The sequence below is a fragment of the Streptomyces sennicomposti genome (assembly GCF_019890635.1).
GTDB lineage: Bacteria > Actinomycetota > Actinomycetes > Streptomycetales > Streptomycetaceae > Streptomyces > Streptomyces sennicomposti.
Genome location: NZ_JAIOAB010000003.1, coordinates 1 through 230686, shown reverse-complemented (window position 1 = coordinate 230686; position 230686 = coordinate 1). Strand labels below are relative to the sequence as shown.

The window sequence follows — 230686 nt, the reverse complement described above, 5'->3', positions numbered from 1 at the left end:
CCTCGAATGACCCCGCGGTTAATGCTGTCCGCAGCCGCCCTGGACCGGTGTCCGGCGGGAGTGCCGGGCGCCCGGCGAGACATCCGGCGGGAGACCTCGCGGGCACCGCTTGACCTGGAGCGCACTCCAGGTTCTACGGTCTTCCCATGACCAGCGAACAGCCCCTGCCACGGGGCCGGGAAGCCACGTTGACCATCGCCGAGGTCGCCGAGCGCACCGGCCTCTCGCACGACACCCTGCGCTACTACGAGAAGGCCGGGCTGATCGCCCGGGTCGGCCGCACCGGCGGCAACCAGCGGCGCTACGAGGCCACGGACCTGGCGTGGCTGGAGTTCCTGCTGCGGCTGCGCGAGACCGGCATGTCGATCGCCGACATGCAGCGCTTCGCGCGGCTGCGGGCGGCGGGGGACGCGACGGTCGCCGAGCGGCTGGCGATGCTCCGCGAGCACCGCGCCGAACTGGCCGCTCGCATACGGGCGTTGCGGCGCAGCGCGGGCGCGCTGGACGACAAGATCCGACACTACGAAGGACTGCTCGGCACGATGCCCGAGCGGCCTGGAACGGGAGACACCCGATGAGCGGGAACAGCAGCCGCGAGGAGCGTTTCGCGCACGGCCTGGAGGTCCTGACGCGGGTCGACGGCGAGGCCGGGCAGCGGGTGGTCGACTCGCTCGCCGACGTCAGCCCGGAGCTGGGCCACCAGGTCGTCGCCTGGGCGTTCGGCGAGATCTACGACCGGCCCCAGCTCGCCCCGCGCGAGAGGCAGTTGGTCACCCTGGGCGCGCTCACCGCGCTCGGCGGCTGCGAGGCGCAGCTCGACGTGCATGTCAACGCGGCGCTGAACGTGGGCCTCACGCCGGAGCAGATCACGGAGGCGCTGCTGCACTCGGCGGTCTACTGCGGCATGCCGAGGGCGCTGAACGCCACGTTCGCCGCGAAGAAGGTCTTCGCCGAGCGGGGGCTGCTGCCGGTGGGCGAGGCGTCCGTGCGGGGAGCGTGATCCGCGGGCGCGGGGGCTCGTAAGCTCGGGGATGAGGCCCGGGGCCGTACGGGTGTGCGGCTGGGCGAGTGCGGGGCGGTGCGGGAAGGGACGACGATGGACGCGTGGTGGCCCGTGGCCGACGTGCTGGCGTATCTGGCCGGGCGCTGGCGCGTCGAGCGCAGTGTGCGGGATCTGGCCGGCGGCGACGAGGGCGGGTTCACCGGGGCGACCGTCTTCGGGCCGCTCGACGGCGGCGGGCTGCTGCACGAGGAGTCCGGGCACTTCACCTGGCAGGGCGTGACCCGGCCGGCGACGCGGACCCTGCGGTTCCTGCCGGGCGGGGCGCCGGGCACGGCCGAGGTGCGGTTCGCGGACGGGCGGCCCTTCCACGACCTGGATCTGCGCACCGGCCGGCATGTGGCCGGGCATCCGTGCGCGGCCGACCTCTACCGCGGCGAGTTCACCGTCCGGGACGCGGACCACTGGCGGACGGTGTGGCGGGTGGGCGGCCCGGCGAAGGATCTGGTGCTGGTCACCGACTACGCCCGGGAGGCCTGAGCCCGCGCCCCCTCGAAGCGCAGGTTCCAGCGGCCCGCGCGGCCGGTGACGGTGGTCGTCGACAGCGGGCGCACATCGAGGTTCCAGTACGTCGCAGGGGGCGCGTTCAGCGCGTAGACGAGGGCGGCGCGGATCACCGAGGGTTCGGCCACGGCGACGACGCTGCCGCCGTCCTCGACGGGCCGGGTGTCCAGCCAGCCGCCGACCCGGCCGATGAAGGACAGCAGCGACTCCCCGCCGTGCGGCGTGCCGCGCGGATCGGCGAGCCACGCGTCCACGGCCTGCGGCTCCCGCGCCATCGCCTCGCCCAGCGTCAGCCCGCGCCAGCGCCCCATGTCGCAGTCGCGCAGGGCGAGTTGGGCGAGCGGGGCGTAGCCGAGCGCGTCGCCGGTGGCGCGGCTGCGCGGGGTCGGCGAGCAGTAGCGCAGATCGGCGGCGGCCAGCGGCAGCAGGTCGGGCACGACCCGGCGCACCTCGTCCCAGCCCGACTGGTCGAGCGGCCGGTCGTCATCGAAGCGTTCGGCGAGCAGCGGGGAGTTGCGCGCGGCGGCGACGAACGTGACCCGTAGTGCCATGCGGCGATCGTGGGCCGCACGGGTGTGCGGGTCAAGGGGTGGCGCACGGTGTCAGTCGAAAGCGAGCGCCATCCACCGCTCCGGACGGTCCAGCGGCCGGAAGCCGAGCTTCTCGTAGACGCCGTGCGCGTCGGCGGTGGCGAGCAGGATCCTGCGCAGCCCGTAGGGCCGCAGGTGGTCGCGTACGGCGCCGACGAGCGCCGTGCCGATGCCCTTGCCCCGGACGGCCGGGTCGACGTACACGTCGCACAGCCAGGCGAAGGTCGCCTCGTCGGTGACCACGCGCGCGTACGCCGCCTGCGCGCCGGAGGCGGTGTCGAACACCCCGAAGTTCAGCGAGCCGGCGATGGCCCGGTCCTGCTTGTCGCGGGTGCGGCCGAGCGCCCAGTAGGCGTCGGTGGACAGCCAGTGGTGGACGCGCTCGGCGTCGATGCGGTCGGGGTCGGCGGAGATCTCGTAGCCGTCGGCGAGCTGCGGGGTGTCGGTCATGGCAGGAGGGTGGCAAGGTCCGGCGGCGGTGTCGATCCGTTTTCCCGTCCCGGCCCGAGCACGTCGTCGCAGGCCGCCCGCAGCCGGCGTACGCCCTCGGTGATCTCGGCGGTCCCGGCGACCGCGGCGAAGCTCAGCCTCACGTGGGCGGCGGGGGGTTCGGCGCTGAAGTAGGGGCGGCCCGGGGTGAGGGTGACGCCCGCGCGCAGGGCGGCGGCGGCCAGGTCGGACTCGTGCGCTCCGTCGGGCAGGCGCAGCCACAGGTGGTAGCCGCCGGACGGGATGTGCGGCAGGGCGAGTTCCGGCAGCACGTGCCGCAGCGCGCCCGTCATGGCGTCCCGGCGGGACTTCAACTCGGCGGCCAGGTTGCGCAGATGGCGGGGCCAGGCGGGCGAGCCGACCAGTTCGAGCGCGGCCTCCTGGAGCGGCCTGGGCACGAAGAAGCTGTCCACGACCTGGATGGCGCGCAGCCGTTGCAGCGCGGGTCCGCGGGCGGCGAGCGCGCACACCCGGAAACTCGGCGAGGTGGCCTTGGTGAGCGAGCCCACGTGCACGACGGCGCCGTCCGGGTCGTCGGCGGCCAGCGGGGGCGGCAGCGGTCCCGCGTCCTCGTGGGCGAGCCGGCGGACGAAGTCGTCCTCGACCACGAACGCGCCGGCCTCGCGGGCGATCCGCAGCACCTCGGCGCGGCGCGGCGGGGCGAGGACCGCGCCGGTGGGGTTCTGGAACAGCGGCTGGCAGACGAACACCCGGGCGCCGCTGGCCCGGAAGGCGTCGGCGAGCAGTTCGGGCCGAACGCCGTCGGCGTCGACCGGCACCGGTACGGGCCGCAGCCCGGAGGCCCGCGCGATGGCCAGCATGCCCGGGTAGGTCGGCGACTCCACGAGGACCGGCGCGCCGGGCGGGGCCAGGGCGCGCAGCGCCGTGGTCAGCGCGGACTGGCCGCCGGCGGCGATCAGCACCTCGGCGGCGGTGACCGTGCCGCCGGGGCCGCCGATGTACCGGGCGAACCACTCGCGCAGTTCCGGCAGGCCCTCCAGCGGCGGGCGGGCCCAGGCGCCGGGGCGGCGGCCGGCGCGGGAGAGGGCGGCGGCCATGGCCCGCTCGGGCTGGAGGGAGGGGTGCAGATAGCCGCCGTTGAACTCGATCACCCCGGGCGGCGGTGCGGCGAGCGAGACGGTGACCCCGGAGGCGTCCACCGTACGGGGCACGGGCTCGCCGCCGGCGTCGGCGCTGAGCGCGACGGTCTGCCAGGAGGTGTCGCCGGCGGGGGCGGCGGGCGCGTGCGGTGCGGCGCGGAAGGCGCCCGCGCCGGGGCGGGTCACCACCAGGCCCTCGGCGGCGAGCTGCGCCAGGGCGCGGGAGACGGTGACCGGGCTGACCCGGTACCGCTCGACCAGGGCCCGACTGGACGGCAGCTTTCCGCCGGGTGAGTAGCGGTTCAGCTCCTGTCGAAGCTGTTGGGCGAGTTCACCGACACTGCTACGCTCATGCATGAGAGCCAAGAGTAGCGCTACCGCACAGACCGCGATAGCGGTGACCACCGCCCCGCCGCCCTCCGCGACCGCCGGGACCGGGGCCGCCCCGACCCACGGCCGCGTCGCCCCGGACAGCCCCGCCGCCACCGCCGGAACCCCCGTCCCCGGGGACGGGCCCGCGCCGGGCCGTGGAGGGGGCGCACGTGAGCGGGCGCGGGGCGGGCTGCTTCAGGCCGGGCTCGGGGTCGTGGTCTTCTCGCTGACGTTTCCCGCCACCGCCTGGGGGCTGGAGGGGTTCGGGCCCTGGGCGCTGGTGGGCGTGCGCAGTGTGCTCGCCGCCGTGATCGCGGGCGGCTGTCTGCTGGCGCTGCGGGTGGCGCCGCCCGCGCGCCGGCACTGGCCCGGGCTGGCCGTCGTCGCCCTCGGCGTGGTCCTCGGGTTCCCGCTGCTGACCACGCTCGCCCTGGAGACCTCGACCACCGCGCACGCCGCCGTCGTCGTCGGCCTGCTGCCGCTCACCACGGCGCTGCTGTCCGCGCTGCGCGTCGGCGCCCGTCCCTCGCGGACGTTCTGGGCGGCGGCGCTGGCCGGCGCGGCGGCCGTGGTCGCCTTCACCGTGCAGCAGAGCGGCGGCGCGCTGACCGCCGCCGACGCCTACCTCTTCGGCGCGCTGCTGGTGTGCGCCGCCGGGTACACCGAGGGCGGCCGACTGGCCCGGGTCATGCCCGGCTGGCAGGTCATCGCCTGGGCGCTGGTGCTGTGTCTCCCGGTCACCGTGCCGGGCGCGGTGACCGCACTGGCATACGAGCCGGTGCACCTGGGGGCGCACAGCGTGGCCGGGGTGCTGTGGCTGGCGGCCGGCTCGCAGTTCCTCGGCATGGTCGTCTGGTACCGCGGCATGGCCTCCATCGGCATCCCCAAGGCCAGCCAGTTGCAGCTGGCGCAGCCCCTGCTCACACTGGTGTGGTCGGTGCTGCTGCTCGGCGAGCTGCTGACGCCGGCCGCCCCCGTGACGGCCGCCGCCGTGCTCGTCTGCATCGCCGTCACCCAGCGGGCGCGCGGCTGACCGGCGAAGACTCCGGTACCGACCGCACATCCCGGTTCCGCCGCACACCGGCCCGGCCGCGCTCCGCGCCGTAGACTCGAAGTCCGAGGACAGCTGCTCTCACACCTGGTGAGGAGGCCCGCCAATGCGCGCAACCGTGGGCGACAAGCTCGTCCAGCACGGCAGGGTGGTCGGCCAGCACGACCAGATCACCGAAGTCGTCGAGGTCATGGGAGCGGAGGGCAACCCGCCCTACCGCGTCCGTTTCCCGGACGGGCACGAGGCCGTGATGTCACCCGGCCCCGACTGCCAGATCCGGCACCACGAGGAACAACGGCAACAGCGCTGAGGGTGCGTGCCCGGGCGGCGCCCGCCTCGCGGGGCGCGGCGCCGCCCGGGACCTGAACCCTCAGCTCAGCGCGGGGCGTTCGCCGTCTGCCGGTAGTGGGCGGCGACCACCCGCGCCATCGCGCCGACGGGATCGGCGGCGACCTCCTTGGCGGCGAAGAACACGTGCCCGCGCACCTCCGGGTACTTCTTCGCCAGCGTGAGGTGCCGCGACAGCTCGTCGGGGTCCCGCCAGGCCGAGTCCTTCTCCCCCGCCCGGTACAGCGCCTCCCCCACGTACAGCCGGGTGCGGCTGCCCCGCGCCGTCTCGGCCCACCAGGGCACCAGCTTCGCGTAGTCGGCGGCGGCCAGGCCGATGGCCCAGTACAGCTGCGGGACGATGTAGTCGATCCAGCCCTCCCGCACCCACCTGCGGGTGTCGGCGTACAGATCGTCGTACGACTGCGCGCCCGCCTTGGTGGCCGAGCCGCGCGCGTCCGTGGCGGCGTTGCGCCACACGCCGAAGGGGCTGATCCCGAACTGCGCGCCGGGCCTGGTCCGGGCGACGGCGGCGGCCGTCTCGCGCACCAGCTTGTCGATGTTGTCCCGCCGCCAGGCGGCCCGGCTCGCGAAACCGCCGCCGTACTCGGCGTAGGCGGCCGCGTCGTCGAAGGTCTGGCCGGCCTCCGGGTACGGGTAGAAGTAGTCGTCGAAGTGCACGCCGTCCACGGGGTACTTGCGCACCGCGTCCAGCATGGCCTCCTGCACGAAGGCCCGTACCTCGGGCAGGCCCGGGTTGTAGTAGAGCTTGCCGCCGTAGGCCACCACCCAGTCCGGGTGCTTGCGCGCCGGGTGCGAGGCGGCGAGCCGGCTCCGGTCGGCGGTGAGGGCGACCCGGTACGGGTTGAACCAGGCGTGCAGCTTCAGACCGCGCGCGTGCGCCTCCGCGACGGCGGTGCCCAGCGGGTCCCAGCCGGGGTCCTTGCCCTGCGTCCCGGTGAGGAACTGCGACCACGGTTCGTACGGCGACGGCCACAGCGCGTCGGCGGCCGGCCGGACCTGGAGGAAGACCGTGTTGAGGCGGCGGCGCACCGCGGCGTCGAGCAGGGCGGTCAGCTCGCCGCGCTGGCGGGCGACGCTCAGCCCGGTGCGCGAGGGCCAGTCGCGGTTGCTCACGGTCGCCAGCCACATGCCGCGCAGCTCGGTCGCGGCCCGCTTGCCGCGCGGCCCGGCGGCCCCGCCCGGCGGCTGGGGCGCGGCCGGTGCGGCGCTCGCGCCGTGCGTCACCGCCAGCGTCGACAGAGCGGCCACCGTGAACGCCCGCCGGGTCACTCGGCTCATCCGGACACTCCCTGTACGCCCCGGATCCGCGCGGTCACGGATCGTGTACCGGGTCAGCATGCACGACCCGGGCGATCGATCATCGTTACGACAGGGGGTAACGTGCACGTTCGGAGCAGGCACCGCACCCATGGCCGCCTGCGCACCCCCGTAGGATCTGCGAAAGGGACGATGTGACCGGCATTTCGGCAGACATTGCACGCGTCGGTGTGGTGGGCTGCGGCCAGATGGGCGCGGGCATCGCCGAGGTGTGCGCCCGGTCCGGCCTGGACGTGAAGGTCGCCGAGACCACCGGCGAGGCGCTGGAGATCGGCCGTACCCGGCTGTTCAACTCCCTGGCCAAGGCCGCCGAGCGCGGCAAGATCAGCGAGGAGGAGCGGGACGCCACGCAGGCGCGCCTCAGCTTCACCACCGATCTCGGCGAGTTCGCCGACCGCGATCTGGTGATCGAGGCCGTGGTGGAGAACGAGCAGGTCAAGACCGAGATCTTCCAGGTTCTCGACCAGGTCGTCACCCGCCCGGACGCGATCCTCGCCTCCAACACCTCCTCGATCCCGCTGGTCAAGCTGGCGGTCGCCACCTCGCGGCCCGACCACGTCATCGGCATCCACTTCTTCAACCCGGCCCCGGTGCAGAAGCTCGTCGAGCTGATCCCGGCGCTGACCACGTCCGAGGGGACGCTGAGCCGGGCGCAGCTGTTCACCGAGAAGGTGCTGGGCAAGCACGCGATCCGGGCGCAGGACCGGTCCGGGTTCGTGGTGAACGCGCTGCTGATCCCGTATCTGCTGTCCGCGATCCGGATGTTCGAGTCGGGGATCGCCAGCCGGGAGGACATCGACAACGGCATGGAGCTGGGGTGTGCGCATCCCATGGGGCCGCTCAAGCTGTCCGATCTCATCGGGCTGGACACCGTCGCCTCGGTCGCTTACTCGATGTACGAGGAGTACAAGGAGCCGCTGTACGCCGCTCCGCCGCTGCTCCAGCGGATGGTGGACGCGGGGCGGCTGGGGCGGAAGTCCGGGTCGGGGTTCTACACCTACGGGTGAGGGCTGCTGCGCCGGGCCGCGTGGAGGTGCTGGGTGCGGGGTGAGCGGGCGACGGGGTCCGATGGTTTCGCCCCCGCCGCCCCTTCCCGTCCCGTCCCTGGGCGGGCTTCGCCCCCCAGACCCCCTTCGCGCAGTTCCCCGCGCCCCTCTTTTGCGCCCCTCTTTCGCGTCCCTCTTTCGCGTCCCTCTCTCGCCCCTCTGTTTTCGCTCAGCCTTCCTGGGTGAGGCGGTGGTGGTGGAGGAGGAGTAAGGCCGCCGCCATGTTCGCGGCCGGGATCTCGCCCCGGGCGATCAGGTCGGGGACGATCTTGAGGGGGACCCATTCGCGGCGGTCGGACTCGAAGTCGTCCACCGGGTGGCCGATGTACTCGGCGCGGTCGGTCCAGTAGATGTGGTGCCGGGCGTCGGTGAGGCCGTTGGACGGCTCGACGCTCATCAGATGGTGCAGGGGGCCGGGACGCCAGCCCGTCTCCTCCTCCAGTTCCCGGGCGGCGGCGCGGGCGACGTCCTCGCCGTCCTCGACGACGCCCGCCGCGAGTTCCCAGCCCCAGCTGTCGGTGATGAAGCGGTGCCGCCACAACAGCAGCACCTCGTTGGCCTCGTTGACCACGGTGGCCACGGCGACGGGCCGCAGCCGGATCAGGAAGTGGTCCAGATGCCGGCCGTCCGGCAGCTCCACATCCGCGAGGTTGACGGTGAACCAGCGGTTTGCGTACACAGTTTGTTCGTTCTGTTTCGTCCACTGCACGGTTCTGCCACCTTCCGTCAGGTCAGTGGCAATATCGCAGCGTCACCAAGGGACGCGCAGGGCCCCGTCGATGAGTTCGGCCACCTCCGCCGTGCCCGCGCAGCCGTTGCGCACCAGGTGCTCGCGCACCGCGCGCAGCCGGTCCCGCAGCCGCTGCGACTCCATTCCGCGGGCCTGTTCGGCCATCAGCGCGGCCGTGGCCACCGCCTTGTCGGCGTTGCCCCGGCGCAGTTCGATCGTGCTGAGCATGGCCAGCCGGTGCACCCGGCCCCGGTCGTGCGCGGGGGTGTCGACGGCGGCCGTGGCGTGCTCCTCGGCGGCGGCGAGATCGCCGAGGCTGAGCAGCGCCTCCGCGGCCTGGACGTTGACCAGTCCCGGCTGGACGTAACCGGTCTCGTCGGGCTCGTGGCCGGGCCGGATGCGCTCGGCGGCCTGTTCGGCGCGCCGGATGCAGGCCAGCGCGCCGGTGCCGTCGCCGAGGTGGGCGTAGGCCTTGGCCTGCATCGCGTACAGGTCGGAGGCGAGCGCGGGGGTGATGTCCCGGCCGGCGGCGCGCAGCGCGGCCTCGGCGAACGCGACGGCCTGGCGGTGCTCGCGCATGAACAGCGACTGGTTGACCAGCAGCGCTATGACATAGGCGCCGAGCCCCCGGTCGCCGCCGGCCTTGGCCAGACGCAGCGCCTGGTGGAAGTAGCGCTGGGCGAGGCCGTGCGCGTCGGAGTCGTAGGCGCAGATGCCCGCGATCGCCACCAACGCGCCGGTGGCGCGGTGCAGTTGGCGGCCGGTGGCGTCGGTGTAGCCGCCGCGCAGCAGCGGCGCGGTCTCGGCGTTGAGGAAGCCCACGACCCGGCTGCGGGTCGCCACCCCGCCGGCCTTGCGGTACATCTGCTCGTAGTGCGTGCGGGCCGCGCGCAGCGTCTCGATGTCCGCCGGGGTGACGCGGTGCCGCCCGCCCCGGGAGACGTCGACGTCCTCGGGCGGGTTCTCCCACTCCCATACCGGCATCACCGCCGGGGTGCCGGTCACCGCGGGCGCCCCGAGGACGTGCGGGCGCTGCTGCTCGTCCGAGCGCCACAGGGCGGTGGCCCGGTCCACGAAGCCGGACAGCGAGGTGGTGTGCGCGGCGGCCGGTTCGCCGGGGACGCCGAGGCCGATGTCGTCCAGGGTGACGGGGCGGCGCAGCCGGGCGGCCAGCACCTCGCAGATCAGGTCGGGCACCTGGCCGCGGGGCCGCTGGCCCTTGAGCCACCGGCCCACGGCGGTGTGCTCGTAGCGCAGCGTCAGACCGCGGGCGCGGCCCGCCTGGTTGACGTGCGCGGCCAGGCCCGCGTGCGAGATCCCCGCCTCGTCCAGGATCGCGTCGAGCAGAGTGTTGGGCTGCATAGGGGCCCCCGGTGGCTCGGTGCGGACAGCGTAGTGCGGGCGGGTTCACACGGGGTGTGAACCGAGTGCGCGCATCCGTACCGTGTGCGCGCTGTCGCGCTCAGTGGGCGGTCGATTGACTGAGGTGCCTCGTCAAGAGGCCGGCCGGGCCGCCGGCTCCCCCCTCGAACAGTGCGGCGGCCCGCTGCCACGCCGCCCGCCCCGCCGCCTGCCCGACACTCCGTGGCGGGGCGGGCGGCCTCACCGGGCGCGCTGCTGGTGCTGCGACCGGAAAGCCTTCCGGCAGACCTTCCCGGCCACAGCACTAGCGGGGGCCGTCGCCGGACGGCCGGCGGCGCGGACGGGTCCGGGTCGGCCTCGGCAGGTCGCGGTCGTTGCGGATGACCAGGACCGCCGCGTCGTCGCGGGGGCGATGGCCGGTGTGCCTGAGCAGGGCTGCGAAGACGGCGCGCAGGACCGCCCGCGCGGACAGCGGCCCGGCGCCGGCCACCTCGGCGAGGACCGAGGGCAGCGGGAAGAACCGGCCCCGGGCGTCGCGGGCGTCCACCACGCCGTCCGTGTACAGGACCAGGGTGTCGCCCGGCAGATGGCGCCCCAGGTCCGCGGTGGGCAGCTCGTACGGCAGTGGGAACGCGCCGAGCGGCGGCAGCGGGCCGGCGGTGGAGACCGGCTCCGCGCGCCGGCCGCGCAGCCGGTGCGGCCAGGGGTGGCCGCAGTTGAGGGCCTTCAGGCGGCCGTCGTCGGTGATCTCCAGGAGCAGCAGGGTGACGAAGTCCTCGGCGGCCGGGTGGTGCGGTTCGCGGGTGCGCTGGTGGCGGGCCAGTGCCCGCTCCAACCGGCGTAACACGCCCGGGAGTCCGGGCTCGTCGTGGGCGGCCTCGCGGAAGCTGCCGAGGACGGCGGCGACGGTGCCGAGGGCGGCGAGGCCGTGGCCGCGCACATCGCCCATCACCACGCGTACGCCGTGCTCGGTGGCGATCACCTCGTACAGATCGCCGCCGACGGCCGCGCCCCGGTCGGCGGAGAGCTGGGCGGCGGCGAGGCCGAGCCCGGCGAGGCGCGGGGGCAGGGGGCGCAGCAGCGCGTTCTGGGCGGCGCCCGCGACGGCGCGGGCCCGGCGCAGCTCGTGCAGGATGGTCCGCCGGGCGTGCAGGACGATGCCGGTGCCCACGGCGAGGAACACGGCGCCCGGCCGCATCCCACGCCGCGTCCCGGCCCTGATGCGGATCATGGCCATGGCTCCCCGAGAAGGCGCTGACAGCGCGGTCCAGCCCCGCGGGGCCGGTCCGATGGTGTCCACCGCATACCCGGCGAGGCCCGGATCACAGGTGTTCTCACCCGAATGAGTGAGCATTCCCAGGTGTGCATTTATGCAGGTCACACGTGCGGGGCGGGCCCGGTGGCCCGGACCCGCCCCGCACGCACCCCTGTGCGCTCGTCAGCCGCGCAGCGCCGCTCCGGTGCGCTCGGCGGCCAGCGCCACCGCGGCGTCCCGGGCGGCGGACGCCTCGTCCACCGTCAGGGTGCGGTCGGGGGCGCGGAAGCGCAGCGCGTAGGCCAGCGACTTGCGGCCGTCGCCGAGCTGCTCGGCGTTCTCGTAGACGTCGAACAGGCGGATGGCCTCCAGGAGTTCACCGGCGCCCTCGCGCAGCGCGGCCTCGACCTCGGCGGCCGGGACCGGCTTGTCGACGACCAGGGCGACGTCCTGCGTGGCGACCGGGAACGAGGAGATCCGCGGCGCCCGCACGATGCCGTCGCCGGCCTGCTCCAGCAGGTCCAGCTCGATCTCCATGGCGCAGGTGCGCTCCGGCAGGTGCATCGCCTTCACGACCCGCGGGTGCAGCTCACCGGCATGACCGGCGAGGACCTCCTCGCCGTCCACCCGCACGTACAGCGCGGCGCACCGGCCGGGGTGCCACGGGGCGTGCTGGTCGGCGCGGACGATCAGTTCCGCACCGGCCTCGCGGGCCACGGTCCGCGCCGCCTCGACGGCGTCGGCCCAGTCGGACGGGCGGCCCTTGCCCCACCAGCCGGCCTGCTCGCGGGCGCCGGCCAGGACGACGGCGACCCGGCGCGGCTGGTGCGGCAGGGCGGCGTCGAGCGCTGCCAACTGGTCCGGAGTGGGCTTGCGGTCGGCGGGCAGCCGGGCCGGGATCTCCTCCCGGCCGGTGGGCCGGAAGACCAGACCGGTCTCGAACAGCGCCAGGTCGTGGCCGCCGCGTCCGTCGTTGCGGCGCAGCGCGCCGAGCAGGCCCGGCAGCAGCGTCGTGCGCAGGGCGGGCTCCTCGTCGGAGAGCGGGTTGACGAGGGTGACCACGGTACGGCGCGGGTCGTCGGCGTCCAGGCCGAGCTGGTCGAAGGCCGCCGGGCCGAGGAACGGGTAGTTCAGCGCCTCGACGTAGCCCGCGCCGGCCAGCGCGCGGCCGACCCGGCGGTGCAGCCGCTGCCGGTCGGTCAGACCGTGGCCGGGCAGCGGGCGGGGCAGCGTGGAGGGCAGGTTCTCGTAGCCCTCCAGGCGGATGACCTCTTCGGCGAGGTCGTTCGGGTCGGTCAGGTCGGACCGCCAGGACGGCACGGTGACGATCAGCTCGTCGGCGCCGTAGACGTCGCAGCCGATCTGCTGGAGCCGCCGTACGACGGTCTCCCGGCCGTAGCTGACGCCCGCGACCTTGTCGGGATGGTCGGCCGGGATGGTGATGGTGCGCGGCGCGGACGGCGCGACGACCTCGGTGACGCCCGCGTCGGCGGTGCCGCCGGCGAGCAGGACCAGCAGGTCGACGGTGCGCTGCGCGGCGGCGGAGGCGGCCTGCGGGTCCACGCCGCGCTCGAAGCGGCGGGAGGCCTCGGAGGACAGCTTGTGCCGGCGGGCGGTGCGGGCGATGGCGACCGGGTCGAAGTGGGCGGCCTCGATGACGACCTCGGTGGTGGTGCCCTCGGTGTCGTCGATCTCGGTGTTGGCGCCGCCCATGACGCCCGCGAGGCCGATGGGGCCGCGCTCGTCGGTGATGACCAGGTCCTCGGTGGACAGCGTGCGGGTGACGCCGTCGAGGGTGGTGAGCTGCTCGCCGCGCTCGGCCCGGCGCACGCCGATGGCGCCCTGGACTCGGGTGCGGTCGTAGGCGTGCAGCGGCTGGCCGAGTTCGAGCATCACGTAGTTGGTGATGTCGACGGCGAGGGAGATCGGGCGCATGCCCGCCTTCTGCAGGCGGCGCTGGAGCCAGATCGGGGAGCGCGCCTCGGGGTCGAGGCCGGTGACCGTGCGGGCGGTGAAGCGGTCGCAGCCGAACGGGTCGGAGACCTTCACCGGGTGCCCGTAGGCGTTGGGCGCGGGCACGTCCAGCAGGGCCGGGTCGAGCAGCGGGCGGCCGTAGGCGATGGCGGCCTCGCGGGCGACGCCGCGCAGCGACAGGCAGTAGCCGCGGTCCGGGGTGACGGCGATGTCGAGGACCTCGTCGACGAGCTGGAGCAGCTCGATGGCGTCGGTGCCGACCTCGTGCTCGGGCGGCAGCACGATGATGCCGTGCGTGCCGTCGTCGCCCATGCCCAGCTCTTCGGCGGAGCAGATCATGCCGTGGGAGGTCTTGCCGTAGGTCTTGCGGGCGGAGATGGAGAAGCCGCCGGGCAGGGTGGCGCCGGGCAGGACCACGACGACCTTGTCGCCCACGGAGAAGTTGCGGGCGCCGCAGACGATCTCCTGCGGCTCGCCCGTGCCGTTGGCCCGGCCCACGTCGACGGTGCAGAACCGGATCGGCTTCTTGAAGCCCTCCAGCTCCTCGATGGTGAGCACCTGGCCGACGACGAGCGGCCCCTTGAGGTCGGCGCCGAGCTGTTCGACGGTCTCGACCTCGAGGCCGGCCGAAATGAGCTTGGCCTGGACGTCGCGCCCGGTCTCCGTCGCCGGCAGGTCGACGTACTCCCGCAGCCAAGAAAGCGGGACCCGCATCAGATCTCCATCCCGAACGGCCGGGTGAACCGGACGTCACCCTCGACCATGTCTCGCATGTCTTCGACGTTGTGGCGGAACATCAGCATCCGCTCGATGCCGAACCCGAAGGCGAATCCGCTGTACTTCTCCGGGTCGACGCCGCAGGCGGCCAGCACCCGCGGGTTGACCATGCCGCAGCCGCCCAGCTCGATCCAGCCCTCGGACGAGCAGGTCCGGCAGGGCCGGTCGGGGTCGCCGACGGACGCGCCCTTGCAGACGTAGCAGAGCATGTCCATCTCGGCGGACGGCTCGGTGAAGGGGAAGTAGTTCGGGCGCAGCCGGGTCTTCATGTCGGCGCCGAAGAGCGACTGGACCATGTGGTCCAGGGTGCCCTTGAGGTCCGCCATGGTCAGGCCCTCGTCCACGGCGAGCAGCTCGATCTGGTGGAAGACCGGGGTGTGCGTGGCGTCCAGCTCGTCGGTGCGGTAGACCCGGCCGGGGCAGACCACGTAGACCGGGGGCTCGCGGTCGAGCAGGGAGCGGATCTGCACCGGCGAGGTGTGGGTGCGCAGGACGACGCCGCTGTCCTCGCCCTTGCCGCCCTCCACGAAGAAGGTGTCCTGCATGGTGCGGGCGGGGTGGTCGGGCGCGATGTTGAGCGCGTCGAAGTTGAACCACTCGGCCTCGGCCTCGGGGCCCTCGGCGATCTCGTAGCCCATGGCGACGAAGACGTCCGCGACGCGCTCCATCATCGTGGTCAGCGGGTGCCGGGCGCCGGCCGGCACGCGGTCGTAGGGCAGCGTGACGTCCACGGCCTCCTCGACCAGGACCCGGGCGTCGCGCTCGGCCTCCAGCTCGCCCTGGCGGGCGGCGAGGGCCTTGTTCACCGCGCCGCGGGCCATGCCGACGCGCTTGCCGGCGTCGGCCTTGGCGTGCGGCGGCAGGGCGCCGATCTCGCGGTTGGCGAGGGCCAGCGGGGAGGCCGGGCCGGTGTGCGCGACCTTGGCCTCGTGGAGCGCGTCGAGGGAGTCCGCGGCGGCGAAGGCGGCGAGCGCCTCGTCCCGCATGCGCTCGATCTCTTCCGGTTTCAACGCCTCGACCTCGACAGGGTCGTACGACTTATTCGGTGCCGACATCTCTTCCCGTGCTTCCGATTGTCCCCCAGCTACCGCTGGGAGGTGCCCCCAGGCTGACAGTCCCCGTCACCGACTCGTGGACGGGCCGTCTCCGTCTGACGGACGACTCGTCTCCGCTTCCGAGACGCAAAGGTGCCAAGGGCCGAGTCTAACGGGGGTGAGCGGTCTCGAGGTGCCCGTGGGTCCTCGGCGGAGGGTCAGAGCAGGTGCGCCGGGGTGCCCACGGGCAGGGTAAATCGGAACTGCGCGCCGCCGCCCGGGGCGCGTCCGACCGTGATGGTGCCGCCGTGCGCCTCGACGATGCCCTTGACGATATAGAGCCCGAGGCCGGTGCCGCCGCGCTTGCTGCCCCGCCAGAAGCGGGTGAAGACGCGGTTCATGGATTCCTCCGGGATGCCGGGACCCTCGTCGCTCACCGTGACCGACGTGGCTGCGCCCGCCGCGTCGTCCCCGTCCCGGGAGGACACCGCGGGCGTCACGTCTATGGTGACAGTTCCCTCGCCGTGGCGCACCGCGTTTTCGATCAGGTTGCTCAGCACCTGGTCGATCTTGTCGGGGTCGGCCCACAGGTCGGGCAGCGGCTGCTCCACCCGGACGAGGAAGCGGTCGGCGGGCTGTCCGGCGGCGACGTAGGCCTGGACGTGCCGGCCGACGGCGGCGCCGATGTCCACGAGCTGGCGGCGCACCTCCAGCCGGCCGGAGTCGATGCGGGAGATGTCGAGCAGTTCGGCGATCAGCCGGGTGACGCGGTCGGCGTCGGCGTCGACGGTCTCCAGCATGAGCCGCTTCTGGTCGTCGGTGAACCGGTCCCACTTGGCCAGCAGGGTGGCGGTGAAGCCCTTGACCGAGGTCAGCGGGGAGCGCAGCTCGTGCGCCACGGTGGCGATCAGCTCGGCGTGGCTGCGCTCGGTGCGACGCCGGGCCTCGGTGTCCCGCAGGCAGACGACGACCCGGCGGACCGGCCCGGCGGGGCGGGCGCGGACGTACTTCGCCGAGACGAGGACCTCCCGGCCGCCGGGCAGCAGCAGGTTGCGCTCGGGCTGGCCGGCGCGGATGGCGAGGCCGCCGTAGGGGTCGGTGAGCTGCCACCAGCGGCGGCCCTCCAGGTCCTCCAGGGGCAGCGCCTCCTCCAGCGGCCGGCCGAGGGCCCGCTCGGCGGGGGTGGCGGTGATGCGGGCGGCGGCGGCGTTGAACCGGACGACCCGGCCGTCCTGGTCGGCCACGACCAGCCCGTCGGGCAGCTCGTCGGGGTCGATGCCGAGGTCGTGGGCGAAGGCGGACCCCGGTTCCCGGGCGGGGCCGCCGGGCCGGGGCACGTGCGGTGGGCGCGCGGCGTCCGTGTCCGGTGCGCCGCCGGTGCCGACACTCATCCCCATACCCCACCTCTCAGCCGGTGCAGCAGGCCCCCGAGCTGGTCACCCTACTAGGGTCTTTCGTTCGGATCCGGCCTGATCCGAACGAGAGGCCCTAGCTGCGGGCGACGGAGCGGCATCCTCCGAAGGCGCGCTGGGCGCGGGCCGATGCGTAGAGACATACGGCGGCGGCGGTGGCGAGGTTCAGGCTCTCGGCCATTCCGTGGATCGGGACGCGTACGACGGCGTCGGCGAGGGCGCGGGTGTCCTGAGGCAGCCCCCAGGCCTCGTTGCCGAACACCCAGGCGGTGGGCCCGCCCATGGTGTTGTCGTCCAGCTCGTCGTCGAGGTCGTGCTCGCCGGCGCCGTCGGCGGCGAGGATGCGCACCCCGGCGTCCTTGAGTCCGGCGACGGCCTGCTCCACGGGGACGCCGACGGCGACGGGCAGGTGGAACAGCGAGCCGACCGAGGCGCGTACGGCCTTGGGGTTGTACAGGTCCACGGAGGCGTCGGTGAGGACGACCGCGTCGGCGCCGGCGGCGTCGGCGCAGCGCAGCACGGTGCCGGCGTTGCCGGGGTCGCGCACGTGGGCGAGGACGGCGACGAGGCGGGGGCGGGCGGCGAGGATGTCCGCGAACGGCGTGTCCAGGAACCGGCAGACGCCGACCAGGCCCTGCGGGGTGACGGTGGTGGAGATGTCGGCGATGACCTCGTCGGCGGCGAGGTGCACGCGGGCGCCGGCGGTGCGGGCCTCGCCGATGATGTCGGCGTAGCGCTCGGCGGCGTCGAGGGTGGCGAACAGCTCGACCAGCGTGGCCTGCCCGCCGTGCCGGTGCCCGGCGGCCTCCCGCACGGCCTGCGGCCCCTCCGCGAGGAACAGCCGGTCCTTCCCCCGGAAGTTCCGCCGGGCCAGCCGACGGGCGGCGCTCACGCGCGAGGACCGGGGTGAGATCAGCTCGGGACTGGCGGAGGACATCCTCTTACTTTCGGAACTCGTGATGGCGCCAAGGGGCGCGGGGAACTGCGCGGCCGGCCACGACGGACCCGCGGCCGGCCGACGCACGGCATGCGCCCCGAAGGGGTGCGGGGAACCACGACCGGCCACGACCGACCCGCAGCCGGCCGGACACCGCCCCGCCCGACAACAGGACCCGCAAGCCGGAAAGCCTGCGGGTCCTCCAGTCACCGGCTCAGAGCCGGCGCAGCGTCACGCGGCCTTCGGCGCGTTGACGTCGCTCGGCAGAGCCTTCTGCGCGACCTCGACGAGCGCGGCGAACGCGTTCGCGTCGTTCACGGCCAGCTCGGCCAGGATCTTGCGGTCGACCTCGACGTTCGCGGCCTTCAGACCCTGGATGAAGCGGTTGTACGTGATGCCGTTCGCGCGGGCAGCGGCGTTGATGCGCTGGATCCACAGCTGGCGGAAGTCACCCTTGCGCTTCTTGCGGTCGTTGTAGTTGTAGACCAGCGAGTGGGTGACCTGCTCCTTGGCCTTGCGGTACAGACGCGAGCGCTGACCGCGGTAGCCGGAGGCCTGCTCGAGGATCGCCCGGCGCTTCTTGTGGGCGTTGACTGCCCGCTTGACGCGTGCCACTTGATTAACTCCTTGTAGCGGGGCCGTGGGTGTGCTCACACGGCCCGGAAACGATTGGGTCCCGGTTAAGACGAGGGGCGCGCCGGATCAGCCGATCGGGCGCCCGCGGCGTCACTTGCCGAGAAGCTTCTTGATCTTCTTGGCGTCGCCCGGGGCCATCTCGGCGTTGCCGGTGAGGCGACGCGTCAGACGGGACGACTTGTGCTCGAGCAGGTGGCGCTTGCCGGCGCGCTCACGGAGCACCTTGCCGGAGCCGGTGACCTTGAAGCGCTTGCTGGCACCGCTGTGCGACTTGTTCTTCGGCATAGCGCCGTTCTCTCCTCGTCGGTGGCGCTCCGGTGCCCGGTCGCGAGAACCGGGCACGGTGGAGCGTCGCTCTTGTTTCGGTTACATCCTGGGACAGGCGTCCCGGGGGTCACGCCTCGGCGTGCTCCTCGGCCGGTTCCTCGGCGGGCGCGTCGATGTCCGCGGCGTTCTGCGACTTGCCGGGGTTGGCCTTCGCGTCGGCCTTGCGGGCTTCCTGCGCCTGGCGGGCCTCGGCCATCGCCTCGGTCTTCTTCTTGTGCGGACCGAGGACCATGATCATGTTGCGGCCGTCCTGCTTCGGGTTCGACTCCACGAAACCGAGGTCCTGGACGTCCTCCGCGAGGCGCTGCAGCAGCCGGTAACCCAGCTCCGGCCGGGACTGCTCGCGACCACGGAACATGATCGTGATCTTGACCTTGTCGCCCTGCTTGAGGAACCGGACGACGTGACCCTTCTTGGTGTCATAGTCGTGCGGGTCGATCTTCGGCCGGAGCTTCATCTCCTTGATGACCGTGTGCGCCTGGTTCTTGCGCGCCTCACGGGCCTTCATGGCCGACTCGTACTTGAACTTCCCGTAGTCCATGAGCTTGCACACGGGCGGACGGGCGTTCGCCGCGACCTCGACCAGGTCCAGGTCGTACTCCTGCGCAAGCTCCAGTGCCTTGGCCAGCGGGACGATGCCCACCTGCTCGCCACTGGGACCGACAAGTCGCACCTCGGGAACGCGAATCCGGTCGTTGATGCGGGGCTCGGCGCTGATGGATCCTCCTCGGTAGCACCACACGGCGGTCTGGCGGACGGCCGCGTACGTCTCTGTTCGACAGACCTAACCGCGCCGAGACACGAAAAATGCCCCGGACGATCACAGGCGGGGCTCCTCGAACTACCGGAGCGACCGCCGTGAGGCCACGGGGCGCGCTGTTCGGACGGACCGCCGTCGCCGGGACGGGGCCGTCTGACCGGTGACCCGCCGCCCGGGGGGCGGTCAGGTGGGAGTTCGAAAGCCTCCACTTGTGGGCCGGCACGTGAGCCGTGAGGCATACGTGTCCGACCGGTCGTTACACAAGGTTAGCAGGATCGGCCGGGCGCGGCCAATCGGGCCGGGCGCGCCCGCGGTGCGGCGCGGGCCCGCGCTGCACCTATCGTGTGGGGCATGAGTGAGACCCCCTCTGAGCAGCCCTCCGAGCACGCCGCGGAGAGCCCCGAGAATCCCGGCGTCGCCGACTTCGACGCCATGACCCGCGACATCGCGGAGGTCCCCGCGGTCGAGGTGATCGTGACGGTCGCCGTCAACCTGATGAGCGCCGCCGCCGTGAAGCTCGGTCTGACCGAGGAGGGCGACAAGTACAAGGACCTGGACGAGGCCCGCAAGCTGGTGACCGCGCTCGCCGGTCTGCTGGACGCGAGCGCGACCGAGATCAGCTCCTTCCACGCGGCGCCGCTGCGCGACGGCCTGAAGTCGCTCCAGCTGGCGTTCCGCGAGGCGTCGGTCGTCCCGGACGAGCCGGGCCAGGGCCCGGGCGAGAAGTACACCGGCCCGGTCTACGGCTGACCCGCTCACCCCCGAGCGCCGTACGCCGACGGGGCGTACGGCGTTCATCCCCGTACGTACAAGGGCTCGCCCGGCGGCATCGCCCCGGCCGGCAGCAGTGCCAGGTCGAGGCCGCGCACCAGGCGGGCCCTCAGCGTGTCGCTGGCGGCGAGCCGGGCGGCCACCGCGCGCGCGGTGTCGGCCGGGTCCGCGGCGGCGGCCGGGTCGAGCACCAGGGCGAGGGTGCCGTCGGCCCGCCCGGGGCCGAGGTGGGCGCGCAGCACGGCCGCCTCGGCGGCCACCGCCTCCCGCACGGCCGCGACGACCGCCGGGTCGGCGAGCGGGTCGGCCGTCGTACGGCCCTCGGCGAGCGCGAGCAGCGCGGCCCCGGTCAGCTCGAACGGCACCGGCCCGGCCATGTCCAGCACCACGGTGTCCGCCTTCTCGTGCGCGGCGGCCTGCAGTGCCTGGTGCAGGGGTACGGCGACGGGGCGGGCGGCCGGGTCCCAGCGGGCCAGGGAGTCGGTGGAGGTGAAGGCGGGCAGCGCGGTGCGGTGACCGGCCTTCAGCGTCGGCACCGCCATGTCGCTGGTCTTCTCCCGGCGCAGCCCGTTCTCGTCCTCCTCCACCTCGCCGAGCACGGCGACGACGGGGACGAGCAGCCGGGCGCCCTCGAGGGCCCGGAGCACCGGGTCCACGGCGGTGCGGTCCTCGGCCCAGGCGGCGAGGGCGGCGCTCAGCCGGGGATCGGCGGAGCCGTCGTCGTCGGAGTAGCCGGGGTCGGGGATGTTCTTGTTCGCCACGTCCCCGAGCCTATCCGGGCCGGTCACGGCTCCCTCAGGGTCCCTCGGCCCAGCCACGGGTCCCGCGTCCGCGCCGCCACAGCACCGCCGCGACGGCCAGGAGCACTCCCCCGGCGCCGCCGGCGAGAGGGCCGGCCCAGTCGGCGGCGTCGTGGCCGCTCCCGGCGGTGTCGGGGCCGGGGCCGAAGTACTCGCTGCCGTAGGCAGTCGTGCGCAGGCCCTCAGGGCGCAGCCGGCCGGCCGCGTCGAGGGCGGCGACGGGGTCGATCATGCCGAAGCCGCGGGAGTCGTCCCGGCCGCCCACGGGGGCGTCGCGGGCGGTGTCCTCCAGGAGTTTCCTGATCTGCGCGGGCGTCAGGTCCGGGTGGGCGGCCTTGATCAGGGCGACGGCGCCGGAGACGAAGGCGGAGGCGGCGCTGGTGCCCCAGCCCTCGTAGTACTTGTGGTCGGGGTCGGCGATGACGATGTCGACGCCGGGCGCGCTGACCGTCGCGTACCAGCGGCGGGTGGAGAAGGCGGCCCGGGTGCCGTAGCGGTCGACGGCGGTGGCGGCGATCACGCCCGGGTAGGCGGCCGGGTAGGAGACGTGGTCGCCCTTGTCGCCGCCGTTGCCCGCGGAGGCGACGACGACGGTGCCCTTCTTCAGCGCGTACTGCACGGCCTCGTCCTCGGCGGGCTCCGGGTGCGCGGAGTCGGAGTCGTCGCCGAGGGAGAGGTTGATGACGTCGGCGCCGTGGTCGGCGGCCCAGCGGATGCCCTCGGCGAGGGCGCCGCCGCGGGTGGTGCGGGCGCGGGTGCGGGCGGAGTCGCCGTCCTCCAGGATCACCCGGACGGGAAGGATCTTCGCCTCGGGGGCGACGCCCATGACGCCGTCGGCGTCGCCGGGGCCGTGGCCATGCCCGGCGATGATGCCGGCCATGGCGGTGCCGTGGCGGGCCCAGTCGCGGTCGCCGGGCCGCGCGCCGAAGCCGATCAGGTCCTTGGCGGGCAGGACGTTGCCGTCGAGGTCGGGGTGGTCGGCCTCGACGCCGGTGTCCAGGACGGCGACGGTGACGCCCTTGCCCTGGGTGGTCCGCCAGAGCTGCTGGGTGTGCAGGGCGTCCAGGGCCCACTGCTTGGCGCGGATGCCGTCGGCGTACGCGGTGCCGGCCGGGACCAGGGCGAGGGAGGCGGCGAGGAGGACGCCCAGAGCGGCGGTACGGCGGACGGCGGGCCGCCGGGCGGAGGCTTCGGGGGACGCGGTTCGGGTGGGGGCGGTGCTGGTGGGAGCGGGTCCGGCGGGGCCATGGCCGGTGGGGCCGGTCTTGGCGGGGCCATGGCCGGTGGTGGCGGTGCTGGTGGGGCCGGTGCTGCTGGGGCCGGTGCTGCTGGGGCCGGTGCTGGTGGGGGCGGCTGTCACGAGGGCTTCTCCATGGCCGGGGCGGCGGTCTTGCGGAAGCCTCGTTCGATGCGGTCCGCCAGGCCCTGCGCCTCGTGGCCGAGGCCGGCCTGCGCGGGCGCGGTGGTGGCTCCGGCGCGCATCGCGTCGGCGGCGGGCTCGGGGGCGTCCACGGTGCGGCCGTCGGCCCAGCCGGAGACGGCGTAGACGACCACCGGGGCCTCGGTGAGCACGGAGACGGTCCAGGACGCGCGCTGTCTGTCGCCGAAGTGCTCGGCGACGGTGCCCTTGGCGGCGTACGGGCGGGGCATGAGGTCGGTGCGGCGGGCGAGGCCCTCGCTCTTGAAGCGGGCGGCGAGCGAGGTCATGGCGGGGGCGTCGGCCTCGGTGAAGAGCAGGCCGACGGTGGTGACGTAGCTCTGGGTGGCGTCGGTGTAGGTGGCGCGCAGCAGGCGGGCGCAGCCGACGGAGGCGAGGGCCTTGCGCAGCTGCGGGTCGAAGGCGTCCGTGCAGTCGCCGTCCGGGGCGACGGCGACACGGGTCCAGGTGCGGTCCGCGCCGCCGGGGCCCGCGCCGTCGCCCCGGACGGTGGGCGGGAAGAGCTGGTCGACGGGCACGTTGTGCCACAGGCCGCCGGCGGTGGCGAAGGCGGTGGCCGCGCCGCCGTCGCCGGAGCCCCCGGTGAGCCAGCTGCCGGTCACGGCGCCGCCGATGAGGCCGAGCCCGAGGACGACGCAGGCGGCCACCGCGGCGGTGCGCGGCCCCACTCGCACGCCGAGGGCGCGGGCCCGCCCGTGCTCGTCGTACCCCTCGGGCTCGCCGAACGCGAAGTGCGCCCGCGGCGCGTCGAGCACGGCGCCGGGGGCGGCGGCCGCGCTCCAGGACAGGGCGGGGTCGGGCGACGCCACGGCGGTCCGGCCCGGGGCGGGCCGGGGCGGTGCGGTGGGCGCGGGCGACCGGTGCGGGGAGATGGGGCGCAGCCGTGTCGTGTCCGGGTCGGTCTCGACCGGCCGCCCGGCGTCGCCGCGCCGCGCGTCGGCACCACCGCCGCGCCGGTCCCCGGCCGTGGCGGCGTACCGCCCGGCCCACGCGCCGCCGGACGGGGATGCGGACGCGGCACCCGGTCGCGCGGCGGAACCGCCCGCACGGCGCGTTGCCGCCGGGTCGGCGGCCGGGGCCGACGACGCGGCGGCGGCCCGCGCGGCCGTCGCGTCACCGGGCGAAGCCGCCGGTACCCCGCCGGGCCGGGCCACCGGCCCGCCCGCGCGGCGCGCCGTGGCCGGGCCGGCGGGCCGTGCCGAGGGTGCGCCGCCGGGGCGGACGGTCGGGTCGCTCGTGCGGTGTGCCGCCGGGGCGGCGGGCGGCACCGACGACGGCGACGCGCCCCGCGTCGCCGTCGCGTCACCCGGCCGACCGGCCGGTGCGCCGCCGGGCGGAGCCGCAGGCGCGGCGCTCGGCCGCGCCGCCGGGTCACCGCCCCCGGCAGGTCCCCCGTCGTCCTCGGCGGTGCCGGGTGCGGGCGGGTGGGGCGGGGAGTGGGGCGGGGTCGCAGGGCGTGGGGGCGGGGTGTCGGGGAAGCGGGCGGAGGCGGGGGGCGGGGGCGGCGGGTCGGAGGGGCGCGGAGGTATGGGAGCGTGGCGCGCTTCCGTGCTCATGCACCCCCCGTTTCCTCGTGCCCGGGCCGCTTCCCGACGCGCGGCCGTCCTCGTCGCACCGCCCGGCTCCGACGCGTCGTCACCGGGCACGCATACCCGTACGGACGAAGTGCCATCCCGGCTCAACTCCACGGTCGCGACCGGCGCGTCGTTCCGCCGAACGTGCGCGTCACTCTACGGGCTGAATCCGGGTGGGCGGGAACCCGGACGGCAACCCCGGGGCATCTGCCCGGAACGTCCCCCTACCCTGCGGTAATCCTGTCTGGCAGGCTTCGCTCATGACTGCGCGTGCCGCCGACCGGGCCCGGTACGACCGGGCCACCGCCCACCTCGACGCCCCCGTCGCGATCGTCGATCTGGAGGCGTTCGACGCCAACGCCGACGACCTCGCCCGCCGGGCCGGCGGCAAGCCGATCCGGGTGGCGAGCAAGTCCGTGCGCTGCCGCGCCCTGCTCGAACGGGTCCTGGCCCGGGACGGTTTCGCGGGCATCATGTCGTTCACGCTGGCGGAGTCGCTGTGGCTGGCCCGCTCCGGGTTCGAGGACGTGCTGCTGGCCTACCCCTCCGCCGACCGCGCCGGTTTCGCCGAACTCGCCGCCGACCCGAAACTGGCCGCCGCCGTCACGGTGATGGTCGACGACCCGGCGCAGCTCGATCTGATCGACGCCGCGCGCCAGGGCGGACGCGAGACGGTGCGGGTCTGTCTGGAGCTGGACACCTCGCTGCGGCTGCTCGGCGGCCGGGTGCGCGTCGGCGCGCGCCGCTCCCCGCTGCACTCCCCCGCCGAGATCGCCGAGGTGGCCCGCACGGTGGTGCGACGGCCGGGGTTCGAGCTGGTCGGGATCATGGCGTACGAGGGCCATGTCGCGGGCGTCGGCGACGCGGTGGCCGGACGGCCGCTGCGCTCGCGGGCGATCCGGCTGATGCAGGCGGCCGCCCGGCGGGAGCTGGCCGAGCGGCGGGCGGCCGTGGTGCGGGCGGTCCGCGCGGTGGCGCCGGGTCTGGAGTTCGTCAACGGCGGCGGCACGGGCAGTGTGCAGCACACCGCCGGGGAGGACGCGGTCACCGAGATCGCCGCGGGCTCCGGGCTGTACGTGCCGCGCCTGTTCGACAACTACACGTCGTTCCGGGGCCGTCCGGCGGCGCTGTTCGCGCAGCCCGTGGTGCGCCGGCCGGGCGTCGGCGTCGTCACGGTCCTCGGCGGCGGCTACCCGGCCTCGGGTGCGGCCGGCCCGGACCGGCTGCCGGTGCCGTATCTGCCCGAGGGGCTGCGCTACGACCCGCAGGAGGGGGCGGGCGAGGTGCAGACGCCGCTGCTGGGCTCGCCGGCCGACGATCTGCTGATCGGGGACAAGGTGTGGTTCCGGCACGCCAAGGCGGGCGAGCTGTGCGAGCGGTTCGACACGCTGCACCTGGTCGAGGACGACCGGGTGACGGCGTCCGTGCCGACGTACCGGGGCGAGGGACACACGTTCCTCTAGGTCCTCCCCCTCGGGAGCCCGCCCCTGCCGTCCCCTAAGAAGCCCCAGGAGCCAACCCCTGCCCCTGGGAGGCGGCCCCTGGACGCGGGAGGCGGGCCCTGCCCCTGGGAGGCGGCCCCTGCCCTCAGAAGCGCCTCGTCTCACCCGCCGCCCGACCGCGTCAGCGACAGCAGTTCGCGGGCCGGGCCCGCCGGGCGGTGGCCGGCCGGCCAGACGGCGCGCAGGGCGCGGCGCAGGGCGACGCCCTCGACCGGGACGGTGACCAGGCGGCGCAGCGTCAGCTCGTCGCCCACGGCGAGTTCGCTGAGCACCGCGGGGCCCGCCCCGCTCACCGCGGCGGCCTTCACGGCCGTGGTGGAGGACAGTTCGATCAGCGGGCGGGCCAGGCCGCCGAGCGCGGCGTCCAGGACCTGGCGGGTGCCGGAGCCCTTCTCGCGCAGGATCAGCGGTGTGGCGGCCAGCTCGGCCGCGTCCAGGGGCCGCCTGCGGCGGGCCCAGGGGTGGGCGGGGGCGGCGACCACGATCAGGCGGTCGTGGGCGATCACCACGGAGTCGAGGCCGGCCGGCACCGACACGCCTTCCACGAACCCGAGGTCGGCCTCGCCGGCGAGCAGCCGCTCGGCGACGGTCGCGGAGTTCCCGGCGAGCAGCGACACCGCCGTGTCCGGCCGATGCCCCCTCAGCGCGATCAGCCAGCCGGGCAGCAGGTACTCGGCGATGGTCATGCTGGCGGCGACCCGCAGCCGCGAGTCGCGGCGGTCGCGCAGCGCCTGCGTCCCCGCGTCGAAGGCCTCCGCGGCCTCCACGACCCGCCGGGCCCAGTCCGTCACCAGCGCGCCCGCGTCGGTGAGCCGCGATCCGCGCGGCGAGCGGTCCACCAGGGCCAGGCCGAGCTGCCGTTCCATGGAGCGGATGCGGCTGCTGGCGGCGGGCTGGGTGATGCCGAGTTCGCGGGCCGCGCCGCCGAGACTGCCCAGCCGGGCCACGGCGAGCAGGAGTTCCAGCGCGCCGAGGTCCGGCACGCGGTGCGCCAGCGCCGCCGGGACCTGCCGTTCCGTACGTTCCGCGCCGTCGTCCGCCGCCGTCCGTGGTGTCCTCCTCAGCCCGCCCATAAATCCAGCTTATGCCCTGATAGAGACAAAGCCCCTGGTGGGGGACGCGGCCCCGCGACAGCCTGGACTCATGGTCACCGCAGTACATTCCCCGTCCCTCCGGGCCCCGGCCCGGCCCCGCTTCCCGGCCGTGCGGCATCTGGGCCCCAACTGGTACGGCTCCGTCATGGGCACCGCCGCCGTCGGCTCGGCGGGCGGTGCGCTGCCGGTGCACGTGCCGGGGCTGCGCACCGTGTGCACGGCCGTCTGGTGCCTGTCGCTCGCCCTGCTCGCGGTGCTGCTGGCCGCCCGCGCCCTGCACTGGGTCCACCACCGCGACCAGGCCCGCGCCCATCTCCTGGACCCGGCGGCGGCCCCGTTCTACGGCTGTCTGGCCATGGCGCTGCTGGCGGTGGGCGGCGGCGCGCTGTCGGTGGGCCGGGACTGGATCGGCGCCTCGCCCGCGCTCGCCCTGGATACCGTGCTGTTCACGGCGGGCACGGCCGTGGGCCTGGTGGCGGCGGTGGCGGTGCCGTATCTGATGGCCGTGCACCACCGGATCGAGCCGCACCAGGCGACGCCGGTGTGGCTGCTGCCGGTGGTGGCGCCGATGGTCTCCGCGGCCCTCGGGCCCGCCCTCGTCGCGCATCTCCCGGCCGGGCAGGCGCGGCAGACGCTGCTGCTGGGGTGCGTGGCGATGTTCGGGCTGAGCCTGCTGGCGACGCTGGCCCTGCTGCCGCTGGTGCTGGGGCGGCTCTTGATCGCCGGGCCGCTGCCGCTCGCGCTCACCCCGACGCTGTTCCTGGTGCTCGGCCCGCTCGGCCAGTCCACCACCGCCGCCGGGGCGTTCGCCGACGCGGCCCCCGGCGCCCTGCCGGCCCCCTACGGCTCCGCCTTCACCGCGTTCGCCGTGCTCTACGGGGTCCCGGTGATGGGCTTCGCGGTGCTGTGGTTCGCCTTCGCCGCGGCGCAGGTGGTGCGGGCCGGCCGGCGGGGCATGGGGTTCGCGATGACGTGGTGGTCCTTCACGTTCCCGGTGGGCACCTGCGTGACGGGGGCCTCCGCGCTGGCCCGGCACACCCACCTCGCCGTGTACGAGGGCCTGGCGGTCGCCCTGTACGCCGTCCTGGTCGTCGCGTGGGCCGCGGCGGCCGTGCACACCGCGCGCGGGCTGGTCAGCGGAGCGCTGCTCGCAGCGCCTCGCCCAGCACCCGCGGAGCCTCGGCCAGCGAGGGCCCGTACCACGTCAGGTGCCGTCCGCTGACCAGCGCGCAGGGCAGACCGGGGAAGGCCTCGGGGCCGTCGTCGGCGGTGAAGCGGTAGGGCTCGTCGGGCAGGACCACGAGGTCCGGCGCGGCCGCCCGCAGCTCCTCCACGGGTATGCGGGGGTAGCGCTCGGGGTGGTGGGCGTAGCGGTGCTCGACGCCGAGGCGGGCCAGCACGTCGCCGGCGAAGGTGTCCCGGCCGAGGACCATCCACGGCCGCCGCCAGATCGGCACCACGGCGTTCCGGGGGGCGAGCGCCGGCGGCGCGGACCAGGCGGCCTCCGCCTCGTCCAGCCAGCGCGGCCGGTCCGCCGCCCCGCACGCGGCCAGCACCCGCGTCAGTTCCGGGAATGCCTGGGGCACGCCGCGCACCTCGGTGACCAGCACCTCGAGCCCGGCGGCGCGCAGGGCGTCGAGGTCGGCGGGGCGGTTCTCCTCCTCGTTGGCGACCACCAGATCGGGGGCCAGGGCGGCGATCCGCTCGATCCGGGGGTTCTTGGTGCCGCCGATCCGGACGACGTCGAGGCCGGCCGGGCGGCAGCACCAGTCCGTCGCGCCGACGAGCACGCCGGGCGCCGTCACGGCGATCGCCTCGGTGAGCGAGGGCACCAGGGAGACGACCCGCATCAGCGCGTCCGGTCCTGCACCGCCTCGATGTGCTCGGCCACCGCGACGACGATCACCCGGGTGTCCGGGACGGTCGCCCGCCAGCGGTGGCGGACCCCGCCGGTGAGGTACATGGTGTCGCCGCGCGCCAGCCGGTAGGCGCGGCCCTCCGCCTCGATCTCCACGGCGCCGTCGGCGACGTACATCAGCTCGTCGTTGCGGTGCTGGAACTCGCGGCCGGCCTCGTGGCCGCCGGTGAACTCGGAGGCGTGCAGCTGGTGGTGGCCGCGCACCAGGGAGCGCACCCGGGGCTCGGGGGCCGGCTCGGCGGCCTCGCCGCGCACCACGTCGACGCTGCACGCCGGGTCGGCCGCCGCCAGCAGTTCGACGGCGGTGGTGCGCAGCGCGTCGGCGACCTTCTCCAGCGAGCCGCGGCTGGGCCGGGCCCGGTCGTTCTCGACCTGGCTCAGGAAGGGCACCGACAGGCCGCTGCGCTGGGCCACGACGGCGAGGGTGAGGTCCAGCGCGCGCCGTCGCCGCCGTACTGCGGCGCCCACGCGGAGGGGCTGCTCTTTGTTGTCGCCCATCGCTGCGGCTCCCTCCTTCGCTCGTCGGTCCGCTCCGGTGCGGGACCGCTCGCGGGCGCACGTCTCCTGATGACTTCTCTGCACCCTACGCATGTTCGGCAAACCGTTTCACGCGGGCTTCGCATTGCCGTAAGGATGCCGTAGTGAGGACCTCATGGTTCGCGCCAGTGGGCACGGGCTTCGCGGAGGTGCGCCGGGGGCTCGGTGGCGGGGGCGGGGCGGGTGTGCCGGCCGGGCCGGCGGCGTCCTCGGCGGTCGGCGTCACCCGATCGGCGCCGCGGCCGTGGCGCGGCCCGCCGGACGGCCGAAGGCCGGGGTGTGAGGGTCGCTCTCCGTGGTTGGCCGATTCGCGCCGCCGTCCCGCGCACGCCCGAGGGGCGGGCCCGCCCGTCTCCGGGAGGCCCGCCCCTCGGGCGGTGCACGGCGGTGTGCTCAGGCGGCGGTCATCCGCCGTTCCACGTCGGGGTGCTGCCCCAGCCAGGCGTCGACCGCCTGGTCCTCGTGGCCCTGGCCGTGCTGGTTGATCTCGCTCTCCAGGCTGCCGAGTTCGGCCTCGCTCATCCGGAAGTTCTTGATCCACTTCGTGAGCTGCGGGTACTGCTCGGGGAACTTCAGGCTGGAGATGGTGCGCACGGTGTTGCCGACGCCGAAGAGCTTCTTGCCGTCGGCCAGCTTGGTGAGGTCGTAGCGGCTGTAGGCCCAGTGCGGCGACCACAGCACGACGGCCACGGGCTGCTTCTTGGCGTAGGCGCGCTTCAGCTCGGCCAGCATCGCGGGCGTGGAGCCGTCGACGACCTTGTACTCCTTGTCCAGGCCGTAGCCGGGCAGGACCTTCTTCTTGAGCAGGTCCATCTCGCCGGTGCCCGGCTCGATGCCGATGATCTTCCCGCCGAACAGGGAGGACTTGCCCTTGAGGTCCGCCAGGGACTTCACGTCCTTGACGTAGGACGGCACGGCGATCTCCAGGGAGGTCGGCTGGTACCAGGTGCCGAGGTCCTTGAGTCTGTCCTTGCTCTTGTCCCAGTAGTTCTTCTGCGCGTACGGCAGCCAGGCGTCGAAGTTGAGGTCGATGTCGCCGCCGGCGAGGCCGGTGTAGACGGGGCCGACGTCCATCTGCTTGAGGTTCAGCTTGTAGCCGCGGCGCTCCAGGACGGTCTTCCACAGGTGGGTGACGGCGATGTCCTCGTCCCAGGGGAACCAGGCGACGTTCAGCGCCCGCCCGGCCTCGGCCGGCTTGGCGCCGGAGCCGCCGGGCACCGGGGCGAGCTTGTCGACCAGACCGGGATCGGACTTCAGCCAGGTGCGCACGGCGTCCTGCTGGCGGCCCTTGCCGGCCTTGTTGATCGCGGCCTCCAGGCCGGTGAGCTGCTTCTCGCCGAGCTTGAAGTTCTTCAGCCAGGAGCCGACGACCGGGTTGTCGGCCGTGAAGCCCTTGCGGGCCAGGGTGTGCACGCCGTCGCCCGCGCCCCAGGCGCCCTTGGGGTCCTTCAGCTTCTTGAGCTGGTAGTCGCTGTACGCCCAGTGCGGGGACCAGAGCGTGACGACGACCGGCTCCTTCTTGCTGTAGGCGCGCTTCAGCTCGGCGAGCATCGCGGGCGTGGAGCTGTCGACGACCTTGTACTCCTTGTCCAGGCCGTACTCCTTGAGGACCTTGCTCTTGAGCAGGCCCATCTCGCCGGCGCTGGACTCGATGCCGGTGATCTTCCCGCCGAACTCGGCCGCCTTGCCCTTGAGGTCGTCGAGGCTGTCGACGTCCTTCATGTACGCCGGGACGCTCAGCTCCAGCGAGGTGGGGCCGTACCAGGAGCCGAGGTCCTCCAGCTGCTTGCCGTACTTCTTCCAGTACTGCGCGTGGGTGGTGGGCAGCCAGGAGTCGGTCTCGAAGTCGACGCTGCCCTGCGCGAGGGAGGTGTAGAGCGGTCCGGCGTCGAACTGCCGGGCCTCCACCTGGTAGCCGCGCTGTTCGAGGATCTCCTTCCACAGGAAGGTGGAGGCGACGCCCTCGTCCCAGGGGATGTAGCCCAGGGTGATCTTCTTGCCCTTGCCGACGTCCGTGCCGCCGCCCGCCGTGGCGGAGCCGGAGCCGGAGCCGAAGACGCCCATGCCGCCGGCGACGAGGGCGAGGACGACCACGCCGATCACGGCGATCTGCGGGCGCGGCCGGTAGGACCAGATCTTCAGACCGCCGGCGGCGCGGGCCCGGGCGGCGGCGCGCCGGCCGAGCGGGGAGACCTGGGTGCCGAGCGCGCCGGTCATCCGGTCGAGGTAGATCGCGAGGATCACGATGGCGACGCCGGCCTCGGAGCCGAGGCCCACGTTGAGCTGGCCGATGGCCTCGTTGACGTCGCCGCCGAGGCCGCCGGTGCCGACCATGCCGGCGATGGCGGCCATGGACAGACCGAGCATGATCACCTGGTTGACGCCGGCCATCACCGTGGGCAGGGCCAGCGGCAGCTGGACGCGCAGCAGCGTGTCGCGCGGGTTGGTGCCGAACGCCTCGGCGGCCTCGACCAGCTCCTTGTCGACCTGCCGGATGCCCAGCTCGGTCATGCGCACGCCGGGGGCGAGGGCGAAGATCAGGGTGGCGACGATGCCGGCGGAGGCGCCGGTGCCGAAGAAGAGGATGGCCGGGATGAGGTAGATCATCGCGGGCAGCGTCTGCATGAAGTCCAGGACCGGGCGCACCACGGCGCCGACCCGGTCCGAGCGCGCCGCCCAGATGCCGACCGGCACCGAGACCACCAGCGCGATCAGGGTGGCGACCAGGACCAGTGACAGGGTCACCATCGCGTCCGGCCACAGTTCCATGGAGTCGATGAACGCGAAGCCCGCGAAGGTGAGGACGCCGGCGAGGGAGCCGCGCAGCCACCAGGCGAGCACGGCGAAGATGCCCGCGAGCAGCAGCGGCTCGGGCGCCTGGAGGACGGTGTTGATGCCGTCGTAGGCGCCGGTGAAGACGGTCTTGAAGAAGTCGAAGAGCCAGGCCATGTGGTCGAGCAGCCAGTCGACCGCGGAGTTGACCCAGTCGCCGAGAGGGATCCTAGGCACGGGCCACCGCCTTCTCGCCGCCCTTGGCCCGCGGGGTGTCGCAGGGCTCGGGGGCGTCGGCGCTCTCGTCGCCGAGGAAGCCGATCAGGTGCTGGCGCGGGACGACGCCGACCAGGGCGTGGTGCTCGTCCAGGACGGCGACGGGGTGGGACACGCGGGCGCTGATCGCGCACAGTTCGGTGAACGGGGTGTCCGGGGCGGCCGTCTCGCAGCCGCAGTCGGCCTCGTCGCCGCGTACGTCGCGGTCCATGACGGACTCGGCGGTCAGCACGCGGGAGCGGTCGACGTCCTGGGTGAAGGAGGCGACGTAGTCGTCGGCGGGGCGCAGCAGGATGTCCTCGGCGGTGCCGGTCTGCACGATCCGGCCGTCGCGCATGACGGCGATGCGGTCGCCCAGGCGCATGGCCTCGTTGAGGTCGTGGGTGATGAACACGATGGTCTTCTTCAGGGTCTTCTGGAGCTGGAGCAGCTGGTCCTGCATGTCGCGGCGGATCAGCGGGTCCAGGGCGCTGAAGGACTCGTCCATCAGCAGCAGGTCGGCGTCGGTGGCCAGGGCGCGGGCGAGACCGACGCGCTGCTGCATGCCGCCGGACAGCTCGTCGGGCCAGGAGTCCTCCCAGCCGGCCAGGCCGCACAGGGCGAGCGCCTCGTCGGCGCGGCGTCCGCGCTCGGCGCGGGGCACGCCCTGCACTTCCAGGCCGTAGGCGGCGTTCTCGCGGACGCTGCGGTGCGGGAAGAGCGCGAAGTGCTGGAAGACCATGCTGATCTTTTTGGAGCGGACCTCGCGCAGCTCGCGGTCGCTGAGCGCGGTGAGGTCCTGGCCGTCGTAGCGGACCTGGCCCGCAGTGGGTTCCAGCAGTCCGTTCAGCATGCGCAGCAGGGTGGACTTGCCGGAGCCGGACAGGCCCATCACGACGAAGATCTCGCCGGGGGCCACCGTGAAGGAGGCGTCGATCACCGCGGCGGTGGCCCCGTCGGCGCGCAGTTCCTTGCGGTCGGCGCCCTGCCGGAGCTTGTCCACCGCCTTGTCGGGTCGTCTGCCGAACACTTTGTACAGGTGTTCGGCCTCAAGCCTGGATGTCACGCGCACCTCACGTCGTCGGGGACAGGGACAGAGCCGGGAAACAGGTAACAGTTGAATAACGCAACTACTTCTGGCTCGGGCGCGCGCCTGCCCAGACCGCCGCAGGCCAAACAAAAAAGTGTCCCGCCTCACACCGCTTCCGGGGACTGTCGGCGCCGTACGGCATGATCGGGGTGTGACCGGACGACTGATGCTCCTCGACACCGCATCCCTCTACTTCCGCGCCTACTTCGGCGTCCCGGACTCGGTCCGGGCCCCGGACGGCACCCCGGTGAACGCCGTGCGCGGACTGCTCGACTTCATCGACCGCCTGGTCAAGGACCACCGGCCCGACCGGCTGGTGGCCTGCATGGACGCGGACTGGCGGCCGCACTGGCGGGTGGAGCTGATCCCCTCCTACAAGGCGCACCGCGTCGCCGAGGAGCACCCGGGCGGCCCGGACGAGGAAGAGGTGCCGGACACCCTCTCCCCGCAGGTCCCGGTGATCGAGGCGGTCCTGGACGCCATCGGCATCGCCCGCGTGGGCGTCGCGGGGTACGAGGCGGACGACGTGATCGGCACCTTCACCGCGCGGGCGGACGGCCCGGTGGACATCGTCACCGGCGACCGGGACCTGTACCAGCTGGTGGACGACGCGCGCGGGGTGCGCGTGCTGTACCCGGTCAAGGGCGTGGGCACCCTGCAGACCACCGACGAGGCGGTGCTGCGCGAGAAGTATGGCGTCGACGGCAAGGGGTACGCGGATCTGGCGCTGCTGCGCGGCGACCCCAGCGACGGACTGCCGGGCGTGCCCGGCGTCGGCGAGAAGACGGCGGCCAAGCTGCTCGCCGAGTTCGGCGACCTGGCCGGCATCCTGGCGGCCGTGGACGACCCGAAGGCGAAGCTGACGCCGGCGCAGCGCAAGCGGCTCGACGAGGCGCGGCCGTACCTCGCGGTGGCGCCGAAGGTGGTCCGCGTGGCGGCCGACGTGCCCCTGCCCGAGGTCGCGACCGCGCTGCCGCGCGCGCCTCGCGACGCGGACGCGCTGCGGGAGCTGGCGGCCCGCTGGGGGCTCGGCGGCTCCCTGCAGCGGCTGCTGACCACGCTGGCGGCGTGAGGACCGCCGGCGCGCGTGTTCGGAGGGGTTTTCCGACACAAGGTCAAGAGGCGTCCAAGGACGGCGGTGACGGCGGCGGGAAGGTGCTAACTTAGGTAAGCCTAAGCATGGAGACTGGGAGGCCGTCATGGCAGAACGTCCGGCGCGCAAGCCGCGGAGGGCGCACACCGCGCAGGTCGTCCGTACCGAGCGGCTGACCCCGCACATGCAGCGCGTGGTGCTCGGGGGCGAGTCACTGGCCGAGTTCTCGGCCGACACGTACACCGACCACTATGTGAAGCTGCTGTTCCCGGCCGAGGGCGTCACCTACCCCGAGCCCTTCGACATGGAGCGCATCCGCGCGGAGTTCCCCCGCGAGCAGTGGCCGGTCACCCGCACCTACACCGTGCGCGCCTGGGACCCGGAGCTGCACGAGATGACCCTCGACTTCGTGGTGCACGGCGACGAGGGCCTGGCCGGCCCGTGGGCCGCGCTGGCCGGACCGGGCGAGACGGTGCGCTTCATGGGCCCCGGCGGCGCCTACGCCCCCGACCCGAGCGCCGACTGGCATCTGCTCGCCGGTGACGAGAGCGCCCTGCCGGCCATCGCCCGCTCCCTGGAGGCGATGCCCGAGGGCGTCACCGCGCACGCCTTCATCGAGGTCTCCGGCCCCGAGGAGGAGCAGAAGATCGACTCCGACGTGCCGGTGGTCTGGCTGCACCGCGGCGACCGCCCGATCGGCGAGGCGCTGGTGGAGGCGGTACGCGCGCTGCGCTGGCCCGAGGGCCGACTCCAGGCGTTCGTGCACGGCGAGGCCGGCTTCGTGAAGGAGCTGCGGCGACTGCTGCGGGTCGAGCGGGGCGTCCCGCGCGAGGACCTGTCGATCTCCGGCTACTGGCGCCTGGGCCACAACGAGGACGGCTGGCAGGCGGCCAAGCGGGAGTGGAACGCCCGTATCGAGGCCGAGCAGGAGGGCACGGCCCCGGCCGCGTGAGACGTGAGCGAAGGGGCGGCCCCCGTGTCGGGAGCCGCCCCTTCCGCCTGCCCGGCCGCCCCTCGGCCGCCCGGCCCGCCCGGATGCCCGTCGCTCGGCCCGCCCCGGTGCCCGCCCCTCGGCCCGCCCCTCGGCCGCCCGGGTGCCCCTCGCTCGGCTCGGTACTCGGCCGCTCGGCTCGCCCGGGATGCCCGCCGCTCGGCCCGCCCCGGTGCCCGTCGCTCGGCCCGCCCCTCGGCCGCTCGGCTCGCGCCGGTGCCCGGCTCGCCCGGATGCCCCTCGCTCGGCTCGGTACTCGGCCGCCCGGCTCGCCCGGTGCCCGTCACTCACCTCGCCCCTCGGCCGCCCGCCGTCGCCCGGCCCCCGTACCCAGCGGGCCGTCCGCCAGCCGCCCGGGCCTCCGGTACTCGCCCGGACCTCCGGCGCCCGTCAGCCACCCGGCGGGGACCGGCGCGGCGGGCCAGTGGTTTTCCCCGGGCGCGTGCCGGCTCGTAGGCTTCGGCGGATGAGACGCCGTACCCGTGTTCCGCCCGCTCCCCTGCCCCAGCGTCACGGGGTGGACCCGGTGCGGGTGCGGCTGCCCGCCGAGGGGGCGTGGGCCACCGTGCGGGGGCATCTGGTGGAGCGGCTGTCGGGGGCGGCGCCCGGCGTGGTCGAGGAGATGTTCGCGGCCGGGCGGATCGTCGCGGCCGACGGACGGGCGGTGCCGCCCGACGCGCCGTACGAGCCCGGGATGTTCGTCTGGTTCCACCGCGAGCTGCCCGCCGAGACGCCGGTGCCGTTCCCGCTGGTGGTGGTCCACCGCGACGAGCACATCGTCGTCGTGGACAAGCCGCACTTCCTGGCAACCACCCCGCGCGGCTCGCACGTCACCGAGACCGCGCTGGCCCGGCTCCGCCGCGAGCTGGACCTCCCCACGCTCGGCGCGGCGCACCGCCTGGACCGGCTCACCGCCGGACTGGTGCTGTTCACGGTGCGGCCCGAGGAGCGCGGCGCGTACCAGACGCTCTTCCGCGACCGGCGGGTGCGCAAGGAGTACGAGGCCGTCGCCCCGTACGACCCGGACCTCGCGCTGCCGCGCACGGTGCGCAGCCGGATCGTGAAGGAGCGCGGGGTGCTCACCGCCGAGGAGGTGCCGGGCGAGCCGAACGCGGTCACGGACGTGGAGCTGGTCGGGCGCCGGTCGGGCGGTCCGGCCCGCTACCGGCTCACTCCCCGCACGGGGCAGACCCATCAGCTGCGGGTGCACATGAACGCGCTCGGCGTGCCGATCCTCGGCGACCCGCTCTACCCGGCGGTGACCCCCGACGGCCCGCCCGGCGACTTCAGCCGCCCCCTCCAACTGCTCGCACGAGCACTGGAGTTCACCGACCCGGTCACGGGGGCGGAACACCGCTTCCGCAGCGGCCGGACCCTCCAGGCCTGGTCCGCCCCGGAGACCTGGCCGACCGGACGGTGAGACGCGCCGCGGACGCGGGTACCCGGCCCGGCCGGGCCGTGAGCGCGTCGTAGGCGCGGGTCGCCGCCCGGCCGGGTCCCGGTCTCAGCCGTCACTCACCCCGCCACCAGCGCAGGAACCGCTGCCAGACGCTCGCCGCGCGGTCCGGGCGGCCGGCCGTGTCCGTCCCGAGAACGGTCTCCCGTACGGGCGGCGGCGGCTCCTCCAGGAGGGTGCGCGGTGCGGCCGTGGTGCGCGGGCGGGGCGTACCGGCCGGCGTGCCGTGGGCCTTGGCGGGCGACGGGTCGGCGGACGGCGCGGGATCGCGCAGCGTGCTGATGTCCCAGGGGGCGCGGGCCTGCGGGATCGGCATCGGCGTGTGGCTCGGCTGCGACTTCACGTCCTGCTGCGGGCGCGGCGTGAACCGCACCGGCAGTTCCACCAGGTGCTGCGAGGCGATCGACTCCGTCCAGCGCAGCTCCTCCTCGGGGCAGTCGAGCTGGATGTCCGGCAGCCGCATCAGCAGCTTGTCCACGCCGACGTCGGCGATGGCCCGGCCGATGTCCTGGCCGGGGCACTCGTGCGGCCCGCCGCTGAAGGCAAGGTGGGAGCGGTTGCCCTGCATGTCGGCGGAGAGATCGGGCCGCACCCGGGGATCGACGTTGGCGGGGGCGATGCCGAGCAGCAGCCCGTCGCCGCGCCGGATGCGCCGGCCGCCGAGTTCGGTGTCCTCCTTGGCGAAGTAGCCGAGGATGGTGCTGAACGGCGGCTCGTCCCACAGGGACTGCTCCACCGCCTGCGGCACGGTCATCTGGCCGCCGTTGAGCTGGGCGCGGAAGCCGGGGTCGGTGAGCACCCGGCGGATGGTATTGGCCAGCAGGTTGGCGGTGGCCTCGTAGGAGGCGATGAGCACGACCCGCAGATGGGCGCCGACCTCGTCGTCGGTCAGACCGGCCGGGTGGGCGATGAGATGGCTGGTGAAGTCGTCCGTGGGCTCGGCCCGGCGGCGCGCGGTGAGCCGGCTGAGGCAGTCCATGATGTACGCGTTGCTGGCGATCGCGGTCTCGGTGCCCTTGAGCATGTCCCGGGCGGCCTGCACGATCCGGTCGTTGTACTCCTCGGGCATGCCGAGGACCTGGCACATCACCGCCATCGGCAGATGCTCGGCGAACTGGTCGACGAGGTCGGCGTGGCCCGTCTCGCAGAACCGGTTGACCAGCCGCTGGGTGGCGCGGCCGATGTGGCGGCGCAGACTGCGGTGGTCGATGGTCGCCACGGCGCTGGTGACCGCGCCGCGCAGCCGCTTGTGCTCCTCGCCCTCGGCGTAGGAGCAGACCGGCTGCCAGGCGAAGTGCGGCATGAGGGGGTGGTCGGGTTTGACCCGGCCGTCGGTGAGCGGGGTCCAGATCCGGCTGTCGCGGGTGAACTGCGAGGGCGTGCGCACCATGTGCAGGTTCTCCGCGTGGCCGAGGACCACCCAGATCGGTACGTCGTCGTGGAGCAGCACGGGCGCCACCGGGCCGTGCTCCTCGCGGAGCCGGCGGTACAGCGCGCGCAGGTCCCGCACCTCGTGGAGCCGGTGCAGGCCCCCGGGCCCGACGGCGTGCGCGGGGCAGCCCGGGGGCGGTGCGGCGGTGAGGTCGTCCGGACCGGTCAGGGAGTGGGGTTCAGGCGTCACGGCGGTCGCTTTCGGGGCGAAAAAAGGGGGGAAGCGGGCGTGGGGCTCAGCCGGCCGAGCCGGTCAGGGCCAGCGAGTGCAGGAAGCGCACCAGGGTCAGCAGGACGTCCCGGCTGGAGGCGCGGCGCCGTACGTCGCACTCGACCATCGGGATGTCCGCCGAGAGGTCGAGCGCCCGGCGCAGTTCGGCGATGGGGTAACGGGGCGCGTCCGGGAAGGAGTTGATGGCGACGACGAAGGGCACGCCGCGCTCCTCCAGCCGGCCCATGACGTCGAAGCTCACCTCCAGGCGGCGGGTGTCGACCAGGACGACCGCGCCGAGCGCGCCTTCGAACAGGCCGTTCCACAGGAACCAGAAGCGCTGCTGGCCGGGGGTGCCGAAGAGGTAGAGCACCAGTTGGTCGGTGATGCTGATGCGGCCGAAGTCCATCGCCACGGTGGTGGCCGTCTTGGACTCGGAGCCGTAGTTGTCGTCGATGCCGATGCCGGCCTGGGTCATGGTCTCCTCGGTGGTCAGCGGCCTGATCTCGCTGACCGAGCCGACCATCGTGGTCTTGCCGACCCCGAAGCCGCCGACGATGACGATCTTCGCCGCGGCCTGGGCCGTGTGCGGCAGCTGGTCCTCGGTCCGGGGGCCGGGCAGGGTGTCAGAGCCGTTGAAGTCCATGCATCACCGCTTCGAGGAGGGAACGGTCGGGCACCGCCTGGCGGACGATGGGGGCGCGCGCCTGTACCAGTTCGGCCGTCAGCAGTTCGGTGATCAGGACCGTGATCGCGCTGAACGGCAGGTTGAGGTAGGCCGAGAGTTCGGCCGCGGACAGCGGGGCGGAGCACAGCCTGAGCAGTGCCGCCTGTTCGGGGCTGGCGGACGGGGGCGGTTCGGCGCGGGCCACGATCAGCGTCACCAGGTCGACGGCGGCGCGGGCGCCGTCCTCGCCCGGGCCGGCGACGACGTACAGCCGCTCGGGGTTCTTCTCCCGGCCCCCTTCGGCCGGTTCGGGCGGCGGGGGTTCGGGTGCGGGGGCGGGGGTGCGCCTCTGGCGCCGCGGAGGCGTCATACGGTCTGCCCGTTGCGGCGGGGCGGGCTGGTCAGATGGGCGCCAATGCGGACCACGAGGTCGCGCATGCGGGCGCTCATCATGCCGGGTTCGGTGCGGATGTCGGCGAGCACGGCGAGGTAGGCGTTGGCGCCGGCGGACATCAGGTAGAAGTAGCCGCCGTTGATCTCGATGACGACCAGCTTCATCCGGCCGTCGCTGCCCGGGATCTCGCCGGCGACGGCGGTCGCGAGGCTCTGGAGTCCGGCGCAGGCGGCGGCGACCCGGTCGGCGGCGTCGGGGTCGCCGCCGTAGCGGGCGATGCGCAGGCCGTCGGCCGACAGCACGACGATCATCTCGATGCCCGGTACGCCGTCGTCCAGTTCCTTGAGCATCCAGTCGAAGTTGGCTCGCTGCTGGATCACTTGCGGTCCCCCTCGTCGTCGGCCTCGGCGCGGGCCGGCTTCTCGATCAGGTGCATGTAGGCGGTCGGGTTCTGGGTGAACGCGGTCGGGTCGGGGCCCGGGTTGTCCTTCTTCAGGCCGTCCCAGAAGGCTTCGACCCACAGACCGGGTTCGGGTTCGTTCTCGGCGGGTTCGGGTTCGGGCCGGGTCCACAGGGACCGGCCCTGCGCCTGGGCCTCCTGCTCGGCGCGGTCGGCGGCGATCTGCTCGGCGATGCGCTGGCTGAGCGGGACGGTGACCTTGCTGCGGCGCTGCGGCAGGCCGTTCTCGGTCCACTCGGTGACGACGGGGACGTCGTCCTCCATCGACACCGAGGCGGGGATGCGCGGGCTGGTGGGGCGGCGCTTCTTGGGGGCGCGCTTGGGGCCCTCCAGGGCGTCCGCGCCGGGCAGCGGGATGGAGGTGGCGCCGATGCCGTGGGCGAGGCCGGGCGCGGGGTCGGTGGTCATCATGTCGCTGGGCACCACCAGGACGGCGCGGACGCCGCCGTAGGCGGAGGAGCGCAGCGAGACCTGCATGTTGTACGCGGTGCACAGCCGGCCGACGACGGCGAGGCCGAGGCGGGGTTCCTCGCCGATCTCCTGGAGGTCGATGCCGGCCTTGGCCTCCTCCAGCATCTTCTCGATGCGGGCGCGGGACTCCTCGTTGAGGCTGACGCCGCCGTCCTCGATCTCGATGGCGACGCCGCTCTGCACCTCGATGGCGGTGACGTGCACCTTGGTGTGCGGCGGGGAGTAGCGGGTGGCGTTGTCGAGGAGTTCGGCGGCGGCGTGGATGACCGGCTCGACGTCGGTGCCCTTGATGTTGACCTTGGCGATGGAGTGCAGTTCGATGCGCCGGTACTCGAGGATCCGGGACATGGCGCCGCGCAGCACGCTGTAGAGGGTGACCGGGTTGGGCCACTGGCGGCCGGGCCGGCCGCCGCCGAGGACGGAGACGGAGTCGGCGAGGCGGCCGATCAGCGCGGTGCCGTGGTCGATGCGCAGCAGGTCGTCGAAGACCTCGGGGCTGCGGCCGTGGTCCTCCTCCATCTCCCGTAGTTCCGAGGCCTGTTGGTGGACGATGGCCTGGACGCGGCGGGCGATGCTGACGAAGGAGCGCTGCGTGGAGTCCCGCATGTTCTCCTCGTGGTCCACGATCCCGAGGATCATGCGGACCACGGCGCGCTGCGAGTCGGGCAGCCGGTGCCACTCGGGGTCGCCGTCGATGAGGTCGCGGAACACCTCCCGGGGGGTGTGTCCGTTGCGCAGGTACTCGACCGTGGCGGGCAGGATCTCGTCGGCGAGGTAGGCGATCTCCTCGTCGTGTCCGGCCAGGCGGCGTTCCAGGTAGGTGGTCCGCTGCTCGTGCTCGGCCTGCTGCCTGCGGATGACGCGGCCGCGGCGCACGGCTTCGGCGGCGGTGGCGAGCACGAGCAGGGTGGCGACGGCGCCGCAGCAGCCGACGGCGACCCGGGCGGGGGCCGTCACCAGGGCGACGGCGGCCCCGGAGGCCGCCGCCATCAGTACGGTCGGCAGCAACAGCACGCGCGCGTAGGGAAGTTCGCGGCCGCCGGGGGGCGGTTGAACACTCACCATGTAAGGCCTCTGAGACGAATCGGCTGGGGTTCGGGGCAGCTTCCGGTGGGGTAGGTCATGGGACAGTCGGAATCTTCGGGATGCTCGGGATATCTGCGAACAAGCGCACGAATACACCTCAACTCGGTGCGCTGCGGGCGAGCCTAGTCCGACCGGATCATCGCCGTGTCATATTCGGCAAGCACCTGAAACCCGGGGCGCCCGAGGAGTACGCTCTGGTGATTTACACGCACCGATTCCGTTCGAATACGTAGGGTGACAGCGTACGGGCGTACGAATCCGGCTCACCGGAGCGGGTGAAAAAACGAGGCGGGGCGTGACCTCACGGCCTCAGCCGTACGGTCACGCCCCGCTGCCGGTGTCCGGCGGGTGTCAGCCCACCGACGAGTAGGCGACCACCCCGCGCAGCAGTCCGTCGACCGCCTTGCGGGCGTTCTTCGCCACGGTCGAGTTCTCCGTGGGCGCCGCCGCCGAAATCTGCCCCAGGACGTCGATGACCTGCTTGCACCAGCGCACGAAGTCGCCGGCCGGCATCTCCGCCTCGCGCAGCACCTCGTCGAGCCCCTTGCCGGACGCCCATTCGTAGGCGGCCCAGGCGAACCCGAGGTCCGGCTCGCGCTGGCCGACGCCCTCGGTCTGGCTGATCCGGAACTCCTCCTCCAGCGCGTCCAGCCGCCCCCAGATGCGCACCGTCTCGCCCAGCGCGGCCTTCGCCTTGCCGGAGGGCACCTTGGGCGCCATGGCGTCGTCGCTGACCCGGGCCTCGTAGACCAGCGCGGAGACGCAGGCGGCGAGTTCGGCCGGGCCCAGGCCCTCCCAGACGCGCTCGCGCAGGCATTCGCTGGCGAGCAGGTCTAGTTCGCCGTAGAGGCGGGCGAGCCGCTTGCCGTGCTCGGTCACCTCGTCGCCGCGCAGGTAGTCGAGTTCGGTGAGCAGCGCGACGATGCGGTCGAAGGTGCGCGCGATGGTGTTCGTACGTCCCTCGATGCGGTGCTCCAGCTGCCTGGTGTCGCGCTGCAGCCGGTGGTAGCGCTCGGCCCAGCGGGCGTGGTCCTCGCGGTCGTCGCAGCCGTGGCACGGGTGGGCGCGCAGGGCGGTGCGCAGCCGGGCGATCTCCCGGTCGTCGGCCGCCTGCGAGCGCCGCTTGCGGGCCCGCTCCGGCGGGATGTGGCCGGCCTTGGTGCGCAGCGCGGAGGCCAGGTCACGGCGGGACTGCGGGGAGCGCGGGTTGAACGACTTGGGGATGCGCATCCGCTCCAGCGGCTCGACGGGCACCGGGAAGTCGATCGACGCGAGCCGCTTGACCTGCCGCTCGGCGGTCAGCACCAGCGGGCGCGGGCCGTCCACGTGCTCCAGGCCCCGGTGGCCGTTGGACCGGCCGGCCGGCAGCCCGGGGTCGAGGACCAGGGCCAGGCCCGCGTACTTGCCGGTGGGGACGTGGATGACGTCGCCCGGCTTGAGCTTCTCCAGGGCGACGGCGGCCTCGGCGCGGCGCTGCGCGGCGCCCTGGCGGGCCAGCTCGGTCTCGCGGTCCTTCAGCTCCCGGCGCAGCCGCATGTACTCGCCGAAGTCGCCGAGGTGGCAGGTCATCGACTCCTTGTAGCCGGCCAGGCCCTCCTCGTTGCGCTGCACCTGCCGGGAGATCCCGACCACCGACTTGTCGGCCTGGAACTGGGCGAAGGAGGTCTCCAGCAGCTCGCGCGAGCGGTGCCGCCCGAACTGCTCGACCAGGTTGACCGCCATGTTGTACGACGGCTTGAAGCTGGAGCGCAGCGGATAGGTGCGGGTGCCCGCCAGTCCCGCCAGGTGGTCGGGGTTCATGCCGCGCTGCCACAGCACCACCGCGTGGCCCTCCACGTCGATGCCGCGGCGGCCGGCCCGGCCGGTGAGCTGCGTGTACTCGCCGGGGGTGATGTCGGCGTGCTGCTCGCCGTTCCACTTGACGAGCTTTTCCAGCACGACCGAGCGGGCGGGCATGTTGATGCCGAGGGCGAGGGTCTCGGTGGCGAAGACCGCCTTGACCAGGCCGCGCACGAACAGCTCCTCGACGACCTCCTTGAAGGTCGGGAGCATGCCCGCGTGGTGGGCGGCGATGCCGCGCTCCAGGCCTTCCAGCCACTCGTAGTAGCCGAGGACGTGCAGGTCCTCGCGCGGGATGGCGGCGGTGCGCTCCTCGACCAGGGCGCGCACCTCGTCGCGCGCCTCCTCGTCGTTGAGCCTGAGGCCCGCGTACAGGCACTGCTGGACGGCGGCCTCGCAGGCGGCGCGGCTGAAGATGAAGGTGATCGCGGGCAGCAGGCCCTCGGCGTCCAGCCGCTCGATGACCTCGGGACGGCTGGGCGTCCAGATCCGGGAGCGCTGGCGGCGCTCGCGCTCGCGGTCCGCCTCGCGCATGGCCCGGCCGCGTCTGCGGTCCTGGTAGGAGGGGCGGCTGGCCTCCATGCGGGCCATCCGCGTGAGGTCGGGGTTGACGGCCTTCTTGTGGCCCTCGCCCTCCTCGAACAGGTCGTACATCCGCCGCCCGGCCAGCACGTGCTGGAACAGCGGCACCGGCCGGTGCTCGGAGACGATCACCTGGGTGTCGCCGCGGACGGTGTCCAGCCAGTCGCCGAACTCCTCGGCGTTGGACACGGTCGCCGACAGCGACACCAGCGTCACCGACTCGGGCAGGTGGATGATCACTTCCTCCCAGACCGCGCCGCGGAAGCGGTCGGAGAGGTAGTGCACCTCGTCCATCACCACATAGCCGAGGCCGCGCAGGGTCTGGGAGCCGGCGTACAGCATGTTCCGCAGCACCTCGGTGGTCATCACGACCACGGGGGCGTCGGAGTTGAGGCTGTTGTCGCCGGTGAGCAGGCCGACCTTGCCGCTGCCGTAGCGGCGGCACAGGTCGGAGTACTTCTGGTTGGACAGCGCCTTGATGGGCGTCGTGTAGAAGCACTTGCGGCCCTGCTGGAGGGCGAGGTGGACGGCGAACTCGCCCACGATCGTCTTGCCGGAGCCGGTGGGCGCGGCGACCAGCACGCCCTTGCCCTCCTCGAGGGCCTGGCAGGCCTCGATCTGGAAGGGGTCGAGGCCGAAGTCGTACAGCTCGCGGAAGCCCGCGAGCGCGGTGGCCTGCTCGGCAGCTCGTCTGCGCGCTGCCGCGTACCGCTCGGCCGGTGAGAGATCCTCTGTCATCGTGCTTTCGAGCGTACCGGGCCGCACTGACAACGGGACGATCAATATCGTGATCGCCCCGCCGGGCCCGGACGCGCCGAAGGCCGGCCGCTCGTGGTGGCGAGCGGCCGGCCTTCGGCGACCGGCGGGTGGACGCCCTTGGGCGACCGGCGGGTGGACGCCTTTCGGCGACCGGCGGGCGACCGGCCGCCCGCGGGACGAGGCGCGGGCGGGGCGGGCCGTGGGTCAGGTCACGTCGTCGTAGCCGTTGATCCGCTCGCCGCTGCTCTGCTCGGGCAGGGCGCGGGCGGCGCCGACGGACTCGATCTCGCCGATGTCCTCGGGGGTGAGGTCGAGGTCGGAGGCCTCGTCGTCGGCGGGGCCGGCCTCGTCGCGGCGGCGCTTGCGGCGGTCGTTGAGCAGCGAGAAGACCACCGCGCCGAAGTACAGCACCCAGATCGGGCCGGCGAGCGCCAGCATCGACACCGGGTCGGTGCTGGGCGTGGCGACGGCCGCGAAGACGGTGATCCCGATGATCATGCCGCGCCACCAGCCGAGCATGCGCCGGCCGGTCAGGATGCCGGTCAGGTTCAGCATGATCAGCAGCAGCGGCAGCTCGAAGGAGAGACCGAAGACGATCACCATGCGCGTCACCAGCTGCAGCAGGTCGTCCAGCGGCAGCAGGTTGTTCACGTTGGCGGGCGTGAAGTCGAGCAGCACCTTCGCCGTGGTGGGCAGCACCTGGTAGGCGAAGAACGCGCCGCCGAGGAAGAGGGGGACGCCGGTGCCGACGAACGCGTAGGCGTACTTCTTCTCGTGCTTGTGCAGGCCGGGGGCGATGAAGGCCCACAGCTGGTACAGCCAGACCGGCGAGGCGAAGACGACACCGGCCATCAGGGAGACCTGGAGGGCCATGGTGAAAGGCGCCAGCAGACCGTTGATCGTGATCTGCGCGCACTTGCCCGTACTGCCGGTGTCGGCGGGGGCCTTGGCGTTCGCCAGCTCCTGGAACGTCCTCCCGCAGCCGACCGAGTGGAGGATCGGCTTGGTCAGGAAGTTGATGATGTCGTAGTAGAAGAAGGCGGCGACGATCGTGACCACGACGATGGCCAGCAACGCCTTCGCGAGCCGGTTGCGGAGCTCACGAAGGTGATCCGTGAGGGGCATCCGCCCCTCGGGATCCTTCTCCTTCTTGCGGGCAGGCTTGAGCAACCCACGTCCTCATCTCGTGCGGCAGGCCGGTGACGTCCGGCCGTGCGTCAGCGCTGGGTGGTGTCCGACGGCTCGCTCACCGGGCGCGAGCTCGTCACGTCGCCGGGGGCGGCCTTGATGGTGCGCTGCGCGGGGGGCTGCTCGTCGCCGGCCGGCGGCGGGGCGGAGGCCGTGCGGCCCTCTTCCTTCATCGCCTTGGCCTCGCTCTTGAGGATCCGGGCGGACTTGCCGAGCGAGCGCGCCATGTCCGGAAGCTTCTTCGCGCCGAACAGCAGGATGATGACGACGAGGATGAGAATGATCTCGGGGGCTCCGAGCCTTCCGAACATAAGTCTTTACCTTCTCACCGAGGCGGCTGGGTGGGATGCTGTCCGATCGGCCGGACTTGCGTCCGAGCGGTCGTTCTGGCAGCGATCGTAACGCTCAGGGGTGAACGCGAGGCAATCCCCGGGCGTACTCCCGTCCGCGGTCCGGGCCTCGTTCTCCGGTCCGCCCGAGCAGCGTACCTGTCCGGGCCGACAGCATGACAGGTGCGAAGCCGTCTGCGGCGCGCGGCTCCCCCGGCGCGGCGCACGGCGCCGGACGGGCGCGCGGGCGGGGGCGGTGCGACAGGTGCGCGGCGCCGGGGCGGCACAAACCGGCCGTCGGGCTCACAGCGAGTCCACGGCCCGGGCGGCGCTCAGGGAGGCCCGCTCCAGTTCCTCGGCGGCCCGGCTGATCCGGTGCGCGGACTCCGAGACCTGCCGGCCGAGCCGGCGCGCCTCCACGAAGACCCGGACGGCGAACACACCGAGGACGGCGAGACCCAGGAACCCCGCGGCTACCGCGAGCATCGGCCAGAACATGACCCTGAGCCTAGACCGTCGAGTGCAGGCGCAGGGTGCGGACCCCGCCGCCGGTGAGCAGCTCGACGATCCGCTCGCCGGCCGGCTTGCGCACCGCGGCCCCGCAGTCGGGGCAGGTGAAGGAGTAGAAGGTGGTGCGGCTGCTGGCGCCGATGGCCAGCCGCAGCGCGCTCGCGCCCAGCTCGAAGCGGCCCCGGCAGTCGGGGCAGCCCGCGCGGAACACCACGGGGGCCACGCTCCGCATCCCGGCGAACGCGGCCGCCACCGACATCCCGGTCACCCCGGTCGTCGCCGACTCGCTCACAGTCCCTGCTCCTGCCTGTCGTACCGCCCGTCCGGCCCGTCGTGCACCGCCCGGCCGCCCGCGGCGGGTCCGGGGCGTTCCGTCTGCCCGCCGCCGGCGGTGTCCTCGGCGTCGACGCCGTCGTACGCCGCCAGCGCCTCGTGGGCCGCCCGCCGGGCGCTGTCGGCCAGCTCGCGCGGCGCGACGATCCGGCCGTCGCGGCCAAGGCGCAGCGCCAGTCGTCTGAGCGAGGCCGGGTCGGGGGTGCGCAGGGTGATACGCAGCCCGCCGTCGGGAAGCTCATCGGCGCTGTCGTGCGGGTAGTACTCGGCGACCCAGCGACCGCCCGGACCGACCTCCACGACGACCTCCGGGTCCTCGGCGGCGGGCTGCACCAGCGCCTCGGACAGATCGCGCAGCTCCACCTCGGGCGGCGCGGACGGCTCGTCGAGGATCTTGATCTCGGCGACCCGGTCCAGCCGGAAGGTGCGGCGCGCCTCGGAACGGCGGCACCAGGCCTCCACATAGGTGTGCCCGACGCTGACCAGGCGGATGGGGTCGATCTCGCGTTCGGTGACCTCGTCGCGGGCGGGCGAGTAGTAGCGGATCCACAGCCGGCGGCGCTCGGAGATCGCCCGGTCCACGTCGGCGAAGACGCCGCCCTCGGACTCGAAGGTCACCGACAGCCGGGAGCTGGCGCCCGCCGCCTCGCCGGCCGCGGTCTCCACCTTGGCGGTGGCCCGCAGCAGCGCCTGCCGGTCGCTCTCGCGCAGCCCCGGCAGGGTGGCCACCGCGCGGGCGGCCACCAGCAGGGCGGTGGCCTCGTCGGCGGCCAGCCGCAGCGGCTCGGCGGCGTCCGCGCCGAGCGCCGCCGGGTTGTGCCACCAGATGCGCTCGCCGTCGGTGTCGATGTCCAGCAGGTCGCCGCCGCGGAAGCTGGTGCCGCACATGGGCAGCACGTCGAGGTCGGAGACCAGCTCGTCCTCGGTGATGCCGAAGGCGCGCGCCACGTCCTCGATCCGGGCGCCGGGGCGCTCCCGGAGATAGGTCACCAGGGAGAGCATCCGCCGGGTCTGGTCGATGGCGTTCACGGGCCTGACCGGTTTGCCTGCCACTGTGTTGCTCGCTCCCCCTCAGCCCTTGGCCACGGCACGCAGCCGGTCCACCACGTCGGCCCGCAGTTCCGCGGGTTCCAGGACCACCACGTCCGGCCCGAACTCCACCAGCCAGGCGTCCAGCCCGTGTCCGTACGGGATCTCCAACTCGTCCCAGCCGTCGCCCAGTTCCCGTACGGCGCCGGCCTTGGCCCGCAGCGGGTAGCCGGCGCCGGAGCGCAGCCGGATGCGCGCGGTGCGGTCGGCGATCTCGCCGGCCCAGCTCGCCACGGTCTCGCGGACGGTGACGACGTCGGGCACCGGCGCGGTGAAGGCGGCGCCGCGCGAGCGGACCTTGCCGGTGATCCGGGACAGCCGGAACACCCGCTCGGCGCCGCGGTCGCGGTCGAAGCCGGCCAGGTACCAGTGGCCGCGCCAGCACTCCAGCGCCCACGGCTCGACGTGCCGGGTCTCGGGGCGGGCGGCGTTGGCCTTGCGGTAGTCGAAGGCGACCGGGCGGCGGTCGCGGCAGGCCAGCATCAGCGGCTCGAAGGCGGCCTCGTGCACCGGGATGCGCGGCTCCAGGGCGCCGTGCGCCTCGAACGGGTCGACGTCCTCCAGCAGGCCGGCCGCGCGCAGCTTCTGCAGGGCGCCGCTGGCCGCGCCGGCCAGCCGGGCCTGCTGCCAGACCTTGGCGGCCAGGCCCAGGGCGGCGGCCTCCTCGGCGTCCAGGGTGATGGGCGGCAGCCGGTTGCTGTCCCGGCGGGCCAGGTAGCCGATCTCGCCGTCCAGGCTCTCGACGGTCTCGATGACGAGGCCCAGCTCGCGCAGGTCGTCCTTGTCCCGCTCGAACATGCGGTTGAAGGAGTCGTCGCTGCCGCCCGCTCCCCTGCCCGGTCCGGAGGCCTCGACGTAGGCCTCGATGGAGTCGCGCAGCTCGCGCTTGCTGAGCGGCCGGCGCGTCCCGAGCAGGCACAGCGCCAGGTTCATCAGCCGCTCCGCCTTGGCAATGGCCATCGATGCCCTTCGCCTTCCTCATGGTCCTTACGACCGTTGACCGTACCGCCCCGCGGCACGGTGGCAAAAGCCGAGGGCCCACGCCGGACAGGCGTGGGCCCCAGGTGATCGGAACCGGTCCGACTCCGCTCGGGGATCAGACCCCGAGCAGGTCCACCACGAAGATCAGGGTCTCACCGGGCTTGATCGCCGGGGTGGGGCTCTGGTCACCGTAGGCGAGGTGCGCCGGGATGGTCAGCTGGCGGCGGCCGCCGACCTTCATGCCCTGCACGCCCTGGTCCCAGCCCTTGATGACGCGGCCGCCGCCGAGCGGGAAGCGGAACGGAGTGCCCCGGTTCCAGCTGGCGTCGAACTCCTCGCCGGTGCTGAAGGCGACGCCCACGTAGTGGACGGTGACGGTCTGCCCGGCCTGCGCCTCGGGACCGTCGCCCTCCCAGATGTCCTTGATCTCGAGGTCCGCCGGGGGCTCGCCGCCCGGGAAGTCGATCTCGGGCTTGTCGATGCTCACGTCTTAACGCTCCTGCTTGTGTACGACACGTGACGCGGACAGTCTTTCATCCCCCGCGCCCGCCGTGGCCGCGCCGGAGGCCGCGCAGCGTGGCGCGCTACATCGCCGCCAGGATGTCCACCGAGAACACCAGCGTGGAGTCCTTCTTGATACCGCTGTTGGGCGGCGGGTTGTCACCGTAGCCGTCGGCCGGCGGGATCACGATCAGCACCCGGCTGCCGACCTTCTTGCCGGTCAGCCCCTGCGCCCACCCCTTGACGACCTGCTGGAGGGAGAAGGACGTCAGCGACTTGCGGCTGTACGTCGAGTCGAACTCCTTGCCGCCGTCCCACAGCACGCCCTTGTACTGGACCAGGACGGTGCTGTCCGCCTTGACCACGGGGCCGTCGCCCTCGATGACGTACTCGGCGGCCAGCTTCTTCGGCGCGGCGGTCTTGGGAATCGTGATCTCCGGGGCGCTGCCGTCGGTGGCGGTGCCCACGGTCGGCAGGTTCGCGTCCGTCTTCTGCACGACCTTGCCCTTGGCCGAGCTCTTCGCGTTGAAGGCGTCCTGCACGTCCACGACGAAGACCAGAGTGTCGGTGCCCTTGATGCCCGCCTGCGCGTTGCCCTGCGTGCCGTAGCCCCAGGTGGGCGGCACCGCGAACTGGACGCGGCTGCCGACCTTCTTCCCCGTGAGCGCGTAGCGCCAGCCGTCGATGATCGTGCCCTGGGAGAGCTGGATGAGCAGCGGCGTCTTGCGGTCGTAGGAGTTGTCGAACACCTTGGCGGTGTCCCAGATCTGGCCGAGGTAGTGCGCCTGGACGTAGTCGTTCTCCGCCAGGGTGCGCCCGCCGCCGGCGATCACCGTCTTGACGGCGAGGTCCTTGGAGGGCTGACCGGTCCCCTTGGCGACGGTCGGCTTCTCGCCGAACTTCGTGCCCGCCGTGATGGCCGGCAGCGGCCCGGAGACGATCTTCGGCGGCGGCGGGGCGGAAGTGGCCGAGGCCGACGGCGACGACGAGGGGGCCGGGGAGGCGCTGTCGCTGGTCTTGCCCGAGTCGGACTTGTCGCTGCCGCAGGCGGCCAGCGTGACCAGTCCCGCGGGTACGGAAATCAGTAGAGAGCGTCGGCGCACGGTGGGGGCCTCGTAATCGGTCGGTCCGGTGGATGGCGTGCGCGCTACCTTACTGACGATCAGCCGCCGACAGCGGCTGCGGCCCGCACCGGTTTCGGCCGGAGGCAGCGGGAATCGCCCCCTGCGCCGCCACGCGCGGGCGCCGCAAGCGCACAGACACAGCGGCCCCCGCGGCCCGAACGCCCGAAACGCGAACCTCCGGAGCAGGGCGTGCGAAGGCGCCGTACGCGAAACGTACGGCGCCCGTGCGGTGTTCCCGCATTTCCGCGGAATCCCGCTCTCACCGCATATCGCTCACCTTCCGGTCACATTCCGGCGATGAGCTTCTCCACCCGCTCGTCCACCGAACGGAACGGGTCCTTGCACAACACCGTCCGCTGCGCCTGGTCGTTCAGCTTCAGGTGCACCCAGTCGACCGTGAAGTCACGGCGCTGTTCCTGCGCCCGCCGGATGAAGTCGCCGCGCAGCCGGGCCCGAGTGGTCTGCGGGGGCACCGACTTGCCCTCGAAGATCCTCAAGTCGTTGCAGATCCGGGTGGCCTGACCCTTCTTCTCCAGCAGGTAGTACAGGCCGCGGCGACGGTGGATGTCGTGGTACGCGAGGTCTATCTGGGCGACCCGCGGATGCGACATGGTCATGTTGTGCTTGGCCCGGTACCGCTCGATGAGCTTGTACTTCATCACCCAGTCGATCTCGGTGCCGATCCGGTCGAGGTCCTCCGCCTCGATCGCGTCCAGCGTGCGGCCCCACAGCTCCAGCACCCGCTCCACCGTGCCGGTGCGGATGCCGCGGCGCTCGCAGAAGTCCACGGCCTTCTCGTAGTACTCGCGCTGCACCTCCAGCGCGGAGGCCTCCCGGCCGCTGGCCAGGCGCACCTTGCGGCGGCCCGTGATGTCGTGGCTGACCTCGCGGATCGCCCGGATCGGGTTCTCCAGGGTGAGGTCGCGCATCACCGTGCCCGCCTCGATCATGCGCAGCACCAGGTCCGTGGCGCCGACCTTCAGCAGCATCGTCGTCTCGGACATGTTCGAGTCGCCGACGATGACGTGCAGCCGGCGGTAGCGCTCGGCGTCCGCGTGCGGCTCGTCGCGGGTGTTGATGATCGGCCGCGAACGCGTCGTCGCCGAGGAGACGCCCTCCCAGATGTGCTCCGCCCGCTGGCTCACGCAGTACACGGCGCCGCGCGGCGTCTGCAGGACCTTGCCCGCACCGCACAGCAGCTGCCGGGTGACCAGGAACGGGATCAGGATGTCCGCGAGCCGGGAGAACTCCCCGTGCCGGGCCACCAGATAGTTCTCGTGGCAGCCGTAGGAGTTGCCCGCCGAGTCGGTGTTGTTCTTGAAGAGGTAGACGTCGCCCGCGATTCCCTCCTCGTGCAGGCGTCGTTCCGCGTCTACCAGGAGTCCCTCGAGAATGCGCTCGCCGGCCTTGTCGTGGGTGACCAGTTCGATCAGATTGTCACATTCGGGTGTGGCGTATTCCGGATGTGACCCCACGTCGAGATAGAGCCGGGCGCCGTTTCGCAGAAACACATTGCTGCTGCGGCCCCATGACACGACACGGCGGAAGAGGTACCGCGCCACCTCGTCAGGCGACAGGCGGCGCTGTCCCCTGAACGTGCACGTGACGCCGTACTCGTTCTCCAGCCCGAAAATGCGGCGGTCCATGACTGAACATTACGCCCGATCCCCCGAGCTGAAACGGGGTTCGGCAGCACGATTTGGATCATTTTCCGATGAAGCCGCAACGACCGCCCCTCCGGCGGGAGCTGCGAGCACCCGCCCGGTGGCCAGCAGCACCAGCAACGACAGGCCCCCGGCGGTTCCCGGCACCGCGAACCCCCACAGCGCCCCGCCGGCCTGCACCACCGGCCCCGCCACCCCCGTCCCCACCGACGCGCCCACCGTGAACGTGGTCACCAGCCAGGAGAACGCCTCGGTCACCGTCCCGGCCGGCGCGTGCCGGTCCACGATGACGAACGCGCAGGCGATGCACGGCGCCAGGAACACCCCCGCGAGCGCCGTCAGCGCCACCATCGCCACCGCGCCCGGCAGCAGCAGGAGCGGCAGATAACACATCGCCAGAAGGGCCACCAGCACCCTGAGTCGCCGCTCGGGCACGCCCGCCCACTGCCGCGCCCCGTAGACGGTGCCGCCGGCCAGCGCGCCCAGCCCCAGCGCCGCCATCAGCCAGCCGTACACCGCGTCGCCGCCGTGGTCGTCGGCGTACGGCACCGAGGCCACCGTGATGGAGCCCAGCGCCACGCCGACGAAGAGGAACGCCGCCAGCAGCGCAAGCAGCCCGGGCGAACGCAGCGCGCCGAGCCAGTGCGCCTCCCGCGGTGCCGAGCGCCACGCACGCGAGGGCGGCGAGAGGACCACGCAGAGCGCCCCCAGCACCCCGAGCACGTTCAGCGCGATCAGCGCCGCCCGCGCCGACCACAGCGACACGCACAGCGTGACCAGCAGGGGGCCCACGGTGAACATGACCTCCTGCGCCACCGCGTCCATGGCGTACGCCGTGTGCACCTGGCCCTCCCGGCGCAGCACGGACGGCCACAGGGCCCGCAGACCGCCCTCCAGGGGCGGCGTGAACAGCCCGGCGGCCGCGACGGCCGGACAGGCGAGCGCGCGCGGCTCGGCGCCGGTCAGGGCGAAGGCGGTCATCGCCAGGGCCGCCGCGAGCGCCGCGGGCAGCTGCACCCGGGGCTGGCCGTACAGGTCCACCAGCCGGCCGAGCACGGGCTGCCCGATCGCGTTGGCGACGCCGTAGACGGCGGCCAGCGCCCCGGCCAGGCTGTAGCTCCCGCCCTCCGCGCGGACGAACAGCACGATCGCGATGGCCGCGGTGGCGTTGGGCAGCCGGCCCACCAGCGTGCCGGTCAGCAGGCGGGCGGCGTGCCGCGTCCTGAGGATCTCCAGGTATCCCGCGAGTCCCGCGGCCATCGCGCGCCTCCATGGTCAAGTTTTACGTATAACGTCCGTTGCCATACGTACCATGTGCGCTGGTCGCAGTCCAGACGAGCGGACCGGGACCGGCAGGCGGCCGGACCGCCCGGCGGCCGACGACGACAGCGCGACCCGACGACGACCCGACGACGACCGGACCACGACCGGACGACGACCGAACGACAAGGAGCGGCCCCGCGGTGGCACGAGGAAGCACGCGCCCCACCAGCCGTGACGTGGCCCAGGCCGCCGGGGTCTCCCAGGCCGCCGTCTCCCTGGTGCTCGGCGACAAATGGCGCGGCCGGGTCTCCGAGGCCACCGCCGAACGGGTGCGCCGGGCCGCCGACGACCTCGGCTACCGGCCCAACCTCGCCGCCCGCAACCTCCGCCTCGGCCACACCCGGACCGTGCTCCTCGTCGTCCCCGCGCTCACCACTGAGTTCTTCGCCGGCGTCTACACCGGCGCCGCCCGCGTCGCCGCCGAACACGGCTTCGGCGTGGTCCTCTACCCCTCCCCCGAGGGCGTCGGCCCCGCCCGCAACCCCTTCGCCTCGGCCCAGGCCGCCCTCGACGGCGTCATCGCCTCCTCCATGGCCGCGGACGCCCTCACCGCCATCCGCGGCGACCGCCTCCCGCTGGTCATGCTCGACAGCGACCCCGAGGGCAGCCTCGGCGCGGCCACGGTCAACCTGGACATCCCCGACGCGGTACGACAGGTCGCCGCCCATCTGCTGGACCTCGGCCACCGCCGCTTCCTGCACCTGGCCGCCGACGTGCCGTCCTGGACCTTCGAGGTACGGGCCCGGGAACTGGCGGCCCGCCTCGGCGCGGTCCCCGGCACGTCCCTGCGCACCGCCCGCGCCGCCATCGCCGTCGAGGACGCCCAGGCTGCCACCGAGGCCGCCCTCGACACACCGGGACCCCGGCCCACCGCCGTCGTCTGCGACGACGACAAGCTCGCCGTCGGCGCCTACAAGGCACTGCGCCGCCTCGGCCTGCGGGTCCCGGACGACATCTCCGTCACCGGCGTCGACGACCTCGGCCTCGCCACCGCCGTCGACCCCGAACTGACCACCGTCCGCCTGGACGCCGAACTGTTCGGCGAGCGCGGCATGCGCGCCCTGCTGGCCGTCCTGGAAGGCCGCTCGCCCGACGCCGGGGACATCCCCGTGGAACTGGTCGTCCGGGGCTCCACGGCCCCGCCGAGCGCCCCCTGAGACGCCGAGCGGCCCCTTGACGCACCTGGGGCCCTGGGACGCCGGGAGCCCCGGCCGAGTCGTCGGCCGGGGCTCCCTGGGAGTGCGGGGCGAAGCGAGACGGGAGCTACTTCTCCTCGGCGTCGCCGTTGTCGTCGGAGTCCTGCGCGGTGTCCGCCGTACCGCCCTCCAGCAACCGCGCCAACTGGCGCCCGACGATGCGCTTGAACTTGCGCTGCTGCGGCCGCGTACGGTCCAGCACCGCCACCTCCAGGCGCTCGGCGGGAATCTCCCGCTCACTGCCGTTGGTGTCGCGGGACAGGGCCTGCACCGCCAGCTTCAGCGCCTCCGCCAACGTCATCCCGTCCCGATGACGCTGATCGAGATAGCCGCTGATCTGCTCGGCGTTGCCGCCGACCGCGACCGAGCCGTGCTCGTCCACGATCGAACCGTCGTGCGGCAGCCGGTAGATCTGGTCACCCTCCGGGGTCTCCCCCACCTCGGCGACCACCAGCTCCACCTCGTACGGCTTCTCCGCCGCACTGGAGAAGATCGTGCCCAGCGTCTGCGCGTAGACGTTCGCCAGACCACGCGCCGTCACGTCGTCCCGGTCGTAGGTGTAACCACGCAGGTCGGCGTAGCGCACACCGCCGATGCGCAGATTCTCGTACTCGTTGTACTTGCCGGCCGCGGCGAAGCCGATCCGGTCGTAGATCTCGCTGAACTTGTGCAGCGCGCGGGACGGATTCTCACCGACGAACACGATGCCGTCGGCGTACTGCAGCACGACCAGGCTGCGGCCGCGGGCGATGCCCTTGCGGGCGTACTCGGCCCGGTCGGCCATGGCCTGCTGGGGTGAGACATAGAACGGCGTCGACACCGGTTATCCGTCCCTTTCTGTAGTGGTCACTGGATCACCCTGACAAGAATCCGCCGCCGCCTACAGCAGCGCGGCCCGCGGGCCGTCCGGCTGCTCCAGACGCCGCTGCAGCACCGAGCGGGCGATCTCGGAGGACTCGTCCTCGGTCAGCCGGCGGAAGCCGTCATCGGTGATCACGGTGACGATCGGATAGATCCGGCGGGCGACATCGGGACCACCGGTCGCCGAGTCGTCGTCAGCCGCGTCGTACAGAGCCTGCACCACCAGCGTGGTCGCCTCGGCCTCGGACAGATCCTCGCGGTACAGCTTCTTCATGGCGCCGCGCGCGAAGATCGAACCCGAGCCCGTCGCCGCGTACCCGTGCTCCTCGCTGCGGCCGCCGGTGACGTCGTAGGAGAAGATGCGGCCCTTGTCGCGGTCCACGTCGTAACCCGCGAACAGCGGGACCACGGCCAGACCCTGCATGGCCATGCCCAGGTTGGAACGGATCATGGTCGACAGCCGGTTCGCCTTGCCCTCCAGCGAGAGCTGCGCCCCCTCGACCTTCTCGAAGTGCTCCAGCTCCAGCTGGAACAGCTTGACCATCTCCACGGCCAGACCGGCCGTGCCGGCGATGCCGACGGCCGAGTACTCGTCCGCCGGGAACACCTTCTCGATGTCCCGCTGCGCGATGACGTTCCCCATGGTCGCCCGCCGGTCACCGGCCAGCACGACGCCCCCCGGGAAGGTCACGGCCACGATCGTGGTGCCGTGCGGCGCCTCGATGACGCCCTGGGTGGGCGGCAGCTGCCGCTTGCCGGGCAACAGCTCCGGCTGATGCTCGGCGAGGAAGTCCATGAAGGACGAGGACCCAGGCGTCAGGAAGGCAGCCGGTAGACGCCCGGTGCTACGAGTGTTGGCTTCCACGCGTTTCCTTCCAGGTAGTCGGCAGCTCGGTACATCACGTCGGGGTCATCCCTCAACAGGCCGAGGCCAGAATTGCAGTTGAAGCACAGTACGCCACGGACCCTACCCGTCCTGTGGCAGTGATCCACATGTACGGCCGGAGCTTTCAGGCAGATCACGCACAAGCCTCTCTGCGAGACGACCATCGCGTCGCGTTCTGCCTCTGTGATGCCGTACTGCCGCTTCAGGTGATCTGCGCGCCCCTTTGCAGCACGGCACGCTTTACAGCTTGTGGACAGGCCGTCGGAGGCCGTCGCGTTGCGGTGCCATTCACTGTGCGGCTTGATCTCTCCGCACCGACGGCAGAACTTGTGCCCCTCGGGCACAGCGACTCGAGGCCGGACGTTTCGCCCCTTGGCGACCTGCCGCGACTGGTGGTAGGCGGCCACACACTCGCGGCAGTAGACCTGCAGGCCATCACGCATGGCCCTGTTCCGTGCGAAGGCTGCCCGCGGCTTGTGCTGTTTGCACCGCGAGCAGCGCTTCACACCCCCTTCGTACACCACTCCGACGACCCCCGCTACCTTCGATTCAAAGGAGGAATTACTCTCCACCCTTCTGAACGAAGGACCGCACGAAGTCCTCTGCATTGGACTCGAGCACATCATCGATTTCGTCCAGGACGTCGTCGACGTCGTCGCTCAGCTTCTCGTGGCGTTCCTTGAGGTCGTCGCTCGCCTGGGCGTCCTGTGCCTGCTCCTCGACCTCCTCGGTCGAGCGCGTGGCCTTCTGCTGCCCGCCGCCGGTGTCCTTGGTCGCCATAACCCTCACCCCGCTCAGTTCGGTTCGCCCGACATGGTCGGCATTACGGCCGATCGGTGATGATCAGACCCTACAAGCCGGGTCCGACATCGGCCCCGCAGTTTCCGCAACGTACGGGGCCCGTCTCGATGATTCCCGGGCGCCGGGGGTTTCCACCCCGGTCGGCCGGCCCGGTTCGAGTACCCATTCAGTTGCCGGACAGGACCCTGACCAGGTCCTCCGCCGTGCGGCAGCGGTCCAGCAGCTCCTTGACGTGATTACGCGTTCCGCGAAGCGGTTCCAGGGTTGGAACCCGCTGGAGGGAGTCGCGGCCCGGCAGGTCGAAGATGACCGAGTCCCAGGAGGCCGCCGCCACGTCGTCGGCGTACTGCTCCAGGCACCGCCCGCGGAAGTAGGCCCGGGTGTCCTCCGGGGGCTTCCTGCGGGCCCGGTCGACCTCGCTCTCGTCCAGCAGGCGCTTCATGCGGCCGCGGGCCGCCAGGCGGTTGTACAGGCCCTTCTCGGCGCGCACGTCGGCGTACTGGAGGTCGAGCAGGTGGAGCTTGGCGGCGTCCCAGTCGAGGCCGTCGCGGCGGCGGTAGCCCTCCATCAGCTCCCGCTTGGCGACCCAGTCCAGCTCGCCGGCCAGGCTCATCGGGTCGTTCTCCAGCCGGTTGAGGGTGTCCTCCCAGCGGGTCAGGACGTCCTTGGTCTGGTCGTCGGCGTCGGCGCCGAAGCGCTCCTCGACGTACTTGCGGGCCAGCTCGAAGTACTCCATCTGGAGCTGTACCGCGGTCAGTGTCCGGCCGCTGCGCAGCGTGATCAGTCGCTTGAGCGTGGGGTCGTGCGAGACCTGGTGCAGGGTGCGCACGGGCTGGTCGACGGCCAGGTCGACGGCGATGAAGCCGTCCTCGATCATGGACAGGACCAGGGCGGTCGTGCCGAGCTTGAGGTAGGTGGAGATCTCCGAGAGGTTGGCGTCGCCGATGATCACGTGCAGTCGGCGGTACTTCTCGGCGTCGGCGTGCGGCTCGTCGCGGGTGTTGATGATGGGCCGCTTGAGGGTGGTCTCCAGGCCCACCTCGACCTCGAAGTAGTCCGCGCGCTGGCTGAGCTGGAAGCCGTGTTCGTGGCCGTCCTGGCCGATGCCGACCCGGCCGGCGCCCGTGACGACCTGGCGGGAGACGAAGAAGGGCGTCAGGTGGCGCACGATGTCCGAGAAGGCGGTCTCCCGCTTCATCAGGTAGTTCTCGTGCGTGCCGTAGGAGGCGCCCTTGTTGTCGGTGTTGTTCTTGTAGAGGTGGATGGGCTGCGCGCCGGGCAGCTGGGCGGCCCGCTCGGCGGCCTCGGCCATGATCCGCTCGCCGGCCTTGTCCCACAGGACGGCGTCGCGCGGGTTGGTGACCTCGGGGGCGCTGTACTCGGGGTGGGCGTGGTCGACGTAGAGCCGGGCGCCGTTGGTCAGGATGACGTTGGCCAGGCCGATGTCCTCGTCGGTGAGCTGGCTGGAGTCGGCGGCCTCGCGGGCGAGGTCGAAGCCGCGGGCGTCCCGCAGCGGGTTCTCCTCCTCGAAGTCCCAGCGGGCCCGGCGGGCCCGGTGCATCGCCGCGGCGTAGGCGTTGACGATCTGGGACGAGGTGAGCATGGCATTGGCGTTCGGGTGACCGGGGACGGAGATCCCGTACTCCGTCTCGATGCCCATCACTCGCCGTACGGTCATGCGGCCCTCCTTGCCCGGCGGCGCCCTCGGTCGAGGGCGGCGCTCAAGTACCGCTGATGCTCGGGTGCCTGTGCGGTGCCCGTCCCCGCACTGCGCGACCCGGCGGTACGAAAGAGCCTAGAACGCCTCTGCGCTGGTGGGGAGATCATTTGCGTCATTGCCTGCTCCATGCGTGGCCCTGGAAAACAGGTCGGCTGCGGGTACCCGCCGTGGGAACCCGCAGCCGCCCCGGTTTTACAGGTACTGACCGGTGTTCGCCACCGTGTCGATGGAGCGTCCGGTGTCCGCGCCCTGCTTTCCGGTGATCAGGGTGCGGATGTAGACGATCCGCTCGCCCTTCTTTCCGGAGATCCGGGCCCAGTCGTCCGGGTTGGTGGTGTTGGGCAGGTCCTCGTTCTCCTTGAACTCGTCCACGCAGGCCTGGAGGAGGTGGGAGACGCGCAGGCCCTTCTGGTTCTTCTCCAGGAAGTCCTTGATCGCCATTTTCTTGGCCCGGCCCACGATGTTCTCGATCATGGCGCCGGAATTGAAGTCCTTGAAGTAGAGGACTTCCTTGTCGCCGTTGGCGTAGGTGACCTCCAGGAAGCGGTTCTCCTCGGATTCGGCGTACATCTGCTCGACCGCGGTCTGGATCATGGCCTGGACCGTGGCGTCCTTCTCGCCGCCGTGCTCCGAGAGGTCGTCCGCGTGCAGCGGGAGGCGCTCGGTGAGGTACTTCGCGAAGATGTCCTTGGCCGCCTCGGCGTCGGGACGTTCGATCTTGATCTTCACGTCGAGCCGGCCGGGGCGCAGGATGGCGGGGTCGATCATGTCCTCGCGGTTGGAGGCGCCGATCACGACCACGTTCTGCAGGCCCTCCACGCCGTCGATCTCGGCGAGGAGCTGCGGGACGATGGTGTTCTCCACGTCCGAGCTGACGCCGGAGCCGCGGGTGCGGAAGAGGGATTCCATCTCGTCGAAGAAGACGATGACGGGGGTGCCCTCGCTGGCCTTCTCCCGGGCGCGCTGGAAGACGAGGCGGATCTGCCGCTCGGTCTCGCCGACGTACTTGTTCAGCAGCTCGGGGCCCTTGATGTTGAGGAAGAAGCTCTTGCCGGCGGCCTGGCCGGTGACCTCGGCGACCTTCTTGGCCAGCGAGTTCGCGACGGCCTTGGCGATGAGCGTCTTGCCGCATCCGGGGGGTCCGTAGAGCAGGACGCCCTTGGGCGGGCGCAGTTCGTGCTCCTTGAAGAGGTCCGGGTAGAGGTAGGGCAGCTCGACGGCGTCCCGGATCATCTCGATCTGGTTGCCGAGGCCGCCGATCTGCTCGTAGCCGATGTCGGGCACCTCTTCGAGGACGAGTTCCTCGACCTCGCTCTTGGGCACGACCTCGTAGACGTAGCCGGACCTGGGTTCGAGCAGCAGGGCGTCGCCGGCGCGGATGGTGACGTCCAGCAGCGGCTCGGCGAGCCGTACCACCCGTTCCTCGTCGGTGTGCCCGATCACCAGGGCGCGCTCGCCGTCCTCGAGGATCTCCTTGAGGGTGACGATGTCGCCGACGCGCTCGAACTGCATGGCGTCGACCACGTTGAGCGCTTCGTTGAGCATCACTTCCTGGCCGCGCCGGAGCTCGTCGAGTTCGACGCTGGGGCTGACGTTCACCCTCAGCTTGCGGCCGCCGGTGAAGATGTCGGCCGTGCCGTCCTCGTTGGCCTGCAGGAAGACGCCGAAGCCGGCGGGCGGCTGGGCCAGCCGGTCGACCTCTTCCTTGAGGGCCACGATCTGGTCGCGGGCCTCGCGGAGCGTGTTCGCCAGTCGTTCGTTCTGCGCGGACACGCCGGCCAGATTGGTCTGCAGCTCGACGATCCGCTCTTCGAGAATCCTCGTGTGTCGCGGAGAGTCGGCGAGCTTGCGTCGCAGGACGGCGATCTCCTGCTCAAGGTAGGCGATCTGCCCGGCCGGGTCGTCGGACCCTCGTCCCGGGCGGATGCCGCGGTTCATGTCGTCGTCGTGGGCTGCCACGGTCCTCACCTCCTCCAAGGGGAGCTGGACGCTTCCAGACCCTACCTGGGTGGGTGTCGATTGAAACCCCTAGATCACAAAGACTGTCGGGGTGTGTCCGATCTTCACCCTTGCGCTCTCCCTCACGCCAGGGGAATACCCACCGAACGCGATTGGAAAGCCGTCAGAGGTAGGGTCGAGTCGTTCAACACCCGTCGGAGCTGGCCGGATTCCCGCGTGGTTCGACGTGACAGGGCAGGAGATGTGAGCGTGCAGCAGCAGACCGTGGACGGCGGCGAGGAGCTGGAGGTCTGGATCGACCAGGACCTGTGCACCGGTGACGGGATCTGCGCGCAGTACGCGCCGGAGGTGTTCGAGCTGGACATCGACGGTCTGGCCTATGTGAAGGGCGCGGACGACGAGCTGCTGCAGGCCAGGGGGGCGACAACGCCCGTGCCGCTGCCGCTTCTCACGGACGTGGTGGACTCGGCGCGGGAGTGTCCCGGCGAGTGCATCCATGTGCGGCGTGTTTCGGACAGGGTGGAAGTGTACGGGCCTGACGCGGAGTGATCGCACGGGCGCCTGTCGTCACTGCTGTCTGATTTCTCACACGCGTGGCGGGCAAGGGACTCGGATGCCTCAGATACTGCGGGCCTGGGCGGGAGCGGAACGGACGAACGCGCCGTTCTTCCACTGCCATTTCGCGCCCTCCTTGAGGTCGGGGCAGCAATTGGGCACGTCGGGCGAGGAGTAGCCGAGCAGGGTGGCGGTGATCCGGCTGGCGTGTACCGCGAAGTCGGTGACGGTGTACCGGTCCTTGGGGTCGACCAGGGTGGCCACCACGCGCGGGGCGGTCGCGCCGTGGGCCTGGGTGAGGACGTAGACGCCGTCGGGCGGGGTGCCCATGGAGGCGTCGCAGTGGACGACGGCCACGGTCTCGGGCCGGCCGTCGCCGTCGAGGTCCCCGGTGGCCTTCTTCGCGACGACCGCTTTGACGGGGCCGCACTCGAGGGGGAAGGTCACTCCGGTGGTGCTGGGCGGGGCGACGGCGGCGGGGGCGCTCCGGGTTTCGCCGGGTCCGGACTGGGCGGCGGTGGCGGAGCCGGGCTGGAGGGCCGAGGAGAGGGCGATCACACCGGCTACGGCGGTCGCGGTGGCGACCCAGTGGATGGGGCGGGTGTGCGTGTGTGCCAGGTCCGGGACGGCGGAGTGCTGCACTAGGGCCTCTCATGAGGGCTGTGCCGGTGGGGTGGCCAGCATCGTGCCACACGTCACAGTGCGGGGGAACGGTGGGGTGGGTACCCGGTTCCGCTTTCCGCCGCGCGGGGCGGTGTCGTCCCGGTCAACGTGAGGGCGCCGTGGCGCAGTTCCCGGCCGGAGTCGGGAACTGCGCCACGGCGCCCGTTCGTTGTGTGCGGCGGGGGCAGCCTCAGCGGCCGGCGCCGCCGTCGGCGTTGGGGCCCTCGTAGTCCTCGCCGTAGGCGCCCTTGGCGGGGCGGCGGCGGCGCATGGGCGGCTCGACGCCGTCGGCGAGGCGCCGGGCGGTGAGCAGGAAGCCGGTGTGCCCGATCATGCGGTGGTCGGGGCGGACGGCCAGGCCCTCGATGTGCCAGTTGCGGATCATCGTCTCCCAGGCGGTCGGCTCGTTGAAGCAGCCGATCTCGCGGATGGACTCCACGGTCCGGGCGAGCTGGGTGGTGGTGGCGACGTAGCAGCACAGGATGCCGCCGGGGACGAGGGCCTTGGAGACGGCCTCCAGGCATTCCCACGGGGCGAGCATGTCGAGGATGACCCGGTCGACCTCGGTGTCGGACAGGTTGTCCTGGAGGTCGCCGACGGTGAGCTGCCAGGCGGGGTGCGGGCCGCCGAAGTAGCGCTCGACGTTGGCCTGGGCGATCTCGGCGAAGTCGGCACGGCGCTCGTAGCTGTGCAGCATGCCCTGGTCGCCGATGGCGCGCAGCAGGAAGCTGCTGAGCGAGCCGGAGCCGACGCCGGCCTCCACGACGCGGGCGCCGGGGAAGATGTCGGCGAAGGCGAGGATCTGCCCCGCGTCCTTGGGGTAGACGACGGCTGCCCCGCGGGGCATGGACAGGACGTAGTCGGGGAGCAGGGGACGCAGCGCGAGGTAGGCGACGTTGCCGGTGGTGCGGACAACGCTTCCCTCGGGTGCGCCGATCAGTTCGTCGTGCGGGAAGGAACCCTTGTGGGTGTGGAAGTTCTTCCCGGCCTCGAGCGTGAACGTGTAGTGGCGGCCCTTGGGGTCGGTCAGCTGTACCTGGTCCCCGACCTTGAAGGGCCCGCGACGGCGGGCGGCACCGGTCGGTTCGGACATGTGACCAGCCTACCGGCCCCGGGGAGGGCCGCCGACCACCGCTGCACGGCCGCCGCTTCGGGAGAGCGGTGCTCCGGTTTCGCGGGCACGGCGTCCGGGCGGGGCGGGGGCGCGGCCGGGTTCAGGAGGGGCGGGCCATGGCTTTGACGAAGGCGCGTTCCACGTCGGCGGCGGACAGTACGCCGTAGATTTCGCCGGTCTCCTCGACGACCAGGTACTCGGTGGCCGGGGTGGCGCGCAGGACGTCCAGGAGTTCCTCGCCGGCCAGCTCGGCGGAGACCCGCATGCCCTCGGTGAGGTCCTGGGCGAGTTCGCCGGCCGACACCCAGGGGCGGCGGTGCTCGGGCACGCCGACGATCGCGGACTCGCGGACGATGGCCAGGGGCTCGCCGTGGCCGTCCACGACGACGAGGGCGCGGGCGCCGGCGGCGTTGGCGCGGCGCAGCGCCTCGGCCAGGGAGGTGTTGGTCTCGACGGGTACCGCGCGGCGGGTGAGGGTGCGGGCGCGCAGTTCGGGGAGGTGTTCGCGCAGGCGGGCCATGCGCAGGCTGTTGCCGGCGCCGGTCCAGATGATCGCGGCGATGATGGCGGCGAGCAGGGCGTCGGTGACGGTGTCGACGCCGACGTTGCCCTCGGCGGCGTCGCCGAGGGCGCCGGACTGGCTGACCCAGGGCAGGCCGATGAGGACGGTGACGGCGAGGGCGCGGCCGACCCAGGCGGCGGCGACGGTGCCGCTCATGGGTTTGCCGGTGATCTTCCAGACGACGGCGCGCAGCATCCGGCCGCCGTCCAGGGGGAGGCCGGGCAGCAGGTTGAAGACGGCGACGATGAGGTTGGAGATCATCAGGGCGGCGAGCAGGACGCCGGGGACCGTGCCGCGTTCGACGGGTTGCAGGGCGAGGTAGAAGACGCCGCCGAGGACCAGGGAGAGCAGGGGTCCGACGAAGGCGAGGACGAATTCGCGGCCGGGGGTCTCGGCCTCTTTCTCGATCTCCGAGACGCCGCCGAAGAACTGGAGCTGGATGCGGCGGACGGGGAGTTTGAAGCGGAGGGCGGCGAGGGTGTGGGCGAGTTCGTGGACGAGGACGGAGCCGTAGAAGGCGACGGCGAAGAACAGGGACACCAGGTAGCGGGCGGCGCCCAGCTCGGGCAGGACGCGGTCGAGCTGGCCGCCGAACACCCAGGTGATGAGGGCGGCGACGAGGAACCAGCTGGGTGCGACGTAGACGGGGACGCCGAAGGGGCGGCCCATGAGGATGCCGCCGCCGGGTTCCCTGGGGCGGCGGGGCGGGCGGGGGCCGCCGGGGGCGGAGTGTGCGTGGGCGCGGTCGGGGTGGGCGTCGGAGCCCGGAGCGGCGCCGGTGCCCGGGTCGGCGCCGTGGGCGCCGGTTCCGGCCGGGGGGTGCTGAGGGGGTGGGGGCGGCGGGGGTGCGCCGCGCGTGCCGGGGCTGTCGTCGGCGTGGTCGCGGCCGGTGGGGTCGCCGCTGGGTTCGGGGGCGCTGCCGGGACGGTCGTCGCGGGAGGCCTTCGCGGTGTCCCCGGTCTTCGCGGTGTCCTCGGTCTTCGCGGTGTTTTCGGTCTTCTCGGTCTTCTGTCCGGGGGCCGGGGCCGTACGGGGCCCGTCCGGCGTCGTGGGGTCCGCCGGGGACTGCGCCGGCTCGTCGTTGCCGGACCGCGGCTGCCCGCTTCCGCCGCTCACGTCCACGGTGTCCCCTCGTTCGAAGCGCGTTTCCCGTGCCTGCCGGACGGGAGGTCTCGGGTCGATGGTATGCGGCGGCGGCGCGCGGTCCAGCCTGGCACCCCTGACATCTGCCCCGTCGGCGCGCAGGTCAGTCGGCACGAATGGGTCACTGTCGGTGGCTGGCCGTAGGGTCTGGGGCATGGAGACGAGCACGGAGGCCCCGACACCGGAGCCCGCACCGGACCGGACACCGGAGTCCGGCCCCACCCCGGCGACGGCCCCGGCGGTGCCGGCCCAGGCGACCGCCGCCCAGGCGTCCGCTGCCGAGCCGTCCGCCGCCTCGGCGACCGCCGGGCAGGCCGCCACCGCGCAGGCGGCGGACGGGTCGGCGGCGGGCGAGGCGGGCGGCGCGGACGTGACGGCGGCGGGCCAGGAGCCGGCGGCCGGGGCCGGCGGCGCGGACGCGGGCGTGGCGGCGCCGGACGGCGTGGCCTCCGGCGCGGTCCGGGCGGCCGTGCCGCCGGTCTCGTTGTCGCCCTCGCGTGCCGGGGACTTCATGCAGTGCCCGTTGCTGTACCGCTTCCGGGTGATCGACCGGCTGCCGGAGAAGCCGAGCGAGGCGGCGACGCGCGGCACCCTGGTGCACGCGGTGCTTGAGCGCCTGTTCGACGCGCCGGCCGCGGAGCGCACCCCGCCCCGGGCCAAGGCGCTGATCCCGGGTCAGTGGGACCGGCTGCGCGAGTCCCGGCCGGAGCTGGTGGAGTTGTTCGCCGACGACGCGGACGGCGAGCGGCTGGCGCGCTGGCTGTCGGAGGCGGAGCGGCTGGTGGAGCGCTGGTTCACGCTGGAGGACCCGTCCCGTCTGGAGCCGGCCGAGCGGGAGCTGTTCGTGGAGGCGGAGCTGGCCTCCGGGCTGAGGCTGCGCGGCATCATCGACCGGGTGGACGTCGCCCCGACGGGCGAGGTGCGGATCGTCGACTACAAGACGGGCAAGGCGCCCCGCCCCGAGTACGCCGAGGGCGCCCTGTTCCAGATGAAGTTCTACGCCCTGGTGGTGTGGCGGCTGAAGAAGGTCGTGCCGCGCCGGCTCCAGCTGGTGTACCTGGGCAGCGGCGACGTGCTGACGTACGACCCGGTCCCGGCCGATCTGGAGCGGATCGAGCGCAAGCTGCACGCGCTGTGGGAGGCGATCCGGCTGGCCACCGAGACGGGTGACTGGCGGCCGCGGCCCACCAAGCTGTGCGGCTGGTGCGACCACCGGGCGCACTGCCCGGAGTTCGGCGGCACTCCCCCGCCCTACCCGCTGCCCCTGGCACCGGCCGCGCCGCCGGTGCAGGGCAGAATGGGCGCGGACTAGGGAACCGGCGAAGGAGACTCACGTGGCCATCCGCGTCCTACTGGTCGACGACCAGCCACTGCTGCGCACCGGATTCCGGATGATCCTGGAGGCGGAGCGGGATCTCGCGGTCGTGGGCGAGGCCGGCGACGGTCTGCAGGCCCTGGACCAGGTGCGGGCGCTGCAGCCCGACGTGGTGCTGATGGACATCCGCATGCCGCGGATGGACGGCGTGGAGGCGACCCGGCAGATCACCGGTCCCGAGCGCGACGGCCCGGCGAAGGTGCTGGTGCTGACCACGTTCGATCTCGACGAGTACGTGGTGGAGGCGCTGCGCGCGGGGGCGAGCGGCTTCCTGCTGAAGGACGCTCCCGCCAACGAGCTGGTGCAGGCGATCCGCGTGGTGGCGGCGGGCGAGGCGATGCTCGCGCCGAGCATCACCCGCCGGCTGCTGGACAAGTACGCCACGCATCTGCCCTCGGGCGAGGAGCCGGTGCCGGACACTCTGCACACCCTCACGGAGCGTGAGGTGGAGGTGCTGAAGCTGGTGGCGCGCGGCCTGTCGAACGCGGAGATCGCGGCGGATCTGTTCGTCAGCGAGACGACCGTCAAGACGCATGTCGGGCATGTGCTGACGAAGCTGGGGCTGCGGGACCGGGTGCAGGCGGCGGTGTACGCGTACGAGAGCGGTCTGGTGCGGCCGGGCGCGCAGTAGCGGCCCGCACCGGTACGGCTCCTCGGCGACCGGCCGGTGCGACTGCCGACACGAGCGAGGGCGCCCCTCCCGGAGTTCCGGGAGGGGCGCCCTCGCTCGTACGGGTGATGCGGCGTCAGCTGCTCACGCCCCGGCCGAGCTGCCACAGCTGCAGCGTCGAGGAGGAGTTGAGGGCGTAGGCCGCGCCCGTGATGTCGTCGCGGGCCGCGATGTACTGCTTGCCCTGCCACAGCGGCAGCACCGGGACGTCGTCGGCGACGGCCTCCTGGATCTCCGTCAGGCTGCTGGAGGCGGAGAGCCGGTCGGCCTGGCGGCGGGACTGCGGGATCAGCTGGTTGCGGATCTTGGCGTTGTTGTAGGGCGAGTTGAGGAAGTTGCCCTTGTCGAGGAACGGCGCGAGGAAGTTGTCGGCGTCCGGGAAGTCGGGGAACCAGCCCATCCCGTAGACGTCGTAGGAGCCCTTCAGCTCGGCCGGGTGGAAGGTCTTCCACTCGGTGCCCTCGATGCTGACGTCGAACAGGCCGCTGGCGTTGAGCTGCTGCTGCAGGATCTGGAACTCCTGCTTGGACGCCGAGCCGTAGTGGTCGGTCGTGTAGTGCAGCGTGAGCTTCACCGGGGTGGTGATGCCGGCCTTCTTCAGCAGCGTGCGCGCCTTGCTGTCGCTGGGGTCGCCGTACTGGTTGAAGAAGGAGTTGGAGTGGCCGGTGACGGTGGCCGGGACCAGCGAGTACAGCGGCTCGGCCTGGGTGCCGTAGACCTTGGCGACCAGCGCGCTGCGGTTGATGATCTGCGCCATGGCCTGGCGGACGGCCTTGTCCTCGACGCTGGCCGCGTCGGTGTTGAAGCCGAGGTAGCGGATCTCCAGGCCGGGCATCTCGACGAGGTCGATGTTGCCGCCGGAGTCGTTGGAGAGCTTCTTGATCTGCTCGGGTGACATGGTGCGGGTCATGACGTCGATGTCGCCCTTGTCCAGGGCGGCTCCCATGGCGTCGGCGTCCGCGAAGGAGCGGATCTGCACCTTGTCGTTGTTGAGCTGCAGCGTCCCCTTGTACTTGGGGTTCTTGGTGAAGACGGCGTCGACCATCTCGTCGTTCTTGACGTCCGCCTTCATCGTGTACGGGCCGGAGCCGTCCACCTCGAAGCCGTCGCGCAGCTTGTTCTTCTCGTAGTTCTTGGGGTTGACGATGCCCGCGACGGGCGTCGTCAGCTTGTACGGGAAGGTGGCGTCGGCGGTGTTGAGGTGGAAGATGACCTCGCGGTCGCCCTGCGTCTCGACCGTGTCGACGGTGGAGAGCAGGCCGGCGACCTGGGTGTCGGCGTTGATGGCGCGGGCGCGGTCGATGGAGTACTTCACGTCCGCGGCGGTGACCTTGTCGCCGTTGGCGAACTCCAGGCCGTCACGCAGGGTGCAGGCGTAGCGCTCGTTGCCGGTGTCGGTGAAGCCGCACTTCTCGGCCGCCTCGGGGACGGGGTCGCCGTCGCCCTTGGGCTGGATCATCAGGGTCTGCACGGTCTGGCGCAGGATGTTCCAGGTGCCGACGTCGTAGGCGAAGGCCGGGTCGAGGGGGGCCGGTGCGTCCTCGGAGGCGGTGAACCGGTCCGTGGTGCCGACGACGATGGCGTCACCGCTGTCGCTTCCGCTGTCGGACCCGCCGCACGCGGCGAGTACCGGCGCGAGCAGGCCGACGACGGCCGGCAGCACCAAAGTCTTGCGGTTCATGCTCGGGTTTCTCCAGGGCTGTCAGGTCCGTGTACCCGGCGTGCTGAGGGTGTGTCGCGGCGGATCACGGGGTTGGTTCGATGTACTCGCGACGAGATTAGTCCGCGCCCGCGCGGCGGCTCCCGGCCGCCGGAGGCGGGGTGCCATCACACAGCGGAACCGGGTGTGGACACACCGAAAACGCGCCAGTGGAAGGATTCGTGCAGCGTCTCACCAAACGGGACACAAGGGCACGCGCCCCCCGCCGGAAAGGGGGCCGGAAGCACATCCACCCCTTCCTGTCGACCCTAATTCAAGTGATGAACGTCACCTCGACAACTCTGCGCAGCCGTAGCGGAATTCAGCCGTCCGGCGCGTTTCGCGTGTTTTCCGGGGCGCGCCGGAGGGGCGGTCCGGCACACCCCGTACGCCCTGCGGCCGGCTAACACGTGTGCGTCATCAGGCCGTGCAGGAAGGGCAGGTCCACCTCTTCCAGCGAGGTGACGACCGTGCGCCGGTGGGCGGGGGCGATGGGGGCGATGGATGGCACGGCGACCACATGGCAGCCGGCCGCCTCGGCCGCGGCGACGCCGGTCGCGGTGTCCTCGACGACCGCGCACCGGGCCGGGTCCACGCCCAGGCGGGTGGCGGCCAGCAGATACGGGTCGGGGTGCGGCTTGGTGCGGGCCACCTCGTCGCCGGCGACGGACAGGGCGAAGTGCTGGGGGCCGAGCGCGGCCAGGACGCGGTCGATGATGCGCCGGTGGGAGGCGGAGACCAGGGCGGTGGGGATCTGGTGCGCCGACAGCTCGGACAGCAGGCGCGCGGCGCCCGGCATCAGCGGCACGGCGCCCCCGATGCGCTCCTCGAAGCCCTGGTTGAGCAGCACGGTCAGCTCGGCGAGGGTGACGGCGGCGCCGGTGGCCTCGATCAGGAAGCCGGCGCTGCGGGTCATGGGACCGCCGACGACGACGTGTCTCCAGGCCTCGTCCAGGGTGTGTCCGAGAGCGGCGAACACCGCGACCTCGACCTCCCACCAGAAGCCCTCCGTGTCCACCAGGGTGCCGTCCATGTCGAGGAGCACGGCCTGGAGAGCTGAGCCTTCCGGGTACCGGGTTCCGAGCGCGGGGACCGTACTGGTCATCCGGGCGCACCTCCTTGAGGGACGAGCAGGCCGGTTCCCGCGCGGGGAACCGGCCTGCAGTGGACCGACCAGTGTACGACGTGATCGGTACGAACGGCTCAGGGACGACGCGAGGCGCCTCCGCGTACCCCCGTTCGCCGGACGCGGAACGGGGGTGGGCGGACACCGGGCGGCCAGGGCACCATGAGCGCCGTGGCCCGGCTCGCGCGCCGGACGGTGGGCGTCATGGCCGGACGCCGGACGGGAAGAGCGCACGTCGTCTGGTGCCCGAGGCCGGGCGGCGGGCGACGGACCTCGTGATCCGGCGCGCCGCCTCCCGGAGTGCTTCAGCGGGCGTTGAAGTACTTGGCCTCGGGGTGGTGGATGACGATCGCGTCCGTGGACTGCTCCGGGTGGAGCTGGAACTCCTCGGAGAGGTGGACGCCGATGCGCTCCGGCTGGAGCAGGTCGGCGATCTTCGCGCGGTCCTCCAGGTCGGGGCAGGCGCCGTAGCCGAGGGAGAAGCGCGCACCCCGGTACTTCAGGGCGAACATGTCCTCCACGTCGGCCGGGTCCTCGCCGCCGAAGCCCAGTTCGGCGCGGACGCGGGCGTGCCAGTACTCGGCGAGGGCCTCGGCCAGCTGCACGGACAGGCCGTGCAGCTCCAGGTACTCCCGGTAGGCGTCGGAGGCGAACAGGCGGGCGGTCTCCTCGCCGATGCGGGAGCCGACGGTGACGACCTGGAAGCCGACGACGTCCCTCTCGCCGGACTCCTCCGGGCGGAAGAAGTCGGCCAGGCACAGCCGCCGGCCGCGGCGCTGGCGCGGGAAGGTGAACCGGGTGCGCTCGTTGCCCCGCTCGTCCAGGACGATCAGGTCGTCGTCCTTGGACACGCACGGGAAGTAGCCGTAGACGACGGCGGCTTCCAGCAGGTTCTCGGTGTGCAGGCGGTCCAGCAGGCCGCGCAGCCGGGGCCGGCCCTCGGTCTCCACCAGCTCCTCGTAGGTCGGCCCGTCGCCGGTGCGGGCCTGCTTGAGCCCCCACTGGCCCTTGAACAGCGCGCCTTCGTCCAGCCAGCTCGCGTACTCCTTGAGCTGGATGCCCTTGATCACCCGGGTGCCCCAGAACGGCGGCTCGGGGACCGGGTTGTCGGTGGCCACGTCGGAGCGGACGTGGCCCTCCTCGGGGCGCTGCTCCTCGACCTGGACGGCGGCCGTGGAGCGCACGCGGCGCTGCTTCAGCTCGGGCAGCTTGGCGCCGGGCACGCCCCGTTTGACGCCGATGAGGGCGTCCATCAGGCGCAGTCCCTCGAAGGCGTCGCGGGCGTAGCGGACCTCGCCCTCGTAGATCTCGTGCAGGTCCTGCTCGACGTAGGCGCGGGTGAGGGCGGCGCCGCCGAGGATCACCGGGTAGGTGGCGGCCAGTCCGCGCTGGTTCAGCTCCTCCAGGTTCTCCTTCATGATCACCGTGGACTTCACCAGCAGTCCGGACATGCCGATCACGTCGGCCTTGTGCTCGTCGGCGGCCTCCAGGATCGCGGAGACGGGCTGCTTGATGCCGAGGTTGACGACGTTGTAGCCGTTGTTGGACAGGATGATGTCGACGAGGTTCTTGCCGATGTCGTGCACGTCGCCGCGCACGGTGGCGAGCACGATGGTGCCCTTGCCGGCCTCGTCGGACTTCTCCATGTGCGGTTCGAGGTGGGCGACGGCGGTCTTCATCACCTCGGCGGACTGCAGGACGAACGGCAGCTGCATCTGGCCGGAGCCGAACAGTTCGCCGACGACCTTCATGCCGTCCAGCAGGGTGTCGTTGACGATGTCGAGCGCCGGGCGCTGGGTCAGCGCCTCGTCCAGGTCGGCCTCCAGGCCGTTCTTCTCGCCGTCGATGATGCGCCGCTTGAGGCGCTCGTCCAGCGGGAGGGCGGCCAGTTCCTCGGCCTTGCCGGCCTTCAGGGACTTCGCCGTGGCGCCCTCGAACAGCTGCATGAGCTTCTGCAGCGGGTCGTAGCCCTCGCGGCGGCGGTCGTAGATCAGGTCGAGGGCGGTGGTGACCTGCTCCTCGTCGAAGCGGGCGATGGGCAGGATCTTGGAGGCGTGCACGATCGCCGAGTCCAGGCCGGCCTTGACGCACTCGTCCAGGAAGACGGAGTTCAATAGGATCCGGGCGGCCGGGTTGAGGCCGAAGGAGATGTTCGACAGGCCCAGCGTGGTCTGCACCTTCGGGTGGCGCCGCTTCAGCTCGCGGATGCCCTCGATGGTGGCGATGCCGTCCTTGCGGGACTCCTCCTGGCCGGTGCAGATGGTGAAGGTCAGGCAGTCCACGAGGATGTCCTCCTCGTGGATGCCCCAGTTGCCGGTGAGGTCGTCGATCAGCCGTTCGGCGATCTCCACCTTCTTCTCGGCGGTGCGGGCCTGGCCCTCCTCGTCGATGGTGAGCGCGATCAGCGCCGCGCCGTGCTCGCGGGCCAGCGCGGTGACCTTCGCGAACCGGGACTCGGGGCCGTCGCCGTCCTCGTAGTTCACGGAGTTGATCACGGCCCGGCCGCCGAGCTTCTCCAGGCCGGCCCGGATCACCTCGACCTCGGTGGAGTCCAGCACGATCGGCAGCGTGGAGGCGGTGGCGAAGCGGCCGGCCAGTTCCGCCATGTCGGCGACGCCGTCCCGGCCGACGTAGTCCACGCACAGGTCGAGCATGTGCGCGCCCTCGCGGATCTGGTCGCGGGCCATCTCCACGCAGTCGTCCCAGCGGCCCTCCAGCATGGCCTCGCGGAACTTCTTGGAGCCGTTGGCGTTGGTGCGTTCGCCGATCGCCAGGTAGGAGGTGTCCTGGCGGAAGGGGACCGTCTGGTAGAGGGAGGCGGCGCCCGGCTCGGGGCGCGGGTCGCGCTCCACCGGGGCCACGTCGCGCACCCGCTCCACGAGCTGGCGCAGGTGTTCGGGCGTGGTGCCGCAGCAGCCGCCGACCAGGGACAGGCCGTAGTCGCGGACGAAGTTCTCCTGCGCGTCCGCCAGGCCCTCGGGGTCGAGCGGGAAGTGCGCGCCGTCCTTGGTGAGGATGGGCAGGCCGGCGTTGGGCATGCACAGCAGCGGGATGCGGGAGTGCCGGGTGAGGTAGCGCAGGTGCTCGCTCATCTCGGCGGGGCCGGTCGAGCAGTTCAGGCCGATCATGTCGATGCCGAGCGGCTCCAGGGCGGTGAGCGCCGCGCCGATCTCCGAGCCGAGGAGCATGGTGCCGGTGGTCTCGAACGCCATCGACACCAGCAGCGGCACGTCCGCCCCGGTGGCCTCCATGGCGCGCCGGGCGCCGAGGACCGAGGCCTTGGTCTGGAGCAGGTCCTGCGTGGTCTCCACGATCAGCGCGTCGGCGCCGCCGGCCAGCAGGCCCTCGGCGTTGGCCTGGTAGCCGTCCCGGATGGTGGGGTAGCCGACGTGGCCGAGGGTGGGCAGCTTGGTGCCGGGGCCGATGGAGCCGAGCACCCAGCGGGTGCGGCCGTCGCGGCCCGTGTACTCGTCGGCCAGTTCCCGGGCGAGGCGGGCGCCGGCCTCGGACAGTTCGTGCACCCGGTCGGCGATCTCGTACTCGGAGGCCGCGGTGTGGTTGGCGCCGAAGGTGTTGGTCTCCACGCAGTCGACGCCCGCGTCGAAGTAGGCGGCGTGCACCGAGCGCACGATGTCGGGCCGGGTGACGTTCAGGATCTCGTTGCAGCCCTCTAGGTTCTGGAAGTCCTCGAGGGTGGGGTCCTGGGCCTGGAGCATGGTGCCCATCGCTCCGTCGGCGACCACCACTCGGGTGGCGAGCGCCTCGCGGAGGGCGGACACACGGGTCCGGCTGTCGGCGGAAGGGGACGGCGGCAACGAGGCCATGAAGGGGCTCCCTTAGGTGCGACGGCTGTCGGCTTTGCGTCTTCCCCGGGCGGCTGCGCGCGCTCGGCGCGGAGCTGTCCGGGGACGGTGCACGCCGCAAGCGTAGCGGGGGCCGGGCCCTGATGTTCAGGGCGTCCACGGGGCGGACGAGGATGGCACCCGCGTCACGTCGAGGCGACGGACGACGTAACAGGTGTCGACCGACCATTAGCGGTGAGTCGGCATCGACCGGTAGTGTTCGACATTGCCGAACGGCGGTAGACGAGATCACCGTCGGCGGCCGAAGGGGACGGAGGGCAGGACGGCGATGGCACGGAACATCCAGTCGCTCGAACGGGCGGCCGCGATGCTGCGGCTGCTCGCGGGCGGCGAGCGACGGCTCGGCCTGTCGGACATCGCCTCGTCGCTGGGCCTCGCCAAAGGCACCGCGCACGGCATACTGCGCACCCTCCAGCAGGAGGGTTTCGTCGAACAGGACGACGCCTCCGGGCGCTACCAGCTGGGCGCGGAGCTGCTGCGCCTGGGCACCACCTACCTCGACGTGCACGAACTGCGGGCGCGCGCCCTCGTATGGGCCGACGACCTCGCGCGCTCGAGCGGCGAGAGCGTCTACCTGGGCGTTCTGCACCAGCAGGGGGTGCTGATCGTGCACCACGTCTTCCGCCCGGACGACAGCCGGCAGGTGCTGGAGATCGGGGCGATGCAGCCGCTGCACTCCACCGCGCTCGGCAAGGTGCTGTCGGCGTACGACCCGGTGGCGCACAGCGAGGCGCTGGAGGCCGAGCGCAAGGTGTTCACGGACCGCACCGTGTGCGGCGTCGAGGACTTCGAGCACATCCTCGACCTCACGCGCGCGCGGGGTTACGCGGCCGACGTGGAGGAGACCTGGGAGGGCGTCGCGTCCATCGCGGCGCCCATCCACGACCGGCGGCGGATGCCGGTGGGCGCGGTCGGCATCACGGGCGCCGTGGAGCGGGTGCGGCCGGACGGCGAGCTGCGCCCCGAGCTGATCGCCGCGGTGCGCGACTGCGCCCGCGCGGTCTCCCGGGACCTGGGCGCCGGGCGCTTCTGAGTCCCGTACGGCGGCATCGGCGCGGCCGTACGGCGGCCTCGCCGCGGCCCTACGAACGCTCCGGCGTCCCCCCGCGCGCGGGAGCCCCCCGCTCTCGCCTTACCGGGCGGTACCCCGTCGGTACCCCGTCCCTCCGGGCCGGTACGGCAGTCGCCGTACCGGTCTTCTCGCATGCCCGGTGGGCCCGGACGGCGCCGCCGCGCGGTGGCCGATCAGTAACGATCGTGCTTTCGACAACAGAACTCTTGACGCCCATGAGGTGGCGGGTGAGACTCGCGTCCATCGGTCGGCATTGTCGAACACCTTGCGGCAATACGCGTTAGAGTGTGACAACGCCAGAGGCCGGAATCGCTCTCACCCCTGAGGGCGCCAGACCCCCGGCGGGACCCGGGGTTCGGCTACCCCTGGACGAAGGACAAAGGAGTCGCGGGTGTCCAGCTCCGACATCTTCATCGGCGAGACCATCGGTACCGCCATACTCATCCTGCTCGGCGGCGGCGTCTGCGCCGCCGTCACCTTGAAGGCCTCCAAGGCCCGTAACGCCGGCTGGCTCGCCATCGCCTTCGGGTGGGGTTTCGCCGTGATGACGGCCGTCTACGTCTCCGGCCCGCTCTCGGGCGCCCATCTCAACCCCGCCGTGACGGTGGCCCTCGCCATCAAGGACAGCGACTGGACCAATGTGCCGACCTACATCGGCGGCCAGCTGCTGGGCGCGCTGATCGGCGCGACGCTGGTGTGGCTCGCCTACTACGGCCAGTTCCAGGCGCACCTGACCGACAAGGAGATCGTCGGCGGCCCGGGCGCGCAGTCCACCTCCGCCAAGGCCGTCGAGGCGCAGGAGAAGGGCGCCGGCCCGGTCCTCGGGATCTTCTCCACCGGCCCGGAGATCCGCAACGCGGTGCAGAACCTCGCCACGGAGATCATCGGCACCGTCGTGCTGATCCTGGCGGTCCTCACCCAGGGCCTGAACGACAGCGGCAACGGCCTCGGCCCCCTCGGCGGTCTGATCACCGCGCTCGTGGTCGTCGCCATCGGCCTGTCCCTGGGCGGCCCCACCGGCTACGCCATCAACCCCGCCCGTGACCTGGGCCCCCGCATCGTGCACGCCCTGCTGCCGCTGCCCAACAAGGGCGGCTCCGACTGGGGCTACGCCTGGATCCCGGTGGTCGGCCCGCTGATCGGCGGCGCCATCGGCGCAGGCATCTACAACATCGCCTTCGCCTGACGAGCACGGCGTCCGCGGCGAAGGCCCCGGACGCCGGCCCCGACCGCACCGCCGTATCCACCGCACCACAGCCACACGGACCCCAGGAGCAGACAGTGACCGACGCGCACACCGCCGGACCGTTCATCGCCGCGATCGACCAGGGCACCACCTCCAGCCGCTGCATCGTCTTCGACCGGGACGGGCGGATCGTCTCCGTCGACCAGAAGGAGCACGAGCAGATCTTCCCCAAGCCGGGCTGGGTCGAGCACGACGCCACCGAGATCTGGACCAACGTCCAGGAGGTCGTCGCCGGCGCCGTCGAGAAGGCCGGCATCACCCGCGACGACATCAAGGCCATCGGCATCACCAACCAGCGCGAGACGACCGTGCTGTGGGACAAGAACACCGGTGAGCCCGTCCACAACGCCATCGTCTGGCAGGACACCCGCACCGACTCCCTGTGCCGGGAGCTGGGCCGCAACGTCGGCCAGGACCGCTTCCGCCGCGAGACCGGCCTGCCGCTGGCCTCCTACTTCGCCGGCCCCAAGGCCCGCTGGCTGCTCGACAACGTCGAGGGCCTGCGCGAGCGCGCCGAGGCCGGCGACATCCTCTTCGGCACCATGGACACCTGGGTCATCTGGAACCTGACCGGCGGCGTCGACGGCGGCAAGCACGTCACCGACGTCACCAACGCCTCCCGCACCCTCCTGATGAACCTGCACACCATGCAGTGGGACGAGCGCATCGCCGAGTCGATCGGCGTGCCCACGCCGATCCTGCCCGAGATCCGCTCCTCCGCCGAGGTCTACGGCGAGATCAAGGGCGGGCGCCTGGGCGACCTGCTCGGCGGCATCCCGGTCGCCTCCGCGCTCGGCGACCAGCAGGCGGCCCTGTTCGGCCAGACCTGCTTCTCCGAGGGCGAGACCAAGTCGACGTACGGCACCGGCACCTTCATGGTGATGAACACCGGCGACAAGATCATCAACTCCTACAGCGGGCTGCTGACCACCGTCGGCTACCAGATCGGCGACCAGAAGCCGGTCTACGCCCTGGAGGGCTCGATCGCCGTCACCGGCTCGCTGGTGCAGTGGATGCGCGACCAGATGGGCCTGATCTCCACCGCCGCCGAGATCGAGACGCTCGCGCTCTCGGTCGAGGACAACGGCGGCGCCTACTTCGTGCCGGCCTTCTCCGGCCTGTTCGCCCCGTACTGGCGCTCCGACGCCCGCGGTGTGATCGCCGGCCTGACCCGGTACGTCACCAAGGCGCACCTCGCGCGCGCCGTCCTGGAGGCCACCGCCTGGCAGACGCGGGAGATCGCCGACGCCATGACCAAGGACTCTGGGGTGGAGCTGACCGCCCTCAAGGTCGACGGCGGCATGACCTCCAACAACCTGCTGATGCAGACGCTCTCGGACTTCCTGGACGCCCCCGTGGTGCGCCCGATGGTCGCCGAGACCACCTGTCTCGGCGCCGCCTACGCCGCCGGTCTCGCCGTCGGCTTCTGGGCCTCCACCGACGATCTGCGCCAGAACTGGCGCCGGGCCGCCGAATGGACCCCCCGCATGGACGCGGACACCCGCGACCGTGAGTACAAGAACTGGCTCAAGGCCGTCGAGCGGACCATGGGCTGGATCGAGGACGAGGAGTAAGAAACCGCAATGACCAGTCAGTCCACCCTGCAGTCCGTGCCTGCCCTGGGGACGCACCCGGCCTCCGGCTCCAACCCGAGCCGTGCCGAGACCCGGGAGCAGCTCTCCAAGGCGACGTACGACCTCCTCGTGATCGGCGGCGGCATCCTGGGCATCTCCACCGCCTGGCACGCCGCGCAGTCCGGCCTCAGGGTGGCCCTGGTCGACGCCGGCGACTTCGCCGGCGCCACCTCCTCCGCCTCCTCCAAGCTCCTGCACGGCGGTCTGCGCTACCTGCAGACCGGCGCGGTGAAGCTGGTGGCGGAGAACCACTTCGAGCGCCGTGCGGTCTCCCGCCAGGTGGCCCCCCACCTGGCGAACCCGCTCACCTTCTACCTCCCCGTGTACAAGGGCGGGCCGCACGGCGCGGCGAAGCTCGGTGCGGGCGTGTTCGCCTACTCCGCGCTCTCCGCGTTCGGCGACGGCGTGGGCCACCTGCTCTCCCCCGCCAAGGCGGCGCAGGACGTGCCCGAGCTGCGCACCGAGAACCTCAGGGCCGTGGCCGTCTACGGCGACGACCAGATGAACGACGCGCGCATGGCGCTGATGACGGTCCGCGCGGCCGTCGAGGCGGGCGCGGTCGTCCTCAACCACGCCGAGGTGACCGGGCTGCGGTTCACCAAGGGCCGGGTGACGGGCGCGGAGCTGCGCGACCGGCTCTCCGGCGACGAGTTCGGCGTGAACGCCCGTCTGGTGCTGAACGCCACCGGCCCGTGGGTGGACCACCTGCGCCGCATGGAGGACCCGAAGGCCGCGCCGTCCATCCGCCTGTCCAAGGGCGCGCACCTGGTCCTGAAGCGGACCGCGCCGTGGAAGGCCGCGCTGGCCACCCCGATCGACAAGTACCGCATCACCTTCGCCCTCCCCTGGGAGGACATGCTGCTGCTCGGCACCACCGACGAGGAGTACGAGGGCGACCCGGCGGACGTGTCCGTCAATGACAAGGACATAGCCCAGATCCTGGACGAGGCCGCGTTCTCCGTCCGGGACCAGCAGCTCCAGCGGGACCTGATCACCTACGCCTTCGCCGGTCTGCGGGTGCTGCCGGGCGGTCCCGGCGACACCGCCAAGGCCAAGCGCGAGACGGTGGTGACCGAGGGCAAGGGCGGGATGCTGTCCGTGGCGGGCGGCAAGTGGACCACCTTCCGGCACATCGGCCGCACGGTGATGAAGAAGCTGGAGGAGCTGCCCGGCCACCCGCTCGGCGACGACTTCGAGCCGATCTCGACGCTGCCGAAGAAGCTGCCGCTGCCGGGCATCGCCAACCCGCGCGCGGTCGCCCACCGGCTGCTGGTGGACCGCCCGGCGCCCGGCCCGCGGATGGCGCCGGACACCGCCCGGCACCTGGCCACGCACTACGGCTCGCTGGCCTTCGACATCGCCCGGCTGGCGAACGAGAACCCGGAGCTGGGCGAGCGGGTCCACCCGGATGCCCCGGAGATCTGGGCGCAGGTCGTCTGGGCCCGCGACCACGAGTGGGCCGAGACGGCGGACGACGTGCTGCGCCGCCGTACGACGCTGACGATCCGCGGTCTGGCCACGGACGAGGTCCGGGCGAAGGTGCAGGGGCTGCTCGACGGCAGGTGACCGCCGGGTGACCCCGGTCACCGGTACGGGGCCGGCTCCCTCCGCACGGGGAGCCGGCCCTCCGGCGCGCCCGCGTGAGCCGGGTCCCGCTTGCGCGGGCCGCCTCACGGGGCGTCAGCCGCCCTGGTCACGGGGCCGCTTGGGCCGGTCCGGCGCGCGGCGGCGGACCGGGGGCCGCGGGGTGACGGGGGGTCAGCCGGCCCGGGTCCGGGGCCCGTGGCGACCGGAAGGTCTGGGATCGGCGATCATGGGTGTTCGGGTGGCCCGTACGGGTAGTGATGCGTTCACTCCCCCGTGCACGGGGGCTGCGGACGCCCCCGCCGAACGCCGTAAGGTTGGTGGGTCAGGCGAGGGCACGTCGGAAGGAGGCGCTGGGTGATCGAGCTCGAGGGGGTTCCCGAGCTGATCGACCCGGTCATGGTGGCCGCGTTCGAGGGCTGGAACGATGCCGGCGACGCCGCTTCGACCGCGGTCGCGCATCTGGAGCGGGAGTGGAAGGGCGAGGTGTTCGCGGCGCTGGACGCCGAGGACTACTACGACTTCCAGGTCAACCGCCCCACGGTGTTCATGGACGGCGGCGTGCGCAAGATCACCTGGCCGACGACGCGGCTCTCCGTGGTCCGGGTCGGCGGCGACAAACCCCGTGACCTGGTGCTGGTGCGCGGGATCGAACCGTCCATGCGCTGGCGCTCGTTCTGCAACGAGCTGCTGGGCTTCGCGCACGAACTCGGCGTGGAGCTGGTGGTGGTCCTGGGCGCCCTGCTCGGCGACACCCCGCACACGCGTCCGGTCCCGATCAGCGGGACCACCTCGGACGCGGACCTGGCCCGCCGGATGGACCTGGAGGAGACCAAGTACGAGGGTCCCACCGGCATCGTGGGCGTCCTCCAGGAGGCGTGCACGCACGCCGGCGTCCCGGCGGTCTCGCTGTGGGCGGCGGTCCCGCACTACGTCTCGCAGCCGCCCAACCCGAAGGCCACGCTGGCCCTGCTCAACCGGCTGGAGGACCTGCTCGACCTGCGCGTCCCGCTGGGCGAGCTGCCGGAGGACGCGCGCGCCTGGCAGGTGGGCGTGGACCAGCTGGCCGCCGAGGACAGCGAGGTCGCCGAGTACGTGCAGACGCTGGAGGAGGCCCGGGACACCGCCGAGCTGCCGGAGGCGTCGGGCGAGGCGATCGCCCGCGAGTTCGAGCGGTATCTGCGGCGCCGGGACGGTGGCGGACCCGCGTCGGGCGGCCACGCCACGGCGGACGGCGGCGACGGCTCGTACCTGCGCGACAGCCCCGGCGGCGGCCGCACCCGGCCGCCGATGCCGCCGAAGCCGGAGCCGGGGACGCAGCCGGAGACGGAGACGGACCAGCGGCCCGGAGCGGACCCGCGGCCCGGAGCGGACCCGCGGCCCGAGACCGACCCTCGGCCGGGCGCCGGTCCGCGCCCGGAGAGCGACGCGGCGCCGGGCGACGAGGACTCGTCCGAGGACTGAGCCGACAGCGGGGAGGGGCGGTGCGCTCGTGAGCGCACCGCCCCTCCCCGCTGTGGCGGCCCGCCGCGTCGGCGGGCCGCCGGATCGTCAGAGCGCCACGCCGAGCAGGGCGTCCACGGCGCGCGACACCAGACCGGGCGCGCCCGTGTCCGTGCCGCCCCGCTCCTCCTGGAGTACCGCCCACCGGTCGACCGCGGCGAGCGCGGCCGGGGCGTCGAGGTCCTCGGCGAGGGCGTCGCGGATTTCCTCGACCAGCTTGTCGGCGGCCGGTCCGTCGGGCCGCGAGACGGCCGCGCGCCAGCGGCCGAGCCGGGCGACGGCGTCCTGGAGCACCTGGTCGGTCCACTCCCAGTCGGAGCGGTAGTGGTGGGCGAGCAGCGCCAGCCGGATCGCCGCCGGGTCGACGCCGTCGCGGCGCAGCCGGGAGACGAAGACGAGGTTGCCCTTGGACTTGGACATCTTCTCGCCGTCGAGGGCGACCATGCCGGCGTGGACGTAGGCCTTCGCCATGGGGAACTCGCCGGTGAGCACCTGGGCGTGCGAGGCGCCCATCTCGTGGTGCGGGAAGGCGAGGTCGGAGCCGCCGCCCTGGACGTCGAAGCCCATCCCGAGGTGGTCGAGGGCGATGGCCACGCACTCGATGTGCCAGCCGGGCCGGCCCGCTCCGAGCGAGCCGCCGTCCCAGCTGGGCTCGCCCTCGCGGGCGGCCATCCACAGCATCGGGTCGAGCGGGTTCTTCTTGCCGGGCCGGTCGGGGTCGCCGCCGCGCTCGGCCGACAGCAGCCGCATCGCGGCGGCGTCGAGGCGGGAGACCGAGCCGAAGTGCGGGTCGGACTCGACGGAGAAGTACACGTCCCCGTCCAGCTCGTACGCCGCTCCCAGGTCGCGCAGCCGCTCCACCAGCGGAACGATGCCGGGTATCGCCTCCACGGCGCCTATGTAGTGCCGGGGCGGCAGCATCCGCAGGGCGGTCATGTCCTCGCGGAACAGGGCCGTCTCCCGCTCGGCCAGCGCGACCCAGTCGAGGTCGTCGCGCTGCGCCCGCTCCAGCAGCGGATCGTCGACGTCGGTCACGTTCTGGACGTAGTGGACCTGCCGCTTGGTGTCGAGCCACACGCGCTGTACGAGGTCGAACGCGTTGTAGGTCGCCGCGTGACCCATGTGGGTCGCGTCGTACGGCGTGATGCCGCAGACGTAGAGACGGGCGACGGGACCGGGGGTGAGGGTGACCAGACCCCCGGTCGCGGTGTCGTGGATCCTCAGGTCGCGACCCTGACCAGGCAGGGCGGGGACCTCGGAAGCGGGCCAGGCATGCATGTCATGAGCGTAACCGGACCGCGGTCCCGTCCACGAACCGGACCGGGCCATATGGCCGGATAGGCGCTCTTGCCGATTTCCCGCGGGTGTGCAGCCCCCGTCGGGACCGGCTCTCCGCCGGGTGCGCGGCCCCCCGGGGCCCGCGTGCGGGGCTCCCCGGGGCCCGCGTGCGGGGTTTCCCGGGGCCCGCGTGCGGGGTTTCCCGGGGCCCGCGTGCGGGGTTCCCCGGGGCCGGCCGGGCCGGAGGGCGTCGAGCCCGGCGGGCCAGCTGTGGGGTGCGTCGCGCCCGGCAGGGCGGCTGACGGAGGCGCTGGCCCCGGCGGGCCCACTGACGGGTGCGCCGCTCCCGGCAGGCCGACCGACAGATGCGCTGGCCCCGGCAGGCCGACTGACGGATGCGCCGCTCCCGGCGGGGCCGGGCCCGGCTGCTATACCGGTGGCCAGGGGATCGCCGGCCACTCGCCGCTCGGCTCGGGGTGGACGCCGGAGGCGAGCAGGGCGTCCACCCGCGCGCGCGTGGCGTCCGTCTCGGCCGGGGTGATCAGCCCGGTCAGGCGGGCGGCGAGGGCGCCGCCCTCGCCGAGGGCGTCCCGCAGTCCCTTCAGGACGCCGACCGCCTCCGCGGGCAGCGGCTCGCCGGCCCAGCCCCACAGCAGGGTGCGCAGTTTGTTCTCGACGTTGAAGGTGACGCCGTGGTCGATGCCGTAGAGCCGGCCGTCCGCCGTGGGCAGCAGATGACCGCCCTTGCGGTCGGCGTTGTTGAGCACCGCGTCCAGCACGGCGAGCCGGCGCAGCCGTTCGTCGTCGGCGTGCACCAGCAGCGCGGTGCGGTCCTCGTCGACCTCGGCGAAGCCGATGGCCTTCCAGCCGGGCCCGGGCTCCTCGGCGTCGATCAGCGCGAGCAGTTCGGCCTCCGGGCTGGCGTCGATCCACAGCTGGACCATGCCCTCGCCGTAGGGGCCGTCGCGCAGCACGGTGGGCGGCACCAGGCCCCAGCCGGTCGCCTCGGAGACCTCGTAGGCGGCCACCTCGCGCCCGGCGAGGGTGCCGTCGGGGAAGTCCCACAGCGGGCGCTCCCCGGCGACCGGCTTGTAGACGCAGGACGCCTCCCGGCCGTCGAGGGCGACCGTGCAGAACAGCGCCGCGTTGGAGGCCTCGCGGATGCGGCCGCGCACGGTCAGCTCACCGCGGGCGAGCAGTTCGACGCGGGCCGCGTCGGACGCGGTGCCCGGCGTCACGCTCCGCGGCGGTATCCGTTCTGTCGCGGACATACGTGTCCTTCCGGGTCCAGGGGCAGGCTGCACAGCGGGCACGGCGGCCGCCCGGCGTTGACGACGTCGAGGGCGCGTTTGGCGAAGGCCCGCGCCTGCGTGCCGGTGAGCCGGACCCGCAGCATCGGGGGCCCGTTCTCCTCGTCCTGGAGCAGCCGCTCCTCGGCCTCGGCCAGGTCCTCCTCGGTGTCGGCGTCCAGCTCGACGAGGGCCTGCGCCTCGACGATCATGCGCTGCTCCTCGCCGTCCCAGGCGAGCGCCATGGTGCCGACCCGGAACTCCTCCTCGACGGGGGTCTCCAGCGGGGCGGTGTCGGCGATCTCGGCGGGGGCCATGGCGGGCACGGGGGCGTTGCCGCCGCTGCGCCGCACCACTTCGTCGAGCAGTTCGTCCATGCGCTCGGCGAGCGCGGCGACCTGCGTCTTCTCCAGGGCCACGCTGGTCACCCGGGAGCCGGCGGTGGCCTGGAGGAAGAACGTACGGCGTCCGGGCAGTCCGACCGTACCGGCCACGAAGCGGTCCGGGGGGTCGTAGAGGAACACCTGACGGGACACGTCCTGTCTCCATGGGATCGGGGGGAACGACTGGATGGGCGGGGGGCCGGGGCGCCGCCGAGGAAGGTCGGCGGCGACCGCTTCACCCTACTGCGGCCGACGATCACGGCGCGCCCGCGCCGCCCCCGACCGGTGCGTCGCCGTCCGCGGACTCCTCGCGGGGCGCCAGGGAGGCGAAGTCGCCGGTGTCGCCGAGCCGCACCAGGAAGGGGCGCAGCCGGGTGTAGCGGATCGCGGTGACGGAGCAGGGCTCGACGGAGATCCGCTGGAAGAGGTCGAGGTGCAGGCCGAGCGCGTCGGCGACGAGGGACTTGATGATGTCGCCGTGCGAGCACATCACGTAGACCGCGTCGGGGCCGTGGTCGCGCTCCACGCGCGCGTTCCACTCGCGCACCGCCTCGGCGGCGCGGTGCTGCATCGCGCGCATGGACTCGCCGCCGGGGAAGGCCGCCGCCGTGGGGTGCGCCTGCACCACCTCCATCAGCGGCTCGTCCTTGAGTTCGGCGAGCTTGCGGCCGGACCAGTCGCCGTAGTGGCACTCCCCGATGCGTTCGTCGGTGTGCGCGCTCAGCTCGGGCCGTGCGTCCAGGAGTGGCTGTACGGTCTCCTGGCAGCGCTGCAGCGGGCTGGTGACGACCTCGGCGATCGGCAGTCCGGCGAGCCGGCCGGGCAGTGCGGCGGCCTGCGCGGCGCCGCGCTCGTCGAGGGCGACGCCGGGGGTCCAGCCGGCGAGCAGTCCCTCGGTGTTGGCGGTGGAGCGTCCGTGCCTGACGAGGATCAACGTGGGCATGCGGCCAGGGTAGGCGTACAGGCGACTCCGGCGTGGGCCGGGTGAGAGGAGAACACGCTCCGTGATCGTGGACTGTGGCATCTACCGCGACGGGCACCGCCGGGAGGGCCCCGAGGACTTCTCCGACGCCCTGGACCAGGCGCGGGCGGCGGGCGGGTTCGTGTGGGTGGGCCTGCACGAGCCGAGCGAGGAGGAGTTCGCGCTGGTCAGCGAGGAGTTCGCGCTGCACGCGCTGGCGGTCGAGGATGCCCTGAAGGCCCACCAGCGGCCCAAGCTGGAGGTCTACGACGACTCGCTGTTCGTGGTCCTCAAGCCGGTGGTGTACGAGCCGCACAGCGACACCGTCTCGACCGGCGAGATCATGATCTTCCTGGGCGACTCGTTCGTGGTGACGGTCCGGCACGGCGAGGGCGACGGGCTGGCCGCCGTACGGCACCGTCTGGAGCAGGAGCCGGAGATGCTGGGCAAGGGCCCGACCGCGGTGCTCTACGCCATCGCCGACACGGTCGTCGACCACTATCTGGACGTGGCGACCGAACTCCAGACCGACCTGGAGGAGCTGGAGGCGGAGGTCTTCTCGCCGGAGCGGGGCGGCTCGCGCAACACGGCCTCGCGGATCTACAACTTCAAGCGCCAGATCACCGAGTTCCGGCGCGCTACGGGTCCGCTGGCGCTGCCGATGTCCCGCCTCGGCGGCACCGGCCAGAGCGCCTTCTCCACGGCGGTGCCGTTCGTGGACGACAAGGCCCGGCCCTTCTTCCGGGACGTCAGCGACCATCTGACCCGGGTCAACGAGTCCGTGGAGAGCCTGGACCGGCTGGTGTCGGACATCCTGTCCGCGCATCTGGCGCAGACCGGGGTCCAGCAGAACGACGACATGCGCAAGATCTCCGCGTGGGCGGCGATGGCCGCGATACCGACGATGCTGGCCGGCGTCTACGGGATGAACTTCGAGCACATGCCCGAGCTGCACTGGGTGTGGGCGTACCCGGCGGTGATCGGTCTGATGGCGGTGCTGGAAGTGGTGCTGTACCGGACGTTCAAGCAGCGGGGGTGGCTGTAGGGGCGGGGCGGGCTCCGGGCGGCCGTGGGAGGGGTCGGCGGGCCGTGGCGACCGTGCGGGACGGGCTCAGGCGGCGGGTTCCGGGGACTGGACGGGCGGGCTCAGGCGGCGGGTTCCGGGGACTGTACGGGCGGGCTGCCGAGGGGGTCGCGGCGCTCGGGCATCGTCAGGGTCGTCATCCGGCGCCGGCCGATCAGCCGTTCGTAGCGGTGGACGGCGTGGATGCCGGCCGCGAGCAGCGACGAGCGGGCCGGCGACCAGCCGAGGATGCGGCCCATCCGGGCCATGACCGCGAGGCTGACGTCGCGGTGGACGCGGATCTCGGCGAGCGCGCAGGCGCGCAGCGTCCGCCGGATGGCGCGGCCGTGCCCGGCGGCGGCCAGGCGCAGCAGTTCCTCGTGGCAGTAGGCGAGGTGAGCGTCCTCGTCGGCGGCGATCATCCGCACCGCCCGGCCCAGCTCGGGATGGTCGCCGAAGTGCCGGCACAGCAGGGCCATCTGTTCGGCGGCGCGCTGCTCGGTGACCCTGCTGTGGGCGAGGTAGACGATGATGTCGTGCACGGTGAGGGGCCGGTCGGACTCCAGCCGCTGGTGGGCGAGGCCGATGCCGCGCCGTTCCAGGAGCATGGTGTAGTCGGTCTCGGGCGGCACCGGGACCGGGTCCAGGCCACGTCTGCGCAGCAGGGCGCGGAAGATCCGGCCGTGCTTGCCCTCGTCCGCGCCGTGGCGGGCGATCTTCGGCGCGAGGTCGCGGCACTCCGGGGGCACGAGCGCGGCGATCCGCCCGTTCTCCCAGCCGCCCTGGGCCTCTCCGCCGGCCGCGATCGAGCAGAACAGCCGGAAGGACTCGTCGTGGTCGAGGATCTCCTGGAACAGGCTCCCGGATGAGAGCATCGCGCCGCCTCCCTGCCGCACCGCCGGACCGTCGCAGAGGACGAGTCAAATGCGGGCGCGGGGGCGCCGCAACGGCTGCGGGGGCCCGCTCGGCCGAACGGCGCAGCGGTTGCCCGCCGCGCGGCCGTAACCGGGCGGGGCGCGGGGCGTTGTTCCCGGTGACGGCGGCCGTGGCGGGGAAGTCCCCCGAGCCCCCACCACGGCCGCGAGAAACCCGCCTCCCGACGCCTGCCTTCAGGGCATGTCCGGCTTCGGGGGGCGTCCGTCTCAGGCCAGGCCGGCGCGCTCCAGGGCCTCGGTGCCGGCGCGGAGGGCGGCGACCCGCTCGTCCAGCGTGAAACCGGCGGGCGCGAGGGTCAGCGTGGTGACGCCGGCCGCGGCGTAGGCCTTCATCCGGTCGGCGATCCGGTCGACGGAGCCGAGCAGGGTCGTCCGGTCGATCAGGTCGTGCGGAACGGCGGCCGCGGCGCCCTGCTTGTCGCCGGACAGGTACTTCTCCTGGATCTCCGCGGCCTCCTGCTCGTATCCCATGCGCTGGGCCAGCCGGTTGTAGAAGTTCTGCTGCCGGCTGCCCATGCCGCCGACGTAGAGCGCCGTGTAGGGGCGGAAGGTGTCGGCGAGCGCGGCCACGTCCTCGTCCTCGCCGAGGGCGAGCGGCACGGTCGGGCAGACGTCGAAGCCGTCCATCGTCAGGCCCGCCTTCTCCCGGCCGGCCCGCAGCGGCTTGATCGCGGTCTCCTCCAGGTGCTCGGCGGAGGGGAAGATCAGCAGCGCGCCGTCGGCGATCTCGCCGGTCTGCTCCAGGTTCTTCGGGCCGATGGCGGCGATGTAGAGCGGGATGTGCTCGCGCTGCGGGTGCACGGTCAGCTTGATCGGCTTGCCGGGCCCGCCGGGCAGCGGCAGCGTCCAGTGCTCGCCCTCGTACGTCAGCCGCTCGCGGGACATGGCCTTGCGGACGATCTCGACGTACTCGCGGGTGCGGGCCAGCGGCTTGTCGAACCTGACGCCGTACCAGCCCTCGGAGACCTGCGGTCCGGAGACGCCGAGGCCGAGGCGGAACCGGCCGCCGGACAGCGAGTCGAGCGTGGCGGCGGTCATCGCCGTCATCGCGGGCTGGCGGGCCGGGATCTGGAAGATGGCCGAGCCGACGTCGATGCGTTCGGTCTGCGCGGCGACCCAGGAGAGCACGGTGGCCGCGTCCGAGCCGTACGCCTCGGCCGCCCAGCACACGGAGTATCCGAGCCGGTCCGCCTCCTTGGCGACGGCCAGGTTGTCCGCGTCCATCCCGGAGCCCCAGTAGCCGAGATTGATCCCGAGCCGCATGCCGCATCCCCTTACCGCTGAGTAACGTTCCTGTCGCGGGAGACAGTAGCGCGGGGCGGCTCGGGTGCGGCAGACCGCGTGGGTGTGACAGCCGCCTCGCGGGGCGGCCGAGGGGCCTCGCGGGGCCGGTCCGCGGGGGCGGGACGGGGTTGTCCACAGGGGTGCGGGCGGGTTGTCCACAGGGTGGCCCGCGCCTGTCCCCTGGCCAGTAATCTCGGCGTCCATGGAGCAGAGGCATCTCGGCCGTACCGGCCTGCGCGTGTCCCGCATCGGGCTCGGCACCCTGACCTGGGGCCGGGACACCGACGAGCACGACGCCGCGGACATGCTGAAGGCGTTCTGGGAGGCGGGCGGCACCCTGGTCGACACGGCGGACGTGTATGGCGACGGGGAGGCCGAGTACCTGCTCGGACGGCTCATGGACGGCCTGGTGCCCCGTCGTGACCTGATCGTCTCCACCAAGGCGGGCAGCGTCCCCGACCCGGACCGCCGCTTCGACGGCTCCCGCGGCCATCTGCTGGCGGCCCTGGACGCCTCGCTCGCCCGCCTCGGCACGGACTACGTCGACGTGTGGCACGTGCACGCGTACGACCCCGGAACGCCGCTGGAGGAGACCCTGCAGGCCCTCGACCTGGCCGTCGGCAGCGGCCGGGTGCGCTACGCCGGGGTCTCCAACTTCTGCGGCTGGCAGCTGGCCAAGGCGGCGACCTGGCAGCTCGCGGCGCCGGGCGCCCGGACCCGGCTGGCGAGCACGCAGATGGAGTACTCGCTGCTCCAGCGGGGCGTCGAGCGGGAGGTGCTGCCGGCCGCGCTCGACCTCGGCGTCGGACTGCTGCCCTCCTCGCCGCTGGGCCGGGGCGTGCTGACCGGCAAGTACCGCAACGCGACGCCGCCGGACTCGCGGGGCGCCTCGGAGCATCTGGCGCCGTTCGTCGAGCCCTACCTCGACGACGCGGCGAGCCGCATCGTGGACGCGGTGACGACGGCGGCGGACGGGCTGGCGGTGACCCCGCTCCAGGTCGCCCTCGCCTGGGTCCGGGACCGGCCCGGCGTGAGCGCGCCGATCATCGGACCGCGCACGCTTCCGCAGCTCACGGCGGCGTTGTCAGTGGAGGCGCTTAGTCTTCCTGACGAGATCTGCCGGGCTCTCGACGATGTGTCGGCGCCCGTGCACCGCTATCCCGATCACGACTGGAGCACGCTGTGAGCACGGAGCCGGAGACCACGCAGAAGGCCGGGCCGGGGAGCCCGGACCCGGAGGTGGACCCCGCGACGGCCCGGGACCCGCAGGAGGGCACGCCGGGCGGGGGCCGGGTGCCGGGGGACGAGGCCGTGACCGGCGGCGAGGCGGCCGAGGACGCTGGGACGGGGGACGACGCGGTGCCCCAGGGCGAGGCGGCCGAGGGCGCGGGGACCGGTTCGGGGACCGGTTCGGGGACCGGTTCGGGGGCCGGGGCTGCGGACTCCGGCGCGGAGGCGGACGGTTCGGCGGAGACGGACGGCTCGGCGGAGGCGGGCTCGGGTCGGGTCTCCGGGGCGGGCGCGCACGACTCGGGCGAGGGTTCCGAGGCGGACGTGGAAAGCGCGGGCCGGGGCGCTCCCGAGGCGGGCGCGGAGGACTCCGCCGGGGGTTCCGGTGCGGACGCGGGCGAGGGCTCGGACACGGGCTCAGGTTCCGGTGCGGACGCGGGCGCTGAGGGTGCGGCCGGGAAGATGTCCGAGGCGGAGGCCGAGCTGGCGGCGCAGCGGGCCGAGCGGGAGCGGATCGAGCGGCGGAAGGCCGAGAAGAAGGGGCCGATCGAGAGCGGGGCCAAGCTCAGCGGCCGGGCGGCCGACCTGCTCGCGGCGGTGCGGGCCGTCGAGAGCGGCGAGAAGCCCGCGGCGGCGGTGTTCACCCCGCCCGAGCCGGAGCCCGCGCAGCGCAGGGCGGCGCCCGAGCCGGTCCGGCGGCCGGGCCCCGTGACGGCCGAGGCCGCCGCCGTGCCCGCGGCGCCCGCGCCCGAGACGGTGCAGGCCGTGCGTCAGGTGCTGGCCGCGGGCGGCGCCCCGGAGTCGCTGGCCCTGCCGGTGGCGACGGCGCTCGGCGAGGGCGCGGCGGACCGGCTGCGCGCCGACCCGTGGCAGTTGCTGCACATCGCGGGCGTACGGCCGGAGCAGGCCGACGGTTTCGCGCGGGCGCTGCTCGGCGCGGAGAGCCGCCCGGACGACGAGCGGCGCGGCCGTGCCTTCACGGTCTGGCTGCTGGAGCAGGCGGCCCTCGCCGGGCACACGTCCCTGGAGGCGCCGGCGCTGACCGCCGCGCTGGCTCAGCGCGGGGTGCCCGACGCGGACGCGGCCCTGCAGAGCGCGCTCGCGGAGGGCGAGGCCCTGGTGTTCCAGGACGCCCTGGAGGAGTCGGGCGCACCGGCCCCCGCCCCGGAGGCGGACGGGGACGAGGAGGAGACCGGCGAGGAACGGCCGGTGCGGGTGCTCGTCGGCCTGGAGCGGTACGCGCTCGCCGAGGAGAGCCTGGCCGACGGACTGGCCCGGCTGATCAACTCCGCGCCGGGCGAGCACGGCCCGGCCGAGGGCTGGGAGGAGGCGGCGGACGCCGCCCGGGGGTCGGCCGGCGAGCTGATCCGCGCGGTCTCGGGGCACGGTCTGGTGCTGCACACGGGCGGTGAGGCGGCCCGCGCCGAACCGGCCCGGCTGCTGGCCGGGGCGCGTGCGCTCGGGCTGCGCGCCTGGGCCGCCGCCCACAGTCCCCTGGGCCGGGACGGCTTCACGGAACTGCTCCGCGCGACCGCCGCCGGCCAGGGCGCGCCCGACGCGGGACGCGCACCACAGGCGGGAGGCGGCCCCGCAGGGCACGCGCAGGCCGGGCAGGCCGGGCAGGCCGGGCAGGCCGGGCAGGCCGGGCAGGCCGGGCAGGCCGGGCAGGCCGGGCAGGCCGGGCAGGCCGGGCAGGCCGGGCAGGCCGGGCAGGCCGGGCAGGCCGGGGGCGGCGTGCCCGGGGGCGCGGAGAGTCATGCCGTCGCCACCGTGGCGGGACTCCTGTCGGGCGCGGAGGGGCCGGGGCGGGACGCCGACGGCGCGCTCGACCTGGACCTCCTCGTCGTGCTCGACGCCCCGCAGCTGGACGTGGAGACGGCGGCCCTGCTCGTGGAGTCGCTGCCGGACGGGGCCCGGCTGGTGCTGTCCGGGGACCCGGCGGTGCTGTGGTCGGCAGGCCCCGGCCGCGTCTTCGCCGATCTGCTGGCCGCCCGGGTGTGCCCGCACATCGCCTCGCGGCTGCCGGACCCGGGACCGCTGGGCGAGCTGGTCTCCGGCATCGGCGTCGGCGAGCTGACCCAGGTCGCGGCGCCCGGCAAGGAGGTCGTGATCGTCCCGGTGCGGGACGCGGGCGAGGCCGTGCACCGGACGGTGCAGCTCGTCGCGGACTCGGTGCCCCGGGCGATCGGCGTGCCGGCCGAGCAGACGGTGGTAATCACCCCGGGTCATGGCGGAGCGGCGGGCACGCGCGTGCTCAACGCGGCGCTGAAGGAACGGCTCAATCCGGGCCCCGGCCGGTTCGGCGGCTTCGACCCGGGCGACCGGATCGCCTACTCCCCCGTCCCCGGCCGTACGCTGCCGGGGCGGGTGGTGACGGCCGACGCCGAGGGACTGCACCTGTCGTGCTCGGGCGTCCGCGTGGTCGTACCGAGGGAGCGGGTGGAGGCCTCCGTGCGGCACGGATGGGCGCTGACGGCGCATCAGGCCGTGGGCGGCCGATGGCCGGCGGCGGTCGTGGTACTGCCGGGGGACGCGGCGCAGGCGCTCAGCCGGCCGTGGGTCTACACGGCGTTCAGCCGGGCCGGCCGCCATCTGTCCGTGGTGCACGGGGTGGAGCAGGCGCTGCCGCGGGCCGTGGCCGAGGTGCCGGCCAGAGAGCGCACCACCCGGCTGCCCCTGCTGCTCGCCGCGCAGGCCGCGCAGGCGGCTCAGGCCGCTCAGTCGGAGGAGCGGGCCGAGGCGTGACCCGGAGGCCGGGCGCGGCCGAGGAGCCGCGCCCGGAACGGTCCTAACGGTCCGTCGTGTCCAGCGGTTCGATGTCGTCGTCGTCCTCGGCGAGACCGGTGGTGACCAGGTCCTCGATGTCGTCCTCGTCCTCGTCGTCCTCGTCGTCCTCGTCGTCGAGGTCGTCGTCGAAGACCGTGCTGACGTCGAAGCGGCAGACCACCTGCTGCGGATCGACGTGCTCGAAGGGCGCCTCCAGCCACTCGCCGGGGTCGGCCGGTTCGTCCGAGGCCGTGACCCAGAGCGTGGAGTCGCCCTCCTCCAGGCCGAACTCCTTGTGCCGGGAGGCGATCTCGTCGGCCTCGAACTCGCCGAAGAGCGTGCCGAGCGCCCCGTGCACCGTCCCGGTGGCGCCCGCGCCGATGCCGGTGCCGGCCTCGACGTCCGCGGCCTCGATCCGCTGGGCCTGGGCCAGCAGCCGCTGGGGCTCGGCCACGGCGTAGTCGCGGCGGATCAGCACGCTGATCGCGTTCGGTTCCTCCGGCCCCGTGTACGGCGGCAGCGAGTCCTCACCGGGGATCTCGAAGGGGGTGACCTCGTCGTAGCGGTCGTAGAGCAGTTCGTCGTACACCTCCGCGGCCGCGGCAAGCTCGTTGAACGCCTCGTAGACGGCCGGGTCGTCCTCCCCCGACCTGCGTTCGACCGCGGCCAGGTGGCGGTCGAGCGCGGTCTTGACCGCCTCGGCGGCGGCACGTACCTCGGCAGCGGTGGGCTGCGCAGCATCAGACATAGTGCAGACGCTATCCGTACCGGGCCCCAGCCCGCACAATAGATGCGATGCCGGAATACGAATTTGTCGACGTGTACGTGCCGCGCGGGGTCTCCCGCAAGGAGACGACCCGTCTGCTGACCGACCACGCCGAGTACGGACACTGGGAGCTGTACCGCTTGAGCTTGCTGCGCGACGGCAGCCGCAGGGTGCGGCTGCGCCGGCGGATCATCCGCCAGGTGCGCGCCACGTGGTGAGCTGAGGGGCCGCAGCCGACGCCGCAGCGGGCTCCGCGTACACACGCGGAGCCCGCTCTGTCATGTCCACGGCCCTTTACGGCCGGTGTCCGGGCGACGGCCGGTGTCCGGGCGTCCGGCCCGCGAGACTCGGCCCGAGGGGCCCGTCAGACCTGGGTGGCCCGGGCCTTGCGGTACAGGACGACGCCGGCCAGCAGCGCGCCCGCGCCGACCGGCAGGGCGAGACCCATCGGCACCTCGCTGCCGGTGTGGGCGAGCTGCCCCCCGCTGCCCGGCGTGGTCACGGTCTGGGTGCCCGGGTGGTTGACGTGCACCGCACCGCCGGGCGTCTTGCCGCCCGTGCCGGGCGGAGTGGCCGGCGTGCCGGGGTGACCGGGAGTGCCCGGGTTGCCGGGGGTTCCGGGGTTGCCGGGCGTACCCGGGTTGCCGGGCGTACCCGGGTTGCCCGGCGTACCGGGGTTCCCAGGCGTCCCCGGGTTGCCCGGGTTTCCGGGGTTCCCCGGGTTACCAGGGTTGCCGGGGTTCCCCGGATTACCGGGGTTGCCCGGGTTGCCCGGCGGGTTGTGGTGGCCGCCGGAACCGCCGCCGTTGGCGCAGCCGTTGCCGAGCGCGGCGTTGCCGACGCCGACCACGTTGACGCTGTTGCCGCAGACGTTCACCGGGACGTCGACCGGCACCTGGACGTGGTTGCCGGAGCCGACGCCGGGCGAGTCGCTCGCGTGCCCGCCGGCGTGCGAGCCGCCGTGGCCGCTGCCGCCGTTCCCCCCGGACGAGTCACCGCCGCCCGGATTGGCGCACTTGTTGCCCGCCGCCGGGTTGAGCAGCCCCACGACGTTGACGGTGTTGCCGCAGACGTTCACCGGGATGTGCACCGGCACCTGGACCGTGTTGCCGGACAGCACGCCCGGCGAGCCGGACGAGAACCCGGACGCGCCCGCGTCGGCGTGCGCCGCGCCGCTCGCGGCGGCGATCACGCCGGTGGCCGCGGCCACGGTCATCAGGCCCTTGCGGGTGACCTGTCGCATGTACTGAATCCCTGCTTTCGACTTTTCGAATCTTCCGGAACGCGCGTTCGCGACGGAATCGGGAATTCGCCGTCGTGACCGCGCGGAAAAACCGGTCGGCCCCGGAGCGCATGGCGCGCGCTCTCGGGGCCGACGGGTTCAGACCCCCCACGGAGTCGATGAAGTCAGACCCTCACGGGGCGGTGCACAACGTCAGTGGTTGATGCAGGTGTTGCCGAAGGCGGGGTTCAGCAGCCCGATCACCGAGATCGTGTTGCCGCAGACGTTCACCGGCACGTGCACGGGCACCTGCACGACGTTGCCGGAGGCGACACCCGGGGAGTGCAGGGCGGCACCCTGGGCGCCGGAGTCGGCGGCGGCCATGCCGGCACCCGCGAGAACCAGTCCACCGGTGGCAACCGCAGCAGCGACGACCTTCTTGATCATTATTCCTCCTCGTTGGCAAAAGCGATCTCACCTTGCCGATCGCAATACCTGTAACGAGGCTGAACCATTGGAGCTACGAGCTTATCGTCGCATTCACCCTTCTCAGTCACTCTCGTACGCGCGCCCGAATATCCGGGCCGGAAAAGGCGCGCCGGAACGTCCCCTCAGGACGCGTCGATGAACCGGTCGAGCACCCGTACGCCGAACTTCAGGCCGTCCACCGGCACCCGCTCGTCCACGCCGTGGAACATGCCTGCGAAGTCCAGCTCCGGCGGCAGCTTCAGCGGGGCGAAACCGAAGCCGCGGATGCCGAGGTCGTCGAAGGACTTGGCGTCGGTGCCGCCGGAGAGCATGTACGGCACCGCCTTGGCGGCCGGGTCCTCGGCCAGCAGCGCGGACTGCATCGCGTCCACCAGGGCGCCGTCGAAGGTGGTCTCGACGGCCTTGTCCGAGTGCACGTCCTCGCGCTTGACCCGGGGGCCGAGGATCCGGTCCAGGTCGGCCAGGAACTCCTCCTCGAAGCCCGGCAGGAACCGCCCGTCCACGTGCGCCGTGGCCTCGCCCGGGATGACGTTGACCTTGTAGCCCGCGCCGAGCTGGGTCGGGTTGGCGGTGTTGCTGAGGGTCGCGCCGATGAGCTTGGCGATGCCGCCGAGCTTGGCGAGGGTGCCCTCCATGTTCTCCGGGTCCAGCTCGGTGCCGAGCGCGTCGCCCAGCTCGTCGAGGAAGGCCCGGGTGGTCTTGGTCACCCGCACCGGGAACTGGTGCCGGCCGAGGCGGGCGACGGCCTCCGACAGCTCGGTGATGGCGTTGTCGCGGTGGATCATGGAGCCGTGCCCGGCGGTGCCGGCCACGGTCAGCTTCATCCAGTGCATGCCCTTCTCGGCGGTCTGGATCAGATAGAGCCGCCGCTGCTCGCTGACCGTGAAGGAGAAGCCGCCGACCTCGCTGATCGCCTCGGTGACCCCGTCGAAGAGGTCGGGGTGGTGGTCGACCAGGTGGCGGGCGCCGTAGGTGCCGCCGGCCTCCTCGTCGGCGAGGAAGGCGAGCACGATGTCCCGCGGGGGCTTGCGGCCGCTGCGCAGCCGGTCGCGCACGACGGCCAGCGTCATCGCGTCCATGTCCTTCATGTCGACCGCGCCGCGGCCCCACACGCACCCGTCGGCGATCTCGCCGGAGAAGGGGTGATGGGTCCAGTCGTCGGCGTTGGCCGGCACGACGTCGGTGTGGCCGTGGATGAGCAGCGCGGGCCGGGACGGGTCCTCGCCCTCGATGCGGGCCACGGTGGAGGCGCGGCCGGGGTGCGACTCGAAGATCCTCGGCTCCAGCCCCACCTCGGCGAGCTTCTCGGCGACGTACTCGGCGGCCTTGCGCTCGCCGGGACCGGAGTGGTCGCCGTAGTTGCTGGTGTCGATCTGGATCAGCTCGCTGCAGAGGTCCACGACCTCGTCCTCGCCGGTGACGCCCCTGGCGGTGTCCGTCTCGCTCACGCTGCTTCCTCCCGCTGTGTGCTGGTGGTCCACCTCGAGTACCGCTCGAGTACCGGTGGTCCACTCATCCTCTCCCCCATCCGCCCGTGGCCCCAAGACAGGGCCCGGCCCGATACACCGCGTTCACATCGGGCGACGGCGCGGGCACGGCGCACCGGGGTGATCGGGCCGGCTCGAAAGCCTGGTAATGTTTCCTTCGTCGCCGCGAGGGGAAAGCCCACGCGCGACAGACACCTTGTCCGGGTGGCGGAATGGCAGACGCGCTAGCTTGAGGTGCTAGTGCCCTTTATCGGGCGTGGGGGTTCAAGTCCCCCCTCGGACACCATTGCGAAAGCGGCGCCGACTCAGTCGGCGCCGCTTTCGTGTGTCATCCCTTGTGTCCTCATACGTGTGCCGGGCTCATGTGGTCCGTGAACCAGTCGCGGGCCAGGTCCGTGACCGCTTCCAGGGTGCCGGGCTCTTCGAAGAGGTGGGTGGCGCCGGGGATGGTCGTGAGGTGGTTTTCGCAGGTCAGGTGGGTCTGGGCCTCGCGGTTGAGGTCGAGGACCGTGTGGTCGGCGCCGCCGACGATCAGCAGGGTGGGCGCGGTCACCGAGGACAGTGCGGGGCCGGTCAGGTCGGGGCGGCCGCCGCGGGAGACCACGGCGGCGATCCGCGCGCCGGGTGCGGCGGCGGCGCGCAGGGCCGCCGCCGCACCGGTGCTGGCGCCGAAGTAGCCGACGGGCAGGTTCCCGGCTTCGGGCAGGGTGCGCAGGCGGTCGGTGACGGCGGCCAGGCGGGCCGCCAGCAGGCCGATGTCGAACACCTTGGTCCGGTCGCCCGCCTCCTCCTCGGTGAGCAGGTCGAACAGGAGCGTGCCGAGGCCGGCGCGGCCCAGGCCGGCGGCGACGAAGCGGTTGCGCGGGCTGTGCCGTCCGCTGCCGCTGCCGTGGGCGAAGACGACGACGCCCGGCGCGTCGGCGGGCACCGTCAGTCGTCCGGTCAGACGGGCCGCGTCGATGTCCAGTGCGATCTCCCGGTCGACCTCCGGGCGGGCCCCGCCCGCCCGCGCCCGGCGCAGACAGGCCACCACGTCGTCGTCGTCGAGCTGGGTGAAGTCGTCGTAGAACTGGCCGACCGCGAAGAAGCCGGCCGGGGTCTCCAGGCTGATCAGTTCGTCGGCCTCACCGGCCAGCCGCGCCGTCCAGTCCGGGGGCGCCACCGGCACCGCCAGCACGGTCCGGGCGGCGCCCCGGGCGCGTACCGTGCGGCAGGCGGCCCGGGCCGTCGAGCCGGTGGCCACCCCGTCGTCCACCAGCACCACGGTCCGCCCGGCGACGGCGACCGGCGGGCGCTCGCCGCGGTAGCGGACGGCGCGCCGGTCCAGTTCGCGGCGCTCGCGTTCCTCGACCCGGGCCAGGACGTGGTCCGGCACCCCGGCCCGGCCGGCCACGGCCCCGTCGATCACGCGCACCCCGTCCTCGCCGATGGCCCCCATGGCCAGCTCGGGCTGGGAGGGGACGCCGAGCTTGCGCACCAGGCACAGGTCGAGGGGTGCGCCGAGGACCGCCGCGACCTCGGCTGCGACCGGCACGCCGCCGCGGGGCAGTCCGAGCACCACCGCGTCCTGTCCGCTCAGGTGCGCCAGCCGGTCGCCGAGTCGCCTGCCCGCCTCCGGGCGGTCCCTGAAGAGCACGGCCGCCGCCTCACTCGCGGGGCGACCAGAGCGGGACGGGCGGTGTCGCCTCGGGCGCTCCGACCGCCTCGATGTCGCCTGCGGCGGCGCGCAGCAGGTCGCGGCCGAGGGCGATGAGGGCGCGTCCGGCGGCGAGTTCGTCGCCGATCTCGGGGACCGCGGGGTCGTAGGGGTTGCGGCGGGCCTCGGCGCAGCTCTCCAGGACGTTGTCGCCGGTGTCCAGGACGATCCGGGCCGTGGTGTCCGGGTCGTGTTCGGACAGGTAGAGGTTCAGCCGCCACTCCCTGACGGACGGGGGCCGGCTGTCGGCGGGTCGCGTCATCGTCCGTCCCTCCTCAGCTGTGGTCGCCGGTTCGCTCGTCGTCCCCTTCCACTGTGCCCCCGCCGGGCGAGGGCGGCACCACGGCGGCCGGTGGCGGGCGGCTGCGGGGGCGCGGGCAGAATGAGGGCCATGACCACGCGTTCCTGCCCGTGCGGGCTGCCCGAGCCGTACGAGAAGTGCTGCGGCCGTTTCCACTCGGGGGCCGCCGAGGCGCCGACCGCCGAGGCGCTGATGCGGTCGCGGTACTGCGCCTTCGTGCGCGGGGACGCGGCGTATCTGCTGCGCACCTGGCATCCGCGGACCCGGCCGGCGCGGCTGGACCTGGACCCGGGGATGCGCTGGACGGGGCTGGAGATCCTCGGGACGACGGGCGGCACCGCCTTCCACACCACCGGGACCGTGACGTTCCGCGCCTCCTACCGGGGCGGCGCGCTGCAGGAGCACAGCCGGTTCGAGCGGGTGGACGGGGCGTGGGTGTACGTCGACGGGGACTTTCCCGAGTAGCGCCGGGCAGCCCCGGCTGAGGGGCCTCCCCCCGGGGTGAAGGGCTACCCCCCGGGTGAAGGGCTGCCGCCGGCTGAAGGGCTCCCCCCGTGCGCTACGGCGCCAGGATGTCCAGTTCCTGGAGTGCGCCGACCGTGATCTCGCGGGTGAGCTGTTCGGCGCGTTCGGCGTCGCCGGCGCGGACCGCCTCGGCGACCCGGACGTGCAGGGTGACGGCGGCCGGGTCGGGGTCCTCGAACATGACCTCGTGCTGAGTGCGTCCGGTCAGCACCTCCGCGACGACGTCGCCGAGGCGGGCGAACATCTCGTTGCCCGAGGCGCACAGGATCACCCGGTGGAAGGCGACGTCGTGCAGGAGGTACCGGTCCAGGCGGTGGCCGCGTGAGTTGGCCACCATGCCGAGGGCGCACTCGGTGAGTTCCGAGCACTGCTCGGGCGTGGCGTGCCGGGCGGCGAGGCCGGCCGCGACGGGTTCGACCGCCGAGCGCAGCACGGTCAGGGAGCGCAGTTGCCGGGCGCGGTCGGCGCCGGCGAGGCGCCAGCGGATGACCTGCGGATCGTAGACGTTCCACTCGTCCGCGGGGAGCACCGTGACGCCGACGCGGCGGCGGGACGCGACCAGGTGCATGGACTCCAGCACGCGGACCGCCTCGCGCATCACGGAGCGCGACACGTCGAAACTCTGCGCGAGTTCGTCGGTGCGCAGCACGCTGCCCGGAGGGTACTCGCCGGCGGTGATGGCGGGGCCGAGGGCGTCCAGGACGCGGCCGTGCAGCCCCCGGCCCGGTGTGGTCATGGACTCAGCGTACGGGGTGGATCACGCGATGAAAAAGTCAGACTTATATGTCACAGACTCTTGAATTCGTCGTACCTAATAGGTTTCAGTGTGGCGACGCCGGATGTCGGCGTCGCATGTCGAGGAAGACAGCGAGGCAGTGATGCGCACCCCCCACGTCGTCGTGGTGATGGGCGTCGCCGGCACGGGCAAGACCACGATCGGTCCCCTGCTCGCCGACCGGCTCGGCGTCCCGTACGCCGAGGGCGACGACTTCCATCCGCAGGCCAACATCGACAAGATGTCGGCCGGGACGCCGCTCGACGACGAGGACCGGTGGCCGTGGCTGGACGCCATCGGCGCCTGGGCCCACGGGCGGGCCGGACTCGGCGGGGTGGTGAGCAGCTCGGCGCTGAAGCGGTCGTACCGCGACCGGCTCCGGGCCGCGGCTCCGGACGTCGTGTTCGTCCATCTGACGGGCGACCGGAAGCTCATCGAGGACCGCATGGGGCACCGTCAGGGCCACTTCATGCCGACCGCCCTGCTGGACTCCCAGTTCGCCACGCTTCAGCCGCTCCAAGCGGACGAGCGCGGTGTGGCGGTGGACGTGGCCGGCTCTCCCGAGGAGATCACCGCGCGCGCCGTCGCCGCCCTGGACGACCTCGACGCCGCCACGCCGCCGGCCGGGGCCGAACCGTCCCCCCGGTGACGCCCCTCCCCCACGGCCGGCGGCCGCGGCACACCTGAACCCCACCCCTCTTCACCCCCAAGGGATCACCCCCGTGACCAGACTCAGCGTCGAGATGCTGGCAGCGGACGCGCCCTCGCCGATCACCTCGGCCGGACACGCTCAGCTGGGCATCGCCGTCCTGGCGGGCATCGCCGTCATCGTCCTGCTCATCACCAAGTTCAAGCTGCACGCCTTCCTGTCGCTGACCATCGGGTCGCTGGTGCTCGGCGCGGTCGCCGGGGCGCCCCTGGACAAGGCGATCACCAGCTTCACCACCGGCCTGGGATCGACGGTCGCCGGCGTCGGCGTCTTGATCGCGCTGGGCGCCGTCCTCGGCAAGCTGCTCGCCGACTCGGGCGGCGCGGACCAGGTCGTGGACACGATCCTGGCGAAGGCCGGAGGCCGGGCCATGCCGTGGGCGATGGTGCTGATCGCCTCGGTGATCGGTCTGCCGCTGTTCTTCGAGGTCGGCATCGTGCTGCTGATCCCGGTGGTGCTGATGGTGGCCAAGCGCGGCAACTACTCCCTGATGCGCATCGGCATACCCGCGCTGGCGGGTCTGTCCGTGATGCACGGTCTGATCCCGCCGCACCCCGGCCCGCTGGTCGCGATCGACGCGCTCAAGGCCAACCTGGGCGTGACGCTGGCGCTGGGCATCGTCGTGGCGATCCCCTCGGTGATCATCGCCGGTCCGCTGTTCTCCAAGGTCGCGGCCCGCTGGGTGGACGTGCCCGCCCCGGACCGGATGCTCCCGCAGCGCGCCTCCGAGCAGCTGGAGCGCCGCCCGAGCTTCGCCGCCGCGCTGTCCACGGTGCTGCTGCCGGTGGTGCTGATGCTGGCGAAGGCGCTCGTCGACATCGTCGTGGACGACCCGGCGGACACCACGCAGCGCGTGTTCGACGTGATCGGCTCCCCGCTGATCGCGCTGCTGGCCGCGGTGATCGTGGGCATCTTCACGCTGGGCCGGCCGGCCGGGTTCAGCAAGGAGCGGATCAACTCCACCGTCGAGAAGGGCCTGATGCCCATCGCGGGCATCATGCTCATCGTGGGCGCGGGCGGCGGCTTCAAGCAGACGCTGATCGACTGCGGCGTGGGCCAGATGATCCTGGACATCTCCAAGGACTGGTCGATCCCGGCGGTGCTGCTGGCCTGGCTGATCGCGGTGGTGATCCGGCTCGCGACCGGTTCGGCGACCGTGGCGACCGTCTCGGCGGCCGGTCTGATCGCCCCGCTGGCGGCCGACATGTCGACCACCCACACCGCCCTGCTGGTCCTCGCGATCGGCGCCGGCTCGCTGTTCTTCAGCCACGTCAACGACGCCGGTTTCTGGCTGGTGAAGGAGTACTTCGGGCTGGACGTCGGGCAGACGATCAAGACCTGGTCGCTCATGGAGACGATCCTGTCCGTGGTGGCCGGGGCCCTGGTCCTCGCCCTCTCCCTGATCCTGTAGGGGCACGGCGATGACGGCTCACCCCCTCTTCGACATCGCCGGCCGCACGGCCCTGGTCACCGGCTCCTCGCGGGGCATCGGACTGGCCCTGGCCCGCGGTCTGGCCCAGGCCGGCTGCACGGTCGTCCTCAACGGCCGCGACGCGGACACGCTGGCCGGGGCCGCCGCCGCGCTGCCCGGCGACCGGGTGCACACGGCCGCGTTCGACGTGACCGACGGCGCCTCGGTGGCCGCGGGCGTCGCGGACGTCGAGGAGCGGGTGGGCCCGCTCGACATCCTGGTGAACAACGCGGGCATGCAACTGCGCGCGCCCCTGCTGGAGTTCACCGAGGCCGACTGGCACCGCGTCCTGGACACCAATCTCACCAGCGCCTTCCTGGTCGGGCGGGAGGCGGCCCGGCGGATGACCGCACGCGGCCACGGCAAGATCGTCAACATCTGCTCGCTGCAGAGCGAGGTGGTCCGCCCCGGCATCGCGCCCTACGCGGCGGCCAAGGGCGCGCTGAAGATGCTCACCAAGGGCATGTGCGCCGACTGGGGCCCCACGGGGTGCAGGTCAACGGGCTCGGCCCCGGCTACATCGAGACCGAGCTGACCCGGCCGCTGGTCGAGGACGAGGAGTTCGGCTCCTGGGTGCGCGGGCGTACCCCGGCCGGGCGGTGGGGGCGTACCGAGGACCTGGTGGGCGGGCTGCTGTTCCTCGTCTCGCCGGCCGCGGACTTCGTCTCCGGGCAGGTGCTGTACGTCGACGGCGGCATGACGAGCGTGCTGTAGTCGCCCCCGCGTCCCCAGGGTTTACGGCCGCCACAGCGGGTGTTCGCGCTCCGCCCACCGACGGCTGACCAGCCCGGTGCGCAGGCCGCGCCGGGCCTCCGGGTCGCCGAGGGCCATGCCGATGTGGCCGGCCAGCACGACGCCGACGGTCAGGGCCAGCCAGTCGTGCACGAAGGTCGCGCCGGTGCGCCAGGTCAGCGGGGCGAGCCGGGTGAACCACATCAGCAGCCCGGTGCCGAGCATCACGAGCGCGGCCCCGGCGATCCAGGCGGCGTAGACCTTCTGGCCCGCGTTGAACTTTCCGGCCGGGCGCGCCGAGCGGCGCTTGTCGCGGCGCAGCGCGGCCCGCAGCCACACCTTGTCGTGCGGGCCGAACCGGTCCAGCAGCCGCAGGTCGGCGCGGAAGGCGCGGGAGGCCAGCCCCAGCAGGACGGGCGCCGGCAGGGCTAGCCCGGCCCACTCGTGGAGGCGGACGACCAGGTCGCGGCGGCCGACGAGGACGGCGAGCTGGGGGACGTAGAGGCAGGCCGCCGTCACCACGCACACCCCCATCAGCGCGGCCGTGGCGCGGTGCACCCACCGCTGGGCGGGGCCGAAGCGGCGGACGGCGGCGTCGGGCGGCGCAAAGGTGTCAGCTCGTGGGGTCATCGCCGCGTCCGTTCGAACGGCCGACCCAGGCGTCGACGTCGTAGCCGCGCTCCTCCCAGTAGCCGGGCCTCACCTCGTCGGTGACGGTGATGCCGGAGAGCCACTTGGCGGACTTGTAGAAGTACATGGGGGCGACGTAGAGGCGGACCGGGCCGCCGTGGTCGTGGCCGATGTCCTGGTCCCGCATGCGCAGTGCGACCAGCACGTCGGGGCGGCGGGCCTGGGCGAGGGTGAGGCTCTCGGTGTAGGCGCCGTCGAAGCAGGTGAAGCGGACCGCCTTCGCCGAGGGGCGCACTCCGGCCGCGTCCAGCAGCCGGGACAGGCGGACGCCTTCGAAGGGCGTGCGGGGCACCCGCCAGCCGGTGACGCACTGCACGTCGCGCACGGTGCGGGTCTGCGGCAGGGCTCTGAGGCCGGCCAGCGTGTACGTCGTCGGGCGGTCCACCAGGCCGTCGACGGTGAGGCGGTAGTCGGCGGCGTCGCGGTGCGGCACGGAGGCGGTGACGGAGTAGTAGCGGAAGCCGCCGCCGTTGGGGAGCAGTCCGGTCAGGCCCGTGGGGTCGCGGCCGGAGGCGGCGCCGAGGAAGTCCTCAAGGCCGCGTTGCAGGGTGGGCGCGGCGGCCACGCCGAGGGCGCCGAGTCCGAGGGTGGCGAGGAAGACACGGCGGCCGACGGGGCGGCCGGACTCCTCCGGGGGGCCTTGCTCCTCGGCGGGTCCGGAGCCCTGGGGCGGTCCGGAGCCCTCGGACGGTTCGGGGCCCTCGGGCGGTCCCGGGGGTCCGGGTGGTCCCGGGTGTCCGGGCGGTTCGGAATGCACGTCTCCATTCGAGCACCCGCGCCCCGGGCGGGGCCAGGGAACGCGGGTCCTCGTCAGACTTCCGTCATCTTTTCCGGCTTCCGTCGCCCTCTCGGGAGCCGCCGGGGAGCCGTCGGGGAGCCGCTGAGAAGCCGCCCGGGGGACCGCCGGGGGACGCACTGCTACGGCTGCGGTTCGGCCGCCTTGTCCAGCTGGAACGCCTCGTTGCCGAGCCCGATGCGGGCGTGCGCCTCGGGCCTGCGCCTGCGCAGTACGGCGCCCTGGACCAGGCCGACGACGACGGCGAGGCCGATGACGCCGGGCAGGACGCGGCTGAGCGCCGAGCCGGGGCCGGTGCCGACCAGGACGTCGAAGTCCTTGACCGTGTAGACGGCGATCACCAGCAGGGCGAGGCCGGCCAGGGCGGAGGTGACCAGCCGCCAGGACTGCGCCGCCGCGGCCCCGCGCCGTACGAAGAAGACGATCACCGACAGGGAGGCCGCCGCCATCAGCAGGATCACGCCGAGCGCGCCGATGTTGCCGCCCCAGGTGAACAGGTGCAGCACGGGCGCGGTGGGGTCCCCGGTCGGCTTGTCGTCGGCCACGGCGAAGGTGATCACGACGACCAGCGAGAAGACGGTCTGCGAGAGCGATCCCGTGGCGGGCGCGCCGCTGGCGCTGGAGGTACGGCCGAACGCCGCGGGCAGCAGGCCCTCGCGGCCCATGGCGAAGGCGTAGCGCGCCACCACGTTGTGGAAGCTGAGCATGGCCGCGAACATGCCGGTGACGAACAGGACGTGCAGGACGTCCGTGAAGGTGCCGCCGAGCCGGGACTCGGTGAGCGTGAACAGCAGCCCGGCGCTCTCCTTGCGCGCGGTGCCCACGATCGCGGACGGGCCGGTGGCCACGGTCAGCGCCCAGCTGCTGACGGCGAAGAAGACGGCGACGCCGGCCACCGCCAGGAACATCACGCGCGGGACGAGGAGGTGCGGGCGGCTGGTCTCCTCCGCGTACACCGGGGCCTGCTCGAAGCCGAGGAAGGCCGCGATGCAGAAGCACAGCGCGGTGCCGATCCCGGCGCCGGAGAGGGTGTCGGGGTTGAAGGCGTGCAGGGACAGGCCCTCCTTGGCGGGGTCGCCGATCGCGGCCACGTCGAAGACGACCACCAGGATCACCTCGATCACCAGCAGGACGCCGAGCACGCGCGCGTTGACGTCGATCTTCAGCCAGCCGAGCGCGCCGACGGCGGCGACCGCCACCAGCGCGGGGATCCACCAGGCCACGGTGACGTCGGCGTAGGTGTCGAAGAGGTTGGAGACCTCGAAGCCGAAGATGCCGTAGATGCCGACCTGGAGCGCGTTGTACGCCACCAGCGCGACGAGTGCGGCGCTCGCCCCGGCGGTGCCGCCGAGGCCGCGGGAGATGTACGCGTAGAAGGCGCCCGCGTTGTGGACGTGGCGGCTCATCTCGGCGTAGCCGACGCTGAAGAGGATCAGGACCACGCCGAGGACCACGAAGAGCAGGGGCTGTCCGACGATGCCCATCACCGCGAACGTGGTGGGCATCACGCCGGCGACCACCATCAGCGGGGCGGTCGCGGCCAGCACGGACAGGAGCAGGCCGCCCGTGCCGAGGCGGTCGGCGCGCAGCGCCCGCTCCTGTCCCTTGAAGGTGCTGATGCCGTCGCCGCCGGCGGTGGGTCTGCTCGTGCTCGAACTGCCCGTCGTCATCGGGGGACCGTCCTTTCGGGCCTCGGGAGGCTTGCGGGGGTGGCTCGTGTTCGGTTGCGGACTTGCGGACTTGCGGCTTGCTCTGTGTGCGGGCCTGCTCTTCGGTGCGGTGGTGCTGCCGTGCTGTGTGCGGTGGTGCTGTGTGCGGTGGTGCGGGCTTGATCTTCGGTGCGGTCGTGCTGTGTGCGGGCTTGCGGTCGTGCGTGGGGGCCGGCGCCGGGCCGGTGGGCTAGGCGGTGCCCAGGGCGCTCGCGCGGGCGGTGCGGAAGGCGGTGTACGGGTCGCGGTCGGGGTACGACCACGGCGCCGGGGTGGCGTGCTCGCCGATGCGGAGGAAGAGCGCGGCGGCCTCGGCCGCGCGGCCCTCGCAGTGCTTGGCGTGCGCGAGGTAGTTCAGGTCGATCATGTGCCGCGGGTGGCCCTCCTGGCCCCACTCCAGCCACCAGTCGAAGGCGGACTTCATCACCTGCCGGGCCCGGCGGCCCGCCCAGTGGCCGGAGGCCGCCGGGTCGGCACTCGCGAGGCCGGCGGTGGCCAGGACGCGGTAGCGCTCGGCGTGCGCGACCACGGGCAGGATGGCGAGCGGGGAGTCGGCGGGGGCCTGCTCGGCGGCCCAGTTGGCGAAGTCGTAGACCTCGTGCAGCGGGTCCGGGCCGGCCTCGGCGTGGCGCTCGGCGAGCGCGGCCACCATCACATGGTGGGCGTGGTGGTGGTCGGCGTGGCGCAGCCGTACCTCGTCGAAGAGGCGGACCACGTCGGCCTCTTCGCCCAGGGCGCGCTCCAGCAGGAGCAGCCCGAGCCACGGGGTGGGGTCGGCGGGCGCGAGGGCGGCCGCCGCCCGGCAGGTCTCGCGGGCGTTCTCGGGCTTCTCCTCGCCGCGCAGGGCGCGCCGGACCAGCGCCATGCCGAGCAGGACGGAGGCGTCGGCGGACTCGGGTTCGGCCAGCAGCCAGTCGCGGGCCCAGGCCGCGGTGTGCGGCGGTTCGGCCAGGACGGCGACGCGGTGGCCGCGCCGGTCCCAGTCGTCGCCGGTGGCGGCCAGCAGGGTGCGTACGGCCTGCCATCGCCCCTGGGCCAACGCGGCCCGGGCGGTGACGAGTTCGGCGTCGTCGAGAGCGGCGTCGAAGGCCTGGGCCGCACGCTTGCGGCCGCGGCCGAGGGGAGGCGGGGGTGGGGGCACCGCGGGACTTCCTCTACGCGCTCTTCGTTGGTGCTGTGTTCGTGTGGTGTCCGTGCTGCGCACGCCGGTCCTCGTACGGGTTCCGCGGGCGGGTCGGGTCGGCGCCGCCCCGTCCGGTCCGCTCGCCGCGGCCCGCCCTTCGGTCACCGGCCGACCGTCGGCTGATCACGGACAGCAAACCCTCAGCCAACACTCGGCGTCAAGGGCCGCCGGTGCGTTACACGCGTCAACTGGCGTGACATGGCGGGTACTTGTGGGGCCCTCGCGCCGCGTCGGCGCGGGGAACGACGCGCCGCAGGAACGGCCGCCGGTCCGGGGCCGGAGGCGCGGACGGGACGCGGGCGACGCCTCGCGTCGGGCGCCCGGCCCTGTCGGCGCCGGAGGCACCGCACCCCGGAGTCGGCGGCGTCCCGCCCCGGAGCGATGGCGCATCACCGCCGGGTGCGACGGTCTCCCACTACGGCCCGTCCGGCCCCTCCCGTCAAGTCCCCGCGCACACTTCACTCGTGTGGCGTACGCCATGGCGTGGCGCCGCCGGGAGTCCCACCATGACCGTACGGCCGGGACATCGCCCTGACGCAGAGGGCGTCGTGACGGAGTCGGCTGCCCGGATCCGGGTACTCACAGCGGCAAACAGTGCTTTGGGACGCTAAAGTCGGCCATTACGCACCCCGTGGCCCGGCCGGATGATCGAGGTACGCAGCGTGTCGGTTCTGGTTCTGACTCTCGCCGTGAGCGCCGCCTGTTGCCTGGGCTTCGGATTCGTGCTCCAGCAGAACGCCGCACAGCGGGCGCCACTGAGCGACTTCCTCTCGCCCCGGCTGCTGCTCGACCTGGTGAAGGTGCCCCGCTGGCTCGGCGGTCTCGGACTGATGGTCGTCGGCATGGTGCTGGGCGCCGTGGCGCTCGGCCGGGGCGAGATCTCCCTGGTGGAACCGCTGCTGGCGACGAACCTGCTGTTCGCCCTGGCCCTGTCGCAGAGACAGACCCGGCAGCCGCTGGGCCGCCAGGGCTGGCTGGGGCTGGCGCTGCTGGCGGGCGGGGTGACGGCGTTCATCCTCGGCGGCCAGCCCCGGGCCGGTACCGCGGTCACCGACCCGCTGCGGCACTGGCTGATCATCGGGACGATGGTGGGGGTGGCGCTGGTGCTGACCACCTACGCCAAGCGGTCCCGGCTGAGCTGGGGCCCGGTGCTGCTGGCGGTGGCGGCCGGGCTGCTGTACGGCGTGCAGGACGCGCTGACCCGGGTGAGCGGGCAGCGGTTCTCGGCGGGCGGCTGGGCGGAGCTGTTCACCAGCTGGCAGCCGTACGGGCTGTTCGCCATCGGCGTCACCGGGCTGATCCTGGTGCAGAGCGCCTTCGAGACGGCCCCGCTGCGGATGTCGCTGCCCGCGCTGACGGCGGCCGAGCCGCTGGCCGGGATCGCCTGCGGGGTGGGCTTCCTCGGCGACCGGCTGCGCACCGACGTGGCCGCGCTGACGTGGGAGGCGGCGGGTCTCGCGGCGATCGTCGCCGGCATCGTGCTGCTGGGGCTGCACCCGGCGATGCCCTGCGGCGCCTCGCCCACGGAACGCGACGAGCACAAGCTCCAGCCCCGCTGAGACCTCCGGCCGCCCGCGGCGGGGGGCGGCTGGTTGGATGGGGGCATGAGCGCTGCGGACGAGATCCTCGACCTGGTCGACGAGAACGACCACATCATCGGACAGGCCCCGCGCGGCGAGGTCTACGCCCGCGGGCTGCGGCACCGCTGCGTCTTCATCGAGGTCAGGGACGCCGAGGACCGGCTCTTCGTGCACCGCCGTACCGCGACCAAGCTTGCCTTCCCCTCCCTGCACGACATGTTCGTGGGCGGGGTCGTCGGGGCCGGCGAGAGCTACGACGACGCGGCGCTGCGCGAGGCCGAGGAGGAGCTGGGGGTGAGCGGGCTGGCCCGCCCCGAGTTCCTGTTCAAGTTCCTCTACGAGCACGTGGACGGCTCCGGCTGGTGGTCGTCGGTGTACCAGGTCCGCTGCGAGCTGCCGGTCCGGCCGCAGGTGGAGGAGGTCGCCTGGCACGACTTCCTGCCGGCCGACGAGGTGGAGCGCCGGCTGCACGCGTGGGAGTGGACGCCGGACAGCCTGGCCGCGTACGAGCGGCTGAAGGCGTACCGGTCGATGCGGTGAGGCGGCGCACGTACGCGGTGGAGCGGCGCATGTACGCGGTGAGGCGGCGCACGGGCCGGTGCCGCGCCCGCATGGGTAAGGTCCTGGCGTGATCGACTTCGTACGGAACGTCCGCCTGTGGTTCGCCCCCGAGGAGGTGCGGGAGGAGGGCCGTACGCCGGACTACCGCTTCTCGCTGGCGAACGAGCGGACCTTCCTCGCCTGGCTGCGGACCGCGCTCGCCCTGATCGGCGGCGGGTTCGCGGTGGACCAGTTCCTGCCGCACCTGCGCTGGGAGTGGCGGGTCGGTCTCGCCCTGGCGCTGCTCGCCGCGGGGGTGCTGTGCTCCCTGCGGGCGATCAACCACTGGGTGCGGTGCGAACGGGCGATGCGGCGCGGGGAGGACCTGCCGGCGTCGCGGTTCCCGGCGCTGCTGAGCGTCGTCGTCGCGGTGGTCGCCGTGGTGATGGTCGCGGTCGTCCTCACCGGCCGGGCAGGATGAACGGCGACGGTCCGGACGGCGCGGGGAGGGGCGCCGAGCACGACGACACGGGGGCAGGTGCCGGGCGAGGCGGCGCAGGAGCGAGCGCCGGGCCGGACGGCGGGCGCAGAGGCTCGGGAGCGGGCGCCGGTCCGGGCGGTGGGCGTGGAGGCTCGGGGACGGGCACCGGGCCGGGCGGCTCAGCGGAAGGCAGCGGGCGGGGCGGCTCGGGAGGCGGCGGGCGGGGCGGCTCGGGAGGGGCGGCCGGGGGGCGGGATCCCGGGTTGCAGCCCGAGCGGACGCGGCTGGCCTGGCGGCGTACGACGCTGTCCGGGACGGTGGCCGCCGTGCTGGCCGTGCGGGCGACCCTGCACGGCGGGGCCACGGCCGGGAGCCTCGTCGTGTGCGCCGTGTGCTGTCTGCTCTGGCTCGGCTTCCTGCTGCTCGCCCAGTTCCGCATCCGCCGCCTCGACCAGCCGACCCCGCCCGCGCTCACCCCACGGCTCGCCGCGGCGGCGGTGCTGGCCACGGCCGCGCTGGCGGTGTGCGCGGCGGCGCTGGTGGTCTGAAAGCCGCGCCTCGGCCTGAAAGCCACGCCCCGGGAAGGTGGCGCCGGTCACGTTCGGGGCGGGCACTGGACGGCATACCGACCGGTCGGCATCATGGACGGGTCCCGTTCGCTTCGGATCAGCCCCAGGAGCAATGATGAGCCCCGACCACCCGCCCGGACTCGATCTCGACCGGCTGCGCGGCCTGCTCGACCGGGAGCGGCCCGGCCTGGTGCAGGGCCCCCTGACCGGCCGGCTGATCGAGGGCGGACGCTCGAACCTGACGTACGCCGTCTCCGACGGCACCGCCCGGTGGGTGGTGCGGCGGCCTCCGCTCGGCCATGTGCTGGCCACCGCGCACGACATGAAGCGCGAGCACCGGGTGATCAGCGCGCTGCACCCGACGGACGTGCCGGTGCCGCGCCCGGTGCTGCTGTGCGAGGACGAGGAGGTGCTCGGCGCGCCCTTCTACGTCATGGAGTTCGTGGAGGGCACCCCGTACCGCACCGCCGACCAGCTCGTACCGCTGGGTGCACAGCGCACCCGCGACGCGGTGCTGTCGCTGGTGGACACGCTCGTCCAGCTGCACGCGGTGGACCCCGCCGAGGTGGGCCTCGCCGACTTCGGGCGGCCCGAGGGGTTCCTGGACCGGCAGCTGCGCCGCTGGGGCAAGCAGCTGGACGCCTCCCGCAACCGCGACCTGCCCGGCATCGACGAGCTGCACTCCGCCCTCGGCCGCGCCCTGCCCGAATCCCCCGCGCCCACCGTCGTGCACGGCGACTACCGCCTGGACAACGTGCTGATCGGCGCGGACGACCGGATCAAGGCGATCCTCGACTGGGAGATGTCCACGCTCGGCGACCCGCTCACCGACCTGGGTCTGCTGGTGATGTACTGCACCCCGCTCGGCCTGCCGAAGTCGCCGGTGTCCACCACCGCCGAGGCGCCCGGGCACCCCTCCCCCGCCGAGCTGATCGAGCGGTACGCCGCGCGCTCGGGGCGCGACGTCTCGTCGGTGGCCTGGTACACGGCGTTCGCCTGGTTCAAGCTCGCCGTGATCCTGGAGGGCATCCACTACCGCTACACGCTCGGCCAGACGGTCGGCGGCGGCTTCGACCGCATCGGCGATCTCGTCCCCGTCTTCATCCAGCACGGCCTGACCACGCTTCACGAGGGCCTCCAGGAGGGCTGATCCACCATGGACTTCGCGTTCGACGCACGCACCGAGGAACTGCGCGCCCGACTCCTCGCCTTCATGGACGAGTTCGTCTATCCGGCCGAGCAGGTGGCGCACGAGCAGCGCGCCCGGCTCGCCTCCCCGTGGGAGAACCCGCCGGTGGTGGAGGAGCTGAAGGCCGAGGCGCGCCGGCAGGGGCTGTGGAACCTGTTCCTGCCGGACGCCGAGCACGGCGCCGGGCTGACCAACCTCCAGTACGCCCCGCTGGCCGAGATCACCGGCCGTTCCCCGCAGTTGGCGCCCACCGCCACCAACTGCGCGGCCCCGGACACCGGGAACATGGAGGTGCTGGCCCAGTTCGGCGACGAGCGGCAGAAGAAGCAGTGGCTGCAGCCGCTGCTGGCCGGTGAGATCCGCTCGGCGTTCGCGATGACCGAGCCGGAGGTGGCCTCCTCGGACGCCACCAACATCACCACGCACATCGAGCGGGACGGCGACGAGTACGTCATCACCGGCCGCAAGTGGTACATCTCCGGGGCGATGCACCCGGACTGCGCCGTCTTCATCGTGATGGGCAAGACCGACCCGGACGGCGCCGACATCCGCCGTCAGCAGTCCATGGTGCTGGTGCCGCGCGACACGCCGGGCGTCACCGTCAAGCGGGCCATGCAGGTGTTCGGGTACGAGGACCACTACCACGGCGGGCACGCCGAGGTGGTCTTCGACCACGCGCGCGTGCCGGTTGCCAACCTGATCGGCGAGGAGGGCGGCGGCTTCGCCATCGCGCAGGCCCGCCTCGGTCCGGGCCGCATCCACCACTGCATGCGGCTGATCGGGATGGCCGAGCGGGCGATCGAGCTGATGTGCCGCCGGGCGGTGTCCCGTACGGCGTTCGGCAAGGCGCTGGCGCAGCAGGGCGTGGTGCAGAACTGGATCGCCGACGCCCGGGTCCAGATCGAGCAGCTGCGGCTGCTGGTGCTGAAGACGGCCTGGCTGATGGACACGGTCGGCAACCGGGGCGCGCACACCGAGATCCAGGCCATCAAGATCGCCACGCCGCGCGCGGTGGTCGCCATCCTGGACCGGGCGATCCAGCTGTACGGCGCGGGCGGCGTGAGCCAGGACTTCCCGCTGGCCGAGCTGTACGCGGGGGCGCGCACCCTGATGCTGGCCGACGGCCCGGACGAGGTGCACCAGCGGTCGCTGGCCCGCCGGGAGCTGAAGAAGTACCTGTAACAGCAGGTACAGCGCCTGTGACGGCAGGTATGTAAGGGGCGGTCGCCATGGCGGCCGCCCCTTACCCGTGTCCGTCAGGCCCATGGCCCCGCGTGCCCGTATCCGCCAGGCCCATGGCCCGCGCCGGGAACGTCTACGGCCGCAGCGCCCGCAGCAGCAGGTCGGCCAGGTGGTCGGCGACCTCCTGCGGGGTGAGCGGGCCGCCCGGGCGGTACCAGGTGGACAGGTGGTGGACCGAGCCGAAGTGGTAGTCCACCACCAGGTCGGCCGGGGTGGCCGTGGAGAAGACGCCCTGCTCCTGGCCCTCCTCGATGAGGGCGCGGAAGCGCTCGTGGTAGCGCCGGCGCTCGGCGCGCACCTGCTTGTTCTTCTCCGGGCTGAGGTGGTGCATGGAGCGGAAGAAGATCATCGCGTCGTCGAGGTTGTCGATCGTGGTGACCACGACGTCGGCGGCCGCGTCCCGCAGCCGCTTCTCCACCGGCTCGTCGGCGTTGGCGAAGGCGTCCAGCCGCTCCTGCTGGACGCGCAGCACGCGCGCGTACACCTCGTGCAGGAGGTCGTCCTTGGAACCGAAGTAGTGGTAGAGCGCGCCCTTGGTGACGCCGGCCGCCTCGACGATCTCCTGCACGGAGGTGCGGTCGTAGCCCCGCTCGGCGAAGAGCCGGGTGGCGGCGGCCAGGAGCCGCTGGGGAACCGGGGTCCCGGCCGGGTCCGTCGTCCTGGGCACTGCCGCCACCTGCCTTTCCGTGGACCTACCGGTCCTGCTGTTCGTGCTGACTTCCACGCGTACGGGAACGCAGTTCCCGACGGAGGATCTTCCCACTGGCCGTCTTCGGCAGCTCGGGCAGGATCTCCACCTGGCGCGGGTACTTGTAGGCGGCCAGTCTCTCCTTGCAGTACGCGGCCAGCTCGTCCGGGTCCGCGTGGGCGTCCGGGCGCAGGCTGATGTACGCCCTGACGGTCTCCCCGCGGTACCCGTCGGGCACCCCGACCACGGCCGCCTCGCGGACCGCGGGGTGGGTGTAGAGGACGTCCTCGACCTCGCGCGGCCACACCTTGAAGCCGGAGGCGTTGATCATGTCCTTCTTGCGGTCGACGACGTAGAGCCAGCCCCGCTCGTCCATGAAGCCGATGTCGCCGGTGCGCAGCTCGCCGCCGGGGAAGGTCTCGGCGGTGGCGTCGGGCCTGCGCCAGTAGCCGGGCACGACCTGCGGGCCGCTGACGACGATCTCGCCGGACTCGCCGAACGGCAGCTCCCGGCCCTCGTCGTCCACGATCCGCACCACGGTGTCCGGGCCCGGCACGCCCACCGCGAGAGTCCCGGAGACCGGGTCGACGGGCGCCTCCCGGCCGGGCGGCACGGAGGCGCAGGGCGCGGTGCACTCGGTGAGGCCGTAGCCGTTGCGGATGTACGGCCCGAAGCCGGCCCGGAACTTCTCCACCAGCGCGGGCGGCAGCGGCGCGCCGCCGGAGGAGATGACCGCGAAGGACGAGAAGTGGTCCGGGGTGACGGCGGGGTGGGCGGCCAGCGCCATGAAGGCGGTGGAGGGGCCGACCGTGTAGTGCGGCCGGTGCTCGGCGAACGCCTCCAGCACCACGCCCGGTTCGAAGCGGTACGCCAGCACCAGCGTGCCCGCGCTGTTCAGGCAGGCGCCGAACTGGCAGACCATGCCGGTGATGTGGAACAGCGGGGCCAGCGCGAAGTACACGGGCGCCTCGGGCAGTCCGAGTCCGGTGCGCTGCCGCTCGGCGTTGTACATGATGTTGCCGTGCGTGTTGGTGGCGCCCTTGGGGGTGCCGCTGGTGCCCGAGGTGTAGCTGATCAGGGCGATGCCGTCGGGCGCGGGATCGCGGTCGGCGGGCGCGGGGTGGCCGGCGCGGGCGACGGCGACCAGGTCGTCGGCGTCGGCGGCCTGCGGCAGCCGTTCGAAGGCGAGCACGCGCGCGTCGTCGCGGGTCTGCAGGTCGCGTTCGCAGCCGGTGAGCACGATCCGCACCGGCGAGCCGGCGGCCGTCTCGCGCAGATACGACTCCCAGGCGCGGTCCGAGCAGATCAGCGCGGCGACCTCGGCGTCGGCCAGGACGTGGGCGACCTCGGCCGACTTGTACATGGGGTTGACCGGCACGACGACCGCGCCGGCCTTCCAGGCGCCGAGGACGGCGAGCACGAAGTGCGGGGAGTTCTGGAGCAGGACCGCGACCCGCTCGCCGCGCTCCAGGCCGCGCGCGGCGAGGTGGCCGGCGACCGAGTCGCTCAGCTCGTCCACCTCGCGGTAGGTGAGGCGGGCGTCGAAGTAGGCGAGGAAGGCGCGGTCGGGGGCCTCGGCGGCCGAGCGGCGCAGGGCGTGCACGAGGGAGTCGGCCGGGTGGACCGGGGCGCGCTGGGCCTCGTCGAGCAGGTCCAGCCAGGGCTTGGCGGCGTAGCGGGAGGCGGGGGCGGCGGTCACCGGGTCTCCTCCCACTTGCGCTGGAGGTGGTTCATGCCGGTCAGCCAGCGGTCGGGGTCGGCGGCCCGGGCCTGGTAGAAGCCGGCGACCTCCGGGTGCGGCAGGATCAGGAAGCGGTCCTCCTCGATGCCCTTGAACAGGGCGTCGGCCACGTCCTCCGGTTCGATCGCGGTGGGCTGGAGCACCAGGTCGCCCGCGCTGCCGGTGGCGGCCAGCATGTCGGTGCGCACGCCCTGCGGGCAGATCGCGTGCACCTTGATCCCGCGGTGCCGGTACGTCAGCGACAGCCACTCGGCGAAGGCGTACGCGCCGTGCTTGGTGACGCTGTAGGGGGCGGCGCCGATCATGGTGAGCAGCCCGGCGGCGGAGACGGTGGAGACGAACCGGCCGGCGCCGCGCTCCAGCCAGTGCGGGAGCAGCGCCTCGGCGGCGCGGACGTGGGCCATGACGTTGACGTCCCAGGCCTGCGCCCAGACCTCCTCGCCGGCGGCCTCGGACCCGCCGGAGGCGAGGCCGGCGTTGGCGCAGTACACGTCGACGGCGCCGCCGAGGGCGTTCCGCGCCTCGTCGGCGATCGCGGAGGCGTCGCCCGGCAGCGCGATGCCGCCGATCTCCTCGGCGACGGCGGCGGCCCGTGCGGCGTCGAGGTCGTTGACGACGACCTTCGCGCCGCCGGCGGCGAACCGGCGGGCCAGCGCGGCCCCGATGCCGCCCCCGGCTCCGGTGACGACCACTCCCGCACCCTGAACGGCTTGCACCATCGGTCTCCTTCGACACGGCACGCTACGGCTCTGCCGCGCCACACTAACCGGTCGGTATGGAGTCCGGAAGGGGGGTTTCCGCCCGCTGCTCGATCATCGGGGCGGTCCGGCGCGTTCCCTGCCGTGCCGCCGCGCGCTAGCGTGCGTGAGCATGACACGTGCCGCGATCACGGAGGTCACCGTATGAAGCTGTCCCGACGGAGCCTGCTCGCCACGACGGCCGCGGTCGCGGCCGCCACCGTTCCGGCCGGGCAGGCCCGGGCGGCCGGGCGGGGCCGCGACCGGTCCCTGCGGACCGGTTTCGAGCGGCTGGCCGACAGCGGCTACCGCCTCCTGTCCGGTCAGCGCGTCGGCATCGTCACCAACCCGACCGGCGTCACCCGGGACGTGCGGCACATCGTGGACGTGATGCACGCCGACCGCCGGGTGGAGCTGACCGCCGTGTTCGGCCCCGAGCACGGCTTCCGCGGCACCGCGCAGGCCGGCGGCTCCGAGGGCCGCTACGACGACCCGGCCACCGGGCTGCCCGTGTACGACACGTATCTCAAGAGCGGGCAGCCGCTCGCCGACGTGTTCACCGCCTCCGGCGTGGACACGGTCGTCTTCGACATCCAGGACGCGGGCGCCCGCTTCTACACCTACATCTGGACCCTGTACGACTGCATGGAGGCCGCCGCGCTGGCCGGCAAGCGGTTCGTGGTGCTGGACCGGCCCAACCCGGTGACCGGGCGTCAGGCCCTCGGGCCGGTGCTGCACAAGGAGTTCGCCACCTTCGTCGGGCGGCAGCCGATCGCGCAGGCGCACGGCATGACGGTCGCGGAGCTGGCCCGGCTGTTCAACGGCGAGTTCCTGACCACGCCGGCGCCGCTGGAGACGGTCCTGATGACCGGCTGGCAGCGCTCCGACTTCTACGACGCCTCGGGCCTGCCCTGGGTGCCGCCGAGCCCGAACATGCCCACCCCCGACACCGCCCTCGTCTACTCCGGCACCTGCCTGTTCGAGGGCACCAACCTGTCGGAGGGCCGCGGCACCACCCGCCCCTTCGAACTCCTCGGCGCGCAGGGCCTCGACGGACGCTGGGCCGCCGCGGTGAACGCGCTCGGCCTGCCCGGGGTGCGGTTCCGCGAGGCGTACTTCGCGCCCACCTTCTCCAAGTTCCAGGGCACGACGGTCGGCGGGGTGCAGCTGCACGTCCACGACCGGGCCGCCTTCGACCCCGTACGCACCGGCGTCGCGCTGCTCGTCACCGCCAAGCGGGTCTGGGACGGCTTCGCCTGGCGGCCGGACGACTGGATCGACAAGCTCACCGGTTCGACACGGGTGCGCACGATGATCGACGCGGGGGCGGACACCGACGAGGTGGTGGCCGGGTGGAGCGAGGAGCTGGCCGCGTTCCGGAGGGTGCGCGAGGAGTACCTCGTCTACCGGTGAGGCGTGCGGCGCCCGGGCGCGCTCAGGTGAGCGGTTCGCCGGGTTTCGAGCGCCAAAGGGGAAGGTGGAGGCGGCTGGAGGTTCTGGCTTCCTCCTCGGAGGTGACCGGTCCCCGATCCTGGCCTCGGGCAGAACGAAGCTCTGCCGGGCGGTCGGCTGCAGGTCGGTCGAGACCCGCTTGCGGACCAGGTTCGCCATCGGGGCCTTCCGTACGGAGGACCGGATCCATCTGTCGTCAGGCTCACCGCCTGTCGTCGAACGACCCTTGCCGACCCCCGCTTGACGCATCGTGCGTCGTGACGGGGCGTGGCGCGGGTCAGTAGTACTGGGCCAGGCAGAATTCGTGTTCCTCGGGATCCGCCATCACTACGTACGGGCGGGGCCGGGCGGCACGCGGCGAGGACGGTGCCCGCCGCGCGCCGCCCGGCATCCGGCGGTCACCGGTGCGAGGTGTACTCCACCACCTGCTGGAAGGTGGGCCGGTTCTGCCAGCTGATCTTGCCGTGCTTGATGCCGCCCAGGGCGCGCTGGACGATCGAGTCGGCGCACCACTGGTCGCCCGCCGAGCACTGGTCGTCGCCGGGGTAGACCTGCGCGGCGGTCAGCCCGGCCGCCTGCTCGAGGGTGCCGAGCAGGCTGTCCCGGCAGGCGTTCAGGTCGCCGTTCCCGCAGAACTTGCGGGCCAGCGGCCCCTGCACGGACTCACCGAGCACCGCCCGGATATCCTTGTCGACATAGCTCCACCAGCCGTACTGGAAGGCGCTGCCGGCGTGCGAGCCGGTCGGACCGTGTCCGGCGGAGGGGGCCTCGTCGATCGGCAGGTTGGCGCCGATGGCGGTGTAGAGGTCGCTGCCGAGGCCCGGTTCGAACTCGGCCTTCACCAGCAGCGGCCACCAGGCGTCCAGGATGCGGATGGCGTCGGCGTTCGCGTACGTCTTGGAGCCGGCCGAGGTCTCGGTGCGCTGCGCGCCGGCCGCGACCCACGTCTTGAGCTTGGCGACCGCCGCGGCGGCCGTCGGGTCGGTGACCGCCGAGGTGTCGATCACCTTCAGCAGATCGGGCAGGACGTCCTCGGCGCGCAGGTCGGCGAGGGCGGCGTCCGCCATCGCCTTCGTCAGCGCGGAGCGGGTCACGCCGCCGGCCGCGACGAGCTTCTTGACCCGGTCATCCAGGAGGTTCCCGCGGTGCACCGAGCCCTCGCCCCAGGGCGCGGCGGCGTAGTCCTCGGCCTGTTTGTTGTTCCAGGAGATGTAGTAGTCCTGGTCGACCGAGTTGGGGTGGGCGGAGGCGGGGGTGTAGTCGGCGGTGTTGGCGGCCGGGTCCCAGCCCTGCCACTCGTACGCCGGCTGCGCCCACACCGGGAACTCGGCGTCCACGCCGCTCGCCCGCACCGGGTTGTCGCCGCTGTTGTAGTAGGCGGTGTGCCGGGAGTCGGCGTAGAACCAGTTGAAGGTGAAGTTGATGTGCTGCGCGGCCTTCTGGAAGTCGGCGGGACCCTTCACGTAGTCGGGGTCGTTGAGCATCTGGAAGCCGATGATGGAGTCGGCCTCGTGCAGGTAGGAGGAGCGCAGGGTGGTGTAGGCGACCTTCTTGCCGCCGACGGTGGCCCGGTACTGGACGGGGCCGTACTTGGTGCGCCACACGCGCATCGTGTAGGAGCCGGCCGCGGTGCCGTCGGCGACGGTGGGCTTCCAGGAGTTGGCCTGCTGCACCTGCTCCATGGCCGTGCAGGCGCCGTGGTACAGGTAGTGGTGGTCGTCCTGGCACAGTTCGACGGCGTAGGTGTCGATGATGTCCTGGCCGGAGGTGGTGGCGGACCACGAGTAGTCCTGGCCGCGGCCGAGTTCGACGTACATGCTCAGACCCGCGAAGGAGGCGCCGCGGGCGCTGATGCCGGGGCCCTGGATCTCCTGGAGCAGGAGCAGCTGGGGGGCGAAGTAGCCGGTCTGCGGGCCGAACACGGCGACGGGGTGGCCGCTGGCGGTGTGCGCGCCGCTGACGACGAGGGCGTTGGACATGCCGCGCTTGGCCGAGGACAGGGTGGACTTGGCGGCCGTGGTGGTGGCGCTCTTCGCGGCGCCGGTGGCCGCGCTGCCGGTGCGGTCGTAGACCAGGGGCTCGTCGGTCACCGAGCCGGCGTCGGGCAGCGCCTGGCCCTTGGGGTTCGCGGGCTTGGCGGCGTAGGGGAAGCTCTGGCCGTCGTGGAGGGTGAGGACGGCCTCGGGGTCGTTGCGCTCGCGGAAGGACTCCCAGACCTTGGTGCCCTCCTCGACCCCGTACTTGGCCTGCGCGGCCAGCAGGGAGAGGGCGTTGTTCACCTCGCCCCCGCCGCCCGAGCCGAAGAGGGAGCCGACCACGGAGGCCAGCGCGACCAGGTCGGTGACCTTGAAGTGGTCGATGGTGCCGGAGTTGGTGATGGCGTCCTTGTGGCCGGTCAGGACGTACTCGCCGGGGAAGTAGCGGCCGGGGTCGGCGGCGTCGATGTACGCGTTGATGCCGGCGAGGTAGGCGTTGACGTCGGCGAGGGTCTGCTGCCCGCGGTCGCCGGCCTTGGCGACGGCGCTGTCGATCTGGGCCTGGAGGTCGGCCTCGGTGTAGGGGGCGTTGCGGTAGAACTGCTGCTCGAGGCCCTGGTTGGCGGGGGCGCCGCCGGCGAAGGAGGTCAACTGGCCGCGGCCGACGTGCCGGAAGACGTCCATGAGCCACAGCCGGTCCTCGGCGGCGGCGTACCCGGCGCCGAACTCGGTGCCGTAGCGGGTGGTGCCGGTGATGTGCGGGACGCCGGTCTTCTTGTCGCGGACGATGGTGACGTCGCCGCGGCCGGCGGGCTTCTCGGTGGAGGCGACCTGTCCGGCGGGGACCCCGAACGAGGCGTCGTTGAAGAAGCTGTTGATCTTGTCGTCGGTGAGCGCCGGGTAGCCCTTGGCCAGGTTCGCGTACGGGCCGAGCTGGTCCTCGGCGTGGCTCGGCTGGGTGCCGAAGCCCTGGTTGAGGAGGATCTGGGCGAGGGTGGCGTTGCCGTTCTCGCCGGGCGGCAGGATGTCCGAGCACTGGCCGCCGCAGTAGTCGTCCGCGGCGGCCTTCGGGGCGGTGTCGGCGGCCATCGCTTGGGAAAAGGGCGACAAAAGACCGGCAATGAGGACGCATACGGATGCGGTCTTCAGGAACCCGGGGAATCTGCGGGGAGTTCTCACTTCGTTGAGCGCGTCATGTGGGGTGCGCCGTGGCATGGGCAGCTCCTCCCGATGGGGTCGGCCCGGAGGTTACCGCCGGTACACCCGACTTGGAAGATGAGCATGCGTCACTTTTTGAGGGGAGGACGTTCTCGCGGCGGACATGACGGTCAACAGGGGCGGAGTTATGGCAGACATCGGAAATCGGATGGAGCCGGATCGCCGGCCGGCACGTCTACTCGGCGACGCTCGTACGACGGCCGCGCGTGAAGGGCCGTGCGACGCCGCCGAAGTGACCGATGTACAGGTGCAGGTGTGACGGAGGTGCAGGGCGATGGCCGGTTTCCGGAGTCTGGCGAGACAGGTGAGGGACCCGCGGTGCGATCTGGCGCTGCGGCGTTATTCGCTGCGCAAGTGCCTGGAGCGGTTCGCTCCTTACGGGCACCGGGCGACCTGGGACCATCTGTGCTCCCGGGCCGGGTTCGGTCCCGAGGACAGGTCCCCCGACCCGGTGCGGCTCGTGGCCGCACTGGAGGAACTGGAGGAGGCGCGCTCGGTGTGGCTCGACTACGAGGCGTCCTTCGCGCGGCGGCGCAGGAGGGAGAAGCACGACGGGCTGCGCCGGCCGGGCAGCGTGGACGACTGGCACCGCCTGACCTGGGGCGGCTTCGGGGTGGCCTGGTGCGACGACCCGCGGGTGCATCCCGGTGAGCCGCTGGCGGAGGTGCTGCGCCAGCTGATCGCCGCGCTGGAACGCGAGCCGGGCGCGGCCTGCCCGGTGTGCGACGGCGAGCGCCTGGTCTGGCGCTACGGCCTGGACCACGAGCCGTCCTCGGGCCCGGTCTGCGCGGACTGCGGGATCCTGGTCCCGCGCCCGGTCCTCACCGACGAGGCCCTGGCCCACGCCAGGCGGGGACGACTGCTGGTGTCGGCCTGAGCGGGGACGACTGCTGGTGTCGGCCTGAGCGGGGTCGCCCCGGGCGGGCGCCTCACCGCGCGGCCGGCCCGCCCGCCGGGCGGGGCCCGGGGCGCGCGGCGGCGCTGTCCGCCGGGCGGGGTGCGGGGCGGGGCGGCCCCTCGCCGCGCGCCGATCCACCTGCCGGGCGGGCGCGCGGGGTGCGCCGGCCCGCGCCGCCCGCACGGGGACGCCGGCGCCGTACGGGCTCGGGGCGCCGGAGGCTCGGTGCGTCGGCGGGACGGGGGCCGTGCCGGGCTGGAGCCGGCGCACCCCGGGGAGCGCGGGCGAGGGCGGCGCACGGCGGTCGCGGGCGCGGGGGCGGCCCGGGGGCGGCTCGTGGGCTGCTTTTGGGCGCGGGAGTTCGGTCCGCACGAGTTTCGCGGTGTGAGCGGCGGGCTCGTCGGTCGGTGAACGGCGCGCCGTCGCGGGCGGGTCCCGAGGCCCACGCCGGTCCGGGGGCCGTGCCGGTCCGAGGCCCGTGCCGGTCCGGAGCCCGTGCCGCCCCGGGGCGCTACGCCGCGCCGCCGCCCTTCGTGCCGCGGCGTTCCACCATCAGGCGGGAGCCGGTGCGGTGCTCGCCGAAGGCGTCGTCCGGGTTGGACAGCACACAGGTGTCAAGGGAGAGGCAGCCGCAGCCGATGCAGTCGGTGAGGTGGTCGCGCAGCCGGTTCAACTGCCGGATGCGCTCGTCGAGTTCGGAGCGCCACCGCTCGGAGAGGCGGGCCCAGTCCTCCTTGGTGGGCGTGCGCTCCTCGGGGAGTTCGGCGAGCGCCTCGCGGATCGTGGCCAGCGGGATGCCGACGCGCTGCGCGGCCCGGACGAAGGCCACCCGGCGCAGGGTGTCGCGGGAGTAGCGGCGCTGGTTGCCGCTGGTGCGGCGGCTGCTGATCAGGCCCTTGGACTCGTAGAAGTGCAGGGCGGAGACGGCGGCGCCGCTGCGCGCGGCGACCTGGCCGACGGTCAGCTCGTGGATCTTGCCGGGAATCTGGGGCACCCGTCACAGCCTACCCACCGTGTCGCACCCGGCCGCCGTTGACAGGGGCCGCCGCCGCTAGCATGCTAAGCAGTTGCTTAGACAATGACGCGCGATGCGAGAGGCCGGGCACATGGCAGAGCCGAGGATCTTCACCTCCGTCGACGAGCTGAAGGCGGCGGTGGGCGAGCAGCTGGGGCACACCGAGTGGCTGGAGATCGACCAGAAGCGGATCGACCTGTTCGCGGAGGCGACCGGCGACCACCAGTGGATCCACGTGGACCCGGAGAAGGCCGCGGCGGGCCCGTTCGGCACCACCATCGCCCACGGCTATCTGACCCTGTCCCTGCTGCCCCTGTTCGGGCCGCAGCTGATCGCGGTCGAGGGCGTGAAGATGGGCGTCAACTACGGCACCAACAAGGTCCGCTTCCCCGCCCCCGTCCCGGTCGGCTCGCGGCTGCGCGCCACCGCCGTGATCACCGGCGTGGACGACGTGCAGGGCGGCGTCCAGGTGACCGTCGCCTTCACCGTGGAACGCGAGGGCGGCGACAAGCCGGTGTGCGTGGCGGAGTCGGTGTCCCGCTACTACCTCTGAGCACCGCCTCCGGGCGGCGCCCGCCGGGAGCCGGGCCGCCTCCGGAGGGCGCCGCCCCCGGACCGCCCCCCGGGGCGACTCGCGCCCTACCGCCGTCCCGCGCCCTCCGGCTTCGCGCCGACCATGCGGAGGACCAGGTCGGCGTAGAGGGCGCCGACCTCCTCCGGGGTGTAGGGGCCGTCGACGTTGAACCAGCGGGCCACGTCGATGCACAGGGAGAGCACGGCCAGCGTGGTGCCGTGCACGTCCAGCACGTCGAACTCGCCCGCGGCCACGCCCTCCTCGATGATCGCGCGCACCACGGCGTCCACCTGGCGGCGCAGCGCGAGGATCTCGGCGCGGGCGTCGGGGCCGAGCGAGTCCAGTTCGTACTGGACGACGCGCGCGGTGGTGCGCCCGCCGGCGTGCCAGCGGACGAAGGAGCTGACCGCGTCGGCGAGCCGGTCGGCCGCGCCGCCCTCGCCCCGGGCCGCGGTGCGCAGGATGTCCAGGGCCTTCTCGTGGCCGATCCGGCTGATGCGGTGGAGCAGCTCTTCCTTGGTCTTGTAGTGGATGTAGAGCGCGGCCGGGCTCATCCCGGCGCGGCCCGCGATGTCACGGGTGGTCGTCGCGTGGTAGCCCCGCTCGGCGAAGGCCTCCACGGCTGCCACCAGCAGCCTCCGGGCCGCGTCCGGGGTGACCTCGCCCCACGGCTGCGCGTCGCCGCCCGTCTCCTCCGCCGTACTCATCGCTCACTGGCCCCTCTCTGCGTCCGGGGCACCACCATACCGCCGAAGCTGAGCGGGCGCTTAGCGGAGCGGGCGGGGTCCGGACCCGGGCCTCACAGCTTCTCGAAGGGGTCGTGCTCGGCGAGCAGCTTCTCCAGCCGGGCCTGGTCGACCCGGCTGACGATCTGCCCGGCCTCCTGGCGGTCCCGGATCACCTTGGCGAGCGTGAAGGCGGAGGTGACCAGGTACAGCACGGCGATGGCGAGGAAGCCGCGGACCCAGGCGTCGGTGTCGAGCCGGAAGATGCCGACGGCGGTGGCCGCGAGGGCGATGGAGAAGGAGGCGACGGCCTGGCCGTAGAAGGCGGCCGTGCTCTGCTGCTTGACCGGTGTGTCACTCATGCCGACAGCATCGGCGGATGTGGCCGCGGCCACATCCGCCGTAATACTCAGTCCGGGTACTCAGACCGCGGCGCCGGACTCACCGGCGCACAGGGCGGGTTCAGAACGCGGAGACCCCCGTCAGCGCCCGCCCGATGACCAGCTTCTGGATCTGGCTGGTGCCTTCGTAGAGGGTCATCACCCGGGCGTCGCGCAGCAGCTTGCCCGCCGGGTACTCGTCGATGTAGCCGTAGCCGCCGAAGACCTGGAGGGCGTTGTTGGCGGCGCGCACGGCGGCCTCGGAGGCGAACAGCTTGGCCTTGGAGGACTCCACGGCGAAGGGCAGGCCGCGGTCGATCAGGTCGGCGACCCGCCAGGTCAGCAGCCGCGCGGCGTCCACGTCGACGGCGATGTCGCTGATCAGTTCCTGGACGAGCTGATGGTGGGCGATGGTCTTGCCGAACTGCTCGCGCTCGCCGGCGTAGCGGACCGCGGCGTCCAGGGCGGCCTGGGCTATCCCCACGCAGCCGGCCGCCACCGACATCCGGCCCTTGGCCAGTGCGGACATGGCGACCGCGAAGCCCTTGCCCTCCGGGGCCAGCATCGCGGAGGCCGGCACGCGCACGTCCTCCAGGACGAGTTCGGCGGTGGCCTGGCCGCGCAGGCCGAGCTTGCCGTGGATGGTGCGGCGGGTCAGGCCGGGGGTGTCGGCGGGGACGAGGAAGGCGGAGACGCCCTTGTGGCCGGGGGCGTCGGTGGAGCGGGCGAAGAGCAGGACGACGTCGGCCCAGGTGCCGTTGGTGATGAACATCTTGGCGCCGTTGATGACGTAGTCGTCGCCGTCGCGCACCGCCCGGGTGGCGAGGTTGCCCGCGTCGGAGCCGGTGCCGGGCTCGGTCAGGCCGAAGCAGCCGACGTACTCGCCGGAGGTCAGGCCCGGCAGCCAGCGGCGCTTCTGCTCCTCGTCGCCCCAGGCGGCGATGGTCTTGGCGACCAGGCCCAGGGAGACGGAGACGATGCCGCGCACGGAGGAGTCGCCGCGGCCGAGTTCCTCGGTGACCAGGCAGTAGGCGAGGTGGTCGCCGCCGGAGCCGCCGTACTCCTCGTCGACGGTGAGCCCGAGGAAGCCGACCTCGCCGAGCTTCTTCACGACGGCCCGGTCGACCTCCTCGGCGCGGTCCCAGGCGACGACGTGGGGGGTGATCTCCCGCTCGACGAAGTCCCGGGCGAGCTGCCGCACCGCGGTCTGCTCCTCGCTGAGGCCGAGGTTCATGACGGATCACCCCAAAGATGACAGATCTTGAAAGCCGTACATTTAAATTATCACTGCTAGTTTTACAGCGCAGCCCTACTATGTGCGCCATGGCCCGACCGCGCAAGCCCCTCCTCAGCACCGACCGCATCGTCACGACGGCGCGGGACCTCGTGGACGCGGAGGGCCTGGCGGCCGTCTCCACCCGGCGGCTCGCGGCCGAACTCGGGGTGAGCGGACCCTCGCTCTACAACCACTTCCGCACCAAGGACGAGATCCTGGAGGCGGTCGCGGACTCGGTGAGCGCACAGGTCGATCTGTCGATGTTCGAGGACGGCCGGGACTGGCGGACCGCCCTGCACGACTGGGCCGTCTCCTACCGGGCCGCCCTGCGCGACCACCCGAACATCGTCCCCGTGCTCGCCCGCGGCCCCGGCCGCCGCCCGGCCGCGCTGCGGCTGGCCGACGCCGTCTACGGCGCGATGGTCGACGCCGGGTGGCCGCCCGCGCAGGCCACCTCCATCGGCGCGCTGATGCGGTACTTCATCATGGGCTCCGCGCTCGGCTCCTTCGCCGGCGGCTTCGTGGACGACGCCAGCGCCTACGACCCCGCCGACTACCCGCACCTCGGCCAGGCGCACCTGCTGGCCGAGCAGCAGGAGAAGATCGACGAACGGGCCTTCGAGGCGGGGCTGTCCGCGCTGCTGGACGGTCTGGCGCAGCAGTACGAACAGGTGGGGCGCGGGGCGTAGGCAGGTGGGGCGCGGGGCGTAGGCCCGCGCCCGCCGGGACACTTCGGCGCCGGCCGAAGGATGAGGGGCTCATGCTGGGGGCATGACGCACCGACCGAACGGCAGGGACCCACGGGCGCCGGGGCTGGCGGCGTTCGCCTCGCTCGTCGCCGACGAGACCCGGGCGGCCTGCCTGCTGGCGCTGCTCGACGGGCGGGCGTGGACGGCCGGCGAGCTGGCCCGGCACGCGGGCGTCGCCGCGTCCACGCTCAGCGAGCATCTCGGCAGGCTGGTCGCCGGCGGGCTGCTCGCCGAGGAACGCCAGGGCCGCCACCGCTACGTCCGCCTGGCCGACGCGCGGGCGGCGCAGCTGGTGGAGGACCTGGCCGCGCAGGTCGCCCCGGCGCGGCCCCGGCCGCGCACCCTGCGGGAGGCGGGCGCCGCCTCCGCGATGGCCCGCGCCCGCACCTGCTACGACCATCTCGCCGGGCGGCTCGGCATCGCGCTGACCGACGCGCTGACCGCGCGCGGGCTGCTGCGGCAGGACACCGGGTTCGCGCTCACGGACGCGGGAGTGGCCTGGTTCGCCGCGACGGGCATCGGGCTGGAGCGCACCGGCCGCCGCCCGCTGGCCCGCGCCTGCCTCGACTGGACCGAACGGCGCCCCCATCTCGCCGGGGTCTCCGGCGCGGCCCTGTGCCGGCACGCGTTCGACGCGGGCTGGTGCGTCCGCATCGGCACGGAGCGCGCGGTGCGGCTCACGCCGGCCGGCGAGCGGGCGGTGTCCGACCTGCTGGGCGTCGGCGCGGCGGCACTGGAGTGACCTGCCGCCGCGGGCGCGTCACGGCCCGTACGGGGGCTGTTCGACGTCCGGAATCCGCGAGCCTCCCCTCCCCCTCTCCTCCTAGCCTCAGGGAGCATGATGCATCTCTCGCCCTCACGGCGGGCCGCCGCTGCCGCCTCGGTCACCGTGGTGCTGTGGGCCTCCGCCTTCGTCTCCATCCGCAGCGCGGGCGCCGCGTACTCGCCCGGCGCGCTCGCGCTGGGGCGGCTGCTGGCCGGAGCCGTGGCCCTGGGCGCGCTGTGTCTGCTGCGGCGTGAGGGGTGGCCTCCGCGCGCGGCGTGGCGCGGGATCGCCGTGTCCGGCCTGCTCTGGTTCGGCTTCTACATGGTGGTGCTGAACTGGGGCGAGCAGCAGGTGGACGCCGGGACCGCGGCCCTGGTGGTGAACACCGGCCCGCTGCTCATCGCGTTGCTCGGCGCGCGGCTGCTGGGCGACGCGATGCCGCCGCGGCTGCTGGCGGGCCTTGCGGTGTCGTTCGCCGGGGCGGTGACCGTGGGGCTGTCGATGTCGGGCGGCGGCGGTTCCTCGGTGCTCGGGGTGGTGCTGTGCCTGCTGGCGGCCGTCGGGTACGCCTTCGGGGTGGTCGCGCAGAAGCCCGCGCTGGGGCACGGGAGCGCGTTGCAGGTGACGACGTTCGGCTGTCTGATCGGCGCGGCGGCCTGTCTGCCGTTCGCCGGGCAGCTGGTCCACGAGGCGGCCCGCGCGCCCCTGTCCGCCACGCTGAACATGGTCTACCTCGGCGTGTTCCCGACCGCGCTGGCCTTCACCACTTGGGCGTACGCCCTGTCCCGGACGACGGCGAGCCGGATGGGCGCGACGACGTACGCGGTGCCGGCGCTGGTGGTGCTGATGTCGTGGCTGCTGCTGGGCGAGGTACCGGGCGTGCTGACGCTGGCGGGCGGGGTGCTGTGCCTGGCGGGCGTGGCGGTGGCGCGGTCCCGCCCGCGGCGGCGGCCGGATCCGGCCGTGCCGACGGGACGGCGGCGCGAGCACGTGTCCTGACCGGCTCGCGGGCGCCCGTCCCGTACGGCGTGCGGGGCGGGCGCGGTCAGAACACCACCAGGGAGCGGCCGCCCTTGCCGGCCGTCATGTTCTCGAAGGCGGCCGGGATGCCGTCCAGGGCGATGCGTTCGGTCACCAGGGCGCTCAGGTCCAGGCGGCCGGTGCGGACGTGGTCGGCGAGGACGGGGAGGTCCCGGGCCGGGTCGGAGTTGCCGTAGACGCAGCCGGTGAGGGTGCGGCCCCAGTGGAAGATCTCCAGGGCGTTGAAGGTGACCTGTTCGTCCTTGCCGCCGATGCCGACGACCGTCGTACGGCCGCCCCGGCGGGTGGACTCCCAGGCGGCGCGGATGGTGACGGCGCGGCCCACGCACTCCACCGCGACGTCGACGCCTTGCTTCCCGGTGAGGGCGCGGATCTCGCGGGGCGTGTTCTCGGAGGCGACGACGTAGTCCGTGGCGCCCGCGGTGCGCGCCAGTTCCTCCTTCTCCGGGGACACGTCGACGGCGACGATCCGTTCGGCGCCCGCGATCCGGGCCGCCTGGAGGGTGGCGAGGCCGACTCCGCCGACGCCGAAGACGGCCACGGTCTCCCCGGGCCGGACCTTCGCCGCGTGGTGGATCGCGCCGTAGCCGGTGAGGACGGCGCAGCCGAGGAGGGCGGCGTCGGTGAGCGGGACGCCCTCGGGCAGCGGCAGGACGCAGGAGGCGGCGACGACGGTCTCCTCGGCGAAGGCGGCGACGTTCAGCCCGGGGTGCAGCTCGATACCGTCGGCGGTGCGGGCGTAGACGTCGGCGGCGCCGTTGAGCGCATTGGCGCACAGCCACACCTCGCCGAGCGAGCAGGCGTGGCATGTTCCGCAGGACGGCGCCCAGTTGAGGACCACACAGTCGCCGGGCGCGACGTGGCCGACGCCCTCGCCGACGGCGAGCACGGTGCCGGCGCCCTCGTGGCCGAGGACGGCGGGCACCGGGACCCGCATGGTGCCGTTGGTCAGCGACAGGTCGGAGTGGCAGACCCCGGCGGCGGCCAGGCGCAGACGGACCTGGCCGGGTCCGGGTTCGGGCAGCTCCACGGAGGTGATCTCCAGCGGGGCCCCGATGGCGGGCAGGACGGCGGCGCGTACGGCCATGACTCGTGACTCCCTTAGAACTGGAGGGACTTGGTCTGGAGGTACTCGGCCAGTCCGTGCCGGCCGAGTTCCCGGCCGACGCCGGACTGCTTGTAACCGCCGAAGGGGGCCAGCGGGTTGAACCGGCCGCCGTTGATGTCGACCTGGCCGGTGTCCATCCGGCGGGCGAAGGCGACCGCCTCCGCCTCGTCGCCCGCCCACACCGCGCCAGCCAGGCCGTAGACCGTGCCGTTGGCGATGCGCAGGGCGTCGTCCTCGTCGTCGTAGCGCAGGACCGACAGGACCGGGCCGAAGATCTCCTCCTGGGCGACGGTCATGTCGGGCGTGACGTCGGCGAGGACGGTCGGGCTGACGAAGTAGCCGCGCTCGCGCGGGGCTTCGGGGCCGCCGGCGACTAGGCGCGCGCCCTCGGCGACGCCCTGGTCGATGTAGCCGCGCACCCGCTGGAGCTGCTTGGCGTTGACCAGCGGGCCGATCCGGTCGCCGTACTTGGCGGCAGCGGCGGCGGCGAGGCGCACCGCCTCGTCGTACCGGTCGCGGTGGACCAGCATGCGGGTCCAGGCGCTGCACGTCTGGCCGGAGTTGGACATGACGTTGGCGACGCCGACGTTGACCGCCTTGGCGAGGTCGGCGCTGGGCAGGATGACGTTGGCGGACTTGCCGCCGAGTTCCAGGGCGACCCGCTTGACGGCGGCGCCGGCCGCCGCGCCGATCCGCTTGCCGACGGCCGTGGAGCCGGTGAAGGAGACCAGGTCGACGTCCGGGTGCTCGGCGAGGGCCTGGCCGGCGACCGGGCCGAGGCCGGTGACCAGGTTGACGACGCCGGCCGGGATCCCGGCCTCGTCGACCGCCTCGGCGAACAGCTGGGCGGTCAGCGGGGTGTCCTCGGCGGGCTTGAGGACGACCGTGCAGCCGGCGGCCAGCGCGGGGGCGACCTTGGCGACGATCTGGTGCAGGGGGTAGTTCCAGGGGGTGATCGCGCCGACCACGCCGACCGGCTCGTGGAACACGGTGGAGTTGCCGACCTTCTCCTCGAAGGCGTACGTCGCCGCGAGGTCGGCGTAGGAGCCGGCCACCGCGATCGGCACGCTCGCGTGCACCGCCTGCGAGAACGCCGGGGGCGAGCCCAGTTCGGCGGTGACGGTCTCGGCGATCTCGTCCTTGCGGGCGGCGAGCACGTCCCGCAGGGCGGCCAGGCGCGCGGCCCGTTCGGCGGGCGGGGCGGCGGCCCAGCCGGGCAGGGCGGCGCGGGCGGCGCGCACCGCCGCGGCCACGTCCTCGGCGGTGCCCGCGGGGACGGTGGCGATGACCTGTTCGTCGGCCGGGTTCACCACCTCGATGACGTCCCGGCCCGCGGCGGGCCGCCAGGCGCCGTCGATGTACATGCCGTCGTGTGCCTTCATGGTGCTGCGCTCCTTGGGGGCGGGGGCGGCATCGTCCGGGTCCGTGGACCGCGGTCGCTTCGTCCGCGTCACAACCTACCGACAGGCCCATAAACTAGCGCCGATAGTTTTTGGGCGCCAGAGACCGCCGGGAAGTGTCCGCCGGATCACCCCGCACCTCCCCCGCCGGTTCACTCCTCCAGGTCGGGCAGATGGTCCGGGGCCGGGCAGATCCGCTCGCCGTGCTGGTCGAAGACGAACAGGTGGGCGAGGTCGACCAGGAGCGGCACCTGCATGCCGTGCCGCAGCCGGAGGTCCGGCGTGGTGCGCACGACGAGGTCGCCGGGCAGCCGCGGCTCCGGCGCGGCGGGGGCGTCCGGCCCGCCGGGCGCCTCGGCCTCGGCGGCGCGGTCGAGCAGGGCCACGGACGACCCGGCGCGCAGGGCGCCCGCCCGCTCCCGCAGCCACTCCAGGGCCGTGCCGCCGTCGCGCCGCCGCCTGCGCGCCGGGCGGCGGGCCGGGCGCGGGGCCTCCAGGTCCGGTACGACGGCGGGGCGGGAGCCGGTGTCGAAGTGGACGAGGACCTCGTGGCCCTGGAACTCCAGGTGCTCCACCAGTCCGGTGAGCGGCACCTCGCCGGGCCGGGCGGCGCTCGGCTTCGCGATCCGCACCGCCTCCGAGCGCAGGCCCACGATGACCTCCCGGCCCTGCTGCACGCGCAGCAACTGGTGGTCCATGGTGAGCGGTTCGGGCAGCCGCAGGAACTGCTTGCCGAGGCTGACGGTCATGGCGCCGTCCAGCGGGGCGCGGACCAGACCGCGCAGCAGGTTGATGCGCGGGGTGCCGACGAAGGCGGCGACGAAGACGTTGCGGGGCAGCCCGTACACCGCGCGCGGGGTGTCCACCTGCTGGAGGACGCCGCCGCGCAGCACGGCGACCCGGTCGCCGAGCGACATGGCCTCGGACTGGTCGTGGGTGACGTAGACGGTGGTGACCTTCAACTGCCGGGTCAGCTTGGCTATCTCGGCGCGCAGATGGTTGCGGAGCTTGGCGTCGAGGTTGGACAGCGGCTCGTCCATCAGGAAGGCGGAGGGGTGGCGGGCGATGGCCCGGCCCATGGCCACCCGCTGGCGCTCGCCGCCGGAGAGCTGGCCGGGGAAGCGGTCGAGCAGGTCCTCGATGCCGAGCATCCGGGCGGTGGCGCCGACGCGTGCGCCGTGGTCCGCGCCGGGCGACTCGATGCGCAGCGGGAAGCCGATGTTGTCGCGGCTGGTCATGTTCGGGTAGAGCGCGAAGTTCTGGAAGACCATCGCCATGTCCCGCCCGGCGGGCGGCAGGTCGTTGGCGTACTCGCCGTCGAGCAGCAACTGCCCCTCGGTGATCTCCTCCAGTCCCGCGATCATCCGCAGGACGGTGGACTTGCCGCAGCCGGAGGGGCCGAGCAGGACGAGGAACTCCCCCGGTGCGATGTCGAGCGACAGCCGGTCCACCACCCGGCCGCCCTTGGTGCCGTAGGTCTTGCTCACGTCGTGCAGAGAGATGGCGCGTGTCATGAAGCATGCCTTCGGGGACTCACCAGAGCGCTGCGGCTCCGCGCGTCGGACGCCCCGTGCGGGTCGTACGGGGCGTGTGAGTCACGGAAGTTAACGGAATGTACGCACTCGGGGGAAGACACCGGACATGATCGGGCGTGGGCGTCCACCTGTTGAGATGGGGTGGCTCGGGGGTGCGGGGGCGGCGGCCGGCCGGGGCGGCGGCTCGGGGGCCGCCCCGGCCCGCCGCCCTACCGCCCGGGCTTCGGGCGACCCGGCCTCGGCCGCCTGGGCTCCTGCCGCCCGGGCTCACTTCGTGGCCGTCAGATGGGCGAAGACCACGACGTTGCTGGAGTACCCGGTGCGGCGGGTGTAGAGGCCGCCGCAGGTGATGACGTGCAGCTCGGGGCGGCGGGAGGGGCCGTACACCTCCTTGTCCGGGAAGCGGTCCTTGTCGAAGACGCGCACCTTGTCCACGGTGTAGACGGCGGTACGGCCGTCCGCGCGCCGCACCTCGATGGTGCGGCCCGGCTCCACCTGGCCGAGCGCGGCGAAGACGGCGGCGCCGGTCGTGGTGTCGCGGTGCCCGACCGCGAGGGCGGTGCCGGACTCGCCCGGGGTGGGGCCGCCCTCGTACCAGCCGACCAGCTTGGGCTTGTCGACCGGCGGGGTCCCGAGCTGCCGGTGCGCGTCGAGGCCGACGCCGATGGTCGGGGCGTCGATGCCGAGGGAGGGGATGCGCAGCGAGGTCGCCTTGGAGGGCGGCAGCGGTGCGGGCGGCGGGGCCGTGTCGTGCGGCGAGGCGGTGGCGTCCGCGCCCTCGTCGTCCGTGCCGGCGCGGGCCGCCGCGGCGGGGCCGGCCGCGCGGTCGGGTGCGTCGTGCTCGTGGTGCCCCCCACACCGGACCCCCGCCGTCACCAGGACGGCCGTCAGGGCGGCCGTCCTGACCAGGCGGTAGGCGCGGGTCCGGTGCCAGGGCCTGCGTCGGCGCCTACGCGGCGCCATGGGGGCGCCGGCGGATCAGCCGGAAGTACGCGACCCCGCTGACCACCACCAGGCCGACGGCCGCGGCCCCGGCGACCGGGGAGAAGGCGTCGGCCGCGCTGGCCAGACCGCCGCCGCCCGCGTGCACACCGCCCTTGGGGCCGCCGCCCTGCCCGTCGTGGCCCGGGGCGGCGCCGCCGCGCTGGCCATTGTCGTCGTGGTCCTGGTCGCCGTCGCCGCGGCTCTGGTCGTCGATCTGGCGGCCGGGGCCCTGGGCGCCCTGCTGGTGCTCCTCGTCGTGGCAGTCGACGCGGAACAGCTTCTCCTTGGAGATGCCCGCCACGGTCCAGATCAGCTTGTACTGGCCGTCGGAGAGCATCAGCGGGTCGGTGTGGCCGGCGCCGTTGGCGAGCGGGATGGTGCCGGTGACGGTGGCCCGGGTGGGCAGCGGGGGCTGGGCCTGGATGGTGTAGCCGATGGTGGGGAGGACGTCGAAGTTGACGGCGTCGAGGTAGAACCGGCAGACGACGGGGTCGTCCTTCGAGACGCCGAACGGCACGCCCGCGCGGTGGATCTTGATGTCGCCGGCTTCCCCCTGCGCCATGGCGTCCGGCGCGGACAGCCACGTGGCGCCCACCGCGGTGAGGGCCGTCAGGGCCGCGACGGCGCCGGCACGGGAGCCGAGGGTCCGTGGGATCGTCAGGGTGGGCATGCGCGCTCCTCCGAGTCAGACGATTTTCATACAAATCGCTCTTTCACCTGACTCTCTTTCACACCGCCCCTCCCCGCCACGGCACCCCGGCGCGACGCGCCGCGAAAGACCACCCGTGCGGAGCAGGCGGCTCCCCGCCGGGGGCGGAGATGTCCGGGGGCGGCCTCGGGGCGCCCCCCCCAGCGACCCCGGGCACGGCCCCGCCAGGGGCCTGGCCCGGCCGGGCCAGGGTCGGTTGTCGGGATCAAGCCCTGCGCGGCGCGGGTCTCCCGGGGCCGACGCGGGCCCGCTCCCCCGGAGCGGCCGGGCGTGCGCGGCGTGCCGCCGGCCGGCGCCTGTCCGGCCGACGCGGACGCGTCCCGCGCTCAGTCCAGTACGCGGCCCAGGTAGGCCCGCAGCAGTTCCCGGGTCTCCGCGATGATCTTCTCGTCGCCCTCGGGGTCGACGCGGAAGGCGAGTTGGACCAGGGTGTCGGCGGTCTCGACTGCGATCAGGAAGACGCGGCGCAGATCCTCGTCCGGCTCCCGGTGGAGGTGGCCGGAGAGCAACTGGATGAGGCGGCGGGCCACGCGGTGGTTGGGCTCGGCGTGGCGGGTGCCGAGGGGGATCTGGTTGCCGAAGTCGACCAGGGAGAAGCCGGGCGCGGTCCGCTTCATGGCCAGGTACTCGTCCAGGACGGCGTCCACGGCGACGTGCCAGTGGACGCCCTGGGCACCCTGGGCACCCTGGGCGCCCTGGACGCCCTGGACGCCCTGGGTGCCCTGGACGCCCTGGGTGCCCTGGACGCCCTGGGTGCCCTGGACGCCCTGGACGCCCCCGTCCGTCTCCGCCGACGGGTCCGCGTCCTCGCCGGCGGTCCTCTTCAGGCGCTCCAGCACCCGCTCGGTGTACCGCTCCAGGTTGCGCTGGGCGAGCGCGTCGGCCATCGCCCGCTTGTTGCCGAAGAAACGGTAGACGGAGCCGATCGGCACGCCGGCGCGTTGGGCCACGGCGCGGGTGCTCAGCGCGTCGTAGCCGACCTCGTCGAGGAGGTCGGCGCAGGCGTCGAGGATCCTGGTCAGCCGTTCGGCGCTGCGCCGCTGCACGGGGGCGCGGCGGAGCGAGGTCGCTTGGTGCACGGGCATCATGATGCATCCCCCGGCCACGGGGGTGAACCGCGCCCCGCACCGCCCGCCACCGCGATGCCCGCGCCCCGCGCCGCACCGGCCGCCCGTTCGGCGGCGTCCGCCACGCTCGCGACCGCCTCCCGGGCCACCGCCGGAACCGTGGTCGCCACCGCGCGCGAGGCCACCGCCGGGACCGCGATCGCCGTCGCCGGAACCGTGACCGCCGCCGCTCGCGAGGCCACCGCCGGGACCCTGGTCGCCGCCGCCGGGACCGTGGTGGCCACCGGAACCAGGGTCGCCGCCGGTGTACGCGGGACCGCGACCGCGCCCTCGTCGCCGCCCGGCGCACCCCGGGCCGGTCCCAGGCTCACCGTGTCCTCCGGCCCTCCGCTCGAACCCGTGCCCGCACCGCCACCCGCACCCGAGGACGCCGCAGCCCCCAGCCGTCCCGAGGACGAAGCGGAACCGACCGGGTCGGGCCACCCCGAAACCGAGGCGGAACCGACCGAACCGCGCCACCCCGAAACCGAGGCGGAACCGACCGAACCGCGCCACCCCGAAACCGAGGCGGAACCGACCGAACCGCGCCACCCCGAAACCGAGGCAGAAGCCGAACCCCGTCCCCCCGGGACTGGACCAGGGCCCGCACCGGCCGGACCGGTCCGCCCCAGCCCCGAAGGCACACCGGCCCCCACCCCCGCAGCCGACGCGCTCGGCGCACCCGGCCCCGCCCCGGCCCCCGTGGTCCCCACGGCGCCGGAAGACGGCACCGCCCCCTCCCCCGTGGTCCCCACGGCCCCCGGAGACGACTCCTCCCCCGACGGCGCGGCCCCCGGCGCAAGCCCCGACGCCGTGATGTCCGCCGTGCTCTGGACCGGGCGGCCCGCCACCGCCCACACCGTGTCGTCGTCGGCGTAGAGGCGGGCGGTGACGTGGTGGGTGCCGCGGGGGACGAGGCGGGCGGGGAGGCGGTAGTCGGGGGTGCGCAGGCGGCCGACCAGGCGGCCGTCCACCAGCAGGTGGGCGAGGCCGCGTCCGGCCGCGGGCCGTGCGACCGTGCCGGCCGGGGAGAAGCGGAAGCGGCGGACGGTCAGCCGCACGTCCCAGCTGCCGTCGGCGTCGGGCCGTACCTCGACGCCGACCTCGGGCGCCTCCTGCTGGGCCACCTCGCGGTAGGGCCGCCCCTCCTCGTCGGCGCGGTCGACGACCTTGCCCACCGGCGACGGCGACTCCTCCGCGCCGCCGCCCCGCGCACCGCCCGAACCGCAGCCGGCCGCGCCGGCGCACAGCAGGACCGAGGCCGCGAGCGCGGCGAGGGGTCCACGGGTCCATGACGTCATGTCCGGAGGGTAGAACAACCGTCCGACGGCCTGGATCCCCCTCAAGTCGGGTTCCCGCACCGGCCGGAGAACGACCACGGCCGCCCCGGCCCTCTTGCGCCCGGGAAAACGCAATCCTACGGTGTTCCATAGGAATCAGTCGGCAAGGGAGCGATGATGAGCGGGGACGCACGCAAGAGGGCCGAGGCGCTGGCCTACCTCTCCGGTTTCGGCAACGAGCACAGCTCGGAGGCGGTTCCGGGCGCACTGCCGGTGGGCCGCAACTCCCCCCAGCGCGCCCCCCTCGGCCTGTACGCGGAGCAGCTCAGCGGCACGGCCTTCACCGAGCCGAGGGCGCACAACCGCCGCTCGTGGCTCTACCGCGTCCGGCCCTCCGCCGCGCACCCGGAGTTCGTCCGCACCGGCAACGGCTCGCTGCGCACCGCGCCGTTCAACCAGGCGGTGCCCGACCCCAACCGGCTGCGCTGGAACCCGCTGCCGGAGCCGGAGCCCGGCACGGACTTCCTCGCCGGACTGTGGACCCTCGGCGGCAACGGAGACGCCACCCAGCGCACCGGCATGGCCGTGCACCTGTACCACGCCAACTCCTCGATGGAGCGCGTCTTCAGCAACGCGGACGGCGAACTGCTGATCGTCCCCGAGCACGGCGGGCTGCTGCTGCACACGGAGTTCGGGCTGCTGCACGCCGAGCCGGGCGAGACGGCGCTGATCCCTCGCGGGGTGCGCTTGCGGGTCGAACTCCTCGACGCCACCGCGCGCGGCTACGTCTGCGAGAACTACGGCGCCGCCTTCCGCCTCCCCGACCTCGGCCCCATCGGCGCCAACGGCCTCGCCAACGCCCGGGACTTCCGCGCCCCGGTCGCCGCGTACGAGGACGTGGAGGGTCCCGTGGAGGTGGTGAACAAGTTCTGCGGCAACCTGTGGACCGCGACCTACGACCACTCCCCGCTCGACGTCGTCGCCTGGCACGGCAACTACGTGCCGTACGTCTACGACCTGCGCCGGTTCAACGTCATCGGGACCATCTCCTACGACCACCCGGACCCGTCGATCTTCACGGTGCTGACCTCGCCGAGCGACACCCCGGGCCTGGCCGGCGTGGACTTCGTGGTGTTCGCGCCGCGCTGGCTGGTGGGCGAGGACACCTTCCGGCCGCCGTACTTCCACCGGAACGTGATGAGCGAGTACATGGGCCTGATCGAGGGCGCCTACGACGCTAAGGCGGAGGGCTTCGTGCCCGGCGGCGGCTCGCTGCACAACATGATGTCGGCGCACGGACCGGACCGGGAGACGTTCGACCGGGCGAGCGCGGCCGAGCTGAGGCCGCAGAAGATCGATGACGGGCTGGCGTTCATGTTCGAGACCCGCTGGCCGGTCACGCTCACCCCGCACGCGGCCCGCGCCGAGCATCTGCAGCAGGGCTACGACGACGTGTGGCAGGGCCTGGAACGCCACTTCCGCCCCGAGCGCTGACCCCGCGACCGACCTTGCACTGACCGGCCCCTACCGGTACGGATGGCCCGTGACCTCCTTCGCCCCGGATTCGATCGTCCTGAACCGCAAGCTGCCGCTGTGGTACCAGGTGTCGCAGTCGCTGCGCGCCTCGATCCTCGGCCGCTCCCCCCGCGACCCGCTGCGCCTGCCCACCGAGGAGCAGTTGGCCGGGCACTACGGGGTGAGCGTGCTGACCATGCGGCAGGCGCTGAAGGAGCTGGAGGACGAGGGGCTGATCACCCGGCACCGGCGGCGCGGCACGTTCATCGAGCCGGAGGCGCGGCGCGGCGCCCCGGTGCGGCTCCTCGGCTCGGTGGACGCGATCGTGGCCCAGCAGTCGGGCATGACGACCGAGCTGCTGGAGCACGGCACGGCGCCGGTGCCCGCCGAACTCGCCGAGTTCTTCCCGGATCTCGGCGAGGTGGCGACGTACCACCGGCTGCGCGGCGACGAGAAGACCGGCGAGCCGACCAACCACGCCCGCAACTACGTCCGTCCGGAGCTGGCCGGGCGGATAGCGCCGGACGATCTGGTGCGCTGGCCGATGACCAAGGTGCTGCGGGACGTGGTGGGCGCGGACATCAGCCGGATCACGGACACCGTGGAGGCCCGGCTGGCCGATCCGGAGACGGCCCGGCTGCTGGACGTGCCGCTGCTGAGCCCGATCCTGCACTACACGGGCGTCACCTACGACACGGCGGGCCGCCCGCTGGACGTGGTGGTCATCAACTACCGGGGCGACCGCTTCTCGTTCACGGTCACCCTCGACGCCACCTGAGCGCCGCCCGGCCCCCGGCCCGCGCCCGCCGCGCAGGCCGTACGATTCCGGGCGTGCCGTACGACGACGACGCTCCGCCGCTGGCGGACCTCATGCCGTGGTCCGTCGCACCGCCGCGACTCGGGCGGGGGTGGCCGACGGCCCCCGACGCCGCCTGTCTGCGCTCCCGTTGGGAGGCCCTGCTGCGGGCCGGGGGCGCGGAGCGGGAGGCCCTGTTCGAGCCGACGCGGGCGCGGACGCCGTACACGGCCGTGGGGCAGCTGCCCGGCCGTTCGGGCGGCACGGAGAAGCTGGCCCGGGCGTCGGGTCCGTGCCCGGAGCCGGTCCGGGTGCTGGCGGCGCCCTTCGACGAGCAGTGGCTGATCCCGGACCACCGGCTGATCGACGCGGCCCGGCCGGAGCTGTGGCGGGTGGCGGACGACCGGCAGGTGTTCGTCGTGGAGACGCCGGCCGCCCCGGGCACCGGGCGACCGCTGCTGCTGGCCACCTCCCTACTGCCGCTGCTGCGCCCGGGCCGCATCCGGCCGCTCTACCGCCGCCCGGGCGGCCGGGAGCCGAACCTCGCGCCCGGTCTGCTGGAGCATCTGGCCGACCGCCTCGGGCACATCCCGGACCCGGAGGACGTGCTGGCCTGGACGCTGACGGCCGTCCGGCCGGGGCCTCACGGGCCGGTCGTCCCGCTCACCGGGGACGCCGGGCGGTGGGCGGCCGGGGTGGCGGCGGGCCGCCGCACGCTGTGGCTGATGCGCCGCGACGGCGAGCGCCCCAAGCTGCCCGGCGGCCGCCGCCCCTACGTCCGCGCCCCGCTGCCGCCCCGCCCGCTGACCGTGCGCTACGACCGCGACGAGGAGGCGCTGTACCTGGACGAGGGCCGTATCGCGCCGGTGCCGCCGGCGGCCTGGGACTTCGAGACCGCATCGGGCCGGGTGCTGGAGCAGTGGTTCGCGGCCCGCACCGGCCCGGCCGAGGGGGGCACTCTCGCCGCGATCCGCCCGGCGGCCTGGCCGCAGACGTGGACGTCCGAGCTGCTGGAGCTGATCACGGTCCTGGCCCTGCTCGCCGAGGCCCGCGCCCCGGGGCCCGAGGAGCCGGTGAGCGATCCGGTCGGCGTCGCCGGGCTGCGGGCGGCGGGCGTCCTGCCGGTACCGGAGTCCGCACGCCGCCCGGCCACCGTCCTGGACTACCAGGAGGAGGGTCCGGAGGGCCAGTTCGCCCTGCTCTGAGGGCGTCCCCGGCCGGGCGGCGGGCGGCTCAGCCGCGCGGCGCGAAACCGTCCAGCACCCGCGTCACGGCCCGTTCGAACACCGCCTCCAGGTCGATGGGGCCCGCGCCCTCGGCGAAGGCCGCCGCCATGCGCGGGTAGGCGCCGGTGGCGACCTGGCCGCCCAGGTAGGCGATCCGCACGGCGGTCTCCTCTTCCTCGGACCAGGGCAGGGAGCGGGTGCGCTCGGCGGTGGCCAGCTCGTTGGAGACGTACATGGTCACCACGGCGTTGAGCATGGCGACGAGTTCCATCTTGGTGCCGTAGGACGCCTCCAGGGGGTCCAGGCAGGCCAGGCAGTGCTCCAGATAGCGCAGGGCGTGGGGGCTGAAGCCGTAGATCCCGGACATCAGGCGGGGCAGCCAGGTGTGGCGGCGCATCAGGTCGCGGGACTGGTGCGCGACCCGGCGCATGTCGGCGCGCCAGTCGCCGCTCGGCTCCCACAGCTCGTGCTCGCCGCTGACGGCGTCCACCATCAGCTCGTACAGGTCCTCCTTGCGGGGGACGTAGTTGTACAGCGACATCGTGCCGCAGCCCAGTTCGGCGGCGACGTGCCGCATCGAGACCGCGTCGAGGCCGCCGGCGTCGGCGATCCGCACGGCGGCCGCCGCGATGTCGGCGCGCGTGTACGCGGGCTTCGGCCCCCGGCCGGTCCGCTCGGGACGGGCCCAGATCACTTCGGGTCGGGCCGCACGGCCAGCCATGGTTCACCACCTCGCCCCACCATCGTAGTTACGTACACCGTACGTAGTGCGCTATGGTCGGGCCATGACTTCTACGTACGCTGTACTCAGTGAGGGTCTGGAGAAGAGGTTCGGCGAGGTCCGCGCCGTGCGCGGGCTGGACCTGGCGGTCGCCGAGGGCACGGTCTGCGGGGTGCTCGGGCCCAACGGCGCCGGCAAGACCACGGCCGTACGGCTGCTGACCACGCTGCTGCGGCCGGACGCGGGCTCGGCCCGGGTGGCCGGGCACGACCTGGTGCGCGAGCCGGCCGCCGTGCGCCGCGCGATCGGGGTGACCGGCCAGGACACCTCCGTGGACGCGGACCTCACCGGACGGCAGAACCTGCGCCTGTTCGCCCGGCTGCACCGCGTCCCGGACGCGGCGAAGCGCGCCGACGAACTGCTGGAGCGGTTCGGCCTCACCGAAGCCGCCGGGCGCCGCGCCTCGACCTACTCGGGCGGGATGCGCCGCCGCCTGGACCTGGCGGCCAGTCTGCTGCGCCGCCCGGCCGTGCTGTTCCTGGACGAGCCGACCACCGGCCTCGACCCGGCCAGCCGCAACCGGATCTGGGCGGCGGTGGAAGAGCTGAAGGAGCAGGGCACGACGGTGGTGCTGACCACCCAGTACCTGGAGGAGGCCGACCGGCTGGCCGACGACATCGCCCTGGTGGACCGCGGCCGGATCGCGCACACCGGCTCCCCGGCCCGGCTCAAGGCGCTGATCGGCGCCCACGCCGAGGCCGTCCTCGCCGACGCCGCCGATCTGACCCGGGCGGCGGCCGTGCTGGACCGGCTCACGGGCGCCGAGCCGGTGCTCGACCACGAGCGGATCACCGTGGGCGCGGTCTGCACCGACCCGACGCTCACCCTGCCCCGGCTGGTGCGCGAACTCGACGCGGCCGGCGTCCTCGTGCTCGACGTCGGCCTCAGACCGCCCACCCTCGACGACGTCTTCCTCCGGCTGACCGCGGACACCCCGGTGAAGGAGATCGCGGCATGAACGCCCTCGCGTACGACGGCACGGCGATGGTGGGCCGGCAGCTGCGCCGGGTCCGCAACAACCCGGGCCTGGCGATCCTGACCCAGCTCATGCCCGTCAACATGCTGCTGTTCTTCGGCTACGTCTTCGGCAGCGCGCTGGCGATGCCCGGCCGGGAGTACCGCGCCTTCCTGGTGCCGGGCCTGCTGGCGGCGACGGCGGCGGGCGGGGTCATGACGGGCATGTTCCAGGCCGCGCAGGACACGCACCGGGGCGTGACGGACCGCTTCCGCGCCCTGCCGGTGAGCCGGGCGGCGGCGCCGCTCGGGCAGGCGGTGGCCGACCTGGTCGTCACCGCGCTCGGCACGGTGCCGCTGCTGCTGGTCGGGCTGGCCGTGGGCTGGCGGATCGAGGGCGGCCCGGCGCGGGCGGCCGGCGCAGTGGGCCTGCTGCTGCTGTTCCGCTTCGCCTGCACCTGGGTGGGCATCCTGCTCGGGCTGCTCTCGCGCAGCGAGGAGGCGGCCGGTCAGCTCGGCGCGTCGACGTTCATCCTGCCGCTGCTGTCCAACGCCTACATCCCGACCGGCAATCTGGCCGGCTGGCTGCGCGCGGTCGCCGAGTGGAACCCGATCAGCGCGGTCACGGCGGCCCTGCGCGACCTGTTCGGCAACGCGCCCGTCGCGGACGACGCCGCCTGGCCGGCGGCCCATCCGGTCGCCGGGACGCTCGCCTGGAGCGTGGCGCTGATCGCCCTGTGCGCGCCCCTCGCGGTACGCCGGTACGCGCGCGGCGCGGGCTGAGCCGCCGGGCCGCGGCCCGCCGGGGCGGACGCTGCTGACAAGGCGCCCGTCGGCGGGTCATGATCCAGCGCATGGACCAGCTTCCCCTGCCCCTGGAGGGCATCACCGTCGTCGCCGTCGAACAGGCCGTCTCGGCCCCCTTCGCGACCCGGCAGCTCGCCGATCTCGGCGCCCGGGTGGTCAAGGTCGAGCGGATCGACGGCGGCGACTTCGCGCGCGGCTACGACACCGCCGCCGGCGGCCTCGCCTCCCACTTCGTGTGGTGCAACCGCGGCAAGGAGTCGATAGCGCTGGACCTGAAGGACCCGCGGGGCCTGGCCGTGGTGCGGCGGCTGGTCGCGGACGCGGACGTGTTCGTGCAGAACCTCGCCCAGGGCGCCGCCGCCCGGCTGGGTCTGGACGCGGCCACGCTGTGCGCCGCGCACCCGCGGCTGATCGCCGTGGACATCTCGGGGTACGGCTCGGGCGGCCCGTACGCGGACAAGCGGGCCTACGACATGCTCGTGCAGTGCGAGGCGGGCCTGGTGTCGGTGACCGGGACGCCGGGGCAGCCGGTGAAGGCGGGCGTCCCGGCGGCGGACATCGCGGCGGCCATGTACGCCTTCTCGGGGGTGCTGGCCGCCCTGGTGCGGCGCGGGACGACCGGGCGGGGCGGGCCGGTGGAGGTGTCGATGCTGGAGGCGCTGGCCGAGTGGATGGGCCATCCCCTGCACCACGCGATGCACGGGGGCGCCGCCCCGGCGCGCACCGGCCTGGCGCACGCCGTGATCGCGCCCTACGACGCGTACGGCACGGCGGACGGCGGGCGGGTGCTGCTGTCGGTGCAGAACGACCGTGAGTGGCGCAGGCTCGCCGAACAGGTGCTGGAGCGACCGGAGTTGGGGGCGGACCCGGCGTTCGCGACGAACGCGGCGCGGGTGGCGCACCGGGAGCGCACGGACGAGCTGGTCGCGAAGGCGCTGGGCGCGCTGGACGCGGACGAGGCGCTGGCGCGGCTGGAGGGCGCGGGGATCGCGTGCGCACGCCTGCGGGACGTGCACGAGGTGGCCGGGCATCCGCAGTTGGCGGCGCGGGAGCGGTGGCGGGAGGTGGGGACGCCGGTCGGGCCGCTGCGGGCGCTGCTGCCGCCGATCACTCTGCCGGGCGGGGGCGAGGCGCGGATGGGGGACGTACCCGCGCTCGGACAGCACACCGAGACACTGCTGCGGGCCGTGGGGATGCCGGACGACGAGATCGCAGCGTTGCGCCGGGACGGGGTGGTGGCCTGAGCGCGGGACCTGCTGAGCGGCTCCGGGGACGCCGGTGGCGTCTCCGGAGGGCGCCGGCGGCGGTCAGCGACCGCCGAACAGCGAGCGGCGCAGCCGGCGCAGGGGCGCGAACAGCGACACCCGGCTCACCCGTGCGCCCCTGCCCGTGCGGTCGTGCGCGGTGTCACGCGCGGTCAGCTCGCGCATCAGCAGGGTCGCCTCGGCCGCTTCGCGCTGCGGGACGGCGGGGCCGCCCAGTACCGCGAGATGGCGGTCGAGACGCGAGCTGGTCGCGCTGCTGCCGCAGGTGATCGCAGGGACCCTCGCCCTGCTGCGCACTGTTATCTGCTCCATGTCACTCCCCACCCGTACGAGTCCACCCGGCCCGGGCAGAGTAACCCTATCTCCCCATGGGGGCATGCGGGTATCGCGGTCACAGGATTCACCTTCCCCGTAAGGGTGTTGACGACTACTCTCCGAATCCGACCGATTTCACGGCGAGTTGGACAATCGGCTGGCTGCCGGGCCGGACCGGTCCCCCATCGGATTCCACGATCACGGCCAGTGATGCCCGCGACTTGGCGGTTCCGCGGGCCGCCGGAGGCGTGTCGCCCGCGCGGAGCCCGCAGGATCGCGGTGGTGCGCCGGGGCGCGTGCCGCGATGCCGGTGCGCCCCGCCACGCGGTGGAGCCGGCCCCCCGCTCAGGGTGAGCGCGGCGCGCCCGCACCGGCGGAAGCGATCACTCCGATACGGCGGGCTCCGGGCGGCGCGGGCGGGGGCGGCGCGGGCGCCGGGGAGCGGCGGGAACGTGGCCCATCTCACGCGGAGGAGCCCGTCTCCCGCGCAGGAGGTGCCCGTCTCCCGCGCAGGAGGTGCCCGTCTCCCGCGCAGGAGGAGCCCGTCTCTCGCGGAGGAGAAGGAGGAGGCGGAGGCCCCAGGGTGCGGGGGCCTCCGCGTGGTGGTGCGGGGTGGCGCGATCGCCGTGGGATCAGGCGGCGTTGGTGAGGACCGGGAGGTAGCCGCCCGACTGGCCACTGGCCGTCGGGTGGTAGGACTCGCCGATGTCGAGCCAGTTGACGCTGTGCAGCCAGGAGTCGCCGGAGCAGATCTCGTGGCCGCTGAAGGTGGTGCGGACGTCACCGAAGACGAAGCCGTGGTTGGCGGCGGCCTTGGCGATGGTGGCGTCCAGGAGGTCGGAGGCGTCGTTGATGGCGGAGCGCTTGGTGTCGGACAGGCCGAGGCAGGTCTGGCCGAGCTTGTAGAAGCGGGGGTAGCCGATGACGACCACGCGGGCGGAGGGCGCCTTGCCGCGGATCACCGAGTAGAGGTTGTCGAGCTTGCCGGGCAGCGTCGAGGTGACGTACGCCCGGGCGGTGTTGATGCGGGAGATGCAGGTGCTGTCGGACGAGGTGACGCAGGTGGTCATGACGTCGGCGAAGCCGGCGTCGTTGCCGCCGATGGTGAGGGAGACCAGCGAGGTGGCGGAGTTGAGCGGACTGAGCTGGTTGGCGAGCACGTCGTCGGTCTTCGCGCCGGAGCAGGCGGTGAAGGAGAACGACGACGGGGCGTGCGCGGCGTTCCAGAGGTAGGGGTACGCCTTGGTGCTGCGGTCACAGCTGCCGCTGGAGCTGATGTAGCTTCCGGCGCCGACGCCGGAGGAGTAGGAGTCGCCGAGGGCGACGTACCCCCCTGCGGCGGCGGTCTGTTGGGACGCCTGCGCGGAGGCCGCCCCGGTCAGCGCGAGGCCGACGGCGATAAGGATCGAGCTGACTCGGGCGGCGATGCGGGAACGTCTCATGGAACCTCCCTTTAGCAGGATCTCTGCGTCAACTGTGGTAGCAGCTACGCGCGTTGACAGGAAGTGTCCATGCCAAAAATTCTTTGGCGTTCAACCAGAAAGTGGGGCTCCGTACGGGTGTCCGACACCCCGTCAGCGACCTGCGGAAAGGAGGTTTCGACAGCCGGGAGGCACTCTTACGGGTGGTGGGTGCGTCTTGACGGCCCCGCACGACTGCGCGACATTGAAGCCCGGCATCCGGCGCTTCGGGGGGCAAAGTCGCCAATGCAGACCATCCACGTCAAGAAGGCTTCAACGGACGGCGCGGAGCGTGCACGGCCGGGTCCGGGGAGGGACCTGTCGCCGTGGCTCGCGGGCGCCGCCACGGCCGTCGCCGGTCTCGGGGCGCTGCTCGCGCTGACCGACTCGGCCTCGCCGCTGCGCGGGCCGACCGCCCTGTTCTTCCTGCTCGCCGCGCCGGCCGCCGCGATCGCCGCGCCGCTCGGCGGACTGGACCCGGCGGCCCGGGCGCTCGTCTCGCTGGCGGGCGCGGTCGCCCTCGACATGCTGGTCGCCCAGGGGATGCTGGCCCTGCACCGGTGGTCCGTCCCCGGCGGGATCGCAGCCGTGACCGTCTTCAGCGCCGCGGCCCTGCTGCTGGTCGCGGTACGGCGCCGGCGTGACCGCACGGCGAGAAGACGGAGCCGGTGACGTGGACATCAGCGTGTACCGTCCCGGCGAACTGAGCGCCGCCGACCGGACCGTGTGGACGGCGTTGCAGTCCAAGGCCCATCTGCACGGCGCGGAGGAACTGGCCAACCCGTTCCTGGCACCGGAGTTCGCCCTCGCGGTGGGGCGGTACAGACGCGGGGTGCGGATCGCGGTGGTCCGCGAGGGCGGCGAACCGGTGGCGTTCTTCCCGTTCCAGAGATCGGCCGCCGGGGTCGGCCGGGCCGTCGGACTCGGCGTCTCCGACTGCCAGGGCATGGTGCACCGGCCCGGCTTCACCTGGGACGCCCGCGAACTGCTGCGGGCCTGCGGGCTCGCGGTCTGGGAGTTCGACCATCTGGTCGCGGGCCAGGAGCCGTTCGAGGCGGGAGCCTCCGGCGCCTTCCCGTCCCCGGTGATGGACGTAGACCGGGGCTACGACGCCTATCTGGGCGAACTGCGCGCCCGCTCACCCAAGTTCACCCGCACCACCCTCGCCAAGGACCGCCGGCTCGGCCGGGACGCCGGCCCGGTGACCTACGTCCACGACGAACGCGACCCGGCCGTGCTGGCCGCCCTGATGGCCTGGAAGTCGGCGCAGTACCGCCGCACCGGGCGCAGCGACCGCTTCGCGCACGCCTGGATCACCGATCTGGTGACCCGGCTCTTCCACACCCGCTCCGAGCCGTTCGCGGGCGTCCTGTCGGTGCTGTACGCCGGCGGCGAGCCGGTCGCCGCCCACTTCGGGCTGCGCACCGAGCGGGTGCTCGCCTGCTGGTTCCCGGCGTACGACCCGGCGTACGCGAAGTACTCGCCGGGCCTGGTCCTGCATCTGCGGATGGCCGAGGCGGCCGCCGCCGAGGGCATCGCGTACCTCGATCTCGGGCGGGGCCAGAAGGAGTACAAGGACTCCCTCAAGACGCGTGAACTGAGCGTGTACGAGGGCTGGGTGACGCGCCGCCACCCGGTGGCGGTCGGGCACCGGGCGCGCCGCGCCCCGGTCCGGGCGCTGCGCAACGCGGTGCAGTCGCGGCCGGAACTGTTCCAGCCGGCCGATCGACTGCTGAAACGAATGGGGCGAATTCGCTCAAAACACTGAGCACGACACCTACCACGGAAAAACCAGCGAAATCCATAAAAACGTGAGATCTGATATCAGGTCTTGCCATACTGGCTCTATCGTCAATACCGTCGTACATCTCACTCGCACCGGCCCGTCCGCACGCGGTTCCAGGGGAGGGCTCAGAAACCGGGACAGGCCGGGGTGAGGCGCGGTAGGGGGGTGCCGTGCCTGGTCGCCGAAGGGTGATCGGGCCGTGCCGCGCGGTCGGCCGCCGCAGTTCCGGCGGCCGGTCAGTTCTGCCAGCTCACCCGGTGGGCCCGGGGACCGCTCCGCCGTGCCCACCAGGGTGAGAGCCCCCCTTTCGAACCGGACACACAGCCGGGCCGCCCGGGGGCGGGCGGTCCGCCGGACGAGAGGGACACAACCCATGAGCTACGTTCTGCGCCGGCCGACCGTGGACGCTCCGTCCCCGGCCGCCCCGTCCACGACCGCCGAGTACCGGCCGATCTCCTCGCACCTGGCCATCACGCCGCCGGTGAGCGTGGTGATCCCCGCCATGAACGAGGCGGAGAACCTGCCCTACGTCTTCAAGACCCTGCCGGACTGGATACATGAAGTGGTGCTCGTCGACGGCGACTCCACCGACGGCACCGTCGAGGTCGCCCGCGAACTGTGGCCCGGCGTGCGGGTCGTCCCGCAGCGGGGCAAGGGCAAGGGCGACGCGCTGACCACCGGCTTCGAGGCGTGCACCGGCGACATCATCGTGATGGTCGACGCGGACGGCTCGGCCGACGGCGGCGAGATCGTCAGCTATGTCTCCGCCCTGGTCTCGGGCGCCGACTTCGCCAAGGGCTCCCGCTTCGCCAACGGCGGCGGCACCGACGACATGACCTTCGTGCGCAAGCTCGGCAACCGCGTCCTGTGCGCCGTGGTCAACCGCAAGTTCGGCGCCCGCTACACCGACCTGTGCTACGGCTACAACGCCTTCTGGCGGCACTGCCTGGACAAGATCGAGCTGGACTGCACCGGCTTCGAGGTCGAGACCCTGATGAACATCAGAGTGGTCAAGGCCGGACTGAAGGTGCAGGAGATCCCCAGCTACGAGTATCTGCGCATCCACGGCGCCAGCAATCTGCGCGCCGTGCGCGACGGCCTCCGGGTGCTGAAGGTGATCCTCGCCGAGCGTTCCAACCGGCGCGAACTGCGCCGCCAGGAGCGCCGCTCCCCGATGCTCGGCGCGTTCCCGGGAGAGACGTCTTGACCGGTCCGGAGATCTCCGTCGTGATCTGCGTCTACACCGAGGACCGCTGGGAGGACATCCTCGCCGCGGTCGACTCGGTGCGGGCGCAGTCCCGGCCGGCCCTGGAGACGCTGCTGGTCGTGGACCACAACCGGGCGCTCCTGGAACGACTGGCCGACCACTGCAAGGAGTGGGGGGCGAGCGGTGAGGTGCGGGTGCTCGCCAACGCGGGCCCGCGCGGCCTGTCCGCCGGCCGCAACACCGGCATCGCCGCCTCCCGGGGCGAGGTGATCGCCTTCCTGGACGACGACGCGGTGGCCGAGCGGGACTGGCTGCGCCGCTTCGCCGAGGCCTACGCCGACCCGAAGGTGCTGGCGGTAGGCGGCCGGACGGTGCCCGTGTGGGCGTCGGGCCGCCGGCCGGCCTGGTTCCCGGAGGAGTTCGACTGGGTGGTGGGCTGCACCTACAAGGGCCTGCCGCCGGGCCGGGTCCGGGTGCGCAACGTGCTCGGCGGCAACGCCTCCTTCCGGCGCACCGCGTTCGACGCGGCGGGCGGCTTCGCCACCGGCATCGGCCGGGACGGCGACCGGCGTCCGCTGGGCTGCGAGGAGACCGAGCTGTGCATCCGGCTCAGCCGGGCCCGCCCGGACGCGGTGCTCCTGATCGACGACCGGGCGGTCATCCACCACCGGGTGCCGCACGCCCGCGAGCGCTTCGGCTACTTCCGCACCCGCACCTGGGCCGAGGGCCTGTCCAAGGCGCTGGTGGCGCGCAGCGTCGGCGCGGCCAAGGGCCTGGAGTCCGAGCGCCGTTACACGACCCGGGTGCTGCCCGCCGGGGTGGCGCGCGGGCTGCGGGACGCGCTGCTGGCCCGCAGGGGCGGCGCGGGCCGGGCCGGGGCGATCGTCGCCGGGGCGCTGACGGCGGCCGGCGGCTACGCCGTCGGCGCCGTCCGCGCCCGCCGAGGCGACACGGCCTTCCGGGCACCGGGCGGTACACAGCCCCACGCCGGGACCGCCCGGGCGCTCCCGGCCGCGGACGCCGAAGCCGGCGCGGCCGAGGAAGCCACGGGCAGCACGACAGCCGGGGCAGGCGAGGCAGTCGGGGAAGCCACGGACCGCTTGCGGGCCGAGGCGGCCGAGAACGCGCCGGGCGGCGTGCCGGCCGGGGCGGCCAAGAACGCGCCGAGCCGCCCGACAGCCGAGCCAGGCGAGGAAGCACCGGGCGGCGCGACAGCCGAGCCAGGCGAGAACGCATCGGGCGGCGTGCCGGCCAGGGCGGCCAAGAACGCGCCGAGCCGCCCGACAGCCGAGCCAGGCGAGGAAGCAGCGAGCGGCGCGACAGCCGAGCCAGGCGAGGAAGCGCCGGACCGCGTGACGGCCGGGGCGGGCGAGGAAGCGCCGGACCCCGTGACGGCCGGGGCGGGCGAGGAAGCGCCGGACCCCGTGACAGCCGAGGCAGGCGAGGAAGCGCCGGACCCCGTGACGGCAGGCGCGGGCGAGGAAGCGCCGGACCCCGTGACGGCAGGCGCGGGCCAGGAAGCAGCGGGAGGAAGAGCGGTGGGGGGCGGATCCGTATGAACGCAGCCGTGCCGGTGCTGATGTACCACGCGGTCGCCGACGAGCCGAACGCGGCCACCCGCGACCTGTCCGTGTCCCCGGCCGCCTTCGCCGAGCAGATGGCGGTGCTGCGCGAGCTGGGCCGCCATCCGCTCACCACGGCCGAACTCGCCGCCCACTGGCGCGGCCCCGGCTCCCGGCCGCTGCCCCGCGACCCCGTCCTGATCACCTTCGACGACGGCTACGAGGGCGTCCACCGGCACGCCCTGCCCGCCCTCGCCGAACACGGCTTCCCGGCCACGCTGTTCGTCTCCACCGGCTGGCTGCGCGGCGCCCACGACACGGGCGGCGGCCTGGACGCCATGCTCGACTGGGACCAGGTGCGCGAACTGGCCGCCGCCGGCGTCGAGATCGGCGGGCACAGCCACACCCACCCGCAGCTCGACCAGCTCGACGACGACGCCCTGTGGACGGAGCTGATCCGCTGCAAGGAGATCGTCGCCGGCGAACTGGGCGCCGTGCCGGTCTCGTTCGCCTACCCCTACGGCTACTCCAGCCGCCGGGTGCGCGCCCGGGTCAGGGCCGCCGGGTACCGGCAGGCGCTCGCCGTGGGCAACGCGCCGGCCCGCCGCAGCCAGGGCCCGTACGCCATGCGACGGCTGACCGTGCGCCGCTCCACCACCGTCGAGGAGTTCACACGGCTCGTCCAGGGCCGCTCGATCGCCCGCGGCTTCGCCCGGGACCGGGCCCTCACCAAGGGGTACGCCCTGGTCCGCAGAGCCCGCCAGCTCGGCCGGAAGGCTTCCCTCACCCGTGTCTGACACGACCACCACCACCGAGGAACCGGCGCCCGGACCCGAGGCGCCCGAGCGGCCGGCACGCCGGCTGCGCCTGCCCGGCCGGGGCGAGTCCCCCGGCGGCGGCCAGCTGTTCCGCAACGCCTACGCGCTGATGCTCAACACCGGGATCTCCGCGGTGCTGGGCCTCGGCTTCTGGCTGGTCGCCGCCCGCTACTACTCCGACTCCGCCGTCGGCCAGGGCTCCGCCGCGATCGCCGCCATGAAGTTCCTGGCCGGACTGACCGCGGTCACGCTCACCGGCGCGCTGGCCCGGTTCATCCCGGTCTCCGGGCGCGCCACCGGACGCCTCATCGCCCGTACCTACGCGGGCAGTTCGCTGGTCGTGGCGTGCGCGGCGGCGGTGTTCCTGCTGACCCTGGACGCCTGGGGGCCGTCGTACCGCTTCCTGCACGGGCTCACGCACGGGCTCGGCTTCATCGCGGCCGTGATGGCGTGGAACCTGCTCACCCTTCAGGACGGGGTGCTGACCGGGCTGCGCAGCGCGCCGTGGGTGCCGGTGGGCAACACCGTCTTCTCGGCGGTGAAGCTGGCGCTGCTGGTGGGCCTCGCCACCGTGCTCGCCACGACCGGGGTGTTCGTCTCCTGGGTCGTCGCCATCGCCACCTCCGTGGTGCCGCTGGGCTGGCTGGTGTTCCGGCGGCTGGTGCCCCGGCACGTGGCGGCGACCGAACGGCACGCCAGGCCGCCGTCCGGCCGGGAGCTGGGGCGCTTCCTGGCCGGCGACTACACCGGCTCGCTGTTCTCGCTCGCCGTGGTCTACCTGGTGCCGGTGATCATCGCCTCGCAGGTCAGCTCGGCGGACAACGCGTACTTCTACATCACCACGACCATCGGCGGCACCGTCAACCTGCTCGCCATCAACATGGGCGCCTCGCTGACCGTGGAGGGCTCGCACGACCCGGCGCGGCTGGCCGCCAACACCCGGGCGGCCCTCAGGCGCATGGCCCGGATCATGCTGCCGATCTGCGGGCTGCTGTTCCTGCTCGCCCCGCAGATCCTGCACGTCTTCGGCGCGGAGTACGCGCACGCGGCGACCGGGCTGCTGCGCTGGTTCGCGGTCGGCGCGCTGCTGCGGGTGGTGATGGAGACGTACTTCGCGGTGCTGCGCGCGCAGAGCCGTACCGCCGGACTGGCCTGGTTGCAGGGCCTGTTGTGCGTGCTGGTGCTCGGGCTGACGCTTTTGCTGCTGCCGCGGATGGGGCTGACCGGGGCGGGCGTCGCGGAGATCTCCAGCCTCGCCGTGATCGTGGCGATCGCCGCGCCGAAGCTGTACCGGACGGTCCGGGCGGCACCCGCCCGGGGCGTCCCCGAGGACGCGGCGCCCGACGGCGACCTCGCCGACCTGGGCGCGGGCGAGGACGGCGCCGGGAAGGGACGGCGGCGGCCCGCGTGGGCGCTGGAGTCCGACACCCTGGCCCTCGGCATCCACGTCGACTTCGACCATGTGGAGCGCCGGCCCGACGTACGTCCCGGACCGGGCACCCCGCCGGCCGGGACCGCCCTGCCGGGGCCGGCGGCCGAGCGGGAGGTGGACGCGCCGTTCACCACCGGGGAGCGGGCGGTCGTGCACGGGGCGCACCTCCCCGAAGCGCCGGACGGGCCGGCCTTCTTCGCCGAGGAGGCGGTCGTACCGGAGACCGCGGAAGCGGCGGTGGAGGCGCCGGGTGCGGCAGCGGAGACGGCGCCGCAGGACGGCGTTCCCCCGGCCGCCCGGCGAAGCCGCCTCGCGCCCACCCGGTCCGGGGTCGTCCTCGGCTGTCTGCTGGTCGCCGCGCTGCTGCTGTACTGGGTGCCCGCGCTGCGGCTGACCGACGCCGACCTGGACCGGATGGGCGGGCTCGGACTCGTCTCGGTGCTGCCGCTGCCCACGCTGGCCGGTGCGGCGCTGCTGGTCGCGGTGTTCGCCGCGCTGCTCCGGCCGCGCCGCGAACACCGGGCGCTGCTGCTGGTCACGCTGCTGGCGACCGTGGTGTCGCTGCACGCGCTGCCCGCGGTGATCGAGACCGAGCCGCGGTTCGCGACGGCCTGGCAGCACCTCGGTTTCCTCGACTACATCGACCGCACCGGCGCGGCCGTGCCCGACCTGGACGCGCGCTGGAGCTGGCCGGGGTTCTTCGCGGTGGCCGCGTTCGCCGCGAAGGCGTGCGGGGTCGGCGACTTCACCGAGGTCATCCGCTGGTGGCCGCTGACCGTCCAACTCCTCTACCTGCCGCCGATGTTCCTGCTGACCCGCTCGATGCGGGCGGGCTGGCGCGCCAAGTGGACCGGGGTGTGGATCTTCGTGCTGGGCGGCTGGGTCGGCCAGGACTACTTCTCCCCGCAGGGTTTCACCTATCTGCTCTACCTGGTCTTCGTGGCGGTCCTGCTGGTCTGGTTCCGGGCGCCGCGCATGCTGTGGACGACGCGGCGGCCCGGCGAGGCGGAGGTCGAGCCGGCCGACCGGCGCCAGCGGACCGTGCTGCTCGCGGTGGTGATCGGCCTGTTCGCCGCCACCGTCCCGGCCCACCAGCTGACGCCGTTCGTGATGCTGGGCGTGCTGGCCGCGCTCGTCCTGGTCGGCCGCTGCGAACTGCGCGGCCTGCCCGTGCTGTTCACGGTGCTGGTGGTGTTCTGGCTGGGCTTCATGGCCGAGCCGTACTGGTCCGGCCACTTCGACGAGTTGTTCGGCGGGGTCGGCGGGGTCGGCGGCAATGTCTCGACCTCCGTCTCGGGCCGTATCGAGGGCGGCGACCCCACGCACAAGCTGGTGCTGTACGCGCGGGTGCTGCTGGCCGGGACGGTGCTGGCGCTGGCCTGCTGGGGCTGGTGGCGGCGGCGCGAGCACCGGTACCGGGAACGGTCGCTGCTGGTGCTGACGTTCGTGCCGTTCCTGGGCTTCGGCATGCAGTCCTACGGCGGCGAGATGGCGCTCAGGGTCTTCATGTTCGCGCTGCCCGGGGCCGGGCTGCTCGCCGCGCTGGCCCTGTTCCCGCGCGCCGGGGTCACCGCCCGGGAACGCGAGAAGGACCGGGCGAGCCTGGCGCCGCTGGCCGCGCTGCTGGCGGGGCTGCTGCTGATGGGCGGCTTCCTGGTGGCCCGGTGGGGCAACGAGCCGTTCGAGCGGATCAGACCCGGCGAGGTCGCCGCGATGGAGTACGTCTACGCCCATGACCGGCCGACCGTGCGGCTGCTGTGGCTGAGCGACGACCCCGTCGATGACGTCACTCCGGCCATGCCGTGGGGGGCGCGGGACATGGAGCGCGTCGACTATGTGCCGACCCTGGCGCCGGCCGACCCGGTGCTGGTGTCGAGCCTGGTCAAGGCGCTCAAGGACGCGGGCCCGAACTCGTACCTCATGGTCAACGAGAGCCAGGTCTCCTATCTGCGGCTGGACAAGGGCTACTCGGCCGCCTGGGAGGCGCGGCTGCTGCGGAACCTCGACGGGCGCTCCGAGCTGACCCGGGTCTTCGTCAACGGCGACGTGAGCATGTACGCGCTGCGCGAGCCGCCCCCGGGTGCGGCGCCCGCGCCGCGGCCCGGACCGATCGGCCCGAAGGTGACGTGGACGCCGTGGTCGGTGGTCGGCGCGCTCGCGGCGCTCGCCCTGGTCGTGCTGCTCGGGGCGCGCGAGGTGGTCCGGGTGGCGGTGCGGCCGGGCGTGCGGAAACTGCACTGGCTGCAGGGCAGCTTCTGGTTCTCGCTGCCGCTGCTGGCGGTGCTGTTCGCCTCGCTGGTGCAGCGGTTCATGACGATGGGGCGCGGTTAGCGCGGGGCGGGAGCGGCTCGGGCGGGTTCGGGGCAGGCGGCTCGGGCGGGGTCCGGTCAGGTGGCTCGGGCGGGGCCGGTCCGGTGGCTCGGGCGGGGGTCACCGGTCGAGCCACTTCACCTCGTACGCCTTCAGCTCGAAGTGGCGGCCGTCGACCTGGGCGCTGACCGGGCGGTTTCGCGTGTTGACCACGAGGACCGTCTTCCCGCTCGCCAGGACGCGGACGTCGGGCACGTCGTCCGGGGCGACGGCGACCGTCTCGTAGCGGGTGCCCGGCGGGAAGGAGCGGCCGAAGCGGGAGACCAGGCCGTACATGGGCAGGGCGCGGCCGCCGTCCGCGCCGTCGGTGGGCGTCCACAGGCAGCCGGGGCAGTCGGCGCCCTTCTCCTCCTCCGGGTTCCAGTAGAAGCCGGTGGTGGCGCCGCCCTCGGCCATGGCGATCATCCCGGCGGCCTGGACGGCGACGCGCCGCTGCTCGGTCCAGCCCTTGCGGTCGTCGTTGCCGTCGGCGGGTTCGACGTAGTACTCGGCCCACCACAGGGGCAGGCCGTGCGTCTGCTGCCGCACCCACCGTCCGACGGCCGTGAACTTCTCGGTGGCGGCGAACTCGTCCGGCAGCAGATCGTCGTCCTTGGTGTAGCTGGAGCCGTCCACGACCACGAAGTCCGCGCCGGCCTTGTGCGCGTTCCAGTAGGCGAAGGCGTCCAGGACCCGCTGGTCCAGCGCGCCCCAGTCGCCGCGCAGCGCGGTGGAGGCGTTGTCCTTCTGCCGTGGGTCGAGGCTGTCCATCACCAGGTACGGTCCGCCGACCATGATCTGGGGATCGACCCGTTTCAGCGCCCGGTAGACCAGGTTGTAGAGCTTGGTGTAGCCCTCGTAGTCCCAGCGGGAGGCGCCGTCGTTCCAGAAGCCCTTGAACTCGTTCCAGACGATGAAGTGGCGTACGTCCGGGTAGCGCTCGGCGACGGTCGCGGCGAGGGCGGCGTAGTCGGCGTAGTGGTCGGGGGTGGGGGCGGTCTCCAGGGCGGACTGGCTCCAGTCGGTGCTGTCGACGCCGGCCCGGCCGCCCTTCATCCAGTCCGGGGCGCAGCACAGGGTGATCACCGGGGTGGCGCCGGAGGAGCGCATGAAGTCGATCCGGCGGTCCAGCGCGGCGAAGTCGTAGCGTCCCTCGACCGGTTCGGGGTTGTCGGCGCCCCAGCCCATGATCGCCTGGTTCTGCGGGAGGGAGCCGTCCTTGCCCAGCAGTCCCTTGACGCGGTCCACGGCGGCGGGGCTGCCCTGGTCGGCGCTGAACTGGGTGTGCGTGAACCCCCAGCCCACGGACGGCTCGTCCGCGTGCCGGGGCGCGCCCGGGGTGCCGTGCACCCGTGCCCCGTCGCGTGTGGTGCCCTCGGTGCTCGCGCCGCCGGGCAGCGCGTTGAGCAGGGCCACCACCAGGGCCAGCGCGGCCGCGCCCACCCCCAGCAGCGCGGTGAGCCGCCACCGCCCCGCCCCCGAATTCCACCCATGACGTCCCATCAAGGACAACAGTAAGGGCGGGAATCGGGTCGCGGACAGGGTTTGGCGGGTTCGGCGCCCCGACGGGGCCGACACGGGGCGCGCGGCAGGCAAACGGGGTGCGTGGGGCGGTCCGGTGGCGGATCATGGCGGCATGTCTGCGAACCCTTACGACGCTCTGCCGGTCCGGCTCAACGTCGACGACTCCGACTCGCCGTCCGACGTCGTCGACGCGCTGTTCCTCGGCCGCTTCGCGACGGGCGAGCAGCCGTACTCCCACGCGGCGAACATCGAGCGGGTCCGCCCGGGCGCCACGCTGCTGCCGGACGGCGCCCGGGTGCTGCGGGTGGCCCGGGACGACGACCGCAGCGCGACCCTCGCCGAGGGCGACGGCTGGACGCTGCTGGTGTCCCGCTGGAACCGGGGCGCCGATGTGACGGTCACGGCGACCAGCGCCGAGCTGGCGCAGAAGATCCTCGGCCGGGCCACGGACGGCGCGGCCGACGAGCCCGAGCCGCAGCCGGAGAACGTGACGATGGGCTTCTGGTACGTCTCCCCCCGGCGCGGCCCCTACCGCACCACCCGGCAGATCTCGGCCGGCACCTGGGAGGAGGTGCGGGCCAACTACACGGCGCCGGTCGCGGACGCGATGGAGCGCCTGATGAAGACGACGCCCGAGGACATCGCGGGGCGGCTCCTGCTGCTGCACGGCCCGCCGGGCACCGGCAAGACCTCCGCGCTGCGCACGCTGGCCCGTTCCTGGCGGGACTGGTGCCAGGTGGACTGCGTCCTGGACCCGGAGCGGCTGTTCAGCGACGTCGGCTATCTGATGGACATCGCGATCGGCGAGGAGGACGCGGCGGGCAAGGGCCGCTGGCGGCTGCTGCTTCTGGAGGACTGCGACGAGCTGATCCGCGGCGAGGCCAAGCACACGGCCGGGCAGGCGCTGTCCCGGCTGCTCAACCTCACCGACGGCCTGCTCGGCCAGGGCCGCAACGTGCTGGTCGGCGTCACCACCAACGAGGACCTGGAGCGGCTGCACCCGGCCGTGGTCCGGCCGGGCCGCTGTCTGGCCCGGATCGAGGTGGGGAAGCTGACCCGCCGGGAGGCGGTGGACTGGCTGGGCGCCGAGGAGGGCGTGGGCCGCGACGGCGCCACCCTGGCCGAGCTGTACGCGCTGCGCCGGGGCACGTCGCCGACGGCGCTCCCGGAGCCGCGCGAGGGGGCGGACGCGGGGCTGTACCTGTAGCGGCCGCTCGCACGGGGGTGTGCGGGCGGGGCGCGCGTCCCGTGCCTACGCGGTGCTCCGGTGCTGTGATGGTCGTATGACCCTGTTCGTCGGGACGTCGGGCTGGCAGTACAAGGACTGGCGGGGCGTGCTGTACCCGCCCGGGCGCCCGACGCGGCTGTGGCTGGAGGAGTACGCCGCCGCGTTCGCCACGGTGGAGCTGAACAACGCCTTCTACCGGCTGCCGGAGCGGGAGACGTTCGAGGCCTGGCGCGAGCGGGTCCCGGCCGACTTCGTGATCGCGGTCAAGGCGAGCCGCTTCCTCACCCATGTCAAACGGCTGCGGGAGCCGGCGGAGCCGGTGCACCGCCTGATGACGCGCGCGGCGGGGCTGGGCGACCGGCTGGGGCCGGTGCTGCTCCAGCTGCCGCCCACGCTGCGCGCCGATCCGGACCTGCTGGACGCCTGTCTCGCCTGCTTCCCGCCCGGCGCCCGGGTCGCGGTCGAGCCGCGCCACGACTCGTGGTGGACGCCGCGGGTGCGCGGGGTGCTGGAGGCGCGGGGCGCGGCCCTGTGCTGGGCCGACGTCCAGGGCCGCCCGGTGACGCCGCTGTGGCGGACCGCCGGCTGGGGCTACGTCCGCTTCCACGTGGGCCGGGCGCGTGCCTGGCCGCACTACGGCCGCCGCTCGCTGGAGACCTGGGTGGACCGGATCGCGACGACCTGGCCGGACGAGCGGGACGTGTACGCGTACTTCAACAACGACCCGACGGGCGCGGCGGTCCGGGACGCGGTGGTCTTCGCCGCCGCGGCGCGCCGAGCCGGCCGCACGGTGACCCGCTCCCCGGCCCGCCTGCCGGCGGGAGCGTGAGGGGCGGGGCGGGGGCGCGGGGCGCGGTGGCGCGTGCGGGTTACTGGTCGTAGGCCGCGCGGAGGGCGTCGCGGGCGGCGGCGAGGGCCGCGTCCTCGGTGAGGCCGAGTCGCCGTACCCGCTCCGCGTAGGCCTGCGCCGCGCTCGCCGCCTCGCGGGCGGAGGCGGGCCCCGCGGCGGCCACGAACGTGCCGTTGCGGCCCCGCGTCTCGATCACGCCGTCCGCCTCCAGCGCCCGGTACGCCTTGGCGACCGTGTTCGCCGCGAGCCCGAGCGACTCGGCCAGACCGCGCACGGTCGGCAGCCGGTAGCCGACCGGCAGCGCGCCCGACCGGGCCTGCTCGGAGATCTGCGCCCGCACCTGCTCGTAGGGGGCCGCGCCGTCGTCGATGTGGATCTTCAAGGTCACGGGCCGATTGTCGCGCACCCGCCGGAAAATGGGAGGCGCCCGACCGCGCCGCCCCCGTAGCGTGCGCCCCCATGACCGTGATCGTCCGTGAACTCCGCCCCGACGCGCACGCCGACCTGGAGGGCTTCGCCCGGGTCCGGCACGTCGCGATGCCGTACGGCCTGACCACCCCCGCATCACTCGTCCACGACCTCACCCGTCTGCACCCCGACGCCCGCTACCGGCCGCTGATCGCCGTCGCCGACGGCGAGGTGATCGGCACGGCGCAGGTGCACCTGTCGTACCAGAGCCCCGAGCCGGGCCAGGGCAACATCAACGTGTACGTCCACCCCGAGCACACCCGCCGCGGCGCGGGAAGCGCCCTGGTGCGGGCCGCCGAGGAGCACCTGGCCGCGCACGGCGGGCGCCGGCTGCACTCCTGGGTGCTGGACGAGCCGGGCAACCGCGCCTTCGCCGAACGCCACGGCTACCGCGCCGGCCGCTCCGCGCACTTCTTCCGCCTCGACCTGGCCGCCGGCGGGCTGCCGCCGCTGGGGGACCTGCCGCCGGGCGTGGAGCTGCGCCGCGGCTCGGACTTCGCCGCCGACCCGCGCCCGCTGTTCGAACTGGACGCGGAGACCACCGCCGACGAACCGAGCGACGTGGACTACGAGATCACCGACTACGAGGCATGGCTGGCCGAGACCTGGCGGCATCCGCTGCTCGACGCCGAGCTGACCTCGGTGGCGGTGGTCGACGGGCGGCCCGCGGCCTTCACCGCCGCCCGCACGGACGGCGCCGGCCGGTACGTCACGGCGATGACGGGCACCGCGCGGGCCTTCCGCGGCCGGGGCCTGGCCAAGCTCGCCAAGAACGACTCGCTGCACCGCGCCCGCGCCGCCGGGTACACGGAGGCGCTGACCGGCAACGACACCGACAACGGGCCGATGCTGGCGATCAACAGGTGGTTCGGGTACGAGAGGTGCGCGAGCGAGGTGCGGTACCTCCGCGACCTCGGGCCGGCCACGGCCACGGCCACGCTCCCGGCCTGAGCCGCCGGACGCCCCGCGACACCACCGCGTCACCCCGCCGCGCCGCCGCCCCGGCGCACCGGAACCGCGGAATCCGCCGGGCTCCCCGGCCTCACACCCCGGCCACCACCGCGTACCGCTCGTCGGCGACCTCCTTCCCCCACAGCCGTACGTCCTCGGACAGATGTTCCACACGGATGTGCTCCGTGAGGGGGGTGAGAAGAGTGAGAAGCCGATCCGTGGGTATGCCGACGGGCGTGACCGTCCCCCAGACGCCCTCGACCAGGACGAGCCGCCCCGAGGGCCGCAGCAGGCTCCGCCAGTGCCCCAGCGCACCGGCGGGGTCGGACAGCGCCCACAGCACATGGCGGACGAGGACGACGTCGAAGCGCCGCTCTCCCACCGGCGGGCGGGCCGCGTCACCGGGCAGGAACACCGCGTCACGGCCGGCGAGCTTGGCGCGGGCCCGTTCGATCATGGCCTCGGACAGATCGACGCCCGTCACCCGGTGTCCCTGTTCGGCGGCGAGCTGCGACAGGCTGCCCGTGCCGCAGCCGAGGTCGAGCACGTCGGCGGGCCGTGCGGGCAGCCAGCCGCGCAGCCGCTCGGCCCAGGCGGCGCGCACCAGCGGATCGCGCAGCCCGTGATCCGGCTCGTCGTCGAAGACGGCCGCCTGCGCGTCCCAGTCGACGGGGGGCGAGGCCGTCGCGTGACCGTCGGTCGTGATCCGTTCACTCATGCGCCCCAGGGTGACACCCGCCACTGACAACCGGCCCCGGGGTGACGCCCGCCACTGACGTCCGATTCGTGACAGCCGCCACAGACAGACCCGCACCGATGAGGAACTCTCGCCCGAAAGGTCTACCTCCGTGAGAACACGGAACCCGGTAGGCGTCGAAGGAGGCACCGATGCGCCGTGTGACAGTGCAGAAGCCCCTGAGGAAGACGGACACCCGACGGGTCCGTGAGGAAGTGGTCGACGAACGTCCCGCCGGGCGGCCTGAGGTCCGCAAGGACATCGCGCGCACATGGTGGCCGGACGGATGACGGAGGCCGGCCGATGAGACGCGTCAGAGCGGCCGTTCGCGGCAGCTGACCCGGTCGTGACGCACGGCCACGCGGCGCACGCGCGCGTACGTCACCGCCACGAGTTCCAGCAGTCGCCGTCCCGCTCCCCTGCCGTGCGCGCCGGGGTGGACGGCGATTTTTCCTGCCCGCACGCCCGGTGCGCGTCGGAGACGCCGGCGACACAGACGCGTGCGCGCCACGGCGCCGACGGATGCGCACGGGCCGTCGCGGCCGGCCTTCCTGAGGACAGCCTGAGCGCTTCCTTAACGCGACCATAAGGATCGCCCTCCCCCGCCCTCAGCAGGCGATTTCCCGGTTCTCCCGGGCTAGCTTCTGATCACCCACGGGATCCCGTCCGCCCCGTTCCGCATCAGAGCCCTCCCCAGGAGTTCCGGCATGTCCTTGGTGTCCTCGGCGTCCTTCCCCAGAACCTCCGCCGCGTCCGGGCAGGGGACGCCCCGCCGCCGTACGGCCGCCGCGTCGGCCGTCCTCGGGCTGGCCCCGCTCGCCCTGACCGCGCTCGCCGCGTCCCCCGCCGCCGCGCACGGTTCGATGGGCGACCCGGTCAGCCGGGTCTCGCAGTGCTACGCGGAGGGCCCGGAGAGCCCCAGGTCGGCGGCGTGCGAGGCGGCGGTCGCGGCCGGCGGTACTCAGGCCCTGTACGACTGGAACGGCATCCGGATCGGCGACGCGGGCGGGCGGCACCAGGCCCTGATCCCCGACGGCAAGCTGTGCAGCGCGGGCAACGAGGAGTTCAAGGGGCTCGACCTGGCCCGCGCGGACTGGCCGGCGACCTCGGTCAAAAGCGGCGCGTACACCTTCAAGTACCGCGTGACCGCCCCGCACAAGGGCACCTTCACCGTCTACATCACCCAGCCCGGCTACGACCCGGCGAAGCCGCTGGCCTGGTCCGACCTGGATCTCCGGCACCCGGTCGCGACGGTCACCGACCCGGTGGCCACGGGCGGCTTCTACACCTTCTCGGGCGCCCTGCCCGAGCGCGGCGGCAGGCAACTGCTGTACGCGGTCTGGCAGCGCTCGGACAGTCCGGAGGCGTTCTACTCCTGCTCGGACGTGACCTTCGGCGGGAGCAACGCCGGAAGCACCGGCGCGAGCGGTACCGGGAGCGGCGGCGGCGCACCGGCGCCCGCGGCCTCCGCGCCGACGGACCGGCAGATCGAGGCCGGGACCGGCAGGTCGACCGTCGAGCACCACGGCCACGGCGACGACGACCCCGCCACCACCACGGACCCCACCGGCGCCCCGGCCTCGGACCCGTCCCCGGCCGCCGCCGCGGACCCCGCTCCGGTGGCCGCGGACGACCCCGCACCGGCCGCCGGGGCCACCGCGACCGGCTCCGGCCGGACCGGGGCGGGCGCCCCGGCGCGCGGCACGGGCCTGGCCGAGACCGGCGGTGACGGCAGCACGCCGTATCTGGCGGTCGGCGGCGCCGCCGTCCTGGCGGCGGGCTCGGCGGTCCTGTTCCTCTCGGTCCGGCGGCGTGCCGCGGCCGGCGGCCGGCACGGCCGCTGAGCGGCCGCACGAACGCGGGGCCTGTCCGGCGGCTCAGGCCGGACAGGCCCCGGTCAGATGTGCGGTGGGTGTGCCGGCGTCAGCTGAAGACGGACGCGCAGTTGGTCGTGGTGGCGTGCGCCGGGTCGAGGGCGTTGGCCACCTCGTGGAAGGCGATGCGGTCGGTCAGACCGATCGCCAGGTGCTCGGACAGGTCCACCGCGCACAGGTCCTGGAGCAGGACGTTGCGCACGTCGGACCCGGTCAGGTACTGGCTGCGCCAGGGCGTGGCCACCTCGTCGTACTTGGTGGCGATGACCGTGTAGTGCACGCCGGGCACGGTGTCGCCGCCGGCGTTGAGCTTGGTGAGGAAGGCCGAGCCGGGGATCTGGTCGGCCAGGCCCGGGGTGGCGGCGGAGATCAGGCCTTCCGCGCCCGGGAAGTACGGCAGCAGGTTGGTCAGGCCGCTGATGGTGGCGCCGTGGTTGTCGGGCGCGATGCCGACGAGGGCGTTCACCTTGGCGGCGCCGCCGAGGAACTTCAGGTAGTAGCGGGGCATCATGCCGCCCTGCGAGTGGCCGACGAGGTCCGCCTTCGCGGCTCCGGTGGCGGCGAGCACCTTGTCGACGAAGGCGGACAACTGCTCGGCCGACCGGTCGATGGGGCCGAGGCCGTGGAAGAGCGGGACGCCGTCCAACTGGCCGTAGTCGAGGGAGTAGACGCAGTAGCCGCGGGCCTCCAGGTACGGGGCGAGGCCGAGCCAGTTGTCGACGGAGTTGCCGAGGGTGCCGTGGACGAGGACGACCGGCCGGGGGTGGGCGGCGGACGGCTTGCAGCTGTAGTCGTTCCAGCCGTGGGACGGGGCGGAGGCGGCGGTGGAGGCGTGGGCCGCGGTGGCGGGAACGGTGGCGACGGCGGCGGCCAGGAGCAGGGCGGCCAGGTGTCTCAGGGCGCGCTTGAGGGGCAGCATCGGGTGATCTCCTTGCGGCTCGAGGGGAGGTGCGACGGCATGGCGACGGCACTGAGCCCTGTGATCCGGATCACGAGGATGCTGTTCACTCGTCAAGTTACGGACGAGTAGTGCAACTGTGAAGTTACGCGTCGGTAAAAACTCCGGGGGGCGACCGGTGACGGGTGAGCGACGTGAGGTAGTGCCCCTGACGAACCGTCACCAAGTGGGCCGGATCGGACCGTACGGCGCGAGGCGCGTCAACTCCCGCCCCAGTGCGCGCACTTGCTCCTCCCCGATGACCTCGCCCCAGGCCCGTACGGCGTCGGCGGCCGACTCCTCGGCGGCACGGGTGCACGCCCGGCCGCGCTCGGTCAGCACGATCAGCCGGGCCCGCGCGTCCTCGGGGTGCGGGCGGCGCTCCGCGTACCCCTTGCGCACGATCTCGTCCACGAGCTGACTGGCCGCCTGCTTGGTGACGCCGAGATGGGCGGCCAGCTCGGTGACGGTCGCCCCGGCCGGGGACAGCCGCGCGAACGCGAAGCCGTGCGCGGGCCGGAGTCCCTCGAAGCCGCGGGCGACGACGCCCTCGTGGATGCGCTGGGTCAGCTCGCCGGCGACGGCGAGCAGGGCGGCGGACAGGGCCATGGCCTCGGAGTTCTGCACGGAGGCATTGAAACACCCTTGACGAAATGGTCAAGCAGCCTGACCATATTACCGAGGCGCTTGGTCAAGCAGCTTGACCATTCTCCGGCACCGCTCACCTTTTCCCGGCCCTTTCCCGGCCACCACCCACCCTTGAGGAGCCCCCATGCCCGTCGTCCGCGCGTCCGACGCCGTCACCCACGAGATCCACGGCGCCCGCTTCGTCTCGTACGCCGCCCCGCGCACCGGCGCCAGGGAGCTGTGCGCCTGGCGCGGCGAGATCCCCGCGGGCACCAGGGCGCCCGCGCACACCGTCACCCGCGAGGAGATCTTCCATCTGCTCGACGGCGAACTCCTGATCACGCTGGACGACCGCACCGAGCGCGTCACCGCGGGCGACACCGTGATCGTCAACGCCGGTGCGACGCTCACCGTGGAGAACCCGACGGACCGCACCGCCGTCTCCTGGGTCACCACCTCCACGGGCCTGCGGGCCCACCTGGCGGACGGCACCGTGCTCACCCCGCCGTGGGCCAACTGACCGTGTACGAGCGGCGGTCACGCGGCCAGCGTGCCCGGCATCACCGCGCGGGGGCCGAACTTGGCCCGCGCGCGGTCCGCGACCTCCTCGATCCGGCGCACCTTCTCGTCGACGGGGTCGAAGGTGAGCTGGTGGGACGCCTGTTCGGCGGAGGTCAGGCCCTCGGCGCGCAGGACCAGCGCGCGGACCCGGGCGCGCTGGAGGCCCAGCGCCTCGTACATGCCGTAGGCGGCCCCGGTCAGCGCGGCCGAGTGGGCGGTGGGTTCGGCCAGGGTACGGCTGCGGACGGTGGCCGACCGGTCGGCGTAGCGCACGGTGAGGGTCAGGGTGCGGCAGACCTTGCCGACGGCGCGCAGCCGGGCGCCGAGTTCCCCGGCGGCCGACAGCAGCGCCCTGCGGTGCCGGTCGGGGTCCAGTTCGTCGCGGTCGAAGGGGCGTTCGGCGGCGAGCGAGCGGGAGACGGCGTTGGGGACGACCCGGCCGCGGTCGACGCCGTTGGCCTTCTCGTGCAGTTCGCGGCCCGTCTTCGCGCCGACCAGGCGCTGGAGCGTGGACAGGGGCGCGGCGGCGACCCGGCCCAGGGTGTCGAGGCCGTACTCGGCCAGGGTGCGGGCGGTCGCCGTGCCGACGCCGGGCAGCGCGACGACGGGCCGCTCGGCGAGGAACTCCGCGACGGCGGCCGGGTCGCCGGGCACCGCGCGGGTGCGGCCGAACCGGGCGTCGCGCAGGGCCATCCGGGCCAGCATCGGCCCCGGTCCGGCGCCGATCAGGCAGTCCACGCCGTAGCGGGCGAGCGAGCGGACCCGGATCACGGAGGCCAGTTCGACCGCGCCGCGCCCGAAGTACCGTTCGGCGCCGCGCAGATCGGCCAGCGCCCCGTCCGGCGGCAGCGCCTCCACGACCGGGGTGAACTCCTCCAGCAGTCCGAGCAGCCCCGGCAGGGCCGCCTCGTACATCGGGGACAGCTGGAAACGTACGCAGAGAACAGTCATCCCGCACTCCCTGGACTCTGGTGCCACAACTTCCTTCCGCTGGCGGGCCCTTCGCCCGCCGGTCGCAGGTCCGCCCACGGATGCATCTCGTAGCCGGTGGACATGCGGATGCGTCGTCCGCGGGCGGTGTCCATCGGGTCGGGCGCGGCGGAACCGGCGGGCGCGGGGCGTCCGTCCGATCCGGCGAGCCGGGCCCGGCGCGCGCCCTCGCCGTCGTCGCTCTCGCCGTCGCCGTCGGCCGGGGCGCCCTGAGGCGGTCCGCCGGGGCGGGCCAGCCGGGCCGCCACCTCCTCCAGGCCGCCCTTGGCGCGCAGTTCGGCCAGTTCGGCGAGGTTCCAGGCGGCGGCGCCCACCACGCTGAGGCTGCGCGGGCCGCGCCGCTGCACCACTCCGCGCACCAGCAGCAGCCAGGAGTGGAAGACGGTGTGCGCGCAGGCGTCGTGGGAGTCGTCGAAGAAGGCCAGGTCGACCAGGCCGGTGCCGTCGTCCAGGGTGGAGAAGATGACCCGTTTGCCGGACCGGATCGGCGGGGTCTGGGTGGCCGCCTTGGCGCCCGCGACCAGCACCGTCTCGCCGTGCCGCGCCGCGCGCAGGCGGCGCGCGGAGACCACGCCCAGCTCGTCGAGGAACGCCCGGTGGTCGTCCATCAGGTTGCGTGAGGCGTCCATGGACAGCACCCCGAGTTCGGCGCTGAGCCGCTCCGCGTCGGACAGGTCGGGCAGCCCGGCGGCGGCCGTCTTCCTCCCTCCCGCCAGGGGGAGCTGGCCGCCGCCCGCGCCCCGGGCGCCGCGGTGCAGTTCGGTCAGGTGCAGTTGCAGGTCGCGGCGGTTGGCGCCGAACGCGTCCAGCGCGCCCACCTGGGCGAGCCGGCCGGCGATCGGGCGGCTCGGCCGGGCCCGCTCCCAGAAGTCGAGCAGGGAGGCGTAGGGCCGGCCGGCCGCGATCCGCGCCGCCTCGGCCTCGCTGATGCCGTGCACGTCGCTGAGGGCGAGCCGCAGTCCCCACCGCGCGGCCCCCTCGGCCCTTCCCGGCGCCCAGCCCCCTTCAGGTTCCCCCTTTTCAGACACCAGTTCGATACGGTGGGCGACTCCCGAGCGGTTCACGTCCAGCGGCAGGATCGGCACCCCGCGCCGCCGCGCGTCCGCCAGCAGCAGCCGCTTGGGGTACATCCCGGGGTCGTGGGTGAGCAGTCCGGCGTAGAAGGCGGCCGGGTGATGGGCCTTCAGCCACGCCGACTGGTACGTCGGCACGGCGAAGGCCACCGCGTGCGCCTTGCAGAAGCCGTACGACCCGAACGCCTCGACGATCTCCCAGGTGCGCTGAATCGTTTCTGCACCGTATCCCCGCTCGGCCGCCCGCTGGGCGAACCACACCTTGATGCGTCCCTGCGACTCCGGGTCGGACAGCCCGCGCCGCACCCGGTCCGCCTCGTCCCGGCCGCAGCCGGTCATCAGGTGCACGATGTGGATGATCTGCTCGTGGAAGACGACGACGCCGTACGTCTCCTCCAGCGGCTCCCGCAGGTCCGGGTGCGGATAGCGCACCGGCGCCCGCCCGTGCCGCGCCTCGATGAACGGCCGCACCATGTCGGCGGCGACCGGCCCGGGCCGGAAGAGGGAGATGTCCACCACGAGATCGTGGAAGGTGTCCGGCTGGAGCCGCCCCACCAGGTCGCGCTGGCCCGGCGACTCGATCTGGAAGCAGCCGAGCGTCTCGGCGGAGCGGATCAGCCGGTACGTCGCCGGGTCGCCCGGCGGCACGGAGTCCAGGTCGATCCGCTCCCCCGTGGCCCGCTCCACCTCGGCGACCGCGTGCGCCATCGCCGACTGCATCCGCACGCCGAGCACGTCCAGCTTGAGCAGCCCGAGGTCCTCCACGTCCTCCTTGTCGAACTGGGACATGGGCAGGCCCTCGCCGCTGGTCGGCACCACCGGCGTCCGGGCGAGCAGGGAGGCGTCGGACAGGAGGACCCCGCAGGGGTGCATGGCGATCCCGCGCGGCAGGGCGTCCAGCGCCTCGACCAGCTCCCAGAGCCTGCCGTACCGCTCCTTCTCCCCCGCCAGCGCCTTGAGTTCGGGCAGTTCCTCCAGGGCCGCGCGTGCGTCGCGGGCGCGGATGTGCGGGAAGGACTTGGCGACCCGGTCGATCTCGGCCGGGTCCATGGACAGGGCCGCGCCCACGTCCCGGACGGCGTGCCGGACGCGGTACGTCTCCGGCATGGCGACCGTCGCGACCCGCTCGGCGCCGAACCGGCCGATGATCCGCCGGTACACCTCCAGGCGGCGCGCGGACTCCACGTCGATGTCGATGTCGGGCAGCACGAACCGTCGCTTGGACAGGAAGCGCTCCATCAGCAGCCCGTGCTCGACCGGGTCGGCGTGGGCGATGCCGAGGAGATGGTTGACGAGGGAGCCGGCGCCGGAGCCGCGCGCGGCGACCCGGATGCCCATCTCCCGTACGTCGTCCACCACTTGGGCGACGGTGAGGAAATAGGAGGCGAAGCCGTGGTACGCGATGACGTCCAGCTCCTCGTGCATCCGCTCCCAGTAGGCGCGCCGGCCGGCGTAGCCGCGCAGCACCATGCCGGCCGCGGCCCGGGAGGCCAGCGTGCGCTGGGCGGTGCGGCGGCCGGCGCCGACCAGGTGCGGCTCGGGGAAGTGGACGGCGCCCATGCCGAGGTCGTCCTCCGGGTCGACCAGGCACTCGGCGGCCGTGGCCCGGGTCTGCTCCAGCAGGCGGTGGGCGGTGTCGCGGCGGAAGCCGGCGGCCTCGCCGATCCGCTCGGCCGCGTGCAGCATGGCGCCCGGGTCCTTCAGCCAGGCCTCCCCCGAGTCCAGCTCGCCGGCCGCCTCGATCGGGACCAGGCGGCGGGCGGCGTCCAGCACGTCGGCGACCGGTCCCTGGCCGGGGTCGGCGTAGCGGACGGCGTTGCTGAGGACGGGGCGCACCCGCTGCTCGGCGGCGAAGCCGACGGTGCGGGCGGCCAGCCGCAGGGAGCCCGGGCCGGTGCCCGTGCGGCCGTGCCAGACGGCCTCCAGGCGCAGGGCGTCGCCGTAGACCTCGCGCCAGGGGACGAGGAGCCGCGCGGCCCGGTCGGGGCGGCCCGCGGCCAGCGCCCGGCCGACGTCGGAGTCGGGGCCGAGCAGGACGGTGAGGCCGTCGGCGTGGTTGTCGGGCCAGGCGAGCAGCGGGGTGTCCGCGGGGACGGCGTGGGCGGCGGTGACCAGACGGCACAGATCGGCCCAGCCGCGGGCGCCGTCCCGGGCGAGGAAGGTGACGCGGGGCGCCGACTCGTCGACGAAGGCGCCGCCGCGCACCGGTGTCCGGCGCCGCTCGGGCCGTACGGCGCCGTCGCCTCCCGCGGGCCACGCGGGCGCCGGGCGCCGCGCCACTGAGCCGTCGGGCCGTACGGCGGCGCGGCCGGCCGGGGGTGCGGGGCGGGGCTCGGCGACCGCCAGGTCGACGCCGAACAGGGGGCGGACGCCCGCCGTCGCGCAGGCCTTGGCGAAGCGGACCGTGCCGGCGAGGGTGTCGCGGTCGGTGAGGGCGAGGGCGTCCATGCCCCGCTCGGCGGCGCGCTCGGCCAGCCGCTCCGGGTGCGAGGCGCCGTAGCGCAGGGAGAACCCGGAGACGGTGTGCAGATGCGTGAAACCCGGCACACGCACCTCCCGCACCTGTGAGCCGACAGCGGCTCTCGAACATCAGTTCCAACTACCTCACCACCACCATACCCCCATCCTCGAACATGCGTACGACAACCGTGCGGGCGTGTCCGACCTGCGCAAACGCCCGCCCGGCCCGGGTGCTCGTGTCCCGGGGCCGGGCGCTCGGGCGTCCCCGGGCGGCCCGGCGCCGCTCGCCCGTACGGTCATCCGTTCGGGTGTCTTCCGCCTGCGGGAACGGCCGCCGCCACGCAGCGTGAGGGCATGAGCCACCCCCACGCCCACCGGCACCACCCCTCCTTCCGCCAGGAGCTGAGGGACGCCGTCACTCCCCGGGCCTCGCTGCTCGTCCTCGGTGTGCTCGCGCTCCAGCTGCTGTTCATCGCCTCCTACGTGGGCGCGCTGCACAAGCCGAAGCCCGCGGACGTGCCGTTCGGCGTCGCGGCGCCCCGGGCGGTGGCCGGGCAGACGGCGGACCGGCTGCGGCGGCTGCCCGGCGCGCCCCTGGACCCGCGCACGGTGGCCGACGAGGCGGCGGCCCGCCGGCAGATCCTGCACCGGGACCTCGACGGCGCGCTGGTCGTCGCCCCGGCCGGCGCCACCGACACGCTCCTGGTCGCCTCCGGCGGCGGCACCGCCCTCGCCACCACCCTGGAGAAGATCGTCGGGGCGGCGGAGAAGGCCGAGGGCCGCACGGTGCGGACGGTGGACGTGGCCCCCGCCTCCGCCGGCGACTTCGACGGGCTGTCGTCGTTCTACCTGGTCGTGGGCTGGAGCGTGGGCGGCTATCTGTGCGCCTCGATCCTCGCCATCAGCACCGGGGCGCGGCCCGCCAACCCGCGGCGCGCCTCGATCCGGCTGGCCACGATGGCGCTGGTCGCGATCGCGGGCGGGGCGGGCGGCGCGCTGATCGTGGGACCCGCCCTGAACGCCCTGCCGGGCGGGGTCCTCCAACTGTGGGGGCTCGGCGCGCTGGTCACCTTCGCGGTGGGCGCCGCGACGCTCGCCCTCCAGGGGGTCTTCGGCATCGTCGGCATCGGTCTGGCGATCCTGCTGGTGGTGATCGCGGGCAACCCGAGCGCGGGCGGCGCCTTCCCGCTGCCGATGCTGCCGCCGTTCTGGAAGGCGATCGGCCCCGCCCTGCCGCCGGGCGCGGGCACCTGGGCGGCCCGCTCGATCGCGTACTTCCGCGGCAACGCCCTCACGGACGCACTGCTGGTACTGGCGGCATGGGCGGCCGCCGGGGTCCTGATCACCCTGCTGGCATCGGCACTCCGGAGAAAGCGAGCGGGAGCGGCGGCGGGTGCGGTACGCCCGGCGGGCGCGGCCGTGGGGGCACCCTCGGGCGCGGTACGCCCGGACGTGGGGGCACCCTCGGGCGCGGTACGCCGGGGGGACGCGGGCGTGGGGGCGCATCGGTACGACGGGGAGGGTGCGGGGGCGGGGTTGGTGGGGGGCGGTGCGGACGCGGGGGCGGTCCCGGAAGGGGGCGGTGCGGACGCGGGGGCGGCCGGTGCTCCGCCACAGGGAGCAGGGGAAGCGGGCGGCACCCCGCCGCAGGCGGTCACCGCGCAGCCCGGCGCGGACGACGTCTCACCGGCGTCAGCGCCCCAGCCCGCCGCAGGCGAGACCGCTCCCGCCGCCGCAGGCGAGGCCGCTTCCGCCGCCGTAGGCGAAGAGCCCGCGCGGGAGAGCGAACCCGCACAAGCCGCCGCAGGCGGAGAAGTCCCCCGCGCAGGCGAAGCCGCGCCGGTCGCCGCAGGCGAAGCGGCCGCCCCCGAGAACGAGGCCACACAACCAGCCACCCCCGAGAGCGAGGCCACACAGCCCGCCGCAGGCGAAGGCACCCCCGAAAGCCAGGCCGCACAACCCGCCGCAGGCGAAGGCGTCCCCGAAGACGGGGAGCCCGAGTCGGTCGCCGGCCGAGCATCCGCGCCGCCGGGGACCGGTGAGGGGGACACCTTCGTCGATCCCGGTTCCGGGGCGGACTCCGGCCCGGAGGCACCCGCCGCGCGGCCCGGGCCGGACGCGTGAGAGCCCCGCTCCCCGCCGCCGGTGGAGGCGGAGCGAGGGAGCGGGGCTCTCACGGTTCCCGTGGGGGGCTCGGTCGGGCGGTCAGCCGATCTGCGCGCCGGTCGCCGACAGCGCCTCGGTGACCGGCTGGAAGAACGTCTCGCCGCCGGACGTGCAGTCGCCGCTGCCGCCGGAGGTGAGCCCGAGCGCGGTGTCGCCGTCGAACAGCGAGCCGCCGCTGTCGCCGGGCTCGGCGCACACGTCGGTCTGGATGAGGCCGCTCACCGTGCCCTCGGAGTAGTTCACGGTGGCGTTCAGACCGGTGACCGTACCGGTGTGCACATGGGTCGTGGAGCCGCTGCGGGTCACCCGCTCGCCGACCGTCGCCTCGCCCGCCCGCGTGATCGCCTGGGTGGAGCCGTCGTAGAGGTCGACCGCGCTCGGGTGGTCGACGGACCCGGTGTACTTGACCAGCCCGAAGTCGTCGCCCGGGAAGCTGGACCGCTCGTTGCTGCCGATCACCGTCCCGCTGGAGTCCGACCAGGTGGAGATGGCGGCGGTGCAGTGCCCGGCGGTCAGGAAGTAGGGCTGGCCGTCCTTGACCACGTTGAAGCCGAGCGAGCAGCGGCCGCCCGAGCCGGTGATGGCGTCGCCGCCGGCCACGAAGGGCTTGAACTGCCCCTTGGACCGCTTGAGTTCGGCCTTCGTGCCGAGCCCTTCGACGACCTTCGCGAGCTTGGCCCAGGCGGCCTCGGAGACGGTCCGGTCGGCGGTGACGACGACCTTGTCGCCGACCGGGTCGACGGCCCAGGAGGTGCCGGGGATGGTGGCCCGCTCGGCCAGCGTCGTCCGCGCGCCGTCCAGTTCGGCGAGGGTGTGCTCGACGATTCTGGCCCGCGCGCCCGCCTGCTCGACCCGGTCGGCGGCGGCGCGGTCGAGCACGTTGACCACGAGGTTGCGCGCCCCGGCGTCGTAGTAGGCGCCCGCGGTGTCCGTGCCGAGGTTCTTCAGCAGGTTCGAGGCGAGCTTTCCGGCCGCCGGGGCGGACAGCACGCGGGCCTCGGGGGTCCGCGCGGGCTCACTGGCGTTCGCACTCTGGAAAGTGACTCCCGCGGCGACCAGCGCGGCGATGCCCGCGCCGGCCAGGGCGGTACGGCGCCGGGGTATGCGTCGGTGCTTCAACTGTCGTCCTCCTGTGGGGGGATCGACCCGGGAGGTGGTGGGGACCGCACGGGCCGGAAGGCGGTTGAACGGCGCCCACTATTCCGAGCCCCACAGGGAACACACAAGGTCGAGATCTGGACGGGCCTACATCAACCTGCGTATGCCGCCTGGGCCTTGCCCGCCCGAGGTCACACCGTCCGCGTTCGCACCGCAAACACTACGGGCAAGTAACCGATAGGCGCTCCGTGAGGACTAGTCCTGTCTGGAATTCGCCCCTCCGGGAACCTCTCTTCGTTCCGCGCACCGCGCACCTTCGGGACGCGCACGGCGCGTCCTCGTTCCGTGCACAACGCCTCCTCGCCCCGCACACAACGCGAAGCCCCCGTACGCCTGTTGGCGTACGGGGGCTCCACCTGCCGCCGGCGCAGGTACGGCGCGGACCGGGGCCGTGCGCACGGCCCCGGGAGCGGGGGGCGTCAGTAGACGTGGACCCCATAGGCGCTCAGCGCCTCCGTGACCGGCTGGAAGAAGGTCGTGCCGCCGGAGGAGCAGTCGCCGCTGCCGCCCGAGGTCAGGCCGTAGGCGACACCGCCGTTGGAGTACAGCGGACCGCCGGAGTCGCCGGGCTCGGCGCAGACCGTGGTCTGGATCAGGCCGGAGACGACGTCGCCGCCGCCGTAGTTGACCGTCGCGTTGAGCGCGGTGACCCGGCCGCTGTGGATGCCGGTGGTGGAGCCGCGGCGGTAGACGGTGGTGCCGACCGAGGGCGTGGCCGCGCTGGTGATGTCCACGCTGCCCACCGCACCGGACTTGGTCACCGAGCTGTTGGTGTAGCGCACGATGCCGTAGTCGTTGCCGGGGAAGGAGGACCCGGCGGTGGTGCCGAGGGTGGTGGAGTGCGACGAGTTCGACCACCAGGTGCCCGCGCCGTCGGTGCAGTGACCGGCGGTGAGGAAGTAGTAGTTGCCGCTGGAGTCCTGGACGTTGAAGCCCAGCGAGCAGCGCCAGCTACTCGCATAGATGGCGTCGCCGCCGGAGATCAGCTTGTTGAACTTGCCGGAGGTGCGCTTGATGGTGAGCGCGCCGGAGTCGGTTCCCGCCTGCTGCTTGATGCGGGCGATCTGTGCGTCGGAGACCCGGCTGTCGGCGGTGACGACGACCCGGTTGGTCTTGCTGTCGACCACCCAGGCGGTGCCCGGGATGTCGGCCTTGAGCACCGAGTCGCTCGCCTTGGTGAGCTGCGCGGCGCTGAAGGTGTCGGTGTCGGACGCGTTCGCGCTGGGGACCGCGAACGCGGCGGCGGCCACGAGGCCGGCGGCGATGGCGACCGCCCGGGTCTGTCTCGTGATACCGCGGGGGGCAGTGCGCTTGATCCTCACTTTTCGGTCCTCCACAAAGGAAGTCGGGGGCCCGCGTGGGGTCGGGGCCCGTGAGGCGCAGCCGGGGGCATCCGGATTCCGGATGTTGTGTGCCCCTGACAAGCGCTGTGGGGGAGTATTCGGCCGAACGACCGGTCGGCGCAAGGGTGCCTTTCGGCCGTGCGACTGTGTTCGTTTCCGAGTGGACTGTGTGCGATCAGGGGGATTTGACGGTGCGTCAGCAGCCGTGCCGACGGACCGGCGGGCCGTCGAACCGGCGGCGTGCGGCGGCCCGCCGGTCCTCGGACCCACGGGCCGCCGCACGCCGGGACCCCGGCTCAGAGCAGCGTGCGCTCCCCCGCCGGTATCGCGAGGTCCAGGGTGTTGCCCGGCGGCGGGAAGGGGCACAGGAAGCCGTCGCCGAACGCGCACGGCGGCAGCACCGCGCGGTTGAAGTCGACCGTGGTGCGTCCCTCGGCGTCCGGCGCCTCGGGGTGCAGGAACCGGAAACGGAAGCTGTCGTGGCCGCTGGTCGCGTCGGCGAACACCGCCCACAGCGAACCGTCCGGCTGCTCGGCCGCCTGGAGCGTCAGCTCCCGTCCGGCCAGCGTGAACGCCAGCTCCCCGGCCAGGGCGAGGCCGCGTTCCCGGCCGTCCGCGTTGGGCACGCGCACGGTGCGGTCCTCGGCGTACCGGGTGAAGCGGCCCGGCGCCGACCAGCGCGGATCGTGGCCGTCGACCGCGATGCCGCGGAACGCCCGGCGGGCCGGGGCGGCCGGGTCGAAGACCCGTACGCCCCAGAGGCCTTCGCGCTCCAGCAGGACGAGACGGCGCTCGCCCAGCGCGACCCTGGCGTCCGCCACCGGACCGGTGTCGGCGCCGAGCCGCACCTCGCCGTCGAGCGGGCGGCCGTCCACGGTCAGCCCGTCCGCGGCGGCGGCGATGAGCACGACCTCGTCGCCGTCGGCCGCCCAGATCCCGGGGATGTCCGGAATTCGACCGTCCGGATAGTCCGCGAGCCAGTGCGTGCCGGTCAGCGCGAGCGGGCCGTAGGGCGCCGACACCGATGCGGTGCGGTCCTCGTGCCACTGCTTCCACCGGTCGGATGCGTCCGTCATGTGATCAACCCTTCCATGTACGGCCTGGTGGCCAAACCGAGGTGCGCGCGCAGGGTGGCGCCCTCGTAGCGGGTGCGGAACGCGCCTGCGCGCTGGAGCAGCGGCACCACGCGGTCCACGAAGTCGTCCAGTCCCGCGCCCGGCACGGGGCAGGGCACGAGGACGAACCCGTCGACGCCCTCCGCCCGGACGAACGCGGCCAGCTCCCCGGCGACGGCCTCCGGCGTCCCGGCGAAGACGAGAGGGGCCGCGGGGGCGGCCCCCTCACCGTCGGCCAAGGGGCCGCGTCCGCCGGCGAGGCCCGGCGGGCCGCCGCCGTCCACGGCGTCCGGCCCGTCCGGGCCGGCAGCGCCTGCGCCTCGGCCGGTGAGGGCCGGCCCGGCCGTGACGGCGGTGGCCCCCATCCGGCCGGCGGAGACCGGCCCGGCCCCGGCAGCGAGGGTGCGCCCGCCCGAGCGGCCGCCCCCGGCCGTCCCGCCCGTACGGGCGGGGACCGCCCCGCCCGTGTCCTCGGCGGTTCGCCGACCGCCGCCGGAGGCGGCTGTTCCGCCGCCGGCCGTGACGGTGCGTCCGATCGCACCGCCGCCAACCGCCCCCGCCCCGGCCTTCCCGGCGGCGCTCGTTCCGTCCATACCGGGAACGGCCCCACCCGGCCGGGCGACCGCCCACCCGGCCGTGGCGACACCGCCCGGTCCGGCCGCACCGGGGGCGGCGGCCCTGGCAGGGGTCGGAACGGGTTCCGCCGGGGTCGTGGCGCGGCCTGCCGGGGTCGGGGTGGGGTCCGCCGGGACCGGAGAGGGTTCCGCCAGGGTCGGAGCGGGTTCCGCCGAGGCCGGGGCGCGGTCCGCCAGGACCGGAGCGGGCTCCGCCAGGGTCGGAGCACGGTCCACCGGGACCGGAGCGGGCTCCGCCAGGGTCGGAGCACGGTCCACCGGGACCGGAGCGGGCTCCGCCAGGGTCGGAGCACGGTCCACCGGGACCGGAGCGGACTCCGCCAGGACCGGAGCACGGTCCGCCAGGACCGGAGAGGACTCCACCAGGACCGGAGCACGGTCCGCCGGGACCGGAGCGGGGTGTTCGGTCGGGGCGGGTGGCTCCTGGGTGAGCGGCTGGGGCTCCGGTGGGCCGGTCTCGACCCTCCTCCGTGCGAGCTCCGGGGCCGGTACGGGGCCGGCGGGCGGTGGTGCCTCCGGGGCGTATGACCGGCCGGCGGCGCGGAGCTGCGGGACGGCGGCGGCGCGTACCGCGTCCCGCAGCGCCGCCGCCCTCTTCAGCGCCTCCGCCTCGCTGTCGCCGACGACGACGCGCGCGGCCTGGAGGATGCGCAGCTCGCCGGGGTCGCGGCCGTGCCGGGCCAGGCGTTGCTTCAGGTCGGCGTAGAACTCCTGTGCGTCCCGCAGGGTCCGGGGCCGGGTGAGGACGATGTCGGCCGTCGCCGCGGCGGACTCCCGTTCCTCGTCGGAATCCCCCGCCTGGAGGACGACCGGATGGCCCTGCGGCGGGCGCGGCACGGTGAACTCGCCCGCGATGTCGAAGTGCCGGCCCCGGTGCGCGAACGGGCGCGGGCCGCCCTCCGGCGTCCAGGAGTCCCACAGTTCCCGCGCCGTGGCGACGAACTCGGCGGCCCGGGCGCACCGGTCGGCGCGGTCCGGGTGGCCGCCGCGTCCGGCGCCCTCGTCGGTGAAGGCGCCGGTGAGGACGGAGCCGGAGGCGTTCCAGGCGGCCCGGCCGCCGCTGAGGTGGTCCAGGGTGGCGAGCCGACGGGCGAGTTCGTAGGGCTCGTCGAAGGCGGTGTCCACGGTGGCGGCGAGTCCGAGGCGTTCGGTGACCCCGGCGAGCGCGCCGAGCACGCTGACCGGCTCCGGGCGGCGGATGCCGTCCGTCCGGCACCTCCCCTCCCCACGCCGCCCCTCGGCGAGGAGAAGGAAGTCGAACAGTCCGCGCTCGGCGGTGCGGGCGAGGTCCTCCAAGGCGGCGAACCCGGTGCGGGCTCCGGGCGGGGTACGGCGCGGGGCGCCCGCCGCGGGGGCCGCGGCGCCGGGGGCGTACACGGCCAGGTGCATCCGCCGGGGCGGCCGTACGGTCATGCCGCGCCCCCGGCCTGGGCGTAGCGGTTCGCGGGCCGGGGCAGGCCCAGGTGCTCGCGCAGGGTGCTGCCCGGGTAGAAGGTGCGGAACAGACCGCGGTGCTGGAGCAGTGCCACCGTGCCGTTGACCAGCCGTTCCAGATCGCGGTGCGGCGCGGTGGGCACCAGGTGGAAGCCGTCGACGGCACCGGCACGGTGCCAGGCGGCGATCAGTTCGGCGAGGTCGACGGGGCCGCCGCGGTACAGCGGGCCGCGGTCGCTCGGCCGGGGGCCGCCCCCGCCGTGGCCGCGCTCGGCGGCGTACTCGCCGTCGCCGAGGTCGACGACGAGCGAGGCCAGCACCCGCAGGGTGTCGGGGTCCCGGCCGAACCCGGCGGCCGCGGTACGCAGTTGGTCGCGCAGGGCGGCGGCCTGTGCCGGGCTCGCGGCGCGCACGAGGACGACGTCGGCGTAGCGCGCGGCGGTGGCGCGGGCGTGGCCCTCGGTGGCGTCCACCACCCGTACGGGGTGCCCCTGCGGGGGCCGCGGCACGGCCGAGGGCCCCCGTACGGAAAACGTCCCGCCGGTGAAGTCGACCTGATGCAACCGCTCCCCGCCGACCGCCCGGTCACCGACGGAATGACCACCGCCCGTCCGGCCACCGGACGGACGGCCGCCGGACAGCCGGTCACCGGACGGACCGCCCCCGGCCGACCGACCGTCGTACGGCCCGTCCCCGGACCGGCCGTCACCAGCCGAGCGGTCGTCGCCCGAACGGCCACCGGACAGGCGGTCACCAGGCCGGCCGTCACCGGACGGGCGGTCACCGGACCGACGGTCGCCGCCCGGGCGGTCACCGGACGGACCGCCGTCGGACCGGCGGTCACGGGTCGCGCGGTCACCGGCCGCCGGGCGGCCCCCGGACCGCCCCCCACCGGCCGAGCGCCCACCGCCCGGTCGCTCATCGCCCGGCCCGTCACCGGACCGGCCGTCACCGGCCGAGCCGGCGTCGTACGGGCCACCGTCATCATGCGGACCGCCGCCGCCGTACAGACCGTCGCCGTACGAACCGCTGTACGGACCGCCGGACGAACCACCGGACGCACGGTCGCCCGGCCGGCGGCCGTCGGCCGGGCGGCGTTCCGCCGGGCGCCGGGCTTCCACCGGGCCCCGGCCCCCCGCGCTCTCCTCCTCCCAGCTGTCCCACAGCCGTTCCGCCGCTTCGGCGACCTCCGCCGCCTCCTGCCACAGTTCCTCGGCGGTCGCCGCGTGGCGGCGGCCGAAGAGGCGGGCCTCGCCCTCGGTGGGCGAGACCTCGATCCGCCAGCCCGCGCGGCCCCGGCTGAGCCAGTCGAGGGTCGCCACGGCCGCCTGGACCTGGAACGGCTCGGTGTGCGTGGTGGTGACGGTGGGGACCAGGCCGATACGGTGCGTGGCGGGCGCCGCCCGGGACAGGACCGTCAGCGCGTCGGGGCCGGGGCGGGCGAAGCTGTCGTCGAGGGTGACGAAGTCGAGCCGGCCGCTCTCGGCGAGCCGGGCCGCCTCGACGTGCGGGCCGGCGTCGTAGGCCTGCTGGCCGCCGATGTCGGCGGCCAGGTGCAGCAGCGGCCGGCCGTGCGGTGCGGTCATCGCGGTAAGTCCTTCCGGTTCCGGGCCACGCGTCAGACGACCTTGGAGAGGAAAGCCCGGGTCCGCTCGTGCCGCGGCCGGTCGAGCACGGCGTCCGGCGGACCCTGCTCGACGATCCGGCCGGCGTCCATGAACACCACCGTGTCGGCGACCTCGCGTGCGAAGCCGATCTCGTGGGTGACGACGATCATCGTGGTGCCCTGCCGGGCGAGGTCCTTGATGACGTCGAGGACCTCGCCGACCAGTTCGGGATCGAGGGCGGAGGTGGGCTCGTCGAACAGCAGCAGCTTCGGTTCCAGGGCCAGCGCGCGGGCGATGGCGACGCGCTGCTGCTGGCCGCCGGAGAGCTGGGCCGGGTAGGCGTCCGCCTTGTCGGCGAGGCCCACCCGCTGCAGCAGCCGCCGCCCGGCCGCCTCTGCCTCGGCGCGGGGCAGCCCGCGTACGGAGACGGGCGCCTCGACGACGTTCTCCAGCGCGGTCAGATGCGGGAAGAGGTTGAAGTTCTGGAAGACGAAGCCGATCTGCGTGCGCTGCTTGAGCACCTCGCGTTCGGGCAGTTCGTGCAGCCGGTCGCCGGAGCGCCGGTAGCCGATCAGGGTGCCGTCCACGCTGATCGCGCCCCGGTCCACCTTCTCCAGGTGGTTGACGGTGCGCAGCAGCGTCGACTTGCCCGAGCCGGAGGGGCCGAGGAGCACGGTGACCTGGCCGGTGCGGACCTGGAGGTCGATGCCTTTGAGGACTTCCGTGGAGCCGAAGCTCTTGTGGACCGACTTGATGTCGACCATGACGCTCATGGGGGGTCCTTGACGTAGGGGTGGGAGAGGGCGGGCTCAGGCGGCGCTCGCGTGCGGGGCGAGCGCCCGCAGGAAGGTGAGCGCGGCCCGGGCGGTGGCGTCGTTCTGCCGGAACGCGGGGCCGCCGGTGCGCGGCCGGGTGAACGCGCCGGGGGTGCGGCCGTCGGTGAACGGGCCGAGGGCGAAGCGCCGGGGGTGGGGCCGGCCGGCGCCGTCCAGGACGCGGCCGTCGGCGCGGTCCACGCGCAGCAGTCCGTCGGGGGTCTCGGCGGCCCCGTCGGCGTGCAGGTCGCGCAGCAGTGCGTCGCGGGTGCGCCGGACGGTGGGTTCGGGCAGCCGGGCCTCGACCAGGGCCCGCGCCTCGACGGTGTGGCCGGGCACGGTGGGGCTGGTCGCGCGGAACACCCCGTCCTCGGCGGTGACGTTCATGTCCGCGCCGACGAATCTCAGGACGCCGGCCCGGGACAGGGCGAGCATCTGGCGCAGCCGGGGTCCGGGCGGTCCGGAGGCGAGGAAGCTGAAGAAGCCGTGCCACCAGGGGCCGATGTCGCCGAGCCGCACCAACTGGCCGTAGACGGAGAGCAGTCCGAGGAAGACGGCGAGGTCGGGGCTGTGCCGGGGGTCGTGCCGGCGGCGCAGGTCCTCCTCGATCCGGTCGCGCAGCGCCCGCTGGAACTCCTCGGGCGTGGCGTGGTGTTCGCCGGCCAGCGGACGGTCCAGCGCGGCGAGGTCGAGGCGGTCGGCGGGATCGGGCACGGCTTCGGCGACGAGGGCGGCCCGCTCGCCGGGATCGGCGTCGGCGTATCTCTCCTCGAAGTCGGCCCACTTGAGGGCCGTGCGCTCGGGGTGGGCGGTGAACAGGCGGTGGTAGTGGGCGTAGCCGAGTTCCTTCTCCACCAGCGGCCAGACTTCCTCGCGGAAGTCGAAGCCGTCGGGGCGGGCCAGCAGCGCCCCGGTCTCGGCGGGGCCGAGGAAGCGGGGCAGCGGCGGGCGTTCGCCGGTGAGGTCGTAGCCGATCTTGGAGTGGTACGGGACTCCGCGCCGCGAGCCGACGTACAGCACCGGCTCCCGCCCGGAGGGGTGGTAGGCGTCCTGTTCGTAGCGGCCGCCGCGGCCCTCGGTGAGCAGCGCCATCAGGTCGACGAAGGCGAGTCCGAAGCCGCGTACGAGGACGGGTTCGCCGGCCTTCAGGGCGGACAGGTCGCTGTCGGCGGTGAAGTCGGGCGGCAGGTGGACGAGGCCGTGCGTGCGGGCGTAGGCGGCCAACTCCTGCTGTTGCTGGTCGTGTTCGGCGTCGAGATGGCCGAGGGCGAGGACGACGAGGTCGGCGAGGAGCGGGCGCGGGCGGCCCTCCAGCCACACCTGCTGGCGTCCGTCGCGCGGGCCGCCGACGCGCAGGGCGCGCACCGGGTGGTGGTGCACGGTGATGCCGGGCGGCAGCGCGGCCACGGCGTCGTCGTACACCCAGCGCAGATAGGCGCCCTGGAGGCGGCGGTCGGCGAAGGTGCTCCCGGTGACGCCGGCCCACTCGTGCAGGGTGGGGCCCTCGCGCACCGGTCCGGCCATGTCGACGGTGTCGTCGGTGAACATGGTGACGTCCTCGGCGTGCGAGTTCATCCACAGCAGCGGCGACTGGGCGTCGCGCCAGATCCGGCCGCCGCCCGGCGGATGCGGGTCGACCAGATGGATGTCGAGCTGCGAACCGGCGTACAGCTCGGCGGCGTTGGCGGCGATGCGTTCGATGAGACCGGTCCCCCGCGGCCCGGCCCCCACGATGACGAGTGCGGGTTTCACCGGTGGCTCTCCGACCCGCGCGCGTAGTGCCGCTCGACGTAGTGCTGGCCGACGCTGAGCACCGAGGTGACGACGGTGTACCAGAGGGTGGCGACCATCAGCAGCGGGATGACCTGGTAGGTCTGGTGGTAGATGAGCTGCGTGGAGTAGAGCAGGTCCTGGACGGCGATGACGCTGACGATGGAGGTGCCCTTGAGGGTGCCGATCAGCATGTTTCCGGCGGGCGGCACGATGGAGCGCATCGCCTGCGGCAGCACGATCCGCCGCCAGCGCCGCCACCGGCTCAGGCCGAGCGCCTGCGCCGCCTCGATCTGGCCGCGGTCGACGGAGAGGATGCCGCCGCGCACCACCTCGGCGGCGTAGGCGGCCTCGTGCAGGGTGAGGCCGATGATCGCGACGGTGACCGGCCCGAACAGGTCGACGGTCTGCACGCCGAGGACGCGCGGGTACAGCGCCCCGATGTTGAACCACAACAGCAGCTGGACCAGGATCGGGATGGACCGGAACAGCCAGACGTAGCCCCAGCTGACCGCGCGCAGCACGGGGTTGGCGGAGAGCCGGAAGACGGCGAGCAGGGTGCCCAGGGCGAAGCCGAGCGCCATCACCACGGCGGTCAGCCAGAGGGTGAGCCACAGTCCGCGCAGGACGGAGTCCGAGGTGAAGTAGTCGGCGACGACGCCCCATTGGAAGGCCTGGTTGCGGACGACGGAGGTCAGCGCGAGGCCGAGCAGGACGAGGACGACTGCGGCCGCGGTCCACTGGCCGTAGCGGCGTTGCGGCACGATCCGCGGCACATCGGACGGTTCGGGTGTGTCCGGGGCGGTGGCCTTGACGAGGGTGATGTCGGAGGAGGACATGCGAAGGCTCCGTGATGCGTCGAATGGAACACGGTGGTGCCTTCACACAGGGCCGCGCTCCCGGCAGGGCGCGCGGTGACGGCCGAGCCCCTCAGCAGGGCCGTTGACAAGGAGGGTACGGCCCCGTTTCCCCTCGCTGTCAAGGCTGTCCATCATGTGAGCCGTACGTCTCAGGTCGGTTGACGTGCATCCGGATGCCTGTTCCACTTGGCCCATGCATCCGCAGCAGTGGCTGGTCACGCGCTCCCACATCGACTTCGGTCGTGTGTGGTCCTGTTCCTGTTGAGCCGACCCACTGCGCGCCCTGGTGAGCACGGGCGCTTTTAGCGTTCTCCCGTTTCGGCCCGGCGTTCCGCCTGCTTGAGGCGTCCGCGGGCTTTCCCCGTTCCGTCCCTGCCCTCAGGGTTCGTCCTCAGCGTTCCGCACTGTTCTCCCGCGTTCGTCCCGCCTTCACACGCGCACCCCTCCCCTCGCGTTCGCCGACGTTCCTTTTCCCTCCCAGGAGACCGCACCCATGCGTACGTCCCAGCCGGCCCGCCGCCGGCATTTCCTCTCGTTCGCCCTGATCAGCTCCGTGGCGCTGCTGCTCACCTCGTGCGGTACCGGGTCCGGCGACGCCTCGGCGGGCGGCGGCGGGTCGGGCGCCGCGGCCAAGGCCGCGCGCATCCCGACGACGGACGTCGTCTCCGGCGTCCGGAAGGACCCGGCGGCGGCCAAGCTGCTGCCGGCCGGGGTGGACCGGCTGACCATCGCCTACAGCGTGGGCGGCACCCCGCCGGGCACCTCCTACCTCGGCGACGGCAAGACCCTCGTCGGCCAGGACGTCGACTTCGCGAACGCGGTCGCCAAGGTGCTCGGCATCCGTCTGGACAAGCAGGAGGCGAGCTTCGAGGCGATCCTGCCGGCCCTCGGCAGCGGCAAGTACGACCTCGGCGCGGGCAACTTCGGGGTGACCGAGGAACGGCGCAAGACGATCGACTTCGTCACCTACATCAACGACGGCCAGGGCTTCGCCGCCCGCAAGGACAGCAAGCTCGGCCGGATCACCGAGCTGAAGCAGCTGTGCGGCCTGGACATCGCGACCGGCGCGGGCACCACGTTCGAGGCGACGCTGGAGCAGAACAAGCACGTCTGCGCGGACGCGGGCGAGAAGCCGTACAAGGTGCAGACCTACAGCGAGACGGGCGCGCTGTGGTCGTCGTTGCAGCAGGGCCGCAGCGATGTGGTGATGTCCACGATCAACGGGTTGCGCTACTCGGTGGCCCAGCAGCCGGGGCTGAAGTTCCTCAACGAGTTCCACCGCCTCGACGTCGGCTTCGCCTTCAAGAAGGGCACGAAGCTGGCGCCGGCCTTCCAGGCCGCGGTGAACAAGCTGATCTCCGACGGGACTTACCGCAAGATCCTTGACAAGTGGGGCACCACCGGCTCGGCGATCAAGGAGTCGCGGATCTCCCCGCCGGAGCTGAAGAACTGACGGTCAGCGGGCGAAGTCAGTCCGGGCCGGGGCAGGACGCCCGGCCCGGACTGCGCCGTCACGGCCCGCCGCGACCGACCCGCAACCGGCCCCGCCGTCACCGCCCGCCGTCACCGCTCGCGGCCGGCCCCGTCCGGAACGGTCAGCAGTCGCAGCAGGAGCAGCACTCACAGCATTCGCAGCACTGGCACGCCTCGCAGCACGAGCAGTCGCAGTCCCCGCAGTCGCACCCGCTGCACAGCCCCTCGCGCTTCTTGCCCGACCACGGCCCCTCGAACTCGTCGGCGCAGCACGCCTTGCAGGTGCAGCACAGTCCGACGGCCGCCGCGCAGCCGGCCCAGAAGCCGCGCTTGCCGGGCCTCGGCGGCTCGCCGCCGAAGGGGTTGCCGCCCCGGGACGGATCGTAGGGGCCGTGCGGAGGCTGCGGGTGCTGCGGGGCGTACGGCCCCTGCGGCGGGCCGAAGGCGCCCCGGGGCTCGGGGGTCCGCGTGGGCGCGTGACCGCAGGAGGCGGTGCCGAAGGCGCGGTCCACGGAGCGCGGCAGTTCGTGGACGAGCAGCAGATGGGCCAGGCGCCCGTCGGTGAACTCGGCCTCGCGCAGGGCGAGCCGGATGCCGTGCACGGCGTCGTCGGCGAGCCGGCGGGCCTCGGTGAGCGGGGTGCCGGTCGCGGTGAGCGGGTTCCAGGCGCCCGAGGCGGCGTCGGCGGCCTGGTCCTCCACCGCGTCCAGCAGGTGCGCGAGCCGGCCGAAGAGGCGGCCGGCCTCGGCGAGCGGTGCGGCGTTGGCGGGCCGGCCGGCCAGGTGCGCGGTGTGCGCGAAGGCCGCGGCGGTGGCGGTCTCGGTCGGCTCGGTGACGGCGAGGACCGGGGTGCCGGGCCCGGCCAGCGCCTCGATGCCCACCTGCCGGTCCACGGCGTCGACCAGGACGGCGGTGTCGAAGCCCACGTCGGCGCCGGTGCGGGCGCCCGCGCGTCCCCAGCTGTCGGCGACCCGGCGCGCGGCGAGCGCGACCGGCCGCCGGGCCAGCAGCCCGTCGCCGTCGGCGACATGGTCGCGCACCTTGGCGGAGGCGAGCACCAGCGAGACGGCCGCCGCGAGCCGGGCGCCCTCGCCGCGGGCGACGGAGGCGGTGCGCATCCCGCGCAGCGGGCACGGTCCGGCCGTGCGCCGGCCACCGCTCTTCCCGCTCTTTCCGCCGTCACCGGCCGTCTGAGCTTCCGTCAGGACCGATATGAGCAGGCCGTCATAGTTCGTCACGACTCTCGCGAACTGTCCGTGATCACCGCGCAGCGCCAGACAGAGCCCGCACAGATGCGCCATCCACTGAGCCTTGAGATGCTCACCGAGCCGGTGGCTGCACGGCCTGACGATTCCGAACACGACGTTCCCCCGTGGTGCGTACGACGTTGAGCTGCCGCATCGTATCGGCCGGCTCGTTCACCCGTACGCACCCCTGGTCACCCGAGTGCCATTCGTGCCGCAGGGACAATCATATTTCACTCACAGTCAGCAGCCGTGTAGGAAACGACCCTTGGGGCACAAGGCCCTCGACGGATCGGGCTGTGCACCAGTACCGTCACAAACCCCCCGCGCGGCGTCTATCCACTTGGCGCACCGTCCGCATCATGGATGACCATAGGGATGCGGAAAGCACGAAAGACCGCTGTGAGAGGAGGCGTCCATGGGATCGGTACGCAAGGCGAGTGCGTGGCTCGGCCTCGTCGACGACAACGAAGACGAGCGCTACTACGACGACGACTACTCCGAGGGAGCCGAGTCCGGGGACGCCTGGGTCACCGACCCGCGGGTGAAGGTCGCCACGGACACGGCCGAGGAGAAGGGCCGCCGGATCGGCACGGTGACGCCGGACAGCTTCCGCGACGCCCGCGCCATCGGCGAGCTGTTCCGCGACGGGGTGCCGGTGATCGTGAACCTGACGGCCATGGAGCCGGGCGACGCCAAGCGCGTGGTCGACTTCGCGGCCGGTCTGGTCTTCGGGCTGCGCGGCTCCATCGACCGCGTCTCCACCCGGGTCTTCCTGCTGTCCCCCGCCGACACCGAGATCGTCAGCGGGGACCCCGCGGCGTACCGGTCGGACGGCTTCTTCAACCAGAGCTGAGGCAGGGCCGCACACCGGCCCTGCCCCGTCCGGGGCTCACCGGAAGGCGTCGAGACCGGTGAGCGCCTTGCCCAGCACGAGCTGGTGCATCTCGACGGTGCCCTCGTAGGTGAGCACCGACTCCAGGTTGGTCGCGTGCCGCATCACGGGGTACTCCAGGGAGATCCCGTTGGCGCCGAGGATCGTGCGCGCCGTGCGGCAGATCTCGATCGCCTCCCGCACGTTGTTGAGCTTGCCGAAGCTGACCTGCTCGGGACGCAGGCGGCCGGCGTCCATGCGCCGCCCCAGATGGTGGGCGAGCAGGATCCCCTTGTGCAGTTCGACCGCCATGTCGGCGAGTTTGGCCTGGGTGAGCTGGAAGCCGCCGATGGGCCTGCCGAACTGCTCGCGCGACTTCGCGTACTCCACGGCGGCCTCGAAGCTGGAGCGGGCCGCGCCCATCGCGCCCCAGACGATGCCGTAGCGGGCGTGGGAGAGGCAGCTGAGCGGGCCGCGCAGCCCGGTGACCTCGGGCAGGACGGCGTCGGCGGGCAGCCGTACGTCGTCGAGGACGAGTTCGCTGGTGACGGAGGCGCGCAGCGACCACTTGTGCTTGATCTCGGGGGCCGAGAAGCCGGGGGTGTCGGTGGGGACGGCGAAGCCGCGGATGCCGTCCTCGGTCTGCGCCCAGACGACGGCGACGCCGGCCACGGAGCCGTTGGTGATCCACATCTTGCGGCCGTTCAGGACCCAGTCGCTCCCGTCCCGCTTGGCGTGGGTGCGCATGGCGGCGGGGTCGGAGCCGTGGTCGGGCTCGGTCAGGCCGAAGCAGCCGATCACCTCGCCGGCCGCCATCGCGGGCAGCCAGCGCTGCTTCTGCTCCTCGGAGCCGAAGCGGTGGACGGCGTACATGGCGAGGGAGCCCTGTACGGAGACCAGCGACCGGATGCCGGAGTCGGCGGCCTCCAGCTCCAGACAGGCCAGCCCGTACTGGACGGCGCTCGCGCCCGCGCAGCCGTAGCCGGTCAGGGACATCCCGAGGGCGCCGATCGAGCCCAGCTCGCGGGCCAGCTCCCGGATGCCGGGCAGCTCGCCCCGCTCGTACCACTCGGCGATGTGCGGCAGCACGCGGTCGGCGGCCCAGCCGCGCACGGTGTCGCGGACGGCGAGGTCCTCCGGCTCCAGCAGGTCGTCCATCCCGAGCGGGTCGGTGGGGTCGAACGGGGGCAGCGACGATTTCGACGACGCCGGCATGGGCACCTCCGACTAGGAAACTAGCACCGCTAGTTAAGCGACTCTGGCGCTGACGTTACGACGCCAGGCCCCCGGCGTCCAGCGTCCCCGGCGCCGGACGGCGTCCGCGCCCGGCGCACCGGCGGCACGGCGCCCCCGGCGGCACAGCGCCCCGGTGGCGCGCGGCACCCCGGTGGCGCGCGGTGCCCCCGCGCCCGGCGCCCTCCCCGCGGCGCGCACCGCGCTCACGCCGATACGCGCGGCCGCTCGGCCTCCCGCTGCACGGGCAGCTCCACCGGCTCCTCCTCGGCCTCGCACTGCATCGCCCGCGGCAGCCGGCACGCGGCGACCGCGCCGAGCAGCAGCAGGACGGCGCTGACCAGCAGCGTCACATGCAGTCCGTGCACGAAGGAGTCGCGGGCCGCGCGCCGCAGCGCCTGTCCCGGCGCCCCGCCGAGCCGTCCGGCCACCTCGTAGGCCTCCCCCAGCGAGTGCGACGCCGCCGCCGAGTCCGCCGCCGGCACGCCCGGCACCCGCGCGAGCCCGGGGGCGTAGGCCGCGTTCATCACCGTGCCGAGGAGCGCGATGCCCATGCCCGCACCCAGCTGGTAGGAGGTCTCGCCGATCGCCGCGGCCCCGCCCGCCCGGTCCGCCGGCGCCTCGCTCAGCATCGACTCGTACGCCCCGAACAGCGTCGTCTCCAGGCCGAAGCCGAGCAGCACGAACCCGGTCAGCAGCAGCCCGGCGTCGTCCCGGCCGCCCATCGCGGTCAGCGTCAGCACCGCGGCGGCGGTCAGGCAGAAGCCCGCGCACACCGTCCGGCGCGGCCCGAACCGCCTGAGCAGCCGCGCGCCGAGCAGCCCGGCCGCCATCGCGGCGAAGGTCAGCGGCAGCAGCCTGAGGCCGGTGCCCAGCGGCGACAGGCCCAGCACCAGCTGGAGGTACTGCGCCGCGATCAGCTCCAGGCCGACCAGCGCCAGCATCGCCAGCACGATGCAGCCCACCGCCGTGCTGAACGCGGGCCGCGCGAACATCCCGAGGTCCACCAGCGGATGCCTCCGGCGCCGCTGCCGCCGCACGAACGCCACCAGCAGCGCCGCCCCGGCCAGCAGCGGCCCCAGGGTGAGCACGCCGAGTACGTCCTCACCGCCGCCGAGCCGCTTCACCCCGAGGACCGCGCCGAACAGGCCGACCGCCGCCATCAGGGCGCCGGTCACGTCCCAGGGGCCGTCGCGCTCGCCGGTCGACTCGGGCAGCAGCAGCCGGCCCACCGGCAGGCTGACCAGCATCAGCGGGATGTTGACGAGGAAGACCGAGCCCCACCAGAAGTGTTCGAGGAGGAAGCCGCCGAGCAGCGGCCCGACGGCCGCGCCCACCGCGGCGACCGCGCTCCAGACGCCGATGGCGACCGCCCGCTCGCGCCGGTCGGGGAAGACCTGCCGCAGGATCGACAGCGTGGCCGGCATGATCATGGCGCCGCCGACGCCGAGCAGCGCCCGGGCCAGGATCAGCGTCAGCGGGTTCGGCGCGAAGGCCGCCACGGCGGAGGCGACGCCGAAGGCGCCGTAGCCGAGCAGCAGGACCCGTCTGCGGCCCACCCGGTCGCCGAGCGTGCCGAACAGGATCAGCAGCGAGGCGCAGACCAGCGGATAGGTGTCGACGATCCAGAGCAGTTCGATGGCGCCGGGCCTGAGGTCCTCGGTGACGGCGGGCACCGCCACGTGCAGCACGGTCGCGTCCACCGCGACCAGCAGCAGGCTGACGCAGAGCACGACCAGGACGGCCCAGCGGTTCGCACCGGCTCCGGCCACCCGACTGCGCAGCCGGGCGGGGACCGTGGTCGTCCCGGACATGTGCGTACCTCCCAGATGAGCCCTCGCGTCCGGCGGGTCCGCGGGGCGGGGACTCCCCACGGCTCGGCCTGAGGGGAGCGGCGCCTCAGGCCCGCACGACGGTGCGAGTGACACGTCAGCGTACGCGAGGGAGCCCGGGGCGCACGTGGCCCACCTCTCACACGTCGCGCGGAACGCGTGTGGCGTGCGCCACGCCCCCACCGGGGAGCACGCCCCGGCCGGCGGGCCGGTTCCGGCCCCGGTCGATAATCGAGCCCGTGATCGATCAAGCGACGCGTGCCGCGCCGGCCCGGCCCACGGCCCTGCGCCGGGCCGCCCCGGCCCTCCTCGGGTACGCGGCCGTGCGCGCCCTGGGCCTGCTGACCCTGGCGGTGTGGAGCGCCGCGCGCGGCAAGAGCGCGTACACCCTGCTCACCGCCCGCTGGGACTCCCTCTGGTACGCCAGGGTGGCCGGCGGCGGCTACGGCTACGAGGTGCGGCTCGCGAACGGCGACGTCCACTCCGACCTGGCCTTCTTCCCGCTGCTGCCCTGGCTGGAGCGGCTGCCGGCCGCGGTGGGCCCGCTGTCGTACGCCGACGCGGGCTTCGCCGTGAGCCTGCTCGCCTCGCTCGCCGCGGCGTGGGGGATCTTCGCGGTGGTCGAGCACGTCTACGACCGACGACGTCCTCTGTCCGAGGGCGGGGCGGGGGCCGACGGCGGGCGGGCCGGGCTGTTCGCCGTGCTGCTGTGGGCGGCGCTGCCGGTCGGGATCGTGCAGTCGATGGCGTACAGCGAGTCGCTGTTCACGGCGCTGGCCGCCTGGTCGCTGTACTGCGTGCTCACCGGCCGCTGGGTGGGCGCGGGCGCGCTGGCCCTGGCGGCGGGGCTGACCCGGCCGGTCGGACTCGCGGTGGTGGCCGCGGTGTGGGCGGCGGCCGTCGTCTCCTTCGTGCGCGAACGCGACCTCCTCGGGCGCGACGACGGCCTCCTCGGGCGCGACGGCGACCTGCCGGGGGACGACGGCGTCTCCTCCGGCCGCGAACGCGGCTCTTTCGTGCGCAACGGGAGCGCGCCCGGCCCGCACGGCGCGCGCAGCACCCCGCGCGCCCCGGCGTCCGCCCCCCGCTCCCCCGTCCGCCGCGTCCTCGGCATGCTGCTCGCGCCGCTCGGCGCCGCCGGGTACGTCCTGTGGGTCGGCCGGCGCACCGGCGACGGCCTCTTCGGCTACTTCCACGTCCAGGCCGGCTGGCGCAACGGGTTCGACGGCGGCTACGCCTTCGCCCGCTTCGTCGCCGCCCAGCTCACCTCCTTCCCCGCCGCCCTGGCCGGGCTCGGCCTGATCGCCGGGGTCGGCCTGCTCGTGTGGCTGTACGTCGTCGGGGTGCGGCAGCGCCAGCCGCTGCCGCTGCTGGTGTACTCGGGCGTCGTCACCGCGCTGGCGCTGTGCGCGTCGAGCTACTTCGGCTCCAAGCCGCGCCTGCTGCTGCCCGCCTTCCCGCTGCTGCTGCCGCTCGCGGCGGCCCTCGCCCGGGCCCGCGTCTCCCGGTCGGCGCTGGTGACGGGCGCTCTCGCACTCGTCTCGGCGCTCTACGGGGCGTTCTGGCTGAACGGCTCCGGACCGCCATGATCGACTTCTTCGGGCGGCCGCCCGGCGCGCGCCGTGTACGAACGGTGAATTCCATCCGTGCGTTCGGCCAACGCATTCATAAGCGCCCGATAAAGGTACACCGGAATGATCAAAGGAAATGCAGGCCGGCGGGCGCACGTATTAGTGAATCCGGGGAAATAAAGACCCGTTGAGAGCAATCCCACATCACATCGTCATCACAAACCACGTGATGCGTCGGGGAACTGCCCTCACTCGCTGTAACGTCGATTAGGTGCGTACCGAAGGAACCGTCACCCGCCTGGACCGGGTGTTCGCCAGGCTGGACCGTGAGCCGCACCGGCCGGCGCACATCGACGTGCCGCGCATGAGCCGGCACCGGTTCGTGCTGTTCTCGGCGATCCTCGCCTTCTACCTGGCGATCGTCTGGGCGGTGGTGACCACGTCCTGGCTGGTCCGCCTGGACTGGCAGGTCATGTTCTTCCGGCCGTACCAGCAGTGGCCGCAGATCCACGCGTTCCTCGACTACTACGTGGTGCTGGGGCAGCGCGGTCCGACCGCGGTGATGATCGCCTCCTGGCTGGGCTGGCGCTGCTGGCGGCAGCACACCCTGCGCCCGCTGCTCGTCCTCGCCACCTCGCTGCTGCTGCTGAACGTCACGGTCGGCGCCGCCAAGTACGGCATGGGGCGCCTGGGACCGCACTACGCGACCGTCATCGGCTCCAACGAGATGTGGCGCGGCGGCGATATATTTCCCAGCGGCCACACCGCCAACGCGGTGATGACCTACGGCGTCCTGGCCTATCTGGCCTCCACGCCGAGGGCGCGCCGCTGGCTGTCGGCGCTGTCGGCGGTGACCGCGCTCGGCGTCGGCCTCACCACCGTGTACCTCGGGACGCACTGGCTGAGCGACGTCCTCCTCGGCTGGGCCGCCGGGCTGCTGAACCTGCTGGCGCTGCCCTGGTTCGAGCCGCTGATCGCCCGGACCGAGAACTGGCTCTTCGACCTGCGCGACCGCTGGCGCGCCCGGTACGGCCGCGCGGTGCCGGTGTCCGCGCCGGGTCTTCCCGCCGGTGCGCCCGGGATGCTCAAGCCGCGCTCCCCCGCCCCCGAGGAGGCCCCGGCGGGCCGCGAGACGGTCGGCGCGGGCCGCTCGGCCCGGCCGCCGGCCTTCCACCACGCGCCCGCCCCGCACACGACGAGGGCGGAGCGCGCCCCGGTCACCCCGGCCGGCAGCCGCCGGCCGCCGCACTCCGACCGCGTCCCGCACAGCACCACCACCGCGGGCCGCCCCTGACGGCCCGTGCCCGGCAGGGCGGGCCGCCGCCCGGTCAGCCCTTCCAGGCCCGGGCCACCCGGCCGTCCGCCACCTCGAAGTTCAGCCGCCCGTACCGGTACTCCATGGTGATGACCGTGCCCGGCTCCAGTGAGCGCACGGTGGTCCAGCCGCGTCGCCGCGCGAGCCGCTCGGCCTCCGCGGCCTCCAGGCCGACGTACCCTTCCGGACTGTCCTGCGGCTCCGCGGGCGGAGTGGGAATCGGTGCCATACGGCCACGCTAGGGCCTGCGCCGCCGACGGGGGAAGCCCCGCCGGACACCCGCAGTGACCTGCCCCGGGCGTCCCCCGCACCCCCTCTGTCACATTTCTGTCACAGGAGGACGACCCGCGGGCCCGATGAACTCCCCCGGCCGGACCCGGCTCCGGGTCCGCCTTGTACGGCCATTCGAACGGAATTCCCCCCGCCCGGCCGAGGCCCGTCACCGTCCGTTCGCGCACCCGGTCGAGGCCGCCGGAAAAGAACGGCGGAAAGGGCCCGCAGATCCCTTCGCTGCGCGTTCGCGGACGAGTCCGGAGAGGCTTTGCGCCCTCGGCGCGCGGGCATTCCGGCGGCTCGGCGAAACCCCCCGGGGCACACAGGAATTTCACGGTTCCGGCACAGCGCCCCCGCCCCGCGCCGTGCCGTCCCGGCCGCTCCGCTCGTCCCGGTCGTCCGGTCCGCCGCGGGCCAGGGCGGCGTCCAGCCGGTCCCGGGCCGCCCTGATCGCACCGGTCAGGGCGGCGGGCTCCAGCACCTCGAACGGGAGCCCCGTCATCATCAGGTGGACGACCATCGCGTCCAGGCTGGCGGCGCCGGCGCGCAGCACGCAGGTGTCCGGCCCGTCCGGTTCCAGCGTCCCGGCCGAGGGCGAGACCCGCTCGGCCGCCTCCGCGTGCGGCACCAGCAGCCGGACGGCGGCCTGCCGGGCGTACACCCGCCGGGAGACGCCCTCGGAGACATAGGCGGCGAGGTCCTCGGCGGGCGGGGTGCGCGGCGCGCACCGCGGACCGTGCGGCGGCCTGGGGGTGACGCGGTCGACGCGGAAGGTCCGCCAGTCCTCGCGGTCGAGGTCCCAGGCGACCAGGTACCAGCGGTACTCGGTGCACACCAGCCGGTGCGGTTCGACGGTACGGCGGCTCACGGCGCCGTCGTGGCCCCGGTACTCGAAGCGCAGCCGCTCCCCGTCCCGGCACAGATGGGCCAGCTCGGTCAGGACGGCCGGGTCGACCGGGGACGGCCGGAAGGAGCGCAGCATCGGCACGGTGTAGTCGTTGAGGGCGCTCACCCGGCGGCGCAGCCGGGCCGGCAGCACCTGCTCCAGCTTGGCCAGCGCCCGTACGGAGGTCTCGCCGATGCCCTCGATGCCCTGCCCGGCGGCGGTGCGCAGCCCGACGGCGACGGCGACCGCCTCGTCGTCGTCGAGGAGCAGCGGGGGCAGTTCGGCGCCCGCGCCGAGCTGGTAGCCGCCGCCGGTGCCGGGACTGGCGTTGACCGGGTAGCCGAGGTCGCGCAGCCGGTCCACGTCCCGGCGCACCGTGCGCGCGGTGACGCCGAGCCGTTCGGCCAGTTCGGCCCCGGACCACTCGCGGTGGGCCTGGAGCAGGGAGAGCAGACGCAGCAGTCGAGCCGAGGTCTCCAGCATGGGGGCGAGTCTGCCAGGCGTCGCGGACGGCTTCTGTCCGCGAGCGGCCGCCCAGGGGCCCGGTTCGGGAGTACCGGAGTACCGGATTACGGGAGCGAGCGGGCCCCGCCCGGTCGAGGGACCGGGCGGGGCCTGGTGCTCCGGACGACGGAGCGGTGGCGCGGTGGCGCGCGGTGCGGTAGGGGGATCAGAGCACCAGGCGCTGGCCGGGCACGATCAGGTCGGGGTCGCCGCCGATGACGGACGCGTTGGCGGCGTAGAGCCGCTGCCAGCCGATCCCGTGCCGGGCGGCGATGCCGCTCAGGGTGTCGCCGGCGCGGACGGTGTAGTCGCCGTGCGACCCGCCGCGCTGCGAGCGGCCGGTCCCGGTGGCCGGGGCGGTGTTCCGCGTCTCGCGCCGGGCCGTCTCGTGAGCGGACTCGTAGGAGCTGCGGGTCTTGTGCGGCTTGTACGTCGTCCCGGCGCCGGCCGAACCCGAACCGGAGGACGAGGACGAGCCGCCGGCGGAGCCGGCCGGTGCGCCGCCGGAGGCTCCGGCGCGGGCCGAGCACACGGGCCAGGCGCCCCAGCCCTGGGCCTGCTGGACCCGGGTGGCGACGGCGATCTGCTGCCCCCTGGAGGCCTGGTCGGCGCGGGCCGCGTAGGCGGTGCCGCCGTAGGCCCGCCAGGTCGAGGCGGCGAACTGGAGGCCGCCGTAGTAGCCGTTGCCGGTGTTGATGTGCCAGTTGCCGCCGCTCTCGCACCGGGCGATGCGGTCCCAGACGCCGCTGTCCGCGGCGTGGGCTCCGCCGGCCGCCGTCAGCAGGCCGAGCGGGGCGAGCAGGGCCGCCCCGGCGAGGACCGCCGTCGTCCGCGCCCTACGGGCGCCCTCGGGCTGGGAGTCGGCGTGGGTATAGGCACATTCGGACATGTAGATCCCTCTCGGACGACCCGGGGTACCCCGAGGCGAAGGCGCTCGTGCCGCGTGGGACGCGGCCGGTGCGCTCGCCCCGTCCGCCGTGCGGGGTCGTGCTGGGTGGTGCTGGGTGGTGCTGGGTGGTGCTGGGTGGTTCCCGGTGGTGCGGTCGGCGGACGTCCCCGGGCGGTGCTCGGTGCACCCGGCGGAGGAATGTAAGGAGCCCGACCGGTGCAGTTCAACCAAACGCCCGTTCCGGCAGGCCAGTTGAGGGTTACCGGCGGAAACGGCTTTTTTCGGCCACCCACTTCATTCCCTGATTTCCTGATTTGTCGACCAGCGCCGCCGTTCTCTTGTGACCCACTTCACCCGGTCAAGCCCCTTTACAGGACGCCGAGTTGACGGGGAGTGGCGGGTTCCGCACCCGAAGTGACCGTGGGCGCAGGATGGTTCGATTCCGTTCGCCGTAGTGCGTGACTCCCGCCACAGGTCCTCCGTTGTCTTCTTCATGAGCCGGGGGCCCTCCCGGTTCCTGGGCCGGGAGCCACCCGGTCCCGCCACGCACCGCATCCCGAGGGAGCCACCCGTGCCGCGCATGCTCGACGTCAGCGACGCCGTACGCGCCGAGATCGGCGACGAAGAGGCCGACCGGCTGCTCGCCGGAGACAACGCCCCGGGCAGTTACGACTGCACGTCCTGCCGCACCCCCGGCGACTCCGCCCAGGAGCGCACCAGCACCGTCCTGTTCGTGGGCGACGAGACCGCCGTCCTCGCCTTCGCCCACGCCACCTGCCTGCCCTCGCAGGTCGTCCAGGTCACGGAGGAGCAGCTGCGCGGCGCGGTGCGCTCCATCAACGCGGACGCGGGCGTCCCCGGGGGTGCGCCCGCGCAGTCCGTGCCGCAGCAGGGCGCGCCCCAGCAGACCGCGCCCCCGAACGCCGCCCCGGAGCAGGCGGTTCTGGGGGTGACCAGCGGACTGGTGCTGATCGCCGGGGAGTTGCACCCCGCGCTCGTCGTCGAGCCGACCGCCCCCATCGTGCGCCCGGGCAGCACCGGTCCGGGCGACGAGTTCCTCCAGCTCCTGGTGGAGCAGGGCTACCAGCCGGTGCCCGCCCTGGACTCCGTGCCGCCGGTGCTGCACGGCTGGTCGGTGCTGCTGGCCGTGGGGCAGCTGCACGCCGTCCTGCAGCCCGGGACGGACGGCGGCCGGCCGGTGGCCTGGTGGCAGGCGCACCAGCCGCTCCAGGTCACCGACGGCTGGCGGGCCGCCGCCAACAAGCACCAGCAGGTGCTGCTGTACGCCGCGCCGGTCGGCTCCATCGGCCGCCAGCCGCGCGAGGACCTGCTGCGCGACGCGCTGGACAAGGCGGCGGCCCAGGGACGGCTGGTCGCGGCCACGCTGCCGCTGGCCGGCACCTGAGCCCGCATCCCTTCCGGCCCGGGGTCGTTTGGACATACGTGCACGCATACGACGTTCCCCGCCGCCAGCCGTACCCGCCGACCCGGTCCTCCGCGCGCCCCGTCCAGGATCCCCACGGCGGGCCCTCGGCCACGCCGATCTACGACGCGCTCTACGCCGAGTACGTCAAGTCCTACCGCACGGTGCCGTTCGACCACAGCGGCGAGGAGGACCTGGGTTTCGTCGCGTTCGGCAACCTGTCGCACGGCGCGGGCTCGAACGCGTACGTCGCCTACGGCGGCGCGTACGGCGCCCGGCACGGCGGCCAGCAGCAGGCGCAGTGGCAGCGCGTGGGGACGCTGGGGCGGCCGGACTCCGGCACGCACCACGTCCCGGCGGCGCTGCCGCCCGCCCGCCGCGGCGACTGAGCGCCCGAGGGCGGCTCACCGGCCCCCGCGGTGAACGGCGAGAGGGCGGCCCCCGGTGCGGGGGCCGCCCTCTCGCCGTTCACGTCGCTACTTCTTCTTGTTGCCGCGCTTCTCGCGGACCCGCACCGAGAGGTGGATCGGGGTCCCCTCGAAGCCGAACTCCTCGCGCAGCCGGCGCTCGATGAAGCGCCGGTAGCCGGCCTCGATGAAGCCGGAGGCGAACAGGACGAACCGCGGCGGCCTGGTGCCGGCCTGGGTGCCGAACAGGATGCGCGGCTGCTTGCCGCCCCGGATCGGGTGCGGGTGGGCGGCGACCAGCTCGCCGAGGAAGGCGTTCAGCCGGCCGGTCGGCACCCGGGTCTCCCAGCCGGCCAGCGCCGTCTCGATCGCCGGGACCAGCCTCTCCATGTGCCGTCCGGTGCGCGCCGAGACGTTCACCCGCGGCGCCCAGGCGATCTGCGCGAGGTCGGTCTCGATCTCCCGCTCCAGGTAGAAGCGGCGCTCCTCGTCCAGGGTGTCCCACTTGTTGTAGGCGACGACGAGCGCGCGGCCCGCCTCCACCGCCATGGTGATGATCCGCTGGTCCTGCACGGAGACGGACTCGGAGGCGTCGATCAGGACGACCGCCACCTCGGCCTTCTCCACGGCGGCGGCGGTGCGCAGCGAGGCGTAGTAGTCGGCGCCCTGCTGGAGGTGGACGCGCTTGCGGATGCCGGCGGTGTCCACGAACTTCCAGGTCTTGCCGCCCAGCTCGATCAGCTCGTCCACCGGGTCGCGGGTGGTGCCGGCCAGCTCGTCGACGACGACGCGCTCCTCGCCGGCCACCTTGTTCAGCAGCGAGGACTTGCCGACGTTGGGGCGGCCGATCAGGGCCACCCGGCGCGGGCCGCCGATGCCGGTGCCGCCGAACGTCTCGCGCGGCGCCTCGGGCAGCACCTCCAGGACGCGGTCCAGCATGTCGCCGGTGCCGCGGCCGTGCAGGGCCGAGACCGGGTGCGGCTCGCCGAGACCGAGCGACCACAGGTAGGCCGCGTCGGCCTCGCCGCTCTGGCCGTCCACCTTGTTGGCGCACAGCACCACGGGCTTGCCGGCCTTGCGCAGCAGCCGGACGACCGCCTCGTCGGTGTCGGTGGCGCCGACCTTGGCGTCCACCACGAAGACGACCGCGTCGGCGGCCTCGATGGCGTACTCGGCCTGCGCCGCCACGGAGGCGTCGATGCCGAGGACGTCCTGCTCCCAGCCGCCGGTGTCGACCACCTTGAAGCGGCGGCCCGCCCACTCGGCCTCGTAGGTGACGCGGTCGCGGGTGACGCCCGGCTTGTCCTCGACGACCGCCTCGCGGCGGCCGATGATCCGGTTCACCAGGGTCGACTTGCCGACATTGGGGCGGCCGACGACGGCGAGCACGGGCAGCGGTCCGTGACCGGCCTCCTCGATGGCGCCCTCGACGTCGGCGACGTCGAAGCCCTCTTCCGCGGCGAGCTGCATGAACTCCGCGTACTCGGCGTCGCCGAGCGCCCCGTGCTCGTGCTCGTGCTCGGCCGAGCCGTCGGGCTGGATGTCGTCGTTCATGAAGTCCGTACCTCGTAGTTCATCGTGGTGGTCGGTGGAGCGCCGCCGGTTCGCGGTGATCCACTACTCAAGTGTCACTCAGCGGCTGGTGAGCCGCCTGGCGTTTTCCAGGTGGGCGGAGAGCTGCTTCTGGATGCGCTCGGTGGCCTCGTCCAGCGCCTTGCGGGTGCGCCGTCCGGAGCCGTCGCCCGCCTGGAACGGGGCGCCGAAGACGACGTCCACGCGCGAGCGCAGCGGCGGCAGCGCCTTCACCAGTGTGCCGCCGCGGTCCGCGCTGCCGAGCACCGCCACCGGGACGATGGGCGCCCCGCTGCGGACCGCGAAGTAGGCGAGGCCCGCGCGCAGGGAGGCGAAGTCGCCCTCGCCCCGGGTGCCCTCCGGGAAGATGCCGAGGACCCCGCCGGCGTCCAGGACGCCTAGGGCCCGGGTGATGGCCGTGCGATCGGTGGTGTGGCGGTCCACCTGGAGCTGGCCGATGCCGGTCAGGAAGGAGCCGAGCGGGCCGACGAACGCCTCCTTCTTGATCAGGAAGTGCACCGGCCGGGGCGCCACGCCCATGACCATCGGGCCGTCGATGTTGTGCGAGTGGTTGACGGCGAGGATCGCCGGGCCGCTCGCGGGCACCTTCCAGGCACCCAGCACCCGCGGGCGCCACAGCCCGTACATCAGACCGACGCCGATCCGGCGGCCGACGTCGGCACCACGCTCCGACGGCGGGCCCGCCGGGCGCTCGGGCGGAACGCTCACTTCGCGGCTCGCTTCTCCTCGACGAGGGTGACGACGCACTCGATGACCTGGGCCAGGGTCAGGTCGGTGGTGTCCACCTCGACCGCGTCGTCGGCCTTGGCCAGCGGAGAGGTCTTGCGGCTGGAGTCGGCGGCGTCCCGCTTGATCAGGGCCTCGCGGGTGGCGTGGACGTCGGCGCCCTTCAGCTCGCCGCTGCGGCGGGCGGCCCGCGCTTCCGGGGAGGCGGTGAGGAAGATCTTCAGGTCGGCGTCGGGCAGCACGGTGGTGCCGATGTCGCGACCCTCGACGACTATGCCGGCCGGTGCGGCGGCGGCCAGCGTGCGCTGCAGCTCGGTGATGGTCGCCCGCACCTCCGGTACGGCGCTGACCGCGCTGACCTTGGAGGTGACCTCCTGGGTGCGGATCGGACCGGCCACGTCCACGCCGTCGACGGTGATCGTCGGGTGGGCCGGGTCGGTGCCGGAGACGATCTCGGGCTTGCCGGCCACGGCGGCGATCGCGGTCGGGTCGTCGATGTCGATGCCGTTGGTCACCATCCACCAGGTGATCGCCCGGTACTGGGCGCCGGTGTCGAGGTAGCTGAGGCCGAGCTGCGCGGCGACGGCCTTGGACGTGCTCGACTTGCCCGTGCCGGAGGGGCCGTCGATGGCGACAATCACGGGCGGGGCGGTCCGGGCGGCGCCGTTTTCCACAGCGGGGCACCTTCCTGGTGAAGGGTGGCGGACGGGTGGGCGGGACGCGAGGGCGCCCCGCACAAGGTTACTGGCTCCCCGACCCCCTCCTGACGGCCGAGGCCCCGGCTCTGGCGGCGGGATGACCGGTGGATCCGGGCCACGGCCGGGAGGCCGGTCCGGCCGGCCGCCCCCGCCCTGGCCCTATCCCACCTTTCGTCCCGGCCGGCGAAGCCGCTACTGGCGGACCGACCAGCCCCGTTCGCGGAGGGCCGCGGTGAGGACCGGGACGGCTTTCGGCTCGACCAGGAGCTGGACCAGGCCCGCCTGCTGTCCCGTCGCGTGCTCGATGCGCACGTCCTCGATGTTGACGCCGGCCAGCCCGGCGTCGGCGAAGATGCGGGCCAGCTGGCCGGGCTGGTCGTCGATGAGGACGACGACCGCCTCGTACGCCCGCGGCGCGGCCCCGTGCTTGCCGGGCACCCGGACCTGGCCGGCGTTGCCCCGGCGCAGCACGTCCTCGATGCCGGCGACGCCCTCGCGCCGCTCGTCCTGGTCGGCGGACTGCAGCGCGCGCAGCGACCGCACCGCCTCCTCCAGATCGGCGGCGACGTCGGAGAGCAGGTCGGCGACCGGCCCGGGGTTGGCGGAGAGGATGTCGATCCACATCCGCGGGTCGGAGGCGGCGATCCGGGTCACGTCCCGGATGCCCTGCCCGCACAGCCGTACGGCGGCCTCCTCGGCGTGCTCCAGGCGCGCGGCGACCATGCTGGAGACCAGGTGCGGCATGTGCGAGACCAGGGCGACGGCGCGGTCGTGGGCGTCGGCGTCCATGACGACGGGCACCGCACGGCAGTGCGAGACCAGCTCCAGGGCGAGGTTCAGGACCTCGGTGTCGGTGTCGCGGGTCGGGGTGAGCACCCAGGGGCGGCCCTCGAAGAGGTCGGCGGACGCGGCCAGCGGGCCGGACTTCTCCCGGCCCGACATGGGATGGGTGCCGATGTAGCCGGTCAGGTCCAGGCCCAGCGCCTGCAGTTCGCGGCGCGGGCCGCCCTTGACGCTGGCCACGTCCAGGTAGCCGCGGGCCACGCCCCGGCGCATGGTGTCGGCGAGGACGTCGGCCACGTACGCCGGCGGGGCGGCCACGATCGCGAGGTCCACCGGCCCGTCCGGGGCCTCGTCCGTGCCGGCGCCGAGCGCGGCGGCCGTACGGGCCTGTCCGGGGTCGTGGTCGGCCAGGTGCACGGTGACGCCGCGCGCGGTCAGGGCCAGGGCGGCGGAGGTGCCGATGAGGCCGGTGCCGATGACGAGTGCGGTCCTCACTGGGCGATGTCCTTGCGCAGGGCGGCGGCGGCGCCGAGGTAGACGTGGGCGATCTCGGAGCGCGGCCGGTCGGACTCGATGTGCGCGAGGACGCGCACCACGCGCGGCATGGCGCCCTCGATGTCCAGTTCCTGCGCGCAGATCAGCGGGACGTCGAGGATGCCGAGCCGGCGGGCCGCGGCGGCCGGGAAGTCGCTGTGCAGATCGGGGGTGGCCGTGAACCAGATGCTGATCAGGTCGTCGGCGGTCAGGCCGTTCCGTTCCAGGACGGCGGTGAGCAGGGCCTCCACCTGCTCGCTCATATGACCGGCCTCGTCCCGCTCCAGCTGGACGGCTCCCCGGACCGCTCGTACCGCCACGGCGCTGCTCCTTGCTGACATGGGTGTCGGACTCGGGCGCCCAGCCTAGTCAGCCGCGGTGCGGCGGGCGTGCGCCGCCCGGCCGCTGAGACGCCGCGGCCGCAGGCGGGAGGCTACGGGCCGGGACGGGATGCCGCGGGCAAAGGGAGGGAAAAGAACCATTCGCGGTACTCGCTGCCGATTTGCTTCGTCCTGGGACTTATCGATGGGAGGATGCTGCCGCTCCACTCGGAGCGATCTTCCTCCTCGGCACCCCTCGGAGCGACGGCATGACTCAGGGATCGACCGGATCGTCCCGGCGCACGGTTCTCGCGACGGGCGCGGCGGCGCTCGTGGCCGCCGGTTGCAGCGACTCGAACTCGTCCGACACCGGTTCGACCGAGCGGTCCCCCGCCGCCTCGGCGCCGGCCTCCTCCCCCGCCGCGGCCACCTCCGCCGCGCAGAGCGCCATGGCGCAGGAGCTGGCCGGCACGAGCGACATCCCCGTCGGCGGCGGCAAGGTCTTCGCCGAGCACAAGATCGTCGTCACCCAGCCGAAGAAGGGCGAGTTCAAGGCCTTCTCGGCGGTCTGCACCCACCAGGGCTGCACGGTGGCCAAGGTCGCGGACGGCACCATCGACTGCCCCTGCCACGGCAGCATGTTCCACATCGCCGACGGCACGGTGGCGCAGGGCCCGGCGACCCATCCGCTGGCCCCGAAGAAGATCGAGGTGGCGGGAAATTCCATCCGCCTGACGTGAGGGTGCGCGTACGCTCCGGGCCATGCAGCCCGAGGACCTGGTACGCGACCACACGATCTACGCCTGTGTGACGGGCTCGCGCGCCTTCGGGCTGGCCACGGACGACAGCGACACCGACCGCCGGGGCGTCTACGTCGCCCCCACCGCGCTGTTCTGGCGTTTCGACAAGCCGCCCGCGCACGTGGACGGCCCGCTGCCCGAGCAGTTCAGCTGGGAGCTGGAACGCTTCTGCGAACTGGCCCTGCGCGCCAACCCCAACATCCTGGAGTGCCTGCACTCCACGCTCGTCGAGCACGCCGACGCCACCGGCCGGGAACTGCTCGCCCTGCGGGAGGCGTTCCTGTCCCGCAGGGCGTACGAGAGCTTCACGGGCTACGCGCTCGGCCAGCGCCGCAAGCTCGACGCCGATCTGCGCACGCGCGGCGCCCCGCGCTGGAAGCACGCCATGCATCTACTGCGGCTGCTGATCAGCGCCCGCGATCTGCTGCGCACCGGCCGGCTCACCGTGGACGTGGGCGCGGAGCGCGAGGGCCTGCTGGCGGTCAAGCGCGGCGAGGTGCCCTGGCCGCGGGTCGAGGCCCGGATGGCGCGCCTGGCGGCCGAGGCCGAGACGGCCGCCGGGCGCACGCCCCTGCCGGCGGAACCCGATCACCGCCGCGTGGCGGACTTCCTGCACCGGGTCCGCCACGCCTCGGCCCTCCGGGAGCCGGTCCAGGGGCCCGGCGGCCTAGAGGCCTAGAGGTCGACTTCCTTCATCAGCATGCCGACCTCGGTGTTGGACAGCCGGCGCAGCCAGCCGGACTTCTGGTCGCCCAGGGTGATGGGGCCGAAGGCGGTGCGCACCAGCTTGTCGACGGGGAAGCCCGCCTCGGCGAGCATGCGGCGCACGATGTGCTTGCGGCCCTCGTGCAGGGTGACCTCGACGAGGTAGTTCTTGCCGGTCTGCTCGACCACCCGGAAGTGGTCCGCGCGCGCGTAGCCGTCCTCCAGCTGGATGCCGTCCTTCAGGCGCTTGCCGAGGTCGCGCGGGATCGGGCCGACGATGTGCGCGAGGTAGGTCTTGCGCACGCCGTACTTGGGGTGGGTGAGGCGGTGCGCCAGCTCGCCGTGGTTGGTGAGCAGGATGACGCCCTCGGTCTCGGTGTCGAGCCGGCCCACGTGGAACAGCCGCGTCTCGCGGTTGGTGACGTAGTCGCCGAGGCACTGGCGGCCCTCGGGGTCCTCCATGGTGGAGACGACGCCGGCGGGCTTGTTCAGCGAGAAGAACTGGTACGACTGCGTGGCCACGGTCAGGCCGTCGACCTTGACCTCGTCCTTCTCCGGGTCGACCCGCTTGCCCTGCTCCAGCACGATCTCGCCGTTGACCTCGACGCGGGCCTGCTCGATCAGCTCCTCGCAGGCGCGCCGCGAGCCGTAGCCGGCGCGGGCGAGGACCTTCTGGAGCCGCTCGCCCTCCTGCTCGGCGCCCGGGAAGGTCTTGGGCAGCTTGACGTCCTTCTTGCCGGCGTAGCGCTCGCGGTTGCGCTCCTCGGCCCGCGCCTCGTACTCGCGCGAGCGCGCCGGGGCCGTGCGGCCGCCGCGCTGCTGGCCCTGCTTGGGGCCGCCCTTGGCGCCGCCGCGGGCCGCTCCGCCGCGGCCCGCCTTCGGGCCGTCCTTCGTGGCGCCGGGGCCCACGTCGTAGCGGCGCTCCTCGGGGCGGGGCCTGCGGGGGCGGCCCTGCCCCTGCTTGTCGTCCCTGTCGTTGCCGGCGCCGCGGTGGTTGCCGCGCCCGCCGTGTCCGCCGTTACTGCCGCTGCTTCGCATCAAATGTCCGTCTGGTCGTCTGCGTCGTCGTACCCCCGGACGGTCGTCCGGGGACCCGGGCCGTCATCGGGGGCGTCCGGGTCGAACGACGGCACCCCTTCCTGGGTCTCGGCCTCGATCGCCTCCGCCTCCGGGAGGAAGGGCGCGAGCTCCGGGAGCTCGTCCAGACCGCGCAGGCCCATCCGCTCCAGGAAGTAGTTCGTCGTCGTGTACAGGATCGCACCTGTTTCGGGTTCCGTGCCCGCCTCCTGGACCAGCCCGCGCTGGAGCAGGGTGCGCATCACTCCGTCGCAGTTGACTCCGCGCACCGCGGAGACCCTGCTGCGGCTCACCGGCTGACGGTAGGCGACCACGGCCAGGGTCTCCAGCGCGGCCTGGGTGAGGCGGGCCTGCTGGCCGTCCAGGACGAATGTCTCCACGGCCGCCGCGTACTCGGGGCGGGTGTAGTAGCGCCAGCCGCCGGCGACCATCCGCAGCTCGAAGCCGCGGCCCTGCGCGGCGTACTCGTCGGCCAGCTCGCGCAGGGCGTCCGCGATCTGCCGCCGGGGGCGCTGGAGGGTCTTCGCCAGCTGTTCCTCGGTCGCGGGCTCGTCCACGACCATCAGGACGGCCTCCAGGGCGGGCTTGAGGTCGAGGTCGGCGACGCCGCGCGGCCCCGCCGGGACCTCGGTGGTCTCCTCGCTCACGGCTTGTTCTCCTCCTTGGACTTCTCGGGCCGCTCGGGCGGTCGGTCGAACTCGTCGGTGACCCGCGGCGTACCGTCGCCGTCGCCGCCGGTCCAGCGCACGGTCAGCTCGCCGAGGGCACTCTCCTGCTCCAGGGCGACGGCCTTCTCCCGGTACAGCTCCAGCAGGGCGAGGAAGCGGGCGACCACGGTCAGGGTGTCGTCGGTGTCCTCGACCAGGGTGCGAAAGCCCGCCTCGCCCAGCTCGCGCAGCCTGGCCACCACGATCGCGGCCTGCTCCTGCACGCTGACCAGGGGGGCGTGGATGTGGTCGACGTACACCTGCGGCTTGGGCTTCGGCTGCATCGCCTTGACGGCGAGCCGGGCGAAACCGTCCGGGCCGATGCTGATGACGACCTCGGGCAGCAGTTCGGCGTGGTGGGGTTCGAGGCCGACGGTACGGGGGTAGCGGCGCGCCTCCTCGTCCAGGCGGCGGTTGAAGATGTCGGCGATCTGCTTGTACGCCCGGTACTGGAGCAGGCGCGCGAAGAGCAGGTCGCGGGCCTCCAGCAGGGCGAGGTCGGCCTCGTCCTCCACCTCGGCGGCGGGCAGCAGCCGGGCGGCCTTGAGGTCGAGCAGCGTGGCGGCGACGACCAGGAACTCGGTCGTCTCGTCCAGGTCCCAGTCCGGCCCCATCGCCCGGATGTACGCCATGAACTCGTCGGTCACCTTCGACAGCGCGACCTCGGTGACGTCCAGCTTGTGCTTGGCGATCAGCTGGAGCAGCAGATCGAAGGGACCCTCGAAGTTGGAGAGCCGCACCTTGAAAACCCCGGCCCCCTCCCCGTCCCCCGCCTCACCGCCATCCGCCTCTGCGGTCGCCGGGACGGCAGCGGCCTCCGGCCGGGGGGTGCGGGGGTCGGCCTCCAGCCGGGATGTGGGTGGTTCGGCCTGCGGCCGGGAGATGCCCGGGCGGGCCTCCAGCCGGGGCGCGGGCGGCTCGGCCTCCAGCCGGGGCGCGGGCGGGTCGGCCCCCAGCCGGGAGGCGCGCGGGGCGGCCTCCGGCCAGGAATTGCGGGCGTCGGCCTCCGGCCGGGGGGTGCGCGGGTCAGCCTCCATCTGGGGATTGCGGGCGTCGGCCTGCGGCCGGTGGGTGCGCGGGTCGGCCTCCGGCCGGGACGCGGGTGGCTCGGCCTCCAGGCGGGAGGTGCCCGGGTCGGCCTCCAGCCAGGAGGCGGGTGGTTCGGCCTGCGGCCGGGAGATGCCCGGGCGGGCCTCCAGCCGGGGCGCGGGTGGCTCGGCCCCCAGCCGGGAGGTACGCGCGTCGGCCTCCAGCCGGGAGGCGGGTGGCTCGGCCTCCAGCCGGGAGGCGCGCGGGGCGGCCTCCGGCCGGGATGTGGGTGGTTCGGCCTGCGGCCGGGAGGTGCCCGGGCGGGCTTCCGGCCCGGGGGCGTTCGGGGCGAGCCCCACCCCGGGGGCGTCCGGGTCGGTCTTCTGCCGGGCCGTGGCCGGGGCGTCGGTCTCGGGCCGGGCCGCGCGCGGCCCGGCCTCCGGACCCGCGCCGACGGCGGACGTCGCGGAACGCCGCCGTTCCACCGGCTCCACCGGCTCCACCGGATCGGCAGGCGCTGCCGGCGCCGTCGGCGCCTCGGGCCGTACCCCCTCGGCAGACGCCGCCTCGCCGAGCACCGTCTCAGCAGGAGCCGTAGGCGCTTCCACCGCCTCCGGCTCATGGCGCACCCCAGGCGCCTCAACCCGCACCGACCCGTCGGGCGCCGCCTCGGCAGGCGCCGCGGGCGCTTCCACCGGCTCCGGGCCGTCCGGCGCCGTGGGCGTCTTCGCCCGCGCCGGTCCCTCGGGGGCCGCGGGCGACTCCGCCCGCACCGGGCCACCGGGCGCCGCGGGCCCGCCGGCTGCCGCAAGCCCGTCGAGCACCGCAGGTCCCTCAGGCGCCGTAGGCGCTTCCGGTCGGACCGGTTCGTCCGGCGTCGTCGGGGGCTCGGGCGGGGCGGTGGGCGGGGGTGGGGCGCTCGTGCCCGGGCCCCTGCCCAGGGCGCGTCTGCGGCCCGGACCGGCCGGGGGAACGTCGTTCGAGGTCATGACCTCCGCAGGCTACCGCTACCGTCCGCGCAGGCGGCGTACGAGGATGCTGGCGTCCCCGCGGGTCTCCAGATCGGCGAGGACGACCGCTACCGCCTCGCGGACGATGCGCCCGCGGTCCACGGCCAGCCCGTGCTCGCCGCGCAGCACCAGGCGCGCGTGCTCCAGGTCCATCAGCTCCTCGGCGGAGACGTAGACCGTGATCTTCTCGTCGTGCCGTTCGCGCCCGCTGGGCCGCCGGGCCGCCGCCCGTCCACGCTTGCGCGGCGCGGCCGCCGCGGGGGCGGCGCCCTCCGGTGCGCCCGCCCGCCGCCCGGACCGCTCCGCGGCCTCCGTCGCGCCGCGGCTGCGGGACTCACCGGTCCCGCCCGCCTCCGCGTCGGCCGCCGCGTGCTCCGCGCCGTCCCCGTCGCCGCCCTGCGCGGGCACCGACTGCGGGGCGTCCTCCGCCGGGGCGGCGGAGGGATCGGCCTCCCCCGCGGGGGAGGGCACCCGGCCCTCGCCGCCGGCCTGGCGCCGGGGAGTGGACGCCTGGAGCGCCGTCCCCCCTGTCGTACGGAACAGTTCGTCGGCCCCGGGCAGACTCACTCGGCGTGACACCGGGCGAGCACCTCCCTGGCGAGCTGGCGGTAGGCGGCGGCGCCGACGGAGTTGGAGGCGTACGTGGTGATCGGCTCACCGGCGACCGTGGTCTCCGGGAAGCGGACCGTGCGCCCGATGACCGTGTGGTACACGTGGTCGTCGAACGCCTCGACGACCCGCGCGAGCACCTCACGGCTGTGCACGGTGCGCGAGTCGTACATCGTGGCGAGGATGCCGTCCAGCTCCAGCTCGGGGTTGAGGCGCTCCTGGACCTTCTCGATGGTCTCGGTGAGCAGCGCGACCCCGCGCAGCGCGAAGAACTCGCACTCCAGCGGCACGATCACCTTGTGCGCCGCGGTGAGCGCGTTGACGGTGAGCAGGCCGAGCGAGGGCTGGCAGTCGATGACGATGTAGTCGTAGTCGTCCATCAGCGGCTTCAGCGCGCGCTGGAGCGTCGACTCGCGGGCGACCTCGGAGACCAGCTGGACCTCGGCGGCCGACAGGTCGATGTTGCTCGGCAGCAGGTCCATGTTGGGGACCGCCGTCTTGAGCAGCACCTCGTCCGCGGACATGCCCCGCTCCATGAGCAGGTTGTAGACGGTGAGGTCCAGCTCCATCGGGTTGACGCCGAGACCGACCGACAGCGCGCCCTGCGGGTCGAAGTCCACGAGCAGCACCCGGCGGCCGTACTCCGCGAGCGCGGCGCCCAGGTTGATGGTCGACGTCGTCTTGCCGACGCCGCCCTTCTGGTTGCACATCGCGATGATCTTCGCGGGGCCGTGATCGGTCAGCGGGCCCGGGATCGGGAAGTACGGCAGCGGGCGTCCGGTCGGGCCGACGCGCTCACGGCGCTGGCGGGCCGCGTCGGGCGCGAGCGTGGCCGCGTACTCCGGATCGGGCTCGTACTCGGCGTCGGGGTCGTAGAAGTGCCCCTCGGGCAGTTCGTCGTAGTCGGCGAAGTGGTTGTGGGGCGCGCCACTTCCGTCGCCGGCCATGGCGTTCACGTGATGGCCATCCATGCTCTGGTGTCCTGGCTGGGTCACCCCTGGGAACCGGTGACCCTGGTGGGCTGCGAAGGTGCGCACAGCTACGGAGCCGACAGCCTCGAGCCCCGTGGAGCCCTGGCCCCGCGCAGGCATTCCTGGTTGACCACCCCCGGGAGAAAATGTCGACTCATTCACAAGTCGTCTTACCTCCTTGGTGACCAGGAAACTTCTAGACAGGTCAGCGTGGCACCATGCCGACGTTTGGCGACTCTATGGCGTGTCGGGCGTCCGCAGCAACACAATCCGCCGGACCCGGCCCGATGTGTCGGCAATGAAACATCCCCCTGTCAAGGGCGTACAACCGTCGCACAGCAGGTTTCACCGGTGCGTGAATCGGTCGAATGGTTGCGTTCGAGGCGAGTTGGCCGAGTGCGGCGAAGTGACCATACACACACCCGGCCGGACCTTGTCGGGCAAGGTCCGGCCGGGTGTGCGGGGTTGACGACACACGTTGACGTATCGCCTTGTGGCCCCTGGGGACTTGGCCGGCGGAGCGGCCGCGCGATCAGCCGAGCAGGGTCTCCAGCGCGACGTGCTCCAGGTTGTGCGCCTCGGCGACCTCCTTGTAAACGACCTTGCCGTCATGGGTGTTGAGACCCTTGGCGAGCGCGGCGTCGCGGCGCAGCGCCTCGACCCAGCCGTTGTTGGCGAGCGAGACGATGTACGGCAGCGTGGCGTTGGTCAGCGCGTAGGTGGAGGTGTTGGGCACCGCGCCGGGCATGTTGGCGACGCAGTAGAAGACCGATCCGTGGACCTTGAAGGTCGGCTCGGCGTGGGTGGTCGGGTGCGAGTCCTCGAAGCAGCCGCCCTGGTCGATCGCGATGTCGACAAGGACACTTCCGGACTTCATCCGGGAGACCAGCTCGTTGGTGACCAGCTTGGGGGCCTTGGCGCCCGGGATGAGCACCGCGCCGACGACGAGGTCGGCGTCCAGGCAGGCCTTCTCCAGCTCGAAGGCGTTGGAGACGACGGTCTGGATCTTCGTCCCGAAGATCTTGTCGGCCTCCTTGAGCTTGTTGATGTCCTTGTCGAGCAGGGTCACGTGGAAGCCGAGGCCGATGGCGATCTGCGCGGCGTTCCAGCCGGAGACGCCGCCGCCGATGATGACGGCCTTGCCGGCCGGCACGCCCGGGACGCCGCCCGGCAGCACGCCGCGGCCGCCCGCGGCGGCCATCAGGTGGTAGGCGCCGACCTGCGGGGCGAGGCGGCCCGCGACCTCGGACATCGGGGCGAGCAGCGGCAGCGCGCGGTTCGGCAGCTCGACGGTCTCGTAGGCGATCGCCGTGGTGCCGGACTCCAGGAGGGCGTCCGTGCACTCCTTGGAGGCGGCCAGGTGCAGGTAGGTGAAGAGGATCTGGTCCTTGCGGAGGCGGTGGTACTCCTCGGCGACCGGCTCCTTGACCTTCAGCAGCAGGTCGGCGGCGGCCCAGACCTCGTCGGCCGTCTCCAGGATCTCGGCGCCCGCGGCCACGTACTCCGCGTCCGGGATCGAGGAGCCGACGCCGGCGTTCCGCTCGACGACGACCTGGTGGCCGTTGCGCACCAGCTCGTGCACGCCGGCGGGGGTGATGGCCACCCGGAACTCGTTGTTCTTGACCTCGCGGGGGATGCCGACCTTCACGTCGATCACGGTCCTTGGCTCAGGGAATGTGGGGCAATACAAGACGTACCCCGGCATGCGGGGGCATACCAGGAGACACCGCAGGAGAACGAGCGGCAGAGCCAGTTTAATGAAGGTGTTCTCGCTGTCTAGCCTTTCATTGCATCAATCTTCAGCAGATGTGCTGCGGATTTCGCAGGCGTTAGCGCCGTGTTCCTGTGATGTGCCGTCCTGGCCGTCCTCCGCCGTGGATTCCTCGGCGGCGCCGGACGGCCGGATCTCGCCGGTGAGCAGACGTTCGGCGGCGCCCCGGTGCAGCGCCGCGGCGGCCGGATCGCCGAGCCGTTCCAGGGTGTCGGCGAGCCGCAGTTGGAGCGCCGCCTGGAGCCGTACGTCCTCGGCGCGGCGGGCCAGCTCGACGGCCTCCTGGCAGGTGCGCAGGCAGTCCTCGGGCCGCCCCGCGTACTCCTGGACCCGCGCCAGTTCGCTCAACGCCCGCGCGTGGGCGGCGACATCGCCGGCCTTGCGGTGCGCGGCGACGGCGGCCCGCCAGTTGCGCAGCGCCTCGCCGTAGCGGCCCGCGTAGGTGTGGGCGGTCGCGATCCGGCCGTACAGCCGGGCGGCGTCCTCGCGTTCGTCGCGGGCCAGGCGCTGCGCGAGGGCCCGGCCGAACCAGTCGGCCGCCCGGTCGAAGTCGCCCAGCTCCTGGTGGGCGCCGCCTACGGATTCCATCGCGCGGCCGGTCGCGTACGGGTCGTTCGCCGCGCGTCCGGCGTCCAGCGCGGCCCGGTAGCGGGCCAGGGCGTCGGCGGTGCGGCCGGTGCGGGCGTCGAGATCGGCGAGGTTCAGCAGGGCGGCGGCCTGCTCGCGGGGCAGATGGCGGCGCCGGGCCACGTCCAGGACCAGGCGGTGGACGCCGTAGAGGTCGCCGGCGGCGGCCTGGGTGCCGAGGTGGGCGACCATGGCCCGCACCAGCTGGGACATCAGCCGGCGGGCCAGGGTGTCCAGCTCCCCGTCGGCGACCGCGAGCCGGGCGGCGGCGAGCAGGGCGGGCCGGCGGGCGCGCAGCCACTCCTCGGCGGCCCGCGGGTGCGGGAAGCGCAGGCCGGGCGGCAGGTTCCCCAGCCGTTCGCGGGTCTCGGCGCTGTCGGTCTCGGTGATCGCCCGGCAGGACTGGAGCAGCCGTACGGTCCGCTCCAGCATCCTGGCCCGGGCCAGCTGCAGCTCGGCGGGGCGCTCCCGGCGCTCGGCCAGGGCCAGCAGCCCCGGGTGCAGACAGCCGGGCACCTCGTAGGCCGGCAGCGGCGAGGGCACGGCCCGCAGCAGGCCGAGGCCGGCGAAGTCGTCGAGCAGGTCCCGGGCGCTCTCCAGCGAGCAGCCGGCCAGCGCGGAGGCGGTCTGCGGGTCCACGTCGCCGGCCGGGGCGAGGGCGAGCAGCCGCAGCAGCCGGGCCGCGGAGCCGGGCAGGGAGTCGTGCGCGAACCGCAGGACGCGGTCGAGCGCGGCGCCCTCCTCCTGGTCGGCGTGCAGCTGCTTGGCGAGGTCGGAGACGGCCGCCTTGGGGTGGGCGGCGAGCCAGCCGCCGGCCAGGGTGAGCGCGGCGGGCTGGCCCTGGCACACCTCCACGAGGGACTCGGCGGCGCGCGGGTCCACCGTGATGCGCACCGGGTCGATGTGCTGCGCCAGCAGCTCCACCCCGGACTTGGCGTCCAGGCCGCCGAGGGTGCAGGGGCGGACGTCGGCGATGCCGGTGAGCGGGCCGCGGGAGACGGCGACGAGCAGGCAGTCGGCGTTGTCCGGCAGCAGCGGGTCGACCTGCTCGGCGCCGGCGGCGTCGTCCAGCAGGAGCAGCACCCGGCGCTCGGCGAGGGCGGTGCGCAGCGTCTCGGTCAGCTCGTCCTCGGCGGCGCCGGGCGGGACGGGCAGGCCGAGGGCGGCGAGCAGGTCGCCGGCGGCGCGCTCGACGGGGACGGGGACGCCGTCGGGTTCGGTGAGCCGGGTGCGCAGCACCCCGTCCGGGTAACGCTCGGCGACCTGCCGGACCAGTTCCCCGGCGAGCGCGCTGCGGCCGGAGCCGGGGCGGCCGGCGATGAGCAGCACGCGGGCGCGGGGGGCCTTGCGGCCGGAGATGGTGTCCAGGCCGGCGCGCTCGATGTCGGCGCGCAGCTCCTTCAACTCCCGTGTGCGGCCCAGGAAGAGGCTCGTCGTGGCCGCCGGTGACCGGTCGACTCCCGACAGGTTCACGCCGCCTGCGTCCACCGCCTGATCCGTCACGGGCCACACTCCCGTCCCACCGCACGCGCGAGCCCGCCGGATCTTCCGGTGCGGGCGTTCTCAGAGCCTAGTTCACGCTCTGCGACGTGCCGTGACGGGCGGCGCGGATACATCGCCCAATCGGATCAAGCGATCGTCACACCGGAAGGATGGTCCAGGGTCGCTTCCCGCTCAGGCCCCGAGGGGCCGGCCGTCAGGACGCGAACGGCCGGGCCGGCCAGGGCGCCTCGGCCGGGCGCAGGGCGTCCAGACCGGCGCCGCCGCGGGCCGCGACGAGGGAGAGCACGCCGACCACCAGGCAGCTGTTGTGCAGGTCGCCCGCGAGGACGCCCCGCACCAGCTCGTCCACCGGCACCCGGGCCAGCTCCATGTCGGTCTCCTCGTGCTCGGCCGCGAAGCGCTCCCCCTCCGCCTCCGACAGGTCCCGGGCGAGGAAGATCCGCACGGCCTCGTCGCAGCCGCCGGGGGTGGTGTACACATCGGTCAGCACCCGCCAGTCCTCCGCCTTGACGTGCGCCTCCTCGTACAGCTCGCGCCGGGCGGCGTGCAGCGGGTTCTCGCCGGGCACGTCGAGCAGGCCGGCCGGGATCTCCCACAGCCGCTCGCGCACGGGGTGGCGGTACTGCCGGATGACCAGCACCCGGTCGTCGGCGTCCAGGGCGAGGACGGCCACGGAGCCGGGGTGGACCTGGTAGTCGCGGCGGGCCACCGAGCCGTCGGGCATGACCACCTCGTCGGTGCGGACCGAGGTCTTGGCCCCGGTGAACGGGGTCTCGCTCCCCCGGATCTCCCACTCCTCCGGAGTGTCCTTGATCGTCATGCCCTGTCCTTCCCCCACGTGCCCACGGCCCGCGGATGCCGCCGCCTTACGGAAAACCGGGGTGCCCGCCCTCGGCAGGCGCGCACCCCGGCAACCGTACAGCCCGGTGTGTCAGCCGGCGATCTTCCGCTCGACCGCGGCCTTCACCAGGCCGGCGAAGAGCGGGTGCGGGCGGGTCGGCCGCGAGCGCAGCTCGGGGTGGGCCTGGGTGGCGACCAGGTAGGGGTGCACGTCGCGCGGGTACTCGACGTACTCGACGAGCTTGCCGTCCGGGGAGGTGCCGGAGAAGACGATGCCCGCCTTCTTCTCCAGCTCGGCGCGGTAGGCGTTGTTCACCTCGTAGCGGTGGCGGTGGCGCTCCTCGACGTACTCCTTGCCGTCGTACACCTCGCGCACGATGGAGCCCTCGGCCAGCTTGGCCGGGTACATGCCGAGCCGCATGGTGCCGCCCATGTCGCCCTCGCCGGCCACGATGTCCAGCTGCTCGGCCATGGTGGAGATCACCGGGTGGCCGGTGGCCGGGTCGAACTCGGTGGAGTTGGCGTCGGAGATGTCGGCCAGGTTGCGCGCGGCCTCGATCACGATGCACTGCAGGCCCAGGCAGAGGCCCAGCAGCGGGATCTTGTTCTCGCGGGCGTAGCGGATCGCGCCGACCTTGCCGAGGACGCCGCGGTCGCCGAAGCCGCCCGGGATGCAGATGCCGTCGACGTCGCCGAGCTGCTGCGCGGCGCCGGCCGGGGTCTTGCAGTCGTCGGAGGTGACCCACTTGATCTTGACGCGGGCCTTGTTGGCGAAGCCGCCGGCGCGCAGCGCCTCGGTCACCGACAGGTAGGCGTCGGGCAGGTCGATGTACTTGCCGACCAGGGCGAGGGTGATCTCGTGCTCGGGGTTGTGGACGCGGTCGAGCAGGTCGTCCCAGGTCGTCCAGTCCACGTCCCGGAACGGCAGGTCGAGCTTGCGCACCACGTAGGCGTCCAGGCCCTCGCCGTGGATGACCTTCGGGATGTCGTAGATCGAGCGGGCGTCGGGGCAGGCGACGACGGCGGCCTCGTCCACGTCGCACATCAGCGAGATCTTCCGCTTGATGGCGGTGGGCACCTCGCGGTCGCAGCGCAGCACGATGGCGTCCGGCTGGATGCCGATGTTGCGCAGCGCGGCCACCGAGTGCTGGGTCGGCTTGGTCTTCAGCTCGCCGGACGGGCCGATGTAGGGCAGCAGCGAGATGTGCACCACGAAGACGTTGTCCCGGCCGACCTCGTGGCGGACCTGGCGGACGGTCTCCAGGAACGGCAGCGACTCGATGTCGCCGACCGTGCCGCCGACCTCCGTGATGACGACGTCCACCTCGTCGGTGGCCATGCGCCGGATGCGGTGCTTGATCTCGTTGGTGATGTGCGGGATGACCTGCACGGTGTCGCCGAGGTACTCGCCGCGCCGCTCCTTGGCGATCACGGTCGAGTACACCTGGCCGGTGGTGACGTTGGCCGAGCCGTCCAGGTCGCGGTCGAGGAAGCGCTCGTAGTGGCCGATGTCCAGGTCGGTCTCGGCGCCGTCGTTGGTGACGAACACCTCACCGTGCTGGAAGGGGTTCATCGTGCCCGGGTCGACGTTCAGGTACGGGTCGAGCTTCTGCATCACGACGCGCAGGCCACGGGCCTTGAGCAGCATGCCCAGGCTGGAGGCGGTGAGGCCCTTGCCGAGCGAGGAGGCGACACCCCCGGTGACGAAGATGTGCTTGGTCGTCGTGGCTGTGCTGTTTCGGAAAGCAGCGGGCGGCATGGCCAAGAGGGGGCTCCCGTGGTCGCGAATTGTCGTGCGGTACGGCGGTCCGGCCCGGGGAACCCGGGTTTTCCGGCTGAGGCGCCGTCGCTGCGGTTCGGGGGTTTCGAGCCCACCGGTCCACGGGCTACCAGGGTATCAGCGCCGGACGGGTAGGGCTTCCGAGCACCCTCCGCACACGCGTCGTCAGCGGTGCGTGGCGGTCACGGGCTCCTCACCCGGCGCTCACCCGTTCGGCGCAGGCGGGTTGTCCGGAGCGGCACGCGGATCAGGTACGTGCGTCGTATCCTGCTCGGACACTCGCTGCCGAGCAGGGCCGGCAAGACGGCACCACCCCCGCCCGTACACACCGGAACAACGAGAGCTCGTCAGTTCGTTGAGCAATGGTTTGAGCAAGGTCCGTCGCCGTCCCCACGGCCGGCGGTTTGCCTCACCGCTCGACGCCGCATTACAACGACCCCTTGACCTCACCAAGCGACAGCCCCCATTTGCGGGGTGACGTGGCCGTTCGACTGGAGTTGCACGTGGCCGGGCGCATCGAAGACTACGCACTCATCGGAGACATGCAGACCGCTGCCCTGGTCTGCCGGGACGGCACGGTCGACTGGCTGTGCCTGCCCCGCTTCGACTCGCATGCCATCTTCGCCGGTCTGCTGGGCACCGAGGAACACGGCTTCTGGCGGCTCGGCCCCGCGTACCCGGCCGGCTCGGAGCCGCCCGCGGCCACCCGGCGCACCTACCGCGGCGACTCGCTGATCCTGGAATCGGAGTGGGACACCCCGCGCGGCACGGTCCGGGTGACCGATTTCATGCCCCCGCGCGACGGCGCCCCGCAGGTGATCCGCATCGTGGAGGGCGTCACCGGCCGGGTCCCGATGCGCTCGACCCTGCGCATGCGCTTCTCCTACGGCCGGGTCGTGCCCTGGGTGCACCGGCACGAGACGCGGACGGTGGCGGTGGCCGGCCCGGACTCCGTGTGGTTCGACACACCGGAGGAGACCTACGGCAAGTCGCTGACCACGTACGCGGACTTCACCGTCGCTCCCGGTGAGCGGATCGCCTTCACCATCTCCTGGCAGCCCTCGCACAAGGAGCCGCCGCCGCTGCCCGAGCCGGAGCAGTCGCTGGAGGCGACGGAGGAGTTCTGGCGCGAGTGGGTCGGGCACTGTACGTACCACGGCCCCTACCGCGAGGCCGTGGTCCGCTCCCTGATCACGCTGAAGGCCCTGACCTACGCCCCCACCGGCGGCATCGTCGCCGCCCCCACCACCTCCCTGCCGGAGGACATCGGCGGCGTGCGCAACTGGGACTACCGCTACACCTGGCTGCGCGACGCGGCGATCACCCTTTCCTCGCTGCTGCGCACCGGCTACCGCGAGGAGGCCCGCGCCTGGCGCGAGTGGCTGCTGCGGGCGGTCGCGGGCGACCCGGAGAACCTCCAGATCATGTACGGCATCGCCGGCGAGCGCGAACTCGGCGAGGCGGAGCTGGACTGGCTGCCCGGCTACGAGAACTCCGCCCCGGTCCGGGTGGGCAACGGCGCGGCGCACCAGCTCCAGCTGGACGTCTACGGCGAGGTCACCGAGGCCCTGCACCTGGCCCACATGACGGGCCTCGCGCGCAACGACTACGCCTCCCTGCTCCAGCTCAAGCTGATCCGCTACCTGGAGAAGCACTGGCAGGAGCCGGACGAGGGCATCTGGGAGGTGCGCGGGCCGCGCCGCCACTTCGTGCACTCCAAGGTCATGGCGTGGGTCGCGGTGGACCGCACGATCAAGCTGATGGAGTCCGGCGACGTCGACGGGCCGCTGGAGCGCTGGAAGGAACTGCGCGACGAGATCCACCGCGACGTGTGCGAGAAGGGGTACGACAAGGAGCGCAACACCTTCACGCAGTCCTACGGCTCCCGCGAGCTGGACGCGTCCTTGCTGCTGATCCCGCAGATGGGCTTCCTGCCGCCGGACGACAAGCGGGTCATCGGCACCATCGAGGCGATCCAGCGCGAGCTGTCCACCACGGACGGCTTCATCCTGCGCTACCCCACCGACGGCGACCACGCGGGCGTGGACGGTCTGCCCGGCGACGAGGGCGCGTTCCTCGCGTGCTCGTTCTGGATGGCCGACGACCTGGCGATGATCGGCCGCGTGGACGAGGCGCGCAAGCTCTTCGAGAAGCTGCTCTCGCTCCGCAACGACCTGGGCCTGCTGGCCGAGGAATGGGACCCGCGCCTCCAGCGCCAGGTGGGCAACTTCCCCCAGGCATTCAGCCACGTCCCCCTGATCGACACAGCCCTCCGCCTGACGGCGAGCGGGGCGTACGGAGGCTGAACCGCCCGCCTGCGGCTACGACCGCGTAGCCGCAGGCGCGCCACCATGGCCGCTCCCCTCCCCCGCCGTAGCTGCGGGCAATCGTGCCTCCCCCAGTGCCTCAACGGCCTGGGAGGTACCCCCAGGGCGGCACGGGTGGGCGCAGCGGCACCCCCTCAAGCGGGGCGAGCGCACCCCACCCCACGGCCACCCCAAGCTTTTGGGCGCCCGACCACTCCGGTCACCCCAAGCTCCCGCCCCGCCCACCTCCCCGCACCCAGAAGACTCCACCCGCCCAAGAACTCCCAAGCCGACAAACTTGCAGGTAGCGTCCGCTTTCATGGACCCTCGACCAGACACCGAGGGCGCCGGCATCACAGTCCAGCGCGCTCTCGAACTCCCCGGCCTCCGCAGCGGCCTCCCAGAGATCCTGGCGGGCGCGGACCGCCTCACCCGCACCGTCCGCTGGGTGCACGCCGGCGAGGTCCCCAACATCGCCTCCCTCCTCAAGGGCGGCGAACTCCTCCTCACCACCGGCTACGGCCTCGGCACCCGCCCCGCCGACCAGCGCGCCTTCGTCCGCACCCTCGCCGAACGCGGCATCGCCGCCCTCGTCGTGGAGCTGGGCCCCCGCTTCACCCGCCTCCCGGCCACCCTCGTGGAGACGGCCCGCACCGCCGGTCTCCCCCTCGTCCAGCTGCACCGCGAGGTGCCGTTCGTGGCGGTCACCGAGGAGATCCACACGGAGATCGTCAACGGCCACTACGCCCTTCTGCAACGCGCCGAGGAGGTGCACCGCCGCTGCACCGAGGCCCTGCTCGGCGGCGGCGGGGTCCCCCAGGTGCTGGCCGTCCTGGCCGGCGCCGCCGGCAACCCGGTCTTCCTGGAGACCCCGGACGGCCGGCTGCTGTACGCGGCCGGCCCCGGCCCCGAGGGCGCCGACCCGCTCCAGGTCTGGGAGGGGCTGCGCGGCCAGCACAAGGACACCCCGCCGCCGGCCGGCTCGGTCCTGGTGGACGTGCCGGGCGGCGGCCCTGGCACCGGCTCGGTCCGCGCCCGGCTCGTCCTGCTGCCGGTGCGCGCCCCGCTCGCCCCGGTGCACCGGATGGCCGCCGAGCGCGCGGCCGGCATCCTCGCCGTGGTGCTGATGCAGGCCCGGCAGGAGGAGGAACTGGCCGCGCGGGGCCGCGGCGACTTCCTCACCGACCTCGCCGAGGGCCGGATCACCGCCGAGAACGCCCCGGCGCAGGCCCGCGTCCTCGGTTTCAAGCCGGGCGCGAGCCCTCTGCTGCCCGTGGTGATGCGGCTCGGCGACACCCTGGCGCCCGGCGGCGGCTGGGCGGTGCTGGCCCGTGCGGTCGCCGAGGAGCTGGCCGCGGTGGGCGTGCCGGTGCTGCTGGGCGTGCGGCCGGTCGAGGGCCGGGTGCCGCTGCTGGTCGGGCTGCGCGCGGAGACGGAGCGGGCGGCGGTGGCCGACCGGGTCGCGGCGGCGTTGCGGGCCGGGGTGGAGCGGGCCGGGATGCACCGGCCGGGCGCGCAGCCCCCGGTGGTGGTGGTCGGGGTGGCGGGCGGCTGGGCGGCGGCCTCGGCGGGGCTGCGGCACGCGGCGGAGACGGCGACGGCGGCGCAGGGGCTGCCGGAGCGGCCCTGGTACGACGCCCGCCGCCTCGACATCGACCTGCTGCTGTGGCGGCTGCGCGACCATCCGGACCTGGCGGCCTTCGTGGACCGGGCGATCGGCCCGCTGCGCGACCACGACAACCGGTCCAAGCCGCCGCTGCTGCCCACGCTCCAGACGTATCTGGCGCACGCGGGCCGCAAGGCGGAGACCGCGCGCGAGCTGCATCTGAACCGGCAGACGCTCTACAACCGCCTGGCCCGGATCGGGGAGTTGCTGGGCACCGACCTGGACGACCCGCAGACGGTGCTGGCCCTCAGCCTCGCCCTGCGCGCCCGCCGGCACGTGCCGTGAGCAGCGTCGCGGTCAGGTGACGAACCGCTGTCCGAGCGGCCGGGGCTGGGTCAACTCGTCGTAGACGCTGAGCACTTGGGCGACGGTCTCGTCCTCGGTGGGCCAGGTGGCCGCCTGCAGGGCGCCCGACTCCCGCAGTTCCCGGCGGCGTTCGGGATCGCCGAGCAGGCGCAGGACGGCGGCGCCGAACGCCTCCGCGTCGCCGTGCGGGACGAGTTCGGCGGCGTCGCCGACGAGTTCGGCGATCCCGCCGGTGCGCGCGGCGACCAGCGGCACGCGCGCGTGCAGGGCCTCCTGCGCGAGCACGGAGCGGGCCTCCCAGCTGCCGGGCAGCAGCGCGAGGTCGGCGGCGGCGAGGAGTTCGGCGACGTCGTCGCGCCGGCCGATGAGCCGCACCGGCAGCCCCTCGTCCTCGATCCGCCGTTGCAGCGCCGGGCGCAGCGGTCCCTCGCCCGCGACGACGACCAGCGGCACGGGTTCGGCGGTGCGCCAGGCGCGGGCGGCGTCCAGCAGCAGTTCGTGTCCGCGGTGCGGGTCGAGGGAGGCGACGGCGATGAGCAACGGCCGTCCGGTCGCGCCGAGTTCGGCGCGCACCTTGGCGCCGGGGCGGTCCGGGCGGCCGGGCGCGGTGTGCGGGCGGGGCACGGCGACGGCGGCGAGCCGGGCGTCGCGCGCGCCTCTGCGGCGGGCCCGGTCGACCAGTTCGGAGGTGGTGCCGAGCACGACGGTGGCGGCCTTGACCGCGCGCCGCTCCAGCAGGCGCAGCAGATGCGCGCGGGGGCCGTCGGCGTGGGTGTGGTTGTGCCAGGTGACGACGAGCGGGGTGGGGCGGCCGCTGAGGGCGAGCGCCGCCCGGAAGGAGGCGTGCAGTCCGTGCGCGTGCACCAGGTCGGCGCCCGCGCAGGCGGTGCGCAGCGCGGCCACGGACACCGGGTCGCTGCTGCGCGGCACGTGGACGTGCTCGGCGCCGGCCGCGGTGAAGCCGTAGGCGCGGTCGACGTGTTCGGGGGCGCACACCGTGACCCGTACGCCCCTGGCGATCAGCCCGGCGGTCAGCGAGCGCACGTGCGCGCTGCTTCCGGCGTTGCCGCCGCCCAGCACCTGCACGGTGCGCAGCGGCGACTGACCGTGCGTTACGTGGCTGGTCACGGGGCTCACGCGGCCGGGGCTCCTGGTTCGGCGTGGGACGGTCGGCGCCGGTCGGTACGGCGTCGGGGCGGCTCGGCCGGCCGGCGTCGGCGGGTGCGGCGTCGGTCGGTCACGGGGAAACGTACCGAAGATCGTGCGGAAGGTCGCGGGCCGAGGGCCGGACCGCGCGCATCCGCTCGGCGTGCCGCCTCCTCCTCAAGGATGCCAGTACGCACGGGTGTTCCGGCGCCGACGGGTGGCGGAAAGCGCTCGGTGACGGTCCGACACGGCGCACCAGGTCACCCACATGAGTGAATGTGAGGTGCCGGGGGCGCGTGCGCCGGGCGCTCAGAGGGCGCGGGCGAGCCGGCTCACCCGGTCGCCGCACACGGCGGCGGCGACCACCGCGGCGGCGTGGGCGACCAGCCCGGCGCGTCCGTTGCACACCACGGCCGCCGCGCCGAGCGCCGCGCCCAGGGCGTGCGCCCCGGCGTCGCCGAGCATCTCGCGCTCCCCCAGGTCGTCGGGCAGGACCGCGGCGGCGGCCCCGGCGGCGACGGCGGACAGTCCGGCCCCGGGCCCGCGCCGCAGCAGTCCGGGCGCGGCGAGCGCGAGGACCGCCCCGGCGGCGCGGCCGGGGCGCAGATCCACCAGGTTCACGGCGTGCGCGGCCCCGGCGATCACCACGCCCGCGAGCACCTTGTCGGCGGGCCGTTCCTTCAGCGCCGCCCCGGCGGCCAGGGCGGCGGCGCCGATCCCGAACAGTTTCACCGCGCCGCTGGTGACCTCGCCGTCGCGCAGGGCCGTGAGATGGGCGCGGAACCCGCGCCGCGGATCGCCGGCCCCGGCCACGTCGTCGTAGGCGCCGCAGGCGCCGGCGGCCAGCACCGCGAGCCCGGCGGCCGGCCGGACGCGTCCGGCGGCGAGCGCCGCGCCGAGCGCGGTCGCGGGTCCGGCGTAGAGCCCGACGGTACGGCCCGCGTGGTTGGTCCGCTCCCAGCGTCCCCGGCCGCCGGGCGGCGCGGCGCGCAGCGCGGCGGCGAAGGCCCGGGTGAGACCGGCGGACAGGGCGAGCGAGGCGGCGGGACGGAAGATCATCCCGCCACCCTACGCAGCCCTACAGATCGGCCCGGGCGGTGGCCAGCAGTTCCTCGGCGTGGGCGCGGGCGGTCTCGGAGTCCTCCTGGCCGGCCAGCATCCGGGACAGTTCCCGGACCCGCTCCTCGCCCTCCAGCACCTTCACGCCCGACCGGGTCACCGAGCCGTCGTTCGTCTTCTCCACCAGCAGCTGCCGGTCGGCGAAGGCGGCGACCTGGGGCAGATGGGTGACCACGACGACCTGCGCGGTCCTGGCGAGCTTCGCCAGGCGCCGCCCGATCTCCACGGCCGCCTTGCCGCCGACGCCCGCGTCGACCTCGTCGAACAGGTACGTCGGCACCGGGTCGGTGCCCGCGAAGACCACCTCGACGGCGAGCATCACGCGCGACAGCTCACCGCCGGAGGCGCCCTTGGCGATCGGCCGGGGCGGCGCGCCCGGATGCGGGGCGAGCAGCAGTTCCACCTCGTCGACGCCGTTCGGGCCGTAGGCGACGGTCCGCCCGCCGACCTCCACGCCCTCGGGGTCCTCGGTCTGGCGGATGTCGAACGACACGCGCGCGTGCGGCATGGCCAGCGAGGCCAGCTCGGCGGTCACGGCGGCCGCGAACCGTTCGGCGGCCTCCGTGCGGGCGTCCGTCAGCGCCTGCGCCAGGCCTCCCAGCTCGGCCCGCAGCGCGTCCCGCTCGGCCGTCAGCTCCCCGATCCGCTCGTCGTCGGAGTCGAGTTCGGTCAGCCGGGCGGCGCTGTGCTCGGCCCACGCGAGCACGGCGTTCACGTCCTCGCCGTACTTGCGGGTCAGCCCGGTCAGCGCGGCCCGCCGCTCCTCGACGGCCGCCAGCCGCAGCGGGTCGGCGTCCAGGTCGTCGGCGTACCCGGCCAGCTCGCCCGCCACGTCGCCGAGCAGGATGCCGATCTCCCCGATCCGGTCGGCGAGGTCCGACAGGGCCGGGTCGTGGGCGCGCACCGCCTCCAGGGCCCGCTGGGCGCCCGCGACGAGGGTGGCCGCGTCGATGCCCTCGGGGTCCTCCGGGTTGCCCGCGAGAGCGGCGTGCGCGATCGTCGCGGCGGACGACAGCGCCTCGGCGTGCCCGAGCCGCTCGGCCTCCTCGGCCAGCTCCGCGTCCTCCCCGGGGCGCGGCTCGACGGCGGCGATCTCCTCCAGACCGTAGCGGAGCAGGTCGGCCTCCTGGGCCCGCTCCCGCGCGCGCGTGGTGATCTCCTCCAGCTCGGCGACCACCGCCCGCAGCCGCTTGTAGGCCCCGGTGTACTTGGCCAGCGGCACGGCGACGGCGTCGCCCGCGTACCGGTCGAGGGCCTGGCGCTGCCGGCTGAGCTTGAGCAGGCCCTGCTGGTCGGTCTGGCCGTGCACGGCCACCAGGTCGTCGGCGAGTTCGGCGAGCAGCCCCACGGGCACGCTGCGTCCGCCGAGGTGCGCCCGGGAGCGCCCTTCGGCGGAGACGGTACGGCTGATCAGCAGCGCCCCGTCGTCCAGCTCGGCGCCGGCCTCCTCGGCCCGGACCACCGCGGCGGCGCCCGGCGGCACGGCCACCCGGCCCTCCACGACGGCCTTGCCGGCCCCGATCCGCACGAGCGCCGGATCGGCGCGCCCGCCCAGCAGCAGCCCCAGACTGGTGACCACCATGGTCTTGCCCGCACCGGTCTCGCCCGTGACGGCGGTGAAGCCGGGTGACAGCTCGACGACCGCGTCGTCGATCACCCCGAGCGACCGTATCCGCATCTCCTCCAACACGACGACGACCATACGAGGTTTTGGCCGCCTCGTGCGACGCCGCCCCGCCCGAGGGGGGCGGCAGCCCCGTTCCAGCCGCACCGGCGACCGGGCGAACCCTAGTGCGGCGCCCCGCGCCAGCCGGAGACCGGCAGGGCGAACTTGGCGACCAGGCGGTCGGTGAACGAGGCGTGGTGCAGCCGGGCCAGCCGCACCGGCACGGCCCCGCGCCGCACCTCCACGCGCGCGCCCGGCGGCAGCTCCACCGTGCGCCGCCCGTCGCACCACAGCACGCCCGGCGGGACGTGCGGCAGCACCTCCACGGCCAGCACCGAGTCCGGCGAGGTGACCAGCGGCTTGGCGAACAGGGCGTGGGCGCTGATCGGCACCATCAGCAGCGCCTCCACCTCCGGCCACACCACGGGGCCGCCGGCCGAGAAGGCGTAGGCGGTGGAGCCGGTCGGGGTGGCGCACACGATCCCGTCGCAGCCGAACCCGGTGACCGGCCGGCCGTCGATCTCCAGCACGACCTCCAGCATCCGCTCGGCGGACACCTTCTGCACGGCCGCCTCGTTCAGCGCCCAGTCGGTGTGCACGATGTCGCCGTTGCGGTGCACGACCACGTCGACGGTCATCCGCTCCTCGACCTCGTAGGCCCGGCTGACCACCCGGTCCACGACCTTGTCGAGGTCGTCGCGCTCGGCCTCGGCGAGGAACCCGACCCGCCCGAGGTTCACGCCGAGCATCGGCACCCCGGAGGCGCGGGCGAACTCGGCGCCGCGCAGCAGCGTGCCGTCACCGCCCAGCACGATCAGCAGCTCGCACCCGTCCAGGCACTGCGGAGTGGCCTCGGCGACCAGCTCCACCTCGCCCGGCAGCGGCAGGTCCCGCGCCTCCGCCGCCAGCACCCGTACGCCGATCCCGGAGCGCAGCAGCCCCTTGACCACCAGTTCGGCACTGCGGACGGCGGCCGGCCGCCCGGTGTGCGCCAGCAGGAAAACGGTACGCGCCCGGGTCTGTGTCCGAGCCTGAGTCTGTGTCAACGCGGCCCCTCCGCCACTGCACGGTCAACATCGGCCGGGTCCAGGGCGGGCGCCCCGGCACGCAGCCACAGAAAGTACTCGACGTTGCCGGAGGGTCCGGGCAGCGGACTCGCGGTGACACCCCGCACCCCGAGCCCCAGCTCCCACGCCCTGCCCGCCACGCCCCGCACGGCCTCCGCCCGCAGCTGCGGACTCCGTACGACACCCCCGCTGCCCAGCCGCTCCTTCCCCACCTCGAACTGCGGCTTGACCATCATCACCAGGTCGGCGTCCGGCCGCACGCACCGCACCAGGGCGGGCAGCACCAGTCCGAGCGGGATGAAGGACAGGTCGCCCACGACAAGGTCCACAGGTTCTCCGTCGATCGCCTCGAGCGTCAACTCACGTACGTTCGTACGGTCCTTGACGGTGACGCGTTCATCCTGCTGGAGAGACCAGGCGAGTTGTCCGTATCCGACGTCGACGGCGACGACGTGCGCGGCGCCCGCGCGCAGCAGCACATCGGTGAAGCCGCCGGTGGACGCGCCGGCGTCCAGCGCCCGCCGCCCTCGGACGACGAGCCCCTGCGGCACGAAGGCATCCAGCGCCCCGGCCAGTTTGTGGCCGCCGCGCGAGACGTAGTCGGGGTCGCTGTCGTCGGTCCGGACGACGATGGCGGCGGCGGTCTCCACCTGGGTGGCGGGCTTGGTCGCGACGGTCTTGCCGACGGTGACCCGGCCGGCGGCGATCAGCTGGCTGGCGTGCTCGCGCGAGCGCGCCAGCTTGCGGCGGACCAGCTCCGCGTCGAGACGGCGACGTGCGACTCCTGCCACGTTCTGTTCAGCTCCTGTGTCGGTACGGCGGTGCGGGGGCCGGGGAGCCCGGGCGGGCGTCGAGCGCGGTGAGCGCGTCGCGCAGCCCCCGGTGTACATCCTCGTACACCGCCACATGCCCCTCGGTGGCGAGGTGGTCGGCGTCGCCGAGCCGCTCCAGGGCCGCGTCGACGCCGGGGTCGCCGGTGGGGGTGCGGGGCACGTCCAGCGGGGCGGGCGCGGCGGGGCCGGCGTCGGGGTCCGGCAGGCCGGGGACGGTCCCGGTCCCGGGAAGGCCGGGGGCAGTCCCGGGAAGGCCGGAGCCGGGAGGGCCCGGGGCGGGGTCCGGACGGCCGGGGGCGGCCGGCGCGCGGCCGTCCGCCGGGTGCGGCGGGACCTCCGTCCCGGTCACAGAGTCGTTCATGCCCCGACGCTACCGCGAAGCCCTGGGGTACCGTCGGTCGCGATGGCCACGATCGAGGAGTGCCGTGCGGCACTCGAGAAGCTCTCGGACACCATGGCGAACGCCGACGGGGACGTGCGCGACGCGGCGGCGCTGGACCGCTCGGTCAGCTGCCACATCACGGACCTCGACGTCACCTTCGTCGGCCGCCTCACCGGCGGCCGCATCGACGTGCGCGACACCGTGCCGGGGCCGCCGCCCGAGAAGGCGCAGATACGGCTCGCCATGAGCGGCGACGACCTGGTCGCGCTGGTCGGCGGCGCGCTGAACTTCGCCACCGCCTGGGGCACGGGCCGGGTGAGGCTGGAGGCGGGTCTGCTGGACCTGTTCCGGCTCAGGAAGCTTCTGTAGCGACGGCGGAGGCTTCCTCGGCGCCCTCCGCGGCCCCGGCCTTTCCCGGGGCCTCGGCAGCCCCGCCCTTCCCGGCGCCCGACCGGGCCTTGCGCGCCGCCGGCACCACCAGCGGAGTCCCGGTCTCGGGGTCCTCGATGACCTGGCAGCGCAGCCCGAAGACCTCCTCCACCAGCTCGGCGGTGACGATGTCGCCCGGCGCGCCCTGGGCGACGACCCGGCCCTCGCGCAGGGCGACGAGGTGGGTGGCGTAGCGGGCGGCGTGGTTGAGGTCGTGCAGCACGGCCACCAGCGTGCGCCCCTGCTCCTCGTGCAGCTCGGCGCACAGGTCCAGGACGTCGATCTGGTGCTGGATGTCCAGGTACGTCGTCGGCTCGTCCAGCAGCAGCAGCGGCGTCTGCTGGGCGAGCGCCATGGCGATCCACACCCGCTGGCGCTGGCCGCCGGACAGCTCGTCCACGTACCGCTCGGCGAGCCGGGCGATGCCGGTGCGCTCCATGGACTCCCGGACGACCCGCTCGTCCTCGGCCGACCACTGGCGCAGGATGCCCTGGTGCGGGTAGCGGCCGCGGCCCACCAGGTCGCCGACGGTGATGCCGTCCGGCGCGATCGAGGACTGCGGCAGCAGCCCGAGGGTGCGGGCGACCTTCTTGGCGGGCATGGACTGGATGACCTGCCCGTCCAGCAGCACCCGGCCCTCGGCGGGCCTGAGCATCCGCGAGAGCGCCCGCAGCAGGGTGGACTTGCCGCACGCGTTGGGGCCGACGATCACCGTGAAGGAGTGGTCGGGGATCTCCACCGACAGCTGTTCGGCGATCACCCGCTGGTCGTAGGCGAGGGTGACGTTCTCGGCGGACAGGCGGCTCACGGTGCTCCTCGGATCGTTCACTGCGGTGGTGCGGGCGCCCGTCGGAAGCGCCTTGCTGCCGGGGGCGCTCGGCACGGGCGCCGTCGTGCCCCGGGCGCTCATATACGGCCCTTCCTGCGTTCGGTGACCAGCAGCCACAGCAGGTAGACGCCGCCGAGCGCGCCGGTGACCACGCCGACGGGCAGCTGGTCGGCGCCGAAGACACGCTGCGAGGCCCAGTCGGCGACCACCAGCAGGGCGGCGCCCATGCACAGGGAGGGCACGAGGTTGGGGCCGGGCGAGCGGGTCAGCCGCCGGGCGAGCTGCGGCGCGGTCAGGGCGACGAAGGAGACGGGGCCCGCGGCGGCCGTGGCGGCGGCGGTGAGCAGCACGGCGGAGCCCATCAGCAGCAGGCGTACCCGCTCGACGCGCACGCCGAGGGCGTACGCCGTGTCGTCGCCCATCTCCAGCATCCGCAGCCCGCGCGCGTTGGCGAGGACCAGCGGCAGGAGCACCGCGCCCAGCACCAGCAGCGGCCGCACCTGGGTCCAGTCGCGGCCGTTGAGGGAACCGCTCATCCAGACGACGGCGCGGGCCGCGTCCACGAAGTCGGCCTTGGTGATGAGGTAGCCGTTGACGGCGGTGACGACGGCGTTGACGCCGATGCCGACCAGGACCAGCCGGTAGCCGTGCACGCCCTGCTTCCAGGCGAGGAAGTAGATCGCCAGCCCGGTGACCAGGCCGCCGGCGAGCGCGCCGAGGGTGACGGCGGTGGCGCCGCCGGAGGACAGGACGATGACGACGAGCGCGCCGGCCGACGCCCCCTGGGAGAGGCCGAGGACGTCCGGGCTGCCGAGCGGATTGCGCGCGACGGACTGGAACAGCGCGCCGCCGAGCCCGAGGCAGGCGCCGACCAGCAGCCCGACCAGGACGCGCGGCAGCCGCAGGTCCCGGACGATGAAGTCCTGTCCCGGCTTGCCCTGTCCGACGAGCGCCCTGAGCACGTCGGAGGAGGAGATCGGGAAGTCGCCGGTGCCGATCAGCAGGACGCTCGCGGCGAGCGCGGCCAGCGCCAGCAGGACGACGACGGTGAACGCCCGTACGTCCACGCGGAGGGAGAGCCCGCCCGGGGTGCGGACGGCCCGTGCGGTGCGCGGGGGGCGTTCGGTGCGAGAGGAGTGCGCGGTGCGCGGGGAGTGCGCGGTGCGCGGGGAGCGCGCGGTGCGCGGGGAGTGCGCGGTGCGCGAAGGGTGTGCGGTCTTCACAGCTGGGCCGTCCTCCGCCGCCGTACGAGCAGGATGAACACCGGGCCGCCGATGATCGCGGTGACGACCCCGACCTGGACCTCGGCGGGGCGGGCGACGATCCGCCCGATCACATCGGCGCCGAGCAGCAGCACCGGCGACAGGACGGTGGCGTACGGCAGGACCCAGCGCAGGTCGGGGCCGGTGAAGGAGCGCACGACGTGCGGGACCATCAGGCCGACGAAGACGATCGGGCCGCAGGCGGCGGTGGCCGCCCCGCACAGCACGGTCGCGGCGAGCATGGCCAGCGCCCGGGTCCGGTTCAGATTGGCGCCGAGGGCGCGGGCGGTGTCGTCGCCCATCGCCAGCGCGTTGAGCGGGCGGGCCAGCAGCAGCGCGAGGAGCGTGCCGGCCAGCAGGAACGGCAGCACCTGGACGATGGTGGCGTTCGTGGCCGAGGCCAGCGAGCCGACCGTCCAGAAACGCATCCGGCCCAGCGCCGCGTCGTCCATGATCATCACGGCCTGGAGATAGCCGTACAGGGCGGCGCCGATGGCGGCCCCGGCCAGCGCGAGCCGGACGGGGGTGGCGCCCCGGCTGCCGCCGAGGAACCACACCAGCGCGCCCACGGCCGCCGCGCCGAGGAACGCGAACCAGACGTAACCGCTCAGGCTGGTCACGCCGAAGTAGGTGATGGCGGTGACCACGGCGGCCGACGCGCCCGCGTTGATGCCGAGGACCCCGGGGTCGGCCAGCGGATTGCGGGTGAGCGCCTGGAGCACCGCACCGGACAGTCCGAGGGCGGCCCCGGCGAGCAGTCCGAGGACCGTGCGGGACAGCCGCTCGCCGACCACCACGTCGGCGTACGTCCCCGAGTCCTGGAAGAGTCCGTGCCAGACCTGGGCCAAGGACAGCTCCTTGGCCCCGACGGCGATGCTCACCAGTGCGACGAGCACCAGGACCGCTGCGGACAGGACGAGCCCGGCGGCTCGCGTCCCGCGGCGGGACGGGGGCGCGGCGGCTGCGGCGCGCTCTTCGGGGGGACTGTCGACCAACACGCAGTTAGGTTAGCCTACCCTCGTCAACTCTCCGCTGCCGCGTACCCGTCCCGGGGGACGGCCGGAGCGCTCCCTTCCGAGCGACGGCCGAAGCGCTCCCGCCCCGAGGAACCGCCGGGTGCCCCGCGGGGCCGGACGGCCACCCGGCGCCCACGGAGCCACGGCCGTACGCCCGGCTCACAACCCCAGTCGCGCCAGCGCCTTCGCCGCGTCCAGCCCGCACGCGCTCTCGCCGCCCGCCGTCCACGCCGCCGCGCACAGCGCGCGCAGTCCGTCCAGCGGCTGCCCGTCGCCGGCGAGGTCCAGCCGGTCCTCCCCCGCCGACGCCGTCCATCCGCCGCACCGGAAACCGTCACCCTCTCGGGTGATCTCCGGCTGCCCGGTGAGCAGCCCGCGCAGATCCGCGTCGACATACGTCGGCCGGTGCCGCGGCGGCGCGGCGAGCAACTGCGCCCCGTCGGTCACCCCGGTCAGCACGAGCAGCGAGTCGACCCCGCCGTTGAACGCGCCCTCGATGTCCGTGTCCAGCCGGTCGCCGACCACCAGGGGCCGCTTGGCGCCGGTGCGCAGGATCGTCTCGCGGTGCATGGGCGGCAGCGGCTTGCCCGCCACCTGCGGCTCGGCGCCCGTGGCGATCCGGACGACCTCCACCGCCGCGCCGTTGCCCGGAGCGATGCCGCGTGCGCCCGGAATGGTCAGGTCGGTGTTGGACGCGAACCACGGCACCCCGCGGCGCACGGCGTAACAGGCCTCCGCGAACCGCCCCCAGGGCAGCTCCGGTCCGCCGTAGCCCTGGACCACCGCCGCCGGGTCGTCGTCGGCCGACTCCACCGGCTCCAGCCCGCGCTCGCGCAGCGCGACCCGCAGCCCCTCCCCGCCGACCACCAGCACCCGCGCCCCGGCGGGCACCTGGTCGGCGATCAGCCGGGCCACCGCCTGCGCCGAGGTCACCACGTCCGACCCGGCCGCCGGTATGCCCAGCTCGGTCAGGTGCGCGGCCACCGCGTCCGGGGTGCGCAGCGCGTTGTTGGTGACGTACGCGAGCCGCATCCCCCCGTCGCGGGCCGCGGCCAGCGAGTCCACCGCGTGCGCGATGGCGTCACCGCCCGCGTACACCACCCCGTCCAGATCGAGCAGGGCCGTGTCGTACGCCTCGCTCAGGGCCTGCCCACTGCCCTCGGGCCTCGTCCTGACGCCCTGGCTCATTCCGCATCGCTCCTCATGAAACCGGCTTTCCTCCGATCATCCCCCATGCCACCGACACACGTACGATGCCGGGATGAACACAGCAGGTCACACACCGGCAACACCCCGCCGAGGCCTGGAACTCACCCCGTTCCGAGGCCTTCGCTACGACCCCGACCGGGTCGGCAGCCTGGCCGCGGTGACGTCCCCGCCCTACGACGTCGTCGTCCGCCCCGACGGCCTGCACCACCTCCAGTCCGCCGACCCCCACAACATCGTGCGGCTGATCCTGCCCCAGGCCGGCACCCCCTCCGCCCGCAACGAACAGGCCGCCGACACCCTGCGCCGCTGGCTGTCCGAGGGCGTCCTGACCACCGACCGCGAGCCGGCCCTGTACGTCTACGAGCAGTGCGACGGCGACGGCATGCTGCAACGCGGGCTGATCGGCGCGCTGCGCGTCTGCGACCCGGACGAGGGCGTCGTGCTCCCGCACGAGGACGTGATGCCGCACATCGTCGAGGACCGTGCCGCCCTGATGCGGGCCACCAGCGCCAACCTCGAACCGCTGCTGCTCACCTACCGGGGCAACGGCTCGACCGCCGCCACGACCGTCGTCCTCGAACGCACCGCCGAACAGCTTCCGCTGCTGGCGACCACCACCGAGGACGGCTTCAGCCACCGCCTGTGGGCGATCACCGACCCGGCGGACGTGACGGCCGTCCAGGAGGACCTGGTCGAGCACCAGGCCCTGATCGCCGACGGCCACCACCGCTGGGCGACCTACCGGCGGCTGCGCGCGGAGCACCCGTCCCCCAGCGCCTGGGACTACGGCCTGGTCCTGCTCGTGGACACCGCCCGCTACCCCCTGCGGGTGCGTGCCATCCACCGCCTGCTGCACGGCCTGCCGGTCGCGGAGGCGCTGCCCGCGCTGGACGGCCTGTTCCGGGTACGCCGGCTGGACGTGCCGCAGGCCGAGGCCCTGACCGCGCTCGCGGCGGCGGCGGAGGCGGGCAACGCCTTCCTGCTCGCCGGCGACGGCTCCTTCCACCTGGTGGACCGCCCGGACCCCGCGCTCCTGGCCCGCACGGTCCCCGCCGACCGGCCGGAGGCCTGGCGCACCCTGGACGCGACGGTCCTGCACGCCACGCTCCTGGCGCACATCTGGCACATCCCGGAGGACGACCCGACCCGTATCGCCTACATCCACGACACGGCGGCCACCGTGCAGAAGGCGGAGCACGACGGCGACACGGCCGTCCTGATGCACCCGGTGCGCGAGGAGGTCGTACGGGACCTGGCCCGCCAGGGCGTCACGATGCCCCGCAAGTCGACGTCCTTCGGCCCGAAGCCGGCGTCGGGACTGGTGCTGCGGGCGCTGGATCTGTGAGGCACGACATGGAGAAGGGGCGGGCCCGATCGGGCCCGCCCCTTCTCCATGTCGTCTCTCCCGGGTCATCTCTCCCGGCGGGACTCAGTCCTCGTCGGCCTCGGCCTCGGCCTTGTGACCGACCTCGGACTCGGACTCGGACTCGGCCTCAGTCTCGGCCGCGTCGCCCGGCGCGGCGGCGTGGCCGTCGGCATCGGCCTTGTCTTCGGCCTTGTCCTTGGTGTCGAACTTGGCGTCGCCGTCCTCGGAGTCGTCGAGGGCGTCGGTGAACTCGACGCCGTCCAGCTCGGCCAGACGGTCGGAGGCGTCGGTGCTGCCGTCGCGGTCGGCCTCGACGGCCTTGGCGAACCACTCCCGCGCCTCCGCCTCACGGCCGACGGCCAGCAGCGCGTCGGCGTAGGCGTACCGCAGCCGCGCGGTCCACGGCTGCACGGAGTTGGAGGCCAGCTCGGGGCTCTGCAGCGTCACGATGGCCGCGTCCAGCTGCCCCATGTCGCGCCGGGCGCCGGCCGCGACGAGCCGCATCTCCACCTGCCCGGCCTTGTCGAGCTTGTGCACCTCGGGCGCGCCGGCCATGTCCAGGGCCTTCTCGGGCCGGCCGAGACCGCGCTCGCAGTCGGCCATGACGGGCCACAGGTCCACGTTGCCGGTCATCCGGCGGGCGGCCCGGAACTCGGCGAGCGCCTCGCTGTACTTCTGGCTCGCGTAGGCGGCGAAGCCGGCGGCCTCCCGTACGGCGGCGACGCGGGACGCCAGTCGCAGGGCGATCCTGGAGTAGGCGTACGCGCCCTCGGGGTCCTCGTCGATGAGCCGGGCGACCATCACCAGGTTGCGGGCGACATCGTCGGCGAGCGTCTTGGGCAGGCTCTGCAGCTCCTGCCGGACGTCCTTGTCGATCTCCTCACCGGTGACCTCCTCGGGGATCGGCAGCCGCTTGATCGGCTCGCGGTCCCGGTCGCGCTCGTCGCGGAACCGTCCGCCACCGCGCCGGTCGTCACGGCGGTCGTCGCGCCGGTCGTCCCGCCCGCGGAAGCCACCGGGACGGCCGCCCCGGTCGTCACGGCGGGGACCGCGCGTGCCACGGTCGTCACGGCCGCGGAAGCCGCCCCGGTCACCGCGCTCGCCGCGGTCGCTCCGGCCGCCCCGGTCGTCACGACGGTCGTCACGGCGGAACGCCGGACGGGCGTCGTCACGGCGGAAGCCACCGCGGTCACCGCCGCGCTCGCCACCACGGTGGTCGTCGCGCCGGTCATCACGGCGATCGTCGCGCCGGTCGTCGCGGCGGAAGGGCGGGCGGTCGTCGTTGCGGCGGTACGAGGGGCGGTCGTCGTCACGGCGCGGGGCGGGACGGTCGTTGTCACGGCGGAAAACCCCCCCCCCCCCCCCCCCGGCGTC

General features: G+C 73.6%; 197 protein-coding genes, 1 tRNA gene and 6 pseudogenes. 72 read left to right on the top strand and 132 right to left on the bottom strand.

The window, feature by feature from the left end; genetic code table 11:
- Nucleotides 1-146 precede the first annotated feature (146 nt).
- The 3 genes from K7787_RS03145 to K7787_RS03135 all read left to right on the top strand — a co-directional run bounded on the left by K7787_RS03145 (nt 147) and on the right by K7787_RS03135 (nt 1540).
- Nucleotides 147-578: a MerR family transcriptional regulator gene (locus tag K7787_RS03145; RefSeq protein ID WP_223000409.1), complete on the top strand. Its 432-nt coding sequence runs from the start codon at nt 147-149 to the stop codon at nt 576-578.
- A complete protein-coding gene (locus K7787_RS03140) occupies nt 575-1000 on the top strand; it encodes a carboxymuconolactone decarboxylase family protein (RefSeq protein WP_164394419.1) in 426 nt (141 codons plus the stop codon). The genes K7787_RS03145 and K7787_RS03140 overlap by 4 nt, the downstream gene beginning before the upstream one ends.
- 96 nt (nt 1001-1096) lie before the next feature.
- Nucleotides 1097-1540, top strand: coding sequence for a DUF6314 family protein (locus K7787_RS03135; protein ID WP_019986099.1), 444 nt, complete (start codon nt 1097-1099; stop codon nt 1538-1540).
- On the opposite strand, the gene K7787_RS03130 is transcribed toward K7787_RS03135, so the two are convergent.
- From K7787_RS03130 to K7787_RS03120, 3 genes are read right to left on the bottom strand one after another with little or no spacing between them, the layout of a single operon-like run.
- Nucleotides 1522-2115, bottom strand: a complete 594-nt coding sequence (locus K7787_RS03130) for a histidine phosphatase family protein (protein ID WP_009187691.1) — start codon at nt 2113-2115, stop codon at nt 1522-1524. The two genes, K7787_RS03135 and K7787_RS03130, sit on opposite strands and share 19 nt — an antisense overlap.
- Nucleotides 2116-2166: 51 nt before the next feature.
- The gene (locus K7787_RS03125; protein WP_009187692.1) at nt 2167-2604 is read right to left on the bottom strand and encodes a GNAT family N-acetyltransferase; all 438 of its coding nucleotides are present in this window, start codon (nt 2602-2604) and stop codon (nt 2167-2169) included.
- Nucleotides 2601-4100, bottom strand: a complete 1500-nt coding sequence (locus K7787_RS03120) for an aminotransferase-like domain-containing protein (RefSeq protein ID WP_223000408.1) — start codon at nt 4098-4100, stop codon at nt 2601-2603. The genes K7787_RS03125 and K7787_RS03120 overlap by 4 nt, the downstream gene beginning before the upstream one ends.
- Here K7787_RS03120 and K7787_RS03115 point away from each other — a divergent pair.
- Both K7787_RS03115 and K7787_RS03110 read left to right on the top strand, forming a co-directional pair.
- Nucleotides 4099-5148: a DMT family transporter gene (locus K7787_RS03115; RefSeq protein ID WP_223000407.1), complete on the top strand. Its 1050-nt coding sequence runs from the start codon at nt 4099-4101 to the stop codon at nt 5146-5148. The two genes, K7787_RS03120 and K7787_RS03115, sit on opposite strands and share 2 nt — an antisense overlap.
- A gap of 124 nt (nt 5149-5272) precedes the next feature.
- Nucleotides 5273-5476 carry a DUF1918 domain-containing protein gene (locus K7787_RS03110; RefSeq protein ID WP_009187695.1) on the top strand — a complete coding sequence of 68 codons (204 nt, stop codon included), beginning with the start codon at nt 5273-5275 and terminating at the stop codon, nt 5474-5476.
- A 65-nt stretch (nt 5477-5541) separates the two neighbouring features.
- Here the strand turns inward: K7787_RS03110 and K7787_RS03105 are convergent, their stop codons facing one another.
- Nucleotides 5542-6795, bottom strand: coding sequence for a glycoside hydrolase family 10-like protein (locus K7787_RS03105; protein WP_223000406.1), 1254 nt, complete (start codon nt 6793-6795; stop codon nt 5542-5544).
- Nucleotides 6796-6968: 173 nt separating this feature from the next.
- Here K7787_RS03105 and K7787_RS03100 point away from each other — a divergent pair, with 173 nt between their 5' ends.
- Nucleotides 6969-7841 (top strand): 3-hydroxybutyryl-CoA dehydrogenase, encoded by an 873-nt coding sequence (locus K7787_RS03100; protein WP_009187697.1) that lies wholly within the window; start codon nt 6969-6971, stop codon nt 7839-7841.
- A 208-nt stretch (nt 7842-8049) separates the two neighbouring features.
- Here the strand turns inward: K7787_RS03100 and K7787_RS03095 are convergent, their stop codons facing one another.
- The 10 genes from K7787_RS03095 to infC form a co-directional block, all read right to left on the bottom strand.
- Complete coding sequence (locus K7787_RS03095; protein ID WP_164393310.1) at nt 8050-8589, bottom strand: NUDIX hydrolase; 540 nt, start codon at nt 8587-8589, stop codon at nt 8050-8052.
- Between the two features lie 42 nt (nt 8590-8631).
- The gene (locus K7787_RS03090) at nt 8632-9972 is read right to left on the bottom strand and encodes an NsdA family TPR-like regulatory protein (protein WP_223000405.1); all 1341 of its coding nucleotides are present in this window, start codon (nt 9970-9972) and stop codon (nt 8632-8634) included.
- 304 nt (nt 9973-10276) lie between these two features.
- Nucleotides 10277-11203: a PP2C family protein-serine/threonine phosphatase gene (locus K7787_RS03085; RefSeq protein WP_247720487.1), complete on the bottom strand. Its 927-nt coding sequence runs from the start codon at nt 11201-11203 to the stop codon at nt 10277-10279.
- 207 nt (nt 11204-11410) lie between these two features.
- Complete coding sequence (gene pheT, locus K7787_RS03080) at nt 11411-13915, bottom strand: phenylalanine--tRNA ligase subunit beta (protein WP_223000404.1); 2505 nt, start codon at nt 13913-13915, stop codon at nt 11411-11413.
- A complete protein-coding gene (gene pheS, locus K7787_RS03075) occupies nt 13915-15033 on the bottom strand; it encodes a phenylalanine--tRNA ligase subunit alpha (protein WP_009187702.1) in 1119 nt (372 codons plus the stop codon). Before pheS ends, pheT begins: the two co-directional genes overlap by 1 nt.
- A gap of 197 nt (nt 15034-15230) precedes the next feature.
- Nucleotides 15231-16403, bottom strand: coding sequence for a sensor histidine kinase (locus K7787_RS03070; RefSeq protein WP_223000403.1), 1173 nt, complete (start codon nt 16401-16403; stop codon nt 15231-15233).
- A 97-nt stretch (nt 16404-16500) separates the two neighbouring features.
- Nucleotides 16501-17361, bottom strand: a complete 861-nt coding sequence (locus K7787_RS03065; protein ID WP_164393302.1) for a TrmH family RNA methyltransferase — start codon at nt 17359-17361, stop codon at nt 16501-16503.
- Between the two features lie 231 nt (nt 17362-17592).
- A complete protein-coding gene (gene rplT / locus K7787_RS03060; RefSeq protein WP_006141703.1) occupies nt 17593-17976 on the bottom strand; it encodes a 50S ribosomal protein L20 in 384 nt (127 codons plus the stop codon).
- Nucleotides 17977-18087: 111 nt separating this feature from the next.
- Entirely contained in the window at nt 18088-18282 is a 195-nt protein-coding gene (rpmI, locus tag K7787_RS03055) for a 50S ribosomal protein L35 (protein WP_007829094.1), read from the bottom strand.
- A 109-nt stretch (nt 18283-18391) separates the two neighbouring features.
- Nucleotides 18392-19066 carry a translation initiation factor IF-3 gene (infC, locus tag K7787_RS03050; RefSeq protein ID WP_009187705.1) on the bottom strand — a complete coding sequence of 225 codons (675 nt, stop codon included), beginning with the start codon at nt 19064-19066 and terminating at the stop codon, nt 18392-18394.
- Between the two features lie 369 nt (nt 19067-19435).
- Between infC and K7787_RS03045 the strand changes: the two genes are divergently transcribed.
- Complete coding sequence (locus K7787_RS03045) at nt 19436-19834, top strand: DUF1844 domain-containing protein (protein ID WP_009187706.1); 399 nt, start codon at nt 19436-19438, stop codon at nt 19832-19834.
- A 44-nt stretch (nt 19835-19878) separates the two neighbouring features.
- Here the strand turns inward: K7787_RS03045 and K7787_RS03040 are convergent, their stop codons facing one another.
- The 3 genes from K7787_RS03040 to K7787_RS03030 form a co-directional block, all read right to left on the bottom strand.
- Nucleotides 19879-20616, bottom strand: a complete 738-nt coding sequence (locus K7787_RS03040; protein ID WP_223000402.1) for an SseB family protein — start codon at nt 20614-20616, stop codon at nt 19879-19881.
- A gap of 34 nt (nt 20617-20650) precedes the next feature.
- On the bottom strand, nt 20651-21805 hold the full coding sequence (mycP, locus tag K7787_RS03035; protein WP_223000423.1) for a type VII secretion-associated serine protease mycosin: 1155 nt from the start codon (nt 21803-21805) through the stop codon (nt 20651-20653).
- Between the two features lie 206 nt (nt 21806-22011).
- Nucleotides 22012-22881 (bottom strand): hypothetical protein, encoded by an 870-nt coding sequence (locus K7787_RS03030; RefSeq protein ID WP_247720510.1) that lies wholly within the window; start codon nt 22879-22881, stop codon nt 22012-22014.
- A gap of 1046 nt (nt 22882-23927) precedes the next feature.
- On the opposite strand from K7787_RS03030, the gene K7787_RS03025 reads away from it, so the two are divergent.
- A complete protein-coding gene (locus tag K7787_RS03025; RefSeq protein WP_223000401.1) occupies nt 23928-25130 on the top strand; it encodes an amino acid deaminase/aldolase in 1203 nt (400 codons plus the stop codon).
- A gap of 140 nt (nt 25131-25270) precedes the next feature.
- Here K7787_RS03025 and K7787_RS03020 read toward each other — a convergent pair whose 3' ends face one another.
- Complete coding sequence (locus K7787_RS03020) at nt 25271-26242, bottom strand: LysR family transcriptional regulator (RefSeq protein WP_019986117.1); 972 nt, start codon at nt 26240-26242, stop codon at nt 25271-25273.
- 70 nt (nt 26243-26312) lie between these two features.
- Between K7787_RS03020 and K7787_RS03015 the strand changes: the two genes are divergently transcribed.
- Complete coding sequence (locus tag K7787_RS03015) at nt 26313-27485, top strand: TDT family transporter (RefSeq protein WP_223000400.1); 1173 nt, start codon at nt 26313-26315, stop codon at nt 27483-27485.
- Here the strand turns inward: K7787_RS03015 and K7787_RS03010 are convergent.
- The 4 genes from K7787_RS03010 to K7787_RS02995 form a co-directional block, all read right to left on the bottom strand.
- Nucleotides 27397-28113 (bottom strand): helical backbone metal receptor, encoded by a 717-nt coding sequence (locus K7787_RS03010; RefSeq protein WP_223000399.1) that lies wholly within the window; start codon nt 28111-28113, stop codon nt 27397-27399. The two genes, K7787_RS03015 and K7787_RS03010, sit on opposite strands and share 89 nt — an antisense overlap.
- The gene (locus tag K7787_RS03005; protein ID WP_019986120.1) at nt 28113-28679 is read right to left on the bottom strand and encodes a helix-turn-helix domain-containing protein; all 567 of its coding nucleotides are present in this window, start codon (nt 28677-28679) and stop codon (nt 28113-28115) included. The genes K7787_RS03010 and K7787_RS03005 overlap by 1 nt, the downstream gene beginning before the upstream one ends.
- Before the next feature lie 432 nt (nt 28680-29111).
- On the bottom strand, nt 29112-31727 hold the full coding sequence (locus K7787_RS03000) for an ABC transporter permease/substrate binding protein (RefSeq protein WP_223000398.1): 2616 nt from the start codon (nt 31725-31727) through the stop codon (nt 29112-29114).
- A complete protein-coding gene (locus K7787_RS02995; RefSeq protein WP_164389173.1) occupies nt 31720-32811 on the bottom strand; it encodes a quaternary amine ABC transporter ATP-binding protein in 1092 nt (363 codons plus the stop codon). The genes K7787_RS03000 and K7787_RS02995 overlap by 8 nt, the downstream gene beginning before the upstream one ends.
- Before the next feature lie 190 nt (nt 32812-33001).
- Here K7787_RS02995 and K7787_RS02990 point away from each other — a divergent pair, with 190 nt between their 5' ends.
- The 3 genes from K7787_RS02990 to K7787_RS02980 all read left to right on the top strand — a co-directional run bounded on the left by K7787_RS02990 (nt 33002) and on the right by K7787_RS02980 (nt 36339).
- Complete coding sequence (locus tag K7787_RS02990; RefSeq protein ID WP_223000422.1) at nt 33002-33907, top strand: 5'-3' exonuclease; 906 nt, start codon at nt 33002-33004, stop codon at nt 33905-33907.
- 127 nt (nt 33908-34034) lie between these two features.
- Nucleotides 34035-34880, top strand: a complete 846-nt coding sequence (locus K7787_RS02985; protein ID WP_009187717.1) for a siderophore-interacting protein — start codon at nt 34035-34037, stop codon at nt 34878-34880.
- Nucleotides 34881-35385: 505 nt separating this feature from the next.
- On the top strand, nt 35386-36339 hold the full coding sequence (locus tag K7787_RS02980) for an RluA family pseudouridine synthase (protein ID WP_223000397.1): 954 nt from the start codon (nt 35386-35388) through the stop codon (nt 36337-36339).
- 91 nt (nt 36340-36430) lie between these two features.
- On the opposite strand, the gene K7787_RS02975 is transcribed toward K7787_RS02980, so the two are convergent.
- From K7787_RS02975 to K7787_RS02900, 16 genes are all read right to left on the bottom strand, one after another.
- The gene (locus tag K7787_RS02975; RefSeq protein ID WP_223000396.1) at nt 36431-37996 is read right to left on the bottom strand and encodes a cytochrome P450; all 1566 of its coding nucleotides are present in this window, start codon (nt 37994-37996) and stop codon (nt 36431-36433) included.
- Between the two features lie 46 nt (nt 37997-38042).
- Nucleotides 38043-38663, bottom strand: a complete 621-nt coding sequence (locus K7787_RS02970; protein ID WP_009187720.1) for a GTP-binding protein — start codon at nt 38661-38663, stop codon at nt 38043-38045.
- On the bottom strand, nt 38644-39054 hold the full coding sequence (locus K7787_RS02965; protein WP_009187721.1) for a DUF742 domain-containing protein: 411 nt from the start codon (nt 39052-39054) through the stop codon (nt 38644-38646). Before K7787_RS02965 ends, K7787_RS02970 begins: the two co-directional genes overlap by 20 nt.
- The gene (locus tag K7787_RS02960; RefSeq protein ID WP_009187722.1) at nt 39051-39458 is read right to left on the bottom strand and encodes a roadblock/LC7 domain-containing protein; all 408 of its coding nucleotides are present in this window, start codon (nt 39456-39458) and stop codon (nt 39051-39053) included. The genes K7787_RS02965 and K7787_RS02960 overlap by 4 nt, the downstream gene beginning before the upstream one ends.
- Nucleotides 39455-41074 (bottom strand): sensor histidine kinase, encoded by a 1620-nt coding sequence (locus tag K7787_RS02955; RefSeq protein WP_199791299.1) that lies wholly within the window; start codon nt 41072-41074, stop codon nt 39455-39457. The genes K7787_RS02960 and K7787_RS02955 overlap by 4 nt, the downstream gene beginning before the upstream one ends.
- Nucleotides 41075-41446: 372 nt before the next feature.
- Nucleotides 41447-44299, bottom strand: a complete 2853-nt coding sequence (locus K7787_RS02950; protein WP_164393927.1) for a DEAD/DEAH box helicase — start codon at nt 44297-44299, stop codon at nt 41447-41449.
- 180 nt (nt 44300-44479) lie between these two features.
- Entirely contained in the window at nt 44480-45445 is a 966-nt protein-coding gene (gene tatC / locus K7787_RS02945; protein ID WP_009187725.1) for a twin-arginine translocase subunit TatC, read from the bottom strand.
- 47 nt (nt 45446-45492) lie between these two features.
- Nucleotides 45493-45774 (bottom strand): Sec-independent protein translocase subunit TatA, encoded by a 282-nt coding sequence (tatA, locus tag K7787_RS02940; protein ID WP_009187726.1) that lies wholly within the window; start codon nt 45772-45774, stop codon nt 45493-45495.
- A 321-nt stretch (nt 45775-46095) separates the two neighbouring features.
- Nucleotides 46096-46290, bottom strand: a complete 195-nt coding sequence (locus K7787_RS02935; protein ID WP_043260611.1) for a hypothetical protein — start codon at nt 46288-46290, stop codon at nt 46096-46098.
- Between the two features lie 10 nt (nt 46291-46300).
- A complete protein-coding gene (locus K7787_RS02930) occupies nt 46301-46594 on the bottom strand; it encodes a hypothetical protein (RefSeq protein ID WP_164393929.1) in 294 nt (97 codons plus the stop codon).
- Complete coding sequence (locus tag K7787_RS02925; RefSeq protein WP_086025452.1) at nt 46591-47688, bottom strand: helix-turn-helix transcriptional regulator; 1098 nt, start codon at nt 47686-47688, stop codon at nt 46591-46593. The genes K7787_RS02930 and K7787_RS02925 overlap by 4 nt, the downstream gene beginning before the upstream one ends.
- A gap of 18 nt (nt 47689-47706) precedes the next feature.
- On the bottom strand, nt 47707-48684 hold the full coding sequence (locus K7787_RS02920) for a helix-turn-helix transcriptional regulator (RefSeq protein WP_009187729.1): 978 nt from the start codon (nt 48682-48684) through the stop codon (nt 47707-47709).
- 136 nt (nt 48685-48820) lie between these two features.
- Nucleotides 48821-49192 carry an FKBP-type peptidyl-prolyl cis-trans isomerase gene (locus K7787_RS02915; protein WP_009187730.1) on the bottom strand — a complete coding sequence of 124 codons (372 nt, stop codon included), beginning with the start codon at nt 49190-49192 and terminating at the stop codon, nt 48821-48823.
- Between the two features lie 97 nt (nt 49193-49289).
- Nucleotides 49290-50309 (bottom strand): FKBP-type peptidyl-prolyl cis-trans isomerase, encoded by a 1020-nt coding sequence (locus K7787_RS02910; protein ID WP_019986136.1) that lies wholly within the window; start codon nt 50307-50309, stop codon nt 49290-49292.
- Nucleotides 50310-50614: 305 nt separating this feature from the next.
- Nucleotides 50615-51976 (bottom strand): Pup--protein ligase, encoded by a 1362-nt coding sequence (gene pafA, locus K7787_RS02905; protein WP_009187732.1) that lies wholly within the window; start codon nt 51974-51976, stop codon nt 50615-50617.
- A gap of 9 nt (nt 51977-51985) precedes the next feature.
- Nucleotides 51986-53254 carry an MFS transporter gene (locus K7787_RS02900; protein WP_223000395.1) on the bottom strand — a complete coding sequence of 423 codons (1269 nt, stop codon included), beginning with the start codon at nt 53252-53254 and terminating at the stop codon, nt 51986-51988.
- Between the two features lie 203 nt (nt 53255-53457).
- Between K7787_RS02900 and K7787_RS02895 the strand changes: the two genes are divergently transcribed.
- Complete coding sequence (locus tag K7787_RS02895) at nt 53458-54474, top strand: LacI family DNA-binding transcriptional regulator (RefSeq protein ID WP_223000394.1); 1017 nt, start codon at nt 53458-53460, stop codon at nt 54472-54474.
- 106 nt (nt 54475-54580) lie between these two features.
- Here the strand turns inward: K7787_RS02895 and prcA are convergent, their stop codons facing one another.
- From prcA to arc, 6 genes are all read right to left on the bottom strand, one after another.
- Nucleotides 54581-55333, bottom strand: coding sequence for a proteasome subunit alpha (gene prcA, locus K7787_RS02890; RefSeq protein ID WP_009187735.1), 753 nt, complete (start codon nt 55331-55333; stop codon nt 54581-54583).
- 60 nt (nt 55334-55393) lie between these two features.
- On the bottom strand, nt 55394-56239 hold the full coding sequence (gene prcB, locus K7787_RS02885; RefSeq protein ID WP_009187736.1) for a proteasome subunit beta: 846 nt from the start codon (nt 56237-56239) through the stop codon (nt 55394-55396).
- The gene (locus tag K7787_RS02880) at nt 56191-56766 is read right to left on the bottom strand and encodes an endonuclease VII domain-containing protein (RefSeq protein WP_372456592.1); all 576 of its coding nucleotides are present in this window, start codon (nt 56764-56766) and stop codon (nt 56191-56193) included. Before K7787_RS02880 ends, prcB begins: the two co-directional genes overlap by 49 nt.
- A 55-nt stretch (nt 56767-56821) precedes the next feature.
- Entirely contained in the window at nt 56822-57040 is a 219-nt protein-coding gene (locus tag K7787_RS02875) for a ubiquitin-like protein Pup (RefSeq protein ID WP_019986142.1), read from the bottom strand.
- A 187-nt stretch (nt 57041-57227) separates the two neighbouring features.
- Entirely contained in the window at nt 57228-58739 is a 1512-nt protein-coding gene (gene dop / locus K7787_RS02870; RefSeq protein WP_346342313.1) for a depupylase/deamidase Dop, read from the bottom strand.
- 234 nt (nt 58740-58973) lie between these two features.
- Entirely contained in the window at nt 58974-60740 is a 1767-nt protein-coding gene (gene arc, locus K7787_RS02865; RefSeq protein WP_009187740.1) for a proteasome ATPase, read from the bottom strand.
- A 243-nt stretch (nt 60741-60983) separates the two neighbouring features.
- Between arc and K7787_RS02860 the strand changes: the two genes are divergently transcribed.
- Nucleotides 60984-61289 (top strand): ferredoxin, encoded by a 306-nt coding sequence (locus K7787_RS02860; RefSeq protein WP_223000392.1) that lies wholly within the window; start codon nt 60984-60986, stop codon nt 61287-61289.
- A 69-nt stretch (nt 61290-61358) separates the two neighbouring features.
- On the opposite strand, the gene K7787_RS02855 is transcribed toward K7787_RS02860, so the two are convergent.
- From K7787_RS02855 to K7787_RS02845, 3 genes are all read right to left on the bottom strand, one after another.
- Nucleotides 61359-61937, bottom strand: coding sequence for a hypothetical protein (locus K7787_RS02855; RefSeq protein WP_223000391.1), 579 nt, complete (start codon nt 61935-61937; stop codon nt 61359-61361).
- Nucleotides 61938-62148: 211 nt separating this feature from the next.
- Complete coding sequence (locus K7787_RS02850) at nt 62149-63051, bottom strand: tRNA (adenine-N1)-methyltransferase (RefSeq protein ID WP_009187743.1); 903 nt, start codon at nt 63049-63051, stop codon at nt 62149-62151.
- A 121-nt stretch (nt 63052-63172) separates the two neighbouring features.
- Nucleotides 63173-64756, bottom strand: a complete 1584-nt coding sequence (locus tag K7787_RS02845) for a site-2 protease family protein (protein ID WP_223000390.1) — start codon at nt 64754-64756, stop codon at nt 63173-63175.
- Nucleotides 64757-64931: 175 nt separating this feature from the next.
- Between K7787_RS02845 and K7787_RS02840 the strand changes: the two genes are divergently transcribed.
- Nucleotides 64932-66089, top strand: coding sequence for a RecB family exonuclease (locus K7787_RS02840; protein ID WP_223000389.1), 1158 nt, complete (start codon nt 64932-64934; stop codon nt 66087-66089).
- A 22-nt stretch (nt 66090-66111) separates the two neighbouring features.
- Nucleotides 66112-66783: a response regulator gene (locus tag K7787_RS02835; protein WP_019986146.1), complete on the top strand. Its 672-nt coding sequence runs from the start codon at nt 66112-66114 to the stop codon at nt 66781-66783.
- 115 nt (nt 66784-66898) lie between these two features.
- On the opposite strand, the gene K7787_RS02830 is transcribed toward K7787_RS02835, so the two are convergent.
- From K7787_RS02830 to metH, 3 genes are all read right to left on the bottom strand, one after another.
- Entirely contained in the window at nt 66899-68503 is a 1605-nt protein-coding gene (locus K7787_RS02830) for an ABC transporter substrate-binding protein (RefSeq protein WP_164388077.1), read from the bottom strand.
- Nucleotides 68504-68924: 421 nt separating this feature from the next.
- On the bottom strand, nt 68925-69626 hold the full coding sequence (locus K7787_RS02825) for an HAD family hydrolase (RefSeq protein WP_009187748.1): 702 nt from the start codon (nt 69624-69626) through the stop codon (nt 68925-68927).
- A gap of 326 nt (nt 69627-69952) precedes the next feature.
- On the bottom strand, nt 69953-73471 hold the full coding sequence (metH, locus tag K7787_RS02820; RefSeq protein WP_223000388.1) for a methionine synthase: 3519 nt from the start codon (nt 73469-73471) through the stop codon (nt 69953-69955).
- Between the two features lie 307 nt (nt 73472-73778).
- On the opposite strand from metH, the gene K7787_RS02815 reads away from it, so the two are divergent.
- The 5 genes from K7787_RS02815 (at nt 73779) to K7787_RS02795 (ending at nt 80510) form a co-directional block, all read left to right on the top strand.
- Nucleotides 73779-74543 (top strand): IclR family transcriptional regulator, encoded by a 765-nt coding sequence (locus K7787_RS02815; RefSeq protein WP_009187750.1) that lies wholly within the window; start codon nt 73779-73781, stop codon nt 74541-74543.
- Between the two features lie 430 nt (nt 74544-74973).
- Complete coding sequence (locus K7787_RS02810; protein ID WP_009187751.1) at nt 74974-75768, top strand: MIP/aquaporin family protein; 795 nt, start codon at nt 74974-74976, stop codon at nt 75766-75768.
- A 95-nt stretch (nt 75769-75863) separates the two neighbouring features.
- On the top strand, nt 75864-77402 hold the full coding sequence (gene glpK, locus K7787_RS02805; protein WP_223000387.1) for a glycerol kinase GlpK: 1539 nt from the start codon (nt 75864-75866) through the stop codon (nt 77400-77402).
- Between the two features lie 9 nt (nt 77403-77411).
- Nucleotides 77412-79028 carry a glycerol-3-phosphate dehydrogenase/oxidase gene (locus K7787_RS02800; protein WP_223000386.1) on the top strand — a complete coding sequence of 539 codons (1617 nt, stop codon included), beginning with the start codon at nt 77412-77414 and terminating at the stop codon, nt 79026-79028.
- Between the two features lie 375 nt (nt 79029-79403).
- Entirely contained in the window at nt 79404-80510 is a 1107-nt protein-coding gene (locus K7787_RS02795; protein ID WP_223000385.1) for a PAC2 family protein, read from the top strand.
- Between the two features lie 87 nt (nt 80511-80597).
- Here the strand turns inward: K7787_RS02795 and mshC are convergent, their stop codons facing one another.
- From mshC to K7787_RS02775, 4 genes are all read right to left on the bottom strand, one after another.
- Nucleotides 80598-81827: a cysteine--1-D-myo-inosityl 2-amino-2-deoxy-alpha-D-glucopyranoside ligase gene (mshC, locus tag K7787_RS02790; RefSeq protein ID WP_223000384.1), complete on the bottom strand. Its 1230-nt coding sequence runs from the start codon at nt 81825-81827 to the stop codon at nt 80598-80600.
- A 428-nt stretch (nt 81828-82255) separates the two neighbouring features.
- Entirely contained in the window at nt 82256-83098 is an 843-nt protein-coding gene (locus K7787_RS02785) for an SCO1664 family protein (RefSeq protein WP_050790697.1), read from the bottom strand.
- Complete coding sequence (locus tag K7787_RS02780; RefSeq protein WP_019986154.1) at nt 83062-83652, bottom strand: DUF3090 domain-containing protein; 591 nt, start codon at nt 83650-83652, stop codon at nt 83062-83064. Before K7787_RS02780 ends, K7787_RS02785 begins: the two co-directional genes overlap by 37 nt.
- 103 nt (nt 83653-83755) lie before the next feature.
- Nucleotides 83756-84442: a histidine phosphatase family protein gene (locus tag K7787_RS02775; RefSeq protein WP_019986155.1), complete on the bottom strand. Its 687-nt coding sequence runs from the start codon at nt 84440-84442 to the stop codon at nt 83756-83758.
- A 61-nt stretch (nt 84443-84503) separates the two neighbouring features.
- Between K7787_RS02775 and corA the strand changes: the two genes are divergently transcribed.
- Nucleotides 84504-85505, top strand: a complete 1002-nt coding sequence (corA, locus tag K7787_RS02770) for a magnesium/cobalt transporter CorA (protein WP_019986156.1) — start codon at nt 84504-84506, stop codon at nt 85503-85505.
- Nucleotides 85506-85606: 101 nt separating this feature from the next.
- On the opposite strand, the gene K7787_RS02765 is transcribed toward corA, so the two are convergent.
- On the bottom strand, nt 85607-86398 hold the full coding sequence (locus K7787_RS02765) for a ferritin-like domain-containing protein (protein WP_223000383.1): 792 nt from the start codon (nt 86396-86398) through the stop codon (nt 85607-85609).
- 267 nt (nt 86399-86665) lie between these two features.
- Nucleotides 86666-87721 carry an LLM class F420-dependent oxidoreductase gene (locus tag K7787_RS02760; protein ID WP_223000382.1) on the bottom strand — a complete coding sequence of 352 codons (1056 nt, stop codon included), beginning with the start codon at nt 87719-87721 and terminating at the stop codon, nt 86666-86668.
- Nucleotides 87722-87944: 223 nt separating this feature from the next.
- On the opposite strand from K7787_RS02760, the gene K7787_RS02755 reads away from it, so the two are divergent.
- Together K7787_RS02755 and K7787_RS02750 are read left to right on the top strand one after the other, a co-directional pair.
- Entirely contained in the window at nt 87945-88928 is a 984-nt protein-coding gene (locus tag K7787_RS02755; RefSeq protein ID WP_223000381.1) for an aldo/keto reductase, read from the top strand.
- Nucleotides 88925-91717 (top strand): helix-hairpin-helix domain-containing protein, encoded by a 2793-nt coding sequence (locus tag K7787_RS02750; protein WP_223000380.1) that lies wholly within the window; start codon nt 88925-88927, stop codon nt 91715-91717. The genes K7787_RS02755 and K7787_RS02750 overlap by 4 nt, the downstream gene beginning before the upstream one ends.
- Before the next feature lie 43 nt (nt 91718-91760).
- Here K7787_RS02750 and K7787_RS02745 read toward each other — a convergent pair whose 3' ends face one another.
- On the bottom strand, nt 91761-92486 hold the full coding sequence (locus tag K7787_RS02745; protein WP_223000379.1) for a hypothetical protein: 726 nt from the start codon (nt 92484-92486) through the stop codon (nt 91761-91763).
- Between the two features lie 47 nt (nt 92487-92533).
- On the opposite strand from K7787_RS02745, the gene K7787_RS02740 reads away from it, so the two are divergent.
- Nucleotides 92534-92722: a DUF5703 family protein gene (locus tag K7787_RS02740; RefSeq protein ID WP_027758838.1), complete on the top strand. Its 189-nt coding sequence runs from the start codon at nt 92534-92536 to the stop codon at nt 92720-92722.
- A gap of 146 nt (nt 92723-92868) precedes the next feature.
- On the opposite strand, the gene K7787_RS02735 is transcribed toward K7787_RS02740, so the two are convergent.
- From K7787_RS02735 to K7787_RS02725, 3 genes are all read right to left on the bottom strand, one after another.
- Nucleotides 92869-93747, bottom strand: a complete 879-nt coding sequence (locus K7787_RS02735; RefSeq protein WP_223000378.1) for a chaplin — start codon at nt 93745-93747, stop codon at nt 92869-92871.
- A gap of 192 nt (nt 93748-93939) precedes the next feature.
- Nucleotides 93940-94173, bottom strand: coding sequence for a chaplin ChpH (gene chpH / locus K7787_RS02730; RefSeq protein WP_009187766.1), 234 nt, complete (start codon nt 94171-94173; stop codon nt 93940-93942).
- 164 nt (nt 94174-94337) lie between these two features.
- Entirely contained in the window at nt 94338-95663 is a 1326-nt protein-coding gene (locus K7787_RS02725) for a M20/M25/M40 family metallo-hydrolase (protein ID WP_009187767.1), read from the bottom strand.
- Nucleotides 95664-95900: 237 nt separating this feature from the next.
- On the opposite strand from K7787_RS02725, the gene K7787_RS02720 reads away from it, so the two are divergent.
- Nucleotides 95901-95988, top strand: a tRNA-Leu gene (locus K7787_RS02720).
- 57 nt (nt 95989-96045) lie between these two features.
- On the opposite strand, the gene K7787_RS02715 is transcribed toward K7787_RS02720, so the two are convergent.
- Nucleotides 96046-97338 (bottom strand): phosphoribosyltransferase family protein, encoded by a 1293-nt coding sequence (locus K7787_RS02715; protein ID WP_223000377.1) that lies wholly within the window; start codon nt 97336-97338, stop codon nt 96046-96048.
- Between the two features lie 10 nt (nt 97339-97348).
- Nucleotides 97349-97660: a dsRBD fold-containing protein gene (locus K7787_RS02710; RefSeq protein WP_009187769.1), complete on the bottom strand. Its 312-nt coding sequence runs from the start codon at nt 97658-97660 to the stop codon at nt 97349-97351.
- 129 nt (nt 97661-97789) lie between these two features.
- On the opposite strand from K7787_RS02710, the gene K7787_RS02705 reads away from it, so the two are divergent.
- Nucleotides 97790-98164 (top strand): YchJ family protein, encoded by a 375-nt coding sequence (locus K7787_RS02705; protein WP_199293761.1) that lies wholly within the window; start codon nt 97790-97792, stop codon nt 98162-98164.
- A 94-nt stretch (nt 98165-98258) separates the two neighbouring features.
- Here K7787_RS02705 and K7787_RS02700 read toward each other — a convergent pair whose 3' ends face one another.
- On the bottom strand, nt 98259-98960 hold the full coding sequence (locus tag K7787_RS02700; RefSeq protein ID WP_009187771.1) for a FadR/GntR family transcriptional regulator: 702 nt from the start codon (nt 98958-98960) through the stop codon (nt 98259-98261).
- 142 nt (nt 98961-99102) lie between these two features.
- Here K7787_RS02700 and K7787_RS02695 point away from each other — a divergent pair, with 142 nt between their 5' ends.
- From K7787_RS02695 to K7787_RS02685, 3 genes and pseudogenes are all read left to right on the top strand, one after another.
- A complete protein-coding gene (locus tag K7787_RS02695) occupies nt 99103-99648 on the top strand; it encodes a gluconokinase (protein ID WP_223000376.1) in 546 nt (181 codons plus the stop codon).
- A 73-nt stretch (nt 99649-99721) separates the two neighbouring features.
- Nucleotides 99722-101119 carry a GntP family permease gene (locus K7787_RS02690; RefSeq protein ID WP_223000375.1) on the top strand — a complete coding sequence of 466 codons (1398 nt, stop codon included), beginning with the start codon at nt 99722-99724 and terminating at the stop codon, nt 101117-101119.
- Nucleotides 101120-101129: 10 nt separating this feature from the next.
- A pseudogene (locus K7787_RS02685) lies at nt 101130-101893 on the top strand (SDR family oxidoreductase).
- 21 nt (nt 101894-101914) lie between these two features.
- Here K7787_RS02685 and K7787_RS02680 read toward each other — a convergent pair.
- From K7787_RS02680 to K7787_RS02665, 4 genes are all read right to left on the bottom strand, one after another.
- Entirely contained in the window at nt 101915-102541 is a 627-nt protein-coding gene (locus K7787_RS02680; RefSeq protein WP_009187775.1) for a cytochrome b/b6 domain-containing protein, read from the bottom strand.
- Nucleotides 102525-103358, bottom strand: coding sequence for a molybdopterin-dependent oxidoreductase (locus K7787_RS02675; RefSeq protein WP_223000374.1), 834 nt, complete (start codon nt 103356-103358; stop codon nt 102525-102527). The genes K7787_RS02680 and K7787_RS02675 overlap by 17 nt, the downstream gene beginning before the upstream one ends.
- 161 nt (nt 103359-103519) lie before the next feature.
- Entirely contained in the window at nt 103520-105067 is a 1548-nt protein-coding gene (locus K7787_RS02670; RefSeq protein WP_223000373.1) for an APC family permease, read from the bottom strand.
- A 229-nt stretch (nt 105068-105296) separates the two neighbouring features.
- Nucleotides 105297-106247 carry a hypothetical protein gene (locus K7787_RS02665; protein WP_223000372.1) on the bottom strand — a complete coding sequence of 317 codons (951 nt, stop codon included), beginning with the start codon at nt 106245-106247 and terminating at the stop codon, nt 105297-105299.
- Between the two features lie 686 nt (nt 106248-106933).
- On the opposite strand from K7787_RS02665, the gene K7787_RS02660 reads away from it, so the two are divergent.
- From K7787_RS02660 to K7787_RS02635, 6 genes are all read left to right on the top strand, one after another.
- Nucleotides 106934-107848 carry a DMT family transporter gene (locus K7787_RS02660; protein ID WP_199293759.1) on the top strand — a complete coding sequence of 305 codons (915 nt, stop codon included), beginning with the start codon at nt 106934-106936 and terminating at the stop codon, nt 107846-107848.
- A 45-nt stretch (nt 107849-107893) separates the two neighbouring features.
- Entirely contained in the window at nt 107894-108409 is a 516-nt protein-coding gene (locus K7787_RS02655; RefSeq protein WP_223000371.1) for an NUDIX hydrolase, read from the top strand.
- Nucleotides 108410-108497: 88 nt separating this feature from the next.
- Nucleotides 108498-108890 carry a YidH family protein gene (locus K7787_RS02650; protein WP_009187781.1) on the top strand — a complete coding sequence of 131 codons (393 nt, stop codon included), beginning with the start codon at nt 108498-108500 and terminating at the stop codon, nt 108888-108890.
- A gap of 263 nt (nt 108891-109153) precedes the next feature.
- A complete protein-coding gene (locus tag K7787_RS31540) occupies nt 109154-109438 on the top strand; it encodes a DUF202 domain-containing protein (RefSeq protein WP_019986178.1) in 285 nt (94 codons plus the stop codon).
- A 136-nt stretch (nt 109439-109574) separates the two neighbouring features.
- Nucleotides 109575-110609, top strand: a complete 1035-nt coding sequence (locus K7787_RS02640) for a phosphotransferase family protein (protein WP_223000369.1) — start codon at nt 109575-109577, stop codon at nt 110607-110609.
- A gap of 6 nt (nt 110610-110615) precedes the next feature.
- Nucleotides 110616-111830, top strand: coding sequence for an acyl-CoA dehydrogenase family protein (locus K7787_RS02635; RefSeq protein ID WP_223000368.1), 1215 nt, complete (start codon nt 110616-110618; stop codon nt 111828-111830).
- 133 nt (nt 111831-111963) lie between these two features.
- Here K7787_RS02635 and K7787_RS02630 read toward each other — a convergent pair whose 3' ends face one another.
- From K7787_RS02630 to K7787_RS02620, 3 genes are read right to left on the bottom strand one after another with little or no spacing between them, the layout of a single operon-like run.
- Nucleotides 111964-112557 (bottom strand): TetR/AcrR family transcriptional regulator, encoded by a 594-nt coding sequence (locus K7787_RS02630; RefSeq protein WP_019986181.1) that lies wholly within the window; start codon nt 112555-112557, stop codon nt 111964-111966.
- A 25-nt stretch (nt 112558-112582) separates the two neighbouring features.
- Nucleotides 112583-114277, bottom strand: coding sequence for a class I adenylate-forming enzyme family protein (locus K7787_RS02625; protein WP_223000367.1), 1695 nt, complete (start codon nt 114275-114277; stop codon nt 112583-112585).
- The gene (locus K7787_RS02620) at nt 114274-115038 is read right to left on the bottom strand and encodes an SDR family oxidoreductase (protein ID WP_009187786.1); all 765 of its coding nucleotides are present in this window, start codon (nt 115036-115038) and stop codon (nt 114274-114276) included. Before K7787_RS02620 ends, K7787_RS02625 begins: the two co-directional genes overlap by 4 nt.
- Before the next feature lie 183 nt (nt 115039-115221).
- Here K7787_RS02620 and K7787_RS02615 point away from each other — a divergent pair, with 183 nt between their 5' ends.
- A complete protein-coding gene (locus tag K7787_RS02615; protein WP_223000366.1) occupies nt 115222-116469 on the top strand; it encodes an exo-beta-N-acetylmuramidase NamZ family protein in 1248 nt (415 codons plus the stop codon).
- Between the two features lie 437 nt (nt 116470-116906).
- On the opposite strand, the gene K7787_RS02610 is transcribed toward K7787_RS02615, so the two are convergent.
- The gene (locus K7787_RS02610; protein ID WP_223000365.1) at nt 116907-119699 is read right to left on the bottom strand and encodes a penicillin acylase family protein; all 2793 of its coding nucleotides are present in this window, start codon (nt 119697-119699) and stop codon (nt 116907-116909) included.
- Between the two features lie 277 nt (nt 119700-119976).
- Between K7787_RS02610 and K7787_RS02605 the strand changes: the two genes are divergently transcribed.
- Nucleotides 119977-120579, top strand: coding sequence for a hypothetical protein (locus K7787_RS02605; RefSeq protein ID WP_223000364.1), 603 nt, complete (start codon nt 119977-119979; stop codon nt 120577-120579).
- A gap of 532 nt (nt 120580-121111) precedes the next feature.
- On the opposite strand, the gene soxR is transcribed toward K7787_RS02605, so the two are convergent.
- Nucleotides 121112-121594, bottom strand: coding sequence for a redox-sensitive transcriptional activator SoxR (soxR, locus tag K7787_RS02600; protein WP_009187790.1), 483 nt, complete (start codon nt 121592-121594; stop codon nt 121112-121114).
- A gap of 112 nt (nt 121595-121706) precedes the next feature.
- Between soxR and K7787_RS02595 the strand changes: the two genes are divergently transcribed.
- On the top strand, nt 121707-122168 hold the full coding sequence (locus K7787_RS02595; protein ID WP_223000363.1) for a MaoC family dehydratase: 462 nt from the start codon (nt 121707-121709) through the stop codon (nt 122166-122168).
- 86 nt (nt 122169-122254) lie between these two features.
- On the opposite strand, the gene K7787_RS02590 is transcribed toward K7787_RS02595, so the two are convergent.
- The 3 genes from K7787_RS02590 to K7787_RS02580 form a co-directional block, all read right to left on the bottom strand.
- Nucleotides 122255-122896 (bottom strand): TetR/AcrR family transcriptional regulator, encoded by a 642-nt coding sequence (locus K7787_RS02590; RefSeq protein WP_019986188.1) that lies wholly within the window; start codon nt 122894-122896, stop codon nt 122255-122257.
- 92 nt (nt 122897-122988) lie between these two features.
- Nucleotides 122989-123276 (bottom strand): YiaA/YiaB family inner membrane protein, encoded by a 288-nt coding sequence (locus tag K7787_RS02585; protein ID WP_009187793.1) that lies wholly within the window; start codon nt 123274-123276, stop codon nt 122989-122991.
- Nucleotides 123277-123376: 100 nt separating this feature from the next.
- Complete coding sequence (locus K7787_RS02580) at nt 123377-124528, bottom strand: acyl-CoA dehydrogenase family protein (RefSeq protein ID WP_223000362.1); 1152 nt, start codon at nt 124526-124528, stop codon at nt 123377-123379.
- Between the two features lie 89 nt (nt 124529-124617).
- Between K7787_RS02580 and K7787_RS02575 the strand changes: the two genes are divergently transcribed.
- From K7787_RS02575 to K7787_RS02565, 3 genes are all read left to right on the top strand, one after another.
- Entirely contained in the window at nt 124618-125259 is a 642-nt protein-coding gene (locus K7787_RS02575; protein ID WP_009187795.1) for a TetR/AcrR family transcriptional regulator, read from the top strand.
- An 82-nt stretch (nt 125260-125341) separates the two neighbouring features.
- Nucleotides 125342-126061, top strand: a complete 720-nt coding sequence (locus tag K7787_RS02570) for an ArsR/SmtB family transcription factor (RefSeq protein WP_223000361.1) — start codon at nt 125342-125344, stop codon at nt 126059-126061.
- Between the two features lie 99 nt (nt 126062-126160).
- Complete coding sequence (locus K7787_RS02565) at nt 126161-127084, top strand: DMT family transporter (RefSeq protein WP_223000421.1); 924 nt, start codon at nt 126161-126163, stop codon at nt 127082-127084.
- 46 nt (nt 127085-127130) lie between these two features.
- On the opposite strand, the gene K7787_RS02560 is transcribed toward K7787_RS02565, so the two are convergent.
- From K7787_RS02560 to K7787_RS02530, 7 genes and pseudogenes are all read right to left on the bottom strand, one after another.
- A complete protein-coding gene (locus K7787_RS02560) occupies nt 127131-128213 on the bottom strand; it encodes a Zn-dependent alcohol dehydrogenase (protein ID WP_009187798.1) in 1083 nt (360 codons plus the stop codon).
- A 14-nt stretch (nt 128214-128227) separates the two neighbouring features.
- Nucleotides 128228-129616: an aldehyde dehydrogenase family protein gene (locus K7787_RS02555; RefSeq protein WP_223000360.1), complete on the bottom strand. Its 1389-nt coding sequence runs from the start codon at nt 129614-129616 to the stop codon at nt 128228-128230.
- A 170-nt stretch (nt 129617-129786) separates the two neighbouring features.
- Nucleotides 129787-131148, bottom strand: a complete 1362-nt coding sequence (locus tag K7787_RS02550; RefSeq protein ID WP_223000359.1) for an ABC transporter ATP-binding protein — start codon at nt 131146-131148, stop codon at nt 129787-129789.
- A 288-nt stretch (nt 131149-131436) separates the two neighbouring features.
- On the bottom strand, nt 131437-132132 hold the full coding sequence (locus K7787_RS02545) for a class F sortase (RefSeq protein ID WP_019986195.1): 696 nt from the start codon (nt 132130-132132) through the stop codon (nt 131437-131439).
- Nucleotides 132119-132823 carry a hypothetical protein gene (locus tag K7787_RS02540; protein ID WP_169437968.1) on the bottom strand — a complete coding sequence of 235 codons (705 nt, stop codon included), beginning with the start codon at nt 132821-132823 and terminating at the stop codon, nt 132119-132121. Before K7787_RS02540 ends, K7787_RS02545 begins: the two co-directional genes overlap by 14 nt.
- Nucleotides 132824-133188: 365 nt before the next feature.
- Nucleotides 133189-133950: a TetR/AcrR family transcriptional regulator gene (locus K7787_RS02535; protein WP_247720485.1), complete on the bottom strand. Its 762-nt coding sequence runs from the start codon at nt 133948-133950 to the stop codon at nt 133189-133191.
- Between the two features lie 791 nt (nt 133951-134741).
- A pseudogene (locus K7787_RS02530) lies at nt 134742-135269 on the bottom strand (hypothetical protein); the annotation flags it as partial.
- 156 nt (nt 135270-135425) lie between these two features.
- Here K7787_RS02530 and hmgA point away from each other — a divergent pair.
- From hmgA to K7787_RS02515, 3 genes are all read left to right on the top strand, one after another.
- Complete coding sequence (gene hmgA, locus K7787_RS02525; RefSeq protein WP_223000357.1) at nt 135426-136742, top strand: homogentisate 1,2-dioxygenase; 1317 nt, start codon at nt 135426-135428, stop codon at nt 136740-136742.
- A gap of 49 nt (nt 136743-136791) precedes the next feature.
- Nucleotides 136792-137541, top strand: a complete 750-nt coding sequence (locus tag K7787_RS02520) for a GntR family transcriptional regulator (protein ID WP_009187804.1) — start codon at nt 136792-136794, stop codon at nt 137539-137541.
- Nucleotides 137542-137633: 92 nt separating this feature from the next.
- Entirely contained in the window at nt 137634-138764 is a 1131-nt protein-coding gene (locus K7787_RS02515) for a type ISP restriction/modification enzyme (RefSeq protein WP_247720498.1), read from the top strand.
- A gap of 28 nt (nt 138765-138792) precedes the next feature.
- On the opposite strand, the gene K7787_RS02510 is transcribed toward K7787_RS02515, so the two are convergent.
- Nucleotides 138793-139506 (bottom strand): TetR/AcrR family transcriptional regulator, encoded by a 714-nt coding sequence (locus K7787_RS02510; protein ID WP_223000356.1) that lies wholly within the window; start codon nt 139504-139506, stop codon nt 138793-138795.
- Nucleotides 139507-139570: 64 nt separating this feature from the next.
- Here K7787_RS02510 and K7787_RS02505 point away from each other — a divergent pair, with 64 nt between their 5' ends.
- The 3 genes from K7787_RS02505 to K7787_RS02495 all read left to right on the top strand — a co-directional run bounded on the left by K7787_RS02505 (nt 139571) and on the right by K7787_RS02495 (nt 142571).
- A complete protein-coding gene (locus K7787_RS02505; RefSeq protein ID WP_223000355.1) occupies nt 139571-140524 on the top strand; it encodes an ATP-binding cassette domain-containing protein in 954 nt (317 codons plus the stop codon).
- Nucleotides 140521-141303, top strand: coding sequence for an ABC transporter permease (locus K7787_RS02500; RefSeq protein ID WP_223000354.1), 783 nt, complete (start codon nt 140521-140523; stop codon nt 141301-141303). The genes K7787_RS02505 and K7787_RS02500 overlap by 4 nt, the downstream gene beginning before the upstream one ends.
- A 71-nt stretch (nt 141304-141374) precedes the next feature.
- Complete coding sequence (locus K7787_RS02495) at nt 141375-142571, top strand: CaiB/BaiF CoA transferase family protein (protein ID WP_247720484.1); 1197 nt, start codon at nt 141375-141377, stop codon at nt 142569-142571.
- Nucleotides 142572-142634: 63 nt separating this feature from the next.
- Here the strand turns inward: K7787_RS02495 and K7787_RS02490 are convergent, their stop codons facing one another.
- Both K7787_RS02490 and K7787_RS02485 read right to left on the bottom strand, forming a co-directional pair.
- On the bottom strand, nt 142635-142904 hold the full coding sequence (locus K7787_RS02490; protein ID WP_009187810.1) for a hypothetical protein: 270 nt from the start codon (nt 142902-142904) through the stop codon (nt 142635-142637).
- A 635-nt stretch (nt 142905-143539) separates the two neighbouring features.
- Entirely contained in the window at nt 143540-144349 is an 810-nt protein-coding gene (locus K7787_RS02485; protein ID WP_164389698.1) for an SGNH/GDSL hydrolase family protein, read from the bottom strand.
- Between the two features lie 264 nt (nt 144350-144613).
- Between K7787_RS02485 and K7787_RS02480 the strand changes: the two genes are divergently transcribed.
- The 6 genes and pseudogenes from K7787_RS02480 to K7787_RS02455 all read left to right on the top strand — a co-directional run bounded on the left by K7787_RS02480 (nt 144614) and on the right by K7787_RS02455 (nt 153503).
- Nucleotides 144614-145039, top strand: coding sequence for a hypothetical protein (locus K7787_RS02480; protein ID WP_203621878.1), 426 nt, complete (start codon nt 144614-144616; stop codon nt 145037-145039).
- A 1-nt stretch (nt 145040) separates the two neighbouring features.
- Nucleotides 145041-146135 carry a GNAT family N-acetyltransferase gene (locus K7787_RS02475; protein WP_223000352.1) on the top strand — a complete coding sequence of 365 codons (1095 nt, stop codon included), beginning with the start codon at nt 145041-145043 and terminating at the stop codon, nt 146133-146135.
- Nucleotides 146136-146526: 391 nt separating this feature from the next.
- Nucleotides 146527-147360 carry a glycosyltransferase family 2 protein gene (locus K7787_RS02470; RefSeq protein ID WP_019986207.1) on the top strand — a complete coding sequence of 278 codons (834 nt, stop codon included), beginning with the start codon at nt 146527-146529 and terminating at the stop codon, nt 147358-147360.
- A pseudogene (locus K7787_RS31535) lies at nt 147357-148328 on the top strand (glycosyltransferase family 2 protein); the annotation flags it as partial. The gene K7787_RS02470 and the pseudogene K7787_RS31535, both read left to right, overlap by 4 nt.
- A 587-nt stretch (nt 148329-148915) precedes the next feature.
- On the top strand, nt 148916-149719 hold the full coding sequence (locus tag K7787_RS02460; protein ID WP_223000350.1) for a polysaccharide deacetylase family protein: 804 nt from the start codon (nt 148916-148918) through the stop codon (nt 149717-149719).
- On the top strand, nt 149712-153503 hold the full coding sequence (locus K7787_RS02455) for a lipopolysaccharide biosynthesis protein (RefSeq protein ID WP_223000349.1): 3792 nt from the start codon (nt 149712-149714) through the stop codon (nt 153501-153503). The genes K7787_RS02460 and K7787_RS02455 overlap by 8 nt, the downstream gene beginning before the upstream one ends.
- Nucleotides 153504-153602: 99 nt before the next feature.
- Here the strand turns inward: K7787_RS02455 and K7787_RS02450 are convergent, their stop codons facing one another.
- Nucleotides 153603-155024, bottom strand: a complete 1422-nt coding sequence (locus tag K7787_RS02450) for a GH39 family glycosyl hydrolase (RefSeq protein ID WP_223000348.1) — start codon at nt 155022-155024, stop codon at nt 153603-153605.
- A gap of 133 nt (nt 155025-155157) precedes the next feature.
- Here K7787_RS02450 and K7787_RS02445 point away from each other — a divergent pair, with 133 nt between their 5' ends.
- Nucleotides 155158-156252 carry a DUF5925 domain-containing protein gene (locus K7787_RS02445; protein WP_164391640.1) on the top strand — a complete coding sequence of 365 codons (1095 nt, stop codon included), beginning with the start codon at nt 155158-155160 and terminating at the stop codon, nt 156250-156252.
- A gap of 76 nt (nt 156253-156328) precedes the next feature.
- Nucleotides 156329-157102, top strand: a complete 774-nt coding sequence (locus tag K7787_RS02440; protein WP_223000347.1) for a DUF72 domain-containing protein — start codon at nt 156329-156331, stop codon at nt 157100-157102.
- Nucleotides 157103-157142: 40 nt separating this feature from the next.
- Here the strand turns inward: K7787_RS02440 and K7787_RS02435 are convergent, their stop codons facing one another.
- Nucleotides 157143-157511, bottom strand: a complete 369-nt coding sequence (locus K7787_RS02435) for a GntR family transcriptional regulator (RefSeq protein WP_019986214.1) — start codon at nt 157509-157511, stop codon at nt 157143-157145.
- Nucleotides 157512-157582: 71 nt separating this feature from the next.
- Between K7787_RS02435 and K7787_RS02430 the strand changes: the two genes are divergently transcribed.
- Nucleotides 157583-158542 carry a GNAT family N-acetyltransferase gene (locus K7787_RS02430; RefSeq protein WP_223000346.1) on the top strand — a complete coding sequence of 320 codons (960 nt, stop codon included), beginning with the start codon at nt 157583-157585 and terminating at the stop codon, nt 158540-158542.
- Between the two features lie 91 nt (nt 158543-158633).
- Here the strand turns inward: K7787_RS02430 and K7787_RS02425 are convergent, their stop codons facing one another.
- A complete protein-coding gene (locus tag K7787_RS02425) occupies nt 158634-159260 on the bottom strand; it encodes a class I SAM-dependent methyltransferase (protein ID WP_223000345.1) in 627 nt (208 codons plus the stop codon).
- 725 nt (nt 159261-159985) lie between these two features.
- Here K7787_RS02425 and K7787_RS02420 point away from each other — a divergent pair.
- Nucleotides 159986-161122 (top strand): lytic polysaccharide monooxygenase auxiliary activity family 9 protein, encoded by a 1137-nt coding sequence (locus tag K7787_RS02420; RefSeq protein ID WP_247720483.1) that lies wholly within the window; start codon nt 159986-159988, stop codon nt 161120-161122.
- Between the two features lie 79 nt (nt 161123-161201).
- Here the strand turns inward: K7787_RS02420 and K7787_RS02415 are convergent, their stop codons facing one another.
- Both K7787_RS02415 and K7787_RS02410 read right to left on the bottom strand, forming a co-directional pair.
- Complete coding sequence (locus K7787_RS02415) at nt 161202-162071, bottom strand: lipase family alpha/beta hydrolase (RefSeq protein ID WP_223000344.1); 870 nt, start codon at nt 162069-162071, stop codon at nt 161202-161204.
- A 198-nt stretch (nt 162072-162269) separates the two neighbouring features.
- Nucleotides 162270-162716 (bottom strand): MarR family winged helix-turn-helix transcriptional regulator, encoded by a 447-nt coding sequence (locus K7787_RS02410; RefSeq protein ID WP_164388453.1) that lies wholly within the window; start codon nt 162714-162716, stop codon nt 162270-162272.
- Nucleotides 162717-162861: 145 nt separating this feature from the next.
- On the opposite strand from K7787_RS02410, the gene K7787_RS02405 reads away from it, so the two are divergent.
- A complete protein-coding gene (locus K7787_RS02405) occupies nt 162862-163236 on the top strand; it encodes a cupin domain-containing protein (protein WP_009187826.1) in 375 nt (124 codons plus the stop codon).
- Nucleotides 163237-163253: 17 nt separating this feature from the next.
- On the opposite strand, the gene K7787_RS02400 is transcribed toward K7787_RS02405, so the two are convergent.
- Nucleotides 163254-164228, bottom strand: a complete 975-nt coding sequence (locus tag K7787_RS02400) for a DNA polymerase Y family protein (protein WP_223000343.1) — start codon at nt 164226-164228, stop codon at nt 163254-163256.
- Nucleotides 164225-167887, bottom strand: coding sequence for a DNA polymerase III subunit alpha (locus K7787_RS02395; protein ID WP_223000342.1), 3663 nt, complete (start codon nt 167885-167887; stop codon nt 164225-164227). The genes K7787_RS02400 and K7787_RS02395 overlap by 4 nt, the downstream gene beginning before the upstream one ends.
- A 267-nt stretch (nt 167888-168154) precedes the next feature.
- Between K7787_RS02395 and K7787_RS02390 the strand changes: the two are divergent.
- Nucleotides 168155-169207: pseudogene (locus K7787_RS02390) on the top strand (DUF3533 domain-containing protein); the annotation flags it as partial.
- Nucleotides 169208-170005: 798 nt separating this feature from the next.
- Here K7787_RS02390 and K7787_RS02385 read toward each other — a convergent pair.
- The 9 genes and pseudogenes from K7787_RS02385 to K7787_RS02340 all read right to left on the bottom strand — a co-directional run bounded on the left by K7787_RS02385 (nt 170006) and on the right by K7787_RS02340 (nt 180682).
- Nucleotides 170006-171085, bottom strand: coding sequence for a S1 family peptidase (locus tag K7787_RS02385; protein WP_164390133.1), 1080 nt, complete (start codon nt 171083-171085; stop codon nt 170006-170008).
- A gap of 458 nt (nt 171086-171543) precedes the next feature.
- Nucleotides 171544-172446 (bottom strand): S1 family peptidase, encoded by a 903-nt coding sequence (locus K7787_RS02380; protein WP_019986226.1) that lies wholly within the window; start codon nt 172444-172446, stop codon nt 171544-171546.
- A gap of 317 nt (nt 172447-172763) precedes the next feature.
- Complete coding sequence (locus K7787_RS02375) at nt 172764-173543, bottom strand: DUF1684 domain-containing protein (protein ID WP_009187832.1); 780 nt, start codon at nt 173541-173543, stop codon at nt 172764-172766.
- Nucleotides 173540-175630 carry an LLM class flavin-dependent oxidoreductase gene (locus tag K7787_RS32040; RefSeq protein WP_282107225.1) on the bottom strand — a complete coding sequence of 697 codons (2091 nt, stop codon included), beginning with the start codon at nt 175628-175630 and terminating at the stop codon, nt 173540-173542. The genes K7787_RS02375 and K7787_RS32040 overlap by 4 nt, the downstream gene beginning before the upstream one ends.
- Nucleotides 175627-176220 (bottom strand): annotated as a pseudogene (locus K7787_RS02360) (LLM class flavin-dependent oxidoreductase); the annotation flags it as partial. The gene K7787_RS32040 and the pseudogene K7787_RS02360, both read right to left, overlap by 4 nt.
- A 429-nt stretch (nt 176221-176649) precedes the next feature.
- Nucleotides 176650-177237, bottom strand: a pseudogene (locus K7787_RS02355) (LLM class flavin-dependent oxidoreductase); the annotation flags it as partial.
- Between the two features lie 32 nt (nt 177238-177269).
- Nucleotides 177270-178031: an amino acid ABC transporter ATP-binding protein gene (locus K7787_RS02350; RefSeq protein ID WP_019986229.1), complete on the bottom strand. Its 762-nt coding sequence runs from the start codon at nt 178029-178031 to the stop codon at nt 177270-177272.
- Nucleotides 178032-178067: 36 nt separating this feature from the next.
- The gene (locus tag K7787_RS02345; RefSeq protein WP_223000341.1) at nt 178068-179825 is read right to left on the bottom strand and encodes an FAD/NAD(P)-binding protein; all 1758 of its coding nucleotides are present in this window, start codon (nt 179823-179825) and stop codon (nt 178068-178070) included.
- Nucleotides 179822-180682, bottom strand: coding sequence for an amino acid ABC transporter permease (locus K7787_RS02340; RefSeq protein ID WP_223000340.1), 861 nt, complete (start codon nt 180680-180682; stop codon nt 179822-179824). Before K7787_RS02340 ends, K7787_RS02345 begins: the two co-directional genes overlap by 4 nt.
- Before the next feature lie 514 nt (nt 180683-181196).
- On the opposite strand from K7787_RS02340, the gene K7787_RS02335 reads away from it, so the two are divergent.
- Nucleotides 181197-182156, top strand: coding sequence for an ABC transporter substrate-binding protein (locus tag K7787_RS02335; protein ID WP_223000339.1), 960 nt, complete (start codon nt 181197-181199; stop codon nt 182154-182156).
- A gap of 142 nt (nt 182157-182298) precedes the next feature.
- On the opposite strand, the gene K7787_RS02330 is transcribed toward K7787_RS02335, so the two are convergent.
- Nucleotides 182299-183537, bottom strand: a complete 1239-nt coding sequence (locus K7787_RS02330) for a DUF5685 family protein (protein ID WP_223000338.1) — start codon at nt 183535-183537, stop codon at nt 182299-182301.
- Nucleotides 183538-183838: 301 nt separating this feature from the next.
- On the opposite strand from K7787_RS02330, the gene K7787_RS02325 reads away from it, so the two are divergent.
- Nucleotides 183839-184276, top strand: a complete 438-nt coding sequence (locus tag K7787_RS02325) for a cell division protein SepF (protein ID WP_019986234.1) — start codon at nt 183839-183841, stop codon at nt 184274-184276.
- A gap of 36 nt (nt 184277-184312) precedes the next feature.
- Here K7787_RS02325 and K7787_RS02320 read toward each other — a convergent pair whose 3' ends face one another.
- Together K7787_RS02320 and K7787_RS02315 are read right to left on the bottom strand one after the other, a co-directional pair.
- Entirely contained in the window at nt 184313-185509 is a 1197-nt protein-coding gene (locus K7787_RS02320; RefSeq protein ID WP_223000337.1) for an acyl-CoA dehydrogenase family protein, read from the bottom strand.
- 224 nt (nt 185510-185733) lie between these two features.
- On the bottom strand, nt 185734-187341 hold the full coding sequence (locus tag K7787_RS02315; protein WP_009187842.1) for an MFS transporter: 1608 nt from the start codon (nt 187339-187341) through the stop codon (nt 185734-185736).
- 257 nt (nt 187342-187598) lie between these two features.
- Between K7787_RS02315 and K7787_RS02310 the strand changes: the two genes are divergently transcribed.
- Together K7787_RS02310 and K7787_RS02305 are read left to right on the top strand one after the other, a co-directional pair.
- Nucleotides 187599-188948: a putative hexosyltransferase gene (locus K7787_RS02310; RefSeq protein WP_223000336.1), complete on the top strand. Its 1350-nt coding sequence runs from the start codon at nt 187599-187601 to the stop codon at nt 188946-188948.
- Between the two features lie 253 nt (nt 188949-189201).
- Entirely contained in the window at nt 189202-190224 is a 1023-nt protein-coding gene (locus tag K7787_RS02305; protein ID WP_223000335.1) for a phosphatase PAP2 family protein, read from the top strand.
- 34 nt (nt 190225-190258) lie between these two features.
- Here the strand turns inward: K7787_RS02305 and K7787_RS02300 are convergent, their stop codons facing one another.
- The 3 genes from K7787_RS02300 to K7787_RS02290 form a co-directional block, all read right to left on the bottom strand.
- Nucleotides 190259-190474, bottom strand: coding sequence for an I78 family peptidase inhibitor (locus tag K7787_RS02300; RefSeq protein WP_164391903.1), 216 nt, complete (start codon nt 190472-190474; stop codon nt 190259-190261).
- A 375-nt stretch (nt 190475-190849) separates the two neighbouring features.
- Nucleotides 190850-191887, bottom strand: coding sequence for a helix-turn-helix transcriptional regulator (locus tag K7787_RS02295; RefSeq protein ID WP_009187845.1), 1038 nt, complete (start codon nt 191885-191887; stop codon nt 190850-190852).
- Nucleotides 191888-192074: 187 nt separating this feature from the next.
- On the bottom strand, nt 192075-192797 hold the full coding sequence (locus tag K7787_RS02290) for a LysM peptidoglycan-binding domain-containing protein (RefSeq protein ID WP_223000334.1): 723 nt from the start codon (nt 192795-192797) through the stop codon (nt 192075-192077).
- 571 nt (nt 192798-193368) lie between these two features.
- On the opposite strand from K7787_RS02290, the gene K7787_RS02285 reads away from it, so the two are divergent.
- A complete protein-coding gene (locus K7787_RS02285; protein WP_164391899.1) occupies nt 193369-194202 on the top strand; it encodes a DUF8842 C-terminal domain-containing protein in 834 nt (277 codons plus the stop codon).
- A 38-nt stretch (nt 194203-194240) separates the two neighbouring features.
- A complete protein-coding gene (locus tag K7787_RS02280) occupies nt 194241-194609 on the top strand; it encodes a hypothetical protein (protein ID WP_223000333.1) in 369 nt (122 codons plus the stop codon).
- Between the two features lie 87 nt (nt 194610-194696).
- Here the strand turns inward: K7787_RS02280 and der are convergent, their stop codons facing one another.
- The 5 genes from der to aroH form a co-directional block, all read right to left on the bottom strand.
- Nucleotides 194697-196181, bottom strand: a complete 1485-nt coding sequence (gene der / locus K7787_RS02275) for a ribosome biogenesis GTPase Der (RefSeq protein WP_009187849.1) — start codon at nt 196179-196181, stop codon at nt 194697-194699.
- A 78-nt stretch (nt 196182-196259) separates the two neighbouring features.
- Complete coding sequence (locus K7787_RS02270) at nt 196260-196967, bottom strand: lysophospholipid acyltransferase family protein (RefSeq protein ID WP_199791300.1); 708 nt, start codon at nt 196965-196967, stop codon at nt 196260-196262.
- Complete coding sequence (cmk, locus tag K7787_RS02265) at nt 196925-197620, bottom strand: (d)CMP kinase (RefSeq protein WP_019986244.1); 696 nt, start codon at nt 197618-197620, stop codon at nt 196925-196927. Before cmk ends, K7787_RS02270 begins: the two co-directional genes overlap by 43 nt.
- A 216-nt stretch (nt 197621-197836) precedes the next feature.
- Nucleotides 197837-198922, bottom strand: coding sequence for a prephenate dehydrogenase (locus K7787_RS02260; protein ID WP_223000332.1), 1086 nt, complete (start codon nt 198920-198922; stop codon nt 197837-197839).
- The gene (gene aroH / locus K7787_RS02255) at nt 198919-199281 is read right to left on the bottom strand and encodes a chorismate mutase (RefSeq protein ID WP_223000331.1); all 363 of its coding nucleotides are present in this window, start codon (nt 199279-199281) and stop codon (nt 198919-198921) included. The genes K7787_RS02260 and aroH overlap by 4 nt, the downstream gene beginning before the upstream one ends.
- A gap of 269 nt (nt 199282-199550) precedes the next feature.
- On the opposite strand from aroH, the gene K7787_RS02250 reads away from it, so the two are divergent.
- Together K7787_RS02250 and K7787_RS02245 are read left to right on the top strand one after the other, a co-directional pair.
- Nucleotides 199551-200021: a Rieske (2Fe-2S) protein gene (locus K7787_RS02250; RefSeq protein ID WP_223000330.1), complete on the top strand. Its 471-nt coding sequence runs from the start codon at nt 199551-199553 to the stop codon at nt 200019-200021.
- Between the two features lie 22 nt (nt 200022-200043).
- Complete coding sequence (locus K7787_RS02245; RefSeq protein WP_223000329.1) at nt 200044-200760, top strand: nucleotidyltransferase domain-containing protein; 717 nt, start codon at nt 200044-200046, stop codon at nt 200758-200760.
- On the opposite strand, the gene K7787_RS02240 is transcribed toward K7787_RS02245, so the two are convergent.
- The 9 genes from K7787_RS02240 to pyrG form a co-directional block, all read right to left on the bottom strand.
- The gene (locus tag K7787_RS02240) at nt 200757-201824 is read right to left on the bottom strand and encodes a pseudouridine synthase (protein WP_164391892.1); all 1068 of its coding nucleotides are present in this window, start codon (nt 201822-201824) and stop codon (nt 200757-200759) included. The two genes, K7787_RS02245 and K7787_RS02240, sit on opposite strands and share 4 nt — an antisense overlap.
- A complete protein-coding gene (gene scpB / locus K7787_RS02235) occupies nt 201824-202510 on the bottom strand; it encodes an SMC-Scp complex subunit ScpB (protein ID WP_009187857.1) in 687 nt (228 codons plus the stop codon). The genes K7787_RS02240 and scpB overlap by 1 nt, the downstream gene beginning before the upstream one ends.
- Complete coding sequence (locus K7787_RS02230) at nt 202507-203607, bottom strand: segregation and condensation protein A (protein WP_247720490.1); 1101 nt, start codon at nt 203605-203607, stop codon at nt 202507-202509. Before K7787_RS02230 ends, scpB begins: the two co-directional genes overlap by 4 nt.
- Nucleotides 203608-204606: 999 nt before the next feature.
- A complete protein-coding gene (locus K7787_RS02225; RefSeq protein WP_161282641.1) occupies nt 204607-205188 on the bottom strand; it encodes a hypothetical protein in 582 nt (193 codons plus the stop codon).
- A complete protein-coding gene (locus K7787_RS02220) occupies nt 205173-206309 on the bottom strand; it encodes a ParA family protein (protein WP_078511996.1) in 1137 nt (378 codons plus the stop codon). Before K7787_RS02220 ends, K7787_RS02225 begins: the two co-directional genes overlap by 16 nt.
- 412 nt (nt 206310-206721) lie before the next feature.
- Entirely contained in the window at nt 206722-207846 is a 1125-nt protein-coding gene (gene ald / locus K7787_RS02215) for an alanine dehydrogenase (RefSeq protein WP_043260638.1), read from the bottom strand.
- 135 nt (nt 207847-207981) lie between these two features.
- Nucleotides 207982-210090, bottom strand: a complete 2109-nt coding sequence (locus tag K7787_RS02210; RefSeq protein ID WP_223000328.1) for a tetratricopeptide repeat protein — start codon at nt 210088-210090, stop codon at nt 207982-207984.
- Between the two features lie 193 nt (nt 210091-210283).
- Nucleotides 210284-210910, bottom strand: a complete 627-nt coding sequence (locus tag K7787_RS02205; protein ID WP_164392684.1) for an NUDIX domain-containing protein — start codon at nt 210908-210910, stop codon at nt 210284-210286.
- A gap of 111 nt (nt 210911-211021) precedes the next feature.
- Nucleotides 211022-212689, bottom strand: a complete 1668-nt coding sequence (pyrG, locus tag K7787_RS02200; RefSeq protein WP_009187863.1) for a CTP synthase — start codon at nt 212687-212689, stop codon at nt 211022-211024.
- Nucleotides 212690-213213: 524 nt separating this feature from the next.
- Between pyrG and K7787_RS02195 the strand changes: the two genes are divergently transcribed.
- Nucleotides 213214-215016, top strand: coding sequence for a glycoside hydrolase family 15 protein (locus K7787_RS02195; RefSeq protein ID WP_019986257.1), 1803 nt, complete (start codon nt 213214-213216; stop codon nt 215014-215016).
- A gap of 319 nt (nt 215017-215335) precedes the next feature.
- Entirely contained in the window at nt 215336-216967 is a 1632-nt protein-coding gene (locus K7787_RS02190) for a PucR family transcriptional regulator (RefSeq protein ID WP_169437928.1), read from the top strand.
- A 12-nt stretch (nt 216968-216979) separates the two neighbouring features.
- Here the strand turns inward: K7787_RS02190 and K7787_RS02185 are convergent, their stop codons facing one another.
- The 6 genes from K7787_RS02185 to K7787_RS32225 form a co-directional block, all read right to left on the bottom strand.
- Entirely contained in the window at nt 216980-218125 is a 1146-nt protein-coding gene (locus tag K7787_RS02185; protein WP_169437927.1) for a glycosyltransferase family 4 protein, read from the bottom strand.
- Nucleotides 218126-218443: 318 nt separating this feature from the next.
- The gene (locus K7787_RS02180; protein WP_223000327.1) at nt 218444-219193 is read right to left on the bottom strand and encodes a hypothetical protein; all 750 of its coding nucleotides are present in this window, start codon (nt 219191-219193) and stop codon (nt 218444-218446) included.
- 19 nt (nt 219194-219212) lie between these two features.
- Complete coding sequence (recN, locus tag K7787_RS02175) at nt 219213-220955, bottom strand: DNA repair protein RecN (RefSeq protein ID WP_019986261.1); 1743 nt, start codon at nt 220953-220955, stop codon at nt 219213-219215.
- Nucleotides 220956-221041: 86 nt separating this feature from the next.
- Entirely contained in the window at nt 221042-221965 is a 924-nt protein-coding gene (locus K7787_RS02170; RefSeq protein WP_009187868.1) for an NAD kinase, read from the bottom strand.
- Nucleotides 221962-222777, bottom strand: coding sequence for a TlyA family RNA methyltransferase (locus tag K7787_RS02165; RefSeq protein WP_223000326.1), 816 nt, complete (start codon nt 222775-222777; stop codon nt 221962-221964). The genes K7787_RS02170 and K7787_RS02165 overlap by 4 nt, the downstream gene beginning before the upstream one ends.
- A 7-nt stretch (nt 222778-222784) precedes the next feature.
- Entirely contained in the window at nt 222785-223180 is a 396-nt protein-coding gene (locus K7787_RS32225; protein WP_308036278.1) for a hypothetical protein, read from the bottom strand.
- A gap of 42 nt (nt 223181-223222) precedes the next feature.
- On the opposite strand from K7787_RS32225, the gene K7787_RS02155 reads away from it, so the two are divergent.
- Nucleotides 223223-223570, top strand: a complete 348-nt coding sequence (locus K7787_RS02155) for an SCP2 sterol-binding domain-containing protein (RefSeq protein ID WP_009187870.1) — start codon at nt 223223-223225, stop codon at nt 223568-223570.
- Here the strand turns inward: K7787_RS02155 and K7787_RS02150 are convergent.
- The 4 genes from K7787_RS02150 to K7787_RS02135 all read right to left on the bottom strand — a co-directional run bounded on the left by K7787_RS02150 (nt 223554) and on the right by K7787_RS02135 (nt 227925).
- A complete protein-coding gene (locus K7787_RS02150; protein ID WP_223000325.1) occupies nt 223554-224438 on the bottom strand; it encodes an ABC transporter ATP-binding protein in 885 nt (294 codons plus the stop codon). The two genes, K7787_RS02155 and K7787_RS02150, sit on opposite strands and share 17 nt — an antisense overlap.
- 98 nt (nt 224439-224536) lie before the next feature.
- Nucleotides 224537-225682: a FecCD family ABC transporter permease gene (locus tag K7787_RS02145; protein ID WP_223000324.1), complete on the bottom strand. Its 1146-nt coding sequence runs from the start codon at nt 225680-225682 to the stop codon at nt 224537-224539.
- Nucleotides 225679-226719, bottom strand: a complete 1041-nt coding sequence (locus tag K7787_RS02140; RefSeq protein WP_043260642.1) for a FecCD family ABC transporter permease — start codon at nt 226717-226719, stop codon at nt 225679-225681. Before K7787_RS02140 ends, K7787_RS02145 begins: the two co-directional genes overlap by 4 nt.
- A gap of 177 nt (nt 226720-226896) precedes the next feature.
- Complete coding sequence (locus K7787_RS02135; protein WP_223000323.1) at nt 226897-227925, bottom strand: HAD hydrolase-like protein; 1029 nt, start codon at nt 227923-227925, stop codon at nt 226897-226899.
- A 73-nt stretch (nt 227926-227998) separates the two neighbouring features.
- Between K7787_RS02135 and K7787_RS02130 the strand changes: the two genes are divergently transcribed.
- Nucleotides 227999-229291, top strand: a complete 1293-nt coding sequence (locus K7787_RS02130) for a DUF1015 domain-containing protein (protein WP_223000322.1) — start codon at nt 227999-228001, stop codon at nt 229289-229291.
- Between the two features lie 84 nt (nt 229292-229375).
- On the opposite strand, the gene K7787_RS02125 is transcribed toward K7787_RS02130, so the two are convergent.
- A complete protein-coding gene (locus K7787_RS02125) occupies nt 229376-230221 on the bottom strand; it encodes a tetratricopeptide repeat protein (RefSeq protein WP_223000418.1) in 846 nt (281 codons plus the stop codon).
- Nucleotides 230222-230686: the final 465 nt, after the last annotated feature.

Coding starts and splice junctions, on each gene's coding strand:
- K7787_RS03145 (WP_223000409.1), top strand. CDS start 147: ATGACCAGCGAACAGCCCCTGCCACGGGGCCGGGAAGCCACGTTGACC.
- K7787_RS02460 (WP_223000350.1), top strand. CDS start 148,916: ATGAACGCAGCCGTGCCGGTGCTGATGTACCACGCGGTCGCCGACGAG.
- K7787_RS02670 (WP_223000373.1), bottom strand. CDS start 105,067: ATGACGACGGGCAGTTCGAGCACGAGCAGACCCACCGCCGGCGGCGAC.
- K7787_RS03130 (WP_009187691.1), bottom strand. CDS start 2,115: ATGGCACTACGGGTCACGTTCGTCGCCGCCGCGCGCAACTCCCCGCTG.
- K7787_RS02205 (WP_164392684.1), bottom strand. CDS start 210,910: ATGACGATCAAGGACACTCCGGAGGAGTGGGAGATCCGGGGGAGCGAG.
- K7787_RS03005 (WP_019986120.1), bottom strand. CDS start 28,679: ATGGGCGACAACAAAGAGCAGCCCCTCCGCGTGGGCGCCGCAGTACGG.
- K7787_RS02190 (WP_169437928.1), top strand. CDS start 215,336: ATGGACCCTCGACCAGACACCGAGGGCGCCGGCATCACAGTCCAGCGC.
- K7787_RS02535 (WP_247720485.1), bottom strand. CDS start 133,950: ATGATGCCCGTGCACCAAGCGACCTCGCTCCGCCGCGCCCCCGTGCAG.
- pafA (WP_009187732.1), bottom strand. CDS start 51,976: ATGGACCGCCGCATTTTCGGGCTGGAGAACGAGTACGGCGTCACGTGC.
- K7787_RS02605 (WP_223000364.1), top strand. CDS start 119,977: ATGGCCGGTTTCCGGAGTCTGGCGAGACAGGTGAGGGACCCGCGGTGC.
- K7787_RS02595 (WP_223000363.1), top strand. CDS start 121,707: ATGGCAGAGCCGAGGATCTTCACCTCCGTCGACGAGCTGAAGGCGGCG.
- K7787_RS02130 (WP_223000322.1), top strand. CDS start 227,999: ATGAACACAGCAGGTCACACACCGGCAACACCCCGCCGAGGCCTGGAA.
- K7787_RS02555 (WP_223000360.1), bottom strand. CDS start 129,616: ATGAAGGCACACGACGGCATGTACATCGACGGCGCCTGGCGGCCCGCC.
- K7787_RS32040 (WP_282107225.1), bottom strand. CDS start 175,630: ATGACCGTACGGCCGCCCCGGCGGATGCACCTGGCCGTGTACGCCCCC.
- K7787_RS02800 (WP_223000386.1), top strand. CDS start 77,412: ATGACCAGTCAGTCCACCCTGCAGTCCGTGCCTGCCCTGGGGACGCAC.
- K7787_RS02300 (WP_164391903.1), bottom strand. CDS start 190,474: ATGGCACCGATTCCCACTCCGCCCGCGGAGCCGCAGGACAGTCCGGAA.
- K7787_RS03020 (WP_019986117.1), bottom strand. CDS start 26,242: ATGGGCGGGCTGAGGAGGACACCACGGACGGCGGCGGACGACGGCGCG.
- K7787_RS02430 (WP_223000346.1), top strand. CDS start 157,583: ATGACCGTGATCGTCCGTGAACTCCGCCCCGACGCGCACGCCGACCTG.
- K7787_RS02840 (WP_223000389.1), top strand. CDS start 64,932: ATGGAGACGAGCACGGAGGCCCCGACACCGGAGCCCGCACCGGACCGG.
- K7787_RS02825 (WP_009187748.1), bottom strand. CDS start 69,626: ATGACCAGTACGGTCCCCGCGCTCGGAACCCGGTACCCGGAAGGCTCA.
- K7787_RS03110 (WP_009187695.1), top strand. CDS start 5,273: ATGCGCGCAACCGTGGGCGACAAGCTCGTCCAGCACGGCAGGGTGGTC.
- K7787_RS02500 (WP_223000354.1), top strand. CDS start 140,521: ATGAACGCCCTCGCGTACGACGGCACGGCGATGGTGGGCCGGCAGCTG.
- K7787_RS02785 (WP_050790697.1), bottom strand. CDS start 83,098: ATGTCCGCGACAGAACGGATACCGCCGCGGAGCGTGACGCCGGGCACC.
- K7787_RS02315 (WP_009187842.1), bottom strand. CDS start 187,341: ATGTCCGGGACGACCACGGTCCCCGCCCGGCTGCGCAGTCGGGTGGCC.
- K7787_RS02875 (WP_019986142.1), bottom strand. CDS start 57,040: ATGGCGACCAAGGACACCGGCGGCGGGCAGCAGAAGGCCACGCGCTCG.
- K7787_RS02350 (WP_019986229.1), bottom strand. CDS start 178,031: ATGAGCGTCATGGTCGACATCAAGTCGGTCCACAAGAGCTTCGGCTCC.
- K7787_RS02320 (WP_223000337.1), bottom strand. CDS start 185,509: ATGCCGGCGTCGTCGAAATCGTCGCTGCCCCCGTTCGACCCCACCGAC.
- pheS (WP_009187702.1), bottom strand. CDS start 15,033: ATGTCGGCACCGAATAAGTCGTACGACCCTGTCGAGGTCGAGGCGTTG.
- der (WP_009187849.1), bottom strand. CDS start 196,181: ATGAACGACGACATCCAGCCCGACGGCTCGGCCGAGCACGAGCACGAG.
- K7787_RS02230 (WP_247720490.1), bottom strand. CDS start 203,607: ATGGAGGCTGACCCGCGCACCCCCCGGCCGGAGGCCGACGCCCGCAAT.
- hmgA (WP_223000357.1), top strand. CDS start 135,426: ATGAGCGGGGACGCACGCAAGAGGGCCGAGGCGCTGGCCTACCTCTCC.
- K7787_RS02590 (WP_019986188.1), bottom strand. CDS start 122,896: ATGAGTACGGCGGAGGAGACGGGCGGCGACGCGCAGCCGTGGGGCGAG.
- K7787_RS02405 (WP_009187826.1), top strand. CDS start 162,862: ATGCCCGTCGTCCGCGCGTCCGACGCCGTCACCCACGAGATCCACGGC.
- K7787_RS02620 (WP_009187786.1), bottom strand. CDS start 115,038: ATGGTGCAAGCCGTTCAGGGTGCGGGAGTGGTCGTCACCGGAGCCGGG.
- K7787_RS02420 (WP_247720483.1), top strand. CDS start 159,986: ATGTCCTTGGTGTCCTCGGCGTCCTTCCCCAGAACCTCCGCCGCGTCC.
- K7787_RS02490 (WP_009187810.1), bottom strand. CDS start 142,904: ATGGAGCAGATAACAGTGCGCAGCAGGGCGAGGGTCCCTGCGATCACC.
- K7787_RS02325 (WP_019986234.1), top strand. CDS start 183,839: ATGGGATCGGTACGCAAGGCGAGTGCGTGGCTCGGCCTCGTCGACGAC.
- K7787_RS02740 (WP_027758838.1), top strand. CDS start 92,534: ATGCCGGAATACGAATTTGTCGACGTGTACGTGCCGCGCGGGGTCTCC.
- K7787_RS02850 (WP_009187743.1), bottom strand. CDS start 63,051: ATGTCCGAACCGACCGGTGCCGCCCGCCGTCGCGGGCCCTTCAAGGTC.
- K7787_RS02400 (WP_223000343.1), bottom strand. CDS start 164,228: ATGACTGTTCTCTGCGTACGTTTCCAGCTGTCCCCGATGTACGAGGCG.
- K7787_RS02290 (WP_223000334.1), bottom strand. CDS start 192,797: ATGTCCGAATGTGCCTATACCCACGCCGACTCCCAGCCCGAGGGCGCC.
- K7787_RS03065 (WP_164393302.1), bottom strand. CDS start 17,361: ATGTCCTCCGCCAGTCCCGAGCTGATCTCACCCCGGTCCTCGCGCGTG.
- K7787_RS02610 (WP_223000365.1), bottom strand. CDS start 119,699: ATGCCACGGCGCACCCCACATGACGCGCTCAACGAAGTGAGAACTCCC.
- K7787_RS02295 (WP_009187845.1), bottom strand. CDS start 191,887: ATGCTGGAGACCTCGGCTCGACTGCTGCGTCTGCTCTCCCTGCTCCAG.
- recN (WP_019986261.1), bottom strand. CDS start 220,955: ATGGTCGTCGTCGTGTTGGAGGAGATGCGGATACGGTCGCTCGGGGTG.
- K7787_RS02655 (WP_223000371.1), top strand. CDS start 107,894: ATGAGCGCTGCGGACGAGATCCTCGACCTGGTCGACGAGAACGACCAC.
- K7787_RS02480 (WP_203621878.1), top strand. CDS start 144,614: ATGCAGACCATCCACGTCAAGAAGGCTTCAACGGACGGCGCGGAGCGT.
- K7787_RS02335 (WP_223000339.1), top strand. CDS start 181,197: ATGCGTACGTCCCAGCCGGCCCGCCGCCGGCATTTCCTCTCGTTCGCC.
- K7787_RS03120 (WP_223000408.1), bottom strand. CDS start 4,100: ATGCATGAGCGTAGCAGTGTCGGTGAACTCGCCCAACAGCTTCGACAG.
- K7787_RS02515 (WP_247720498.1), top strand. CDS start 137,634: ATGCCGTGGTCCGTCGCACCGCCGCGACTCGGGCGGGGGTGGCCGACG.
- K7787_RS02955 (WP_199791299.1), bottom strand. CDS start 41,074: ATGGTGAGTGTTCAACCGCCCCCCGGCGGCCGCGAACTTCCCTACGCG.
- dop (WP_346342313.1), bottom strand. CDS start 58,739: ATGACCGTACGGCGAGTGATGGGCATCGAGACGGAGTACGGGATCTCC.
- K7787_RS02245 (WP_223000329.1), top strand. CDS start 200,044: ATGCAGCCCGAGGACCTGGTACGCGACCACACGATCTACGCCTGTGTG.
- K7787_RS03085 (WP_247720487.1), bottom strand. CDS start 11,203: ATGATCCGCATCAGGGCCGGGACGCGGCGTGGGATGCGGCCGGGCGCC.
- K7787_RS02985 (WP_009187717.1), top strand. CDS start 34,035: ATGGCAGAACGTCCGGCGCGCAAGCCGCGGAGGGCGCACACCGCGCAG.
- K7787_RS02495 (WP_247720484.1), top strand. CDS start 141,375: ATGGACCAGCTTCCCCTGCCCCTGGAGGGCATCACCGTCGTCGCCGTC.
- K7787_RS02920 (WP_009187729.1), bottom strand. CDS start 48,684: ATGGCCATTGCCAAGGCGGAGCGGCTGATGAACCTGGCGCTGTGCCTG.
- K7787_RS02570 (WP_223000361.1), top strand. CDS start 125,342: ATGACGCACCGACCGAACGGCAGGGACCCACGGGCGCCGGGGCTGGCG.
- K7787_RS02470 (WP_019986207.1), top strand. CDS start 146,527: ATGAGCTACGTTCTGCGCCGGCCGACCGTGGACGCTCCGTCCCCGGCC.
- K7787_RS02575 (WP_009187795.1), top strand. CDS start 124,618: ATGGCCCGACCGCGCAAGCCCCTCCTCAGCACCGACCGCATCGTCACG.
- K7787_RS03090 (WP_223000405.1), bottom strand. CDS start 9,972: ATGCAGCCCAACACTCTGCTCGACGCGATCCTGGACGAGGCGGGGATC.
- pyrG (WP_009187863.1), bottom strand. CDS start 212,689: ATGCCGCCCGCTGCTTTCCGAAACAGCACAGCCACGACGACCAAGCAC.
- K7787_RS02445 (WP_164391640.1), top strand. CDS start 155,158: ATGTCTGCGAACCCTTACGACGCTCTGCCGGTCCGGCTCAACGTCGAC.
- K7787_RS02815 (WP_009187750.1), top strand. CDS start 73,779: ATGGCACGGAACATCCAGTCGCTCGAACGGGCGGCCGCGATGCTGCGG.
- K7787_RS02375 (WP_009187832.1), bottom strand. CDS start 173,543: ATGACGGACGCATCCGACCGGTGGAAGCAGTGGCACGAGGACCGCACC.
- K7787_RS02250 (WP_223000330.1), top strand. CDS start 199,551: ATGACTCAGGGATCGACCGGATCGTCCCGGCGCACGGTTCTCGCGACG.
- K7787_RS02240 (WP_164391892.1), bottom strand. CDS start 201,824: ATGCGAAGCAGCGGCAGTAACGGCGGACACGGCGGGCGCGGCAACCAC.
- K7787_RS03125 (WP_009187692.1), bottom strand. CDS start 2,604: ATGACCGACACCCCGCAGCTCGCCGACGGCTACGAGATCTCCGCCGAC.
- K7787_RS02540 (WP_169437968.1), bottom strand. CDS start 132,823: ATGCCCACCCTGACGATCCCACGGACCCTCGGCTCCCGTGCCGGCGCC.
- K7787_RS02560 (WP_009187798.1), bottom strand. CDS start 128,213: ATGGCCGTACGCGCCGCCGTCCTGCCCGCCATCGGGGCCCCGCTGGAG.
- K7787_RS02220 (WP_078511996.1), bottom strand. CDS start 206,309: ATGCCTGCGCGGGGCCAGGGCTCCACGGGGCTCGAGGCTGTCGGCTCC.
- pheT (WP_223000404.1), bottom strand. CDS start 13,915: ATGCGGGTCCCGCTTTCTTGGCTGCGGGAGTACGTCGACCTGCCGGCG.
- K7787_RS03045 (WP_009187706.1), top strand. CDS start 19,436: ATGAGTGAGACCCCCTCTGAGCAGCCCTCCGAGCACGCCGCGGAGAGC.
- K7787_RS02640 (WP_223000369.1), top strand. CDS start 109,575: ATGAGCCCCGACCACCCGCCCGGACTCGATCTCGACCGGCTGCGCGGC.
- K7787_RS02965 (WP_009187721.1), bottom strand. CDS start 39,054: ATGACGCCTCCGCGGCGCCAGAGGCGCACCCCCGCCCCCGCACCCGAA.
- K7787_RS02680 (WP_009187775.1), bottom strand. CDS start 102,541: ATGACCCCACGAGCTGACACCTTTGCGCCGCCCGACGCCGCCGTCCGC.
- K7787_RS02615 (WP_223000366.1), top strand. CDS start 115,222: ATGAAGCTGTCCCGACGGAGCCTGCTCGCCACGACGGCCGCGGTCGCG.
- K7787_RS03115 (WP_223000407.1), top strand. CDS start 4,099: ATGAGAGCCAAGAGTAGCGCTACCGCACAGACCGCGATAGCGGTGACC.
- K7787_RS03010 (WP_223000399.1), bottom strand. CDS start 28,113: ATGCGGGTCGTCTCCCTGGTGCCCTCGCTCACCGAGGCGATCGCCGTG.
- K7787_RS02990 (WP_223000422.1), top strand. CDS start 33,002: ATGCTCCTCGACACCGCATCCCTCTACTTCCGCGCCTACTTCGGCGTC.
- metH (WP_223000388.1), bottom strand. CDS start 73,471: ATGGCCTCGTTGCCGCCGTCCCCTTCCGCCGACAGCCGGACCCGTGTG.
- rpmI (WP_007829094.1), bottom strand. CDS start 18,282: ATGCCGAAGAACAAGTCGCACAGCGGTGCCAGCAAGCGCTTCAAGGTC.
- K7787_RS02755 (WP_223000381.1), top strand. CDS start 87,945: ATGGAGCAGAGGCATCTCGGCCGTACCGGCCTGCGCGTGTCCCGCATC.
- K7787_RS02900 (WP_223000395.1), bottom strand. CDS start 53,254: ATGGCCGCGGGACTCGCGGGATACCTGGAGATCCTCAGGACGCGGCAC.
- K7787_RS02135 (WP_223000323.1), bottom strand. CDS start 227,925: ATGAGCCAGGGCGTCAGGACGAGGCCCGAGGGCAGTGGGCAGGCCCTG.
- K7787_RS02980 (WP_223000397.1), top strand. CDS start 35,386: ATGAGACGCCGTACCCGTGTTCCGCCCGCTCCCCTGCCCCAGCGTCAC.
- K7787_RS02485 (WP_164389698.1), bottom strand. CDS start 144,349: ATGAGACGTTCCCGCATCGCCGCCCGAGTCAGCTCGATCCTTATCGCC.
- K7787_RS02585 (WP_009187793.1), bottom strand. CDS start 123,276: ATGAGTGACACACCGGTCAAGCAGCAGAGCACGGCCGCCTTCTACGGC.
- K7787_RS02545 (WP_019986195.1), bottom strand. CDS start 132,132: ATGGCGCCGCGTAGGCGCCGACGCAGGCCCTGGCACCGGACCCGCGCC.
- K7787_RS02440 (WP_223000347.1), top strand. CDS start 156,329: ATGACCCTGTTCGTCGGGACGTCGGGCTGGCAGTACAAGGACTGGCGG.
- tatA (WP_009187726.1), bottom strand. CDS start 45,774: ATGTTCGGAAGGCTCGGAGCCCCCGAGATCATTCTCATCCTCGTCGTC.
- K7787_RS02450 (WP_223000348.1), bottom strand. CDS start 155,024: ATGGGACGTCATGGGTGGAATTCGGGGGCGGGGCGGTGGCGGCTCACC.
- K7787_RS02550 (WP_223000359.1), bottom strand. CDS start 131,148: ATGACACGCGCCATCTCTCTGCACGACGTGAGCAAGACCTACGGCACC.
- K7787_RS03015 (WP_223000400.1), top strand. CDS start 26,313: ATGGTCACCGCAGTACATTCCCCGTCCCTCCGGGCCCCGGCCCGGCCC.
- K7787_RS03140 (WP_164394419.1), top strand. CDS start 575: ATGAGCGGGAACAGCAGCCGCGAGGAGCGTTTCGCGCACGGCCTGGAG.
- K7787_RS02700 (WP_009187771.1), bottom strand. CDS start 98,960: ATGACCACACCGGGCCGGGGGCTGCACGGCCGCGTCCTGGACGCCCTC.
- K7787_RS32225 (WP_308036278.1), bottom strand. CDS start 223,180: ATGAACGACTCTGTGACCGGGACGGAGGTCCCGCCGCACCCGGCGGAC.
- chpH (WP_009187766.1), bottom strand. CDS start 94,173: ATGATCAAGAAGGTCGTCGCTGCTGCGGTTGCCACCGGTGGACTGGTT.
- K7787_RS02705 (WP_199293761.1), top strand. CDS start 97,790: ATGACCACGCGTTCCTGCCCGTGCGGGCTGCCCGAGCCGTACGAGAAG.
- K7787_RS02935 (WP_043260611.1), bottom strand. CDS start 46,290: ATGTTCTGGCCGATGCTCGCGGTAGCCGCGGGGTTCCTGGGTCTCGCC.
- K7787_RS02340 (WP_223000340.1), bottom strand. CDS start 180,682: ATGTCCTCCTCCGACATCACCCTCGTCAAGGCCACCGCCCCGGACACA.
- K7787_RS02505 (WP_223000355.1), top strand. CDS start 139,571: ATGACTTCTACGTACGCTGTACTCAGTGAGGGTCTGGAGAAGAGGTTC.
- K7787_RS02635 (WP_223000368.1), top strand. CDS start 110,616: ATGGACTTCGCGTTCGACGCACGCACCGAGGAACTGCGCGCCCGACTC.
- K7787_RS02580 (WP_223000362.1), bottom strand. CDS start 124,528: ATGAACCTCGGCCTCAGCGAGGAGCAGACCGCGGTGCGGCAGCTCGCC.
- K7787_RS02760 (WP_223000382.1), bottom strand. CDS start 87,721: ATGCGGCTCGGGATCAATCTCGGCTACTGGGGCTCCGGGATGGACGCG.
- K7787_RS02830 (WP_164388077.1), bottom strand. CDS start 68,503: ATGAACCGCAAGACTTTGGTGCTGCCGGCCGTCGTCGGCCTGCTCGCG.
- K7787_RS02775 (WP_019986155.1), bottom strand. CDS start 84,442: ATGCCCACGTTGATCCTCGTCAGGCACGGACGCTCCACCGCCAACACC.
- K7787_RS02695 (WP_223000376.1), top strand. CDS start 99,103: ATGCGCACCCCCCACGTCGTCGTGGTGATGGGCGTCGCCGGCACGGGC.
- K7787_RS02565 (WP_223000421.1), top strand. CDS start 126,161: ATGCATCTCTCGCCCTCACGGCGGGCCGCCGCTGCCGCCTCGGTCACC.
- K7787_RS02510 (WP_223000356.1), bottom strand. CDS start 139,506: ATGGCTGGCCGTGCGGCCCGACCCGAAGTGATCTGGGCCCGTCCCGAG.
- mshC (WP_223000384.1), bottom strand. CDS start 81,827: ATGCATGCCTGGCCCGCTTCCGAGGTCCCCGCCCTGCCTGGTCAGGGT.
- K7787_RS02425 (WP_223000345.1), bottom strand. CDS start 159,260: ATGAGTGAACGGATCACGACCGACGGTCACGCGACGGCCTCGCCCCCC.
- K7787_RS02745 (WP_223000379.1), bottom strand. CDS start 92,486: ATGTCTGATGCTGCGCAGCCCACCGCTGCCGAGGTACGTGCCGCCGCC.
- K7787_RS03105 (WP_223000406.1), bottom strand. CDS start 6,795: ATGAGCCGAGTGACCCGGCGGGCGTTCACGGTGGCCGCTCTGTCGACG.
- K7787_RS02710 (WP_009187769.1), bottom strand. CDS start 97,660: ATGACGCGACCCGCCGACAGCCGGCCCCCGTCCGTCAGGGAGTGGCGG.
- K7787_RS03070 (WP_223000403.1), bottom strand. CDS start 16,403: ATGAGTGTCGGCACCGGCGGCGCACCGGACACGGACGCCGCGCGCCCA.
- K7787_RS02155 (WP_009187870.1), top strand. CDS start 223,223: ATGGCCACGATCGAGGAGTGCCGTGCGGCACTCGAGAAGCTCTCGGAC.
- K7787_RS02735 (WP_223000378.1), bottom strand. CDS start 93,747: ATGCGACAGGTCACCCGCAAGGGCCTGATGACCGTGGCCGCGGCCACC.
- K7787_RS02660 (WP_199293759.1), top strand. CDS start 106,934: ATGATCGAGGTACGCAGCGTGTCGGTTCTGGTTCTGACTCTCGCCGTG.
- K7787_RS02970 (WP_009187720.1), bottom strand. CDS start 38,663: ATGGACTTCAACGGCTCTGACACCCTGCCCGGCCCCCGGACCGAGGAC.
- K7787_RS03025 (WP_223000401.1), top strand. CDS start 23,928: ATGACTGCGCGTGCCGCCGACCGGGCCCGGTACGACCGGGCCACCGCC.
- K7787_RS03135 (WP_019986099.1), top strand. CDS start 1,097: ATGGACGCGTGGTGGCCCGTGGCCGACGTGCTGGCGTATCTGGCCGGG.
- K7787_RS02765 (WP_223000383.1), bottom strand. CDS start 86,398: ATGCTCTCATCCGGGAGCCTGTTCCAGGAGATCCTCGACCACGACGAG.
- K7787_RS02415 (WP_223000344.1), bottom strand. CDS start 162,071: ATGCTGCCCCTCAAGCGCGCCCTGAGACACCTGGCCGCCCTGCTCCTG.
- K7787_RS02180 (WP_223000327.1), bottom strand. CDS start 219,193: ATGATCTTCCGTCCCGCCGCCTCGCTCGCCCTGTCCGCCGGTCTCACC.